This is a genomic window from Novibacillus thermophilus (genome assembly GCF_002005165.1).
GTDB classification, from domain to species: domain Bacteria; phylum Bacillota; class Bacilli; order Thermoactinomycetales; family Novibacillaceae; genus Novibacillus; species Novibacillus thermophilus.
Genome location: NZ_CP019699.1, coordinates 1,612,700 through 1,843,385 on the forward strand (window position 1 = coordinate 1,612,700; position 230,686 = coordinate 1,843,385).

The 230,686-nt window shown below is 50.4% G+C and carries 206 protein-coding genes, 1 tRNA gene, 10 pseudogenes and 4 riboswitches (2 of these 221 cut by a window edge); of the genes and pseudogenes, 159 read left to right on the top strand and 58 right to left on the bottom strand.

The window, feature by feature from the left end; genetic code table 11:
- The 15 genes from B0W44_RS08130 to B0W44_RS08190 form a co-directional block, all read left to right on the top strand.
- Positions 1 to 545 carry the 3' portion of a phosphotriesterase family protein gene (locus tag B0W44_RS08130; RefSeq protein WP_077719628.1) on the top strand. The gene continues 427 nt to the left of window position 1, outside the view, so 545 of the gene's 972 nt are visible here — the last part of the coding sequence; the start codon falls outside the window, past its left edge; its stop codon occupies positions 543 to 545.
- A 61-nt stretch (positions 546 to 606) separates the two neighbouring features.
- The gene (locus B0W44_RS08135) at positions 607 to 1,347 is read left to right on the top strand and encodes a creatininase family protein (RefSeq protein ID WP_077719629.1); all 741 of its coding nucleotides are present in this window, start codon (positions 607 to 609) and stop codon (positions 1,345 to 1,347) included.
- 3 nt (positions 1,348 to 1,350) lie between these two features.
- Complete coding sequence (locus B0W44_RS08140; RefSeq protein ID WP_077719630.1) at positions 1,351 to 2,082, top strand: SIS domain-containing protein; 732 nt, start codon at positions 1,351 to 1,353, stop codon at positions 2,080 to 2,082.
- A gap of 171 nt (positions 2,083 to 2,253) precedes the next feature.
- Complete coding sequence (locus tag B0W44_RS18785) at positions 2,254 to 2,577, top strand: UPF0236 family transposase-like protein (RefSeq protein WP_250637974.1); 324 nt, start codon at positions 2,254 to 2,256, stop codon at positions 2,575 to 2,577.
- A gap of 38 nt (positions 2,578 to 2,615) precedes the next feature.
- Entirely contained in the window at positions 2,616 to 3,041 is a 426-nt protein-coding gene (locus B0W44_RS18790; RefSeq protein WP_250637975.1) for a UPF0236 family transposase-like protein, read from the top strand.
- Positions 2,975 to 3,601 carry a UPF0236 family transposase-like protein gene (locus tag B0W44_RS18795; protein WP_250637976.1) on the top strand — a complete coding sequence of 209 codons (627 nt, stop codon included), beginning with the start codon at positions 2,975 to 2,977 and terminating at the stop codon, positions 3,599 to 3,601. The genes B0W44_RS18790 and B0W44_RS18795 overlap by 67 nt, the downstream gene beginning before the upstream one ends.
- Positions 3,602 to 4,374: 773 nt before the next feature.
- Complete coding sequence (locus tag B0W44_RS08150; RefSeq protein ID WP_169835484.1) at positions 4,375 to 6,132, top strand: cache domain-containing sensor histidine kinase; 1,758 nt, start codon at positions 4,375 to 4,377, stop codon at positions 6,130 to 6,132.
- Entirely contained in the window at positions 6,129 to 6,866 is a 738-nt protein-coding gene (locus B0W44_RS08155) for a response regulator transcription factor (RefSeq protein ID WP_077719632.1), read from the top strand. Before B0W44_RS08150 ends, B0W44_RS08155 begins: the two co-directional genes overlap by 4 nt.
- 210 nt (positions 6,867 to 7,076) lie before the next feature.
- Positions 7,077 to 8,360: an IS110 family RNA-guided transposase gene (locus B0W44_RS08160; protein WP_077719633.1), complete on the top strand. Its 1,284-nt coding sequence runs from the start codon at positions 7,077 to 7,079 to the stop codon at positions 8,358 to 8,360.
- A gap of 419 nt (positions 8,361 to 8,779) precedes the next feature.
- Positions 8,780 to 10,093 carry an ABC transporter substrate-binding protein gene (locus B0W44_RS08165; protein WP_228441601.1) on the top strand — a complete coding sequence of 438 codons (1,314 nt, stop codon included), beginning with the start codon at positions 8,780 to 8,782 and terminating at the stop codon, positions 10,091 to 10,093.
- Positions 10,094 to 10,173: 80 nt separating this feature from the next.
- The gene (locus B0W44_RS08170; RefSeq protein WP_077719635.1) at positions 10,174 to 10,878 is read left to right on the top strand and encodes a beta/alpha barrel domain-containing protein; all 705 of its coding nucleotides are present in this window, start codon (positions 10,174 to 10,176) and stop codon (positions 10,876 to 10,878) included.
- Between the two features lie 48 nt (positions 10,879 to 10,926).
- A complete protein-coding gene (locus tag B0W44_RS08175) occupies positions 10,927 to 11,805 on the top strand; it encodes a carbohydrate ABC transporter permease (RefSeq protein WP_077721296.1) in 879 nt (292 codons plus the stop codon).
- Positions 11,795 to 12,607 (top strand): carbohydrate ABC transporter permease, encoded by an 813-nt coding sequence (locus tag B0W44_RS08180; RefSeq protein ID WP_077719636.1) that lies wholly within the window; start codon positions 11,795 to 11,797, stop codon positions 12,605 to 12,607. Before B0W44_RS08175 ends, B0W44_RS08180 begins: the two co-directional genes overlap by 11 nt.
- A 23-nt stretch (positions 12,608 to 12,630) precedes the next feature.
- Positions 12,631 to 13,980 carry an FAD-dependent oxidoreductase gene (locus tag B0W44_RS08185; RefSeq protein WP_077719637.1) on the top strand — a complete coding sequence of 450 codons (1,350 nt, stop codon included), beginning with the start codon at positions 12,631 to 12,633 and terminating at the stop codon, positions 13,978 to 13,980.
- Between the two features lie 73 nt (positions 13,981 to 14,053).
- On the top strand, positions 14,054 to 15,661 hold the full coding sequence (locus tag B0W44_RS08190; RefSeq protein ID WP_169835485.1) for a DUF4127 family protein: 1,608 nt from the start codon (positions 14,054 to 14,056) through the stop codon (positions 15,659 to 15,661).
- Positions 15,662 to 16,214: 553 nt separating this feature from the next.
- Here B0W44_RS08190 and B0W44_RS08195 read toward each other — a convergent pair.
- A complete protein-coding gene (locus tag B0W44_RS08195) occupies positions 16,215 to 16,736 on the bottom strand; it encodes a DUF2249 domain-containing protein (RefSeq protein WP_228441602.1) in 522 nt (173 codons plus the stop codon).
- Positions 16,737 to 16,925: 189 nt separating this feature from the next.
- Between B0W44_RS08195 and B0W44_RS18090 the strand changes: the two genes are divergently transcribed.
- The 13 genes from B0W44_RS18090 (at position 16,926) to B0W44_RS08255 (ending at position 32,130) form a co-directional block, all read left to right on the top strand.
- The gene (locus tag B0W44_RS18090) at positions 16,926 to 17,252 is read left to right on the top strand and encodes a hypothetical protein (RefSeq protein WP_169835486.1); all 327 of its coding nucleotides are present in this window, start codon (positions 16,926 to 16,928) and stop codon (positions 17,250 to 17,252) included.
- A 30-nt stretch (positions 17,253 to 17,282) separates the two neighbouring features.
- Complete coding sequence (locus B0W44_RS08200; RefSeq protein WP_077719639.1) at positions 17,283 to 18,575, top strand: hypothetical protein; 1,293 nt, start codon at positions 17,283 to 17,285, stop codon at positions 18,573 to 18,575.
- Between the two features lie 103 nt (positions 18,576 to 18,678).
- On the top strand, positions 18,679 to 18,918 hold the full coding sequence (locus tag B0W44_RS08205) for a DUF2249 domain-containing protein (RefSeq protein WP_077719640.1): 240 nt from the start codon (positions 18,679 to 18,681) through the stop codon (positions 18,916 to 18,918).
- 30 nt (positions 18,919 to 18,948) lie between these two features.
- Entirely contained in the window at positions 18,949 to 19,182 is a 234-nt protein-coding gene (locus B0W44_RS08210; protein ID WP_077719641.1) for a ferredoxin family protein, read from the top strand.
- A gap of 168 nt (positions 19,183 to 19,350) precedes the next feature.
- Positions 19,351 to 20,034 carry a Crp/Fnr family transcriptional regulator gene (locus tag B0W44_RS08215; protein ID WP_228441603.1) on the top strand — a complete coding sequence of 228 codons (684 nt, stop codon included), beginning with the start codon at positions 19,351 to 19,353 and terminating at the stop codon, positions 20,032 to 20,034.
- Between the two features lie 135 nt (positions 20,035 to 20,169).
- Positions 20,170 to 21,654 carry a BCCT family transporter gene (locus B0W44_RS08220; RefSeq protein WP_077719642.1) on the top strand — a complete coding sequence of 495 codons (1,485 nt, stop codon included), beginning with the start codon at positions 20,170 to 20,172 and terminating at the stop codon, positions 21,652 to 21,654.
- A gap of 638 nt (positions 21,655 to 22,292) precedes the next feature.
- Positions 22,293 to 23,606 (top strand): ABC transporter substrate-binding protein, encoded by a 1,314-nt coding sequence (locus B0W44_RS08225; RefSeq protein WP_169835487.1) that lies wholly within the window; start codon positions 22,293 to 22,295, stop codon positions 23,604 to 23,606.
- Entirely contained in the window at positions 23,590 to 24,585 is a 996-nt protein-coding gene (locus tag B0W44_RS08230; RefSeq protein WP_228441604.1) for a carbohydrate ABC transporter permease, read from the top strand. Before B0W44_RS08225 ends, B0W44_RS08230 begins: the two co-directional genes overlap by 17 nt.
- 18 nt (positions 24,586 to 24,603) lie before the next feature.
- On the top strand, positions 24,604 to 25,485 hold the full coding sequence (locus B0W44_RS08235) for a carbohydrate ABC transporter permease (RefSeq protein ID WP_077719645.1): 882 nt from the start codon (positions 24,604 to 24,606) through the stop codon (positions 25,483 to 25,485).
- 169 nt (positions 25,486 to 25,654) lie between these two features.
- The gene (locus tag B0W44_RS08240) at positions 25,655 to 27,466 is read left to right on the top strand and encodes a family 43 glycosylhydrolase (protein WP_077719646.1); all 1,812 of its coding nucleotides are present in this window, start codon (positions 25,655 to 25,657) and stop codon (positions 27,464 to 27,466) included.
- A 181-nt stretch (positions 27,467 to 27,647) separates the two neighbouring features.
- On the top strand, positions 27,648 to 28,517 hold the full coding sequence (locus B0W44_RS08245) for a fumarylacetoacetate hydrolase family protein (RefSeq protein WP_077719647.1): 870 nt from the start codon (positions 27,648 to 27,650) through the stop codon (positions 28,515 to 28,517).
- 30 nt (positions 28,518 to 28,547) lie between these two features.
- The gene (gene gucD / locus B0W44_RS08250) at positions 28,548 to 30,017 is read left to right on the top strand and encodes an alpha-ketoglutaric semialdehyde dehydrogenase GucD (protein WP_077719648.1); all 1,470 of its coding nucleotides are present in this window, start codon (positions 28,548 to 28,550) and stop codon (positions 30,015 to 30,017) included.
- Between the two features lie 136 nt (positions 30,018 to 30,153).
- Entirely contained in the window at positions 30,154 to 32,130 is a 1,977-nt protein-coding gene (locus tag B0W44_RS08255; RefSeq protein WP_077719649.1) for a right-handed parallel beta-helix repeat-containing protein, read from the top strand.
- Between the two features lie 274 nt (positions 32,131 to 32,404).
- Here the strand turns inward: B0W44_RS08255 and B0W44_RS08260 are convergent, their stop codons facing one another.
- Positions 32,405 to 34,390, bottom strand: a complete 1,986-nt coding sequence (locus B0W44_RS08260) for a YjhG/YagF family D-xylonate dehydratase (RefSeq protein ID WP_077719650.1) — start codon at positions 34,388 to 34,390, stop codon at positions 32,405 to 32,407.
- 185 nt (positions 34,391 to 34,575) lie between these two features.
- Here B0W44_RS08260 and B0W44_RS08265 point away from each other — a divergent pair, with 185 nt between their 5' ends.
- The 5 genes from B0W44_RS08265 (at position 34,576) to B0W44_RS08285 (ending at position 41,485) form a co-directional block, all read left to right on the top strand.
- Positions 34,576 to 36,201, top strand: coding sequence for a transposase (locus tag B0W44_RS08265; RefSeq protein WP_077719651.1), 1,626 nt, complete (start codon positions 34,576 to 34,578; stop codon positions 36,199 to 36,201).
- Between the two features lie 290 nt (positions 36,202 to 36,491).
- Complete coding sequence (locus B0W44_RS08270) at positions 36,492 to 37,904, top strand: ISLre2 family transposase (protein ID WP_077719652.1); 1,413 nt, start codon at positions 36,492 to 36,494, stop codon at positions 37,902 to 37,904.
- Between the two features lie 202 nt (positions 37,905 to 38,106).
- Positions 38,107 to 38,535: a FosM family fosfomycin resistance protein gene (fosM, locus tag B0W44_RS08275; protein ID WP_418304090.1), complete on the top strand. Its 429-nt coding sequence runs from the start codon at positions 38,107 to 38,109 to the stop codon at positions 38,533 to 38,535.
- Positions 38,536 to 38,675: 140 nt separating this feature from the next.
- Positions 38,676 to 39,257, top strand: a complete 582-nt coding sequence (locus B0W44_RS08280) for a DUF4256 domain-containing protein (protein WP_077719653.1) — start codon at positions 38,676 to 38,678, stop codon at positions 39,255 to 39,257.
- Between the two features lie 200 nt (positions 39,258 to 39,457).
- The gene (locus B0W44_RS08285) at positions 39,458 to 41,485 is read left to right on the top strand and encodes an amidase family protein (RefSeq protein ID WP_418304091.1); all 2,028 of its coding nucleotides are present in this window, start codon (positions 39,458 to 39,460) and stop codon (positions 41,483 to 41,485) included.
- A gap of 391 nt (positions 41,486 to 41,876) precedes the next feature.
- On the opposite strand, the gene B0W44_RS08290 is transcribed toward B0W44_RS08285, so the two are convergent.
- Positions 41,877 to 43,016, bottom strand: a complete 1,140-nt coding sequence (locus tag B0W44_RS08290) for an IS4 family transposase (protein WP_077718569.1) — start codon at positions 43,014 to 43,016, stop codon at positions 41,877 to 41,879.
- 201 nt (positions 43,017 to 43,217) lie between these two features.
- Between B0W44_RS08290 and B0W44_RS08295 the strand changes: the two genes are divergently transcribed.
- The 8 genes and pseudogenes from B0W44_RS08295 to B0W44_RS08335 all read left to right on the top strand — a co-directional run bounded on the left by B0W44_RS08295 (position 43,218) and on the right by B0W44_RS08335 (position 52,880).
- The gene (locus B0W44_RS08295) at positions 43,218 to 44,042 is read left to right on the top strand and encodes a glycerophosphodiester phosphodiesterase (RefSeq protein ID WP_077719654.1); all 825 of its coding nucleotides are present in this window, start codon (positions 43,218 to 43,220) and stop codon (positions 44,040 to 44,042) included.
- Positions 44,043 to 44,396: 354 nt separating this feature from the next.
- Positions 44,397 to 44,846: an RrF2 family transcriptional regulator gene (locus tag B0W44_RS08300; protein ID WP_228441606.1), complete on the top strand. Its 450-nt coding sequence runs from the start codon at positions 44,397 to 44,399 to the stop codon at positions 44,844 to 44,846.
- 168 nt (positions 44,847 to 45,014) lie between these two features.
- Positions 45,015 to 45,197 (top strand): YezD family protein, encoded by a 183-nt coding sequence (locus B0W44_RS08305; RefSeq protein ID WP_149026966.1) that lies wholly within the window; start codon positions 45,015 to 45,017, stop codon positions 45,195 to 45,197.
- Between the two features lie 448 nt (positions 45,198 to 45,645).
- Positions 45,646 to 45,783 (top strand): annotated as a pseudogene (locus tag B0W44_RS18495) (ABC transporter permease subunit); the annotation flags it as partial.
- A gap of 241 nt (positions 45,784 to 46,024) precedes the next feature.
- On the top strand, positions 46,025 to 47,092 hold the full coding sequence (locus B0W44_RS08320) for a sulfite oxidase (RefSeq protein WP_077719658.1): 1,068 nt from the start codon (positions 46,025 to 46,027) through the stop codon (positions 47,090 to 47,092).
- Positions 47,093 to 47,227: 135 nt separating this feature from the next.
- Positions 47,228 to 48,190: a bile acid:sodium symporter family protein gene (locus B0W44_RS08325; RefSeq protein WP_077719659.1), complete on the top strand. Its 963-nt coding sequence runs from the start codon at positions 47,228 to 47,230 to the stop codon at positions 48,188 to 48,190.
- Between the two features lie 451 nt (positions 48,191 to 48,641).
- Positions 48,642 to 51,152, top strand: a complete 2,511-nt coding sequence (locus B0W44_RS08330; RefSeq protein ID WP_149027102.1) for an FIMAH domain-containing protein — start codon at positions 48,642 to 48,644, stop codon at positions 51,150 to 51,152.
- Between the two features lie 72 nt (positions 51,153 to 51,224).
- A complete protein-coding gene (locus B0W44_RS08335) occupies positions 51,225 to 52,880 on the top strand; it encodes a dipeptidase (RefSeq protein ID WP_077719661.1) in 1,656 nt (551 codons plus the stop codon).
- A gap of 109 nt (positions 52,881 to 52,989) precedes the next feature.
- Here B0W44_RS08335 and B0W44_RS08340 read toward each other — a convergent pair whose 3' ends face one another.
- Complete coding sequence (locus tag B0W44_RS08340; protein ID WP_228441607.1) at positions 52,990 to 53,718, bottom strand: zinc metallopeptidase; 729 nt, start codon at positions 53,716 to 53,718, stop codon at positions 52,990 to 52,992.
- A gap of 190 nt (positions 53,719 to 53,908) precedes the next feature.
- Between B0W44_RS08340 and B0W44_RS08345 the strand changes: the two genes are divergently transcribed.
- On the top strand, positions 53,909 to 54,196 hold the full coding sequence (locus tag B0W44_RS08345; RefSeq protein WP_228441608.1) for a VOC family protein: 288 nt from the start codon (positions 53,909 to 53,911) through the stop codon (positions 54,194 to 54,196).
- Between the two features lie 20 nt (positions 54,197 to 54,216).
- On the opposite strand, the gene B0W44_RS08350 is transcribed toward B0W44_RS08345, so the two are convergent.
- Both B0W44_RS08350 and B0W44_RS08355 read right to left on the bottom strand, forming a co-directional pair.
- A tRNA-Ala gene (locus B0W44_RS08350) sits at positions 54,217 to 54,292 on the bottom strand.
- Positions 54,293 to 54,716: 424 nt separating this feature from the next.
- Positions 54,717 to 55,580, bottom strand: a complete 864-nt coding sequence (locus B0W44_RS08355; protein ID WP_077719663.1) for a LysR family transcriptional regulator — start codon at positions 55,578 to 55,580, stop codon at positions 54,717 to 54,719.
- Between the two features lie 103 nt (positions 55,581 to 55,683).
- Here B0W44_RS08355 and B0W44_RS08360 point away from each other — a divergent pair, with 103 nt between their 5' ends.
- Positions 55,684 to 56,259: an NAD(P)H oxidoreductase gene (locus tag B0W44_RS08360; RefSeq protein WP_077719664.1), complete on the top strand. Its 576-nt coding sequence runs from the start codon at positions 55,684 to 55,686 to the stop codon at positions 56,257 to 56,259.
- A 106-nt stretch (positions 56,260 to 56,365) separates the two neighbouring features.
- On the opposite strand, the gene B0W44_RS08365 is transcribed toward B0W44_RS08360, so the two are convergent.
- Positions 56,366 to 56,707 carry a YolD-like family protein gene (locus B0W44_RS08365; protein WP_077719665.1) on the bottom strand — a complete coding sequence of 114 codons (342 nt, stop codon included), beginning with the start codon at positions 56,705 to 56,707 and terminating at the stop codon, positions 56,366 to 56,368.
- On the bottom strand, positions 56,704 to 57,936 hold the full coding sequence (locus tag B0W44_RS08370) for a DNA polymerase IV (RefSeq protein WP_077719666.1): 1,233 nt from the start codon (positions 57,934 to 57,936) through the stop codon (positions 56,704 to 56,706). Before B0W44_RS08370 ends, B0W44_RS08365 begins: the two co-directional genes overlap by 4 nt.
- A 193-nt stretch (positions 57,937 to 58,129) precedes the next feature.
- Between B0W44_RS08370 and B0W44_RS08375 the strand changes: the two genes are divergently transcribed.
- The 3 genes and pseudogenes from B0W44_RS08375 to metA all read left to right on the top strand — a co-directional run bounded on the left by B0W44_RS08375 (position 58,130) and on the right by metA (position 61,280).
- Complete coding sequence (locus B0W44_RS08375) at positions 58,130 to 58,711, top strand: MOSC domain-containing protein (RefSeq protein WP_077721300.1); 582 nt, start codon at positions 58,130 to 58,132, stop codon at positions 58,709 to 58,711.
- A gap of 90 nt (positions 58,712 to 58,801) precedes the next feature.
- Positions 58,802 to 60,295 (top strand): succinyl-CoA:acetate CoA-transferase ScpC, encoded by a 1,494-nt coding sequence (locus tag B0W44_RS08380; RefSeq protein WP_077719667.1) that lies wholly within the window; start codon positions 58,802 to 58,804, stop codon positions 60,293 to 60,295.
- 77 nt (positions 60,296 to 60,372) lie between these two features.
- Positions 60,373 to 61,280 (top strand): annotated as a pseudogene (metA, locus tag B0W44_RS08385) (homoserine O-acetyltransferase MetA).
- Positions 61,281 to 61,348: 68 nt separating this feature from the next.
- On the opposite strand, the gene B0W44_RS08390 reads toward metA, so the two are convergent.
- Positions 61,349 to 62,080 carry a sulfotransferase family 2 domain-containing protein gene (locus B0W44_RS08390; RefSeq protein ID WP_169835489.1) on the bottom strand — a complete coding sequence of 244 codons (732 nt, stop codon included), beginning with the start codon at positions 62,078 to 62,080 and terminating at the stop codon, positions 61,349 to 61,351.
- A 172-nt stretch (positions 62,081 to 62,252) separates the two neighbouring features.
- Here B0W44_RS08390 and B0W44_RS08395 point away from each other — a divergent pair, with 172 nt between their 5' ends.
- Entirely contained in the window at positions 62,253 to 64,544 is a 2,292-nt protein-coding gene (locus tag B0W44_RS08395) for a DEAD/DEAH box helicase (RefSeq protein ID WP_418304092.1), read from the top strand.
- On the top strand, positions 64,528 to 65,781 hold the full coding sequence (locus B0W44_RS08400) for a ribonuclease H-like domain-containing protein (protein WP_077719670.1): 1,254 nt from the start codon (positions 64,528 to 64,530) through the stop codon (positions 65,779 to 65,781). Before B0W44_RS08395 ends, B0W44_RS08400 begins: the two co-directional genes overlap by 17 nt.
- 8 nt (positions 65,782 to 65,789) lie before the next feature.
- Here B0W44_RS08400 and B0W44_RS08405 read toward each other — a convergent pair whose 3' ends face one another.
- The 5 genes from B0W44_RS08405 to B0W44_RS08425 all read right to left on the bottom strand — a co-directional run bounded on the left by B0W44_RS08405 (position 65,790) and on the right by B0W44_RS08425 (position 68,969).
- Positions 65,790 to 66,737 (bottom strand): MBL fold metallo-hydrolase, encoded by a 948-nt coding sequence (locus tag B0W44_RS08405; RefSeq protein WP_077719671.1) that lies wholly within the window; start codon positions 66,735 to 66,737, stop codon positions 65,790 to 65,792.
- A gap of 184 nt (positions 66,738 to 66,921) precedes the next feature.
- The gene (locus B0W44_RS08410) at positions 66,922 to 67,242 is read right to left on the bottom strand and encodes a YbjQ family protein (RefSeq protein ID WP_077719672.1); all 321 of its coding nucleotides are present in this window, start codon (positions 67,240 to 67,242) and stop codon (positions 66,922 to 66,924) included.
- Positions 67,223 to 67,387 carry a hypothetical protein gene (locus B0W44_RS08415; protein WP_169835490.1) on the bottom strand — a complete coding sequence of 55 codons (165 nt, stop codon included), beginning with the start codon at positions 67,385 to 67,387 and terminating at the stop codon, positions 67,223 to 67,225. Before B0W44_RS08415 ends, B0W44_RS08410 begins: the two co-directional genes overlap by 20 nt.
- 44 nt (positions 67,388 to 67,431) lie before the next feature.
- Positions 67,432 to 68,397 (bottom strand): alpha/beta hydrolase, encoded by a 966-nt coding sequence (locus B0W44_RS08420; protein ID WP_077719674.1) that lies wholly within the window; start codon positions 68,395 to 68,397, stop codon positions 67,432 to 67,434.
- Entirely contained in the window at positions 68,394 to 68,969 is a 576-nt protein-coding gene (locus tag B0W44_RS08425) for a helix-turn-helix domain-containing protein (protein ID WP_077719675.1), read from the bottom strand. Before B0W44_RS08425 ends, B0W44_RS08420 begins: the two co-directional genes overlap by 4 nt.
- A 240-nt stretch (positions 68,970 to 69,209) precedes the next feature.
- Here B0W44_RS08425 and B0W44_RS08430 point away from each other — a divergent pair, with 240 nt between their 5' ends.
- A complete protein-coding gene (locus B0W44_RS08430; protein WP_077719676.1) occupies positions 69,210 to 69,932 on the top strand; it encodes a thermonuclease family protein in 723 nt (240 codons plus the stop codon).
- A gap of 138 nt (positions 69,933 to 70,070) precedes the next feature.
- Positions 70,071 to 71,144 carry an acyltransferase family protein gene (locus B0W44_RS08435; protein WP_149026967.1) on the top strand — a complete coding sequence of 358 codons (1,074 nt, stop codon included), beginning with the start codon at positions 70,071 to 70,073 and terminating at the stop codon, positions 71,142 to 71,144.
- Positions 71,145 to 71,163: 19 nt separating this feature from the next.
- On the opposite strand, the gene B0W44_RS08440 is transcribed toward B0W44_RS08435, so the two are convergent.
- Entirely contained in the window at positions 71,164 to 71,496 is a 333-nt protein-coding gene (locus B0W44_RS08440; RefSeq protein ID WP_169835491.1) for a hypothetical protein, read from the bottom strand.
- A gap of 250 nt (positions 71,497 to 71,746) precedes the next feature.
- On the opposite strand from B0W44_RS08440, the gene B0W44_RS08445 reads away from it, so the two are divergent.
- Positions 71,747 to 72,703: a 4-hydroxy-3-methylbut-2-enyl diphosphate reductase gene (locus B0W44_RS08445; RefSeq protein ID WP_077719679.1), complete on the top strand. Its 957-nt coding sequence runs from the start codon at positions 71,747 to 71,749 to the stop codon at positions 72,701 to 72,703.
- 133 nt (positions 72,704 to 72,836) lie between these two features.
- Here the strand turns inward: B0W44_RS08445 and B0W44_RS18800 are convergent, their stop codons facing one another.
- From B0W44_RS18800 to B0W44_RS08460, 3 genes are read right to left on the bottom strand one after another with little or no spacing between them, the layout of a single operon-like run.
- Positions 72,837 to 73,193 (bottom strand): FHIPEP family type III secretion protein, encoded by a 357-nt coding sequence (locus tag B0W44_RS18800; protein ID WP_077719680.1) that lies wholly within the window; start codon positions 73,191 to 73,193, stop codon positions 72,837 to 72,839.
- 8 nt (positions 73,194 to 73,201) lie between these two features.
- A complete protein-coding gene (locus B0W44_RS18805; protein ID WP_077719681.1) occupies positions 73,202 to 73,582 on the bottom strand; it encodes an FHIPEP family type III secretion protein in 381 nt (126 codons plus the stop codon).
- Positions 73,575 to 73,907, bottom strand: a complete 333-nt coding sequence (locus B0W44_RS08460) for a DUF1811 family protein (protein ID WP_228441658.1) — start codon at positions 73,905 to 73,907, stop codon at positions 73,575 to 73,577. Before B0W44_RS08460 ends, B0W44_RS18805 begins: the two co-directional genes overlap by 8 nt.
- 142 nt (positions 73,908 to 74,049) lie before the next feature.
- Between B0W44_RS08460 and B0W44_RS08465 the strand changes: the two genes are divergently transcribed.
- The 8 genes and pseudogenes from B0W44_RS08465 to B0W44_RS08500 all read left to right on the top strand — a co-directional run bounded on the left by B0W44_RS08465 (position 74,050) and on the right by B0W44_RS08500 (position 84,639).
- Entirely contained in the window at positions 74,050 to 74,979 is a 930-nt protein-coding gene (locus B0W44_RS08465) for an alkaline phosphatase family protein (protein WP_077719683.1), read from the top strand.
- A gap of 68 nt (positions 74,980 to 75,047) precedes the next feature.
- Positions 75,048 to 75,824, top strand: coding sequence for an enoyl-ACP reductase FabI (gene fabI / locus B0W44_RS08470; protein ID WP_077721301.1), 777 nt, complete (start codon positions 75,048 to 75,050; stop codon positions 75,822 to 75,824).
- A 172-nt stretch (positions 75,825 to 75,996) separates the two neighbouring features.
- Positions 75,997 to 76,230, top strand: coding sequence for a ferredoxin family protein (locus B0W44_RS08475; protein WP_077719684.1), 234 nt, complete (start codon positions 75,997 to 75,999; stop codon positions 76,228 to 76,230).
- A gap of 188 nt (positions 76,231 to 76,418) precedes the next feature.
- A complete protein-coding gene (locus B0W44_RS08480) occupies positions 76,419 to 78,818 on the top strand; it encodes a 3-hydroxyacyl-CoA dehydrogenase/enoyl-CoA hydratase family protein (RefSeq protein ID WP_077719685.1) in 2,400 nt (799 codons plus the stop codon).
- A gap of 71 nt (positions 78,819 to 78,889) precedes the next feature.
- Positions 78,890 to 80,070 (top strand): annotated as a pseudogene (locus B0W44_RS08485) (acetyl-CoA C-acyltransferase).
- A 25-nt stretch (positions 80,071 to 80,095) separates the two neighbouring features.
- Positions 80,096 to 81,874 carry an acyl-CoA dehydrogenase family protein gene (locus tag B0W44_RS08490; protein ID WP_077719686.1) on the top strand — a complete coding sequence of 593 codons (1,779 nt, stop codon included), beginning with the start codon at positions 80,096 to 80,098 and terminating at the stop codon, positions 81,872 to 81,874.
- A gap of 269 nt (positions 81,875 to 82,143) precedes the next feature.
- Positions 82,144 to 83,522 (top strand): annotated as a pseudogene (locus tag B0W44_RS08495) (alanine/glycine:cation symporter family protein).
- A gap of 199 nt (positions 83,523 to 83,721) precedes the next feature.
- On the top strand, positions 83,722 to 84,639 hold the full coding sequence (locus B0W44_RS08500; RefSeq protein ID WP_077719687.1) for an RluA family pseudouridine synthase: 918 nt from the start codon (positions 83,722 to 83,724) through the stop codon (positions 84,637 to 84,639).
- Between the two features lie 3 nt (positions 84,640 to 84,642).
- On the opposite strand, the gene B0W44_RS08505 is transcribed toward B0W44_RS08500, so the two are convergent.
- On the bottom strand, positions 84,643 to 85,533 hold the full coding sequence (locus tag B0W44_RS08505; RefSeq protein ID WP_169835493.1) for a LysR family transcriptional regulator: 891 nt from the start codon (positions 85,531 to 85,533) through the stop codon (positions 84,643 to 84,645).
- 387 nt (positions 85,534 to 85,920) lie between these two features.
- Between B0W44_RS08505 and ggt the strand changes: the two genes are divergently transcribed.
- The 3 genes from ggt to B0W44_RS08520 all read left to right on the top strand — a co-directional run bounded on the left by ggt (position 85,921) and on the right by B0W44_RS08520 (position 92,548).
- Positions 85,921 to 88,602 carry a gamma-glutamyltransferase gene (gene ggt, locus B0W44_RS08510; protein ID WP_228441609.1) on the top strand — a complete coding sequence of 894 codons (2,682 nt, stop codon included), beginning with the start codon at positions 85,921 to 85,923 and terminating at the stop codon, positions 88,600 to 88,602.
- A 279-nt stretch (positions 88,603 to 88,881) separates the two neighbouring features.
- Entirely contained in the window at positions 88,882 to 89,469 is a 588-nt protein-coding gene (locus B0W44_RS08515) for a CalY family protein (protein ID WP_077719689.1), read from the top strand.
- Positions 89,470 to 89,650: 181 nt separating this feature from the next.
- On the top strand, positions 89,651 to 92,548 hold the full coding sequence (locus B0W44_RS08520) for an N-acyl-D-amino-acid deacylase family protein (RefSeq protein ID WP_077719690.1): 2,898 nt from the start codon (positions 89,651 to 89,653) through the stop codon (positions 92,546 to 92,548).
- A 66-nt stretch (positions 92,549 to 92,614) separates the two neighbouring features.
- Here B0W44_RS08520 and B0W44_RS08525 read toward each other — a convergent pair whose 3' ends face one another.
- On the bottom strand, positions 92,615 to 93,631 hold the full coding sequence (locus tag B0W44_RS08525) for an NAD(P)H-dependent amine dehydrogenase family protein (RefSeq protein ID WP_077719691.1): 1,017 nt from the start codon (positions 93,629 to 93,631) through the stop codon (positions 92,615 to 92,617).
- Positions 93,632 to 93,958: 327 nt separating this feature from the next.
- Between B0W44_RS08525 and B0W44_RS08530 the strand changes: the two genes are divergently transcribed.
- The 22 genes and pseudogenes from B0W44_RS08530 (at position 93,959) to B0W44_RS08640 (ending at position 120,827) form a co-directional block, all read left to right on the top strand.
- Positions 93,959 to 96,766, top strand: coding sequence for a gamma-glutamyltransferase (locus tag B0W44_RS08530; RefSeq protein ID WP_169835494.1), 2,808 nt, complete (start codon positions 93,959 to 93,961; stop codon positions 96,764 to 96,766).
- A gap of 321 nt (positions 96,767 to 97,087) precedes the next feature.
- Positions 97,088 to 97,987, top strand: a complete 900-nt coding sequence (locus tag B0W44_RS08535) for a serine hydrolase (protein ID WP_077719693.1) — start codon at positions 97,088 to 97,090, stop codon at positions 97,985 to 97,987.
- Positions 97,988 to 98,051: 64 nt separating this feature from the next.
- Positions 98,052 to 100,022, top strand: coding sequence for an FIMAH domain-containing protein (locus B0W44_RS08540; protein WP_077719694.1), 1,971 nt, complete (start codon positions 98,052 to 98,054; stop codon positions 100,020 to 100,022).
- 306 nt (positions 100,023 to 100,328) lie between these two features.
- On the top strand, positions 100,329 to 102,650 hold the full coding sequence (locus B0W44_RS18970) for a M28 family peptidase (RefSeq protein ID WP_269466624.1): 2,322 nt from the start codon (positions 100,329 to 100,331) through the stop codon (positions 102,648 to 102,650).
- 342 nt (positions 102,651 to 102,992) lie between these two features.
- Entirely contained in the window at positions 102,993 to 104,036 is a 1,044-nt protein-coding gene (locus tag B0W44_RS08550; protein WP_077719695.1) for a TAXI family TRAP transporter solute-binding subunit, read from the top strand.
- Between the two features lie 123 nt (positions 104,037 to 104,159).
- The gene (locus B0W44_RS08555) at positions 104,160 to 104,705 is read left to right on the top strand and encodes a DUF1850 domain-containing protein (RefSeq protein ID WP_228441611.1); all 546 of its coding nucleotides are present in this window, start codon (positions 104,160 to 104,162) and stop codon (positions 104,703 to 104,705) included.
- Positions 104,698 to 106,701, top strand: coding sequence for a TRAP transporter permease (locus B0W44_RS08560; RefSeq protein WP_077719696.1), 2,004 nt, complete (start codon positions 104,698 to 104,700; stop codon positions 106,699 to 106,701). The genes B0W44_RS08555 and B0W44_RS08560 overlap by 8 nt, the downstream gene beginning before the upstream one ends.
- A gap of 131 nt (positions 106,702 to 106,832) precedes the next feature.
- Positions 106,833 to 107,897 carry a sporulation integral membrane protein YtvI gene (gene ytvI / locus B0W44_RS08565; protein ID WP_077719697.1) on the top strand — a complete coding sequence of 355 codons (1,065 nt, stop codon included), beginning with the start codon at positions 106,833 to 106,835 and terminating at the stop codon, positions 107,895 to 107,897.
- Positions 107,898 to 108,007: 110 nt separating this feature from the next.
- Positions 108,008 to 108,505 (top strand): cation:proton antiporter regulatory subunit, encoded by a 498-nt coding sequence (locus B0W44_RS08570; RefSeq protein ID WP_077721304.1) that lies wholly within the window; start codon positions 108,008 to 108,010, stop codon positions 108,503 to 108,505.
- Between the two features lie 7 nt (positions 108,506 to 108,512).
- Positions 108,513 to 109,733, top strand: coding sequence for a cation:proton antiporter (locus B0W44_RS08575; protein ID WP_077719698.1), 1,221 nt, complete (start codon positions 108,513 to 108,515; stop codon positions 109,731 to 109,733).
- A 295-nt stretch (positions 109,734 to 110,028) separates the two neighbouring features.
- Positions 110,029 to 112,635 (top strand): transglycosylase domain-containing protein, encoded by a 2,607-nt coding sequence (locus B0W44_RS08580; protein ID WP_077719699.1) that lies wholly within the window; start codon positions 110,029 to 110,031, stop codon positions 112,633 to 112,635.
- Positions 112,636 to 112,755: 120 nt separating this feature from the next.
- Positions 112,756 to 113,772 carry an ABC transporter substrate-binding protein gene (locus B0W44_RS08585; protein WP_169835495.1) on the top strand — a complete coding sequence of 339 codons (1,017 nt, stop codon included), beginning with the start codon at positions 112,756 to 112,758 and terminating at the stop codon, positions 113,770 to 113,772.
- A gap of 81 nt (positions 113,773 to 113,853) precedes the next feature.
- Positions 113,854 to 114,435, top strand: a complete 582-nt coding sequence (locus B0W44_RS08590; protein WP_169835496.1) for a glycerol-3-phosphate acyltransferase — start codon at positions 113,854 to 113,856, stop codon at positions 114,433 to 114,435.
- Between the two features lie 48 nt (positions 114,436 to 114,483).
- Positions 114,484 to 114,704: riboswitch (cobalamin riboswitch) on the top strand.
- A 134-nt stretch (positions 114,705 to 114,838) separates the two neighbouring features.
- A pseudogene (locus tag B0W44_RS08595) lies at positions 114,839 to 115,791 on the top strand (ABC transporter substrate-binding protein).
- Positions 115,792 to 115,804: 13 nt separating this feature from the next.
- Complete coding sequence (locus B0W44_RS08605; protein WP_077719704.1) at positions 115,805 to 116,839, top strand: FecCD family ABC transporter permease; 1,035 nt, start codon at positions 115,805 to 115,807, stop codon at positions 116,837 to 116,839.
- Between the two features lie 39 nt (positions 116,840 to 116,878).
- A complete protein-coding gene (locus B0W44_RS08610; RefSeq protein WP_228441612.1) occupies positions 116,879 to 117,649 on the top strand; it encodes a heme ABC transporter ATP-binding protein in 771 nt (256 codons plus the stop codon).
- A gap of 39 nt (positions 117,650 to 117,688) precedes the next feature.
- On the top strand, positions 117,689 to 118,237 hold the full coding sequence (locus tag B0W44_RS08615) for a cob(I)yrinic acid a,c-diamide adenosyltransferase (protein WP_077719706.1): 549 nt from the start codon (positions 117,689 to 117,691) through the stop codon (positions 118,235 to 118,237).
- 87 nt (positions 118,238 to 118,324) lie between these two features.
- Positions 118,325 to 118,684 (top strand): arsenate reductase family protein, encoded by a 360-nt coding sequence (locus B0W44_RS08620; protein WP_228441613.1) that lies wholly within the window; start codon positions 118,325 to 118,327, stop codon positions 118,682 to 118,684.
- 104 nt (positions 118,685 to 118,788) lie between these two features.
- Complete coding sequence (locus B0W44_RS08625) at positions 118,789 to 119,337, top strand: peroxiredoxin (RefSeq protein ID WP_077719707.1); 549 nt, start codon at positions 118,789 to 118,791, stop codon at positions 119,335 to 119,337.
- A gap of 84 nt (positions 119,338 to 119,421) precedes the next feature.
- Positions 119,422 to 119,868 carry a redoxin domain-containing protein gene (locus tag B0W44_RS08630; RefSeq protein ID WP_077721306.1) on the top strand — a complete coding sequence of 149 codons (447 nt, stop codon included), beginning with the start codon at positions 119,422 to 119,424 and terminating at the stop codon, positions 119,866 to 119,868.
- 19 nt (positions 119,869 to 119,887) lie between these two features.
- Entirely contained in the window at positions 119,888 to 120,280 is a 393-nt protein-coding gene (gene gcvH, locus B0W44_RS08635; RefSeq protein WP_077719708.1) for a glycine cleavage system protein GcvH, read from the top strand.
- Between the two features lie 130 nt (positions 120,281 to 120,410).
- Positions 120,411 to 120,827, top strand: a complete 417-nt coding sequence (locus B0W44_RS08640; RefSeq protein ID WP_077719709.1) for a hypothetical protein — start codon at positions 120,411 to 120,413, stop codon at positions 120,825 to 120,827.
- A gap of 206 nt (positions 120,828 to 121,033) precedes the next feature.
- Here B0W44_RS08640 and B0W44_RS18095 read toward each other — a convergent pair whose 3' ends face one another.
- Positions 121,034 to 121,228 carry a hypothetical protein gene (locus B0W44_RS18095; protein ID WP_169835499.1) on the bottom strand — a complete coding sequence of 65 codons (195 nt, stop codon included), beginning with the start codon at positions 121,226 to 121,228 and terminating at the stop codon, positions 121,034 to 121,036.
- 39 nt (positions 121,229 to 121,267) lie between these two features.
- On the opposite strand from B0W44_RS18095, the gene B0W44_RS08645 reads away from it, so the two are divergent.
- The 18 genes and pseudogenes from B0W44_RS08645 (at position 121,268) to B0W44_RS08730 (ending at position 139,547) form a co-directional block, all read left to right on the top strand.
- Entirely contained in the window at positions 121,268 to 122,929 is a 1,662-nt protein-coding gene (locus B0W44_RS08645; protein WP_077719710.1) for an acyl-CoA mutase large subunit family protein, read from the top strand.
- Positions 122,930 to 122,950: 21 nt separating this feature from the next.
- Positions 122,951 to 123,175 (top strand): annotated as a pseudogene (locus tag B0W44_RS08650) (aldehyde dehydrogenase family protein); the annotation flags it as partial.
- Positions 123,176 to 123,364: 189 nt separating this feature from the next.
- Positions 123,365 to 123,474, top strand: a riboswitch (SAM riboswitch).
- A 76-nt stretch (positions 123,475 to 123,550) separates the two neighbouring features.
- Positions 123,551 to 124,591 (top strand): methionine ABC transporter ATP-binding protein, encoded by a 1,041-nt coding sequence (locus B0W44_RS08655; RefSeq protein ID WP_077719711.1) that lies wholly within the window; start codon positions 123,551 to 123,553, stop codon positions 124,589 to 124,591.
- Positions 124,572 to 125,237, top strand: coding sequence for a methionine ABC transporter permease (locus B0W44_RS08660; protein WP_077719712.1), 666 nt, complete (start codon positions 124,572 to 124,574; stop codon positions 125,235 to 125,237). The genes B0W44_RS08655 and B0W44_RS08660 overlap by 20 nt, the downstream gene beginning before the upstream one ends.
- 85 nt (positions 125,238 to 125,322) lie before the next feature.
- Positions 125,323 to 126,180 carry a MetQ/NlpA family ABC transporter substrate-binding protein gene (locus B0W44_RS08665; RefSeq protein ID WP_077719713.1) on the top strand — a complete coding sequence of 286 codons (858 nt, stop codon included), beginning with the start codon at positions 125,323 to 125,325 and terminating at the stop codon, positions 126,178 to 126,180.
- Between the two features lie 78 nt (positions 126,181 to 126,258).
- Positions 126,259 to 126,642: a carboxymuconolactone decarboxylase family protein gene (locus B0W44_RS08670; RefSeq protein ID WP_077719714.1), complete on the top strand. Its 384-nt coding sequence runs from the start codon at positions 126,259 to 126,261 to the stop codon at positions 126,640 to 126,642.
- Between the two features lie 276 nt (positions 126,643 to 126,918).
- Entirely contained in the window at positions 126,919 to 127,062 is a 144-nt protein-coding gene (locus B0W44_RS18100; protein ID WP_169835500.1) for a YuzK family famiily protein, read from the top strand.
- 266 nt (positions 127,063 to 127,328) lie between these two features.
- Positions 127,329 to 128,117 (top strand): Fe-S cluster assembly ATPase SufC, encoded by a 789-nt coding sequence (gene sufC, locus B0W44_RS08680; RefSeq protein WP_077719716.1) that lies wholly within the window; start codon positions 127,329 to 127,331, stop codon positions 128,115 to 128,117.
- A gap of 19 nt (positions 128,118 to 128,136) precedes the next feature.
- Positions 128,137 to 129,447 carry a Fe-S cluster assembly protein SufD gene (gene sufD, locus B0W44_RS08685; protein WP_077719717.1) on the top strand — a complete coding sequence of 437 codons (1,311 nt, stop codon included), beginning with the start codon at positions 128,137 to 128,139 and terminating at the stop codon, positions 129,445 to 129,447.
- Position 129,448: 1 nt separating this feature from the next.
- On the top strand, positions 129,449 to 130,675 hold the full coding sequence (locus tag B0W44_RS08690; RefSeq protein ID WP_077719718.1) for a cysteine desulfurase: 1,227 nt from the start codon (positions 129,449 to 129,451) through the stop codon (positions 130,673 to 130,675).
- The gene (sufU, locus tag B0W44_RS08695; RefSeq protein WP_077719719.1) at positions 130,662 to 131,090 is read left to right on the top strand and encodes a Fe-S cluster assembly sulfur transfer protein SufU; all 429 of its coding nucleotides are present in this window, start codon (positions 130,662 to 130,664) and stop codon (positions 131,088 to 131,090) included. The genes B0W44_RS08690 and sufU overlap by 14 nt, the downstream gene beginning before the upstream one ends.
- Positions 131,091 to 131,170: 80 nt before the next feature.
- Positions 131,171 to 132,568, top strand: a complete 1,398-nt coding sequence (gene sufB / locus B0W44_RS08700; protein WP_077719720.1) for a Fe-S cluster assembly protein SufB — start codon at positions 131,171 to 131,173, stop codon at positions 132,566 to 132,568.
- 552 nt (positions 132,569 to 133,120) lie between these two features.
- Positions 133,121 to 134,530 (top strand): group II intron reverse transcriptase/maturase, encoded by a 1,410-nt coding sequence (gene ltrA, locus B0W44_RS08705; protein WP_077719721.1) that lies wholly within the window; start codon positions 133,121 to 133,123, stop codon positions 134,528 to 134,530.
- Between the two features lie 244 nt (positions 134,531 to 134,774).
- Entirely contained in the window at positions 134,775 to 134,957 is a 183-nt protein-coding gene (locus B0W44_RS08710) for a carbon storage regulator (RefSeq protein ID WP_077719722.1), read from the top strand.
- 91 nt (positions 134,958 to 135,048) lie between these two features.
- Positions 135,049 to 135,885, top strand: a complete 837-nt coding sequence (gene hag / locus B0W44_RS08715) for a flagellin Hag (RefSeq protein ID WP_077719723.1) — start codon at positions 135,049 to 135,051, stop codon at positions 135,883 to 135,885.
- Positions 135,886 to 136,306: 421 nt separating this feature from the next.
- The gene (locus B0W44_RS08720; RefSeq protein WP_077719724.1) at positions 136,307 to 137,173 is read left to right on the top strand and encodes a DUF72 domain-containing protein; all 867 of its coding nucleotides are present in this window, start codon (positions 136,307 to 136,309) and stop codon (positions 137,171 to 137,173) included.
- Between the two features lie 12 nt (positions 137,174 to 137,185).
- A pseudogene (locus tag B0W44_RS08725) lies at positions 137,186 to 138,009 on the top strand (sulfite exporter TauE/SafE family protein).
- A 56-nt stretch (positions 138,010 to 138,065) separates the two neighbouring features.
- Positions 138,066 to 139,547: a bifunctional metallophosphatase/5'-nucleotidase gene (locus B0W44_RS08730; protein ID WP_077719725.1), complete on the top strand. Its 1,482-nt coding sequence runs from the start codon at positions 138,066 to 138,068 to the stop codon at positions 139,545 to 139,547.
- Here B0W44_RS08730 and B0W44_RS08735 read toward each other — a convergent pair.
- Positions 139,509 to 139,982, bottom strand: a complete 474-nt coding sequence (locus B0W44_RS08735; RefSeq protein ID WP_077719726.1) for a QueT transporter family protein — start codon at positions 139,980 to 139,982, stop codon at positions 139,509 to 139,511. The two genes, B0W44_RS08730 and B0W44_RS08735, sit on opposite strands and share 39 nt — an antisense overlap.
- 101 nt (positions 139,983 to 140,083) lie before the next feature.
- Between B0W44_RS08735 and B0W44_RS08740 the strand changes: the two genes are divergently transcribed.
- The 14 genes and pseudogenes from B0W44_RS08740 (at position 140,084) to B0W44_RS17765 (ending at position 154,985) form a co-directional block, all read left to right on the top strand.
- Positions 140,084 to 140,338: a DUF6154 family protein gene (locus B0W44_RS08740; RefSeq protein ID WP_077719727.1), complete on the top strand. Its 255-nt coding sequence runs from the start codon at positions 140,084 to 140,086 to the stop codon at positions 140,336 to 140,338.
- A 146-nt stretch (positions 140,339 to 140,484) separates the two neighbouring features.
- Positions 140,485 to 140,802 carry a YunC family protein gene (locus B0W44_RS08745; RefSeq protein ID WP_077719728.1) on the top strand — a complete coding sequence of 106 codons (318 nt, stop codon included), beginning with the start codon at positions 140,485 to 140,487 and terminating at the stop codon, positions 140,800 to 140,802.
- 541 nt (positions 140,803 to 141,343) lie between these two features.
- Positions 141,344 to 142,030, top strand: coding sequence for an SDR family oxidoreductase (locus tag B0W44_RS08750; protein WP_169835502.1), 687 nt, complete (start codon positions 141,344 to 141,346; stop codon positions 142,028 to 142,030).
- 167 nt (positions 142,031 to 142,197) lie between these two features.
- Positions 142,198 to 142,761, top strand: coding sequence for a DUF420 domain-containing protein (locus tag B0W44_RS08755; RefSeq protein ID WP_077719730.1), 564 nt, complete (start codon positions 142,198 to 142,200; stop codon positions 142,759 to 142,761).
- A gap of 133 nt (positions 142,762 to 142,894) precedes the next feature.
- Complete coding sequence (locus B0W44_RS08760) at positions 142,895 to 143,998, top strand: hypothetical protein (RefSeq protein ID WP_077719731.1); 1,104 nt, start codon at positions 142,895 to 142,897, stop codon at positions 143,996 to 143,998.
- A gap of 60 nt (positions 143,999 to 144,058) precedes the next feature.
- Positions 144,059 to 144,346 carry a hypothetical protein gene (locus B0W44_RS08765; RefSeq protein WP_077719732.1) on the top strand — a complete coding sequence of 96 codons (288 nt, stop codon included), beginning with the start codon at positions 144,059 to 144,061 and terminating at the stop codon, positions 144,344 to 144,346.
- 116 nt (positions 144,347 to 144,462) lie between these two features.
- Entirely contained in the window at positions 144,463 to 145,578 is a 1,116-nt protein-coding gene (gene mmgD / locus B0W44_RS08770) for a citrate synthase (protein ID WP_077719733.1), read from the top strand.
- A 273-nt stretch (positions 145,579 to 145,851) separates the two neighbouring features.
- Positions 145,852 to 147,300 (top strand): bifunctional 2-methylcitrate dehydratase/aconitate hydratase, encoded by a 1,449-nt coding sequence (locus B0W44_RS08775; RefSeq protein ID WP_179947371.1) that lies wholly within the window; start codon positions 145,852 to 145,854, stop codon positions 147,298 to 147,300.
- Positions 147,301 to 147,351: 51 nt separating this feature from the next.
- Complete coding sequence (gene prpB, locus B0W44_RS08780) at positions 147,352 to 148,266, top strand: methylisocitrate lyase (protein WP_077719735.1); 915 nt, start codon at positions 147,352 to 147,354, stop codon at positions 148,264 to 148,266.
- 245 nt (positions 148,267 to 148,511) lie between these two features.
- Positions 148,512 to 148,952: a MarR family winged helix-turn-helix transcriptional regulator gene (locus tag B0W44_RS08785; RefSeq protein WP_077719736.1), complete on the top strand. Its 441-nt coding sequence runs from the start codon at positions 148,512 to 148,514 to the stop codon at positions 148,950 to 148,952.
- Between the two features lie 192 nt (positions 148,953 to 149,144).
- A pseudogene (locus tag B0W44_RS08790) lies at positions 149,145 to 152,260 on the top strand (MMPL family transporter).
- Positions 152,261 to 152,403: 143 nt separating this feature from the next.
- Complete coding sequence (gene yunB, locus B0W44_RS08795) at positions 152,404 to 153,177, top strand: sporulation protein YunB (RefSeq protein WP_077719737.1); 774 nt, start codon at positions 152,404 to 152,406, stop codon at positions 153,175 to 153,177.
- A gap of 180 nt (positions 153,178 to 153,357) precedes the next feature.
- Positions 153,358 to 154,854 carry a sodium-dependent transporter gene (locus B0W44_RS08800; RefSeq protein ID WP_077719738.1) on the top strand — a complete coding sequence of 499 codons (1,497 nt, stop codon included), beginning with the start codon at positions 153,358 to 153,360 and terminating at the stop codon, positions 154,852 to 154,854.
- Complete coding sequence (locus B0W44_RS17765) at positions 154,851 to 154,985, top strand: MetS family NSS transporter small subunit (RefSeq protein WP_149026969.1); 135 nt, start codon at positions 154,851 to 154,853, stop codon at positions 154,983 to 154,985. Before B0W44_RS08800 ends, B0W44_RS17765 begins: the two co-directional genes overlap by 4 nt.
- Positions 154,986 to 155,032: 47 nt before the next feature.
- Here the strand turns inward: B0W44_RS17765 and B0W44_RS08805 are convergent, their stop codons facing one another.
- Positions 155,033 to 156,043 carry a M23 family metallopeptidase gene (locus tag B0W44_RS08805; protein WP_077719739.1) on the bottom strand — a complete coding sequence of 337 codons (1,011 nt, stop codon included), beginning with the start codon at positions 156,041 to 156,043 and terminating at the stop codon, positions 155,033 to 155,035.
- Between the two features lie 80 nt (positions 156,044 to 156,123).
- Positions 156,124 to 156,606, bottom strand: a complete 483-nt coding sequence (locus tag B0W44_RS08810) for a DUF4149 domain-containing protein (protein ID WP_077719740.1) — start codon at positions 156,604 to 156,606, stop codon at positions 156,124 to 156,126.
- Between the two features lie 165 nt (positions 156,607 to 156,771).
- Between B0W44_RS08810 and lipA the strand changes: the two genes are divergently transcribed.
- Positions 156,772 to 157,656, top strand: coding sequence for a lipoyl synthase (lipA, locus tag B0W44_RS08815; RefSeq protein ID WP_077719741.1), 885 nt, complete (start codon positions 156,772 to 156,774; stop codon positions 157,654 to 157,656).
- 53 nt (positions 157,657 to 157,709) lie between these two features.
- Here the strand turns inward: lipA and B0W44_RS08820 are convergent, their stop codons facing one another.
- A complete protein-coding gene (locus tag B0W44_RS08820) occupies positions 157,710 to 158,468 on the bottom strand; it encodes a YhcN/YlaJ family sporulation lipoprotein (RefSeq protein WP_169835503.1) in 759 nt (252 codons plus the stop codon).
- A gap of 150 nt (positions 158,469 to 158,618) precedes the next feature.
- Here B0W44_RS08820 and B0W44_RS08825 point away from each other — a divergent pair, with 150 nt between their 5' ends.
- Complete coding sequence (locus B0W44_RS08825; RefSeq protein WP_077719743.1) at positions 158,619 to 158,930, top strand: YutD family protein; 312 nt, start codon at positions 158,619 to 158,621, stop codon at positions 158,928 to 158,930.
- Here B0W44_RS08825 and B0W44_RS08830 read toward each other — a convergent pair.
- The 3 genes from B0W44_RS08830 to B0W44_RS08840 all read right to left on the bottom strand — a co-directional run bounded on the left by B0W44_RS08830 (position 158,927) and on the right by B0W44_RS08840 (position 160,177).
- Entirely contained in the window at positions 158,927 to 159,211 is a 285-nt protein-coding gene (locus B0W44_RS08830; protein ID WP_077719744.1) for a hypothetical protein, read from the bottom strand. The genes B0W44_RS08825 and B0W44_RS08830 overlap by 4 nt on opposite strands.
- 80 nt (positions 159,212 to 159,291) lie before the next feature.
- Positions 159,292 to 159,567, bottom strand: coding sequence for a DUF3055 domain-containing protein (locus tag B0W44_RS08835; RefSeq protein ID WP_077719745.1), 276 nt, complete (start codon positions 159,565 to 159,567; stop codon positions 159,292 to 159,294).
- 88 nt (positions 159,568 to 159,655) lie between these two features.
- Positions 159,656 to 160,177, bottom strand: coding sequence for a MerR family transcriptional regulator (locus B0W44_RS08840; RefSeq protein WP_169835504.1), 522 nt, complete (start codon positions 160,175 to 160,177; stop codon positions 159,656 to 159,658).
- A gap of 260 nt (positions 160,178 to 160,437) precedes the next feature.
- Here B0W44_RS08840 and B0W44_RS08845 point away from each other — a divergent pair, with 260 nt between their 5' ends.
- The 3 genes from B0W44_RS08845 (at position 160,438) to B0W44_RS08855 (ending at position 162,132) form a co-directional block, all read left to right on the top strand.
- Positions 160,438 to 160,875 (top strand): DUF86 domain-containing protein, encoded by a 438-nt coding sequence (locus B0W44_RS08845; protein ID WP_077719747.1) that lies wholly within the window; start codon positions 160,438 to 160,440, stop codon positions 160,873 to 160,875.
- A gap of 51 nt (positions 160,876 to 160,926) precedes the next feature.
- Entirely contained in the window at positions 160,927 to 161,571 is a 645-nt protein-coding gene (locus B0W44_RS08850) for a helix-turn-helix transcriptional regulator (RefSeq protein WP_077719748.1), read from the top strand.
- Positions 161,572 to 161,661: 90 nt separating this feature from the next.
- Positions 161,662 to 162,132 carry a redoxin domain-containing protein gene (locus B0W44_RS08855; RefSeq protein WP_077719749.1) on the top strand — a complete coding sequence of 157 codons (471 nt, stop codon included), beginning with the start codon at positions 161,662 to 161,664 and terminating at the stop codon, positions 162,130 to 162,132.
- A 41-nt stretch (positions 162,133 to 162,173) separates the two neighbouring features.
- Here B0W44_RS08855 and B0W44_RS08860 read toward each other — a convergent pair whose 3' ends face one another.
- Positions 162,174 to 162,497, bottom strand: a complete 324-nt coding sequence (locus B0W44_RS08860; protein ID WP_077719750.1) for a winged helix-turn-helix transcriptional regulator — start codon at positions 162,495 to 162,497, stop codon at positions 162,174 to 162,176.
- Positions 162,498 to 162,651: 154 nt separating this feature from the next.
- Between B0W44_RS08860 and B0W44_RS08865 the strand changes: the two genes are divergently transcribed.
- From B0W44_RS08865 to B0W44_RS08875, 3 genes are all read left to right on the top strand, one after another.
- Positions 162,652 to 163,185, top strand: a complete 534-nt coding sequence (locus B0W44_RS08865; RefSeq protein WP_077719751.1) for a YceI family protein — start codon at positions 162,652 to 162,654, stop codon at positions 163,183 to 163,185.
- A gap of 317 nt (positions 163,186 to 163,502) precedes the next feature.
- A complete protein-coding gene (locus tag B0W44_RS08870; protein WP_077719752.1) occupies positions 163,503 to 164,267 on the top strand; it encodes a class I SAM-dependent methyltransferase in 765 nt (254 codons plus the stop codon).
- On the top strand, positions 164,255 to 165,223 hold the full coding sequence (locus tag B0W44_RS08875; RefSeq protein ID WP_077719753.1) for an MBL fold metallo-hydrolase: 969 nt from the start codon (positions 164,255 to 164,257) through the stop codon (positions 165,221 to 165,223). The genes B0W44_RS08870 and B0W44_RS08875 overlap by 13 nt, the downstream gene beginning before the upstream one ends.
- Positions 165,224 to 165,226: 3 nt before the next feature.
- On the opposite strand, the gene B0W44_RS08880 is transcribed toward B0W44_RS08875, so the two are convergent.
- Entirely contained in the window at positions 165,227 to 165,763 is a 537-nt protein-coding gene (locus tag B0W44_RS08880; RefSeq protein WP_228441614.1) for a phosphatidylglycerophosphatase A family protein, read from the bottom strand.
- 85 nt (positions 165,764 to 165,848) lie between these two features.
- Here B0W44_RS08880 and B0W44_RS08885 point away from each other — a divergent pair, with 85 nt between their 5' ends.
- The 3 genes from B0W44_RS08885 to B0W44_RS08895 all read left to right on the top strand — a co-directional run bounded on the left by B0W44_RS08885 (position 165,849) and on the right by B0W44_RS08895 (position 168,410).
- Positions 165,849 to 166,625, top strand: a complete 777-nt coding sequence (locus B0W44_RS08885; RefSeq protein WP_077721307.1) for an SDR family oxidoreductase — start codon at positions 165,849 to 165,851, stop codon at positions 166,623 to 166,625.
- A gap of 98 nt (positions 166,626 to 166,723) precedes the next feature.
- Positions 166,724 to 167,827, top strand: a complete 1,104-nt coding sequence (locus B0W44_RS08890) for a protein kinase family protein (protein ID WP_077719755.1) — start codon at positions 166,724 to 166,726, stop codon at positions 167,825 to 167,827.
- A gap of 34 nt (positions 167,828 to 167,861) precedes the next feature.
- Complete coding sequence (locus B0W44_RS08895) at positions 167,862 to 168,410, top strand: GNAT family N-acetyltransferase (RefSeq protein ID WP_077719756.1); 549 nt, start codon at positions 167,862 to 167,864, stop codon at positions 168,408 to 168,410.
- 21 nt (positions 168,411 to 168,431) lie between these two features.
- On the opposite strand, the gene B0W44_RS08900 is transcribed toward B0W44_RS08895, so the two are convergent.
- Together B0W44_RS08900 and B0W44_RS08905 are read right to left on the bottom strand one after the other, a co-directional pair.
- Positions 168,432 to 169,799 carry a (Fe-S)-binding protein gene (locus tag B0W44_RS08900; protein WP_077719757.1) on the bottom strand — a complete coding sequence of 456 codons (1,368 nt, stop codon included), beginning with the start codon at positions 169,797 to 169,799 and terminating at the stop codon, positions 168,432 to 168,434.
- Positions 169,766 to 171,208, bottom strand: coding sequence for an FAD-binding oxidoreductase (locus B0W44_RS08905; RefSeq protein ID WP_077721308.1), 1,443 nt, complete (start codon positions 171,206 to 171,208; stop codon positions 169,766 to 169,768). The genes B0W44_RS08900 and B0W44_RS08905 overlap by 34 nt, the downstream gene beginning before the upstream one ends.
- 307 nt (positions 171,209 to 171,515) lie before the next feature.
- Between B0W44_RS08905 and B0W44_RS08910 the strand changes: the two genes are divergently transcribed.
- Positions 171,516 to 172,241, top strand: a complete 726-nt coding sequence (locus tag B0W44_RS08910; protein ID WP_077719758.1) for a FadR/GntR family transcriptional regulator — start codon at positions 171,516 to 171,518, stop codon at positions 172,239 to 172,241.
- On the opposite strand, the gene B0W44_RS08915 is transcribed toward B0W44_RS08910, so the two are convergent.
- Positions 172,218 to 172,559: a hypothetical protein gene (locus tag B0W44_RS08915; RefSeq protein WP_077719759.1), complete on the bottom strand. Its 342-nt coding sequence runs from the start codon at positions 172,557 to 172,559 to the stop codon at positions 172,218 to 172,220. The genes B0W44_RS08910 and B0W44_RS08915 overlap by 24 nt on opposite strands.
- Before the next feature lie 329 nt (positions 172,560 to 172,888).
- On the opposite strand from B0W44_RS08915, the gene B0W44_RS08920 reads away from it, so the two are divergent.
- The 7 genes and pseudogenes from B0W44_RS08920 (at position 172,889) to B0W44_RS08950 (ending at position 181,786) form a co-directional block, all read left to right on the top strand.
- Complete coding sequence (locus tag B0W44_RS08920) at positions 172,889 to 174,160, top strand: IS1380 family transposase (RefSeq protein WP_077721187.1); 1,272 nt, start codon at positions 172,889 to 172,891, stop codon at positions 174,158 to 174,160.
- Positions 174,161 to 174,462: 302 nt separating this feature from the next.
- Positions 174,463 to 176,151 carry a peptide ABC transporter substrate-binding protein gene (locus B0W44_RS08925; RefSeq protein ID WP_077719760.1) on the top strand — a complete coding sequence of 563 codons (1,689 nt, stop codon included), beginning with the start codon at positions 174,463 to 174,465 and terminating at the stop codon, positions 176,149 to 176,151.
- Between the two features lie 123 nt (positions 176,152 to 176,274).
- Entirely contained in the window at positions 176,275 to 177,204 is a 930-nt protein-coding gene (locus tag B0W44_RS08930) for an ABC transporter permease (protein WP_077719761.1), read from the top strand.
- Position 177,205: 1 nt separating this feature from the next.
- The gene (locus tag B0W44_RS08935; protein ID WP_077719762.1) at positions 177,206 to 178,135 is read left to right on the top strand and encodes an ABC transporter permease; all 930 of its coding nucleotides are present in this window, start codon (positions 177,206 to 177,208) and stop codon (positions 178,133 to 178,135) included.
- Positions 178,136 to 178,145: 10 nt separating this feature from the next.
- A pseudogene (locus B0W44_RS08940) lies at positions 178,146 to 179,167 on the top strand (ABC transporter ATP-binding protein).
- A complete protein-coding gene (locus tag B0W44_RS08945; RefSeq protein WP_077719763.1) occupies positions 179,164 to 180,141 on the top strand; it encodes an ABC transporter ATP-binding protein in 978 nt (325 codons plus the stop codon). The pseudogene B0W44_RS08940 and the gene B0W44_RS08945 overlap by 4 nt, the downstream one beginning before the upstream one ends.
- A gap of 139 nt (positions 180,142 to 180,280) precedes the next feature.
- Complete coding sequence (locus B0W44_RS08950) at positions 180,281 to 181,786, top strand: ABC transporter substrate-binding protein (protein ID WP_077719764.1); 1,506 nt, start codon at positions 180,281 to 180,283, stop codon at positions 181,784 to 181,786.
- Positions 181,787 to 181,913: 127 nt separating this feature from the next.
- Here the strand turns inward: B0W44_RS08950 and B0W44_RS08955 are convergent, their stop codons facing one another.
- The 6 genes from B0W44_RS08955 to B0W44_RS08980 all read right to left on the bottom strand — a co-directional run bounded on the left by B0W44_RS08955 (position 181,914) and on the right by B0W44_RS08980 (position 187,954).
- Positions 181,914 to 182,183 carry a NifU family protein gene (locus B0W44_RS08955; RefSeq protein ID WP_077719765.1) on the bottom strand — a complete coding sequence of 90 codons (270 nt, stop codon included), beginning with the start codon at positions 182,181 to 182,183 and terminating at the stop codon, positions 181,914 to 181,916.
- Between the two features lie 83 nt (positions 182,184 to 182,266).
- Positions 182,267 to 183,085 (bottom strand): carbohydrate ABC transporter permease, encoded by an 819-nt coding sequence (locus B0W44_RS08960; RefSeq protein ID WP_228441615.1) that lies wholly within the window; start codon positions 183,083 to 183,085, stop codon positions 182,267 to 182,269.
- Between the two features lie 13 nt (positions 183,086 to 183,098).
- Positions 183,099 to 184,046 carry a carbohydrate ABC transporter permease gene (locus B0W44_RS08965; protein WP_228441616.1) on the bottom strand — a complete coding sequence of 316 codons (948 nt, stop codon included), beginning with the start codon at positions 184,044 to 184,046 and terminating at the stop codon, positions 183,099 to 183,101.
- Between the two features lie 73 nt (positions 184,047 to 184,119).
- Positions 184,120 to 185,415 (bottom strand): sugar ABC transporter substrate-binding protein, encoded by a 1,296-nt coding sequence (locus B0W44_RS08970; protein WP_228441617.1) that lies wholly within the window; start codon positions 185,413 to 185,415, stop codon positions 184,120 to 184,122.
- 43 nt (positions 185,416 to 185,458) lie between these two features.
- Positions 185,459 to 186,640, bottom strand: a complete 1,182-nt coding sequence (locus B0W44_RS08975) for an ROK family transcriptional regulator (protein ID WP_077719767.1) — start codon at positions 186,638 to 186,640, stop codon at positions 185,459 to 185,461.
- 21 nt (positions 186,641 to 186,661) lie between these two features.
- A complete protein-coding gene (locus B0W44_RS08980; RefSeq protein ID WP_077719768.1) occupies positions 186,662 to 187,954 on the bottom strand; it encodes a family 4 glycosyl hydrolase in 1,293 nt (430 codons plus the stop codon).
- A gap of 241 nt (positions 187,955 to 188,195) precedes the next feature.
- On the opposite strand from B0W44_RS08980, the gene B0W44_RS08985 reads away from it, so the two are divergent.
- The 9 genes from B0W44_RS08985 to B0W44_RS09025 all read left to right on the top strand — a co-directional run bounded on the left by B0W44_RS08985 (position 188,196) and on the right by B0W44_RS09025 (position 196,544).
- Complete coding sequence (locus B0W44_RS08985) at positions 188,196 to 190,970, top strand: FIMAH domain-containing protein (RefSeq protein ID WP_228441618.1); 2,775 nt, start codon at positions 188,196 to 188,198, stop codon at positions 190,968 to 190,970.
- Between the two features lie 155 nt (positions 190,971 to 191,125).
- Entirely contained in the window at positions 191,126 to 192,064 is a 939-nt protein-coding gene (gene cysK / locus B0W44_RS08990; RefSeq protein ID WP_077719769.1) for a cysteine synthase A, read from the top strand.
- Entirely contained in the window at positions 192,065 to 193,201 is a 1,137-nt protein-coding gene (locus tag B0W44_RS08995; protein ID WP_077719770.1) for a bifunctional cystathionine gamma-lyase/homocysteine desulfhydrase, read from the top strand.
- 130 nt (positions 193,202 to 193,331) lie between these two features.
- Entirely contained in the window at positions 193,332 to 193,658 is a 327-nt protein-coding gene (locus B0W44_RS09000; protein ID WP_077719771.1) for a YuzD family protein, read from the top strand.
- Positions 193,659 to 193,797: 139 nt separating this feature from the next.
- Positions 193,798 to 194,334, top strand: a complete 537-nt coding sequence (locus B0W44_RS09005) for an RNA polymerase sigma factor (protein ID WP_077719772.1) — start codon at positions 193,798 to 193,800, stop codon at positions 194,332 to 194,334.
- A complete protein-coding gene (locus B0W44_RS09010; protein ID WP_077719773.1) occupies positions 194,331 to 195,374 on the top strand; it encodes a hypothetical protein in 1,044 nt (347 codons plus the stop codon). Before B0W44_RS09005 ends, B0W44_RS09010 begins: the two co-directional genes overlap by 4 nt.
- Positions 195,375 to 195,522: 148 nt before the next feature.
- Complete coding sequence (locus B0W44_RS09015) at positions 195,523 to 195,786, top strand: YuzB family protein (protein ID WP_228441619.1); 264 nt, start codon at positions 195,523 to 195,525, stop codon at positions 195,784 to 195,786.
- Positions 195,787 to 195,858: 72 nt separating this feature from the next.
- Positions 195,859 to 196,098: an aspartyl-phosphate phosphatase Spo0E family protein gene (locus B0W44_RS09020; RefSeq protein WP_228441620.1), complete on the top strand. Its 240-nt coding sequence runs from the start codon at positions 195,859 to 195,861 to the stop codon at positions 196,096 to 196,098.
- 89 nt (positions 196,099 to 196,187) lie between these two features.
- Positions 196,188 to 196,544 (top strand): HesB/IscA family protein, encoded by a 357-nt coding sequence (locus tag B0W44_RS09025; protein WP_169835505.1) that lies wholly within the window; start codon positions 196,188 to 196,190, stop codon positions 196,542 to 196,544.
- Positions 196,545 to 196,609: 65 nt separating this feature from the next.
- On the opposite strand, the gene B0W44_RS09030 is transcribed toward B0W44_RS09025, so the two are convergent.
- The 3 genes from B0W44_RS09030 to B0W44_RS09040 form a co-directional block, all read right to left on the bottom strand.
- On the bottom strand, positions 196,610 to 196,870 hold the full coding sequence (locus B0W44_RS09030; protein ID WP_077719775.1) for a hypothetical protein: 261 nt from the start codon (positions 196,868 to 196,870) through the stop codon (positions 196,610 to 196,612).
- Between the two features lies 1 nt (position 196,871).
- The gene (locus tag B0W44_RS09035; protein WP_077719776.1) at positions 196,872 to 197,075 is read right to left on the bottom strand and encodes a hypothetical protein; all 204 of its coding nucleotides are present in this window, start codon (positions 197,073 to 197,075) and stop codon (positions 196,872 to 196,874) included.
- Between the two features lie 61 nt (positions 197,076 to 197,136).
- Entirely contained in the window at positions 197,137 to 198,144 is a 1,008-nt protein-coding gene (locus B0W44_RS09040; RefSeq protein ID WP_077719777.1) for an NAD(P)/FAD-dependent oxidoreductase, read from the bottom strand.
- Between the two features lie 258 nt (positions 198,145 to 198,402).
- Between B0W44_RS09040 and B0W44_RS09045 the strand changes: the two genes are divergently transcribed.
- From B0W44_RS09045 to B0W44_RS18975, 3 genes are all read left to right on the top strand, one after another.
- A complete protein-coding gene (locus B0W44_RS09045; RefSeq protein ID WP_077719778.1) occupies positions 198,403 to 199,602 on the top strand; it encodes an NAD(P)/FAD-dependent oxidoreductase in 1,200 nt (399 codons plus the stop codon).
- Between the two features lie 130 nt (positions 199,603 to 199,732).
- The gene (locus B0W44_RS09050; RefSeq protein ID WP_077721314.1) at positions 199,733 to 199,990 is read left to right on the top strand and encodes a YuiB family protein; all 258 of its coding nucleotides are present in this window, start codon (positions 199,733 to 199,735) and stop codon (positions 199,988 to 199,990) included.
- A gap of 163 nt (positions 199,991 to 200,153) precedes the next feature.
- Positions 200,154 to 200,897, top strand: coding sequence for a 3D domain-containing protein (locus tag B0W44_RS18975; protein WP_269466625.1), 744 nt, complete (start codon positions 200,154 to 200,156; stop codon positions 200,895 to 200,897).
- A 23-nt stretch (positions 200,898 to 200,920) separates the two neighbouring features.
- On the opposite strand, the gene B0W44_RS09060 is transcribed toward B0W44_RS18975, so the two are convergent.
- From B0W44_RS09060 to B0W44_RS09085, 6 genes are all read right to left on the bottom strand, one after another.
- On the bottom strand, positions 200,921 to 201,403 hold the full coding sequence (locus tag B0W44_RS09060; protein WP_228441621.1) for a divergent PAP2 family protein: 483 nt from the start codon (positions 201,401 to 201,403) through the stop codon (positions 200,921 to 200,923).
- Between the two features lie 122 nt (positions 201,404 to 201,525).
- Positions 201,526 to 202,689, bottom strand: a complete 1,164-nt coding sequence (locus tag B0W44_RS09065) for an alpha-hydroxy-acid oxidizing protein (RefSeq protein ID WP_077719780.1) — start codon at positions 202,687 to 202,689, stop codon at positions 201,526 to 201,528.
- A gap of 22 nt (positions 202,690 to 202,711) precedes the next feature.
- On the bottom strand, positions 202,712 to 203,386 hold the full coding sequence (locus B0W44_RS09070; protein WP_077719781.1) for a methionine ABC transporter permease: 675 nt from the start codon (positions 203,384 to 203,386) through the stop codon (positions 202,712 to 202,714).
- The gene (locus B0W44_RS09075) at positions 203,358 to 204,398 is read right to left on the bottom strand and encodes a methionine ABC transporter ATP-binding protein (protein ID WP_077719782.1); all 1,041 of its coding nucleotides are present in this window, start codon (positions 204,396 to 204,398) and stop codon (positions 203,358 to 203,360) included. Before B0W44_RS09075 ends, B0W44_RS09070 begins: the two co-directional genes overlap by 29 nt.
- A gap of 67 nt (positions 204,399 to 204,465) precedes the next feature.
- Positions 204,466 to 205,296, bottom strand: a complete 831-nt coding sequence (locus B0W44_RS09080; protein ID WP_077719783.1) for a MetQ/NlpA family ABC transporter substrate-binding protein — start codon at positions 205,294 to 205,296, stop codon at positions 204,466 to 204,468.
- Positions 205,297 to 205,351: 55 nt separating this feature from the next.
- On the bottom strand, positions 205,352 to 206,971 hold the full coding sequence (locus B0W44_RS09085) for a sodium:solute symporter family protein (RefSeq protein ID WP_077719784.1): 1,620 nt from the start codon (positions 206,969 to 206,971) through the stop codon (positions 205,352 to 205,354).
- Between the two features lie 205 nt (positions 206,972 to 207,176).
- Positions 207,177 to 207,291, bottom strand: a riboswitch (SAM riboswitch).
- A 105-nt stretch (positions 207,292 to 207,396) separates the two neighbouring features.
- A riboswitch (TPP riboswitch) is annotated at positions 207,397 to 207,510 on the top strand.
- An 83-nt stretch (positions 207,511 to 207,593) separates the two neighbouring features.
- On the opposite strand from B0W44_RS09085, the gene B0W44_RS09090 reads away from it, so the two are divergent.
- Genes B0W44_RS09090 through B0W44_RS09105 form a run of 4 tightly spaced genes read left to right on the top strand, consistent with a single transcriptional unit; the run spans position 207,594 to position 210,517 of the window.
- A complete protein-coding gene (locus B0W44_RS09090; protein ID WP_077719785.1) occupies positions 207,594 to 207,890 on the top strand; it encodes an MTH1187 family thiamine-binding protein in 297 nt (98 codons plus the stop codon).
- A gap of 7 nt (positions 207,891 to 207,897) precedes the next feature.
- A complete protein-coding gene (locus tag B0W44_RS09095; RefSeq protein ID WP_228440901.1) occupies positions 207,898 to 208,701 on the top strand; it encodes an ABC transporter permease in 804 nt (267 codons plus the stop codon).
- A complete protein-coding gene (locus tag B0W44_RS09100; RefSeq protein ID WP_228440904.1) occupies positions 208,698 to 209,750 on the top strand; it encodes an ABC transporter substrate-binding protein in 1,053 nt (350 codons plus the stop codon). Before B0W44_RS09095 ends, B0W44_RS09100 begins: the two co-directional genes overlap by 4 nt.
- Positions 209,751 to 209,752: 2 nt before the next feature.
- Positions 209,753 to 210,517, top strand: a complete 765-nt coding sequence (locus B0W44_RS09105) for an ABC transporter ATP-binding protein (protein WP_077719786.1) — start codon at positions 209,753 to 209,755, stop codon at positions 210,515 to 210,517.
- A 64-nt stretch (positions 210,518 to 210,581) separates the two neighbouring features.
- On the opposite strand, the gene B0W44_RS09110 is transcribed toward B0W44_RS09105, so the two are convergent.
- Genes B0W44_RS09110 through B0W44_RS09120 form a run of 3 tightly spaced genes read right to left on the bottom strand, consistent with a single transcriptional unit; the run spans position 210,582 to position 212,654 of the window.
- Positions 210,582 to 211,658 (bottom strand): sensor histidine kinase, encoded by a 1,077-nt coding sequence (locus B0W44_RS09110; protein ID WP_169835506.1) that lies wholly within the window; start codon positions 211,656 to 211,658, stop codon positions 210,582 to 210,584.
- Positions 211,553 to 211,975: a hypothetical protein gene (locus B0W44_RS09115; RefSeq protein WP_077719788.1), complete on the bottom strand. Its 423-nt coding sequence runs from the start codon at positions 211,973 to 211,975 to the stop codon at positions 211,553 to 211,555. The genes B0W44_RS09110 and B0W44_RS09115 overlap by 106 nt, the downstream gene beginning before the upstream one ends.
- Positions 211,962 to 212,654 (bottom strand): response regulator transcription factor, encoded by a 693-nt coding sequence (locus B0W44_RS09120; RefSeq protein ID WP_077721318.1) that lies wholly within the window; start codon positions 212,652 to 212,654, stop codon positions 211,962 to 211,964. Before B0W44_RS09120 ends, B0W44_RS09115 begins: the two co-directional genes overlap by 14 nt.
- Before the next feature lie 215 nt (positions 212,655 to 212,869).
- Here B0W44_RS09120 and B0W44_RS09125 point away from each other — a divergent pair, with 215 nt between their 5' ends.
- Positions 212,870 to 215,158 carry an FIMAH domain-containing protein gene (locus B0W44_RS09125; protein ID WP_077719789.1) on the top strand — a complete coding sequence of 763 codons (2,289 nt, stop codon included), beginning with the start codon at positions 212,870 to 212,872 and terminating at the stop codon, positions 215,156 to 215,158.
- Between the two features lie 58 nt (positions 215,159 to 215,216).
- Here B0W44_RS09125 and nikC read toward each other — a convergent pair whose 3' ends face one another.
- The 5 genes and pseudogenes from nikC to B0W44_RS09145 all read right to left on the bottom strand — a co-directional run bounded on the left by nikC (position 215,217) and on the right by B0W44_RS09145 (position 220,928).
- Positions 215,217 to 216,065, bottom strand: coding sequence for a nickel transporter permease (nikC, locus tag B0W44_RS18515; RefSeq protein WP_169835672.1), 849 nt, complete (start codon positions 216,063 to 216,065; stop codon positions 215,217 to 215,219).
- Positions 216,066 to 216,152: 87 nt separating this feature from the next.
- Positions 216,153 to 217,151 (bottom strand): annotated as a pseudogene (locus B0W44_RS18520) (ABC transporter permease); the annotation flags it as partial.
- A gap of 92 nt (positions 217,152 to 217,243) precedes the next feature.
- Positions 217,244 to 218,899 carry an ABC transporter substrate-binding protein gene (locus tag B0W44_RS09135; protein ID WP_077719791.1) on the bottom strand — a complete coding sequence of 552 codons (1,656 nt, stop codon included), beginning with the start codon at positions 218,897 to 218,899 and terminating at the stop codon, positions 217,244 to 217,246.
- A gap of 30 nt (positions 218,900 to 218,929) precedes the next feature.
- On the bottom strand, positions 218,930 to 219,943 hold the full coding sequence (locus tag B0W44_RS09140) for an ABC transporter ATP-binding protein (RefSeq protein ID WP_077719792.1): 1,014 nt from the start codon (positions 219,941 to 219,943) through the stop codon (positions 218,930 to 218,932).
- Positions 219,936 to 220,928, bottom strand: a complete 993-nt coding sequence (locus B0W44_RS09145) for an ABC transporter ATP-binding protein (RefSeq protein ID WP_077721319.1) — start codon at positions 220,926 to 220,928, stop codon at positions 219,936 to 219,938. The genes B0W44_RS09140 and B0W44_RS09145 overlap by 8 nt, the downstream gene beginning before the upstream one ends.
- 159 nt (positions 220,929 to 221,087) lie before the next feature.
- Here B0W44_RS09145 and B0W44_RS09150 point away from each other — a divergent pair, with 159 nt between their 5' ends.
- Both B0W44_RS09150 and B0W44_RS09155 read left to right on the top strand, forming a co-directional pair.
- Positions 221,088 to 222,437: an ISLre2 family transposase gene (locus B0W44_RS09150; protein WP_418304042.1), complete on the top strand. Its 1,350-nt coding sequence runs from the start codon at positions 221,088 to 221,090 to the stop codon at positions 222,435 to 222,437.
- A gap of 404 nt (positions 222,438 to 222,841) precedes the next feature.
- Positions 222,842 to 224,029 (top strand): M20 metallopeptidase family protein, encoded by a 1,188-nt coding sequence (locus B0W44_RS09155; RefSeq protein WP_077719793.1) that lies wholly within the window; start codon positions 222,842 to 222,844, stop codon positions 224,027 to 224,029.
- A gap of 30 nt (positions 224,030 to 224,059) precedes the next feature.
- Here the strand turns inward: B0W44_RS09155 and B0W44_RS09160 are convergent, their stop codons facing one another.
- Positions 224,060 to 224,962 (bottom strand): transcriptional regulator CcpC, encoded by a 903-nt coding sequence (locus B0W44_RS09160; protein ID WP_077719794.1) that lies wholly within the window; start codon positions 224,960 to 224,962, stop codon positions 224,060 to 224,062.
- Between the two features lie 639 nt (positions 224,963 to 225,601).
- Here B0W44_RS09160 and B0W44_RS09165 point away from each other — a divergent pair.
- Positions 225,602 to 225,988, top strand: a complete 387-nt coding sequence (locus tag B0W44_RS09165) for a VOC family protein (protein ID WP_077719795.1) — start codon at positions 225,602 to 225,604, stop codon at positions 225,986 to 225,988.
- Here B0W44_RS09165 and B0W44_RS09170 read toward each other — a convergent pair.
- Entirely contained in the window at positions 225,985 to 227,091 is a 1,107-nt protein-coding gene (locus B0W44_RS09170) for a PRK06851 family protein (RefSeq protein WP_077719796.1), read from the bottom strand. The two genes, B0W44_RS09165 and B0W44_RS09170, sit on opposite strands and share 4 nt — an antisense overlap.
- Positions 227,092 to 227,596: 505 nt before the next feature.
- On the opposite strand from B0W44_RS09170, the gene bcp reads away from it, so the two are divergent.
- The 4 genes from bcp to B0W44_RS09190 all read left to right on the top strand — a co-directional run.
- On the top strand, positions 227,597 to 228,064 hold the full coding sequence (gene bcp, locus B0W44_RS09175; RefSeq protein ID WP_077719797.1) for a thioredoxin-dependent thiol peroxidase: 468 nt from the start codon (positions 227,597 to 227,599) through the stop codon (positions 228,062 to 228,064).
- Between the two features lie 122 nt (positions 228,065 to 228,186).
- Positions 228,187 to 228,783, top strand: coding sequence for an RNA polymerase sigma factor (locus tag B0W44_RS09180; RefSeq protein ID WP_169835507.1), 597 nt, complete (start codon positions 228,187 to 228,189; stop codon positions 228,781 to 228,783).
- A gap of 384 nt (positions 228,784 to 229,167) precedes the next feature.
- Positions 229,168 to 229,734 (top strand): hypothetical protein, encoded by a 567-nt coding sequence (locus tag B0W44_RS09185; protein ID WP_077719799.1) that lies wholly within the window; start codon positions 229,168 to 229,170, stop codon positions 229,732 to 229,734.
- On the top strand, positions 229,731 to 230,686 hold the 5' portion of the coding sequence (locus B0W44_RS09190; RefSeq protein ID WP_077719800.1) for a DUF4097 family beta strand repeat-containing protein. It continues 172 nt past the right edge of the window; only the first 956 of its 1,128 coding nucleotides appear in the window; it begins with the start codon at positions 229,731 to 229,733; its stop codon lies off the right edge, out of view. Before B0W44_RS09185 ends, B0W44_RS09190 begins: the two co-directional genes overlap by 4 nt.

Consider the following 230,686-nt stretch of genomic DNA (forward strand, 5'->3'; position numbering starts at 1 on the left):
GCGGGCAAGTGAAGTTCGGAACAGGCTACAATCGCATCTCTCCGTTAGAGGAGAAAGTACTAAGAGCTGTCGCCCGGGCACACCATGAAACGAAAGCTCCCGTCCATTCGCATACAGAAGTAGGCACGATGGCTCTGGAGCAGATCACGTTGCTCAAGGAAGAAGGTGTAAACCTCGAATACGTGAGTTTCGGACATATGGATCGCAATCCGGATCCGTGGCTTCATCTGAAAATCGCCGATACCGGAGCTTTTCTTTGTTTTGACGGAATGGGGAAAATCAAGTATGGCCCGGAGAGTACGAGGATTCAATGTATATTGGAATTGGTAAAACGCGGGTATGAACAACACATTCTCATTAGCGGTGACACTGCACGAAAGTCGTATTACCGACATTACGGATACGGGCTTGGCCTCGGATACATTTTAGAGCAGTGGGTACCTCGATTTAAAGCGGAAGCGGAAGAGGCCGGGTTCAACGGGGATCGGCTGATTGAGGCCTTTTTTGTACACAACCCCGCAAGGTGTTTCGCTTTTAAACAATAGCGGGCGTGTTCCTACCACGAAAGTTACCCGACGATTGATTTCTCGAGTGGGAGAGATAAGTATGTTATTTGATCGATTAACATCTGACGAAGCGGAGGCAGTGTTAAAGGAAAGTCCGGTGGCGTTGATCGCACTTGGTGCTGTTGAAAATCACGGCAACCATCTACCTTTAAGCACCGATAACGACCTCTCGGAAGCAATTGTCCAAAAAGTAGCCGCGCAGCTGGAGAACGTCATCGTCATGCCGCCGATTTATTACGGTCAAGTGTGGTCGACAAGCCATTATCCGGGAACGATCAGTGTATCGAGCGAAACGTTAAAAGGGATGCTTGTCGACATCGGAAGAAGTTTGTTTCACCAAGGCGTTAAAATTTTTGCCATGATTAACGCTCATATGGGCAACCTTGACGTGATGAAAGATGCTGCCCGACAGCTACACGATGAGCTAGGGATGAAGGTATTGTATTTAACGTACCCTGGCATTGGAGAAATTTCGGCCAAGGTATTAGAATCAGAGCGGGTTCACCCTACTTATTTTCACGCGTGTGAGTTGGAAACTTCCTATATGTTATACCTTGCTCCGGAGAAGGTCGATATGACAAAAGCCATAAGGAATTACCCAGAACTTCCGCTCGAATTTGACGTCACTCCGATTCCTTGGCACAATGTCACGGATTCTCCCGTGCTTGGTGACGCGACTTTGGCAACAAGGGAGAAGGGCGAAGCGATTATCGAAACAGCGGTTGGCAACATGGTGCGGGTTATTGAACAGGTTCGTAAACATTTCTACACGGAGGGCTAGCTCATGATCGAGGCATATTTTGCGAAAATGCAAGCACTACTTAAGGACATATTGAAAAATGAAAAGGACCATATGGAACAAGTGAGCGAGAAAATTGTCGATTCTTTGAAAGAGGATGGTGTTGTCCACTTATTCGGGGCAGGACACTCGCACATGTTGACAGAGGAAGTGTTTTACCGTGCTGGCGGTCTCGTTCCGGTACACCCGATCTTGGATACCGGCCTGATGCTTCATGAAGGGGCCGTTCGCTCATCTGATCTAGAGCGCATGAACGGTTATGGCGAGATCGTCATGAAGCACCAGGACATTCGCCCTGGTGAAGTCGTATTCGTCATCTCTAACTCTGGGCGCAATCCTGTTCCAATCGAAGTGGCTCTCGCTGCTAAAGAGCAAGGTGCCTTTGTTGTCGGTTTAACATCCCTTGATTACTCATCTAAGCAATCTTCACGGCATAAGAGCGGCAAGCGGTTGTTTGAGATCGTGGATGTTGTGATCGATAACCACGGGGTGGAAGGGGATGCCATACTCAAACTGGAGGCGTTCCCCGTTCCGTTTGCCCCGTCTTCTACCGTAGCAGGTGCTGCCATTATTAATGCCATACTAGCACGTGCGATTGAACATTTAGTTAACGAAGGGATCGAGCCGCCGGTCTTTTTAAGTGGCAATTTAGACGGCGCAGACGAGCACAATCTGAAACTGGTGAACAAATATAAAAACCGCATCCCCGAACTATAGATCATTAAGGCTAGAAAACACGGTATGAGTAAAATGTTTGTGGGAGAAAGACCATGTTTTACTCATCCGGAAGGTGAGAAAAGCTGGGGATACAGTAAAAAGGCATGAAAAAGAGGACCTTCTCTTGTATAGTTAAGTTTAACGAACAAAACTAAAAGAAAGGTCCTCATCATGAAAGATATCATAACGACGATCACAATGAAAGAATTAGAACAAATGACCTTCCGATTACTTCAGGCATGTTTTCCCCAAGTGATGGCGGAGATCCTCGTCGAATTCGACACCATCATTGCGGAAACAAGGGATAAAAAACGGTTTTACCTTAAGGATAAACGGCCATTAAAATTTGATTCCATTTATGGTTCGGTTGAACTGGAAAGGAATTACTATCAAGACCGAGAAACCGGTGAATACGTGTTTTTACTGGATCAATACTTAAGCTTTGACGGTACAAAAGGCATGAGTCCCGTCGTGCAAGAACTGGCGATGGATTAGCCGTCACCGGTGTTTCCTATCGTCAGGCGGGACAAGCTTTGGAAAAACTGTTGGGCTATCCCGTCATCAGTCATGAAGGGATCCGTCAGCAATTGTTAAATACCGAAGTCATACCGGAAGAAGCCATCGTCCCTTTACAACAAGACGTTCTGTTTGTCGAAGTGGATGGTCTCTACACCAAACGACAGAGGCATAAGCGCAAAGGCAAAGAAGAAAAAATGGCCGCCGTGCATCAAGGGTGGGAAGTCGAAAACAACCGTGCCAAACTGGTGGGAAAACGGCACTACGTCCATCAAGGAACACACCCGTTTTGGGAAGGATTCGAGACATTTTTAATGGAGACATACGCGTATGATCCAACCAAGCACCATCTCGTGATTAACGGTGATGGCGCCTCGTGGATCACCGCCTGCCGCGACTATTTCAGGCACAACGCCACCTTTGTGATTGCCGTTTCCATGTAGCTGGTGACATCCGTGCCATTTTTCGCGATCATCAAAGATGCCGGAAAATTCAGAAAAAACATGCCGCCTATGACGCTGAAGTCCTTTTGTTGGCATTAAACAGTGCCGTTGGTACCATTGGGGACGAAAAAAAAGAAGCACACCTCGAGATGCTTATAAACCAGCTCTCGCAGTATCCAGAAGCCCTAAGAGATTACCGGGAAAGGCTACAAGAAAAAGGGATCGAAACCGAAGGCTTTCGTCCCATGGGCAGTGCTGAAGGGACGATGAGCGTCTTTGCTAAACGCTTGAAACAGGGGCGCAGTTGGAGTGACAACGGATTGGACAAATTCATCCATGTGTTTGTCGCCATCAAAGACAAATTAGCGATTAAAATCTTGAATGGGAAATGGACATCCACCGTGGAGACTGAGGGAGAACAGCGGCAAGAGACACAACCACCGAAACATTTTGTAGAGACATTAAAAGATTGTGCTCAAGAGGCGACACGTGGGACTTATCTCCAGCAGGCCATTGGGAAGCCGATTGTGGCGGCGTTAAAGGGGCTTCAAGGTGTTTAGAGATTTACCCAAACAGGGATTGTCGTCATCGGCGACACATCCCATTAGACCAACTTTTGAAGACTTGACATTGAGGGCGGGCATGATAGGCTGGTTAGCCTGGCAGACACACGTGTGTATGGCCCTGGATGCAAGAACTCATGCCCGCGGAGGCTCAATGTCAAGTCGTCGGATACCCGTGCAGTAACATCGCTGGTATTTGTCATGTTTTGGTATGAGTATAATGTAATCTGAAAATTGGAATAGCAATAAACAAGAGAGGGTTTTCGCCTTCCAGAAAAACCTCCCACAAGTACTTGACAGCAACGAAAACACGCGGATAATTCCAAATCCCTTTTCAACATGGTATCATGACCGTGGGGAGGTGATGGTCCATACCCGTGAAGCTATTCAATAAGGTATTCATGAAATTGGATACCGTGAGTGAGAGCATCATTGAATTATAAGACACCCAACAAGAGCGCGACATTTTCACCATAAAAAGCAGGTTTGAGGAATTACATACACCAAAAGGAGGCTTAATTCATCATCAACCCTTTTTTCGTCTCTTACTGTACCTGTTTAATCTAGAAGCCGCAGACGAACGTTTGCGGGTCAAAACCGGCAAATTGCTGGTCTTTTGTAACATAGACCTCCACCTTTCCTGGGTTTATTGCTAATTGAAGCGAAGGTGAGAACCCTTTTGCTAGTTTATCCTATCTCTGGCTATTCTATTTATTACCCTTACGTAAAAAGAAACACCAAACTTTTTGTCGACACTGGTTTAGATTGAAGTGGGTGATGCTCGGATGTCCTTACGCATGCGGGTTATTGTGACTTTTTTTGGTCTTGCATTAGTACCTTTAACCATATTCACGACAAACATTTACAGGCAATTTTCACATGAACTAGAGAATAAGGCTATTCATTCTGCGAAACAGATCGCAGACCAAATTAACAACAGTTTGGATTTAATGATTCAAGATGCGGTCAGAGTAAGTATGTCACCCATATATGATCATGATGTGATTTCCATTTTACATCAGCACGTTTCAAACAAAGGCCGCTATATTACTTCCAAACAACGTGACAAGATGTCGTTTCTATTATCCAGTTTAATGTATAAGCGTGATCAATTGAAGGGAATCCATATTATTGCCAGAGATGGATACGTTTACAGTTATCTAGATTCGCAAAGGGTTAAACGCATGTTTAAACAGGAAAATGCAGAATGGTATCGTGAAGTATTAGATGCCGATGGGGGCTGGGTATTGCTCCCTTTACACCAATCGTCATATTACTATGGAAAAGAATATGCCGTCAGTGTCAGTCGGCTAATACGGGACCCCAATACATACGAAGACTTGGGCATAATAAAAATAGATATAAATCCAGACTACATTCGAGAGCTGTTGTCATCTGTAAAGGATACATTGCTCGTTGTCAGAGATGCAAAAGGTCGAATTATTTACACGAACGATCAATCTTTTGATATGACCATTCAAAAAATAGAAGATGGCAATTGGCAAGAATATCGTAACCAAAAGTATTTAATGACTGAGCATACATCTCGCATGACAGGGATTACAACACATTTGTTTATGCCTGAGGCACATGTGTTAAATGAGTTAAGAAATTACAAAAACTTGACATTCGCCTTACTTGTATTTTGTGCGCTGATCGCTTTTATATTGGCCATTGTCAGTTCTAAAAGATTATCAAAACCTATACAAGACTTAATAAGCGAAATGAAAGCGCTGCAGAAGAAGAACTTTTATGGAAAGATCAAAATTCATCGCAGAGACGAGATCGGTGAGTTAGGGCGAGTTTTTAACGATATGATTGATGAAATAAACCGCTTAATCCAAACCGTTTATGAAAAAGCACTGTATCAAAAAGAGGCTGAGTACAAAGCATTTCAAAGTCAAATCAATCCTCACTTTATGTACAATACGTTAGAGACCATTAATATGATGGCCATCTCAAAAGGAAATCTTGCCATTTCGGATATGATTACAACTCTCGGAAAAATACTGCGTTATACAATTGACCATAACAAACCTTTAGTCACGGTAAAAGAAGAGTTAGATGCAGTCAAAGCTTATATGGAAATTATGCAAGTGCGTGTAGGATCTCAGTTACATGTCGTATGGGAAGTGGACGATTCGCTTACAGCGTCTTTAATTCCTAAATTCATTTTGCAACCTCTTATAGAAAACGCGATCCAACATGGCTTAAGACCGAATGATTACAATGGGGAGATACAAGTCCACATTTGTCGATATCAAAATAATATAGAGATAAAAGTTAGGGATACGGGCGTTGGCATTCCGAAAGAGCGTCTAGTAAAATTAATCCATAACTTGCAAATAGAAGAAACAGCAGAAACAACTTCTGAAACAAAGATTGACGGCGTAGCCCTGCTCAATATTCATCAACGTTTAATGATTCGGTACGGCCCGCAATACGGTCTTACGATTGACAGTATTGAAGGAAAGGGGACGGAAGTGATCATAAAGATTCCGACGGCTGGGGAGGGAATGAAAAATTGAATGTTCTGTTAGTAGAAGACGAAAGAACAATTCGGCAAGGACTAAGAGATTTATTAGAAAATGTAATCGGTGGGGTCTCTGTGTCCTGGGAGGCACAAAACGGAAAAGAAGCGCTGCAAATATTGAAGAAGGAGGTTCCGGATCTTTTAATTACGGACGTTCGGATGCCTGAGATGAACGGGTTGGATCTGATTGCTCAAGCTAAGTACCTCCATTCTTTCCTTTCGGTCGTAGTTATTTCCGGATACGATGAATTTGATTACGCTAAAAAGGCAATGCGTTACGGTGTTAAACACTACTTACTCAAACCTGTTAACCGGTCGGAACTAGCGATGGTTTTAGAGGAAATTAAACAAGAATTATTTGGACAAAAAGAGAGTAAGGATCACCTTCTTCAGGACGAGCAATCTAAAATGATTAATAACATCAAAAGCATCATTTCTGACAATTTATGTGAAGATATCACATTGGAGTTCATTGGGAGAGCCGTTAATCTAAGCCCTAGTTATGTTAGTCAGCTGTTTAAAAAGGAAACAGGAGTAAACTTTAGTGAATTTGTAGCAGAGACGCGCATCAATACGGCCAAGAAGTTACTGATCGAAACGCAGTTAAAAGTATATGATATAGCACGGATTGTTGGCTATCACAGTGCTAAACATTTTATGACGGTGTTTAAGAGACATACAGCCCTCACACCAACAAAGTATAGAGAAAGATATACAAAAGTAGATTGATAAATATTATGAGTAAAAATTCTATAAAAAACGAACCAAATCTAAAAAACGTGTCATATACACGTTTTTTTAATTTTGTTAACCTTTTTGTTAAAAAGGAGCATTCCTGTAATGAAGAAAATTGAGGTTTAACAAAAAAGAGCCTCCTTGGTATAGTACGGGATGTCGATGACATCGACTCCTAAATTCAAAACCCAAGGAGGATTCGAAGTGAATTATAACCGGAATAAGAAATTGAAGCAAATCACACCGGAGACATTAGTTGTAGGGATTGACATTGCGAAAGAAAAGCACGTCGCCCGAGCAGTCGATGACCGAGGGTATGAGTTTGGTAAGCGATTGGTTTTTGAAAACAACATAACGGGCTTTGAGCGATTATTAGCTTGGGTGTCCGAGAAGCAACAGGCATATGAAAAAACACATGTGATCCTCGGTTGTGAACCGACCGGACACTATTGGTTCAATCTCGCCTATTTCGCCAAGGCGAAAGAAATCCCGTTTGTCGTCGTCAATCCGATGCATGTGAAAAAAGCGAAGGAGCTCGATGACAATTCGCCATCTAAAACAGATACAAAAGACGCCCACGTCATCGCCCAATTGATCACAGACGGCCGATACGCCGTACCGAACCTGCAAGAGGGTGTATATGCCGAACTGCGGGAAGGCCTTAAAATTCGCGATCAGCTGTCGAAAGATTTGCAGATCATCACCGGTCGGATTGACAACTGGCTCGATCGTTATTTTCCGGAATTCCGGAGAGTGTTTAAAGATTGGGATGGCAAAGCCGCTTGGTACACCCTGAGCCATTTCCCATTGCCGGCAGAGGTCACTGCCATATCGGCAGAAGACCTGGTGAGGGAGTGGAAACAGGTCGCCCAGCGAGGCATCGGAATCAAACGGGCCCATACACTGCGGCAAGCAGCTGAGCGTTCCATCGGATTAACCGTCGGAACGCGGATGGCCAAACGTGCCCTGCAAAGTTTGCTCAAACAATACGAGCATCTTCAAGAAAGCATCGCAAGCATCGATGAAGAGATGGAGCAGCTGGTCAAAGTGATTCCAGGAACTGAAGAGATGATCGCCATGAAGGGCGTTAACGTTTTGACCGTGGCCACCTTTTTCGGCGAGGTTGGAGACATCGCCCACTATGAACATCCACGCCAGATTCAACGCCTTGCCGGGCTGAGCTTAACCGTACACCAATCGGGGAAATGCAAAGGTCAGACCCACATCACCAAGCGTGGACGCAGGCGACTGCGCAAAGCCTTATATCTCGTGGTTCGTCCGCTCGTTGTGCATAATGCGGCCTTTAAAGCCTTGCACGAATACTATACAACGCGGCAAGAACACCCGCTTAAGAAACAAGAATCGCTCATTGCCCTGAGTTGTAAACTCATCCGCGTGTTTTTTGCAATGGCCAAGAAACGATACCGGTTTGACGGCGAGAAAATGCTGCGAGACATGCCTCAGTTTTCCATACAGGAAGCAGCTTAAAAGAAAAAGTTAGGGAGTAGGCAACCTTTCGTTTGACACTCAAGGACGGTGGGAACACAATCGAAGCGCAGAGCCGAACCATATTTTCACCATCAGGGCCCAGACCCCGTAAAGGAGCAAAGTCGGCCTCCACCTCATGGATATGCCGGACGAAGGAATGTGAGGAGAAAATCCCGTGAGCCATGGGAGGGTAAGCGACCATGAGCTGAGTGGAGAAGAGATGCGCGATCATAAATAATTTTGAAAATTCCATTACAGGAGTTTTAGGGCATTACTCTTCACTCTATCGGAATATTCCGAAAAGAGGACTTTCTGGTAAAAGCCATGAAAAAGCTTCGAAATAAGTTCCTATGAAAATTTGAGAATGAACGAGCATGTTAAAGAAAATTATTTATTTCAAGAGGGAGGGTGAACTTTCAGTGAAAAAGGCGTTTATATTATCTATTGTTCTGTTAATCCTTTTTGTTACCGCGTGCAGTAACAGCGCAGACTCATTAAATGGTGAAGCAGATGGTAGTGAAACGGGTGCAGATACTGAAGAAATTGAACTCACTTTCACGACTTGGGGAAATGAAAAACATATCGAAATGTATGAAAAGGTTTTAGAAGAGTTTCATGATGAGCATCCGAACATTACAGTAAAGATTCAAAGTATTCCCCACGCTGATTATCAACAAAAAATATCGGTGCTGGCTGCCGGTCAAGAACTTCCGGATGTTGGTTGGGTCGCGGAACGGATGGTCCCACAGTTTGTACAGAATGGGATTTTGCGAGATGTTTCAGTACTAAAGGACGATCAGGACTTTGAATTCGATGACTTCATTCCTTCTACTCTGGAATTGTGGGAACATGACGGGGCATTGCTCGGGCTGCCCTTTTCGACACCGCCGATGATTTTTTACTACAATAAAACGTTATTTGAGGAAGCTGGAATCGAAACCCCAAATGAATTTGTTCAAAAGGGAGAGTGGACGTGGGAAAAGTTTGAAGAGGTGTCACGTGAACTTTCCAAAGGAGAAGGTTCTGATCGCGTATACGGAGCGAGATTATTTTATGAGTGGACCAATTTTGCTTTAATGTTATCTCATACGTGGGCGCATGGTGGAGACTTGTTCAATGATGATATGACAGAGTTTACATGGGATTCTCCACAAGGAAGAAACACCTTAGAGATGCTCGACAGGATGATGTTCGAAGATCGGTCACATGTCCCTCCCCAGGAAGAAATTAATTTCGAAAGCGGCAAAGTCGGCATGTTCCCCTTTATGTACAGTTATATCGCAAATTTAAGAGATATTACCGATTTCGAATGGGATATTGCGCCACTCCCAAAGGGACCGGAAGGGCGGATGCCGTTGCTTGGACAGGCAGGAATCGTCGCTTTCGAAGACAGCCAACATCCTGAAGAGGCATTGGAATTGTTGAAGTTTTTAACAAGTAAGAAAGGCATTCAAGCATCTTCGACATATTTCGTTCCTCCTCGAAGATCAGTATTGGAGTCTGATGAATTTATAAACGTCCCTAACAACCCGCCGCGTGAATCGATCGAAATGGCTCTCATCAATGAAATGGATAAGGCCAGAGTGTATCCACAGCATAAAGATTGGACAAAAATTGAAAGCGAAATTATCAGTGGTTTTGACCAGCTATTCTCACAGATAGCAGAACCTGCGGACATATTAAAAGAAATGAAGCAAAATATAGACCCAATTTTAGAACAGGCTACGAATTAAGTTTACATCGAATCAAAAGGGGTACAAGGGTCTGGCATAAAACGTTGGGCCCTTCTCCCCTGTTACAGGAGGGCGTACGTGTGGTTAAAAAGAGATTGGAACAATTGCTAAATCAGTCTCGAATGGCATTACTAGTCAGTTTACCCCAAAATAAACTTCATTTGGCAAAAGCTGCAGTTGAGGAAGGGGCCGACGGTATCAAATTTCACATTAATGTGGCTCATTACGCAAGCGGAAATAATTTTAATCATTTTGAGGATTACGTGGAAATCTTTACGGAAGTTCGAAACACATTCGATGGTCCGATGGGAATCGTGATCGGCGACGATGCGGACAAAATTTCCCAAAGTGAAGTGAAAAAAATCATTGAATGTGGATTTGACTATTTTTCCCTTTATCTTCACCATGTCCCTAGTTTTCTTGTACGAGACGACCGATTAACCAAAACAGTGGCGCTTTCTAGTCAGTTTCATTTTGCACTACGAAGTCAACTCAAACATTTTAAATTATTTGATGTGAAAGGATTGGAATTATCCGTCATTTCACCGCAGCATTACGGAAAAATTTTAACATTAGAAGATTTATTTGTTTATCAATCCCTTATTGAAGCAACTGATATACCGACGATTGTCCCTTCGCAAAAGTCTTTATCACCAATGGACATCTCCTTGCTTGATCAGATCGGAGTAAAAGCTGTCATGTTGGGAGCAGTGGTGACTGGGACGGATGAGGCAAGTATACGGCGAACGATATATAAATTTAAAAATGCGATAGATCAGTTATGACTCCCCTTTAAGAAAGTGTGAGTGATCTTGGCACTAAAGCGTAGTTTGATGAAAAGAGGACTAAAAATCAATGTTTCAGGTTGGCTCTTTACCGCTCCGATGTTAATCGGTCTCACCATTTTTATGTTTGGTCCTTTATTGTACGCCTTTTATATGAGTTTTTTAGAATGGCCTTTGTTAGGCGAGAAGACTTTTACCGGTTTTGGAAACTATGAAAGGTTAATGAGTGATGACAAATTTCTGACGTCATTGAAGAACACATTCATTTTCAGTGCAGGTCTTGTGCCGTTAAACTTGGCGCTTGCTTTAGGATTAGCCTTGCTATTAAAAGATCATCTTTTTGGGATTGGTTTATTTCGCACTGTGATTTTCATCCCTGTCATGACATCGCTGATCGTTTGGTCCATCGTTTGGAAATATATGCTAGCACCGGAATTGGGATTTATTAACCAACTGCTGGCAGCCTTTAATATAAAGGGGCCTGCGTGGTTGTTAAATCAATCAACGGCGATGCCCGCTATAATTGTCACCAGTGCAATTAAAAACGTTGGATTAAATATGATTTTATTTTTAACGGCACTTCAACAAGTGCCAAAGAGCTTGTACGAAGCGGCGGAACTGGACGGGGCTAAATCTATTCGACGATTTTTTAAAATTACGTTACCACTCATCTCCCCAACTATATTTTTAACGATGATCATTACGACTATTGGTGCCATGAAAGTTTTTGGCCAAGTTTACGTGATGACGCGGGGAGGACCTGGTGATAGCACAAAAGTGTTGGTTTACTATATTTGGGAAACGGCATTTAACCATTTCGAAATGGGCTACGCAGCAGCTGTTGCATTCGTGCTCTTTTCTATATTAATCGCGTTTACGTTGCTTTCCTGGCACTTTAGGAAAAGGTGGGTCTTCTATGAAAATTAGAAAAGGGCTGCGATATGTCGTATTATCGCTCATTTCTTTCATCATGATTTTGCCATTGCTATGGATGCTCGGGACGTCATTAAAAGAACCGACACGGATTTTTACCCAGTTTATTCCGAACCCAGTCCGCTGGGAAAATTACTTAGAAGTCTTAAGGAATCACGTGTTCCTCATGCAGTATTGGAACAGTATCTATATCGCGGCTCTAGTGACACTTTTGACAATACTGCTTTCCTCAATGGCTGGATATGCGTTTGCGCGCATACCTTTTAAAGGCAGAAATGTATTGTTCTTGTTGTTACTCAGTGTGATCATGATTCCTCCGGAAGTGACCATTATTCCGTTGTTTCTCTTGATGCGGGAGTTTGGTTGGATTGACACGCATTTACCATTAATTATATTACCTGTTTTTGGTCCGGCCGGGGCATTCGGTATTTTTTTAATGCGTCAATTCTTTTTAACCATTCCTCATGAATTAGAAGAAGCGGCTGAGATGGATGGATGTTCACGATGGGGGATTTACTGGAGAATCATGTTGCCGCTAGCAGTACCGAGTATCTCAACGTTAACGATCTTTACGTTTATCACGAATTGGGATGAATTTTTAACGCCACTTATTTTAGTAAATGAACGCGAACTGATGACTCTTCCCGTTGGATTGTCACTGTTTACCGACGAGACGGGTACCGCTTGGCATCATATGATGAGTGCGACTTCTTTAGCGACAATTCCTTTATTAATTGTTTTCTTTTTAGCACAGAAGAAGTTTATTGAAGGGATGACAGCAGGAAGCCTGAAATAAACCAGTTGGGTGAGGTGTATTAAATGGAAATCAACGAGCACTATGATGTGGTTGTCGTAGGTGGAGGGCCGGCCGGAATTAATGCCGCGATTGCGGCAGGTAGAAAAAACATGAAAACTTTACTTATTGAAAGATACGGATTTTTGGGCGGCATGTCCACGGCAGCCCTTGTTTATCCGTGGATGACATTTCATACGAACAATGGAAAGCAAGTGATCAAAGGGATTGCCCAAGAGATTGTCAGTCGATTGCAAGAGAGAGGAGGGTCTCCGGGCCATATTAGGGATACGATAGGTTTTGTTTATTCTGTAACGCCTTATCATCCGGAGAAATATATCGTACTTGCGATAGAAATGTTGAAAGAAGCCGGTGTCGAGCTATTACTGCATAGTTTCGTTGATAACGTGTGCGTCGAAGACGATCAGATCACATCTGTCACTGTAACGGGAAAATCGGGAAGAATACACATTGCTGGAGAAATATTTATTGATGCGACAGGAGACGGGGACGTGAGCCATTTGGCTGGTGTTCCAATGTTTAAAGGAAGAGAAAAAGACCACAAAATGCAACCGATGACGATGAAATTTCGCATGCGAGGCGTCAACACCACTAAAATTACGCAATACATGATTGACCATCCTTCGCATTTTTATAAAAAGTCCCTTATTGATGAATTGAAGGCAGGAAAAGTGTCCTTATCAGGTGTACAAGGTTTTTATCCGCAATGGGAGAAAGCCAAATTGCCGATTAATCGTGATCAAGTCCTGTTCTTTATAGGTCCGGCCGAGGATGAAGTACTCGTGAACTGCACACGTGTGCAGGGCTACGATGGAACAAACGTTCACGATTTGTCGAATGCCGAGTACGAAGGGAGAAAACAAGTGTTAATGGTGGCTGATTTTCTTACACAACATGTTCCCGGATTTGAGCATGCCGCTGTCACAACTGTGGGGACTCAGATTGGGATCAGGGAAACGCGCCGCATTATAGGTCACTATGTTTTAGATAAGGAAGATGTCGTACAAGGCAGGAAGTTTGACGATGTTATTGCTAGAAGTGGTTACCCTATCGATATTCATGACCCGACAAAACGTGGGGTTGAATTCGCATTTGTCAAAGGGGACGGTGCATTCGATATTCCGTATCGTTGCCTGATCCCCAAGAATGTGAATAATTTATTAGCTGCGGGAAGGTGTATTTCAACGACGCACGAAGCTTTTGCAACGACACGGCTGACTCCGAGTGCAATGGCGACAGGACAGGCGGCTGGAACGGCAGCTAGTTTGGCTGTTGAGAAAAACGTGTCACCTGCGTCTGTGGAGGTCCAGGACTTACAAGATGAGCTTAAGGCTAACGGTGCTGTTCTTGAATAATTAATCAATAAACGTAAGTGAGGGTGATGGAAGCGTGAAAAGAAGGGTGATGGTCATATGTTTCTGTTTATTGATGGCTGTTACGAGTATTTATGTGGCTCATGCTCATCCGTCGGAAAAAGATTTAGCGACCATTGTCATGGTTCCGTTAGACGACCGTCCGGCCAATGTATATTTCCCAGAACAAGTAGGAAAAACAGCGGGAATGAAAATAGTGACCCCTCCCAAATCGATCATTGGATCGTATACCCAACCGGGTGACGTTAAGAAGGTGAGGAAATGGCTGTTGGATCAAGCGACGCAAGCTGATGGATTCATCATTTCGGTCAGTATGACAGCTTATGGTGGGTTGATCGCTTCAAGAACCGGAGTTTTACCTTTAGAAGAAGCATTAGAAGGCGTACAAGTTATTAGAAAATTAAAGGAACTTTACCCCGATAAACCTGTATATGTTTATGATACAATCCAACGTTTAGCTGTAACTGCGATCAGTGATGAGTATGAACAGTATTATGAACAGGTAAGGGAGTGGGCTATTCTATATGATCAGGTTGTCAATTTAGGAATGGAGGAGTATCGGGAAGAATTGGAAGCTTTAGAAGAGGCCATCCCCGGACATGTATTAGACGACTACCTGCAAGCAAGGGCGAGGAACCATGAAGTCAATAAATATTTAATAGACTTGGTGAGTCAACAATACATTGATTTTTTAATCTTAGCACAAGACGATGCAGCACAGTACGGGCTTCATCGGGCAGAACGGGAGAAATTAGTTAAGAAAATTGATGAGTTAGGTGTTGAGCAGCGAGCTACTATTTTTCCTGGTGCAGATGAAGTGGATGTGGTATTAGTGTCCCGGTTTGTGAATACGTTTTTCGAGACAAAACCTAAAATTTATACAGCGTATAGTGGCGTACACGGAAAAGAATGGATCGCACCTTTTGAAGATACAACGTTTGATGAAAATGTGTTTAAACATATTGTTGCAGCTGGAGGGGAGATGAAAGACAGCCGAGAAAAAGCAGATATTTTGTTAATGTTAAATACGCCTTCTCAATCGACGGATGAACGTGAACAAGATATCGATTGCATGGTGGATACAATTAAGGAGTGGTTAGACGATGGAAAGAAGGTGGCCATAGCTGATGTAGCCTATGTAAATAAAGCAGATGAAGCACTCATAGCAGCTTTAACTGAAGAAGTGGATATCTCACAAATATTTGCGTACAGTGGGTGGAACACTGCTGGGAATGCCTTGGGAATCACTGTTGGGCATGCAGGTGCGAGGCATAGTTTTATATCCCAGACCTCTGGGTTTGGTGTTCCCATGTATAAACAAACAGCAAAAGCGCATTATGAATTTTTATTGCATCGGTTTACGAAAGATCATAGTTATAAAAATATTGTCCATCCGGCTGCCAATCGTTATATCGAACAGTTGGGAGCAAGTCAATGGGAACTTGGCGAGCACTACGATGCGGTTAACGACTTTGTACAAGAAAAAATGGAGCAGGAAACGGTTAAGTGGTTTTCACATTTTAAAAATAAATCTATTTTCTTAGGTTCTAGGGGAAATAAGCGGTTTTATGGAACGATTGACAATCTGGATAGCGTCCATGTGAAACTTCCCTGGCCTCGTATATTTGAAGCAGAGTTAGAACCACGATTGGAAATAAACTAAAACAGGACTTTACACAACGCTCCGAAAACAATATCATGAGAACCTACCGAAATAATGAAGTTAGCATAGCTGTCCAACATTGTGAAGGTAGACGACCCAAACAAAAAATGACAATCATTTGGTTCAGACGATCAACGCACAAAGGATCCCAGCATCCCTTCATGAAGTAAGAATTAATTTTGATGAACAAGTGGGTTAAAAAATAAGTATTCGGAAAACTATTATCGAATTGTGTTAATAGCAATGGTTTTAGCTGTTTGTGCTCGAGATGCGATCCTTAAGTTAAGGGTTACAATAATTTTAATTCTTACTCTCTTAAAAGCGCTCATCACACAATCCGAGAATGAGTCAGTGGGCTGCAGCCAGCGCCATCGGTGTCTATAACCCAGTGGCAAGAGAGTCGACTGCACTTAAGATCATGCCCTGGGCGACGACCAACAGCAATAGTCCGGTGACGATAAACTGCATCGGACGCGAATATCTAGAAGACATTGTGTTTGAAGATGAGCTCATGCTTTCTCTCCTACAACGATTGTTCAAAAGGTCCGTCATTTTAATTTTTTCTGATGGTAATGCGGTATCCGCCTTCTGGAGCTTCTTCTGTTTCATGACTGTAACCAAGTTCATCGAGTTCCGGATAGAGAAATAGCGGGCGGCGGTCATTGTGGATGACGAGCGTTTCGCCATCGCCTATCTTCTCTAATTTGCGTAAAGTCCGAATCATTGGCTGCGGCGGCTCCAGACCGCGATTATCTAAAAAGTGGGTTCTCGGTGTAGAACGGCCGTAGCGAGTCACATCCGTTGCTGCCGCGGGAGAATGGGATGCCACTCCGGGTCTCTCTCTCCAAAACGTCACTTTCCAATGCCATTTCCCTACACGTTCTGCCTCGTGTTTAAATCCTTTCCGACTCAAGACGTTAAACAGCTGTGTCGGTTTGAACGGAGCGTGCAACACGAATAAATCGTTAGGATGGAGTGAATACACTTTTTTCATGATCGCACTGAACGGTTCAATTTTGGCAGTTAACATAGGTCGAACGTCCAATTCAATGACATTTCTATCTTCCGGTTTCAACGGCGTTTCCCCCATCAAATACGAATGGTTGCTATTTTTATTGTAATAAGAAAAAGTCCGCCATATATGTGATTTAACTCACATTGGATGCCGCTCTTCAACACCCCGACTTTTCCGGGCTTCCGTCCGGAGAAGCCGGATTTTTTAATGTAGCCAAACGCAAACAATGCATCTGTCCTAAAACTGTGGATGGATATCGAACCGAACGGACACTGGCAAGGAGAAAGCCAGTCGTATTCGCAGAACTCACAATCAGTTGCAATCCATAATGAGGCTGGCGACATTAAACATTGTGCAGGCGTGTTTAGAGATATTTCAACGCAAACGCATAAAATATGCAACGGCCATCAGCAAAACATGCAAATTTGTGAGATGGACACAATCGGAATCGTGATGCACATCACATATGCTCATCTAGACTTGGGTTATCTTATAGGTGAATCCCCTTTTCAAAAATTGCATAATCCGAATAATATCGTGGCACGTGTGTCGTATGTGAATTTCTCACCAAAATAAAAGACCGTCCGTACGGAAGGAAGAACGAGATTGTCTGAAAAAAAGCCATCGATTGCAACGGCTGTGCAACAGCATCTAGCACAGCGTTTCCGCATCACCCGGGTTTATATGTTGACAGGATTGGTCTTTCTCGGCCCAGCATGGATCAGTCTGATCCACGCATCCGTGGCCATTAGTCAAAACGAGTGGCATCATCCTTCGTTTTTGGCAGCCATTCATCTGTTCGTGGTCGGCTTTGCCTTGACCGTGGTGTACGGGGCCATTGTCCAAATCGTCCCAGTCGTCTTCCAAGGCCGCCTGTATTCAATCCGGCTCGGCTACGTACAGTACATGTTTACAGTCCTCGGCGCTTGTTCCTTTCCGGTGGGATTTCTAGCAGAAAAGTGGAACGTCGTTGCAGCTGGAGGCTGTTTGGTACTTGTGTCATTCGTTCTTCTTTGCTGGAATCTAGGCCAGAGCATCCGCACATTGAAAAAACGGACAGAAGCGTTGGGAATCACGGCGACGTTTCTATTTTTACTTATCACCGTGATCTTAGGGATTGGCATGTCTTTAGGAGCATCTCTCGGAAACCGGTCCGCGTGGTCTATACACATCATCGTTGGCGTGACCGGTTGGTTCACCACTTTAATCTTGGCACTTACTCCCCGACTGATGAGCTTCTTTGTTTCGTCCCACTATAAGAAGTTGCGACACAGCAAACCGGAGTTCTTATTTTTAGGCGGCATGTTGGCTGTAGTCGCCGGGACGGCATTGAAAGACGAGGGGATGGGAGTGTCTGTCGCGGTGGGTCTCTCAGTCGGAGGTTGGATTGTATATGGTTGGGGTTACTTCCAACTATTGATGAACTTGTATATCCATTTCCGGAGGAGACGGCGTCAAGATGTGGAGTGGATTTTAAACTGGATCGTCGCCGGACTGTACGGAGGATTTCCAGTGTTGGGGATCTGGGCCATCGCTTCCAGCCGGCTCGGAGACAGATGGACGCTCGCTGTGATGATGGTGTTGATCTTCGGCTTCCTGCAGTGGTGCATTGCGGCATATATGGCCAAGATCATGCCGTTCTTACGGAGAGCAGGGCGTTACCCCCACGGAACGGCTCCTGAAACCGATCGCGGATCCCGGAAGCGACCGCCTGCCATACGTGACATGATCCCTAAGACACCTACTGTCACAGCCTTGTTAGGATATGCCACTGGCGCTATTTTCTTGCTGACAGGTGTTCTGATCGGCCAGGCTGCGTTCACCCTTGCAGGCGCCATCGTGGGGACTGTGGCATGGATTCTTTATGTTGCAGCGATGGTGATCATGTACCAGCGGTGAGCATCAGCCTCTCATGATCATACAAACTGTGCGATGTCTCACATTACGGGTCTGCCCATCATGTTAAGATCAACACAAGTAAGTAGAAAGGGATGATACACTCATGACCATTCAACCATTTGCCGTGCGTCTCGATGTAACACAATTTCCGCCACAAGACAAGCACCGGGTCATCTTTGAAACATTCGATAACTTGGCACTCGGTCGCAAGATGGAAGTGATGAATGACCATGATCCTAAGCCGTTGTATTACCAGTTTCAGACGGAACGCCCCGACCAATTTAAATGGGAATACTTAGAGGAAGGACCTGACGTCTGGCGCGTGTCCATCGAGAAAGCGTGAGCTGACAGATAATGGGAAGGAGGGATCTACATGGCGTATGTCATCACGTCACCGTGTATCGGCGTGAAAGACGCCTCATGCGTGGAGGAATGCCCAGTGGACTGCATCCACGAAGGTGAAGACCAGTACTACATCGATCCGGACACGTGCATCGATTGCGGTGCTTGCGAACCGGTATGTCCGGTGGAGGCGATTTTTGCAGAAGAGTTCGTACCGGAAGAAGAGCAAGAATTTATACAGAAAAACGCCGACTTTTTCAAATGATAGGTTACCGTTATTTTCACTGTGAGGGTACGCGAATCGTGCCCTCATTTTTTACGTTCTGCGTCCCTATACCGTGTGAATGTGCATCCGTGTTTTATTGGAAATTATGACAATCATGGCGTTAGAATAAAAGTAGCACGAGAAGCATTATGGTAAGGGGAGACGTGCATGGATCATCACATGGTGGAGCTGCTGCAAAATATCCCTCTATTTAATGAATTGACATACACGGAATTAAAACACCTGACATCAATTACGTCCATCCGCACATATGAAAAACATACATTGGTCTTTGTCGAAGGAGAAACACGGGAAGCCGTTTTTTTCATTCGAGCGGGAATGATCAAGACGTACAAAGTGGATGAAGAGGGTAATGAACAAGTGATTTCTTTATTGCAGAAAGGCGATATGTTTCCACACGTCGGTTTTTTTGACGATTCGCCTTATCCGGCGACCGCTGAAGTGATCGAAAGAGCCGAGTTACTCGTGATCCGTATCGACGATTTTGACCAGCTTCTCATGGAAAAACCAAAAATTGCGATCAAAGTGATGAAAATGATGGGACAAAAGATTTTCCAGTTGCAAGAGCGGTTGCAAGAGTTGATTTCAAGTGATGTGTTTCGCAGGGTTGTTCACACGTTGTTGCGCCTTGCGGATGAATATGGGGAACAAAAGGGTGACGGCATCTTTATTGGACTACCGATGACCAACCGGGACTTCGCAAATATGGTCGGTACGTCGCGTGAATCGGTGAACAGGGTTTTGAACCAATTGAAAAAGAGACAGCTCTTAGATATTGATCGCAAAGGCATCCTCATCTACGACCTAGAGGCGTTACGACTGGCGGAATGAATACGTTTGTGTCAAAAAGCTGACATGAGAGTCGCTGATTCGATTCATCATCCCACTTTCCCATCTCCTTTATGTGCTGCTACATAAATACACCGGTAACGAGTCATCCTAATCGAGAAAGGGGAAGGTGGCTCTATGAAGCAAGTTTCGTTAGTGTACTGGATCGGTATGGCGATTGCTACTGTCTTTGTCATTTGGGGTGTCATCGCTCCAAACAACCTTATCGGTGTAATGGAAAGTGCGCAAAATGTATTATTGCGCGTGTTTGGGTGGTTTTATCAATTTTCAGCCACTTTTTTTATGTTGCTCGCGCTGTTTTTGGTTTTTTCGAAATACGGCAGAATCAAATTGGGCGACGACGAGGATCGGCCGGAATACAGCCGTCCGACGTGGATTGCCATGCTGTTTAGTGCCGGTATGGGGATCGGCCTCTTGTTTTATGGTGTATCTGAACCGGTTTCACATTTTGTCAATCCTCCTTATGGACCCGGAGGAACGCCTGAGGCAGCAAAACTTGCGCTCCGGTACACGCATCTCAACTGGGGACTGCATGCTTGGGCAATTTATGCCATTATCGGACTGTCTTTGGCTTACTACAAGTTTAGAAAAAAGGTGCCCGGTTTGATCAGTGCCACGTTGTATCCACTTCTCGGGAAAAAAACTCAAGGACCGATTGGAATTGCCGTTGACTTAGTTGCTGTCTTCGCGACCGTGTTTGGTGTAGCGGCGTCACTCGGTCTCGGTGCGGCGCAAATTAACAGTGGTCTTTCTTACTTAACCGGCATTCCCACTGCTTTTTGGATACAATTGATCATCATTGCCGTGACCACGGTTCTGTTTATTTTGTCAGCCGCTACCGGTCTCAAACGCGGTATCAAATATTTAAGTAATGCCAATATGATGTTGGCAGTCATCCTGTTCTGTTTGTTTTTCGTGTTGGGACCGGTGGGATTTATCCTCGACTTATTCACGACTGCGGTCGGTGAATACATTCAGTATTTGCCGAGCATGTCACTGCGGATGGCGCCATTTAATGCGGAAAATGCGGAATGGCTGCGCAATTGGACAATTTTTTTCATGGCCTGGTGGATTGCCTGGTCTCCGTTTGTCGGCACGTTTATTGCCCGCGTGTCGAAAGGGCGGACTGTCCGAGAATTTATGGTTGCCGTATTGCTTGTGCCAACCACAGTGTGTGTCATTTGGTTCTCTGTGTTCGGTGGGACAGGTATTTACTTTGATTTGTACCAAGGAACTGAAATTGCGGCACAATCATTGGAAACGGCCTTATTTTATACGTTTCAACAACTGCCTTTGAGCGGCACGATGTCTGTCATTTCTCTGTTTTTGATCACGACGTTTTTCATCACGTCGGCCGATTCAGCGACATTTGTGCTCGGGATGCAAACGACAAATGGCAGTCTCAACCCGCCTAATTTTGTGAAGATCAGTTGGGGACTGTTTTTAGCGGCAACGGCGATCATTCTGATGGGGACAGGCGGTTTGAGTGGATTGCAGACAGCGATCATCGTCAGCGCGTTCCCACTGACCATCGTGTTGCTCTTTATGAGTTATGCAGTGTTAAAAGCGTTCAGGCAGGAAGTACGGAAAGAAAGGAACTGATACGGAGACTGCCAAAAAAAAGCGGACTGAGTTTGGATTCTCTTGCGGTTCTAAACTGTTTTACGTTTTTGCTTGTCAAAGTTAAAAGTTGAGCATAACTCCCGAAACTTATCTCAATTAATATTGTTTGTGTAATGGACAAACTTTATTTTTTTGATATATAATACAATTAAAGAAACCGTTATCAGGGAGGGAAATGGTGAGGCTTTGCTTTACGTGCTAGCTCTGCGAGGTTTGATTTACGCGGAAGAGCAGGCATGGTAGGATGGCGAGGTTTTTCGCTCTTCCGTTAGAAAATGTGCTGCAGAGGCTCCGTGTCAAGTCGAGGTTACAGTGTACTGTTTGTGCTACATTTTACTTACCAAAGTTAAAGGTGAGAAGAACTTCCGTAAGACTTGATCACTCACTCAATATAGTTTGTATAATAAACAAACTTTATAAACCGTTATCAGGAAGGGATGGTGAGAATTTACTTATCGATTCTATTGAACCTGAGTAAATGACGAATATGGTAATTCCAAAAATTTTTTCCGGAAGCGTTTTCCCTTTTGTGTAAAGATGGACGGTTACCATAGGAAGTCCTATGGAGACGGTATCCTACATCCATGGTATCTGTTTGGATAAAGGAGTGAGAGATGATGAAAAAAATATTAGGATTCCTTTTAGTTGTTTCGTTGTTTTTCCTTATGACAGCTTGTTCAAGTGATAGTCATGAAGTCAATGAACAGGATAATGAAAAGCAAAGCAATGGGGAAGAAATTTCTGGGGAAATTACAGTCATGGGATGGGGAGGTGGAGAAGAACTACAAGCCCGAAAAGATGCCACTAAAATTTTCCAAAAAATGTATCCTGACGTTAAAGTTGATGAAATATGGCTTCCCGCTGATAGCATTGATGAAAAGCTTGATGCTGCGCTTGCTGCAGGAGATGCAGCTGATGTTATTATGTTATCACCTGACTGGAAAGCTCTTCGTGCAAAATGGTTTGAAGATTTAACTCCATACTTTGAAAAGAATAAAATAGATGAATCATTATTTACTCCAGGAGCGGATGATGGTTATGTACTTCAGGACGGTAAACGGGAAGGAATGCCTACAACACAATCATGTTTTCTGATTGCTTATAATAAGGAAATTTTTGATGAAGCCGGAGTTCCCTATCCTACAAATGATTGGACCTGGGATGACTTTGCAGAAATTGCAAAGCTAGTTTCTTCAGGTTCTGGAGCTGATCGAACATACGCTATTGTTTCACATTGGATACTTAATAGTTTTGCACCTTATCTGTATGGTGGAACACCTTATAATGAAGATTGGACTACACAAACTATTGATTCTCCAGAAACAATTAAGGCATTAAAATTGATTGAAGAGTTAATTAAAGCTGAGGCAATACCTGATGATGCTGCATCAAAAAGTATTCCAATGGATGCAATGTTTGTGACTGGAAGGGCAGCCATGTATCCATTAGGATTGTTTGAGGCTGGTGAAATAGCTAAAAAAGTTGGAGATAGTTTTGAGTGGGGTGTTGTACTACCACCGAAAGATCCAAATGGCAAACACACAAATATTAAATTTCAAACAGGATGGGCAATGAATAAAGATTCGAAGAACAAAGAAGCTGCTTGGGCTTATATAGAGACAGTTTCATTGAATAAAGAAGTTAATGATATCTATGCTAAGGTTGGGATTCCTGCATTAAAGGAATCAGCTGAAACTACGTTTGCTGAAATGACGATCCCAAATACTGATATTAAACAAACTGAGTATTTGAATGGGCTTGAGGATGCCGTCACTTTCCCATGGGGAGGCTCTATACAAAAAGCGGCTGACATATTTTTTCAATTAATGGATGAGATTAAAACTCATAAAAGCACTGCTAAAGACGCTGTTGAAAAATATGCACCAAAAATGCAAGATGCACTGGATGACATTCATGAGAGAAGCCACTAACTTAGAACCATTAATAAATAGGAGGAAAGAATTATTTTTCCTCCCCCTTACTTTTAGTAATGAATTAGCGAGGGGTGAAATAATGATAAAAAAATATAGTACAAAAGAAAAAAGTGAAGCGAGACTATTTTATATATACATATCACCTTGGATTTTAGGATTTATAATATTTACATTATATCCAATAGTATATTCAATGATATTGGTTTTTACCAATGCTGATAATACTGGGATCGGTACATTTATTGGATTAGATAATTTCATTAAGGCGTTTACTGAAGATGCCCTTTTCGTTAAATCCTTGTTAAACACAATTTTTTATGTAGCAATTCAGGTTCCATTAAGTATAATCCTATCAATTTTAATAGCAATCGCATTAAATAAAAAAAATATTAAAGGAATTCAGCTTTTTAGAGCAGCGGTTTATGTACCGTTTGTTACAGCAGGTGTTGCGGTAACGTTGTTATGGGGATGGATTTTTAATTCGCAGTTTGGACTTATAAATTATGCGCTTTCACTATCTGGAATAGAAGGCCCTAATTGGCTAAGTGATGAAAAATGGGCGATGCCAGCCATAATCATCATGATGCTTTGGTCAATTGGTAATTCAATTATTATAACACTTGCGGGTTTACAGGATATACCAAAACAATTGTATGAGAGTACTGAAATAGATGGTGCAAACGGTATTCAGAAGATTATTTATATCACGATCCCTCTATTGACACCTACCATATTTTTTAATTTAGTAATGGGAATAATAAACGGATTTCAAATTTTCACGCAACCATACGTTTTAACAGAAGGTGGGCCTAATCATGCTACTTATACAATCATGATGCATATATACAATCATGCATTTAAATATGGTGAGATGGGATATGCTTCAACATTAGCATGGATTTTATTCAGTATTATTATGATCCTTACTCTGATTATAAACCAGACATCTAAACGTTGGGTACACTATGACAATTAACACTTGGGTGGTGTAAACATGCTAGGTCGAGTGGAAGCTCAAAAACAGATAAATTCATCTAACAATAGAAGCATTGATCTTGTTAAAAGTATTTTCGGTTATATTGTTTTAACAATAATTGCATTGATCTTTATTTTCCCGTTTTTATGGATGGTTGCTACTTCCCTTAAATTACCAACAGAAGTCTATACAATCCCTCCAAAATTGTTGCCAGAAACAATAACATTTGAAAATTTTATTGAGGGTTGGCAATATGCAGATTTCACCAGGTATACATGGAATACGATTGTTGTAACAACTTTAGCGGTTTTAGGAACCGTAATCTCTTCATCCTTTGTTGCTTATGGATTTGCAAGATTTAAATCGCGTTACAGCACTTTGCTTTTTACGATCGTTCTTGGTACCATGATGCTTCCTGATCAAGTTCTTCTGATACCGACTTATATTTTATTTTCTAAAATCGGTTGGTTAGATACGCTTAAACCCCTTATCATCCCTTCATATTTTGGAGGTGGGGCGTTCAATATTTTCTTACTAAGACAATTTTTTAAGACAATCCCCAAAGAGTTAGATGAAGCTGCTTATATTGATGGAGCAAATTCATTTCAAATATACTATAAAATACTATTACCACAAATAAAACCTGCTTTGACAACAATTGCAGTTTTATCAATTGCATACCATTGGAATGACTTTCTGAACCCCTTAATTTACTTAAATAGTGAGGAAAATTTTACACTTGCAATTGGTTTAAAATTTTTCGAGAATTCTTATGGATCTACACAAATCCAAATGCTTATGGCAGTTTCCTTAATAGCCGTAATTCCATTAATTATACTGTTTATAATCGCACAAAAATATTTTGTTGAAGGTATCACAATGTCAGGATTAAAGGGGTGATCGAAACATTTCCTAAAGAGACATTTATACAACATATTATAAGGAGACAATAAATTAGTCGTACTAGATACACAAGATTAGGAAAGGATTAAATCTCTCTTTCCGATCTTGGCTCACAATATATAAGTGATGTATGTGCAAAAAACACATGACCCAGAAGGTGATAATAATGACATTACAAGCGAATAAAGAATCGAATTATATACTTTGCTATACCAGATTACCAAAAAAAGACATCATCTATTCCACAAAATTAGCTTATAGTATGCATCTTGCTTATAGTAATGATGGAATAAATTTTGAACCGTTAAATCATAATTCTGGGGTTTTGTTTGCGAAAGCAACTGAAAATGAGAACGGTTCCCTCAACGCGAAGAGTTTAAAAAATCCCTATATATTCTATTTGAAAGATGGAAATTTTGGAGTCATAGCTGTTCGTACTGAATCGGATGGCCGAAACGATGAGGAGAGTAAAGGAAAAGTCCTTATTTTTTCATCTCCAGATTTGTTACAATATGAAGAAATTGGATTACTAGATTTGAAGGGAAACACTTTTGTTAATGACGTAGTTTGTAATTACGATGATGAAAAACAGGCTTATATAATTAGATGGAGCGATGATTTTGGAAATTATTATGTGAATTTTATAGAGGATATTTTTTTAGATAATATTTCTGATCCTGCACATAGTGAACCTTTTCAGTTGGATCCTGTTAAAACAAAGATAGAAGAAATAGTTCCTAGAAACGTTATACGCGTTTCAGAAGAAATTGCCCATAGACTAATCTGTAAACTGACAGTGCCAACGAATGTTAAAATAGAGACTCCAAAAAGTGTCAAAATAAAAAGTGAAGAAGATTTAAAAGATGTGAAAGCAAGGGCAATATACAGTGATGGGACAACAGATATAAAGTACGTTGATTGGGATAAAAGGGGTATCGACTGGAAGAAGCCTGGAACCTATAGGATAACCGGTACAGTACACCAAGATCACTACTCATTTCCAGTTGCAATTGACCGAGCTGATCCGTGTATTACTAAATGGAATGGAAAGTACTACTTTATAGCTACAAATGATGCCGATGGAAATCATTCTTTATACATCAGGGAAGCAGACACAATTCCAGGATTAGTGGATGCTGAGGAAAGATTGATACTTGATTCCAACACATACGAAGATATTAAAGGTTTATTATGGGCGCCAGAGTTTCACATAATAGAAGGTGATCTTTATATCTTTCATGGTGCCACATCGGGTGGGTTTTACTATGAACAATCACACGTTATGAAATTACGAAGAGGCGGGACCCCTGTTTGTGCAAAAGATTGGTCAAGACCACATCGTGTTGTAAAAAAAGATGGCACTTATTTGTGTGAAGCAGGGAAGACTATATCTTTGGATATGACTGTCATTCAATGGAATGGAGAATATTATGTCGTTTGGTCACAGAGAGAATTTATACCTGAAGATCTTGGGGCGTGGCTTTACATTGCAAAGGTTGATCCAAAGGAACCTTGGAGATTAATTTGTGACCCGGTTGTCCTTACCAAACCAGAATATGGTTGGGAAAATAACAACGTTTTTGTAGTCGAAGGGCCGTTCGCTTTGATGAGAGATAACAAACTGTTCTTGACATATTCTGGTTCCTTGATTGATGAAACTTATGTTATTGGATTGTTAACAGCCGAAAAAGGCGCAGATTTGTTAGATCCTACTTGTTGGACAAAGTATAACTTCCCACTACTTACCTCGAGGAGTGTTCCAGGAGAATATGGTCCAGGACACAATTCTTATGTGGTAGATGATTTCGGAACGATATGGAACGTCTATCATGCAAGACCGGGAATAAAAGGTCCTAGGTCTTCCGGGATTCGGCGTGTACATTTTGATATAGATGGTTATCCAAGACTAGATTTAACAGAAGAAAAGGACCTAAACCAGGATTTGGCTAAGGTCGCGATTGATGTGATTTTGACTTAAATATGTCCTTTACATGAATATCATCGTGACAATTGTTTAATAGAATAGTTTGTAGTATAAATAAACTTATTTGATTAATAGTTGAGTAACTGCGGAAATTCCAGAAAAGCAATGAAGAAGCTTCGAACATAAGATTAACGAGCATGCTAAAATAATTTTTTATTTCGAGAGGGAGGTTCCTATGAGAATCATTCGTTACCAGAAGACCAACGGATCCAAACAATTAGCGGCCGTGACCGAAGATTCAGCAATCTACCCCTTGCCGTATAAAGATTTTTTAGCGTTAATCGAACAGGCAGAGACGCATAAGGTATCATGTTTATCCTTGGTAATGCAAACCGTGAATCGTTCACAGCCGATCGAGAAACATTTAGAAGATTTGACTTTACTTGTACCTATCGATGCCTATGAAGTGTGGGCATCCGGGGTGACCTATCGACGGAGTAAGGATGCAAGAAATTTTGAAGCAAAAACGACAAGTGAATCCTTTTACGATAAGGTTTATACAGCCGAGAGGCCGGAACTATTCCTAAAGTCCACCAGTCGACGAACGGTTGGGCCACACACTCCCATTTATTTGAGAACTGATTCTCACTGGCAAGTTCCGGAGCCGGAGCTTGGTCTTGTCTTGAACAGAAAAGGGGAAATATTAGGTTACACAATTGGTAATGATCTGAGCAGTCGCGATATTGAGGGAGAGAATCCACTGTACTTGTCCCAGGCCAAAATTTGGCGGAACTCTTGTGCGATTGGTCCAGCCATACGACTTGCCGAAACGGTGGATGATCCGTATCGACTTTCCATTTTCTGCCGAATTTACAGAGAAGGTAGGAAGGTGTTTGAAGATTGGGGCAGTACTTCTCAGTTAGAAAGACAGTATGACGAACTTGTTTCCTACTTAATGAAAGATAATGTCATTTTCAACGGAACTGTGCTGTTAACAGGGACTTGCATTGTCCCGGGCAATGACTTTACGCTGAGGGAGGGCGATCAAGTTGAAATCGAGATTCCGGAGATTGGCATTCTGGTCAACCCAGTAAAGGAACAGTAATATCGACAACGACGAATTAGGAGGGTACATATGTCTATAGTTACTACTGAGGAAAGCGTGTATTTAAATTATGTTAACGGTGCATGGAGAAAATCATCAACGGGGGAAGTGATCCCCTCTTATAACCCTGCGGATATTAACGAAATCGTCGGGAAGGTGCAGAGTTCCAGTATAGCAGATCTCGATTATGCCATACAGGCGGCAAAATCAGTGCAAAAAAGTTGGGGAAAGTTGTCCGGTTCAGAACGTGGGGAGTATCTCTATAAAGTTGCGCAAATACTCGAAAACCGTCTTGATGAGATTGCGGAAACAATGACCCGAGAGATGGGTAAGACCTTACCCGAAGCGAAAGGGGAAACGGCACGTGGTATTGCCATTCTAAAGTATTATGCGGGCGAAGGAACACGAAAAATTGGCGATGTCATTCCGTCGACGGATCGCTCTGCTTTAATGTTTAGCAAACGAGTACCGGTCGGGGTGGTTGGGGTCATTACTCCGTGGAATTTTCCCGTCGCGATTCCGGTGTGGAAAATAGCGCCGGCTCTTGTCTACGGCAATACTGTTGTGTTAAAACCAGCAACCGAAGCGGCAGTGACAGTTGCAAAATTGGTCGAGTGTTTTGATCAAGCTGGAATCCCCGAAGGTGTGCTCAATTTGGTTACTGGTAGGGGTTCAATCATCGGCCGGGGATTGGCAGAAAGTCCAGATGTGGATGCTGTCACTTTTACTGGTTCGAACAACGTTGGAGTTCAGATTGGTCAAACGGTTGCCGCCCGTGGAGGGAAATATCAATTAGAGATGGGAGGAAAGAACCCGATTATTATCGCGGATGACTGTGATCTTGATAAAGCGGTAGAGGCGGTACTGAATGGAGGATTAAAAACGACGGGACAAAAGTGTACATGCAGTAGCCGGGTCATCGTACAAAGTGGGATTTATGAGGCGTTTAAGAAAAAATTACTCGACAAAGTAAAAGAAATTAAGGTTGGTGATGGTTTAAAAGAGGAAACTTGGATGGGGCCTTGTGCGAACAAATCTCAGTTTGAAATCGTTAAACAATACATTCAAAAAGGGATCGACGAAGGAGCTGATTTACTCTATGGTGGAGATGAGCCGCAGGACGATGATTTAAAAAACGGTCTCTATATTCGTCCGACGATATTTGATAAAGTCACCTCATCCATGGCGATTGCCCAGGAAGAGATTTTTGGTCCCGTATTAGTTTTAATGAAGGTGGACACTGTCGAAGAAGCTATTGAATTGGCTAATGATGTGGCATACGGGTTAAGTGCTTCTATCTTTACGAAAAACATCGGTCACATTCTATCATTTGTAGACGATATTGAAGCTGGACTAGTGCGTGTAAATTCGGAAACGACGGGTGTAGAATATCAAGCGCCATTCGGGGGTATGAAGTCTTCCAGTTCACATTCTCGGGAACAGGGGGAAGCCGCGAAGGAATTCTTTACATCGATAAAGACCGTGTTTGTTAAATCGTAGAGTACCTTTTATGAAGGGAAAATGATTTCCAAACTACCAAAAACGATGCGAGCGGCGGTATAAAGAGGAGGGTATCATTTTTTTTAACGTTAGATGTATCGTTACCTCTAGCTGTATAACTAAAAGGGGGAGAAACATGAATAATGAATATCATGTAGCCAAAAATGGATCAGACCTTGGACAAGGGACGAAACAAGATCCTTTTTTTACAATTAATAAGGCTGCTTCTATGGCTGAAGCAGGGGATACTGTTATTGTCCATGAAGGTGAGTATCGTGAATGGGTAAAACCAAAAAATTCCGGATTGAGCGATAAAAGAAGGATTACTTATAGAGCTGCTGAAGGAGAAAAAGTAGTCATTAAAGGATCTGAACGTATACAAGATTGGGAGAAAGTTGAAGGCAGTGTATGGAAAGTTGTATTACCAAATGAATTTTTTGGTGGTTATAACCCTTATAAAGAGAAAATTTTTGGTGATTGGGTTGTATATAATCCTGGGAAACACTTAGGGGATGTTTATTTAAATGGCATGTCCTTTTACGAAGCTAATAGATATGAGGAATTGCTAAATCCAAGCATAAGAACAGAAGTATTAGATCACTGGACAGGAGAAATTGTCCCTGTCCATCATCCAGAGCAAACAAAATATCTCTGGTTTGCGGAAGTAGATGAAAACAAGACTACCATATATGCGAATTTTCACGACTATAATCCCAACGAAGAATTAGTAGAAATAAATGTCCGAAAATGTTGTTTTTATCCAGAAGAAACAGGGATTAATTATATTACTGTTAAAGGTTTTGAAATGTGTCACGCAGCAACTCCGTGGGCCCCACCGACAGCGGATCAGCCAGGGTTAATAGGCCCTCATTGGAGTAAAGGTTGGATTATTGAAGATAACATCATTCATGATTCGAAATGTAGTGCAATTAGTATTGGCAAAGAAGCATCGACAGGGAATAACTTTCGTTCCAAGCGGAAAGATAAGCCAGGTTATCAATATCAGTTAGAATCTGTATTTCTTGCTCGGCAAGCTGGATGGAGTAAAGAGAAAATTGGTTCACACATTATCCGAAACAATACGATATATGATTGTGGACAAAACGGTATTGTAGGTCATTTGGGATGTGTATTTAGTGAAATATATAGTAACCATATTTATAATATTGGTTTAAAAAGAGAGTTTTATGGACACGAGATTGCTGGTATCAAGTTACACGCAGCCATTGATGTGCAAATTTATCATAATCGTATTCATGATTGTACTTTAGGAACTTGGCTAGATTGGCAAACACAAGGTACAAGAGTAAGTAAAAATTTGTTTTATCGAAATAATCGTGATTTGTTTGTAGAAGTTAGTCATGGTCCCTATTTAGTGGATCACAATATTTTGGCATCTGACTATGCAATCGACAATTTTGCTCAAGGTGGAGCCTACATAAACAACTTAATTTGTGGGAAAATGGTTCTTTCGAAAGTTCTCAATCGTGCAACTCCATATCATGTGCCTCATAGTACAGAGGTAGCAGGGTTTGCAGTTGTGTATGGTGGAGACGACCGAATGTTTAACAATATCTTTATTGGCGGTGATTATATAAAAACTAAAACTGCCCGTAACATCGGTGCTAACGCTTTAGAGAATTCTAAAGAGGGGATGGGGACTTCTCACTATAACGGTTATACTCAATCATTAGAGGAGTATATTGAAGCAGTTGAAAGTAAAGAGCCTGGCGATCTAGATATATTCATGACTGTAGAACAGCCTGTTTATATTAACCACAACATATACTTAAATGGAGCAGTACCTTTTGAAGAAGAAGAAGAGAATATTGTGGTGGATCATTTTGATCCGGAAATAAACATTATAGAAGAAGGAGATGAAGTATATCTTACTTGTAAGCTTCCAGAAGACTTTGAGAAATTATCTGGAAAAATTCATTCTACAAACACATTAGAAAGAGTGCGGATAGTCGATGCTGAATTTGTTAATCCAGATGGAAGTGAATTAATTTTAGATACAGATTACTTCGGAAAACAAAAAGATGGAAAAAGCGTTTTGGGACCATTTAATATTCTGCAAAAAGGAAAAAACCGTGTGAAGATTTGGGGTTAAAATTAGAGTTTGCTGACCGGTTTCAGGCGTCAGATCCAATTTTCGCTGTGTAACGGTGTCGCTGTTCACATCTGCAATTCCTCACGAAGGGCCCGAATTCAACCACGGCATATGGCGTAAGATGTGAAAAGGTACATTCCTTTGTGGTTATCATGGGATTGAGCCATCGGTAATTCCTCCTGTTCATCATAACGGAATTACCGTGGCTTTTGTTTATTTCTTGTGTTGCATCTCAAGCAAGGAAGGTGTGCAACTTTACCAAAAAAGGATATTTTTAATTTTTATGGTTTCTCTTTTTTGCTAGTATTTCCTTTCCAGCTTCTAACACTTCAATAATCCTATCAACATCATAGACACTACCTTTCCAGGAGCCGCCGCTTACAGACTGTAAAGCAGCCCATAATCTTGTGTCATCCGGTAATCTAGGATTAGGTTTTAAATCAGGATGGGTAGAGCGTTCGGCTAAGAGTCTCGCTCCTTCTTCTGGTGTTAACCGTCGCTCCCTGGTTCCAATAAAATTTACCGACCCAACTAAATTTTCCCGATCTATGACAATTTCTATAACATCACCATTTCGCAATTTTCCAATCGGGCCACCAGCCAATGCCTCGGGACCAACATGGCCAATACAAGCACCTGTGGAAACTCCTGAAAAGCGTGCATCAGTAATCAAAGAAACGTATTTCCCGTAGGATAAATGCCTTAATGCTGAAGTTAATTGATACGTCTCTTCCATACCCGTTCCAAGTGGACCGCCTCCTATGACTACCATTATGTCTCCTGCTTCAATGTCTCCGTTTTTAATGGCGCGGATAGCCCCTTGTTCTGAAGTAAAAACTTTTGCTTTACCCGTATGGCGGTATACACCGTCTTCATCCACGACATCCGGACTGATGGATGTAGATTTAATGACAGATCCTTCTGGAGCAATGTTGCCAGTTGGAAAAGTTACGGTTGAGGTTAGGCCTCTTTCCTTGGCTATCTCCGGACTCATAATTACACTTTCTGGATCAACTTTATCAACTTCCAGTAATCTCTCTTTTAATTTCATGCGACGTTCGGATTTTTCCCACCAATCTAGATTCTCGCCGAGAGTTCTTCCAGTGACAGTAAGGACATCTTCATGCAAAACTCCTAATTTTCGGAGATAAAGCATTACTTCTGGTACTCCACCTGCTAAAAACACACGAACCGTTGGATGGTCCACTGGGCCATTTGGTAATACGCTTACTATGCGAGGAATTTTTTTATTTACACGCACCCAATCTTTCACCGTCGGTACTTTTAAACCGGCAGCATGGGCAATAGCAGGAATGTGGAGTAACAGGTTTGTTGAACCTCCAAAAGCAGCATGAACGACCATGGCATTTTCTATGGCTTTGTCTGTTAATATATCAGATATTTTGATATTTTCTTTTTTTAATGCCATGACCGCTTTAGCAGATTGCCTTGCCATTTCTAACCAAATTGATTGACCTGAAGGAGCTAAAGCTGAATGAGTAATGGCCATTCCCATCGCTTCGGCAACGACTTGAGATGAGGCAGCGGTTCCAAAAAATTGACAACCACCTCCAGGGGTTGCACAAGCACGACACCCAAGCTCAGCAGCTTCCTTTAACGTTATTTCGTCATTGGCAAATCGTGCCCCTATTGTTTGAACTTTTCCTGCATCTTCTCCATTAGTGGGTGGAAGAGACACGCCTCCAGGGATGATAATTCCAGGTAAATCCTTGCTACCTGCAAGAGCCAACATCATAGCAGGAAGTCCTTTATCACAGGTTGCTACTCCGATAACTGCTTCTCGAGTTGGTAAAGATCGAATGAGTCGTCGATATACAATTGCCGCATCATTGCGGTAGGGAAGGGAATCGTACATCCCGCTTGTTCCCTGAGAGCGCCCATCACAGGGATCACTGACGTATCCGGTGAATGGAATTCCGTTGTTTTCACGAATAACTTCAGCCGCAGCGTGCACCAGAAGTCCGACTTCCCAATGACCTGTATGATAGCCTAATGCAATTGGATTTCCATAATGGTCTCGAATTCCTCCTTGTGTGCTCAAAATTAGAACTTGAGGTCCCAACAAATCTTTAATATTCCAACCCATCCCGACATTTTGGGATAAGCCAAACAAATGTCCACTTGGAGAATCCAACAGCATTTCTTTTGTTATAGGCAGAGTCCCTTCATTCCCTCTTGTATTCGTTTGAATGTTATATATAGATGAGTCACTTATTTCTAACAAAGTATCTAATGACATGTTACTCACCATCCGTTTGCAAAAAATATATAATTATTGACAAGTTAATATTCTGAAAAGATAACATAGCTAATCAATTGTCGAATCACCATTAGTTTTGTCGAAATGGGTCAGTCTACAAGGAAAATAGTGGTTCCGGAGCGAATGTCTTCATTCCAGATAAAAATCGGAATGAGGGATGATTGATGAGTAACTTCGCCCACATCTTAAACGACCGTTTTTCCATTGTGGCCGCTACAAGGGATGATGAATACGTCGCCCAGGTGATCAGCACCACGAAAACGATGGACAGCGTACACAACCTGGAAGATGAAGCTATCTTGGATGATTTTATGGGCTACTTGTCAGAAACCGGTGTCCTCCATTCTTTTTCCACCTTTCAAGCTAGCCAGTATCAACGGGTGATGATTCCGTTTTATTACTGCTTGATCACGTATTTGGCCAAAACATTGCTGGGCATTAAGGCGATGAAAAGTTTGCCTGCTCTGTTGTTTAGTGATCAGGGTGTGATGCGAACCTTGGGCTTTTCGGCTATGGTGTTGGAAGAAGGGTACTGTAATCGGGGTGCCGGTAAACGGCATAACGACACCCCACCCGCCAGCCCGTTTACCCCTCAGACACTGGCAGAATTCATGAATAAGGCGACACCACAGGAGATTGAACAACTGTTTAACACCAATATCGCCAACTTAGCGGCATCTGGTGCTTTCTACCAACAAGTGACGGGCATCATCGATGGCACCGATATCGAAACGACGCCGAACTACGAAGGTGCCGGAAAAGTGATGCGCAAAAAGAAAATCCACAACAAAAAGGGCGTCCGGGAGATCGAGTGTGTCGTTTACGGATGGAAAGCGATTGTGTTGTTTGACCAGCACACGGAAATTCCCCTTGCTCTAAAAGTCGTCCCCATTCATGAACACGAGTCCAAATATACGCGTGTGCTCATCGAGCAGGCTCAGCGCAATCTGGGCAAGCACAGCCGGATCACCCAAGTGTTGATGGATCGGGGCTTTCTGGACGGCACCACCTTATATTGGCTCGACCAACAAAAGATCACATTTGTGATTCCCGCACGCTCCAACATGGACGTCGCCCAGGATGCACGGGACTTGGCTCAAGCGTCCATGGGGGTGACGGATACACGCCAAGAAAAACAGACGTCCGGTCGTGGCAAAAGCAAAACCGAGCACATCCTCGAGACCCAAGTTACTGGTGTCAAGGCGTTAACCAGTTATGTCGATTATCGGGACCCGGCAAAGCCCGCAAAGCAATACAGTAAGACGGGCGGCGGCGGTTGCCCAATCAACGCCGTGGTCATTCAACGCTACCGAAACGAGGAGATCCCGGCAGACAAATGCCCTGTTTTTTTGACCAACAGTCCCGTTGACCGCCCTTTTGTTCCGTATGATGCTTATGATGGGCGCAGCCTTATTGAGAATTTACTTTTTCGTGAAGGCAAACAGGGCTGGAATCTGGAACATGCGCCAACCAAAACGGCCAATGGCATGGTATCGCACGTCTATTTCACGTTTTTGACCATTGCCCTGACAACGGCTTATCGAACTTGGTGTGCCGAGCAAACGGAAGAAGGCGAAGAGAGTGAATCCTCTAATCAGCCGTCGAAAGGGATTCGCAATTGGCGTCGTCGCCTTATGCAAGAAAATCAAGATCAGATCATTGTGTTCAGTGGCCCTTATTATGGTATCTTCCATCTCATGACCTTTGTTCAGCTTATGGGAGGTCAAGTTAAAGACCAGTCTCCCCGTGAGACTGCCGTTTTTCGACAAAATCATCATTTTTCGCCTTAAGTTATCTTTTCAGGTTAATATTATTTTTACTTGACATGTTAATATGAGCATTATACCATAGTCAACACTTAGTTCGTTCCTAAAACATACAAAGTATTACTTTTCCACTTGTGGATCTTATGCATGAGGCATGGGTCAATTTCGCTTGGCATAAGTTTTCCGACAAAAGGAGAAATTGAAGGGTATGTATAAAATTTCACTCGAAGGGGCTTAGCAGGATTTCTGAGGAAAAATGCAGAAAAGGAAGACCTAAACATGACTCCTAACCGCGACGAAAGGAGAGGTCTTCCTTGAAACCAATTATACCAGAAATCGCATCTATTTTAGAACAGTCTTCAGACATGTTGTCCTTTTGGGAAACCCTACGTGTGAAAATGATGGGCATCATTGCGGATCAGTTGGGGGAGTTTTTGGAGCAACTGGATCAGGCCCTAGTGGCGTATTACAAGACCTATTACGGTTGGAAAAGTGAGCGGCGTGATCAGCGCCAGTTCACCTGTTTCTTTGGTCCAGTGACCTACCGACGCCACTTAATGTATGACAAAAACGGCAACGCGCATTATCCGGTTGATGAGGCGATAGGATTAAAACCTCGTAAAAGATACAGTCCTGACGTCATGATACTGGGGGCGGAGTTAGCGACCGCTCCGGGGATGACTTACCGATTGGCGTCAGAGGCGACAAAGCGCCTCGCCGGTATCCCCATCAGCCATACGACCTTTCAACGTCTCGTCAGAGAAGCGGGTGAGGCTCAGGCAGCGATGGATACGCGGAAACGGGATCAGCTATTTGAAGACATCACCATCCCTGAAGCGCCATCTACCCAGCATTTGTACTGTGAAGCCGATGGCTTGTACGTCAAGGGGAAAGGCAAAAGCATTGAAATTAAGCATATGATCGCCTATACCGGATGGGACCATAACGGGTCGCGTGTGTCCTTAACCGATCGACAAACCTTTTCCACCGTGGCGTCGGGAGAAGACTTTTGGGAGAAGGGCTTTGCTGTCATCCGACATCGCTGGGATCTAACCGGATCCCATATCGCCACCAACGCGGATGCAGCGTCGTGGATCTCGACAGAACGCGTGGCGGAAATATTCTCGGAGGCGGCGTCCATCACCCATCAACTGGATCGCTTTCATGTAAAGCGGAGTATTCGCCATGGATTAAGCCGTCAGCCTAAGCTGATCCCTTTACTGGAAGAGGCGATCACACAACAGAATCAAGATCGCTTTAAAGCGGTCATCGATACCGCCATAGGGAATGCGGAAACCGAGGGCGAAGAAAAGCGAATCGAAGACATGAGAAAGTATCTGGAAGGGCATTGGGACTTACTGCGTGATTGGCGCGAGGTGAGCCCGAATAAGCCGGAAAACGCCCGAGGGATGGGCTGTATGGAATCGAATCAGAGGCGTTTGGTGTACCGGATGAAACGGAGAGGGATGTACTGGAGTGAAGCAGGAGCCGAAGCGGTGGCGAAAGTGCAACAGGGAATCGCCAATGGGACGTTGAGAGAGGCGGTGCTCACGGTGTGGCCCAATCGTCCGGTGACTCAAAAGCTACGGCGTCAGGCAAAAAAAGCAAGCAAACGAGATGCGATGGGCATCCACCACGGGAGGATTGAGGTTGGAGCCGCCTCGTCATCAAGTGCGATTGGACAGTTGAACAAGGTGATCAATCGTCTGTCTTCCGTCATCGCATAAAAGATATGACATCCCTAGAGGTCAAAATGCATTTTGCCCTCCACTAGGGATAAAACAAGCGAAGCGCGTTAGGGGTCTGGCGACAAAATTAAGGTCTTCTGATCCTTTTTCCTGTAAGGTCGTCGAGTAAAACTTGACACATACAATTGAAGGACGTTAGTTGACAGGCGTTTGCATTTTTAGTTTAGCTATTCCTGAGGTGATGAAGTTGTTCGTAAAAGGGCTTAATCACTTTTTGTTTTCCGTTTCTGATTTGGAGAGATCGATTAAGTTTTACCAAGATGTTTTTGGAGCTAAATTGCTAGTCAAAGGGAGGAGCACGGCCTACTTTGATTTGAATGGCATGTGGCTGGCGCTTAACTTAGAGAAAGACATTCCCCGTAATGAAATAAGCCGGTCATACACTCATATCGCTTTTTCAATTGAAGAGGCTGATTTTGATAGAATCTACAACAAATTAAAGGAATTGGGCGTCAACATTTTACCTGGTCGTCCTAGAGATGAAAGGGACAAAAAATCTATTTACTTTACTGATCCAGATGGTCATAAGTTTGAATTTCATACTGGCACATTGCAGGATAGGTTGGATTACTATAAACAGGAAAAACATCATATGGAGTTTTACGTTTAAAAGCATCTGGGAGATGGACACCTTTTTGAGGAAAGGTGTTTTTTTATAGCGTGTGGAATGGTAACAAAAGGGGGGTGTGAGGCAGTGGCAGTGTCATGACAGCTGCTTGAAAACATCGGAATCTAAAGGAGGAAGTTAACGTGACGAAGAGAAACAATGCCAGTCCTGACAAGGAGTTGTCACCAGAACAGCGTGAGGAATTGCTGAGAGTATTAAAAGCCCGTTTTGAGGAGAACATGCACCGCCATAAAGGTCTTGAATGGGCTAAAGTCCGAGCAAAGCTGGAAGCTCAGCCTGAAAAGCTGTGGTCGCTCAATGAAATGGAAAGAACGGGCGGGGAACCGGATGTTGTGTGCCGGGATGAAAGGACTGGCGAATACATTTTCTGTGATTGTTCGGCGGAGAGTCCAAGAGGCCGCAGAAGTGTTTGTTACGACCGCGAAGCGCAGGAGGCGAGGAAAAAACATAAACCAGAAAATAACGCTATGGATATGGCAACTGCCATGGGGATTGAACTGTTAACGGAAGAACAGTATCGAGCGCTGCAGAAACTTGAAAGTTTCGATACGAAAACGTCGAGCTGGGTGCAAACACCACCTGATATTAGAAAACTTGGCGGTGCCCTTTTTTGCGATCGCCGCTACGGGCACGTCTTCGTGTATCACAACGGTGCGTCCTCTTACTACAGTTCCAGAGGGTTTCGTGGCTCGCTGAGGGTTTAAAGGGTGCACACTAGGATAAGGTTCAAGCATGTTTGTACAGGAACAGGCCATTAAAAACGCCCCCTTCCATTAGGGATGAGCCGTCCCTCTCTTGATATATATGTATGGGTCAAAAAGATTGGAGGAGAAGAGAAGTGAAATGTCGAATCAGGCACCATTTAACGATGTTGTTGTTGGTAGCTGTTTTGCTCGTTGCCCCGATGTCTTCTTATGCAGATCGTCCTTTGGAAACGCCGACTTCTGAAGCATTTGAACTGACAGAGGCGACAATTTCGGAAATTCAAGCAGCAATGGAGCGAGGAATCCTGACAGCAGAAGAACTGGTGCTTCAGTACTTGAAACGCATTGAGGCCTATGATCAACAAGGGCCGAGCATCAATTCCATCATCACGATCAATGAAAATGCAGTAGAAATTGCGCGAGAGTTGGATAAAGAAAGGGCGCAACACGGGCCTAGAAGTCCGCTTCACGGCATTCCCATCGTACTTAAAGATAACTTTGATACAGCGGACATGCCGACATCGGCCGGTTGTGTATGTTTAAAGGATTCGATACCGCCGGATGACGCCCACCAGGTTCAAAAGTTAAAAGAAGCAGGAGCTATTATTTTGGCAAAAACCAATTTACATGAATTTGCTTTCGGTATTACGACAGAAAGTTCACTTGGCGGACAAACCTTAAACCCCTATAATCTGGCTCATAACCCTGGAGGGTCAAGTGGCGGGACGGGTGCTGCCGTGGCTGCCAATTTTGCCACGGCGGGTTTTGGTACAGATACGGGTGGCTCGATCCGAATTCCGTCAGCTTTTAATAGTCTAGTAGGATTACGGCCGACAATCGGGCTTTCTAGTCGCGATGGAATTATTCCCCTGGCTCTCACTCAAGATACCGGCGGACCGATGGCGCGCACCGTTGAAGACATTGCCTATTTGTTGGATGCTACAGTGGGGTACGATGAGAAAGACATCGAAACAGCCAGAAGCGTCACCAACATCCCGGAAACGTACACGGAATTTCTCACTGAGGACGGGTTAGAGGGAGCAAAGATAGGAGTGGTCAGGTCCTTATTCAACGAAAGCAGTCACGAAGTGAATGACATTATTGAGAGAGCGATTGAAGATGTAGAACAACTGGGTGCTGAAGTAGTAGAGGTGGAGATTCCTTTTCTTGATGAGATTTTCTCTTACCCGAGTTTGAGTAACTGGGAATTTAAATTCCAACTGAATGACTATTTAGAGGCCCTTGGCGAGGGGGCTCCTTATGCTTCGCTAGATGAAATCATTCAGTCAGGGGAGTACAGCAAATCGATCGAGAGGTCGTTGATTGAGAGAAATGAACGGGAAACTTTAGATACTGAGGAATACAAGGATATTGTCCTTTTCCGTACAAAAGTGGCACAACATGGGGTGTTAAAGGCGATGGCAGACAACGAACTGGATGCTTTGATGTACCCGACTTCGACAAATGCCGCTGCAGAAATAGGGAGAGGTCAGCGTGTTGGAAATAATAATCGGTTGAGCGCGTTCAGTGGATTTCCTGCGATCACGGTACCTGCCGGTTACACCACAGACGGTCTTCCAGTTGGAGTCGAATTTCTGGCGAGAGCATTTGATGAACCGACCCTAATGAAGATTGCTTATGCTTACGAACAAAAAACACAACACCGCAAACCACCGGAGTTCCTTCAGGACTCCGAGGTGGATAAATACGAATTGCAAATTCGCGTGAACGAAATCAAGGCAGAGCAATTGAATGAATACCTCTACACGGTAGAGAGTTGGAAAAATTTGCAATACGCTTTAACAGAAGCCGAAAACGTTCTGAACGACCCAAATGCGACCCAGACGGAAGTCGACGGTGCTTTGTCGAGATTGAATGAGGCTCGTGACGGTTTGGAAGAGATAGACATAAGGGCAGAGAGCATGAAAACGTGGGTTGACCGCCTCGCTGAAGAAGAGGAGTTGTCAAACGATGAAGGTGTTCGTTCATTAATGGCACACTTGACAGCCATTAGTTATTACGAAAATTTAGGAATAGCCGAAAAAGTCATCAAACACTTGGAGAGCTTTAAGGGATTGCTTAAGCATCAAAAAGACGTGGGGATGATGTCTGACAAAGCGTTTGACATTCTCCATACTCAAGTGAACCGTATGATTGAAAAATGGGAAGCGAATCGGAACAGTAACGTGTTGTTTCCAGGTAAAGGCATTCTCGAGGCGGCATCCTAGCGTAACAGTGTGTCCGGGGGCAAGAGCATTTCATCAAAGGTAAAGCCCTTCACCCGAGTCCCTCTCTCCCTTGCTAACATAGCTCTACACCTGCTGGGTTTAACAGCGGAAGGTTCATGGTGGTTTCCTAGAGGTGCACACATTGGCGCCAAGGATGGTTGCGTGCGGGCTTGTGAGGTTTTTTCCGAGCTCGCCTTTTTGTGCTTCTTCTTTCGTGTTACGTATGTTTCACATCACTACTGTTGCATAAAACTTGGCAATTACTTGATTGAATATTCAGTTATCCATATTTCATCTAATAGGGCTAAAAAGACAAATACCGCATAAAAGGTGGTGCTGCCCATTTGGTAATATTATACAGTTAGTCCTAGAGTGACAACGACAAACACGCTTATGTCGAGAGTTTTCTCTTTCGCCTCATCGAACGAAATTGGATGCGGTGAAACCATTTTTCATAGGATTTCCAAAGAAAAGATTTTAACCATCGTTTTAATTGCAAGATGGACTGCTTCGCTTTGGTCTCCATTTGCACGAGAACAAGCAGACAGTAGGCGATGAGTGCCATGAAAATCTGGTTTTGGATGGCTTCCTCACTCGTTCCGAAAAAGGTTTTGATTCGCACGTGTTGCTTAAGCCACTTGAAAAACAGCTCGATCGCCCAACGCGAACGATAGATGTCACCGATTTCTTCGGCGCTCAGGTCAAAACGATTGGTCACAAGGCGAATGACATTGCCTTTCGAATCAACGGTTTCAATGAGCCGGAATACATTTTCCGTTCGTTTCTGAGGGGTACCGATGACGACCATCGAATCTGACATAATGGGGCTTTCTTCCGCGACGGAAAACGTTTCAAGGGTGCGGATCACCGCGTTTTTCTTCAGACGCGAAGCGAAGAAAATCCCTTTATCACAATAGCGGTCAAATCTCTCGTAGTCGACATAACCGCGATCAAAAACGTACATCGCTTCTTTTTCGTCTATGAGAACCTCCAATTGGGTACGGTCGTGGATGTTAGCCGGTGTAACGATGGCCTTTTCCGGATAGACCGTTCCTTTGTCCATAAAGACAAGGCGTAAGTGTAATTTGACACCGGCCTTCGTCTTGCGAAAAGTGGCCCATTTATAGCGGCTTAAACTTAAAGGAATGGTGCTGGAGTCAATGATTTTGACCGGTAGATCCACCCGTTTCTTGCCTTGTTTGTGCCGATGGATTTGCTGAACGAGATGAAGAAACACATTGGCCATCAGCGATGGATCCACTTCCCTATTCTTTCGAGACAATTGGGAAGCGCTAATCCCATCGAGTCCGAGTGCCTGCCCCAAATCTTCATCGAGTACGGCATCCGAAATTGCGCGTAAACTCTCTTCTTCCTGAAGATGTGCATACAGGAAAAGCATCAGATAAGCCTTTGTCGTGAGCTTCTTGGTGTATTTGTCCTGATTGGTGGCGGCAACTTGTTTTTCAAAATGGGAAAAATTAATGGGTGCCACCCATTTACCAAATGATGAAATCAGTGTATTCTTGTCCATAACGGTATCCTTTACGTTGGATTTGGACAGGAACCACCCTGTACATCCATTGTAAAGGATTTTTTTGTCAGTTGGACAACCGAAATGTGAACATTGAGGGTATTATGAATCATCGGATTTAATTAATGCAACACCAGTGGTTTCACATGCAAAAAACATAAAAATTAATGAATCTTTATCTAAATAAAGGAAGTGTGAAACGTGAAGAAGAGCAGAATGTTGTCGCTGGCGGTACCGCTTATGGTTGTCGTATTTCTGTTTGGGAGTGTTACAAGTGCCGCGCCGAATGATAACTGGTTACGCAGTAATAAAACGGAGTTAAGTGCCCACCGTGGTGCGCAAGTGGCCGCCCCGGAAAACACATTAGAGGCTATTACGCAGGCAGGATTACTAGGTTATGGCTTTGTAGAAATTGATGTCCAAAGAACGAAAGACGGTCATTACGTCTTAATGCATGATCAAACAGTCGACCGTACAACGACAGGATCAGGAAAGGTAGAAGAGTTGACGTTAAAGGAGATTCAAAGTTTTGCGATTAAGGATAAAGACGGCAATGTAACAAAACATAAGGTGCCGACACTTGATGAAGTGCTAGAGGAAGCGCATAAATACAATCTTGGGGTCAATTTTGACGGTTCAAAAGGGAACTGGGAAGACAAAGAGTTCGTAGATGGCATTATGACACAAGCAGATGAAGCGAATGTATTAAACCATTCGTTTTTTGTACTGAGCGATAAAAAGGTTCGAGATCAGTTTCACGCATGGTACCCGGAAGCAACTGTGACATTTCTTGGCAATGCCTTGAAGAATGTAGATGCCGATATTAAAGAGTTAAAAAAGTATAAAAGCGCACTTTATACCACATCCATTGACAATGTAGATAAAAAAGCGGCCCAAAAAATCAGAAGAGCAAAGTTAAAACTGCATGTGTACAACGTCAATTCAACTGAAGCCTATAAAAAAGCGAAAAAGCTCCATCCTCGTTTGATTGAAACAGATGTGATTGTACCTAAACGGAATAAATGATCAAAATCACGTAGAAAAAAATAAAATTTCCGCCAGTCAATTGCGGACTGGCGGAATATGTGTGTCAATGGGACAGTTTAATTCTGGCACCACCGCATATCCTTCGTCTGAGCATTCTGAAAGGAAAATCGGAGGAATACTTACAGGAAAGGCTAAAAACGCACAAGAATGAAAGGTAAAGGTCCAGCTACTGGGTTCCATTGCGCTTTATTTTTTTCAAAAGCGGCGAACTTATTGACGGAGAACTGCATACGATGCACCATGTTGAAAAGTTGACTAACCCACTAAAGAACCTCAAGTTTACTGTATCTTTCCGTTCCAAAGACTGTGACATGATCGTGAAGCGGCCAAAAGGTGAAAGTGGAAACTGAGGAGGACAGGGATGAAAGTAACAACGAGGGGGAATATGCGCTGCGGGCCCTGATCGTACTTGGCGACAGACCGTGTGCGGTGCATTCCATCGCAGAAGTAGCAGAGAAAACATTGGTACCGATCCACTACTTAGAGCAAATTTTATTGCAGTTGAAAAATCTAGGGTATGTTAAAAGTAAGCGCGGTGTACAAGGAGGGTATTCTTTGCGCAGGCCTGCAGCCGACATTGTCGTTGGGGACGTTGTCCGTCAACTGGAAGGCCCTTTAGCCCCCATGGGATGCGTCAGTTTGACAGCGTACGACCCGTGCCCACTGGAAGCCGGTTGTTTGTTAAAGCCGTTGTGGGCCCTTGTGCGTGATACGGTGGCGCAAGTACTGGATAACACGACTTTGGAAGATTTGCTAAACGAAAATATTCGTGAGCCGTCATGATCCCCGCCGACGTTCGATTTTTTCCATGTCGTGCCGGCACGAACTAAACTCGACTAAATACCTCGACATGATCAATTTTACTAAAGTTGATAACTCTGCGTCTCAGTTTCACTTGTGAACTGTTGTCCCGCTGACATCATCAGTCAAAGGAGGGTGTTAAGGTCCCGAATGAAGACATCAGATGTGCTCGTAGAACACATTGTAAACACGTTGAAAGACTTGCGGTACGGTTACGTTGTAATTACCGTCCACGATTCGCGAGTTGTACAAATCGACCGTACAGAAAAACATCGATTGACGGTCCCGCCTTCCCATTCTGAAAGACAATCAGGGAGAGACAATGGCAAATGAAAGAAGTCCTTTTTACTGTTTGCCGACCGGACCACCGGAGGCCCCTTCCCTTTGAGCAGTCGCTTGAAGGAAAGGGGCCTTACGTATGGAAGGAGGTTTTTCCCTCATGCCACGGATTGTTGTCATATCCGGTAGTCCATCTCAATCGGCGAAGACATCTATCGTCGCAGAGTACATGTGCGATCTCATGTACGGGAACAGATGGAGAACGAACGTGATCAAGGTACGGGATTTACCGCCAGAAAGCCTTAATGTATACGTAATTTGACAACCCGGCGATTGTTTCAAGCGTCGAGAATCTAGAGCAAGCGGACGGTGGACTCTCGCCATTTGCTTATGCTGGATTACGCACTAAAATCCGTTCTGTTTGCACTGGGTGCTCAAAACGTCCTCAGCGGTCTTTTTCTCCAGGATACGTGGATTGGAAGCTTTTTAGAAAGGTGATCCTCCTGGAGCCCTTCCGTCTATGGTCGTTGGGTTGCGATATTCTTTAGGCATTTTGTGGTTGACGTTGATCGTGGCGGAGACCATCTCTTCTGACACGGGGATTGGTTACATGGCGATGAATGCAAGGGAATTCATGCAAAGGTTCACATCCCTTTTACTCACACACGATGTGGAGGAAACCGTTGCTTTAGCAGACCGCCTCGTTTTACTTCAGGAGGGAAAAGTAGCTTTTCACATAGACATTCGGCTGGCGCGCCCCCCGGAGGCGAAACCCAATTTGCTAAGTTCGCGGTGCAAATTCTTGAACGTGTCATGGAAGCCTGATGCCCTTTTTTTTGCATTTTTAATATCTTGTTTGGTAAAGGAGAGAATTCGATCTTATGACAGCTAATGGCGACAATATCAAAGTGAAACCTCACTTGTTGACAGTCAGTTTAGAACCGGAAAACCAGGAAACACCGGTTCATTTCATAAACGAAGCGATCACGCCAGAAGATCTTTTCTTCAAACGGAACCACTTCTCATATCCGACTGCATCTCAAATTCCGCAGTCGATTCGCATCGACGGCTTCGTTCGCCGTAACGTGGACCTGTCCCTTCAGACGTTAAGGTCATTGCCCGCCAAATCACTCGTCGTGCCCCTGGAGTGTGCCGGAAACCGACGGGCTCTTTTTGATCCGGGGGTTTACGGGGTCAGATGGCAAAGAGGAGCCATGAGTCAAGCTGAGTGGAAGGGGGTTTCCCTAATTCATTTGCTTCGCTTGGCTGGCGTCAAAGAGGGCGCGAAAGAAGTGGTGTTCGAAGGGGCAGACAGCGGAGAGTATAAAGGAAAAAGACGCGCCTACAGAAGAAGTCTTCCCCTGGATAAAGCTCTCCATCCCGATACAATCGTCGCATATGACATGAATCGTCGCCCTATTCCGTTGAAACACGGTTACCCGTTTCGCCTTATAGTCCCTGGTTGGTATGCAATGGCATCGGTCAAGTGGTTGCAAAAAATAACGGTGATTCCCGACACGTTTGAAGGGCCATTTCAAACTGATGACTATGTGTACTATCCGCATCCAGAATCGGATGACGGGAAATTGCCCGTCACGTTCATGAAAGTCAACTCCCTCATCCAGTATCCCATCGACTATTCGGTTTTGGAAAAAGGCGTACACGTCATAAAAGGATGGGCTTGGACCGGGGAAGGAACCGTTAACAGAGTGGAAGTGAGTTTAGACGGGGCGCGCACATGGAAGTCGGCGCGCATCCGTCAAGATGCCTCGCAGCCTTATAGTGTCGCCATGTGGACTTATCAGTGGCATGCCGTTCAGGAAGGCGAGTACACCATTCACTGCCGGGCGACAAATTCTATCGGTCAAAGTCAGCCTGTGCAACCAAAGTGGAACCGGTTAGGCTACGGATATAACGGCATCGCATGTGTACGCGTAAAGGTGGGTTAAAAAAGAGGTTCCCACTTATCTTGAGGAGGGAAGAGAGAAACGCAATGAAGGGGGGTGACGGAAATTTCTGATTGATCCCGCGATATTTAGTGTATAATGGATGCATATTCAGTTATTGCGCGGGGTGATGTGAGGGTGAAGGTGCTTGCGGCGATCAGCACGATTGCAGGAAAGTATTTTGCCATATGGGTGGTCATTATTTCGGTCATCGCCTTTTTGTCGCCTGATACGTTTGCGTGGGCGAGTCATTACGTTACCACTTTACTCGGCATCGTGATGTTTGGAATGGGGCTCACCTTAAAAGTCACCGACTTTAAAATCGTATTGACGAAGCCGTTGCCTGTCCTGATTGGGGTTGCGGCTCAGTATGTGCTCATGCCGCTCATCGGTTTTACACTTGCTAAATGGATGAACTTACCGCCAGAAATGGCAGCGGGACTAGTTCTCGTGGGGGCGTGCCCCGGCGGAACGGCCTCGAATGTCATGGTTTATTTAGCAAAGGGAGATGTTCCCCTGTCAGTGGCGATGACTTCCATTTCCACATTGTTGGCACCTGTTGCAACACCGTTTATACTCCTTTTACTTGCCGGTCAATGGCTGCCGGTCGATCCGCAAGCCATGTTGCTATCCATTGTGCAAGTCGTGATTGTACCGATTGTTTTAGGCCTCCTGATGCGAAGCATATTCCCGTCCCAAGTTGAAAAGAGCACGACAGTCGTGCCGCTCGTATCCGTATTGGCGATTATGATTATCGTGGCAGCCGTTGTAGGAGCGAATGCCGAAAATATTGCGACCTCTGGCTTTTTGTTATTTTCCGCTGTCGTGCTTCACAACGTCCTAGGTTTGCTGCTCGGATATGTGACAGCTCTGTTGCTCGGACTAGATGAAGTGAAGAGAAGGGCCATCTCCATCGAGGTCGGGATGCAGAACTCTGGATTAGGCGCGTCGTTGGCAACGGCCCATTTTACTCCTTTAGCTGCACTGCCCAGTGCCATTTTTTCCGTTTGGCACAATATTTCCGGACCTGTTATAGCCACCTTTTGGTCGCGAAAACTGGTCGGTGACGAACAAGATCACACTGCGGCACCTCTCAGATAGTTGCACTGACACTCGAACACTCGAACAATAGGGAAATGTGCCCTTTGGCGCCTTTACCCCGCGCCCTCCTGACCACTCCGTGTATAACCCCGCTTTCATACAAAAAATGTTCTCGCTCTAAACAGATTCCTTGAAATGCAGGAAAACTCCCCTTCCCTTTTTGAATTCCCACATTTTTGTATTGTAGGAAAATTCGACCTAACTTGAAGCGGTCGCAACCGGGATTTTCTTTGGCCTGAACATCTGTGGGTCAAAGGGCATGGCGGGCGGACAAAGAATGGGAGGAAAGGGTTATTTACTATTCTATTAAAACTTTTTACTATTAAATATAGTTATACTATAACTAGTCTTTCAAACAATATTTAGCCAAAATTTTTAATAGAATATTTGGCTAAACGAAAGGATGTTGCCTTTGCAGAGAATTTGGGCAAGTCAGTCGGTTTTGTTAAAGATGTGGATCGTTTTTTTGGCAGCTGTATTTGCTGCCATGCCGCTGTCTCATGCCGTTCAGGCAAATGAAACGTCTTATACTCCTGTTCCGTACGAAGAAATCGGGTCTATCTTGTCCCATCACGTCCAACAGAGTGACCGTGTTTCGATGGAAGTCATCGGCCAGTCTGCTTTAGGACACGACCTTTATGAAGTGGTCATCTCAGAGCCCGGTGTTGACCTTGAGGAAGTGAAGGCGATGCGGAAAGAAATGCTTCAAAACCCGGGCAAAATTCGCGAATGGATAGACCAAAACCCTGATTTTAAAGTGCCGCTCATGATTAACGGATCGATCCACGGAAACGAGTATCCGGGTGTCGATGCGATTTTAAAGCTCATAGAGCGGTTCGCTTATCAACATGACGAGACTACCAAACGCATCCTGCAACATAACGTTCTCGTCTTTAATGTCGTCGTGAACCCAGATGGACGTATTTTAGGGACGAGACAGAACGGAAACGGATTTGATATCAATCGCGATCACGTGACGTTATCACAACCGGAAGCTGTCGCAAACGTTGACTTGATTACGGAGTGGAATCCGATGGTGCATCTGGACTTACACGGATTTGTCAAGCGATCGGACGACTACCCGGGCCTCATCGAGCCGTGTACCATTCCTCACAATCCGAATTATGAATACGATTTATTCATTGCATTTGCTTTGGACCAAGCTGAGGCGATGGAAGCGGAACTCGTTGCAAACAAAGAAAACTTTGAAACGGATCTGTACCGAAATATGAAGGGGACGCACATTCCTTACCGAGATGCCGAAGACGGTTGGGATGACTACCCGCCCATTTTTACACCGATGTATGCGATGCATCACGGAGTATACGGCTATACACTTGAAACGCCGACGAACAGTGTGGACGGTGTCGAATGGCACTACAACGCCGTGATGGGAGCGCTTAAATTTGCGACCGACCACAAGGTGGAAATGACTCGAAATCAACTGGAAATATTTAGGAGAGGCGTCGAGTTTGACCATGTTTATCACGAAGAGGGCTTTTTTCCGAAGGCTTATGTGCTGCCAGTTGATCCCGTTGACCCGACGGCGACAGTGAAAGCTGTGAAGGCCCTCCTCCGACACGACGTCGACGTGATGGAAGCTGAGGAAGCGTTTACGGTTGATGGAAAAACATACGGCAGAGGGACGTACGTCGTCAAACTGGACCAGGCGAAGAGGAGTTTGGCGAACACGTTGCTTTGGGATGGGGAAGACATCAGTGATCAAGCGGGTGCCATGTACGATATTTCTGCGTGGAATTTGCCCGATTTATGGGGATTTGAAGCTATTCCGACTCACGATACGATCGATGTTCCGCTTAAAGAAGTTGAAAATGTTGAGACAGAAGGGGCATTAGTCGGTGAAGGTCCGTACGAAATACCTAACAGTTCCGTTGGGGCTGTCGCTTTGGTCAACCAGATCATGAGCGCCAACTTCTCCGTTTACAGAGGAGGCAACGGACACTACTACGTGGAAGGCGACGGTAGAGACGCATTGCGAAGGATCGTCCAACAATCTGGAATTACGTTACACACTAAAGCCATACCAGACGATGCCGAAGCGCTTGACGCGGTAAACGTCGCCATATTAGATGACGGAGGCCAGCACGGTACGCGGACCGCACTGAAGCAACTCGGTTTTAATGTAACCGAAATAGAGCCGAGCGAAATCACTGAACGCGGGTTGGACGACGTTGATGTCTTAGTGGTGAACGGTTCAGGGCAACACAGGAGCGCGGCGTATCGAGAGCGCATTCATGCGTTCCTTTCAAACGGCGGGAAGTATGTGGCCATCGGAGCAGGGGCTTCCGGGGTGGCTGTGGACCTCGGGTTGACCGATACGACCGTTCATACGGCTGGCCGCAGTGGCCGAGACAGCAACGGCGTCGTCCACGTGCACTACAGGGACACATCTTTAACCGCTGGATACGGTGAGCGCGATGTCGGGTTTGTCTACAACCCCGTCTGGTATACAGACATTGAGGACGACCGAGTTGTAGCATCTTATGCAGATCAGGACTTTTTTAAGGCCGGCTTTTGGAAGAACTCCGAAGTGGCGGCAGGACAGCCCGTCATCATCAAAGGGCATCATCCTGGTGTCACGCTCATCGGGTTAGAGGTCGGATTCAGAGCCCATCCGGAGTACTTGTACCGGTTGCTTTCAAACGTTATCTATCCCGGAAGGGAAACGGTTTTGACAACGGCTGACGGAACGAAAGAGCGCGTGGCGCGTTTCAAACGAGACGGAGAATTGAAAAACGATGAAGTAGCCCGTTCGTTAATGACGCATTTAACCGCCGTAGCCCGTTACGAAGAAGAAGGGGTGGCGGACAAGGTTGTGAAGCATATGCACGGTTTTAAGCGATTGCTTGAGCATCAGAGGGAAAACGGGTGGATCACTGAGAAGGCGTACACTGTCCTCAAGGGTGATGCCGACTCTCTGATTGCGAAGTGGGACCGTTAAGTTCAGTCTCCACCCTCGGGGCAGTCGCCTTGTCACAAGAGGGAGATCACAATCTATTGAGGAGGGCGTGTCGTGAAGAGAAAGATAATGGTGCTGATGGTGACGTTGGCGCTCGTCTTTTCCAGCTCCTTCGTCGCACTGGGTGAGAACGTAAACGTAGATAATATTCATTACGATGCGACGGTGGTGGACAGTCATGTGGACACGATGATGGAAGCGGTCGATCCAGCTACATGGTTGCCTGGGACGAACATTGGAGAAGAGACATCGTTCCATTTCGACATCCCGAAAGGTCAGGCAGGTGGGCTGGACGTCCCCTTTTTAGCCGCCTACACATCAGGCTATTACGGAAATAACCCTCGCAGCATCAGCCGCACGTTGGCGTTAATAAACGCACTTTACTGGACAGAAGAAAAGAATTCCGACCAACTTCGCGTTGCGACGACAGTCGATGAGATCGAAGAAACCGTTAGCGAGGGCCAAATAGCGGCGGTCCCCACAATTGAAGGGGGCTACTCGCTGGAAGAGCACAACGCCCTTGAGCTGTTGCACCAATACAAAGATCTTGGCATTAAGGTTCTCGGTTTCACCTGGAATTATTCCAACGCCTTGGGAGAAGGAGCTGACCGGGTTTACGGTGACCCGGAACGAACACCTTCGGAAGGCGGTTTGACGGAACTGGGTGAGACGGTGGCGAAAGAGATGAATAGACTGGGGATGGCTATCGACGTATCCCACATGTCTCGGAACACGTTTTTCGATGTGATCAATGTGTCTGAGGCACCGGTCATTGCGACGCATTCGGGAGTCAATGCCCTGCGGGATCACCAGCGCAACCTGACAGATGAGCAGCTGGTGGCGTTGGCCGAAAACGGCGGTGTCATCGGCATCGTGTTTTACCCCCATTTTATTAAAGACGATTCGCAAGCCTACATTGAAGACGTGGTCGATCACATAGATTATGCCGTCAATTTGGTGGGGATCGACCACGTCGGCATCGGGTCGGATTTTGACGGAGCGTCTATGCCGGAGGACTTAAAAAATTCTTCCGAACTGTATAAATTGACGGAAGAACTCGTGGAGCGAGGTTACTCCAAAGACGACATTGAGAAAATTCTCGGTAAGAATACTCTCCGCGTACTCAAAGAGGTCGAAGATGCTGCCACTTATGATTTTGATGAAGAGACAGGTATCGTCATCACACCGTCTTACGACATGGGGGAAATCATCGAGGGCAATACTCCCCTCTTAACCGCTAACGTTGAAGCAGAGAGCGCCGAAATCGATGAAACGCGTTTCCGCGTGATCGTGGACGGCATTGTGTACGAGCCTGATTTTGATGCGCGCACGTCTACGTTGTCGCTGCAAATGGAACAGCCGTTAAAGGAGCGGTTCCACGTCGTAACGTTTGAAGCGGCGAACGAAGACGGTGAGATTGAGAGGGAGACCCGGATCTTCTACGTGGAATCCAATGCCGAAAATGTAAAGAAACATGTGGAATACTTTGCCGATGAAGGTGAATTGAACGAAGATGTCGCCCGTTCCCTCTCGGTTCACCTGACAGCTGTCGGCCGTTACGAAGACCTGGGAGCAGCTGAAAAGGTGGTCAAACATATGGAAAGCTTCCGTCAGCTGTTGGACCATCAGAAAGAAAATGACCTACTGCCCGAAGAGGCGCATCACACGTTACAGGCTGAAGCCGAGAACGTCATTCAGACCTGGCAATAGGCGGAAGAAAACGGCAAGTCAAGAGCCCTCCAGTATACTGGAGGGCTTCGCCTTGTTAAGTTCCCAATCTTGGATGGTTGACTTTGGCATCGAGGGAAATTGTGGCTTTTCACCTTCTCCCGCCGAAAATGGCGAAGAAAAAGTAAAAGAACTGCAGCAGAGCGACCAACACGGCGGCCACGTAAGTCAGGGCGGCGGCGTTTAAAATTTGTCTTGCTCCGCCGGTCTCTTCAGACGTAATCACGTTTGCCGAAAGGAGTTGGTTCATCGCCCGGTGACTGGCGTTCAACTCCACTGGCAGGGTGGCCAGTTGGAACAAGACAATCGTAGACATGAACACCAGTCCGTATACAGCTAATTGATTGAAACCGAACAGCACTCCGAAGATGAGGAGATAAAAAGCCAAGTTGGACCCGATCGCAGCAACGGGATACAGCGCCTGGCGGAATTTGAACAGCACGTATCCCTGGTGGTCCTGCAGGGCGTGTCCCACTTCATGGGCAGCCACCACCGCACTCGTGAGGGAAGGGGTGCTGAAATGTTTTGGAGAAAGGCGTATGACAGATTTAATGGGATCGTAGTGATCTCCCATGATGCCTTTCGACTGCGTGACACTGACAGTGTTGAGCCCGTTTAAGGCTAGGAGGTACCTGGCTGTCTCTTCTCCTGTCAGCCCGGCTGAATTGGCCGTGTTCATGTATCGCTTAAACGTTTGCTTCACCTTGTTTTGAGCCCAGAGCGGGATCGTGATAATGAGCAGAAAAATGAGTAGAAAACGCATCGTGACACCTGGTTTCTGTAACGTTACCGTTATTTTCTCTACCCTTGAACAGGACATGTAAACAACTTTTTGGAAATGAGTAGCTCCGGGCGTAAGGGGTGGGATCCGCTTACGACCGAGATACGCTTGACTATGGCTTTTAGGCAATGGGAGATGTATAAAATTAAAAACGATCGAATAAAGGAAGGACTGGATGAGTGGTTGTAGAAGTGAGTAACAATGCTAAAAAATGGGGTGGGATTACGGTATGAAAGTCAAACGGATTGTCTCCAACATCTTTACACGGGATATCACGGTGGCAAAAAGCTTTTACCAAGATGTACTTGGTCTCGAACGATTGATGGATCATGGTTGGATTGCAAATGTAGATTCAGCATTTGAACGTGTCAAGTCGGCTGGATTTATGACAGAATACGGACCTGTTGATGAACCTTGGGGAGTTAGATTTATACCACTGTTCGCTTTTTGGCATTTTGACTACATTGAAAAAGAAAAAGCATCAAATTCCTTTCATATCAAGGAGTTTGACACTTAATAAAAATCATTGAAACTGTATGGTGGAGCATAGCGGACTCGAACCGCTGACCTCTACACTGCCAGTGTAGCGCTCTCCCAGCTGAGCTAATGCCCCACGTATATCGGAGGGAGGATTCTGGTCTTTGACCTCTGTGCATGCACGATTTATCATACAGGCTTTGTGCTCATAAGTCAAGGGTCAAACGAAAAGGTGCGTTTTTATTATGTGTTTTCGTCAGTCCCAAAATGACTGTCTCGTTTAGCTGCAGTCGACCGACTTGGCCGGCAACTTGTTCGGAGCATGTCCGTTCCGTACGTAGATAACTATTTTTTGGACAGCTTTTTGTAATTTGTTAGCGATGTGGAGAGGATCGCCCGAAGAGCTGTCGACGCCCTGTCACGTCAGTAAAATGGTCGACGCTGTAGGTTTGCCGAGATCTGTAAACGTTTCGAGAATGTCCGTAATGGCTAAAGACCCGCCGAGGTAGTGCGGCATGTGTCATTGAGTAAGGAACTCGGCCGTCTTGTGGTGCGTTTAATTACACTTCTTTATGGTTATGCAGTACATTTAAAAACGCCTCTAAGTTGACTGAAACCCATTTGTCCTTATGAAATGCCGTGTAAATAGCGATAGGTGTTTCTTCTAAGTCGGTTTTAATTGCTTTAAGTTCTCCTTTGTCAATTTCATCTTTTACTGAAAAATGGGGGAGCATTGATCTCCCTAATCCGCATAACACACATTTTTTGATGGCTTCGACGCTTGGCAATTCTATTCTAGGAACAGATGTTCTTCCCTCCTTTTTCAAATAGTATTCCATGATGGGGCGCCAGCTGCAAGAGTATTCCGTGACAAGCATTGTGTCTGAAGCAAAATGGTTTGTTTTGTGGGGAGATTGGATCATGGAAAGTTTTTCATCTCTTATCTTTTGGATTGTGAGCTCTTTTGATTTCCAGCTGGATGTTTCCACTAAAACCGCAGCATCTATATCGCCCTTCTTCAATTGGTTTGACAAGTTGTCGTAATCAATCGTTTTAATCCTTAATTCAACCTTAGGGTAATGTTTCATGAAATCCATAATTACACTGGGGAGCCAGTATACCATCAGCGATTCACTGGCGCCGATTTTTAACTCCCCCGACGGTTCATTTGCTTCTTTCATCACCTCTTTTGATTTAGAGTAAAGGTTAATCATGTCCAAAGCATAGGGAAGAAAGCGCCTTCCGGCTTGTGTCAGCGCAATGCTCTTCCCTAAGCGATCAAAGAGTGGATACCCCAATTCCTGTTCCAGTTCTTTTATATGAGCGGTGATAGAAGATTGGGCATATCCTAATTCATCAGCCGCCTTCTTAAATCCGCCTGCATCGATAATCGTTTTAAACGTCATCAGGTGGCGAAGTTCCATCTTATCCCCTCCTATCAGTATAAATGAACATCATGATCAAAAATATCTATTTTACTGAATGGCATTATTATTATACACTCATTGTTGAAAGAGGGGGAGCGCAATGAAAGTATTGACTGTGGTCACACATCCGAGAACGGATTCATTAACCTGTGAAGTTTCAAAGCGATTTGTAGAAGGGCTTCAAAGTGCGGGGCATGAGACGGAAGTATTGGATCTGTACCGCAGTGGATTTGATCCTGTATTAAGAGAAGCAGATGAGCCCGATTGGAAAGCGGAGCACCAACGCTATTCTCCCGAGGTAGAGAAAGAGATGGAGCGAATGAGAAGGCACGATGGATTGGCTTTTATTTTTCCGCTTTGGTGGTGGAGTATGCCCGCCATATTAAAGGGATATTTCGACCGCGTGTGGAACTATGGATTTGCCTACGGTCCAAACAAACTTAAACACCAGCACGTTGTGTGGCTGAGTTTGGCGGGTGCTCCTATTGAGCGTTTTGAAAAGAGAAAGTACGATCAGATGATGACTCATTACTTTAATGTTGGCTTAGCGGACTATTGTGGGATACCCCATTCAAAATTTGAACTTTTTTATGACACGATTCACGTTAAGCCTGGATATATGGATGAATGGCTTAATAAAGCTTACAATCTGGGACTTAACTACGGTCGTGCTTAAAGGCGGTCCCTTAAGCTGAACGAGCAAGGGATCTGCGACGCCGCTACCATCTCATGCATGGCCAAAACAAGGGCAGCCGGAGTCATGGGGCGGATGCGAGCTGTGTTTAACTCATCTCCACGTTTACCACATGGTCAAACGGAATGGCGTGCATCTCCCCGTCCTCGTCCCGGACGTGGAGCACTTGCGCGTACATGTCCCAGCTGTGAATGTCCCCTGTCAAGGCGTAAATGTGCCCTTCGTCGTAATACGTAATCGTCACTTGACATCCTTCCACTAACGCTTCTGAGATCACACGGTTCACTTCCTCTTGTTGCTGTTCGTCCAGTATCGGTTTTTCGACCCTTTCTTTTTCTTTTCGACGTGCCAACAGCTGTTCGCGGTGTTCCGGGAGGAACATCCGGCTGCTCTCCCACAACACGTTCCCCCTTTTCAAATGGTCGCTCATTTGGAATGCCCTCCTAGTTTTTTCGCCCGTTCAAACGCCTGGCCCGCGTCGGTCAGAGAGGAGGCGCGCACGATGGCCGTCGGACCGAAGCGGTTCTTGATCTCGTCCATGACGTACCCGATCCGCAATTTCTGTTCCACGTCTTCAAACAAGTTTAATTGGAACGTCCGGTCCGAACACAGTTGTGACAACGTGACGCCGAGGGAGCGAACCGGTTCGCGGTCCCAAAAGGTTAAAAACAGTTTCCACGCCGTTTTAAAGATGTCCGCCGTGTTGTTAGTGGGATACGCCATTGTGGCTTGGCGGTGGAAGCCGGTGGGAAAATCGAAGTCGGCGCCGCGGGCCCCGACCGACACCGTGTGCCCCATGACGTGGTGTTGCCGGGCCCGGCGGCACACTTCTTCACACAGTTCCAGCAGGACGACTTTGATACTCTCCTGTCTTCGGTAATCGCGAGGCAAGGTCATATGGTGGCCGATCGCTTTTTGCGTCTGGAAGGTGTCCGGCCTGACGGGAGAGTAGTCAATGCCGTTGGCCGACATCCACAGGACGTGGCCGTTGATCCCCCAGCGTTTCTTCAGCTTGTCGAGGGGGTAGTTGGCCAGTCCGCCGATGGTGTGAATGCCCATGAGGAGCAAGTGGCGGTTCATCCGGGAGCCGACGCCGAACAGTTTTCCGACGGGAAGGGGCCACATGTGCGTCTTCATATTTTCTTTCGTCAGCCAAAAAATGCCTGTCTCGTTTTTTTTGGCAAAATTGTCGCAGGCGACTTTGGCTAAAAGTTTGTTCGGGCCGATGCCGACGCGTGCGTAGACACCTGTTTCTTTTTCGATGCACTTTTGCACCTTTTTAGCGATGGTGAGGGGATCGCCGAAGAGCCGTTGGCTGCCCGTCACGTCCATAAACTGTTCGTCGACGCTGTAAGGTTCGACGAGATCTGTAAACCTTTCGAGAATGTCCGTAATGGCCAAAGACACGTCGAGGTAGTACTGCATGCGTGGTTTGATGACGACGGCCTGGGGACATTTTTGCAAAGCCTGCCACAGCGCTTCCGCCGTTTTAACGCCGTATTTCTTGGCAACGGGACACGCGGCCAAAATGATGCCGTTGCGCCGCTCCGGATCACCGGAGACGACGACGGGTTTGTCTTTCAATTCCGGCCGGTCTGCTTTTTCGATGCTGGCGTAAAACGACTGCATGTCGACGAGGAAAATGACCTTTCCTTTCATTAAAGATGACCTCCCACATAAGGGAACGTGTGTTCTGTTTTTATTTTATTATATAGCCGAATATATGTTCCTATACAATAGAAAAATATGGTTTTGTTCCTCGGAAAGAGATTCACTGGAAGCCTGTGTTGTGGTTTAATAGTGCCATAAGGCGTTTGGCAAAATGTATCGCGTCCTTTGTGGGGTGAAACACATGTGGAAAGAATACGAGGCTGCCGTTCAAGCGGTGCTGGTGGCCCGGCGTCGGGACACGTTTGTCACAAGCCGAGTGGCTGAAGCGGAACTGGATTACGGAGGGATCCCCGGCGATTTGCATTTCGGCTTGACCAAAAGAGCTGGTGCCCGGGAGCGGATGTATCCGCGTGGAACGGAGATTTTTAACCGGCGGCAAATCACAGTGGTGTCCGTAGAAGAATGCGCCGCCATTGCGGAGAAGCTCGGCGTGGAGACAGTGTTGCCGGAGTGGCTGGGTGCCAATGTGGCCGTCAAAGGCTTTCCGAATCTGACCCAATTGCGCGAAGGAAGCCGCATTGTCTTTCCGAGCGGTGCTGGACTGTTGTGTGAGGGAGAAAATCAGCCCTGTATCCATCCGGGAAAGGTCATTCAGGAACACTATCCGGACACACCGGGTCTTGCCAACCGCTTCGTTCGGTTGGCAATGGGCTTAAGGGGGATCGTGTGCATAGTGGAGAGGCCTGGTAAAATCGCGCCCGGTGAAACAGTCAAAATCGTAGCTTATCACCCGCCGAAACCGAAGGAGCCCGTTTTTTCATGAAATGTCCACAAGTTGTGAGTCAGTCCCGTGTAGATGTCGAATATAACAGATATAGAGGACAATGTCATACAGTAAAGGGGTATTCCTCACATGGTGACAGAACGCATTCGTTACGCTCCTTTGCGGAGCTGTATCATCACACCGGAACAGGCGGCTGAACGCATCCGAGACGGCATGGTAGTCGGGTTGAGCGGTTTTACGCGCTCAGGTGATGCGAAAATCGTGCCGATGGCCCTCGTCGAAAAGGTGAAAAGAGAACAGCAAAAGCTGAAAATTGACGTCTACACCGGCGCATCTCTCGGAGAGGTGGACGGGCTGATGGCGGAAGCGGGCATTATCCGCAAAAGGTTGCCGTTTCAGGCGGATAGGACCATGCGCGACAAGATTAACTGCGGAAAGATGCTGTTTATCGACCAACACTTGTCGAGCGTCGGTGATTTGCTCCGCTCGGGGGCAATGCCCGATGTCGATGTGGCCATTGTGGAAGCAGTGGCTATCACGGAAGAAGGGTACATCGTTCCCTCCACGTCGGTGGGGAACAACCCGATTTTCACCGCGCGGGCCAAAGAAGTGATCGTGGAACTCAATACGGCTCAACCCCTCGAACTCGAAGGGATTCACGATATTTTCATCTTGGACGAGCAGATTGCCCGGGGACCGGTCCCGTTGGTGGATCCGAGACAGCGGATCGGCATTCCGGCCATACCAGTCGATCCGGATAAAATCACGGGCATCGTCGTGAGTGACATCGTGGACACACCGTCGAGTGTAGAGGAGCCGGACGAGGACACCCGCCTCATGGCAGAACAGTTGATTCATTTTTTGCGCGGGGAAGTTCGGTCAGGACGCTTGCCGGAACAGTTAATGCCCATTCAAGCCGGGGTCGGTTCGACGGCGAACGCCGTTTTGTACGGATTTCTCGATTCCGAGTTCACGGATCTCGTCATGTATTCAGAGGTTCTACAGGATGCCGTGTTCGATTTGATCGACGCCGGGAAAGTCCGTTTCGCATCGGCTAGCTCGGTGACTTTGTCGAAAAAGTACATGGACAAGCTGCACCGCAATATCGAGGCGTACAAGAAAAAGATCATCTTGCGACCGCAGGAGATTTCCAACCATCCCGAACTCATTCGCCGCCTCGGCTTGATTGCCATCAATGCGGCGGTTGAAGTGGATATTTACGGAAATGTCAACTCTACTCACGTGTTAGGCACTCACATGATTAACGGCATTGGCGGTTCAGCTGACTTCGCCCGCAACGCTCGGCTGACTGTTTTTGTGACCAAGTCGGTGGCAAAAGGAGGGCGTATCTCGACCGTTGTCCCGTTTGTCACTCATGTGGACCACAGCGAACACGCCGTCGACGTCATTGTGACGGAACAAGGGATTGCCGACGTACGCGGTCTCGCACCTGTGGAACGGGCGCAGTTAATTATCGACCACTGCAGTCACCCCGACTACCGGGAGGAGCTTCGCGCTTATTTTGAAGAAGCTCTCAAGCGCGGTGGACACACGCCCCACGTTTTGGAAAAAGCGTTCTCCTTCCACGAGCGCTACGCCAGCAACGGGACGATGAAACCGTAAAACACAGTTGCAGTTTTTGGCGATTACGGGTATGGTGTTATACAAGAAAAAGACAGGGACAGTCGGAGGAGAGAACAGTGCCGATCAACATACCGAAACAATTGCCAGCACGGGAAATTCTCGAAAAAGAGAACATATTTGTCATGGACGATGAACGGGCGATGACCCAAGACATCCGTCCGTTAAATATTGTCATACTGAATCTGATGCCGCAAAAGAAAAGACGGAGACCCATCTGTTGCGGCTTTTGGGAAACACACCTCTCCAGGTGAACATTACGTTTCTGCACACGGTGAGCCACGAGTCGAAAAATACGAGTCCGCTCCACTTGGAACAGTTTTACAAGACGTTCGCGGACATTCAAAACCGGCGCTTTGACGGCATGATTATAACAGGCGCACCGGTGGAACAACTCCCGTTTGAAGAAGTGGACTACTGGGAAGAACTGACGGGGATTATGGAGTGGACGAAAACTCACGTGACGTCTGTCATGCACATATGTTGGGGGGCTCAGGCAGCCCTTTACTACCACTACGGTATCGGAAAGTACGCCCTCCCGAAGAAGTGTTCCGGCGTGTTCAGACACCGTGTGACAGATCCGACCGTCAAACTGGTGAGAGGGTTCGATGAGGAGTTTTTGGCGCCTCACTCCCGTTACACTGACGTGTCAAAGGATGAAATTTCGGCACACCGGGATCTCATCTTGCTGTCTTACTCGGAAGAGGCAGGGCCGTTTATCATTTTATCCAAAGACGAAAAAAACGTGATGGTGACGGGCCACTTAGAATACGACGGGAATACACTGGCGGAAGAATACGAACGGGATCTGAAAAAGGGCTTAGACATCGACATGCCCGAAGGGTATTTCCCCGACGACAATCCAAACAACAGGCCGTTAAACCGCTGGCGTTCCCACGCCCATCTCCTCTTTTCCAACTGGTTAAACTACTATGTGTACCAGGAAACGCCTTACGTGTGGGAGTAGTAGGAGAAAGTCCAGCTACGGCTGGCCACAGTCCCGTCCTGGCCCGGATGGGACTGTGGCGAGATCCGTCAGCGGGACTGTTTTTGTTTAAACACGGCTAACTGGCGCTGCTCTTGAGGAGGTAGGTTTTGGATCTGATGGCGTAGCCGCTCTTTGGCAAAGGCGTACAATTCATAGTCCAGCTGGTTATGTTCCCGTACAATTTGTTTCACCTTCGGCGGGATCTCCGTCTTTTTTCTCCGCTTGCGGGTGACGTTGGCCTTTTTGTATGATCCGTCGTCCCACCCGAGGGTTGTTTGCATCAAGAACACCGATTCCGGGTACATGTCCGTCACGCCGACGACGGCGAAGTCTTTTTTTATGTGGTCGATGGCTGTTTTTAAATCGGGCTGTCTCTTGCCGCAGATCATACGCGTTTGGTGGTTGTGCAAGGGGGCTTGGATGCGCGGTTCAGTCGTCGTGACGAATTCCCTTAAACTCATCTGTTTCACGGTGTCGTGCATCTTATTTTGCGGACGGGAGCGGATGTAGTAGAACATGGATAAGATCCGGTCCAGCGGGTCGCGCAAAAACGTAATGTACGTCGTCTTTTGGCGAACGTGCTGGTGCAGCCCGTAGCGGCAATGTCCGTAAATACAGTGAATTCCGGCTTTGTGGAGTGCTTCTGTCGGTGTGTCCGGGGAAACGCGCAAGATGTGCGACTGACCGTACTCCCGGTCGAGAACGCCGCGCATCGTCGATCCCCCGGTCTTCGGAATGTGCAAAAAAATGACCAATCGTTTTGGCGTGATGACGATCACCTCTTTCTGCGGGACACCGTCTTCTATCAGTATATGGCTGTAAGATTTACGAGTGCTAGTTGATTGACCGTGATGAAAAAAGTGTGTGTCTCTCTATAGGTAAAGTGGACCGTTTCTTTTCGAACGTACATTCGCTACAATAGAGGCAGGACGAGAGGTGATGTGTGTGAGAATCCCGAAGGCGAAGGGGCTGGAAGAGTGGCTAGAAACATTAGCGAGAGATGGGAGTTTGCGGCAACAGATTGTTCATTGGGAGACGATAGAGGCGAAAGAAGCGGCGACGGTCCCGTTTCCCGACTCCCTTCATCCGAAGCTCGTTGAGGCGTTGCAAAAGCGAGGCATTCACGAGCTTTACACCCATCAGGAAACAGCTTTTCAAACGGCGGTGAACGGGAAGAGCTTTGTGGCAGTGACGCCAACAGCGTCCGGCAAGACCCTCTGTTACAATCTGCCGGTGCTGCAGGCGATTATTCAAAATCCGGCGAGCCGGGCCCTCTACTTGTTCCCGACGAAAGCATTAGCCCAGGATCAAAAACACGACATCAACGCCCTCATTGAAAAAGCGGGAGTGGACGTCAAAAGTTACACGTACGACGGGGATACGCCATCCAACATCCGCCAGGTTATCCGCAAAGCGGGCAATGTAGTGATGACCAACCCGGACATGCTCCACGCCGCCATACTGCCCCACCATACGAAGTGGATCGCGCTGTTTGAAAACCTCGACTACGTCGTCATTGACGAACTGCATACATACCGCGGCGTGTTCGGGAGCCACGTGGCCAACGTCCTTCGCCGGTTGAAGCGCATTTGCCGTTATTACGGCAGCGATCCAGCGTTTATGTGCACGTCGGCAACCATAGCCAATCCGAAACAGCTGGCTGAAGCGTTAACCGGGGTGCCCATGGAACTGATCGATAACAACGGGGCGCCTTCCGGAAAGAAGCACTTCATCTTTTACAATCCGCCCATTGTGAACAAACCGTTAAACATCCGCCGCAGCGCAACCTTGGAAGCGAGGAATCTCGCTGCTCAGCTGCTGAAAAACAACATACAGACGATCGTGTTCGCCAGAAGCCGCATGCGCGTGGAAATTTTACTCAAATACTTGCAGGAACTCGTAAAGAAAGAGCTCGGTCCCAAGTCGATCCAGGGTTACCGCGGCGGGTATTTGCCGCGGCAGCGGCGCGAAATCGAAAAAGGCCTGAAGAGCGGCGACATTGTCGGTGTCGTGAGCACGAACGCTCTCGAACTGGGCGTCGACATTGGACAGCTGCAAGCGTGCGTGTTGACAGGTTATCCCGGTTCCGTAGCCAGCACGTGGCAACAAGCGGGGAGAGCGGGACGGCGCCAGCGTGAATCCGTCATCGTCATGGTCGCCAGTTCCTCTCCCCTCGACCAGTACATCATCCGGCACCCTGATTACTTTTTTAGCCGCAGTCCAGAAGCGGCGAGAATACACGCCGACAACCTCGTCATTTTAGTCGATCACGTGAAGTGTGCCGCTTACGAACTCCCGTTTCAAGCGGGAGAGACGTTTGATGGGGTGGACGTGACAGACGTACTCGATTTTCTCACAGAAGAGCAAGTACTCCACCGTCAGGGGAACCGCTGGTACTGGATGAACGATTCATACCCGGCGCACAACATCAGTTTGCGCTCTGCCTCTCAGGAAAATATCGTCATAATCGATCAGACTGATGCGGCGAACGTGAAAGTGATCGGGGAGATGGACCGCTTCAGCGCGTTGACCATGTTGCACGACGAGGCGATCTACCTCCACCAAGGTATGCAGTACCAAGTGGAGAAACTGGACTACGAAGAAAAGAAGGCGTACGTGCGGGAAGTAGACGTCGATTACTACACTGACGCGAACCTTGCCGTATCGCTGAAAGTGCTGGAGGTCGACGAACGGACAGACGAACCGGCCTGTGAAAGGGCGTTTGGAGACGTAATGGTGAACGCGATGGCCACCGTCTTTAAAAAAATCAAATTTGAAACCCATGAAAATATCGGCTCTGGACCGATCCACTTACCGGAAGAAGAGTTGCACACACAAGCCACCTGGATCAGCTTTAAACGAGACGCCCTGTCCGGTATAAACGAGCAGGCGCTGGAGTACGGGTTGATGGGTGTGGCTCACGTCTTGCGGCACGTGACGCCGCTCTTCGTCATGTCTGACGTGAACGACTTGCACGTCGTTCCGCAGGTCAAAGCGGTACATTCAGGCAAACCGACCATTTTCCTCTACGACCGGTACCCTGGCGGCATCGGGTTGAGTGAACAAGTGTACCGCCATTTCGGCGAAATTTTCAGCGAAGCGCTCCGGGCTGTCGAGAACTGTCCGTGTGTTGCTGGTTGTCCGTCATGCGTCGGCACGTTTGAAGCCGAAGGCAATCCGAAGCAGAATGCGATCGAATTGCTGCGGGTGCGGGAGGCGAGGCGCCATGTCTCTCAGTCGTAAGCTGAAACGGATGAAACGACATCTGGCAACCGAAGAACCCCGGACACACCTCTCCCCTGAACCTGCCCGGGAGCTCCCGTTTGACCGGGAGTGGGCCGCCTTCCGTACGAAGGTTTGTACGTTTGAAGACCAGTTTTGTCTCGTGCGGGAAGTGTCCTACCCATTAGGTGAGAGGTGGGGCCGTTACCGTTTTGGAGATGTACAGGCTGTCGTGGAGAAGTGGAACGGGTATCCCTACTCGCACCCCCTTTCGGCCAAAGGCCTTGACAGTGGAGAGTTCATTTTTTTTGACACGGAGACGACTGGTCTGGGCACAGGGGCGGGGAACACCATTTTTTTGCTCGGTGTAGGGCGTGTGCTGTCGGACAGTGTCGTCGTGAAACAGTATTTTTTGCCGCACCCGGGTTGCGAAGTGGCCCTTTACCACCACTTCTTATCCGATGTCCGGGAGATGCGAAACCTTGTGACGTACAACGGAAAATCGTTCGACTGGCCGCAGGTGAAAACGAGACACACGTTCGTTCGCGACCAGGTCCCTCGGCTGCCGGCGTTTGGCCACTACGACTTGTTGCACGCCGCACGGCGCCTGTGGAAACAGGAACTGCCGTCGTTACGGCTGTCCGTTGTAGAACAACACATTCTCGGTATTTCCCGGGGAAACGACACCCCTGGTCAAATGGCGCCATTACTCTACTTTGACTACTTAAAAAGCCAGGATCCGAAGGACATTATGCCGGTGTTTTTCCACAACGAACGGGACCTGTTGTCGCTCATCAGTTTGTACATTCATCTGTCGAAAATGCTCCTCGGAGGGAACGAACAGCGTATGAATGCCGGGGAGCACTACGAAATTGGTCGGTGGTACGAGGCGGTGGGGGAGTACGAGCGGGCTCTCTCAAGTTACCGGCAGGCAGCCGCTGACACGTCCGCTGTCGGCTACAGTGCCAAAAAAGCTGCCGCCCGCCTTTACAAAAAGCAACGCCAGTGGGACAAGGCCGTTGCCTTGTGGAAGGCATGCTGCCAGGACGGGAAACGGATGGACCCCGAACCGTACATCGAACTGTCCAAAGTTTACGAACACCGGTACAAAGATGCCGACGAAGCACTGTACTACGCCCTAAAAGGGTATGAATGCTGGAAGCGGGCAAGACGGGTGTTGAGAGCAACGGATTCGCGTGAACACGAGCAATTTCAAAAACGCATTCACCGCCTGGAAATGCGGTGCAGTCAATGTTAGGTCTCTCCTTAACCTTCGCGTTTTTGCAAATAGTCGGCAATTCCCAGCGCACAGATGTGGAGGTCAAGTTTTAAAACCGTGTAGACGCGGTGATGATCGGGCACACCGCGTTCTGTTAAATATCGACTGACGAGGGACGTCAACCTTGTGACGATCCCGTCTGTCCCTTCTCCGTTCTCCAACGCTTTCTCCCCTTCTTCTACAAAACGGGGAATCCAGTCACTGACCTGTTCGTACACTTTTTCGACACGGGACGTCATTCCGTAGTGTCCGAAATAAATGCGGTCCACGTGCTTGTCCTGAAACGTGCGGATCGAGGTCAGCATGGCCTCAGGGTCAAATTGGTTCGGCGACGTCGACGGGAGGTAAAATTCCAAACCGACATCGTTTGTTTGGTGATAGCGGATGCCAGCCGTGTCCCCGGTAAACACCCCGTTGGAAACGGGGTCGTAAATGCTGAAGTGATGGGCAGCGTGCCCAGGTGTGTGCCAAAACTGCAACGTGCGGCCGGGACCGATGGTCAACGTTTCCCCATCTTCTTTTACGATGAGGCGTTCTTCGGGAACTGGGACCACCGGATCGAACAGCGCGTCAAATTTGGAACCGTACACGGCACGGGCACCGGCGATGAGTTTTGACGGATGAGCCAAGTGGCGAGCACCCCTTGGGTGTACGACGACTTTGGCCTGGGGGCAGTCTTTAAGCAGTAAGCCAACGCCTCCGGCGTGATCGAGATGGATGTGGGTGACGATGATAAACTGGACGTCAGCCGGGTCGTGCCCCAGTTGGCTTAAACCTTTTAGAACATGCGGGACCGACGGGCTTGGACCGGTTTCGACGAGTGTCAAGTTTTCCTCGTGTATGACGTATGTACCGGTTCGCCCTGGCATGCCCAGATCCAATCCGTCGATGAGGTGTATCCGCTTCCCTAAATCTTTTAGACGGTCGGATTGCAATACCTTCACCTCTCCATAAACATTTTAGTGAAGAAAGCCTGTCGGCTCACCGTGAGGATAGACCCATGCCTCTTTGCAAAAAGAAAGGGATGAAAATGTGTCACGTATCGGACAACACCACATTTCGATTGCTCCTTTAGGAGCAGAGCAAACGGGTTATCCTGTGAGTTGTTTTGAAGGGCTGTCAATTTGATTCTACAACGACCGCCGTACCGTAAGCAATAATTTCAGCGGCGCCACTCATGACAGAAGATGTCTGCAGCCGGACTCCAATCACCGCATTGGCCCCTTTGGCCCGGGCATCTTCAGCCATTCTGCCGATGGCCACCTGGCGGGCGTGAGTCATCATCTCTTCGTACTCTTTAATTTCGCCGCCGATGACATTTTTTAAAGCTGCTAAAATATCTTTGCCAAAATGCTTGGCCTGAATGGTGCTACCCTTCACAAACCCTTTTAGTTCTTTAATTTCGTGATTAGGAACAAATTCAGTAGTGACGATCATCATGTTGGTTTTCCTCCTCTTTTTCTCTGCGGCGCTCTTTGATTAGTAATCCAAACAACATCGCGAGGGAGAGCGCGAATATCCCCAAAAAAGTAAATGTTACGCTGACGTTCACAAAGGCAAATATAATTGCGGCCAGTTGTGCCACGATGGTCAACACAAGGAAAATGTTTTTGAGCGTGTTCATTCCCGTCACCGACCAAAATGTTTTTGCAACCATTCACTCAGCGTATGCTGCAATTCAGGATGAAGGGGCTGGCCGCTTTGGCGTTTATATTCCTTGGTCAGTTGAAGCACGGATACGTCAGCCTCCTGCTTTCTCAAAATGTGATTCATGTTGTCGATAATGCGGTATTCTGCACGGTCCCCGATGAGTTCGACGAACTTGGGCACACGGTCCGGGTTGGCTTGCGCGTCCTTTGAACCTGTTACGGCCAGGGTCGGACATTCGATTTTTTTCAAATCCTCCAACACGTTATAAGCAAAATGTTCCCGATACCATTTGGCGTTGACAGTCTTCAGTTTGTATTTCAACGTGTCTGTATGGGAATGCATGATGTTTTGAATAAAGGCTTGGGCTTGCTTTTCAGCTCTCTCCGGTACCTTTAACAGACGAACGAGGACACCTTTCAACCCTTTGAGAGCGTTCAGTTCTTTGTAGACTAGAGACCTTTGATACGCGAGGGCTTCCTCCAGTGTTTCCGCCGAACCGGCCAAGAGGACGAGTCCCTGTACGGCTCGTGCTTGACGGGCGCTTATGGCCGTAGCCAAAACACACCCTTCACTGTGTCCCAAGACAATGGTCTGCGTCGCATCTACCTGGGGATGGGACGTCAAAAATTGGAGGGCAGCCTCAGCGTCTTCCACTAAATCCCACATGCCTGCTCTCCAGAAGTCCCCGCCACTTGCTCCCGTGCCCCTCTTATCGTAGCGCAGGGTGGCAAAGCCCATTTTTGCGATCATGTGGGATAAGTCTTTGTAGATATTTAGATTGAGGCGTTGTTTTTGAATGTTCCCATCGCGGTCTATCGGTCCGGACCCCGCCAAAATAAGGACAGCCGGCACTTGTTGTGTCACCTCAACGGGAAGAGTCACTGTCCCCTTCAGCCGAACCTTTCCTTGGATCGTCACATTCAATTCCTTAAACGGTCTCGTCATCGTTCTGCTTCCCCATCGTGCTTTATTTTGCTTTGCTCTTTCCGGGGTTCCGGAATAAAAATGGTCGCGATCGTTCTCCTCCTTCTGTGGGGGGCCGGTTCATTTTGTATCACATTCTGAACCGCCGTGCGGACGTTTTGTAAAAATGCCTCAAACTCTTCATCACTTAAATAGACGTTTGCCTGCCGGTATCCGAACCCATCGGCTGCCATGTTGTCGCTTTTGTGTTGCAGATAGTGATCCAGATCCCCTAAAAGGTTGGCCATAAAGGCCATGAAGTAGCGCAAGTGATCCTCTCGGCTGGCGTCTTTGAGATCGTCTGCGTTTAAATTTCCGCCTTGTTCCGCCAGTGCGTATATTTTTTCTTCCGTTCCCCGGACCTTATTTCGGCCGACAACGGTCAAAAGGTTTGCTTGGCGCAGTACATTGAAATGCCGGTACAGGGTGGCCTGCGGAATTTCCGGCAACATCTCGCCGATTTGTTGAACGGTGAGGTGACGCCCGCCGACGAAGGCTTGCACAATACGCATACGAACCGGGTGTAACAAAAGGTCTGCCTTGGTACGTTTCATCGACGAATCCCTCATTGTGCAACCATTATGATCATTTTATAAAATGATAATAATGGATTTTCATACCAGAATCAAGATGATTCGAAAAAAAACGCGGGGAGTGGGATGTCTGGCGCGTGTATTTTCAAAACAGATGAAAGTGCTAATTGCGGAAAGATTTTTTGCGCACAGTCTAAAGCTGTTGACCCGGGAGGGGTGATGGCGGTAGCATGAATGATGGCACGAACGGAGGTTGAGTGAATGTTGCGGTCGGTATTGTCCTGTATGTTGCTCATCATGTTGACAGCCTGTTCTCTGTTGACCCAGTCCCCAAATACGATCACAGCTGAAGTGACGAAAGTCGTGGACGGAGACACGATAAAAGTGAAGCTGGGAAATCGGGAAGAAACGGTGCGCCTGCTGCTCATCGACACGCCGGAGACGGTCCACCCCGATAAACCGGTACAACCGTTCGGTCCCGAAGCCAGCGCGTTTGTAGAAGAGATGCTGGAAGGAGAGACGGTTGAGTTGGAAAAGGATGTGTCGGAACGGGACCGTTACGGACGCTTGCTCGCTTACGTGTACATTGACGGCGAATCGGTGCAAAAAATGCTGCTCGAACGGGGGTTGGCCCGCGTCGCATACGTCTACGAACCGAATGTGAAGTACGTAGAGGAGTACCGCGCTGTGCAAGAACATGCTCAAAGAGAAGGAAAAGGTATTTGGTCCATCGAGGATTATGTACAAGAGGACGGATTTAATGAAATGGAAGGCGGGGTAACAGAGGAGCAGGAGGAGGGGTGGGATGACGTCTCCGATAAGCGGTTTATCGCCAGCCGGAACAGCGACGTGTACCACGAAATCGGTTGCCCCGGGGGTGCTAATCAAATAAAGGAAGAAAACGCCATTTACTTTGAGACAGAGGAGGAAGCCATCGACAGCGGGCGCCGGATGTGCCATTCTAAGGAGTGTCCCTTAAACTAGATAAAGTCAGCAAATGTTCACATTCATCAAAAACGAGTCCCTTCTGATTCACGTTATGGTATTATACAGTATCATTGGATGAATTAGTTGCGTCTTGGCAACTGTTTTTATTTTTACGGAGTAAGTGAGGTGCGGGACATGGCAGTAGACAAGTTAAAACAGGCGTATTTGCCTGAGATTGACATTTTAAAAGGTCTCTGCATCTTTTCTGTCATCGTGATTCACACCGTCCCGAGGGAACTGCTGTACGACACGCTGTATCCCTTCCACCTGTGGCAGGCCGTGCCCATCTTCATCATCTTAATGGGGTTTAACGCGACGAGGTCGGCGGAGAAGCGGGGGTTAACTTCTCTTGCGGACTTTTACAACAAAGCTTATATAGAGAGGCAATTTTCCCGCTTAGTTGTCCCGGTGCTCGTTATTTACGCCCTCAGTTTGCTGCTGTCCATCTGGTTTGAAAATGATCCGTATTTTGGTTATCAGACGTTGTTGTTAAAATTTCCGATGACCGGTCCGGGTAATTACTACGTGAGCATCGTATTGCAATTCATTCTGCTTTTTCCACTGCTGTACGTTTTTTACAAAAGACATCCAGTGGCGATGATTGTTACGTGTTTCGCCGTAGACGTGGCGTTTCAGCTGATGAGCAATAACGACGTGATGATGGATGAGCATTACTACATGTACACTGGGAACATTTTACGCTACTTGTCTGCACTCGCTCTCGGCATGTGGATCACGAAAAAACTGGACTTGTTCAGCAAGCGCAACGCCTTTATCGTGATTGGGTTTGTCATGAGTTTAGTCTATATTTTACTCGAGGATTACACCAGTTGGCAGTTGGAGGCTTTTCCGTCACGTTGGCGGAGCCAAACGGTTTTGTCCTTCTTTTACCCGCTAGTGCTCGTCGTGTTGACGATTAAATATTACCCAAGTTTTTTAAAGGGTGCCGTCGCTAAGTTCGTCGCCCTGTTGGGAAAAGCGTCGTACCACATTTTTCTCGTGCAGATTCTGTACTTTGGCCTCGATGTCCCGTTTACAGACAAGTGGGAAGAAGTGTCGCTGGCGATGTTTTTAGGACTTCTTGTGAACTTAATTGTCTGTTTCGGGCTCGGTCTGTTGTTTTACTTTGCCGACAAGAAGGTGCGTAAAGGGTGGACGGCGACGCGGGCGGGCAAAAGGTGGAAAGCTTTCCACCGCCCGTCCTATTGAAGAGTACAGGCACGTTGGCCTAGATCGAAAAAACGGTCAACACCGTGATGAGATACAAGGCGATCCCGGTTCCAAAACCAGCAAACGACCAGGCGTAAATGCGGTTTGCTGGAAGAGCGGGATCGTCTTCCTTTAGCCATTTTATTCGCCGTTTGCTCACGACGACATCGAGGACCGGCAAAGCCGCGGCCATGACGAGCAACAGCGGGTTGGACGCTGCCAGGAGATAAGTTGCACCGAGGGAAAGTAACAGGGCGAACATCCATCCTGTCATGATGTGAATCGTGAAGTAACGCGCGCAAATGTGTGTCTGTTTCATGTCCACTCTCCGTTTCACACGCCATTCTGTCATGATTTGACGCATTGTCTCGAAAACCTCGGAGCGTTTTACGTGTGCTCACTTCGTTCGTCTTCGCCTTGTGCCTCGATTCCGGCGCCGACATGACGACATCGGCAACACTCTTTTCTATATATCTTATGTCGGACTTAACGATTTGAAAATACATGCCAGAAACCATGAAGATTTCCACGTTGTCGTAGTCAGTCAATGACAAGTGCGCTATAATGGAGACAGTGATGACCTCGCGTTGGAGGGAATAACGATGGAAGTGATCAAGATTACACCCCGCGGCTACTGCTACGGTGTGGTCGATGCCATGGTGTTGGCGCAGCAGGCGGCCAAAAACCCACATTTGCCGCGGCCGATATACATTTTGGGGATGATTGTACACAACCGGCATGTGGTAGAGGCTTTTGAAGAAGAGGGCATCGTGACGCTGGACGGCGAAAACCGCCTGGAACTTCTCGAACAAATTGACAAAGGGACGGTTATTTTTACGGCTCACGGTGTTTCGCCGGAAGTGCGCAAGAGGGCGAAGGAAAAAGGATTGACGACCATCGACGCCACGTGTCCGGACGTCACGCGGACACATGACCTGATCAAGGAGAAAGTGAGCGAAGGATATGATGTCGTCTACATCGGGAAGAAAGGCCATCCTGAACCGGAGGGAGCCGCAGGAGTGGCCCCTGATCACGTTTTTCTCGTCGAAAATGAAGACGACATTGAAAAACTGGAGTTGGACAACGAGCGCATTCTCGTGACGAACCAAACGACGATGAGTCAGTGGGATACGCGTCATTTAATGAATCGCATTCGGGAGAAATACCCGCAGGCAGAAGTGCACAACGAAATCTGTATGGCTACGCAAATGCGCCAGCAAGGCGTGGCGCAACAGGCAAGAGGAGCCGACTTGACACTGGTCGTCGGTGATCCGCGCAGCAACAACTCTAACCGGCTAGCCCAAGTGTCGGAAGAAATTGCCGGAGTGAAGGCGTACCGCATCAGCAATGTGACGGAAATCGATCCTGAGTGGCTGAAGGGCAAGCAGAAGGTCGCCGTTACAGCAGGAGCGTCCACTCCGACACCGCTCACGAAAGAAGTCATCAAGTACGTCGAGCAGTTCGACGAAGACGATCCGTCGACGTGGGAAATTAAGCGGACAGTCGATCCGAAAAAAATTTTACCCCGCATTCACACGAAGCGGACGAAAGCTGAGTAATGCGAAAAAGGAGCCTGGGTTAGGGCGGGGACGCTGTCGGCTAGATGCGTGAAGCCTGTCGTTGATAGAGATGTGGTTGGATGAAGGCGATATCATTAAACAACAGAGAGGCTGGGACACTTTCCCGGCCTCTTTAGTGTTTGAGATGATGAATGGCAGCGGTTGTGCGGCCCGGTCGTGGCAAGCGTTTCTTTTTATGTGCCGCGATGTATTTGACGATGTCGTCCGGGTGGGCTTGAGTCCACTCTGGCGGAGCGTATCCTCCGGCAGGGTGAACGATATAGTACTCCAGTACGGTTTCCAGCAGGTCTTCGAACGGGTGCAGCGGAATGCGCTTCGCGAGCAGTTTGCGCATCACTTGCCAGATTAAACCGGCCGTTACTCCCCTCTTCTCCAACTCTTTCACTAGTTCCGGTGCGTAAGATTTCGCCTGGTGCAGCCAACGAGCGGCGGTTTCGTACGTTAAGAGCTCTGGCGCCTTTTGCTCCATCACCGTTTTTAAATGATCCAGCAGCAGTGTGTATGCGGGATCTCCCTCGTGCTCCCCCAAAACCCTGGTTGCTGCGTCACAGGGTGATGACCCGGAATGCCGTCTGAAGCTTCTGTGGAAAACGTCAGCGGCGGATGTAATACAGCTCGCCCGACCCGTTGACCGCGGATGCGGATGACGTACTCACTCTCTTCGGTCGCCATCGTCCTAATGCGAATGGATGGGATGAACAACCCGTGTGAGTGCACCAATTGGCGCCGCTGTTCTTGTACTTTGCGGGCCAGCTGGGCTTCTGTGTTTAGCGCTTCGTACAGCTTCGTCTCCAGCTCTAACGACATGAGGTCGCTCTTTTGGGCGCTGTACGCGTCAGAGACCGTCCAGTCACTCATTGCAATCCCCCTTGTCAGACCAGTCCGGCCGGTACAAACGGCCGATCGGAAAAGCGACTTCAGGGTGTTGGTTGTTCACGTAACCCCAAGCCATCACGCCCCTGACAAAGTTCACTTTAAAAATTCCGGCTTCACCGTGAACGTGGTAGACGGTTCCGGGTTCAATGTCTTCCGGGTTCATTAAATACGATTTGGCAAAGTAGTATTTTTGCTCCAGGACGTTGACTTCGTGAAACTTCCCTTCGTTTACTTTGCGTTTAGCCTCACGACGCAGACGTTCCGTTTCTTTGACGAGTTCTATTTCGTTCATGTCACTGTATCGCATCAAGGGTGATTCCTCCGAAGTGAAACATCTGTTTTTTTCATTATTATAACAAACCTTCACGTTTGTGCCCTTCCATTTTTGACAACAATTCGTGGTAAAATAAAAAGATAAGAGAGAGCGCGTGTCCGAAAGGGAGGGGCCCATGTCAGTTTTGTTGCTGTTCATTGACGGCGTCGGATTAGGGGATGACGCGGCGTACAACCCGTGGGCTGCGTTGCCGACACCCTCACTCAACGACTTGTTGAGCGGCAAGTCTTTGACAAAAGCAGCCGTGGGACGGCACGGGGACGGCGTCCTATTGTTGGAGACGGACGCCCGCCTCGGTGTAGACGGGCTGCCGCAAAGTGCGACTGGACAAGCCACCATATTTACTGGACGCAATGCGCCGAAATTTTTAGAGAGGCATATGAGCGGGTTGCCGTTCAAGCGTCTACGGCAGTTTGTGCGCGAGGACAACCTGTATCTCCAGTTGGAAAGGGAGGGGTTTCGTCCTGCGTTTGCCAACAGCTACACAGAAGAGTATTTTCAACGAAAGGCCACGCGGCGCGGCTGGAAGTCTGTTAGCACGGTCGCGATCGAAAGTGCGACTGCCCCCGTTCGCATGACGAAGGAACTCTTGGAAGGAAAGGCGGTCTTTCACGACTTAACCCGCCGTCACCTACAGACGTTCAGACCAGACATACCGGAAATTACGCCGGAACAGGCGGCGCGGCACATCCTCCATTTGTTGGCGGAATACGATGTCGTCGTGCAGGAATTTTTCATGAGCGACGTCGCCGGACATAAACAGACGCCGGGGTTGATGGAGTGGGTGGTGGAGACGTACGACCGTTTTCTCGGATGTGTGGTGAAAGAGAAGCGGGCATCGGATACGGTCATTCTCGTCAGCGATCACGGAAACAGTGAGGATATGCGCGTGAAAACCCACACGATGAATCCAGTTCCGACACTTGTCGTGGGCCCTGTGCCGCCTGTGAGTGAGGTAGACCTATCGGCATGGAATTTGACCGACATCGTGCCGTTCATCCACCGCATTTTACGTAATGGTACAAGTGGTGAAATTGACATTTAACAGGATGTTCGGTACTTTATAGTTAGATACTATGATCAGGTACTAAACTCATGAAACGAGGGATCGGAATGAATCAGATGCTGAGCGGAAAGCGCATGGTCGTCATGGGGGTGGCCAACCATCGCAGTATTGCCTGGGCGATCGCCAAAGCGTTACATAAAGCGGGGGCGGACCTCGCGTTTACGTATTTAAGTGAGCGGGAAGAGAAAAAATTAAAAGAGCTGACGAAAGACGCGAACATCGACAACGCGCTCTACATTCCGTGTGATGTGACGAAGGACGACCAAGTAGAGGCAGCCTTTCGCAAAATTAAGGAGACGTGGGGGACGGTACACGGACTGGCTCACTGTATCGCACATGCGAAAACAGACGACTTAAAGGGCGATTACATCGATACATCTCGCGACGGTTACGCCCTGGCTCAAGACATCAGTTCCTATTCACTGGTCGCGGTCACCCGAGCCGTACGCCCGTTGATGACCGAAGGCGGGAGCGTCATCACGATGACGTACATGGGGGCAGAGCGGGTCATTCCGAATTACAACGTCATGGGAATCGCCAAATCGGCACTGGAGACGAGCGTGCGTTATTTGGCGTACGACGTCGGAGAGGAGAACATCCGCGTCAATGCTATTTCGGCGGGCCCTGTCCGCACGTTGGCGGCAAAGGGTGTGAAGGATTTCAACCAAATGACTCACATCGTGGCTGAAAGAGCGCCGCTCAAGCGGGCTGTAGATGTCGAGGAGATTGCCAACGCTGCCCTGTTTTTGCTCAGCGATCTTGCGACGGGGATCACGGGAGAAGTGTTGCACGTCGACGGTGGGTATAACATTATGGGAATGTGATGGGAAAAAGACACAATTTTTTGTTTAGGTGAGGTAGGAAAATTCCGTTTTTCATAGTATTATATAATTAGCAACTACCGGGGTCCTCGTTTATCGGATTCTGTGATAAGTTGTTAGTAGCGGAATCACAACATACTGATGAAACTGATCTGAAGAAAAGGAGGAAAAAGATATGCCCTACGTCATAACATCCGCTTGCAAAGACGAAATGGCGGCTGACTGCGTGGAAGAGTGCCCCGTCGACTGCATACACGAAGGTCCGGATCAGTACTACATCGATCCTGATACGTGTATCGACTGCGGTGCTTGTGAACCGGTTTGTCCGGTGGAAGCCATCTATCAAGACGAATTTGTACCTGAAGAAGAGCAAGAGTACATTGAAAAGAACAGGGCATTTTTTGAGTAGTTGGTCGGGGGGCGCGCCAAAAGCGTGCCCTTTCTTATTGATAAACTGATAAAAACGAATTTCCGCTTTAAGGAATTGGAAGCGCTTGCAAAATCATAGAATACTAATGCGCTTTTTACTGAAAAGGATCAAGCTCGTCTGACTCTAAAATGAATGAATGTTCATTCAATATTTGCGGGGGGAAACTTATGCGACACATTCGCCAAGCGGCAGTGCTCGGTTCAGGTGTGATGGGGGCGGCGATTGCCGGTCATTTGGCCAATGTCGGCATTCATTGTACGTTGTTGGACATGGTGCCGCCTGCGTTGACAGACGAAGAGGAAAAACGTGGAAAAACCTTGCAAGATCGCGACGTGCGCAACCGGTTGGCACGCCTCGGCGTCGAACGGCTGTTGCGGGAGACCCCTTCTCCCCTCTACGTGAAACGGGCGGTAGACCGCATTACAGTCGGCAATTTGGAAGACGATTTGGAGCGGTTGTCAGAGGTCGACTGGATTGTCGAAGCGGTCGTAGAAAAGTTGAGTGTGAAACAGCAGTTGCTGGAAAAGGTCGAAGCAGTGTGGAGGCCAGGCACCATTGTCAGCTCGAACACGTCTGGCCTCTCCGTTCACGAGATGACGGCCGAACGCTCCCCTGAGTTTCGCCGCCATTTCATGGGCACCCACTTCTTTAATCCGCCCCGTTACATGAAATTGCTGGAAGTGATTCCGACAGAAGACACCGATCCCGAACTTGTGCGGAAAATGCGAGCGTTTGCCGAAAGGGTACTGGGGAAAGGCGTTGTCATCGCTAAGGACACCCCGAACTTTATCGCCAACCGGATCGGGGTGTACGGACTGCTCGTCTCCTTTCGCGAAATGGTGAGGCAGGAGATGTTTCCGGACGCAGTGGACGACATTACCGGACCGGCTATGGGCAGGCCGAAGAGCGCCACGTTTCGCACGTTAGACCTCGTCGGCCTGGATACGTTTGTTCACGTGGCAGACAACGTACGAGATCGCGTGTCCGATCCTTGGGAAAAAGACGCTTTCACGGTGCCGCCAGTTTTGCGGCGGATGGTGGACAGGGGATGGCTCGGCGAAAAGAGCGGGCAAGGCTTTTACCGGAAGGTAAAAAACAAAAGCGGGAGCACCATTTTAAGGTTGAACTTGGACACGATGGACTATGAGCCGCGGAAGAAGGTGAAAGCAGCATCGTTAGAGGCGGCGAAACGGGCTAAGACGTTGCCTGATCAACTGAAGACCCTCTTGTTTGCCGAAGACGCGGCCGGGAGATTCGCTTGGAACGTGACGAAAAAAGTACTGTTGTACAGTGCGGCGAAAATCCCCGAAATTGCGGACAGAGTGCCCGATATCGACCGTGCCATGAAGTGGGGGTTTAACTGGAAATTGGGGCCGTTCGAGATGTGGGACGCGATGGGTGTCGCGCGCACGGTACAGCGCATGAAGGATGAAGGAGAAACGGTCCCCAAATGGGTGGAGGAAATGCTCGACAGCGGCCGGGATACGTTCTACTCCCGCGTTGAGGAAGGCCCCACTGTTTTCACGCCGGCTGCCAAAGTGGAAAAAGTGGAAGAAGACCCACGGTCCATCTCGTTGGAACGACTAAAAGAAGAAGGGAAGTTCATGAAGGGAAACCGCGGTGCCAGCCTGATCGACCTCGGAGACGATGTCGTCTGCTTGGAGTTTCACTCGCCAAAAAATGCGATTGCCACGGACATTATCTCGATGATGCACACTGCTGTAAAAGAAGTGACGGATCACTACCGCGGCCTCGTCGTCGGCAATCAAGGCCGTGACTTCTGTGTCGGGGCCAACTTGATGATGATTTTAATGGAGGCGCAAGACGACAACTGGGCGGAGATCGAGTGGATGATACGGCAATTCCAGGATGCAACGATGGCTCTAAAAAGGTGTCCCCGTCCCGTTGTAGCCGCTCCGTTTGGCTTTACCCTGGGCGGAGGTGCAGAAGTGTGCTTCCCTGCGGACCGCGTTCAAGCAGCGGCCGAGACGTACATGGGACTTGTCGAAACCGGTGTCGGTCTCATTCCAGGGGGAGGTGGAACGAAAGAAATGCTCGTCCGCCTGACAGACGGGTTGGATTTAAAGAACGCCATCGCCTTGCAAGGGGCAGCGGGTCAGGCGTTTGAACGGATCGCCATGGCCCGAGTGTCAACCAGTGCGGAAGACGCTCGGGAACTGGGCTATTTACGCCCGCAAGATCGGATCACGATGAACCGGGACCATGTGCTTTACGACGCCAAGCGGGTTGTCCTCGAACTGGATGAAGCCGGGTACCGCCCACCGCCGCCGCAGAAGATCCCGGTTACAGGCGAAACCGGGTACAACGTGTTGAAGTTCGGTGCGTATGACCGGCTCAAATCGGGCCAGATCAGCGAGCACGACTTCAAAATCGCCGATAAATTGGCGTACGTGCTGGCAGGCGGTGCCGTTTCGGAAGGGACTCTTGTCACAGAACAGTACTTGCTCGATTTGGAGCGGGAAGCTTTCCTCAGCTTGTGTGGCGAGCCGAAATCCCAGGCGCGGATGCAACACATGTTGACGAAAAACAAACCGTTACGTAACTGAGGAATGCTGGGACATACCGCAAAGGACGACCATTCTGATGTGAGGCACAAAAATTGAGGAGGAGAGAGACGGTGAGGGAAGCGGTGATTGTTGCCGGGCGGCGCAGCGCAGTGGCGAAGGCGCGTCGTGGCAGTTTGAAAGACACCCGCCCGGACGACTTTGCAGCGGCTGTCGTGAAAGGGCTTTTGGACAGTGTTCCTGAATTAGATCCGGGTGAAATTGACGATGTGATCATCGGTTGCGCTTTTCCTGAAGGAGAACAGGGCATGAATGTGGCGCGCATCATCGGACAGCGAGCCGGCCTGCCAACGGACATCCCGGGTGTGACGGTGAACCGCTTTTGTTCATCCGGTTTACAAGCTATCGCCATGGCGGCGGGCAGTATCGCTGCTGGTTATGCGGACACTGTTGTAGCCGGCGGTGTTGAAAGCATGACCATGGTGCCGATGGGGGGAACAAATTCGCCCCCAACCCGTATTTGTTGGACCGCTACCCCGAAGTGTACATGTCCATGGGACACACTGCGGAAGAAGTGGCGAGGCGTTACGGGATTACCCGCGAAGAGCAGGACGCCTTTGCGGTGACAAGCCACCAAAAAGCACACGCTGCGATTGAAGCAGGAAAATTCAAGGAAGAAATTGTGCCGCTCAACGTGACGCTGAAGCACTACACGCCGGAAAACGGCTTGCGCGTCTCGAACCAAGTGTTTGACACAGACGAGGGGGTCCGGCCGGACACGACGGTGGAAGTCCTCGCCAACTTGCATCCGGCATTCCAGGAAGGCGGTACAGTCACGGCGGGCAATGCCTCTCAGATGAGTGACGGTGCCGCGGCACTACTGGTCATGGCCGGCGACAAGGCCGACCAGCTCGGAATAAAACCGCTCGCTGTCTTCCGTTCGTTTGCCGTCGCCGGAGTAGATCCCGAGATCATGGGGGTTGGTCCCGTGAAAGCAGTGCCGAAGGCACTGAACATGGCAGGAATCCATTTGGATCAAGTCGACTTAATCGAGTTGAACGAAGCGTTTGCTGCCCAGTCTTTAGAAGTGATGCACCAGTTGGAACTTGATCCGGATCGCGTCAACGTGAACGGGGGAGCCATTGCCCTGGGACACCCCCTCGGATGTACAGGAGCCAAACTGACCGTCAGCCTCATACACGAGCTTTTGAGGCGCGGCGGGAACTACGGCGTGGTGACGATGTGCATCGGTGGCGGGATGGGAGCTGCCGGTGTACTGGAAGTGGTGTCGTAGTGGATCAAAGAAGGAGGAGAGGAGCATGGAGACAAAGGTTCACGCACTAAAAGGCGGGAGTTTTCTCGTTCAACGAGTTGATCCGGAAGCGGTGTTCACACCGGAAGAGTTGACAGATGAACACCTCATGATCGCCAAGACGGCGGCAGAGTTTGTAGAGAAAGAAGTGAGGCCGTCAATGAAGGCAATCGAGGCACACGATTTTTCGCACAGTGTGAAGCTGCTGAAAAAAGCAGGTGAACTGGGCCTTTTAGGTGCAGATGTCGGGGAGGAATACGGCGGCCTCGGGTTGGACAAAATCAGTTCGACGATCATCACGGAGAATATGGCGGGGGGGCGCTCATTTGGTCTCACTCACGGCGCCCACGTCGGGATCGGAACACTTCCCATCGCCTACTTTGGAAATGAGGTACAGAAAAAAAAGTACCTGCCGAAACTGACCAGCGGCGAGTGGATTGCAGCTTATGCTCTGACTGAACCGGAATCTGGTTCCGACGCCCTCGGTGCCAAGACGACGGCCGTTTTGGACCGTGACGGCTCGCACTACGTGTTGAACGGCCAGAAGCAGTGGATCACAAACGCGGCCTTTGCCGACGTCTTCATTGTTTACGCAAAGGTCGACGGGGAAAAGTTTACCGCTTTTATCGTCGAACGCGCTTTTCCTGGGGTGTCCACTGGTCCAGAAGAGAAGAAAATGGGAATTCTGGGGTCGTCGACTCGCACGTTGCATTTAGAAAATGTCCCCGTGCCGGTGGAAAATGTGTTGGGAGAGGTCGGCAGAGGCCACGTCATCGCCTTTAACATTTTAAATGTCGGACGCTTTAAACTGGCGGCGGGAACCGTCGGCTCTTGCAAAAGAGTTTTGACTGAGTGCGTGAAGTACGCAAAGGAGCGCCGGCAGTTTCAGACACCGATTGCCCAGTTCCCCTTAATCCAGCAAAAAATGGCCGACATGGCCATCAAGACGTACGCAACAGAGAGTATCGTCTACCGCACGGCCGGGCTGTTTGAACGGTCACTCCGTCAGGTGCATGCAGAAGACGGGCAAACGATTGCCAACGCAATCGCCGACTACGCGGTCGAGTGCTCAATCAATAAGGTGTTCGGATCAGAAGCGCTCGACTTTGTCGTGGACGAAGGAGTCCAAATTCACGGCGGGTACGGTTACATGCGAGAGTACGAGGTGGAGAATGCGTACCGCGATTCGCGCATCAATCGCATTTTTGAAGGGACGAACGAAATCAACCGCCTTTTAATTCCCGGGACGCTGATGCGCAAGACGAGGAAAGGGGAACTCCCTCTCTTGGAATCCTTCCAGTTGCTGCAAAGAGACCTGTTGTCGTTTGTACCGCCTCTGTTCGACGACCCAGCGCCCCTGGAAGTGGAAGCCCATCTCCTCGACATGACACGGAATGTTTTCCTCATGACGGCCGGAATGACTGTGGAAAAGTGGGGAGAACGGTTAGAGCAGGAACAGGAAGTGGTATGTGGCCTCGCGGATCTCGTCATCGCGCTGTACGCGATGGAAAGTTGTCATTTGCGGGCGCACAAAGCGTTAAAATCACGCGGGAGAGACAAAGCGTCTTTACACCTCGACTACGCGCAAGCTTTCATCTACGATGCGTTTCAGGAGGTCGAACAAATCGGACGCCGTATTCTCGCCGCTTTGGAAGAAGGCGATGCGCTCAGAACTTCCCTTTCCGCGCTCAAAAAACTGACCCGTCACACCCCGGTTAACAGTGTAGCACTGAAGCGGCGCATTGCAGCCCGGATTATCGATAGAGGACAATACATCACAGCATAAACGAAAAGTTTCGATTGCAGGAAGGCCTGAAAAAGTTCCCAACTGTCACCATGGGAAGGGCCTTCCTTATGACCATTCCTAATGAGGAGTTTGACGTCAGCTTGAGGACCGACAGTTCCCGGGCCTCCGGCGGTGAAATGTGTAGAAGGTGATCGACGGGCTCTGTTTCGAATTGCCTGATATATCCAAAACTCCAAAGATTTAGTATAGACATGGGGGTGTGACTCTCTTATAATGAAAACGACAATGAGAGTAGAAAGGAGCGTACCATGGAAGCATTAGCCAATGTCGTGAAGGTTGTGAACGGATTCGTCTGGGGTCCAGTGTTGCTTATTTTGTTAGTCGGAACAGGCATTTACTTAACATTGCGCCTCGGCTTTATTCAAATTACTCAACTGCCCTACGCTTTAAAACTCTCTTTTTCACGACAGCAGGACAAGTCTTCAGAAGGCGATGTGTCCCACTTTCAGGCCCTTATGACAGCGCTGTCAGCCACTGTCGGGACCGGTAATATCGCCGGCGTGGCGACGGCAGTCGTTCTCGGGGGCCGGGAGCTCTCTTCTGGATGTGGTTTGCCGCACTGTTCGGAATGGCTACGAAATACGGCGAGGCGATCCTCGCGGTGAAATACCGCATTACGAACGAGTTCGGGCAAAAATCGGGTGGCCCGATGTACTACATTGAGCGAGGCCTCGGATGGAAGTGGCTCGCCGTGTTGTTTGCCGTATTCGGGACAGTTGCCGCTATTTTCGGTATTGGCAACATGGTCCAGTCCAATTCGGTAGCCGAAGCGCTGAACAAATCTCTCGGGATTAATCCGTGGCTGACGGGATTTGTTCTCGCCGTCTTGACGGGTCTCGTCATCCTCGGCGGCATCAAGAGCATCGCCCGGGTGACCAGTGTACTCGTCCCCTTTATGACTGTGTTTTACATTCTCGGTGGCTTGATTATCGTCCTCATGAATATCTCACTCGTTCCTGAAGCGTTCTCCCTCATCTTTAGAGAGGCGTTTACGGCTGAATCGGTCGGTGGCGGCGTGCTCGGCACGGCGGTTCGCTTTGGTATCGCCCGGGGACTGTTCTCGAATGAATCGGGTCTCGGTTCAGCGCCAATTGCCGCGGCTGCAGCTAAAACAGACCATTCTGGCCGGCAGGCCCTCGTGTCGATGACGGGGACGTTCATCGACACGTTCGTCGTCTGTACGTTTACAGGCCTCGCCCTCGTCATGAGCGGCATCTACATCGGGGCCGACCCGAACGCAGACAGTGCCTCCCTGACAGTGCAAGCATTTGACGGATTTCTCCCCGTGTTTGGCAACATTGTCGTCACAGGCGGCCTCATCCTGTTTGCGTACTCCACCGTCCTCGGATGGTCGTACTACGGCGAAAAGTGTTTCACGTATTTGTTTTCAGACCGATCGCTTTACGTTTATCGCGCAATATTTGTCGTTTTCACCTTCATTGGCGCCGGTCTCAGTGTTGACCTCATTTGGGGCATTGCCGATATCTTCAACGGACTGATGGCGTTTCCCAACCTCATTGCCCTGCTGCTACTGTCCGGTGTCATTGTCGAAGAGACGAAAAAGTTTCAAGACATTAGGCGTCAGGAAGTGGCAAAACCTCTCTCCAGGGACGTGGGCAGTCAGTAAAAAGGAAGAAGTGATGCCCCTTTTCCCGAGAAACTTCGGTCATCTGTTTCGACGGGCAAGTCGCTCGAACTGAAAAGTTCACAGTGAGACCGGTTGACATATGACAGAGATCATAATCGTGGTAAAATAATAAAAGCAGAATGACGCCCCCGATCTAGCGGGGGTATTTTATGTGCCAGCGTTGTACAGGGGTGATCACATGTCGTCAGACTTCACATTTACCGTAACAGCAGAAGAAGACGGGCGAATGTTGCAGCGCGTGCTCAAGGCTCGGTACGGAATGTCCCGCAGGTTGCTGCGCAAGCTGAAAGCAAACGCATGCGTGCGGGTAAACGGAGAAGCGGCTTACTTGACGTCGCGGGTGACAGCGGGAGATCGCGTTCGCGTCATCTTGCCTGAAGATCGAGAGACAGAAGTCGTGCCACAGGCCATGCCCCTTCACATCGTACACGAAGATGACGATCTCCTCGTGCTCGACAAACAGCCGGGTGTCGTCGTGCATCCGACGAAACATTACCCGGACGGCACAATTGCCAACGGCTTGGTGTACTACTGGAAAACAAAGGGAGAAAAGCGTTCCGTACGACCGGTCAACCGTCTGGACAAAGACACGTCCGGCGTCATGGTCTTTGCCAAACACGCGTACGCCCACGATTTTTTGGCAAAACAGCTGCAGACAGGAGAGAGCGTGCGTGAATACCGTGCGGTTGTACACGGAAAAGTGGAACGTGACAGCGGCACGATCAACATGCCGATCGCCCGGCATCCGGACCATGCGAGCCGCCGCATTGTCCATCCGCATGGTGCTCACGCTGTCACCCATTATAACGTACTGCAGCGGTTTCCCCGCGCGACGTACATCGCCTGCACGTTAGAAACAGGCCGTACACACCAAATTCGCGTCCACATGGCTGCAATCGGACACCCGGTCATCGGGGATGCCGTTTACGGTGATTCCGTGAAGAACGGCGACTTTCCGATCAGCCGTCAGGCGCTTCACGCGTATGCCATTCGCCTAGTCCATCCGCGAACCGGGAAAACCAAACATTTTCAGGCCGAATGGCCCCGTGATTTGGAAATTCTCTTGGACGACTGTCGACACGTGTCCACTTCGTAGCGTTTATCCAGTGGCAGACGGCGCTTGCTCTCTGTTGACTAAGCGCAAAATCGTTTGCGTGATCAACGGCACGTAGTCGGAGTTCCTCCATATGATTGAAATCGAACTGTGTAACGTCTGTTGTGTTAAATTGACGGCTGACACCTTGCTCGAATCGAGTAAGGTTGCCATATCTTGCGGTATTAACGTCACTCCCAAACCGTTGGCCACAAGACTGGCAATCGTCAAAATTTCCGGGCCGACACAAAATGTTTTTGGTCTAAACCCTGCAACCAAGCAGGCTTGTTCCAGAAGATCGTATAAAGCCGGAGATTGTTGTCGATCGTAATGAATGAACTTTTCGTGTTGCAATTCTTTTAAATCGACTGTTTTTTGGTGCGCAGCCGGATGAGACTTAGCCACAATTAATTGGAGGGGGTACCGTTCGAGCTCGATAAAATTGAACCCCTGTCTTTTCAAAGTCGCTGTGTCTTTAGGTGTTCGAATGTACGCAATGTGGCTTTTTTGTCGGTTTATCAGTTCGATGGCCTGGGTGGAGGTGGTTTCCTGTAAATAAAATTCGACGTCGGGGAATTCCTTGTGCAGCATCGTGAGCATTTGCGGAAGGTAAAGACTGGCAGCAGAAGGAACTGCTGCGATTTTGACGGTTGTTTGCGGGACTACTTTCTTTTCTGTCAATTCATTGACGGTTCTCTCTATGTTCTCAAATAGAGGAGACAGTTTTTTGTACAAATACTCTCCTTCCTCTGTTAAGGTGACCTTTCGCGTCGTCCGATTTAATAACTTGACCCCTAGTTCGTTTTCCAAAGCGGTAATTTGCTGGCTCAATCCAGGTTGCGAAATACGCAGTTTTTCGGAGGCTTTACTGAAATTGAGATGTCGGGAAACTTCCAAAAAGTAACGGAAGGACAAAAGGTTCATCGATAGCTCTTCCTTTCTCAGATGTCTACCATGAGGCAAAAACTCTACAATTCGACACAAGGGACGTGCAAAGCAGGAAAAGCGATTGACAGTTGAGACGAAATTCCCAGACTTCCATGTAAAACCAACCTTTATTTAGTTTTATTCCAATTTTACCTAGTATTTTCTTTTTTTTTCAATAAGCCGAAACATCTATTTTAAGCTGGAATTGGTCCGTTGCGCCTAATTCCTTCTATGACTATTCTCCTTCAAAATTCATAAGCAGACGTTATAGCGTTATAAGAAATGGGTATTTTTAAATGATTCAGTAAAATGATAGCATTTAGTTAGTGCACTAATTTTTACAAAGGAGGGGTTGAGGTGAAGGGGCGCAAAGTTCAATGGCTGTCCATCGTGTTTTCGCTGTTGCTCGTGTTGAGCATAGGTGTGCCTTTGGGACAAGCTCAGAACGCGGACCCCGGTGATAACACGGGGTACGAACCTGAAAATCCGGGTGTGCGAGCTGAACAGACAGCAGAAGGCGACCTTGGCATGGTTGTGACAGCACATCCACTCGCTTCAAAAGTGGGAGCAGAGGTGCTGGAGAGAGGTGGGAATGCCGTTGATGCCGCTGTCGCCGTTCAGCTGGCTTTAAATGTCGTGGAGCCAATGATGTCAGGGATCGGCGGTGGCGGATTCATGATGTTCTACGACGCCGAGAATGAAAAGGTTTCCATCGTGAACAGCAGAGAGCGAGCTCCTGCCGGCGCGACTCCCGATATGTTTATCGACAAAAGCAATGCCGTTACAGGAGCAGGCAAATTTTTGCTGGGAGCCAACGAATTGAACAATGAAGGAGGAGGAGAGTTCCATATCGGGGAAGTAGCTGTCTACGATCTGGATCGACCGTCCTCCGACGGCCCCGTTTTTAGCTACGACTTTGAAGGAGAGGAAGGCGCTTCTTGGGATCTGGAGAAGTTTTCTCTGTTTGAGCGGGGCACGACGTTTACGTTGGATCAAGACGGAGGGAAAATTACGTTCGGGCCTCCCGTCGGCAACAACAGCACCTCGTATGGCCAGACGACGGCGGTGATGGATGAGGTTGAAAACAGTGAACTGCTCATGCGTTTCCGCACGGATGATCCCGGTGACGACCGACGCATTCGGTTGTGGCTGCGCGCTGACGATTACAGGTCCCAGGGCACGACATTTGCGAAAAACGGTTACGGTGTTGAAATTGAAACGAAGTCGAAGACCGTCAAGCTAATTCAGTCTAAAGACTCCAGCAGTTCAACGCTAAGCACTTTCCACTACGACACCACGTCTGACTGGCAGTGGATACGATTCCGCGTAGACGGGAGCGAACTGAAGGTACGTTTGTGGACAGACGGTAGCGAAGAGCCGGACACCTGGGATGTGGAAACGGTAGCCGGCAGTGTGATCCCCTTTCAAGAACGTGTCCGAAGCGGCCGTTCTGTCGGAGTTCCGGGAACTTTGAAAGGGTTAGAGGCGGCCCTTGAGAAGTGGGGAACGATGCCGCTGGAAGAACTGATCGAGCCTGCGATAGAACTGGCCGAGGATGGTGTCGAGGTCAACTGGGTGCTGGCTGACGCGATTGCCAGCAATGCGGACAAGCTGTCCCGCACAGCGGCGAAAGATGTCTTCTTGCCAAATGGAGAACCGTTGGAAGAAGGGGATCTGCTCGTCCAAAAAGATCTTGCTAAAACATTTAAACTCATTCGCGATCACGGCACTGACGTGTTTTACAGCGGTGAAATAGGGGCTGCACTGGCCGACGTCGTACAGCAATTTGACGGCAGCATGACGTTGGACGACCTCAAGAGGTACGATGTGACCTACGATACGCCAGTGTGGGGCGAATACCTCGGCTACGATATTGCGTCTATGCCGCCGCCGAGCTCAGGCGGACTGACGATGCTGCAACTGCTGAAGATGTTTGAGGAATTGGATTTGACGCAGTACGACGTGCGGTCTCCAGAGAAATACCACTACATGACAGAAGCGATGCACCTGGCGTATGCAGATCGCGGGGCGTATATGGGAGATCCGGAGTACGTTGAGGTGCCGAAAGAAGGGTTACTGCACCCCGACTACGTTCGTGAACGTGTTGCGACGATAGACCCCGACAGGGCCAATCCCGATGTCCGACCGGGGAATCCTTGGGAGTATCAAGACGGTGAACCGACACAGGCGGTCGAGCAAGTAGACGATAAAGTGGAAGGGCAGACGACACACTTCACGGTCGCAGACCGTTGGGGGAACCTCGTCTCTTATACGACGACAATTGAACAGGTGTTCGGATCTGGGATCATGGTACCGGGTTACGGCATTATGCTCAACAACGAGCTGACGGACTTTGACGCTGTCCCGGGCGGGGCGAACGAAGTTCAACCGAATAAACGGCCCTTGAGCAGCATGACACCCACGATTGTCTTAAAGGACGACAAGCCCTACATGACCGTGGGCTCTCCGGGAGGAACGACGATTATCACCTCTGTCATGCAAACGATTTTGAATGTCATCGGCTACGGGATGGAGCTGAAGGACGCGATTGAGGAACCTCGCATCTACAGCAATCAGTATCCGAACATCCGTTGGGAGTACGGTGTTCCGGATCTCGTGCGCCAGCAACTGGAAAGCATGGGTCACGCGTGGGAGTCGAGTCCGAGAGAAATTGGGAACGTGAATAGCCTGATGCTTGACGAAGATTCAGGACTCTACTACGGAGCGGCAGACTCGACAAGAGAAGGAACAGCCATCGGTCTGTCATCGGAAGATTTGACAGTTGAACGAATGATAGAACGCGTTGAGCAATTTGAACGTGACGGCGAGATGGCGAACAGCGATGTGGCCCGGCTGTTACGAAACCATTTGACTGCTGTCGGTCATTACGAAGGCCAGGGGTCAGTAGAGAAGGCTGTGAAACATATGCACAGTTTCCAACAGCTGCTGGATTATCAGAAAGAGCATGAACAGATGTCCGAAAGGGCGTACAACACGCTGTACGCCGATACAGAGGTGTTGTTGGAGAAGTGGAAGTAAACTGACACCGGGGCATAGTTCATCCGTCCTCCCTGTGCCACTGTTTGGGGTGTCACAGGGAGGGGCCCTTCCATTCATTTTACTTTCGGAAAGGAGGGGTGGCTTGTCGGTAACGGTAAAGCGTAAATAAGTGGAAAGCTCACGACTGGATGAATGCTACACGAAAGGTGAAGCGCTAGTGGCAGCAAGCCTTCTAAATCGAACATGTTTGTAGGAGGGGACCTCTGCCACAAGGGCGTGACTAAAAAAGAATTACTAGTAAAACGAGGAGGAGTTAAGATGAGTGTTAAAAAGCGACTGGGCATGGGGATGATGTCCGCTGTCGTCGGTTTAGGGTTAATCGGAGGAGGGACGTTCGCCTACTTCAGTGACAGCGAGCAGACGAACAACACGTTCGCAGCTGGCACACTGGATTTGTCGGTCGAACCGACGGAAATCATCGCCATCGACAATATGAAGCCGGGAGACTCGATCATTCGCGACTTTGAACTGCAAAACAACGGCTCCCTCGACATTGACAAGGTGTATTTAGAGACAGACTACACCGTTGAAGATGCCGAAGGCGACAACACGGAAGACTTCGGCGAACACATCCAAGTCGAATTCTTGTACAACGCCGACAAACTCGATGAAGTCGTATATGAGACGACATTGGCTGAACTGAAGGACATGACGCCGGAAGCCGTCAATCAGCACATATTTGATCCGATTCTCGAAGAACAAGGGCTGCCGGCAGGCACACGTGACGACCTCGTCGTCAAGTTTAACTTCCTCGACAATGGCGAAGACCAAAACCAGTTTCAGGGAGACTCCTTAAATCTGACGTGGACGTTTACCGCTACCCAAACGGCTGGTGAAGCGAAGTAACGGTAAGCTGCAAAGAAGGGGCTCTCCAAAACAAAAAAATCATAACCATGGGATATCAACGTTCCTAAAACGTGAAAAGGGCGTCTGTAATCCGAAAATTCGGCTTATCAGACAGCCTCTGTTTTTAACGGTCGAATGAAAGTGGATCTAATTTCAGAGAAAGGATCGGGAGGAGGACGCTATGTCCAGGCTCAAGCGGCGAAGTTTCATTGCGGCCCTCGTTTTTGCCTTGTTGTGTGGAACGATCTTGCAAGTGCCGAATGGACAGGTCCGGGCCGAGGAAGTGAGCTTCGACACAATTATTCGCAACGGAACGATTCTCGACGGATCCGGACTTCCGCGATACGAGGCGGATATCGGGATACGGAACGGCACCATTGCGCGCATCGGCGACTTGGATGACGATACGGCAGGAACAGAGATAGATGCTGAAGGGCTCTTCGTGACACCGGGGTTTATTGACCTTCACAGCCATGCATCGACGTCAGCCTTGCAGGAAGCCAAAAGTTCCCTTACGCAGGGCGTGACGACAGAATTGTTGAATGTCGACGGAGGCGGGCCGACAGATCTTAACGAACGCTATGCTCTAGAAGAAGAAGGTCTCGGGATCAACATCGGGGCGTACATCGGGTTCAACTCTGTCTGGGAGGAAGTCGTCGGCCATGAAGACCGCCGGGCGACACAGGAAGAGATTCGCGAGATGCAGTCCCTCATCAGCCAAGCGATGGAGGACGGCGCCTTTGGCGTGTCTGCGGGGCTGTTTTACCGGCCAGCCTACTACGCGGACACGGATGAGGTGATTGAGGTCGTAAGTGCCGCGAGGGAGTGGCGGACGAACTTCCCGCACCACATTCGCAACGAGAACAACGAAGTGGTGGAAGCGACAGCTGAAACGATAGACATCGGGGAAAAAGCTGGACTTCATCCTCACATTACCCACATGAAGGTGATGGGCCCAGACAACTGGGGAAAATCAGTGGAAACGATTGGACTGCTCGAAGAGGCAAATGCCCGGGGGACTTACGCGACAGCAGACGTGTATCCCTATTTGCGCAGTCAAACGGGGTTGACGGCCATCGTGCCTCCTTGGGTTGAGGAAGGCGGATGGGAGGCGATGTTAGAACGCTTCGCCGATCCGGAACTTAGGCCCCAGATCGCACAAGAAATTGAACAAATTATGCACAGCCGTGTCCAAAGCGCAGCCGATGTGTATTTTCCGACCAAAAGAAGAACCCTTGCCGATTACGTGGAAAAGGGCTTCGGCTACGATGGAACGGGGAAGCTGCTTTTAGGATTTCTCAACTTTGATTACGACAACGGCGCAACGTTCTATATAGACGAGATTGCAGTCACGAATGCAGAAGGAGAGACGGCCTTCGCGTACGACTTTAGCGGCAACGACGGAGACGCCTGGGATCCGGAAGCGTTCGGCGACGAACTGTTCTCCTACCCGTCGAATGCCGTCAACTACAGGATTGAACAAAATGCCGGGCGAGTCGAGATCGCTGAAAGGCAGCAAGGGAATGCCAGTGCTTACGGCAAGGTCGAGGCCAACATGGAAAGTTTGGAAAACAGTGAGGCCTTGATGCGTTTTCGCGTTGAGGAGGTAGGGAATAATCAGCGTCTCCGGTTCTGGTTGCAGGCGGATGAATTTAGTTCGGGAAGTTCTTTTCCCGTAAATGGGTACGGTGTTGAGCTGCACCTTGGAACTGACCAATTCATTTTGTACGGAAGAGAGGATGGCCGCTCCACCCATTTCGGAAGCGTTGACGCCAACATGACGACGGACTGGCATTGGTTGAGAGTCCGTGTGCAAGACGGTGAGCTCGCCGTTCGCCTCTGGAAGGACGGTGTAGATGAACCTGCAGAGTGGGACATGGTACAAGACATTCCGGTTCCAGGAGATGACGAAGGGGAGGAAGAACTGACTCCTGGAGAAGCGACGATGCGCCTGTTGGAGACTGAAGGCAATCTGAGAACGATCTATAATTTCGGTCACGAAGACGACCTTAAACGCATTATGCAATTCCCGATGACGGCCATCGCGTCAGACGGCGGTGCTACCACATCAGATAGTGTCCACCCGAGAAGGTACGGAACACAACCGCGTGCGCTCGGTTTGTACGTCAGGGATAAAGGGTATTTGGAATGGGAAGACGCCATTCGAAAAATGACAGGGTTACCTGCTACGATCATCGGCATGACGGACCGCGGATTTATTGCGGAAGGTATGGCCGCGGACATCACGGTATTTGACCCCGAAACAGTGGTGGACAGAGCGACATTCGACGATCCCAAACAGTACGCTGAAGGCATTGAGTATGTGTTCGTCAATGGAGAATTAGCTCTGTCTGAAGGAGAATTAACCGGAATACAAGCCGGTCAAGCATTAAAGCGGGCTCCTAACATGCCGAGTCGCCCGATGAATCCGTCAGAACCGATTCACGTCGAAGGGACGGGGGACTTGCTGCCGATGGATGCGACCGGGACTGAATCAGCCTTGCAAGTGGACTATTCTGTCGGCCAGGATCCAGACGCTCGGAAGGCAGAAGGACATTTCCGCATCCGTGATGAAAAGTATGAACTGAATTTTGAAGCAGAAAGTTTTGGAAAAATGCAAGTGGCCGACGGATGGGTCAGCTTTACCGGTCGGGGGACGTTGAACGGGAACGAAGAGCGGACGTTTTTAGTGATTATCGACGAACACGAGCCTTTAGTCGATGACGAACGGCCAACGGTGACGGTTCAAATCGAAGGAATGGACGACATACGGGGATTTTTAGGCCAGGCAGATGAAGAACCTTCAAGCGTTGAGCTCATGAGGAAACTGATTGGGGACTTTGCCGATGAAGGAGAAATTGCAGACGACACGACCGTGCGCCAGTTGCACACGCACTTGGCCGCTGTAGAGCGGTACGAAAAGACCGAAAAAACGGACAAAGCAGTCAAACACATGGAGGGCTTTAAACAATTGCTCTCTTATCTGGAAGAACGTGAGATGATTTCAGGTAATGCCGCAACGATACTCTCGCACCACGCCGATCAATTGATTGCCAAGTGGCGTCAGGCGATCGATTGAGGCAAAAACACCCCCCTCAGACAGCGAGAAAGCCTGTCATGAGGGGGATTTTTTTACCTTCTGCGATTAGTTCTCGCCGTGATAGGGCTCTTTCACCAGCTGTACGTTCCGCGGCAAGCCGATGTCGGCCATTGTTTTCAATCCTCTGACCGGTGTAGCGTGTAACAGCTTGCTGCAGTTGATGGCGATGGCAGCGGTAGCGGTATCCCCGTATATCCCTCCGGGGACGACCAGTTTTCGAGTTTCGTCGCCGTGTATCACTATTTCGTCCACTTGGTCTATCCCCGTCGCCATCACTAAGTCTAAAGCGATCGTTATACCTTCTGCCGTTTGACCCGTAGATGTTTGGTGCAGTCCAGCCACTTTATGGTCGTCTTGCTCAGACAGGGTCGGCTCAAGGCTGTTTTTAACGTTGCGGAGCTGTAGGTTTAATCCGTACGCAATGAGGCGAACGGACTCTTCTAAACCGACATGGCCTATCTTCTGTTCTGCAGCTAACTGGTTAAAGGTGTCGATTTCCAACCCGACCCCCACCTTTTTTTGCAGGGGAAGACGCCGTTTGGAGACGTCGACCCGCCTGGAGATTTGAATCGCCGTGATGTCACCGATCACCGCAGACAGGCAAAGTGCCAGCGTGTCCATGACAAATCCCGGATTTACTCCGGTCCCGAGGACCGTCAAGTGTTTGTCTTTGGCATACGTGTGGATTTCTTTTGCGAGAGAAGGGTATCGATCCCAAGGGTAAGAAAGTTCTTCGCACGTCGACACGACCGAAAAGCCGCAATCCAGCAACCCTTTTATTTGTGGCCAGACGCGTTTCAGATCAGATCCTGTGGCATGAATGGCAATGCCGCCTGTGGGCCCATCCTGTTTTTTTACGAATTCCTCCAGGGAGGAAACGACGGAGATCCCCGTTTTTTCCGTACTGGTCAGAAGTCCAAGATCTCTGCCAGCCTTTTGGGGGTCGATGTCGACAGCGCCGATGACGTTCACGTCAGGAGATTGAAGACACTTCTTCGCAATTTCTAAACCGATCGGCCCCAGGCCGTAGGACAGTACATTCACAGGCTGAGGTTCGTGCATCGCGTTGATCCACCTTCCAGTAGAAGTTAATAGAGTACTTATTAAAACTACCATTTAGGCGCCATAAACAGAAATATAAGTTTTTTATATCCTTATAAGTAATCTCTATAAATCTGACGGTTTTATCGGAGCAATTAATAAGTAAATGTTATAAGGATATAATAAATATGTAATTTTAAAACATTCAATCAAATGGTAGGCTTTAATTAAAGTGTTCTACTCATTTCGTAGAGGAGGGATTACAAGCTTACACACGTTTTTGAAAATATACGGGCTTTGAAATTATAAGGGAGAATTTTAAAGTTATACAGAGGGAGGAGAATGTGGATGCCACCGAAACACTTAAAACGCATCATCTGCACGTTTCTTGTCACGGTGTTGCTGCTGGCAACTCCTTTCACTGCATTTGCCGGGGACCCGGGAGATCCCCGCCAGGAGCCGGCAGCAGTCGGTAACGGGGGAGCCGTTGCGACGGAGCACGTAGAAGCGTCTCAGGCAGCAATTTCCATTTTAAAAAAGGGCGGTAATGCTGTCGATGCTGCTGTGGCTGCGGCAGCAGCACAAGGGGTGACGCGTCCCTACTCCGGCGGGATTGGCGGAGGCGGGTTTATGCACATTTATTTAGCAGATGAGGATCGTTCCGTCATTCTGGACCACGTGACCGAGACGTCGGAAAACTTCGGTCCCGAGTCGTATATCAACCCGGAAACGGGAACGCTGTATCCCAGTAATATCCGAAGTTCCAGTGGCATGGCAACGGGTATTCCCGGGGCGGTCAAGGCGTGGGAACAAGCTTTAGAAGAGCATGGCACGATGTCGTTAAAGGAAGTGTTACAGCCGGCTATCGAGATCGCGGAAAAAGGGTTTCCCGCTGATCCCAACTTCATCCGCGAAACGGCTGAAAATGCCGACCGGTTCAGGTTGTTTGAAAGCACAAAAGAGCTCTACCTCGACGAAAATGGCGACGTACCGGAACCGGGCACGATCATGAAAAACCCGGACCTGGCACAAACGTACCGGTTAATTGCGGAACACGGTAGCGACATTTTCTACGAAGGGGAGATTGCGGAAGCGATCATCGACACGATCCACAATCCACCTGTGGTTGAGAATCCGGAGCACGAAGTTTTGGCGGGGAACATGACGATGGACGACTTGCGCAACTACGAAGTCATACGCCGCGATCCGACACACATCCGTTATCGGGGGTACGACGTTTACAGTGTTCCTCCGTCATCGAGCGGAGTGACGGTGAGCCAAATATTGAATATTTTAGAGGCGTACGACCTTGCCGATATGCCCAAAACGAAAGCGCTCCACTACTTCCTTGAGGCGTCGAGGTACGCTTTTGCTGATAGGAGTGCGTACTTGGGGGATCCTGCCCATACGTTAGTCCCGGTAACCGGATTGCTTTCCAAAGGGTATGCAGCAGAGCGCCGACAGAAAATCAGGGATGATTACGCTTCAATTGGACAAGTCGCACCGGGTAATCCGTGGCCCTATGAAGAAGATCCTGACAGACAACCGGACCCGCCTCCGGAGGATAGCGTGGCGTTTCACTATGACTTTAGCGGCAACGACGGCGATCCGTGGGATAAAACAGTGTTTGCCAATCTTCATTCTTGGCCGAGTACCCCGGCTGGCGCCACATTCCGTATCCAGCAAAATACGGGTCAAGTCGTACTCGACAACAGGCAACAGGGGAACGGCAGCGCTTACGGACGTGCAACACCGGACATGCGCCCGTTGCAAGAGAGCGAGCTGCTGGTGCGCTTTCGATTCGATGAGTTGGGGAATGACCAGCGGTTGAGGTTGTGGATTCAGGCAGATGCCTTTAGTTCCGGCAGTTCGATGGCGGAAAACGGTTACGGCGTCGAATTGAACGCAGAGACGAAGAGATTAATCTTGCGCGGCAGGGAAAACGGCAGTTCGACCACGTACGGCAGCATCGACACTGATTTGACGACTGACTGGCACTGGTTGCGGTTGCGGGCACAAGGTGATCAGCTGTCCGTACGACTTTGGCATGGCGAAGAAAATGAGCCCGATGACTGGGACATCGTGCATCAGCTTTCAGAGGAAGAACAGGCCCATCACGCATGGGGGAAGGTGTTGTTAAGCTTTATTAACTTTGACTACGACAGTGGCAACACGATCTACCTCGACGAAGTAACCGTCAACGATTTGAGCAGTGGGGCGCAACATGAGAAGGAGCTTGAAGGAGCAGGTGCTTCTGAAGGGGAGGACAGTGAAGAGCCGACCGAAACCATCCACCTGTCCGTGAGTGACCGTGACGGCAATATCGTCAGTTATACGAGTACGATCAACAGCATAGGCGGAAACGGGATGGTCGTTCCCGGTTACGGTTTTCTGTTAAACAACGGCTTTTCCGGACGCATCCCTTCCCAAGATCCGGATCATCCAAACTATCCTAGACCGGGGCTGCGGATGTTGAGCGCCATGTCACCAACCATCGTGACGAAAGACGGCGACCCTGTCATGACGGTCGGGGCTCCTTCGAGTAACCGGATCATTACGACGATTGTCCAAATTATCATGAACAAGCTGGATCTCGGCATGACGCTGCCGGAAGCGATTGCTGAACCGCGTCTGTCACAGCGAAACTTAAGTGACGCAAAAGCAGAGTATGAAGAAATTTTCTTGGATGAATACGGGACGTTGCTAGACGAACTGGAAGCAATGGGACATACATTTAAACCGGATACCGCTGTTCAAGGCATTAGTGCGGCCACCGGTTTGGAATTTTTGTCGGACGGGAGCGTGCGGGCTGCGGCAGAGCCGACAAGGAGAGGCGGAGGCAGTGCGATGGCCATCGACATGGAGGACATAGAAGAGCCCCCTTCTGAAGAGACGAGTGTGGCGCACATGAAGGCACTTGTCGAGCGCTTCGTAGATGAGGGCGAAATCAAGCGCTCCGAAACGGCTCGGCTGCTACAGACGCATTTGACGGCCGTAGGTCATTACGAAGACACGGGAGCGTTGGATAAAGCAGTTCAGCATATGACGAGTTTTAAACGGCTCCTTGATCACCAGCTCGGAAAAGAAGAGATCTCGGAGTATGCTGCGGACACACTTAAGAGCCACGCAGATCAGTTAATCGAGAAGTGGCAGTAAATTCATTGCGCATAAACGGAACCCTGTGGCAAGGAACACTTGCCACAGGGCGATTTATCTAGGGGATGGAAATACGAGAGAGTTGTTTCTCTCAAAGGTCGGAGGTGAAATGGGGCGGGAGAACACCGTCCCATTTTTGTCGAGGAATGTTTACCGGCTCGACGTGTTGATCAGCTGGGGATTATAAGCTGCGGTTATATATTTATAAAAATATAATATTTCAAAAGATTATAGTTAAAACGTAAGATGGAGGTAGACAATAGATGGAGGCGAGTTTGTCTCCTTTGTTTTGGTGACTAAGTTTAAAAAAGGAGGCTCTGTATGCGTAAACCGATTAAACGATACGGCTGGCTCATTTTTGTCTGTTTGATGGTGTTAGGCCTGTGCGTGCCTATGGCAAGTGGACAATCGGACCATTTTGCGGCACTAAAGGAAAATGTCGAACAGATTGCGAATTCCCTCGATACTGGGGAAATCGCGGTTTTCATCGAGACAAGTGAAGGAACAATTGCCATGAATGAAACAGACGTGATGTCTGCCGCTAGCACGATCAAAGTTCCCATTCTAGTTGAAGCCATCAAGCAAGCGGAGCAAGGGGATCTGTTTTGGGATGATGAAGTGGTCGTAGAGGAGTCGGACGCCGTCGGTGGAAGCGGTGTCATCAAAGATATGGAACTGCCCCAGACCTTTACCGTCCGTGAATTGGCGGAGCTGATGATCACAGTCTCGGACAATACAGCTACGAATATGATCATGGAACGGGTGGGGTTTGATGAAGTCAACTGGGCCTGTATTGAAATGGGATGTGTCGACACAGTGTTGCAAACGTCAATCTACACCTCCATGCCGCAAGACCGCGGTCCGCACAATTATTCAAACGTGAAAGACATGGTGACCATCTTGAAAGGGGCGAATGAAGGAGGCTTTCTTTCCCCGGAGGGAAGAGAGGAATTTTTAAGCATTATGCGGGATGCCAATCAAGCCAGGTTGTCCGAGTATCAAGATCCGGAGCGCCATAAAGACATTCTCGTCGGCCGTAAAGGAGGTTCTACAGCCAGCCCGAGAGTGCTGCACGATGTCGGCATTTTTACGCTGGGGGATGAACATGTCTACGCTGCCGTCTTTACAAAGGACGTACAACCTAGTATCGCGACCCCCACTATAGGTGAGATCGGCAGAAGTATCATGGATTACATGGTTGAGTTCGATTCAACGGAGTAGATGGGGTCGCATCCAGCAGAATGGACCAAAGCTATTTTGAGCGAAATTTTTTGGGGGAGTCCATATGTCTAAAGGGTTGAAAAGAATCGTGATCGTGGCAATTGCTTTCTTGCTGTTGCCGGGGACAGTTTTACACATGCCTGCCGGACAAGCTCAAGGAGAAGATGTTGAAACCGATTTGGTCGATTTTGTACCTGCTTGGGTCAAGGAAGGCGGGAGATCCGAAATGTTGAAGCGGATGGTCGATCCTGAACTGCGGGTGTCAATCGAGGCAGAAATTAATGAAATCGTCCAGGAGCGGGTAGAAAGTGTTTCCGATATCCGTTTTCCGGAACTGGGGGATACGCTTGAGGATTGGATGAAAGACTTCGACCGGGAGACAAACTTCGACTACGAAATTGAGCCGGGACAAGCACTTTTCAGCTTCGTCAACTTGGACTACAACAAGGGGAATGCGCTCTACGTTGACGAGTTCACGGTTCATGACCTGGATAAAGGAACAACGGCTTTCCACTATGACTTTACAGGTGACGACGGTGACACGTGGGACCCTGCCGCGTTCGGCGATGACCTTTTTGTATACCCGAGGAATCCGGATGCCGTGAGGTACAGTATCGAAAACAATACCGGGAAAATGGAGGTCGATGCACGGAGGCAGGGAACAGCCAGCTCCTATGGGAAACTGACGCCTATCATGGACGATCTAGACAACAGTGAAGTGCTCATGCGCTTTCGAGTGGATGCATTAGGAAGTACGCAGTGGTTGAGAGTGTGGATTCAATCCGATCAGTTCGGCTCTGGTAGTTCGTTTGCTCAGAACGGTTACGGAATTGCGCTGCATCTCGGGACAGACGAGTTAGCCTTGCAAAGAAGGGAAGACGGTTCTACAACCAAACTGGACGGCGTGTCGGCCAATATGACGACGGATTGGCATTGGTTGAAACTACGGGCCGCCGACGGCAAGGTTTCTGTCAGACTGTGGAACGAAAACGAAGGGGAACCTGAGGATTGGGACATAGAATACGATATTCCGGAAGTGAAGAAAAAGGCCATGTTCAGTTTTGCGAACCTTGACCGAGATGACGAAAGCACATTTTATATCGACGATCTCGCGGTGGAAACACCATCTGAAAACGATCCTGTCTTCAAATATGACTTTAGTGGCGAAGACGGTGCTGAATGGGACGCGGAGGCTTTTGATCAACTTGACGCCTATCCGGACTCGGACGATCCCAATGGCGTCACATACAGCATTGAACGAAATACCGGTAAGATTGAACTCGGAAAACAGCGCGACGCTCTAAACGCCTCTTACGGAAAAGTCGTACCCAATATGGGGAACCCGATGGACAGCGATTTATTGGTGCGCTTTCGCACCGAAGAGGTGGGGCATGACCAGTGGATGAGGGCGTTTGTTCGGGCAGATGAATTTTTCGACGGCAATTCTTCGCCCCGAAACGGTTACGGCATTGAATTAAACCTGAAAACAGACCAGTTGACGATGTTCAAAATGGAAAACAAAAATACGTACCGTTTAGGTCGGATTGACGTCGATATGACGACCGACTGGCATTGGTTGAGATTGCGCGTTCAAGGTGACGAACTCGCTGTCCGCCTCTGGAGAGACGGTGAAGAGGAACCTGCTGATTGGGACCTCATGCATGAAGTGAGTGACAGCGTGTCTCCCGGTGAGGCGATGATGCGTTTGCTGATGTTAAGGGGGAATGTGACAACTATCTACACCCCGATGGAATCCGAGGAACCCGTTGAGCCCTCTATCGAGCAGATGATACAGCAGGTTGAGGAGTTTTGGGATCAGGGAGCTATTGCACGTGATGAAACGGCCAAGCATTTGAAGACTCACTTGTCGTCGGTGGGGCACTATGAAGGAATCGGGTCTACAGAGAAGGCAGTCAAACATATGGAGAGCTTGATAAACTTGTTGGAATATCAGAAAGAAGAGGATTTAATCTCGAACGAAGCGTATGAAACCCTTAAAGATGGCGCTGAAACGTTGATTGCGGCGTGGCAGTAGAAGAGAGTGAGACGTAAACGAACCCCTTGCGGCAGGCGTGTCCTGTCACGAGGGGTTCGTAATCGGCTTGATGATCCCTTTATATTTTATATATTAACTGAAATTATATCAATATAATTTTAAATTATTAGTTATTTAGAAAACCTTTTGCTAGAATAATATACGAGTGGAAGAACAAATTTGTGAGAAACGGGAGGTGACAGAGGAAAGGGTTGATACAGTCCCAACCTTTTAGCTGATTATTTGTGACAGTTTTTTAGACAGCGGTTTCATACTTTGAGAGAAAGAGAATCGAGGAGGGTCATGATGCATAAGAAGCGTGTTTGGAAACGGACAGTCCCTTTACTTGTGGTGTTGTCGTTGTTGCTGACGTTGAGTCCGCTGACTGGACTGGCGGCGCAGACCACTCCTGAGGAGCCGCCGACGACTGGGTTTGAGGACCGCAATGGCGAGAGTCCGACGACGCATGAAGAGGAGTTAGCATTTCTAGAAGAATTGGCGACAAAGTCAGAGCGGGTCACGTACTCCCAGATCGGGAGTTCTGTTGAAGGTCGGCCCATTCATTTGGTTCGAGTAGGTTATCCGGAACCGCCGTCGGATGAAGAGATTGCCGCTGGAAGGAATATCTTGATTATGGGTACACCGCACGGCAATGAACCGGCTGGGCGGGAGATGACGTTGAAACTGATGCGGGATTTGGCCTTCACCGAGGAACCGGAGTTGCTGGACTTTTTGAATGAAGCGACGGTTCTGTTCGTACCGACGCCGAACCCGGATGGCCGGGAAGCGAATACACGCGGAAATGCGTGGGGCGTTGACAATAACCGTGACCACCTTAATTTGGAAACACCTGAAATGCAGGCAATCGCGGGAGTGCTGAATCAGTTCCACCCGGACATCACGGTAGATGCCCATGAACGTCCCAGAGCTACTGGAAATCCGGACATCGAAGTGTTGTGGCCGCGGAACTTGAACGTGGACGAAGAGTTGCGTGCGTTAAATATTGAACTGGTACAGGATTACATGCGTCCGGACATTGAAGCAGCCGGCTTTTCGACTGGTTTGTACGGCACCCCCGGTGGAGCCGGCGGCGGCGATGAGCGGATTTTGCGCAATATGGCCGGTCTTCGGCACGGGTTAGGCATTTTGACCGAGACGGCGGGTCAACAAGCTCTGACGGACCGAGTTGACGCGCAAATGGAAGCGGCCCAATCAATTTTACGCTTTTACGTGGAGCGGTTTGACGACGTGGGGGAAGTGGTGACAGAATCCCCTCAGCGTAAGGCCGCGGAAGGCGCAGATCCGTCAGTGCCCTTCTACTTAGATGGTGCAGACAACTGGGAGCCGACAAACGTGCTGGCCCCAAAACCGTGTGGGTATCTCCTCACCTCGTCCCAAGCCGAAGCGATCAGTCGGCATATGGAATTATTCTCGATAGAGACTGAGAGAATAGGCGAGGATGTTATATCCGTCGGCATGAACCAGCCGATGATGACCGTCGTGCCCTTTTTGGTGGACGAACGGGCCGCATACAACGAAGTCGAGGGCTTGCCGCTGTCTGACTGTTCACGTACAGCTGAGAGTATGAAAGCACTCGTCGAGTATTTCGAAGATGAGGGCGAAATCTCGAGTCCCGAAGCCGCTCGCCTGTTAAAGACGCATTTGACCGCTGTCAGCGTTTATGAAGGTAAAGAGCAAGCGGAAAAAGTCGTCAAGCATCTGGAGAGCTTGAAACAGCTGCTCAGCCATCAGGAGGAAATTGGACACCTTTCCGACAGGGCATCTCACATCCTCGTGAATTATGCTGATCACTTGCTTGAAGAGTGGGCCGTCGATTTTGACGCCCAACGGGCAGTGGATCACATTCGTCATTTAAGTGTAGAAATAGGGCCGCGAGTAGCTGGGACTGATGAAGAAAAACAGGCTGCCGAGTATATAAAAAATGAGTTTGAACGTCACGGATATGAAGTGTCTACCCAGGAGTTCGAGATTCGTGACGACCAAACCTCCCAAAACGTCATTGCCGTCAAAAAGCCCGAGAACATTGAAAACCCAGAAATTGTGTATGTCACTGCCCACTATGACAGCGTTCCGGACTCTCCTGGAGCAAACGACAACGGGTCGGGAACTGCTACTCTCCTCGAGTTAGCGAAAATTATGAAACACCTTCCTGTCAATAAAGAAGTGAGATTTGTTGCTTTTGGCGCAGAAGAGATCGGGTTGGTCGGTTCGAGATACTATGTCAGTCAACTGTCTCAAGAAGAAATGGATAGAAGCGTCGGCAACTTTAACATGGATATGGTTGGAACGAATTGGGAGCCGGCGACTCAACTCTACGTCAATGTCGTTGACGGAGAACCGAACCTCGTGTGGCAATCCGCACGAGCAGCCGCCGATAGACTCGGCAACGACACCCTTTTCCTCTACCAGAGGGGGGCTTCCGATCACGTGGCGTTTCACGAAGTGGGCATAGACGCGGCGAACTTTATCTGGAGAGAACCTGGAACGGCCAGCTTAGAACCGTGGTACCATACAGCTCAAGACACGATAGACCGAATTAGTCCTGAGAAAATTCAGATGGTTGGAGAGCTGATCAACTCCGCGGTATCTGACCTCATCCGTGAGTAAGCTGCTGAAAAACAGTCGGTACTGCGTTTTACGGACCTGTTGTTCAAACGACAAAGAATGAGAATGGCGTTGAGTTCCACATGGGGGCAGGCGATCCTGCCCCCTGCGCGCGTAAATGGAAAAGTTGCGAGATTTATAAGGTGAAGTTATAATTATATAACAATTATATATTTATTTACATAAGAGTTAAGTGTTATACTTTAATCGATATTGTACTAAAAATGATAGTGGAAAGAAGTGTGCGGGAGGGGGATTATACAAGCATGTTATAAGGGGTCAAGAACAAAGAGGGGTCACACACGACGATGCGAAACTGGAAAAAGAGTACGGCATTAAACAGATATGGAGAAAAAGGGGGAGTTTTATTTGAAGTATGTAAAAATTACCGGACTTCTGTTTATCATTTTCGCTTTGGCTCTCGTTGGTTGTGGAAGTTCCCAAGATGACAGTGGTGCTGACAGCAATGAAGGGGCAGAAGAGACGGACGCGGGTAGTGAAGACGTCGTAGAAGGGGATACGCCGGACTTTTTAAGCATGTTGACGGGTGGAACGAGTGGCACGTATTATCCGCTCGGCGGTGAAATGGCTTCCATTATCACGCAAGAAACTGGGATTCAGACAGATGCCGTGTCTTCCAACGCATCAGCGGATAACATAATGGCTGTGCACAACGGTGAAGCGGAGCTGGCCTTTACACAAACAGATGTAATGGCCAATGCCGCAGAAGGAGTCAACGCATTTGACGAACCGATTGAAGATGTTTTGGCCATCGGGTCACTTTACCCGGAAACGATTCAGATTGTCACGACTGCCGATTCAGGTATTAACAGTGTGGAAGATTTGGCGGGAAAAACGGTATCTGTCGGAGCCCCCGGTTCGGGAACGTATATCAATGCGGAACAGATTTTGGAAGTTCACGGGATGACGATGGACGACATTGACGCTCAAAACCTTGACTTTGGTGAATCGACCGGCGGAATTCAGGATGGAAACATTGACGCTGCCTTTATTACGGCCGGTACGCCTACAGGTGCAGTAGAAGGTCTAACGGCGACGACGGACATTTCAATCGTTCCTGTTGCGGCTGATAAGGCAGAAGCATTGATCGAAAAGTATCCGTACTACGCAACCGATGTCGTGTCTGCTGGAACATACGGTCTGGAAGAAGACGTGGAAACTGTTGCCGTTTTAGCGATGTTAGCTGTAACGGACAGCTTGTCTGAGGATCTCGTGTACGACATAACGAAAGCCATTTACGAAAATACAGAGAACATGTCGCATGCCAAAGCGGAATTCATTCAGGTAGAAACGGCCTTAGACGGGATCGGTATTGACCTGCATCCCGGAGCAGAAAAGTATTTCACTGAAGCGGGAGTGCTCGAGTAATAGCGGATGAATCTAGTAAATAAGAGACCGGCTGTCAATCCTAAGTGTAGGCACTTGCGGTCGGTCGTTTCTATTTTTTTATGTTGACTGGGACGTAAATTGTCCGTTTCGGAGTCTCATTAGGTGATCCCTTTGCGTGTATTTTCTCGAAAACTGTTACGGCTCGCTGTCCCCATTATGTTGGTTGCGCTATGTGGTATTGTATGGTTTCTCCCTTTGCGCACCGCACTGGTGTTTTATAAAGAGAACACGAATCGTATCCAGGCCTTTCTGCCTGTTGAGCCTGGGGAGACCTTCCAGATTGTGTTCAAACACTCTATCCATTTAACCGATGTCATCGAAAAGTACCGGGTGACGGAGGATCTCAAGATTGAACAGTACGAATTCGTGTTTGAAGAATTTGGTATTGGCATGCCTTCTAACGCTGGAGAAGGCGAGGAGTTTGTCTACGATGACGGAAAATACCACATTCAAAATATGTCAAACGTATTCCCTTCGTTAAATATTCGGAACGGAAAAACTGTTTCCGAACACCGCCTCATATGGGGTGATCAAGGGGATAAGATGGTCTGGTTTAATGAATACTTTGATTCTGGAGCTTGGTTTACTGTCAAGGTGGAAAGGCTGACAGCATGGGAATGTGTGAAAGGGGTGGAAATACGTGAGTGAAACACCAGATCGAGTTCAATTGTCTGAAAAGGAACAGGAAGAACTGCTTAAAAAGTACGATGCCGAAGCGAGAACTCGCCAGTTAACAGGAATTGCAGCAGGGGTCGTCTTCGTAACTCTCATCGCCTTTTCCCTGTTTCAAATATACACGGGAGCATTTGGTCAATTTACGGCGTACATTCAACGAACCGTTCACTTAGGATTTGCGTTGTCGCTCATTTTCTTTTTGTTTCCTGCCCGGCGCAAAACGAAGAAGGAAAGTGTACCGTGGTATGACTACATATTGATTTTATTGTCTATCGTGGTTTGTGGCTACTGGCCGGTCTTTTATGAGAGCCTCGTTCAACAAGTCGGCGGTGTCAGCCAGACGCAGATGATCATCGGGTTATTGGCCGTCTTACTGGTGTTAGAGGCGGCGCGGCGGGCTGTCGGGCTCCCGATCGTCGTCATTGCGAGTCTGTTTGGCATCTACGCCCTTTTTGGTCCGAACATGCCGGGCATGTTGGCCCACCGGGGCTTAAGTTTAGAGCAATTTGTTCACGCCATGTTCTTTACGACAGAAGGCATCCTCGGCACGCCATTACAGGTTTCTTCGACGTATATTTTCTTGTTTTTGCTGTTCGGCGCCTTTTTGGTCCAAACGGGTGTTGGAAATTATTTCAACGATTTAGCGGTATCCCTTGCCGGACGACGTATTGGCGGCCCGGCGAAGGTGGCCATTTTTTCCAGTGCTCTGAACGGAACAATTTCCGGAAGTTCCGTTGCCAATACGGTCACAACCGGATCTTACACGATCCCAATGATGAAGAAATTAGGATACCGGCCGAACTTTGCCGGTGCTGTAGAAGCGGCATCTTCTACAGGTGGTCAAATTATGCCGCCGATCATGGGAGCTGCCGCGTTTCTCATGATTGAATTCGCCGGTGTCGGATATTGGGAAATTGCGAAAGCGGCCACCATTCCCGCTATTTTGTATTTCTCCGGCATCTGGATTATGACCCATTTTGAGGCGAAGCGTTTAGGATTACTTGGGCTGTCAAAAGACCAGATTCCGGACAAAGCCGTCGTTCTTAAAAAAATACACCTTCTGTTGCCAATTGTGGCCATCGTCTTCTTCTTGTTCCAAGGTTTCAGTATTGAAAGGACAGCATTGTACGGCATCGCCATCACGATTGTCGTAAGTGTGTTCAGGAAAGATACGAGGATAACGCCCAAAAAATTCATTCAAGCTTTAACAAGCGGTGCCCGTACCGCGTTAGGTGTAGCCGCAGCTACCGCATGTGCCGGCATCATCGTCGGTGTTGTTACCAAAACAGGCCTGGGGTTAAAATTGGGCAATAGTCTCGTAAGCTTGGCAGGAGCCATTGCTTCCTCGGCAGATGTGCAATTGATGTTGACACTTGTCTTTACGATGATCACATCCATTATATTAGGAATGGGATCGCCCACAACCGCAAACTACATCATTACGTCAACGATCGCCTTACCCGCCATTGTCGCGTTAAATACAGAACTGGAAGTGGCGATTCCAATCCTGGCGGCCCACATGTTTGTGTTCTACTTTGGAATTGTGGCCGACATCACTCCGCCAGTTGCACTGGCTGCCTTTGCAGCGACGGGAATCTCTGGCGGCGAACCGATCCGTACCGGTGTCAATGCCTCCAAACTGGCCATTGCCGCCTTTATCATTCCATACATGTTCGTCTTACATCCCCAGCTGTTGATGATTGATACAACTCCTTTAGAAATCGGTAGGGCTTTGTTGACGGCCATGTTAGGGATGATCGCCATCGGAGCGGCTATGATCGGTTACTGGTATCGGGAGCTGAATTGGCCTTTTCGGACGATTGCGGTCGTAACCGGATTGTTGTTAATTTATCCGGAAGGTTATACTGACTTGATTGGCTTAGGAATTTTTGTCCTGTTCGTTGCGTATCAGATCACATTGAATCGCCGCGCACCTGCTCAGAAGGGTCAACAGCAGGCAGGAGCATAAATGTGTCGATCGTGACACCCCGCTGGCCATGGTCGGCGGGGTGTTTGACACGTTTAAAAACGTATATCCAACGAATGAAAATTAAGATATACTAGTAGAGAAATTGTAAGCGAAAGGTGATAAGGTCGTCCATGACGTTGCTTCCGATCTCCGGGAAAAAGATCGTTTTGTTATTGCTTGCTGTCGCGGCTTGCATCGTTTTGTACATTTACTTTCCTATGTTCGTGCCCTTTATTCTGGCTTATCTCACGGCGTTGTTGCTGGAACCCCTCGTCAAAGCGGCGCAAAAATACTTGAAACTGCCGAAACGGTTACCGGCCGTCACGATCGTGTTTACGCTGTTTCTGGCATTTACCGCCCTCGTGCTTTACTTTGCTGTCACCAAACTCGTCCGAGAGACGGTGAACTTTGTCAACCAGCTCCCGTTTTACATTACAGAGATTCGCCTGTTGATGGACCGAGTGATTCTCGATTTTTACGACCGGATCTCAGACATCCCCGAGAGTGACTTACTGGTCGCCGAGCTGGAAAGGCAGAGCCAGATCCTCGTGGACAAAGCTCAATCTCTCATCGAACAAATTTTGCCAACTGTGACGTCTTTTGTTCAGGACGTATCGAACTTTGTCGTCGTGGCGTTAATCTACCTCATTGCCCTTTTTCTGGTCAGTTTGGATCTGCCGAACATCAAGTCAAAATTTTATCACGTGTTCAAAGAAGAGACGGGACAAAAAATCCGCTACGTCTTCAGTCAAATTGGCAGAGTGTTTACCGGTTTTTTTAAAGCTCAGTTTTTGTTGAGTTTGGTCGTCTTCGCCCTTTCTTACATATGGTTGAAGTTAGCAGGATCGCCGCACGCGCTCATTATGTCAGTGTTGATTTGGCTCATTGACCTCATTCCGGTTATTGGCTCGATTGTCGTGTTGGCGCCGTGGGCCCTGTACACATTCATCGTCGGGGACACGGCTTTTGGCATCCAGCTGTTGTTGCTTACCGCCACAATTATTGTGTTCCGACGGGTGTCGGAGCCTAAAGTGATGGGGCACCACATCGGACTGTCCCCGTTGGCGACATTGATGTCGCTCTACTTCGGCTTGTACGTGTTTGGGGTCGTCGGCTTAATTGTCGGGCCGCTCATTGCCATTGCCATCCGGGCCGCCGTGGAAGCCGAAATCATCAAACTGAATGTCAAACTGTAACATCGTGCAAGGAGGATTCTGTTTGAAACCCCGTTTTCGATTCCCTATAATGAGTGTGAGCACTCAGTTGGTATGTTCAGAGGCGAAGCATTTAAAGGAGTGAATGTTTGTTGGACATAAGGGAAAGCGACCTTCCAGGCATTGGACGAAAATTTGAGATATTGACCCACAACGAGGACAAAGTGGTCATTGTCGTTCACGACGACGGGAGAAGGGAAATTTACCATTTTGATGAAGATGATCCTGACGAAAGTATTTCGAGTGTCACGTTCAACGATTCCGAATCACGGCAAGTGGCGGCTATCCTTGGAGGTATGATTTACAAGCCAAAAGCTCTTGAATCCGTTGAGTTTGCTTTTGACGATTTAGTGTTCGAATGGTTTAAAGTGGAGAAATATGCACCGGCAGTCAATAAAACGATTGGTGAAATAGATTTTCGAAATCAATACGGGGTGACGGTAATTGCCATTGTCAAAAAGAACCTCAAAAAGTTGCTCAACCCAGGTACAGAAGCCGTCATCGAAGCTGGGGATACGGTTGTCATATGCGGTGAGAGAAGAGAATTAAAAGCCGTCATCAAGCAGTTGTTATCCAATAAAGAGGATTGATTGTTGGATGGAGCAAATGGTTTTTGAGGTCGGAGTCGCGCTCGTTTTAGTGGCGATTGCATCTGTCATCGCCGGGAAATTGAAATTCTCGATCATTCCCTTTCTCATTTTAGTCGGCATGTTGGTTGGCCCGCATGCCCCAACCATTGGGATCATTGACTTGACATTTGTAGAGAGTGCTGAGATTATTAGTTTTCTCGGGCAAATCGGGGTTCTGTTCTTGCTGTTCTACCTTGGGCTGGAATTTTCAGTAAACAAACTGGTTCAATCGGGTCCCTCCATTATTTTTGGCGGGACTGTTTACGTCGTACTGAATTTTGTGTTTGGTTTAGCATACGGGTTTGTGATGGGCCTTCCGTTATATGAAACGCTGATCATTGCCGGAATGTTGTCTGTATCCTCTACGGCCATCGTAGCGAAAGTACTAGTCGATCTTAGGCGTACCGGTAATCCGGAAACAGAATTAATCTTGGGCATGATCTTGTTTGACGATATATTCCTGGCTGTCTTCCTGTCCGTCATGTCTGGATTGCTTCTCGGCGGGGCGACTTCGGCGGGAGGAACCGTCCTTTCCGTCCTCATGTCTATCGGATACATGTTGGTGTTTTTCGTCATCGCGCGAAAAGGGACCCCTGTTTTGAACAAGCTCCTCAATATAACGTCCGATGAAATATTTATAATTGTAGTGTTTGCCGCCTTGTTTTTCGTCGCGGGTTTTTCAGAGACGCTGTATGTGGCGCAGGCGATTGGCGCGTTGCTGTTCGGGCTCGCTTTGTCTGAGACAGAACAGAGTAAGCGGATAGAAAGACTAGTCACACCGTTCCGGGACTTTTTCGGAGCGCTGTTCTTCTTTAGTTTTGGATTGACGATTGACCCTCTATCGCTCGGTGGAGCCGTCTGGATGGCGTTGGGAGCAGTCGCATTGACGATTTTAGCCAATGTCGTGGCGGGTATGATTGCCGGGAGAAAAGCAGGGTACTCACATAAAGCGTCGTCCAATATCGGCTTGACGATTATGGCTCGCGGGGAATTCACCATTATTGTGGCGAACTTGGGCATATCGGCTGGCCTGGCATCAATCATAAAGCCGTTTTCTGCCCTTTACGTCCTCATCTTAGCGATTTTAGGGCCGTTGTGTGCTAAAGAATCGAAGCGGATTTACCGTGTGTTGAACAAGGTCTTTAAGTGGAGCGAGAAGCAGGAGAAGGGGAAACGGACCGAACAGTAATTGCAGTGAGACATCCGGTTCTTCGCGGAATCGGTTTTTTTTGATCACAATGCGCCAGGATAAACGATCAGGAAATCGTACTGAAACCGTTTGAGGCGACATACGTCTTACATAAAAACGTACAAAATTGCCGCATGGTACCGAAAAACGGCGATGATCGGTAGTGTTGAACGGTTTGAGCGAACTTATCCTGACAGAATACCGTTTTTCATTGGTAGATTGGGTTTCTAATGTCAAAATGGTTGTCGCCATTCCCGCCGTGTTGGGGTAGAATGCACTGCAGGAGGTATGCCCCGTGAACGACTCAACACGTTCTTACGCCAATCGCAAGGCGTTAAAAGGGCGCAGTAGAAAGGAACGTTTCAACAAAAAGGACAAGGCCAAAAAACGACGTCTCTTCAATATAAAGTGGATTTTGCTCGTCATCGTCGCCACAGTTTTCCTCGTGATGGGAGGATGTTCCGCCGTCATTTTGGCGGGAAATTACGTAATAGACGAGGACAAGTTGACGATGCCCCAGACGTCTGTCTTTCTCGACGACGAAGGGAACCAGTTCGGGCAATTGGCTGAAGAGGACCGTGAATACGTCGAGTTAGACGAAATGCCGGAGTATTTGGGGCAAGCGTTTATCGCAGTTGAAGACCGGCGTTTTTACGACCACTACGGCGTGGATCCCCGCGCCATTCTCCGCGCCATCTGGGTCGACTTAAAGACGTGGAGCTTGAAAGAGGGAAGCAGCACGATCACGATGCAGTTGGCGCGCAATGTCTTTTTGACAAATGAAAAGGCGTTTAGCCGCAAAGTAAAAGAAGCGATGATTGCCATTAATTTGGAATTGAACTATTCGAAAGACCAAATACTGGAAATGTACTTAAACCAAATTTTGTTTGGTCACGGTAAATACGGTGTGGAGACGGCAGCCGATTGGTATTTCGGAAAGACAGTGCGGACCAACGGTGAGAAAGAAACGATTAGCCTCAGTGAAGCGGCGATGTTGGCAGCCATCCCGAAAGCGCCGAGCACGTATTCTCCTAAATCGAACATGGACAAAGCCATTGAGAGGCGCAACCTCGTTTTGGAACTGATGGAACAAGAAGGATTTATCACGGCTAAAGAAAAAGAAGAAGCGATGGCAGAAGAAATCGAAGTGGTGGAGCACGAAGGGGGCAACAAGTACGACGCCTATCTGGACCTTGTCCGCCAAGAGGCGGCGGAACGGTACGGACTGAGTGAAGATGAATTAAACCGCGGCGGGTTTAAAATTTACACGAACTTGAACCGCCAAGCGCAAGAAGCGGTGGAAAAAGCGTACAGTGACGATGACTTGTTTCCGCCCGACGGCGAGTACGGGAAGGTTGAGAGCGGGTTGACGATGCTGGATCCAGAGACGGGCGAAATCGTGGCTGTAGCAGGCGGCCGAGATTACGAGGGCCAAAATTTTAATCGCTCATATGACGCGCGCGTGCAGCCGGGATCGGCGATGAAGCCCCTTGTCACGTACGCGCCGGCCATCGAGTTCAAAGGGATGAAACCGTACGACACTGTGGAAGACCGACCGATCGAGGGGAACGACGGCCAGCCGTGGCCGAAAAACGCCGGCGGCACGTATCACGGGACGACGTACATGATCGATGCGCTGAAGCATTCGTACAATGCAGCGGCGGTGCGCACACTGCGTGATGTTGTCGGCGTGAAAACCGGATACGACTTTGCCACGAGTCTCGGGATGAACATCGAAGAAGAGCTCAGCGCTGACGATGCTTACAGTTTGACCCTTGGAGCGAATACGGCGACGACGGTGGAGATGGCTCAGGCGTACAGCGCCTTTGCCAACCAGGGAGTGTTAGTGGAAGCCCACGCGATTAACAAGATTGAAGGACCGGACGGTGCCGAGGTCCGGGTGGACGATCCGGAAGTGAAAGAGGTGATGAGTGCCCAAACGGCGTACTACATGACGGAGATGCTGAAAGCAGTCGTCAATGAAGGGACGGGGACTCGGGCGCGCATCCCCGGCAGGGAAGTGGCTGGAAAAACGGGGACGACAAACGACAGTACGCGCATCTGGTTTGTCGGCTACACGCCGCAATACGTGACGGCGATATACATGGGAAGAGACGAAGACCAGGAACACGAGGTCGGGGAGAGCAGCGGTGGCCCGCGGGGACCTGCGGCGCTGTTCGCCCGCGTGATGGCGGAAGCACTGGAAGGCATGCCGGCCGAGAGCTTTGCCAAACCTGAAGGCGTAGAGAAAGTGCGCGAACCGATACAGTTAACGAAAATTACCGACCTCAGGGCGAGCTATGACGCAGAGGCGCAAGCGGTCACTCTCGGATGGACGGCTGAGGACGACCGGGTGCGATACAACGTATACCGCATAAAAGGAGAATCGACAGAAGCCGAATTGATCGGGGAGGCGGACGGTGGCCGCTTTACCGACAGCAAGATAGAAGTTCCTGAAAAAGACGGTGGTCTCTCCGAACTCTTCGGACAGTTGGCAGGAGGAATCACGTACCACTACTACGTCGTCCCCGTTAATCCGGAAACGGGGGAAACAGGGGAAGAATCGAACACAGCGACGGTTGTCATCACGCCTCCGGAAGGGAGCGAACCGCCTGAAGAGGATCAAGAAGAAGAGGACGTCGATGAGGAACAGCCTTCTGAACAGGAAGGACCACCTGATGAAGGTGAAGGCAATGGAAGAGGAAACGGCAATGAAAGGGGGCCTGATCATCCAGGTGACGGAGATGGTTCAGACGACGGGTCTCCGGAAGACGAAGACACCCCTGATGAAGGAGACGGAAACGAAGGGAGGGACGCCAATCCTGGAGACAATCCAACAGGCCGAGGGGGAAACGGAACAAACCGCATCCCCGGAACCCTTTCGGAGGGCAAAGACAGGTGACGTCTCTTCCGGTTGATTCCTTGACCCCTCCAATCCGGGGCGTGTCGCAATACGAGGTGAGGTAAATCCCGGAATCTTCTGATTCCGGGTTTCTGTCTGCAAAAGGGAAGGAAGATAACTGTGAACGCCTATAAGCTTGTGTCGACCGTTGTACTCGTACTCACTTTAATCAGCTGTTCAGCTGAGCCCAATGAACCGCAAACATTGCCGGAGGCCGAACGGGGAGGCAGCGGACATCTACGGGTGTGGATCGCAAGTGACCACCGCGTGCCGGATATTTTTGACAATTTTACGTCGTCTACCGGCATTTCAGTTCAAACGGAGTTCGGCACTCAGGAGGAGCTGAAACGCCGTGTACAGGAAAGTAACGGGAACCCGAGTGCAGATTTATTTTGGAGCGACAATGCCCTCGATCTCGCTTTATTAGCAGCACAGGGGGTTTTTGAGCCGTACGTGTCTCCTTTTTCTGAGACCCTTCCTGACGACGCCCGGGACCGTGACGGGTTGTGGCACGGTGTCACCGTTCGACGGTTGGCGCTGGTCTACAATGCGGCATCTTTTCCAGATGGCGTACCGGCAAAGGTCGAAGAATTGATCCACTGGCAAGAGGATTTGACGGTTCCTGCTGTTTCTTCACCATTGTGGTACCGATTGCTCGTGGATGTGGCGGCGCTGGAAGGAGAAACGGAACTCCGGCAATGGGTTGAAAGGGTAAGGGAAATGTCTTTAACGTTTTCAGAAGACTTACAGCCAGGTGTAAACGGAGTGCTCGACGGGACGGTTTCGCTGCTTTTCACAACGGCTGACGCCGCTCTTCAGGAAGTGAACAGGCGGGAGCAGCAAAAGAATGTCGACATCCGCATCCAACCGCTCGGTTCCAGCCATGCGGATTCCATTGACATCGTGACCGGAGTCGGCATTTTACGCGGGACCGATAAAAAAGAAGCTGCGCAGCAATTGGTGGATTTCATGCTTCAACAGCACAACCGTCAAAATCTGGCGCTTAAGTTTTCACACGATGACCTCCTTGATCCGGATTCCAGTGATGCTGTTTGGCGACTCCACCCGAACGAAATGGCGCATCTCATGCCGCTCGTCGAACGTTACTGGCTGACGAACGTCGACGAATCATCATGAAGGCGGGACAGCTCTCATATGATGGAGTAGTAGTGGAAAGAGTAGTCGGTCGAGGTCGCGGGTTGGAGGTGGATGGCCGGGATGAAGTTCATCTTTTTGGTTCTGTTTTCTTACCTGCTGGGGTCAGTTCCTGCTTTCTGGTTGACAGGCGGCCGGGGGCGACAACTTTTTTCCAGGCGTATGCCCCTTTATTACACCGTCGGGATAAAGCGCAGTTTGGCGATGACAGGCGTAGACTTTTGCAAAGGGTTTTTGGCTTGCCTCATCGGTCTAATTGTAGCCGGATGGGGCGGCGCCTGCCTTGCCGCCATCGCTGTCAATGTCGGGGCTGTATTTCCGTTGTTTAACGGTTTTCAACAGACAGGAAGTACCGTAAGAACTGCCACCGCCGCCGGGGCACTGCTCGTCTTAAGTCCGTGGTTGCTGTTGGCGGGACTTTTCACATTCGTTTTCGCTCTGTTTGTGACCCAGTACTTGTCGCTTTCGGTCGTCCTCAGTACCTTGACCGTGCTGATCCTCGTCATCGTGTTTCCACCGGTTTGGTTTGTGTTTCTGGCCATTGTATTGCTAGGGATCGGAGTCTTGTATCTGTCTTGGGAGAGTGTGTTGCGTTTTGTCAAGGGGCGGGAACCCGTGTTTCCGATTCGCCGCTGGATTCGATAGGAAACATTTGTTTGATCTGTTGCCCCATATCGTTTATAATAATTTCGACAACTTAAAAGAACGTCAGGTCTTTCGCATGTCGAAAGTGAAGAGGGAAGTCCGGTGCAAATCCGGCGCGGTCCCGCCACTGTAAGTGGGGAGTGACGCTGTCAAGACCACTGTTCGCACTTCGTCAAACGGCTAACAGCTTAACGACGGCAAGTGAACGGGAAGGGACGGTCGAACGATGATCCACAAGCCAGGAGACCTGCCTGTCGTTCGTGACGGCTATTTCCTTCGCGGAGAGGAGCATAGCATCGGGACGGGATTCGTGAACCCTTCTATGCTTATGAGGCGTAGGAGGGTTTTCTAATCTGCGTGGAAGTAGCCCCTATCTCAAATGAATGTAGGGGAGCGAAAAGAGATGATCAAACGGTTTCTGCTCGTGTTGGTGACATGTCTTGTCCTCGGCGCGTGCGGCGCACAGAGTGTGGAGACGACAGACAGTCAAACGGCAGACAGTGAAACGACTGAACGTTCCAACGACAGTGTGGCGACTCAGTACCCGCTCACTGTGACGGATGACAGCGGAGTAGACGTCACGATTGAGAAAGAGCCTGAGCGAATCGTGAGCATTTTGCCCAGCGTGACGGAAATCGCCTTCGCCTTAGGGCTGGATGATGAAATCATCGCCGTCACCGATAACGACGACTATCCGGAGCAAGTGCACGAAAAAGAAAAAGTGGGCGGGATGGAACTGAACGTAGAAAAAATTGTGGCCCTTGAACCTGATTTAGTGCTCGCCGGATTGCTTAACGGTGAAGTGGTAGGAAAATTGCGGGATCTAGGGCTGACGGTCCTCGTTTCGGAAGGGGAAAGTCTTGAAGACACGTACGCTTCCATTGAATTGATCGGCAATGTGACGAACAGGGTGGCCGAAGCGGAAGAAATGGTGAGCAAGATGCAGGAAGACGTCCGTCAAGTGGAGGAATGGGTGAGCGGCATACCAGATGAGGAGCGCGTCAACGTCTGGTTGGAAGTTTCCCCGGAGCTGTACACGGCCGGAGCGGGAACGTCGATCGATGAATTAATTTCCATCGCCGGGGGAAAAATGTCGCCGCTGAACAATTGGAAGGGTGGGGGCAGCTCTCTGAAGAAAACGTCGTCGCGTTAAATCCAGACGTCATTGTCGGAACGTATGCAGAAGCAGACGTTCGACAGGCGGTAGCGGACCGATCCGCGTGGTCGAACATCACGGCTGTCAAGGAAAATCGGGTGTACGGCATCGAGGAAAGTTTGTTGAGCCGGCCGGGACCGCGGTTAACGGAGGGGTTGCGCCGACTGGCCGAACTGTTCTACCCCGACGAAGTGAATTGACAGGTGTGACACCGTGGGACGGAATCGATACATAGGGTGGAGCGCGAGTCTACTGATTGTCCTTTTGGTCACGATTGGCCTATCGGTTTCGTGGGGAAGTGCAGGCGTGTCCCTCGTTTCGGTGTGGAAAATTTTGTTTGACCGCATTCCGTGGGTGACGAATTGGATACAAGCCGATTGGCCCGCGACCGCCGAGACGATTGTGTGGCAGATTCGCCTGCCGCGCATTGTGCTGGCCGCATTGGTCGGCAGCGCGTTGGCGGTAGCCGGTGTCATCTTTCAGGGGGTGTTACACAATCCACTGGCCGATCCGTACATTTTGGGGATCTCCTCGGGAGCAGCCCTCGGAGCAGCCCTCGTCTTTTTCTTCGGGATCGAATACGCCTTGGTCGGGCGCTGGACGTTGCCCCTGGTCGCTTTCGTGGGCGGAAGTTTGTCGTTGGCGCTCGTATTCGCCATTGCCAAGGGAAGTGCCCAACGGCCTTTAGAGACGCTTATTTTGTCGGGTGTGATCGTCCAAGCTTTTTTAGGGGCGATCCTCTCCCTCGTCATCGCCCTCTCCCACGACCAACTGCAGCAAATTGTTTACTGGATGATGGGGAGTGTGGCCTTGTTGGACTGGCGTGAAGCGATGGTGATGGTTCCTTATTTAATCGTCGGTCTGGGGGTGGCGCTGTTTTACAGCCGGGAGCTCAACATCATGGTCCTCGGTGACAGTGTGGCGCACCATACGGGTGTCGCAGTGAGGCGAACGCGTACGACTCTTTTAATCGTGGCTTCTCTGTTGACGGGCGCAGCCGTCTCCATTGCCGGGATGATCGGATTTGTCGGATTGGTCGTACCGCACATGTTGCGCCTCGTCGTCGGATCAGATCACCGCGTGCTTGTGCCGTCGTCCGTGTTAGCCGGTGCGATCTTCATGATCTGGGCCGATACTTTTGCCCGCATGTTGCTCGCGCCGCGGGAACTTCCGGTAGGTGTTTTGACTGCGTGTATCGGCGCACCGCTGTTCGCCTATTTGTTGCGGCGGCACGTTCGCCGGAATTGAGACGTGACAACTGGCTTTACATAGGCGGGAGGGATTGGCGTGATTCGCGTGGAACACGTTAGTAAAGCGTTTCATGGAAAAACGGTCCTGCACGATGTGAACCTGTACGTAACGGACGGTGAGTTTCTCGGGATTATCGGATCAAACGGGAGTGGGAAAACGACGCTGCTCCGCATCATGAGCGGTGAAGAACGCCCTGACGAAGGAAACGTCTCGCTGCGGGGACGGCTGTTGGAACGGTGGAAAGTCCGGGAGCGGGCCCAGCAGTTAACCGTCGTGTCACAGGAGGGATTGACCCCAGTTCCATTTTCTGTATACGATGTGGTCATGATGGGAAGACATGTGTACCAAGGACGTTTTCAACCTCCTTCGGCGCGTGACCGGGAGGTCGTCGAACACGTTCTGGCGGTTACAGGCCTCGAAGGGATGTCCCCGCAGTCAGTCGCCCAGTTGAGCGGGGGTGAGCGGCAGCGGGTCGCCATCGCCCGGGCTTTAGCCCAGGAACCTCGGGTGTTGTTGCTCGATGAACCGACGACCTACCTGGATATCGGCTACCAGTTGTCTGTCCTCGAATACGTGAAAAAGTGGCAGGTGGCACACGGTGCCGCGGTCGTGGCTGTGTTACACGATCTCAATTTGGCGGCGCAGTTTTGTGAGCGCATCGTGTTGATGGAAGGGGGACATATCGCGGCCGAAGGTGCTCCGTCTGATGTGTTACAAGCTGACATTTTGCAAAGAGTTTACCGCACCCGTCCGACGATCGTTCGCCATCCGCTGTCAGGGGTTCCGCAAGTGCTGCTCGGATCGTAACACCGACCTGATGACGTTTAAACAAAGGAGCGATAAAGAGTGCGCATTTACACGCGTAAAGGAGACGAAGGGCGTACCCATGTCATCGGGGGGCGGGTCGACAAGGACGACAGCCGCGTGGAAGCTTACGGTACCATCGACGAGTGCAACGCGTGCATCGGCCGAGTCGTAGCGTCTCTCGATCCGGAGCGGGACAAAGATTTCATCACGGATCTCACCTTGATACAACACGAACTGTTTGACGCAGGGGCAGACTTAGCGCAAGAGAGGCGTGTGCATCCTTATAGAGTCGATGCGGATATGGTGTCGCGGTTGGAAGGGCGAATTGACCACTACAGTGCACAGATCCCGCCGATTCGGCAGTTCATTCTCCCGGGGGGGTGCGAACCGTCGTCCTTACTGCACTTAAGCCGTGCCGTCGCACGCCGGGCGGAGCGGCGCGTCGTGACCTTGGGAAAAAGAGGCCAGATCAACGATGACGTGCGGCGGTATTTAAACCGGCTGTCCGATTTACTGTTTGTCATGGCCAGAGTGGCCAACGCACGTGCCGGCGTGGCGGATGTGGAATACCGTTCTGATCGGACGTAATCACTGGTAAGGTGAGAAAAGTCGCAGCAAGCAAATGCTGGAGCTATGTTCTGATGGAACGTAGTCACTGAAAGGGAGCGATGTGAAGTGGCGAAGTTGCTAGTGTACGAGTATCCCCAATGCGGGACATGCCGCAAGGCGAAACGGTTTCTCGACGAACGGGGGATCGACTACGAGACGCGGCACATTGTGAACGATCCTCCGTCGAAGGAGGAATTAAAAGAGTTAGTTCAAAAGAGCGGACTAGAGATAAAAAAGTTTTTCAATACGTCGGGGAAAGTGTACCGTGAACAGCGCCTTAAAGACAAAATCCCGACGCTTAGCGAAGACGAGCTGTTGGCGTTGCTCGCGTCTGAAGGAAAACTGATCAAGCGGCCGATTGTGACGGACGGAACGAGGGTGACCGTCGGGTTTAAACCGAAAGAATTTGAACATTTTTGGACATAATGGTAGGGAGCGCGAGATTGTATTGACTTATAGTAGGGAAGTTGTTACCTTAAGCTTGTCTGGCTAAAACACAGTAGGAACAACAACATAATGGAGGGAACTTCATGGCAGAACGACTCGTTGGACTCCCGGCTCCCGACTTTGAAATGGAGAGCACGAAAGATTTGGATAATTTGGACGAGCCGGTCCGCCTCTCTGACTACAGAGGGAAGTGGCTCGTGCTGTTTTTCTATCCCCGTGACTTTACGTTTGTCTGTCCGACGGAGATCACCGCTTTGAGTGACCGGTACGATGAGTTCGCCGAACTGGATGCTGACATCCTCGGCGTGAGCACGGACAGCAAGTACTCACACCGGGCGTGGATGAACATTTCAAGAGACAACAACGGTATCGGCGATATTCGCTACCCCCTTGCTGCTGATACCACACATAAAGTCAGCCGTGATTACGGTGTCCTCGAAGAAGAGACAGGGACAGCCCTGAGGGGGTTGTTCATTATCGATCCGGAAGGGATTGTGCGTTATCAAGTCGTGACGGACGAAAATATCGGTCGCAGTGTCGATGAAACGTTACGGGTGTTAAATGCTTTACAGACCGGCGGTTTATGTCCGTCCGACTGGAAACCTGGTCAAAAGACGCTTCAAGCGAATTAAACGACGTTGAGGGTCTAGCGCCGACGTGTGTTAGGCCCTCGGTTTCCATTCACGAAAAAATTGAGGAGGTCCAATTCGATGCCGATGCGTTTGCGTTCAGAAATGCCGGAATTTCAAAATGTCACCGAGTGGGTAAACGGAGAAGTGTCGAAAGACGATTTGAAAGGGCATCCGGTCTTGGTACACTTCTGGTCCATCAGCTGCGGTATATGCAAAAAAACACTCCCGGATATCAATGAGTGGCGCGAAAAGTACAAAGATGCTAATCTTAAAGTAGTCGGTGTACATATGCCCCGCTCTGAAAAAGATACCGAAATCGAGCCTGTCAAAGAGACGATTGAAAAGTATGAACTGAAGCATCCGCAAATCATCGACAATCAACACGCGGTGGTCGACGCTTTTCAAAATGAGTACGTGCCGGCGTACTACCTGTTTGACGAGGAAGGAAAGTTACGCCATTTTCAAGCGGGGGAAAGAGGTTTGCAAATGGTCGAACAACGCTTGAAGCGCGTGTTGGACATACAAAATTGAAGTGGCAGGAGGGTTCACCGTGAATTTGCCGAAAGAACTCAAGTACAGTGAAGAACATGAGTGGGTAAAGGACGAAGGCGAAAAAAAGGTGCGGATCGGAATCACGGACTTTGCCCAATCCGAACTGGGCGATATTGTGTTTGTGGAGTTACCGGAAATTGGGGATACGCTTCAGGCGAATGAGCCGTTCGGCAGTGTGGAATCGGTCAAAACCGTTTCCGAACTGTACGCCCCCGTAAACGGCAAAGTGGTGGAAGTGAACGGCGAATTGGAAGATTCCCCGGAACTCGTCAACGAGTCCCCCTACGAAAAAGGGTGGATGATCGTCGTGGAAATGGAAGATCCTTCAGAGCTGGAAAACTTGCTTTCACCTGAAAAATACGCAGAGATGTACGGAGAAGACGGACAGTGACGGACGCGCAAACGGTGTGATCAGCCGATCACACTTTTTTTGTGCGCATTTTTCATGCTGCCGTTTTCACGTGAGTGTGGTACAATGAACGAAAGTTTGTACCGTCTACGACGAGGGAGGGGGCGGTTTGATGAGTTTTTGTTGCGGGGCGAGTATGATTGGGACGATCGGCGCTATTCGCAGTGACAGAGTCGTGGTCCATCGCGTCCCAATCGTGTTTTGCCCGATTTGCCGCAGTGTGGAGATACATTACGCCGTGCGGGAGGAATTTGACTTATTAGTCGATTATGCCCAAGGAGACGGAGCCCACCACGTGAACTTTGACGACTTTGTCGACAGTGCTCACGTGGTCGAGATGATGGAGGACTGTGTCTCGGTAGAAGGAGATGACCCCGAGCAACTGTACCGAACCCAAATCGACAACGCCCTCGATTTACTCGGGGTCGCCAAGCGACTCGGCGATGTGAGGTGGGAACATTCGTTAAAGAAACGGTTGAGCGTGTTGAGTAGACGGTTACAGCGCTACACCCAACGCGAGAAGACGTGACGTTGAGCGTTGTCGAGACAGGACAACCGTGAACCATCGCGATGGGACTCTTTAAATGTTTAAAAGGGTTTGCAACGGGAAATAATAGGAGTGTTTGGATTTCTGCCAGCAGAAGTCCAGTCCCTTTTAACTCCTCCCCATCTTATTTTGACAGAAGGTGTTCTCTCGCAGACATCTTCTTTTTTTTTGCCTTTGTGTGAATGGTCTCAGCGACGTTGAAGGATGCTATGAACAGACCGCATTTGCCGAAGATAGACTCGGCGGTACGGCAGACACGTGTCTTCTTCTTGGACACCCAAGCTGTTGGCCATCGTGAGAGAGTGGGAGAGAAGGACCGTTTGAGGCGCTGCCATTGAAATGAGTGCATCTTCCCTTTTGACATTCCACTCTGCTGCACGCATGACGCTGCGTGTGCTGATGTCGTCCGTGATTTAAGCGGAATGGAAGCGAAAGGTATCACGAGTACAACTGGGTCATGGGAAGAACGGAGTGTAAACGACATGTTGGATAAGCACCGGTCAATCCACACGTCAAAAACGTGTGTCACCTCCTCAGGCATTGAAGTGGAACGTTGCTACACCCCAGATGAATGCGATACGCGCTACAAGGAAAAACTCGGGTTTCCCGGCGAGTTCCCGTACACCCGGGGGATCCACCGGACGATGTACCGCGGGCGGTTGTGGACGATGCGGCAGTATGCCGGGTTCGGAACGGCGCGGGAGACGAACAGGCGGTTTAAATTTTTATTGCGTGAAGGGCAGCACGGTCTCAGTTGCGCGTTTGACTTGCCGACGCAGATTGGCATTGATTCCGATGCTCCGGAAGCGGCGGGAGAAGTCGGCAGGGTCGGTGTTGCCATAGATTCCTTGCGGGACATGGAGCTGCTGTTTCAAGACATTCCCCTCGACCGCGTCAGCACGTCGATGACGATCAACGCTCCGGCCCCCGTCCTGTTGGCGATGTACATCGCCGTCGCGGAAAAACAGGGGGTTCCCCTCGACAAGTTGTCCGGCACAGTGCAAAACGACATCTTAAAAGAGTACGCCGCCCGGGGCACGTATATTTATCCACCGCAAGAGTCCATGCGACTGGTGACGGATGTCGTGGAATTTTGCACGAACTGGATGCCCCGTTTCAAACCGATCAGTGTCAGCGGGTACCACATGCGGGAGGCAGGTGCGTCAGCTTCCCAAGAATTAGCCTTTACACTGGCAAACGGTATCGCCTACATCGAGTATGCTCTGGCAAGAGGGCTGAAGATCGATCAAGTGGCACCTCAGTTTTCATTTTTCTTAAGTGTACACAATCACTTTTTCGAGGAAGTGGCCAAATTCCGTGCCGCCCGCCGCTTGTGGTCCCGCTTGATGCGCGAGCGCTTCGGAGCGCGCCTTCCGCGGTCGCAACAGTTTCGGGTACACGCCCAAACCGGGGGTTCTACGTTGACTGCCGTCCAGCCCGATAACAACGTCGCGCGAGTCGCGCTCCAGTCCCTCGCTGCCGTACTCGGCGGCGTACAGAGTCTACACGCCAATGCGTCCGACGAGGCACTGGCTTTACCTACAGAGGCGTCAGTGCGGACAGCGCTGCGCACACAACAAATTATCGCCTATGAGAGCGGTGCCGCCGACACGGTGGACCCACTCGCCGGCTCGTATTTTGTTGAGGAATTGACGGACCAGTTGGAACAGCGAGTCCAGGACTATTTGGACGAAATCGAGGGGCAGGGGGGAGCCGTTGCCGCCATTGAACGCGGGTATGTTCAACAGACAATTCAGGACGGCGCCTATCGCCATCAGCAAAAAGTGGAACGCGGTGAGGAAGTCGTCGTCGGTGTAAACCGGTTTGTCGGCGAAGAAAACGGGGAGATCTTTTTGCACCAATCGGATCCGAGGCTGGAACAGCGACAAAAGCGATTTCTACAACAACTGCGCCGATCCCGGGACAATGTGCGCCTACGGCACGTCCTCTCGCAGCTGCAGTTGGCAGCTTCAGGAAACGAGAATGTGATGCCTTTCATCATCGACGCCGTGAAAAGCGGGGCAACCGTCGGTGAAATATGCGACACGCTGCGAGAAACATACGGGGAATACGATTCGTCTTGAGACGTCAGCCCCCTTTTCGGCTCGCCGTACGGACTGGCTGCCGGGGTGTGGACCGAAAATGTGAAAAACGCTCACTACATCGCCAGTCGGCTAAAGGCCGGGACGGTGTGGGTCAATTGCTACAACGTAACCGATCCGGCCTCTCCTTTCGGCGGTTACAAACAGTCTGGCTTCGGCCGTGAAATGGGGTCGTACGCCCTTGAAAACTATACAGAAGTCAAAAGTGTCTGGATTCATTTGAAATAGGCTGTGATGAGGAAGGGGGCTCGAGGAGCCTCGCCCTTTGGCAGGGCGCTTCTGAAGATGAGAGAGGACGTTGTCGATTCTGTAAAAGGTTGGGAGGAGTAGAAACGGAAAACTTTTAAAAAAACCTGTTGTCCCTTCTCTCATATCGTGGTAAAATCTTTTCAGCTTAACTTAATACAAACTAGACATCTCTTATCCAGAGAGGTGGAGGGACTGGCCCGATGAAACCCGGCAACCATTTGCGCCCTCACGTGCAAAAAGGTGCTAATTCCTGCAGGTGTCGACCTGGCAGATGAGAGAGGACGTTTACCTTTGCTGTAAAACCCTTTTTCTCTGCGAAAAAGGGTTTTTTAGCTGTTAAAGGGAGGGAGACACGTGATTCAGTTAAAGGGCATTCGTAAGCACTTTAAGACGGCTGCAGGGACAATCCGAGCTGTAGATGACATAGATCTGACGGTCGAGCCCGGAGAAATCTTCGGGATTATCGGCTACAGCGGCGCGGGAAAGAGCACCTTGATCCGGACGATCAACTTGCTGGAACCGCCGACCGCCGGAGAAGTGAGGGTGGGGGAGCGCGTTTTTACCCAGTTGTCCGGACGCGAACTGAGGGAAGCGCGGCGGGAAATCGGCATGATTTTTCAGCAGTTCCATTTGCTGTGGTCCCGTACGGTCAAGGAGAACGTCCGCTTTCCGCTGGAAATCGCCGGCGTTGGGAAGGCCGAAGCCGATGAGAAAGTCAGGCACATGCTCGAGCTTGTCGGCCTGACGGACAAGGCGGACGCTTACCCGGCGCAACTGTCCGGCGGGCAGAAGCAGCGGGTCGGGATTGCGAGGGCGCTGGCCAATGACCCGAAAGTGTTATTGTGCGACGAGGCGACGTCAGCCCTCGATCCGAAGACGACGGACGACATACTCCGTTTACTCCAAAAGATTAATCGCGAGTTGAATCTGACGATCGTCCTCATCACCCACGAAATGCACGTTATCCGCAAAATTTGCCATCGCGTGGCGGTCATGGAAAACGGGCGTTTCGTCGAAAGCGGACCGGTGTCCGACGTGTTCCGCCGGCCGAAAAAAGAAATCACGCGTCGGTTCGTGCGGGACGTGGCCGGGTTGGAGGAAGAAGCGAAAGAAGCCCTTGACCTTTCCTTTCGTGATATGTTTTCCGGACGGATCCTCAAGTGCACATTTTTCGGGACAGAGGCGAAACAACCGGTCATCAGTCGCTGTATCCGCGCCTGTGAGGTCGATCTCAGCATTTTGCAGGGACAAGTGCGTCAAGTCAACGACACGGCCTACGGCACGCTGTATGTACACGTTGACGGATCTTCGGAGCAGGTGGCGCGAGTCGTGGACTTTTTGCGGGGGTCAGACGTCGAAGTGGAGGTGTTAGACAGTGGATTTCCTTCTGCCTAACGTCCAATGGGATTTGCTGTTGGCTGCGACGTGGGAGACAGTGTACATGATGGTCATCTCCACTTTTTTCACCGCTTTGTTCGGACTCCCACTCGGGATTGCCCTCGTCGTGATGGAAGAGAAAGGCCTGTGGCCACTGCCGTGGTTGCAGCGCCTCGTTGGCTTCGGCGTCAACCTGTTTCGCTCCATTCCGTTCATCGTGTTGGTCGTGTGGATGATACCCGTCGCCCGAATGTTGGTCGGCACGTCCCTCGGTCCGACGGCGGCGTGCGTGTCGTTAGTCGTTGGTGCCGCACCGTTTTACGCACGGCTGGTAGAGACGTCGCTCAGGGAAGTGGACAAGGGCGTCATCGAAGCGGCAAGGGCCATGGGGGCGACCCGCTGGCAGATCATTCGCAAGGTGTATATACCCGAAGCGTTGCCGGGATTAGTTGCCGGGATTACGGTCACGTGTATCACGCTCGTCAGTTATTCGGCCATCACCGGAATACTCGGCGGGGGAGGCCTCGGCGATCTCGCCTACCGCTTTGGCTTTCAGTCGTTCCAGACCGACGTCATGGTGCTGGCGACGGCGGTTCTCGTCCTCATGGTGCAAATCATACAGAGTGTCGGGGACCGGGTGGTGCAAGCCATTGATAAAAGGTAGTCCCTCGGGATCTGTCAAGCGGGCCTTTTTCCGGACACATGTTGCCACTGGCACGTGTCATCAAAAAAAAGGGAGGAGTTTCACGATGTTGAAATGGCTGAAATACGCAAGTACACTGTTTGTCGTCTTCGCCTTGGCAGCTTGCGGCAGCGGGGCGAGTGACGGAGGTGGCGATTCGGCGGGTGAAGAAAGCGGTGAAAACAGTGCCGAACGTACGGAGGAGACGATCCAGTTAACGGTCGGGGCGACGGCAGTGCCTCACGCCGAAATTTTGGAGCACGTGAAGCCCATCTTGGCTGAACAAGGTGTGGAACTGGAGATCAAGACATTCCAGGATTACGTCCTGCCGAATAAAAACCTAGTCGAAGGGGAGCTGGATGCGAACTACTTCCAGCACATCCCGTGGATGGAATCGTCCAATGAAGAAAACGGATGGAACATTGTCGACGTTGTCGGCGTGCACATTGAGCCCCTTGGCGCGTACTCGGACAAGTACGAATCGATTGAAGAAATTCCAGACGGTGCGACCGTCGCGGTTACGAATGCCTCGGGAGAGCAAGACCGCTTTGTCCGCCTGTTGGAAGCGAATGGACTCATCACGTTGTCTGAGGGCGAGGGGGACAAGACGCTTCAAGACATCGTCGAAAACCCGAAAAACCTTCAATTCGAACAAGTGGAAAACGCGATGTTGCCCCGTGTCCTGCCTGACGTAGACTTGGCGATCATCAATACGAACTACGCTTTGGAGGCCGACCTCAATCCGGTGGAGGACGCCCTGTTTATCGAAGGCAAAGACTCACCTTACGTCAACGTACTGGCAATAAACGAGGGAGACGAAGACAAACCGGGCATTCAAGAGCTGGCTGACGCCTTGACGTCTGACGACGTTCGGCAGTTTATGGAAGAAAAGTACGATGGCGCGGTTGTTCCCGCCTTTGAGTGATGCCTAGCACACTTCCTTCATAAAGTTCCATTCTCCGACGCATGCTATAGGAAGACGTTGGCAGAATGGAGGATCGCGATGAAACATGACCACAACGTGGTGAAAGACAATTGGACCCAGCTCGCCCTGCAAGATTACAAACAAGGCTTGGGGGCGTTTAGCGAGCGAATGCCTGAACTGGTGGGAAGTTTCAACCGCTTCACGGAGGAGTGTTTTAAACCCGGGGAGCTGGATGAAAAAATGAAGCACCTGATGGCGTTAGCTGTGGCCGTCTTTGCCAACGATGAGTACTGCATCATCTACCACGCGAAAGGTGCCCTCGACCAAGGGGCGTCTGAAGGGGAGATCATGGAAGCCGTCGGTGTAGCCGCAGCGTTCGGTGGCGGAGCGGCCATGGCTCAAGGCGTCACACTCGTGCAGGACGCCGTACACGAACTGCAGCAACAACGTGAGGTGCACTGAAGCCAATTAAAACCCCGTGATGCGAAGCGAAAGCATCCCGGGGTTTTTGTTGTGGCTAAAGGGAGGTCTTCGGATATCAAAGGATCGGGGTGCAATCTTATATCGCCGTATCCCTTGCCGCGGCTCAGTTGGCAGGAGGAGATCCTACGGTCATTGACGTCCTTTCTCTGTGATTGCAGCAGAGGAGAGGCCGTGTTACGATAACCGACATCACACAAAAGGGAGTGTTTTCGTATCGCGACCAAACCGAATGCGACTCATTCGATCGAAGCTGCGATGTTTCAAGCTTACGGTGTGACGTTTGAGCAGTACTGCCTCGAACTGGACACCCGAATCGAAGTCGAACGACTTCGGGAAGAAGACTATAAGCAGTCCAACGCTATCGTCAGCCAATACAACAGCCAAAGCCATAAAAGGTGAGCACCAACCGGGCTGGATCGTCATCCGGCCCGCCTTGATGCGAAAAGGTGCAGAAACAACGCGACACATGCACGCAGGTGACCGTCTATGAAGTATCCGCGATGGCGAAATCATTTTTCGCTTTACCTTGAATTGGGATATGTTATACTTTACAATGATAATAATTCTAAATTAGAAACCACAGTGGGGACATCGGCGGCAGATGCCCGACTGTCGTCATGACGATACTACCATGACTACACTATAGAACAATGGAGGAATGCAACATGTCAAGTGCTCCTAAATTAACGATAGAGGATTTGCACGCCTCAGTTGAAGATAAGGAAATACTCAAAGGAGTGAATCTCGAAGTCAAAGGCGGCGAAATTCACGCCATCATGGGGCCGAACGGTACGGGGAAAAGTACCCTCGCATCAGCCGTGATGGGTCATCCGATGTACGAAGTGACAAAAGGGCGCGTCACGTTGGACGGAGAAGACCTCTTGGAGATGGAAGTAGATGAGCGGGCCAGAAAAGGGCTCTTCCTTGCTATGCAGTACCCGAGTGAGATCAGCGGAGTGACCAACTCCGATTTCTTGCGCAGCGCCATCAACGCGAAACGCGGAGAGGGTAACGAGATTTCCATCATGAAATTCATCCGCCAACTGGATGAAAAGATGGAGATGTTAAACATAGACCAGTCGTTTGCCGAACGCTATTTAAACGAAGGGTTCTCAGGCGGTGAGAAGAAGCGGAACGAAATACTGCAGATGATGATGTTGGAACCGCGCATCGCCATATTGGACGAGATCGACTCGGGTTTGGACATCGACGCTCTGAAGGTCGTGGCCAAAGGTGTCAACTCCATGCGTGATCCGAATTTGGGCGTGCTCATCATCACCCACTACCAGCGGCTGCTCAACTACATTGAACCAGACTTCGTTCACGTCATGATGCAAGGTCGCATTGTGCGTTCAGGCGGGCCGGAGCTGGCACAGCGTCTGGAGGCGGAAGGGTACGAATGGATTAAGGCGGAGTTGGGTATTCAAGACGAAACTGTGGGCCAAGAAGCTTAAGCGGGGAGGAAGCGAGAACATGAGTGTCAATACGTCCAATTTGATCTTTGACCGAGATGTCATTACCCAACTTTCGCAAAAAAATGCCGAGCCGGACTGGATGCTCGACTTTCGCTTGAAAGCACTGGAAAAAGCGTCGAGCCTTCCTTTGCCCAATGTGGAGAAGACGCACATACGCCAGTGGAATTTTACAGAGTTTCAGCCTTACACGGAAGAGGCTGTGCTCTCGAGGTTTGACGAGCTGCCTGAGACCGTTCGTTCCTTTGCCCAGGAGGAAGCGGACGGACGGAACTTGATCGTGCAGCACAACTCCACTGTCGTTTACACGGAGTTAATGCCTGAACTTCAACAAAAAGGGGTGATCTTCACTGACCTGCACACAGCACTCCGCGAGCACGGCGATCTGGTGCGCAAAGTGTTCATGACCGACGCTTCCCAGGCGGACGAACACAAACTGACGGCTCTTCACGCGGCCCTGTGGAGTGGCGGAGCCTTTCTCTACGTGCCGAAGAACGTCGAACTGGACGTTCCTATACAGTCACTCGTCTGGACAGACAAGTCCGGCATCGGACTGCTGCCACACCTCGTGATCGTCGCAGAAGACAACAGCCGGTTGACGTACGTCGACAGCTACGTCTCAGCCGAAGGTGTGGAGGGCGTGGTGCACAACGGCATGACCGAAATTTTCGTCGGCCCTGGCGCCAGTGTGCAGTACGCCACATTGCATCACTACAGCGAAGGAGTCACGGACGTCTCCCTTCGCCGGGCAACGGTGGCCCGGGACGGGCGCGTCGACTGGATCGTCGGGGATTTGAACAACGGGAACACCGTGTCTGACAACACGACTTACTTGAAGGGCGACGGCAGCCAAGGCTACGTGAAGTCGATCACGATCGCTTCCGGGAAGCAGGAAAACAGCATTACGTCTAACATCCGCCACTACGGCAAAAATACACCGAGCGACATTCTCGCGCGGGCAGTGGTGAAAGACTCTTCCACCTCTATTTTGAACAGCATTACGAAGATCGAAAAAGGCGCGCGGAGAGCAGATGGCCAGCAGACGGGACGCGTTTTAATGATGAACGAAAAGTCCCGCGGAGACGCCAATCCAATCCTGCTGATCGACGAAAACGACGTCACCGCCGGCCACGCAGCCAGTGCCGGAAAAGTCGATCCGCTACAGATTTACTATTTAATGTCGCGGGGCATGACAAAAGCGGATGCGGAGCGCTTGATTATTTACGGATTTCTCAATCCTCTGCTTGAGGAAATTCCCATTGAGGATGTCGTCAAGCAGCTGAAACGGGTGATCGAAAGGAAGTTGCGTTAGTATGGATGCACACGAATTGCGGAAGCAGTTCCCCGTATTGGATCAGGAAGTAAACGGACATCCACTCGTCTACCTCGACAGTGCGGCAACATCCCAAAAACCTGTTTCCGTCATCGAAGCGTTGGACCGTTACTACAGGCAGGACAACTCCAATGTCCACCGCGGCGTTCACACCCTCGGTTCCCGAGCGACGGAAGGGTATGAAGGGGCTCGGGAGAAAGTGCGTCGCTTTATTAACGCCCGGTCCACGCGGGAGACCATTTTTACCCGGGGAACGACGACGGCGCTCAATACGGTGGCACACTGTTATGCGCGCCAGACGCTGAAGCCAGGTGACGAAATCGTCTTGACGCCGATGGAACACCACAGCAATCTCATTCCGTGGCAACAGGCAGCGAAAGCCACCGGAGCCCAGTTGAGGTACATTCCACTTCAAGCTGACGGCACCCTGTCCCTTGCGGACGTCGAGGCCACCGTCGGCGAGAAGACCAAAATCGTGGCCATCACTTACGTCTCCAACGTGTTGGGGACGGTCAACCCGATCAAGGACATTGCCGCCATCGCCCATCGCCACGGCGCCGTCATCGTCGTAGACGGCGCTCAGGCGGCCCCGCACATGACAATTGATGTACAGGAATTAGATTGCGACTTTTTCACTTTTTCCGGGCACAAAATGTGCGGTCCCACCGGAATCGGGGTGCTGTACGGGAAAGAGCACTTATTGGAACAAATGGAGCCCCTCGAATTTGGCGGCGAAATGATCGATCACGTCGATCTGTACGAAGCGACGTGGAAAGAACTCCCGTGGAAGTTTGAAGGCGGTACTCCGGTGATAGCCGGTGCGATCGGTCTCGGAGCAGCCATCGACTTTTTGACCGACGTGGGGCTTGACGCCATCGAAGCACACGAGCGACAACTTGCCGCTTACGCCATCGAACGGCTGGATGAGCTGGACGGAATTGAAATTTACGGGCCGCGCCGTCACCGGGCTGGCCTCGTGACGTTTAATCTGACAGGGCTGCATCCCCACGACGTCTCTACCGTGTTGGACGCAGAAGGCATTGCCATTCGCGCCGGTCACCACTGTGCACAACCGCTCATGCGGGAACTGAACCAGACGGCGACGGCAAGGGCGAGCATGTACTTGTACAACACAGAGGAGGACATCGACCGTCTGGTTGAGGGACTGATGAAGGCGAAGGAGTATTTCGGTCATGTCCTTGGATGATTTATACCGCCGTGTCATCATGGATCATTATCAAAAGCCGCGCAACCGGGGAACACTAGAAGACGATGCGGTGAGTGTGGAGTTGAACAACCCGACGTGCGGGGATCGCATCTCCCTGCAAATGAGGGTGGAAGATGGTATAATTAAGGAAGCGAAGTTTCTCGGTGAAGGGTGTTCCATCAGCCTCGCGTCCGCTTCGATGATGACAGAAGCCGTCAAAGGGTTGAAGGTGGAAGAGGCGTTGGACCTTTCTCGCATGTTTTCGCAGATGATGCAGGGGAAAGAGGTCGATTTCGAGAGGTTCCCTCTAGAGGATATTGAAGCATTGCAAGGAGTCTCCAAGTTTCCGGCTCGCATCAAGTGCGCCACCTTAGCCTGGAAGGCTCTGGAGCAAGGGGTAGAAGGCAAGCAGTAGGCTTTGCACGGCACCTTTTCCGGTGAAGCTCGTGACTTACACAGTCAGTCGCAGGTTCAACTTTGAAGGAGGCGAATACAGTGGCCGAGAATTTACCTGAACTGTCCGAGTACCAATACGGATTTCGCGACAAAGACGTGTCCATTTACCGCGCCAAACGCGGATTGTCGCGGGAAGTCGTGGAAGAAATTTCTCGGATCAAAAACGAACCGCAGTGGATGTTAGACTTTCGTTTGAAAGCTTTAGATATTTTCTTCAGCAAACCGATGCCGATGTGGGGCGGTGACTTAAGCGGACTGAATTTTGACGACATCACGTACTACGTCAAACCGTCTGAACGGCAAGGGCGAACGTGGGATGAAGTTCCGGAAGAAATCAAAAAGACGTTTGACAAGTTGGGGATTCCGGAAGCAGAGCAGAAGTTCCTCGCCGGCGTCTCCGCCCAATACGAATCCGAAGTCGTGTACCACAGCATGAAGGAAGACTTGGAAAAGCAAGGCGTCATCTTCTGTGACACCGACACGGCTGTGCAGAAGTATCCGGACCTCGTGAAAGAGTATTTCGGGACGGTCGTACCGCCGACAGACAACAAGTTTGCAGCCTTAAACAGCGCCGTGTGGAGCGGCGGCAGCTTCATATACGTTCCAAAAGGTGTCAAGTGTGAAGTGCCGCTGCAAGCGTACTTCCGCATTAACTCGGAAAACATGGGGCAGTTTGAACGGACTTTAATCATTGCCGACGAAGACAGCTTCGTCCATTACGTAGAAGGCTGTACGGCCCCGATTTACAGTACGGATTCGCTGCACAGTGCTGTCGTGGAGATTATTGTGAAAGAACGGGCCCGCTGCCGCTACACGACCATTCAAAACTGGTCGCCGAACGTCTACAACTTGGTGACCAAGCGCGCGGTGGCCGAAGCCGGGGCGCACATGGAGTGGGTCGACGGGAACATCGGCTCCAAACTGACGATGAAATACCCGGCCGTCATTATGCGCGGTGAAGGGGCGAAAGGAGACGTCCTGTCCATCGCCGTTGCCGGCAAGAACCAGCACCAGGACGCGGGAGCTAAATTGACGATGCTCGCGCCAAACTGCACGGGCTCCATTGTGTCCAAGTCCATCAGTAAACAAGGCGGAAAAGTGACGTACCGCGGTCTGGTGAGGTTTGGGCGCCATTCTGGCGGCTCTAAAGCGAACATCGAGTGTGACACGCTCATCCTCGACGAACAGTCCGAGTCGGATACGATCCCGTACAACGAAATTATGAACGACAACATCACCTTGCAACACGAAGCGACGGTCAGCAAGGTGAGTGACGAGCAGCTGTTCTACTTGATGAGCCGTGGTCTGACAGAAGAAGAAGCGACACAGATGATCATCATGGGCTTCATCGAACCGTTCACGAAAGAACTGCCGATGGAGTACGCCGTCGAAATGAACCGGCTCATCAAGTTCGAGATGGAAGGCAGTATTGGGTAAGGGTGAAAAAGCCCCGTCACGACGGAAGGTGTGACGGGGGTTGCATGATACGGAATTCGGCACGTGGTGAATTCGTGCCATGCAGCCTGGTCTGCCTTTTGGCGTAGGAGGCGAACTTTCTAAGTTCGCCTCCCATTTTTTTTCTGTACGCCCAGCATGGGCGTCATCTATAGGGTGAAAGTCCCGAACGGGGGCTGGCGAGCGCCTACCGTAGTCAAAGGCAAGGGTGTCCGTCGCGAGGCGGAATCTGAAGGAAGCCGGAGACAAACGCACGGGTCAAGGTACACGAACTGGATTTGAGGCAGGATTAGTCGGATGAGTTGCCAGAACACAACGAAATCCAAAGCCGCCAAGGGCTCATCCTGTAAACTCCAGTGATCGCGGGCGGAAAGATGACGCTCTTATCTGGGGAGGCCTGCGGAACACGCGAAGTAACATCGTAACCGCAGTCGAGAGGCTGCGCTGAATCCGCAGGAGTCAGCAGAGGCCATAGTACGCAAGTACGGGGCGCCGGAAAGCGGAAGGGCCGAACCGAAAGGAGAGAGGAAACCGATGCGTTCGAGAGAAGAGCGCAGACAGCAGAATATCCCGCAAGGGAGCTGCCAACAGAGAGCAGCGGTGAAGCCGCGAGGGTATGTTGGAGCGCCGAGCTCTTCTCCGGCACAAGTCGCCCCTTCCTCTCGCGAAGACCATAACGACTTGCTGGACAGGATGCTTGAGAGAGAAAATCTCTTGCTCGCATACAAGCGAGTGGTCCGAAACGGAGGAGCGCCCGGAGTGGACGGAGTAACGGTAGCTGAACTGCAGGCTTACCTGAACACACACTGGGCACAGGTGAAAGCAGAGCTCCTAGCGGGAACCTACAAACCCGCGCCAGTCAAACGGGTGGAAATCCCCAAACCTGGAGGCGGCGTGAGGCTTCTAGGGATCCCGACCGCGATGGACCGGCTCCTCCAGCAAGCCCTGCTGCAAGTGATGCATCCGATCTTCGATGCTCACTTCTCATGGGACAGCTACGGCTTCCGACCAGGGAAGCGGGCCCATGATGCGGTCCTTCAAGCCCAGCGCTATATCCAGAGTGGATACAGATGGGTTGTGGACTTGGACTTAGAGAAGTGCTTTGACCGAGTAAACCACGACATGCTCATGGCGAGGGTAGCAAGAAGGGTGAAGGACAAGCGAGACCTGAAACTCATCCGGGCGTACCTCAACGCCGGAGTCATGGTCAACGGAGTATGCCAACGGACAGAGGAAGGGACGCCGCAAGGCGGACCGCTGAGTCCGCTTCTGGCCAACATCTTGTTGGACGACCTGGACAAAGAACGAAAGAAACGCGGGTTGCAATTCGCACGTTATGCGGACGATTGTAACATCTTTGTCGCTAGCAAGCGCGCAGGGGAACGCGTCATGGAATCGGTAATTCGCTTTGTAGAGGGAAAGCTGAAACTGAAAGTGAAGCGAGACAAAAGTGCGGTAGACCGCCCCTGGAACCGGAAATTCCTAGGGTTCAGTTTTCTGCCGGACAAACAAGCAACGATTCGGTTAGCCCCGAAGACCATCTCCCGATTCAAAGATAGAATACGTGAGATGACGAGTCGTTCACGGGCGATCTCCATGGAAGAGCGAATTAAACGGCTCAACCGCTACATCATCGGTTGGGTCAGGTACTTTCGACTGGCATCGATGAAGACGCACTGTGAAAGATTCGACCAATGGATTCGGCGCAGACTGAGGATGTGCCTATGGAAACAATGGAAACGGGTCAGAACCCGTCTTCGTGAACTTAGGGCCCTTGGCGTACCAGAATGGGCCTGCTTCATGATGGCCAATTCCCGCCGAGGACCATGGGAAATGTCCCGGAACACAAACAATGCCCTTCCGACTTCCTACTGGGAAGCGAAAGGGCTGAAGAGTATGCTTTTTCGTTATATGGAACTTCGTCAACCTTTTGGAACCGCCTAGTGCGGACCCGCATGCTAGGTGGTGTGAGAGGACGGGGGCTAGCCGCCCCTCCTACTCGATTCAATCGGCGGAATTCACTTCCGAGACTTCCAGTTTCGGGGGCGGCTTGAGTGACCCAGTTTTGTCAGTCCCTTCTTTATTTACCCCACTCGAGTTTTTATTTCAGTGGCAAACGCAGAAAACACTAAAATGGATTGTGATTGTGCCGATATATATAACAGATCGTCAGGGAGGATGACGGAGCATGCTCGTGATTAGTCGCAAGCCAAGCGAAGGCATTATCATCCATGACCGGATTCGGATCCGAGTGCAGAAGCGAAGCGGTCGCTTTCAACTGGCCATTGAAGCGCCGGAAGACGTAAAAGTCTTGCGGGAGGAATTGTACGAGGGTGAATTCAAGTCACCGTGTGAGCTAAATGCCACGTGATGGATTGGATCAATATCCCTGTCAAAGGGTTATTGATAACACAGAGTTGCCATGGAAGCGGCTCTGAAAAAAATTTTGGAGGGATTCCCACATGATTATCAACCACAACATTATGGCGTTGAACACCCACAGACAGTTGGCGTTCAACAACACCAACGTCCAGAAGTCAATGGAGAAACTGTCGTCTGGACTTCGCATCAACCGTGCCGGAGACGACGCGGCAGGGCTCGCCATCTCCGAGAAGATGCGGGCTCAAATTCGCGGTCTCAACATGGCGTCGAAAAACGCCCAGGACGGCATCTCGCTCATTCAGACGGCAGAAGGAGCGTTGAATGAGTCTCATGCCATCCTGCAGCGGATGCGGGAACTGGCCGTTCAAGCGGCAAACGACACGAATACGGATGCGGACCGTGCCGAACTGCAAAAAGAAGTGGATCAACTGGCACAAGAATTGACCCGTATTGCCGAAACGACTGAGTTTAACACACAAAAACTGCTGGATGGCAACTTCACTGGTACATTCCACATTGGAGCCAACGAAGGACAAAATATCACTTTGACAATTGATGCTATGGATGCTGTGACATTAGGTGTGGGTACGGACGATGGAAGTGGTAGTATCACTGGAATCGATATTTCTACACAAACAGCAGCCGATAGCGCCATAACGACGATCAACGATGCCATTGAACAAGTATCCGCTCAACGCGCGAATCTCGGGGCCGTGCAAAACCGTCTGGAGCACACCATCAACAACCTCGGCACCTCGTCTGAAAACTTGACCGCGGCCGAATCCCGCATCCGCGACGTCGACATGGCGAAAGAAATGATGGAGTTCACGAAGAACAACATCCTGGCGCAAGCCGCAAATGCCATGCTGGCCCAAGCCAACCAACAACCGCAACAAGTGTTGCAACTGTTGCGTTAAGACCTGTACGACAAAAGCGGGGGTTTTGGTATCTGCCCCGCTTTTTTGTTTTCGCTTGTGGAGGAGATGATCGACGAACCGACAGGGCCCGAGGGGTTCGGTGGCACAATGGTTGCTGTAGTTGCTGTGTAAGTTCTACCTCTTCCAGTTGCTTTAAACGGTATCAAATCCATCCTTATCGAGGGGTCACATGAGTAGGCAAAAAGAACGTCCATGACCTGGCGGAAAGACGCAAGGGACGTTGTGTTCAGCCCTTACCTTTTGATGTGACATATAATGGATATATTGAAGGATATGCGCTTCAGTTATATCCTTTTTTTGAACAGTATGCCCAAAATAAGTCACTCTTACATATCCCCGTTCCTTTATCTCTCAGTGAAGCTGTGTTAAGGTAATAGTATTGAAGCCTATACAGACTGAAATGGGGAGCAAGCAGGTGGGGAATGTATTGGTAGGCGTGACTGGTTGGGGCGATCACGATGTGTTGTATCCTGCCGGCACCCGTCCCGGTGACAAGTTGAGCCTCTATGCTGGGCACTTTCCCACAGTAGAAGTGGATGCCACTTTTTACGCGATTCAGCCGAAGAAGAATGTAGAGGCGTGGATTGACCAAACACCTGAACACTTCCGCTTTGTGGTGAAGGCTCACCAGTCCATGACAGGTCACAAGCGGCAAGGACAGGGAGAACGTTCGACTGCTCACGTTTTTAAAGCTTTCCGAGAATCGATCCAACCCCTCGTGGAGACCAATAAGCTCGGGATGGTGCTGTTTCAATTTCCGCCTTGGGTCGACTTTCAGGAAAAATACACCACTTACATACGGAAGTGCCGACAGTTCTTCGGCGAATGGCCGCTTGCGGTCGAATTTCGGCACAAGAGCTGGTTTGCTTCCGAGAATCGGCAGGTGACCCTCGACTTTTTGCAGCGAGAAGGCATCATCCATGTCGTGTGTGACGAACCGCAAATGGGGGACGGGTGTGTTCCGATCGTACCGGTTGTCACGGTACGAGACAAATCCCTCGTCCGGTTCCACGGACGCAACCGGGTAGGATGGCAAAACACGGGTCAACCGAACTGGAGAAAGGTTCGTTACCACTACCGTTACAGTCGGGAAGAGCTTAACGAGTGGGCTTTGCGCATTCAGGACATCGCGTCACAAGCGGAAGAAGTGATCGTGCTGTTTAATAACAACTCCCAGGGTGACGCTGTCCCGAACGCCCGTGAGTTGATCGACATCATGGGACTCCGTTACGATAGTTTGGCACCGCGCCAAATGGAATGGTTCTAGAGGAGAAAAGCGATGGAGTGGGATTGGGCATTACTGTTTGTGACCGGCCTGTTGGCAGGAGTGCTCGGCAGTGTCGCCGGACTGGGGGGCGGCATCGTCGTGGTGCCGGCACTGTTGTTTTTTTCTCAAAGATTCCCTTCTTTTACGCACATTACGCCGGCAGTGGCATCCGGCACAGCTCTCTTCATTGTCATGTTGACTGGGATGTCGTCGACGTTCTCTTACGCCAGACAGAGGCGGGTCGATTACAAAAGCGGCTTGCTCTTTGCACTCGGAAGCAGTCCGGGGCTTTGGCGGGAGCTCACTTCAGCCGGTATTTGAGTGCAGACGTTTTCTACATGTTGTTCGGTACCCTTGTCATCACCATGGCCCTGCTGTTGAGAAAGAGAGACGAGCGGGGGAATCGAGAGATCCAGTGGAAAGTTCGGCGGCAGTATACGGATGCGCACGGTGAGCGTTACGAGTACGGTTACAATCCGTTTCTCGCTATCTCCATTGCATTCGGAATTGGTGTTTTAGCCGGGCTTTTTGGTATTGGAGGCGGTTTGCTGTTCGTTCCGCTCATGTTGCTGCTATTTCGGTTTCCCCCCCATTTGGCGACGGCGACGTCCATGTTTGTCATCTTTCTCTCTTCGATTACGGGCAGCATGACGCACATTGTCTTGGGACACGTTGACTGGTGGGCAGTGGTTTGGCTCGCCCCTGGTGCGTGGATCGGCGCGATGATAGGGGCAATGGTGTCGCGCAAAATGAGCGGCCCGCTGTTAATCACGTTGTTACAAGTCATTTTTGCATGTCTGGGGCTGCGCATGATTTGGATCGGGTTGACGGGATAACTGTGTAGGGGTTTCATGAAAGATAGGCCGAAACAGAGTGGAGGAAGGCGTTCAAGTTGAGAAAGCGACACATACGCATACTGCACACGAACGACATCCACAGTCACTTGGATCGGACACCTCAAATCACGAGCGTGATCCAATCCATGCGCCAACAGTTCCAAAAGCGCGGAGATGTCGTCGTCACGGTCGATGTCGGGGACCATATGGATCGCAGGCGTGTCGAAACGGAAGGGACAAACGGCCAAGTGAACGTCGCGATCATGAATGAGACGGGGTACGATTACGTCACGTTGGGAAACAACGAAGGGTTGACGTTTCCGCACCACGTGTTAGAGAAGATGTACGACAAGGCTTCTTTTCAAGTGATTCTCAGTAACTGGCTCGATTTGCAGACGAAAAAAAGGCCGGAGTGGATGGTTCCCTGGGTTGTCAGAGAGTGGTTCGGATGTCGGGTCGCCTTTACGGCAGTGACGGCCCCGTTTAATGATTTTTACCGCTTGCTGGGTTGGGTAGTGACGGATCCAGTCGAAGTCCTGCAACGAGTCGTCTCTAAACTGCGATACGACAGCCGTGCCGACATTGTGGTCCTTTTGTCTCACTTAGGCCTTCAATACGATCGCGTACTCGCGGAAAAAGTACCGGGAATCGATGTGATCCTCGGCGGACACACCCACCATTTGTTGGAGACGGTCGTCCAACATCACGGCACGTTTTTGGCAGCGACGGGAAAATTCGGGGAGTATGTGGGCGAAGTTTCGTTGACAGTCGATGCGGAGACAGGGCGGTTGCTGGATGTCAGCGGAACATGTCATGCTGTCGAAGAAGCGGCGCCAGCGGAAAACATTGTGCAACTGCTGAAAGATTACAGCCAACAGGCGGATCGTCAGTTAGCACAGGCCGTCATTCGGCTGAAAAAAGATTTGCCCCTTGACTGGCGTGGCGAATCTCCTTTTGGGAACCTGTTGGCCGACAGTCTGCTCAATAAAGTGGAGGCGGATGTAGCGGTCGTCAATACCGGGCAGCTGTTGGAAGGGTTGTCGTCTGGCGTTGTGACGCGTAAAGACTTACATCGCATTTGCCCGTCGCCGATCAACCCGTGCCGCATCCTGTTAAGGGGCAAACATTTGCGTCGGGCGCTGGAAGAGTCGTTACTCGATGAATTTCAGGAGCTTCCGATACAAGGTTTCGGGTTTCGCGGCAAACAGTTGGGGAACTTGGCCGTTGCCGGCATGCATGTCGTCTACCGACCAGACGCGCCGCCGTACGAGAAGATCGTCGACATCCGCATTGGGGACCATTCTGTTGAAGACCGTAAACGTTACCGTGTGAGTACGATTGATATGTTTACATTCGGCATCGGGTACGCGTCGTTGAAAGAAGGGGACGACGTTGAATTTTTTCTCCCCGATTTTTTGCGCGATTTATTGGCCAAGCAGCTACAGCGTGCCGAACATATTGAAGCCGCCTTTCGCAAACGGTGGTACCGTTTAGACGAATTAGCGGAACGGAAAGCCGTCTCGGCCAAATCGACGTAGCAAAAAGTGTAGCAACGGGAGGCCCAGACCGTAGCAAATGACGAGCTGTCCCAGCCCGACATAAGCGATGGCAGGGAGCAGTCCCACTTCTTCTGGAGCAGCTAGTCCCCAAATCGACCCAATGATGACGGCGTTCACGATGACCGGCGGCAGAGGAGCCAACCACTTGTTTGGCATTTTGTACGTTAAATAAGCAGCCAACAGGGACGCTAGGCTGCCAAACACGACGTCGACAACCCCGAGCAGGCTCCACCAATTGGAGAGAAAAGCACCGATAAACAACCCGGGAATGGCGAGTGGCGTCAGGTAGGGGAGAATCGTCATCACTTCCGAAACGCGGAACTGAATGAAACCGTAGGAAATGGGAGCGAACGCGATCGTCATGACGACGTAAACAGCAGCGATGGCCGCAGTTATTGCTATCTTTCGAGCCATGTGCATCACCCTCTGAGTAAGCGTATGATGTCAACATGTCCTATCTTAACACGTAGAGGCGAGAATCGAAAATTTACTTGTTGAACGGAAGGGGTCGCACCATGCGCTTTGTGGACGATTTATACGCCTTGTACAAAGATCGGCTCACCGGGGACGAAAACGAAGCAATCGCCCTCGTCTTCGACATATTGAGCGAGCAGAAAAAGGAAGACTTAATCAAGCTGATTCATCAGATGAGTGAAGACGAAATCAAACAGATGCTCAGCTTGTACATGGTCGAACTCTTGAAGGCACGGATGGAAAAAGACGGTTTATTGGAACAACGTGATCACACGCAAAACACGCCATACCACTAAGTGCTGTATAGGACCGTAAGGCAACACCGTACACACGGGTGTTCGCGCTAATACTTAAATTATACAGGTTTCTGTGAGAGAGGCACTGGTGCACGTTTCCAAACATATGCTGTACTAAACATCTGACAGAGCTGGAGGGAAGATGGATGGTACAGCTGAAACCGATGAAGTTCGACAATGAATTAGTCATGGGCATAGAGGTCCAACTGCCGAAAACGAATTTGCTGATTGTTGCAACTGATATCGGGTACATTATGTGTGGTGCACTCGATATCGACTTGTTGAACACGCGGTTAGCAGATCGCGACATTGTGGCCGGCCGGGCGGTCGGTGTGAAAACAATGGAAGAACTCTTGGAAGCCCCATTAGAGTCCGTGACTCATTCGGCAGAAAAGCACGGCATCCAGCCCGGCATGACAGGACGACAAGCTGTGCAGAAAATGTTAGACAGAGCTACCGCCTGACGCGGTAGTTTTTTTTGAGTGGGGCCCCTTCGAACGTCGGGCCGGCAAAGAAAAGAGCGGATGGTCGCGTTCAGCTACGAGTTGGGAAAAAGGCCTTGGGCAGGTCTCACGACGACATTTGGAAAATGTTCATCCTGAAACGGAAGACAGGACTGAAAAGCCAGGGCGACCACGGGTGCGGAAACATACGGAATACGGTTGAATGTTGCCCGGTAGCGTAGTGATTTACTCCGTTATGGCCGGCGAATCCAAGAGCCGTCGACGTGAATGGCGTGAGGCGATGGCATCTTAGCCGAACTTAACGACAAATGAGAAGACCAAGTCGTTGTCGACGTCAACGGGAATTTCCCATGCGTCTGGTTGTTCGCGTATTGTATAATGGAGAAGAAGCCATCAAAATGCCCATTATCATTTCCACTACCTTTGTGGATACTAGAGAGACACTGGGGACGGTTGGCGCTTTTCCCGGGAAATAACGGGTTTGGTGTCGAATAAATAGAAGAGACATTTGTCGACAACCTCTTGAGAGGAAGTGAATAGAGTGAAGTTGCGCAACAAGCGCGTGTTAATTAGCGGCGGCAGTAAAGGTGTCGGTGTGTACATAGCGAAAGCCTTTAGTAGCGCTGGTGCGAAGGTAGCTCTTCTGGCCCGCAGTGAATCCAAAATGCACAATGTTTCGTCCAGCCTTCCACACGAGTCTCTCGTGTGTCCAGCGGATCTCTCGAAACCTGCCACACTCAAAAAGGCTGTCCAGCGAGTCGCACACGCGTGGGGCGGGATTGATGTCCTTGTGAACAATGCCGTTTACTACTGCGAACAAGACTTCCTGGAGGTGACGCAAGAAGAGTGGGATGAACGGGTCAGTGTCAGTTTGCGCGGCCCCTATTTTTTGACGCAGGCGGTGATCCCGCACATGTTGGCGCAAGGAGGTGGAGATGTCATCTCCATAGGAGCGGCTGTCGTGCAAAAACCGGTGGCGAAAGGACACTTGACGGAATACGCGGCGTCAAAAGGCGGTCTCACCGGTTTTGTGCGCGCTTTGCGGGATGCTTACGAACCGAAGGGCATCCGTTTTTCTCTCGTGAATCCGGGCTGGATTTATAAAGGTGAGGAAACAGAACGCCATGCAAAACAAGTCCACGCCGAGGAGGTGGCGCGAACCGTACTGTTTTTGGCTTCCCTTTCTCCCGGCCACGTCATAAGAGAAATCACGTTAGAGACGCCGTGACGATATGGACATGAGAAGTTTTGGCGTGTCATCCCTTCGAATGCTACGTCCAGGTTTTCACCAAATATTCACGAAAAAGCTTGCGCCTTCGGTTGCTCTCCCGGTATAACTTCACTATGCTTTATACTAAAAGGGACAATTATCATCGTTTAGGGGAGATCAACGGGATGGCAGGGAAACGACAATCCGACTATACACACCACTCCGTGAAACAGAGAAACTACAGACCGCTCATCTGGATGACCACTTTAGCCGTATATGTTCTCGTGGCAGTGCTGTCCGGTCTGCCTGCCTACGAGGGTGACGTCGGCTTCGATATTAACGTATTACCGCTGGCAAACGCCATTTTAAACAGCTTGACGTTCTTGTTTTTAATCGGTGCCCTTTTAGCGGTCAAGCGGCAGAACATTTCCTTGCATCGCCGATTGATTTATGCCGCCTTTACGACGACGACTTTCTTCATGTTGTCGTACGTGACGTATCACTATTTGGCAGAATCAACGCCGTACGGCGGAGAAGGGCCGTTGAAATATGTGTACTACTTTATTCTCATCACCCATATTGTGTTAGCTGCTGTGATCGTCCCCTTGGCTCTCACGACATTAGGGCGAGGGCTCAACATGGAAGTGGAGCAGCACCGGAAAATTGCCCGCTGGACGATGCCAATCTGGCTGTACGTCAGCCTGACAGGTGTTCTCGTGTATGTTTTGATCTCACCTTATTACGGATAGATGGGCGCAACGTGACGTGCTGACGCGCTTAAGAACTTTAAGCGCGTCTTTTTTTGGACGCTTATTCCTTTACAGAATAATTGGCACGTCAGCGATCATAATACAAGCATCACGTCATTGCGGAGTGGCCACGATGAAACAAGCAGTCGCTATCGCTTTTCTCATTTGTTCGCTCTGTTACTCAAATCCAGTGTTCGGCGCACATTCACAGCAGGAGGAAGTGACGATTTCCGTCCAATCGTCCCCAAGCGCGTCGTATGTGACGTCTGTTACGATCCAATCACGCCCGTTCGTCAAAGGAATCGCCGACGCCCGACAGTCGGATGGGAAAGGTGTCGGGACCTGGGCGGCGGACGTGACGTTAACGCTAAAACGGGGTGACCACACGCTTTCATGGATCGTCGACGAAGACGGCACTCTCCTGGACCTTGAGAAGCAAAAAAGGTTACACCCCTCTCCTCCCGTGCAACGCAAACTGCAGGTCATCGCCGACCAACTGCGGATCAAACATTACGGGGACTTAACGGCTTGGCCAGAGGTGGACACAGTACTGCCGAAAAAAGCGCGCTTTCAGATTATCGACTTGGAGACAGGTTTGACGTTTCGAGTCCAGAGAAGGGCAGGGGACCAACACGCCGACGTGCAGCCCCTTACGCGGGAAGACACCAAAACGTTTAAAAAAATTTACAACGGGAAGTGGAGCTGGAATCGGCGGGCAGTTCTGGTAAAAACAGACGACCGTGTCATCGCGGCTTCCATGAACGGCATGCCCCACGGGAGAGGGTCGCTCAGAAATGGATTTCCGGGGCATTTTTGTGTTCACTTTTATGGCAGTACGACACACAGATCGCAACACGTTGATCTGCTCCACCATTTGATGATTTACAAGGCGGCGGGGAGGTTGGACGACTATTTTCGACAATTGTCTCCGTTCGACCTGATCGACGTTTTCATCGCGACATTCAACCTGCACGATCGGCATACGCTAAATATGACACTAGCCGAATTCGGAAGAAGCCACAACCGAGTGGTGGACACGTTAGACGGCATCGTCTCCATCACCAGACATGCGCCATTCGCACAAGGCCATGTCTCCGCTCAGTTTGCTGCGGACATTCCGGTGACGGTCCGCCTCTACCGCCCGGGCGGTGATGAAAGGGCCGTCTTCCGCTTTCTCGTCACCCGCGATGTGTTGGAACAGCGCTGGGAGATTAGCGACGTTCAGCGAGATCAATAGCCGATGTCTCTCCCTGATACAATATGGGATCAATTGTGATAACATAGAAAGGGGGATCTTATGGATAAGCGCAAGGAAAAAAATCTGTTGGAGCGCATGATGAATCCTTTGTACCTTCCGCTGTACACAGCTGTTCCTGTTGCCGTGGTGCGACTTGTCCACACGCACTACTACGGCCCACTCCACACGGTAGATTTTGTGACGTTCTTGTTGGCCCTTTTAGCTCTCTTTGCCACAGGGGTCCTCGGGGTAACGGCCCATGAGAAAGGCTGGAAACTGTTTGGCGGGTTGTATTTGTTTTGTGGCGTTGCCTTTTCGGTTTGTGGGATTGGGCTGATTGAACGGTAGGAGACGGTGTCCGACAGCATTTATACCCCATTGTGGTGAGCATTGGAACCGTTTGCTTTTGTAAGCATTGCGCAGTTTGGCGTACGGCAACTACATTAGATGAGGAGAGGTTGTCAATGGAAGGGAAACCACCATTTCGCCCGGGGTTGGAAGGGATCGTTGCGGCTGAAACGACCATTTCTTACCTTGATGTGGAGGCGGAGGAAATCGTTGTCCGCGGGTACGACTTAATTGAGTTGGCGAGAAAGAAAAGTTATCTCGACGTCGTCGCGCTGCTTTTAGACGGGCGTCTCCCGACGCCGGAAAGGAGACTGGCACTTCAAGCGCAGCTTCGCGAAGACAGCGACCTACCGGAAAACGTCGTATCGATCTTGAAACGGTTGCCGCCAGAAACACACGCGATGGACGCGTTGCGCACGGGAATTTCCGCCCTCGCCGGCCATGATCCTGATCTGGAAGACCGCACGGCTGAAGGCAACCGTCGTAAGGCCGTGCGCCTTTTGGCGAAAATCCCGACCATCGTCGCCAACAGTTTCCGTTTGAAAAAGGGAGAGACACCCGTTTCCCCGCGCCGGGACTTGTCGTACAGCGCCAATTTCCTGTACATGCTTACCGGTCAAGAGCCGAGTGAAGGAGAAGTGAAGGCGTTTGACCAGTCGTTAATCGTCTACAGTGAACACGAGATGCCGAATTCGACCTTTGCCGCGCGCGTCATTGCGTCGACCCAGTCAGACTTGTACGGTGCGGTCACGGGGGCGGTCGCTTCGCTGAAGGGAACGTTGCACGGTGGAGCGAACGAAGCGGTGATGTACATGCTGTTAGAAGCGGGGTCGAAAGACAACTTGGAGCGGATCATGTTGGATAAATTGGCGCGAAAAGAACGGATCATGGGCTTTGGACATCGCGTGTACATGAAAAAAATGGACCCGCGGGCGTTGCTGATGAAGGAAGCGTTGGCCGAACTCGCCGAAGAAAAAGGTGAACGGATGCTGTACGAGATGTGCGAGACCGGGGAACAGGTGATGCAGCGGGAGAAAGGGCTGTTTCCGAACCTTGATTATTACGCTGCTCCCGTCTACTATTTACTCGGGATTCCCATCGAAGTGTACACGCCGATTTTCCTCGCCGCACGGACGGCGGGACTGGGAGCTCACGTCATCGAACAGCATGCGAATAACCGCCTGTTCAGGCCGCGCGTTCGCTATCTGGGGCCGCGCGGTCTGACCCCTTGAATGGTCAAGGCAGCGCTTCGGTCCCGTCATCCTGAACGCAACGCTGTTTTGTCCCCGGCCTGTGATCTGATTTAGAGGGAACCGCTTTACCTACATCCATCTGCGCTGACCGGCAATTTCCCAGCGAACAGCAGGACGTGGGGTGTCGTGCTACGCCGCTCTGCTGGGTCAGCAATGGCAGGAAATATTCTCTTGGGTCGCGACATGAATCAATCGCCATCAATGTGGCAGTGTGTCATTTCAGGATCAGCTACAAAACGTGTTAAAGGAGAGATGAACAACATGGTCAAAGGGACCGTGAACCGCCCAGAACCAGACGATCTCCTCGTCACGATCGCGGACTACGCCGTGGATGCCGTCATTGACAGTGACGAGGCGTACGATACAGCCAGGTATGACCTGATGGATACACTCGCTTCCGGTTTCCTCGCCCTGCGCTACCCGGAGTGCACCAAACATCTCGGACCGATCGTGCCGGGAACGGTCGTGCCGAACGGGGCCCGCGTACCTGGAACGTCATTCGAGTTGGACCCGGTCCACGCCGCTTTCAACATCGGTTGTCTCATTCGCTGGCTCGATTACAACGACACGTGGCTGGCAGCCGAGTGGGGGCACCCTTCGGACAACCTCGGCGGCATTCTGGCCACTGCCGACTATTTAAGCCGCCAGCGGGTTTCCCTGGGAAAAGAACCGCTCACAGTGCGCGATGTGTTGACGGCGATGATTAAAGCGCACGAAATTCAAGGGGTATTGGCGCTGGACAACAGTTTAAACCGGGTCGGGATCGACCATGTGCTGTTCGTGAAAGTGGCGTCAACGGCTGTTGTCACGGCCATGTTGGGCGGAACGAAGGAAGAGGTCGTCAACGCCCTGTCCAACGCGTGGATCGACAATGCCAGTTTGCGGACGTATCGACACTTCCCGAACACCGGCTCGCGAAAGTCGTGGGCGGCGGGAGACGCGACGAGCCGCGCCGTGCGTTTAGCCCTCATGGCGGTAAAGGGGGAAATGGGGTACCCGACGGCGTTATCAGCTGAAACGTGGGGATTTCAGGACGTGTTGTTTAACGGGAAACCGCTGACGTTGGCCCGTCCCCTCGCCTCTTACGTCATGGAGAACGTGCTGTTCAAAATCTCGTTCCCGGCTGAATTCCACGGACAGACGGCTGTGGAGTGTGCGATCCAGTTACACGATGACGTGAAGGACCGCCTCGACGAGATTGAGAAAATCACCCTGACGACTCACGAATCGGCCATTCGCATCATTGACAAGAAGGGACCGCTCCACAATCCGGCCGACCGGGACCACTGTTTGCAGTACATGGTCGCCATCGGCCTCATTTACGGCGAATTGACGGCGGATCACTACGAAGACGAAACTGCACAAGATCCGCGCATTGACCGTTTGCGGGAGAAAATGGTGGTCATGGAAGACAAACAGTACAGCGCCGATTACCTCGATCCGGATAAACGCTCCATCGCTAACGCTGTACAGGTGCACTTTAGAGATGGAACTGCGACGGAGAAAGTGGCCATAGAATATCCCCTCGGCCACCGGGCCCGGCGGAAGGAAGCGATTCCCAAACTGGTCGAGAAGTTTGAGAACAGTCTGGCCACGCGCTTTCCGGAAAAACAGTCAAAAGCCATTCTCGATTTGTTTTTGGACCGGGAGAAGCTGGAAAAAACGCCCGTTCATGAGATGATGGAGCTGATGGTGATTTAAGGCTTGTTGTATATCCGCTACGTGTGAATTTACGTCAGGAGGGATCGTCATTTGTCTTGGCTAGTTGAAAAGGAACGCTCGCAACAAGACTTAGCTGAGCAGTTTCGCCGCTTCATGACGGCTCCGGACATTTTGAAATTACCCGGCGCCCACGACGGGATGGCGGCGAGAATCGCAAAACGTGTCGGATTTGAGGCGCTGTACCTTTCCGGGGCGGCGTATACGGCCAGTCGCGGTTTGCCCGATCTCGGCATCGTGCATTCAGAGGAGGTGGCCCAACGGGCGCGGGACATCGTTCGGGCGACGGATCTTCCCCTATTAGTCGATGTTGACACCGGCTTCGGCGGCATTTTAAATGTGGCCCGTACGGCAAAAGAAATGGTGGAGGCGAAAGTCGCCGCCATCCAGATCGAGGACCAGGAACTGCCGAAAAAGTGCGGCCACTTAAGCGGCAAAAAGCTCGTCACCGTCGACGAAATGGTACAAAAAATCCGCATGGTAAAAGAAGTTGCGCCGACCTTGATCGTCGTGGCGCGAACAGACGCAAAAGGAGTGGATGGCATTGAAGCGGCCATTGAGCGGGCCAAGCAGTACGCCGCTGCCGGGGCGGACGCCATATTTCCCGAGGCTTTGACGGATGAAGCAGAGTTCCGGCAAGTGGGGGAAGCCGTCCACGTACCGCTGTTGGCGAATATGACGGAATTTGGGAAAACGCCTTACTACACCGCCGAACAGTTCGCCGAGTGGGGGTACAGCATGGTCATTTACCCCGTCACGTCATTGCGCGTCGCGGCAAAAGCGTACGAGCGGGTGTTCTCGCAAATTGCGGAGAAAGGGACCCAAGCAGGTTCCCTCGACGATATGCAGACGCGTGAAGAACTGTACGAAACGATTCGCTACTTTGATTACGAAGAGCTGGACGGCAAAATCGCCAAATCGGTTTTGCCGAAGATCGGGGAAGAGTAGACGCGCTCAAGCCGCTGGGGTGCGGCACAGGCGAAAAGATAAAAAATGATAGTGAGCACCGAGTGACAGGGCACTGGAGGTCCAGGAAAGTGGCCACTGTTCATTCCGCTAACCGGGTGTACCCCGGGTTTTTTTGTGTTGACAGCAGGGCGATTGCCCCGATATAGTTATGATGTTGAATTGTTCAACTGTTGAACTACTTGGCGAATATGGCGTTCAGCATGTAAGTTTTACGGAGTGAGGGTATGGACAAGAGAGAGTTGCAAGATTTGATCGACCGCTTCGACGAGTTTGCGTTTACAGTTGCGAGAAAAATTGTCGCCGTCACGAAAGAACAGATTGGCGGCGGTTTGACGTCTGATCAGCATTTGACGATGCGCTACATCAAAAAATACGGCCCGTGTACGTCATCCCAGTTGGCAGACGTGTTTTATGTGAACAAAAGTGCCATCACGGCGATTATCAACCGCCTCAGCGACAAAGGGTATATTGAGCGCGTTCCGGACACGCGAGACCGGCGCGTCATTCATTTACAACTGACAGATCGGGGACGGGAAGTGGTGACTGAAGGAGAAGAAAGGGTGAGGAAGATCGTTGGCCTGTACTTAAGTCGATTAGAAGAAAATGAGATCGCCACCTTCCTCCGCACGTTCGAAAAACTGGCGAACATCGTCAAACACAGTTAACCGGAACATCGACATTGTCGGAGGAGGAGAGGGAACGGTAGCTGAAGGGGCGAACGCCGACATTGCAAGTTGTGTCGACCATCAAGGATGACCTAAAGCTAAGGCAAACAGCATACGACGAGGATGAACGCAGGCGAATGCGTTGCCGATGTCAGGATGAACCGAGTCGCAAGGGAGTGGAGAAAAGGCGAAATGCGCTTCGTGTTGAAAAATAGATGGGTGTTGATGGCGGTATGGGTTGTAGGGATTGTACTACTCGTGTGGACGGCGCCGAATTTGGGAGAACTGGTGCGGGAAAAAGGCCAGATCAGCGTGCCGGACGGGTACCCTTCCACTGTGGCCGAGGACATTCTCGCTGAAGCAGATCCGGACGGAAAAGGGTCGGCGTCACAGGTCGCCCTCGTCTTTCACGACCCAGACGGACTCGATGATGCGGAGATGGCTGCCATCGAAAAAGCAGTCGAACAACTGGAAGAGAACAAGGAATCACTCGGGATTGACTCCGTCACGACACACTTCGATGAAAAAGAGTTGGAGGACCAGCTTGTCTCCAAAGACGGGAAGACGGTGTTAACCGCACTGGATGTGACGGTGGGGGACCGCGACCCGCAAGAAGTGCGCGAGTCCCTATCCGCGGAAATGGAAGGCACACCCGTTGCCCACTACTTGACGAGCAGTTGGATGATTGCAGAAGATGTGGTCAAAAGTTCAGAAGAGGGGCTGAAACGGACGGAAGCGATCACAGTCGTCTTTATTTTGCTCGTGTTAATTGTCGTATTCCGGTCGCTGATTGCGCCGTTTATTCCACTGGTGGCCGTCGGCGTGAGCTACATCACGTCCCAGTCGATCGTCGCCTTTCTCGTCGAATGGGTCAACTTTCCCCTGTCGACGTTTACTCAAATCTTTTTAGTTGCCGTGCTGTTCGGAATCGGTACTGACTACTGCATCCTGTTGTTGAGCCGCTTTAAAGAGGAGCTCGCGCACCAGGAAGAGTTGTTTCCGGCCATTGCTGAGACGTACCGCACGGCGGGAAAAACGGTTTTCTACAGCGGGCTGGCTGTGCTGGCCGGGTTTGCGGCCATCGGTTTGTCTACGTTTAACTTGTACCAGTCGGCATCTGCTGTGGCGATCGGTGTCGCCGTTTTGCTGCTGGCTCTGATGACGGTCGTCCCGTTCTTCATGGCGGTGCTCGGGAAAAGGCTGTTCTGGCCGTCGAGGAAAGCGATCGAGCACAGAGACAGCAAGCTGTGGGATCGGGCCGGTCAGTTTTCCCTGGCCCGCCCCTGGTCACCTTGCTGATCGTGGCCGCTATTGTCATCCCGTTTATCGTCACGTACGACGGAGACTTGTCGTACAATTCGTTGGACGAGATCGGTGACGGTTACGATTCTGTCAAGGCGTTCAACATCATTGCTGACAGCTTTGGACCTGGAGAGTCCCTTCCGGCGAAAGTCGTCATCCAAAACGGCGAACGGCTCGATTCGTCTGACGGTTTGGCTGCCATTGAGCAAGTGAGCCGAGAAGTAGAGAAAATCGACGGCGTCAAAAGTGTCCGCAGCGCGACCCGCCCCGTCGGAGACGAACTGGAAGAGTTACAGGTGGCCAACCAGGCCGATACTTTGGGTGAAGGGCTCGGCGAAGGAAACAGAGGACTGGGGCAAATACGGGACGGACTGCAAGAAGCGAGCACGTCCCTGTCCCATTCTGCCCCTGAGATCCAGCAGGCGGCGGACGGGGTCGGCGAACTCATTGCGGCGACAGACGAGTTGAAGTCCGGCGTCTCTCAGTTGGGAGAGGGGCTTGAACAGCTTGAACGAGGACTGCGCGACGGTTCGATGGGGGCCGGCGAACTGAAAAAGGGCTTGCAGCAAGCGAAAGACAGTGCGCAACAGTTGGCTGACGGCAGCCGGGAACTGCTGGACGGGTACCGCACTGCCGAAAAAGGGTTGGAGGGCATTTTGGAACAATACCGGGAGATTGAAGAACAACTCCCCCTCATGTCGGCTTCTCTGAACGGGGTTATTCAAAACCTGGAACGTCTTGCCGCGCGTTACCCTGAGCTACAAGGAGAGGGGGACTTTTTATCTGCTCTCGGAACGGTGAAAGGGTTGCAACAGGGCATCGGTGAACTGGAGGGCGGCATCAAAGAACTGAATGACCATCTGTCTCAAGTGCGAGGGGGATTGAAAGAAGCGAACGCCGCCTTATCACAAGTGTCCGGCGGCCAACGGGCGTTGAGCGGAGGATTGGACGAACTCGTCCAGGGCATTGCCGAACTGCAGGCAGGCATTGAACAGGCTGCCGACGGGCAGCGGGAGATTAACAGGGAACTTCCCGCCATGTCGTCTGGACTGGAGCAGATGATCGGCGGGCAGCGGGAATTGCAAGCCGGTTTTGAGGAGTTGGACAGCCAACTGGCGGCACTGACGAGGGGACTCGATCAAAGTGCCGAGGGGTTAAACGACATTTCCGACGGGCTGAGGTCAGCTCAAGCGTACTTGGGTGATTTGTCGAACACAGCCGAGAGCGATCTCTCTGGCTGGTTTATCCCCGATGACGTTCTGGAAAACGATGAATTCCAACAAGTGTTTGACGTGTACATGTCACCGGACCGCAAAGTGACGACCCTCGATGTCGTCTTGAACGCAAACCCGTACTCGACCCAGGCGATGGATAAGGTTAACGAGATTGAGGAGGCGGTCCAACGGGCGACACGCGGGACGGAACTGGAAAATGCGACGGTCGCCGTGAGCGGTGTGTCCAGCATGAACAACGATTTGAGCGCCATTTCAGATCAGGACTACACGCGCACCGCCGTCTTAATGCTGCTCAGTATCGCCGTCATCCTCATCGTGCTGCTGCGCTCGGTCGTCATGCCCGTTTACTTGATCGCGTCCCTCATGCTCACGTACTACACGGCAATGGGCATAGCAGAATTCGTGTTTGTGGACCTCATCGGTTACCCGGGCTTAAGTTGGGCGGTGCCGTTTTTCGGCTTCGTCATTTTAATCGCCCTCGGTGTCGACTACAGCATCTTTCTCATGCACCGTTTCAACGAGTACAAAGATTGGGACGTGCGGGAAGGGATACGCATGGCGATGCGCAAAATGGGCACGGTCATTATTTCCGCCGTCATTATTTTGGGGGGCACGTTTGCCGCCATGTTGCCGTCAGGGGTGTTGTCCATTCTCCAAATCGCCACCGTGACGATATCGGGACTCATGCTTTACGCCTGTCTCGTGTTGCCGCTGTTCGTTCCAGTCATGGTGCGGACGTTCGGGAAAGCCAACTGGTGGCCGTTCGGCTGAAGTCCACAGCAATAGAAGGGCGACAGATAACGGAGTGTGGAACAGCTTTTACCTTTGTGTGATGTCGAAAGTGCTCCCAATGTGAATTGCTTGGAAAAAGGACGGGCGTGGGCGCATACCTTTGCATTAGGGGGGATAAGCCCATGCCACGTCTTGTTTTGCGACGAAGGCGTTTGCTTCCCAGGTGGAAGCGGCGTTTCATCTTTTGGACGGCCCTGTCTTTTGCCGTCGTGTTCACGGCGTACGTCGCGTTAGTGATCGTAGAACGGAATGTCGAGCCTGTCTTAAGGACACTGGTTGAGACGCGTGTCAAACAAGTCGCGGCCGAAGCTGTCCGCGAAGCGTTAAGGGAACAGCTTGTGTCTCGGCAGGCGTTTGAAGACGTCATCCGCTTTGTCAAAGACCGTGAGGGAAACGTTCAAAGCGTCGTCATCGACCAGTCCAAACAGATGCAGCTGCACGAAGAGGCCCTTTCGCAAATACAAGCCTATTTGACCGATCATCTGTACCACTACATGCAGGAACAAGGTCTCGACAAAGTGAACATCACCCTCGGACAGATGTTCAATAGCCGCTTGTTTGCTGACAGAGGGCCGAGCATTCCCGTGAGCATCATTCCAAAAGGAGCCGTGAACATCGAGGTGGAACCGTCGATTGAGTCAGCGGGAATTAACAATGTTCTCGTCAAGCTGATGATGCACATTCGGCTGGATGTGAATGTCATTGTCCCTTTTCCGTCCGACACAGTGAGCGTCAACACGCGCTACCCTTTGGCGACGGCAGTCGTCATCGGCGATACGCCGCAATGGTACTGGAACACGACGGGTCACGTGACGGATCAGCCCGTCATCCCGGGGATCACACCGGAAGGGACACGGGGCGAGCCTTCGGTGCCAATAGAGGGTAACGAGAGGTAATGGTATGCTGTGTGGTAGACTTTTATAAGCAGAATGATATAATTGTTTTAAATAAATGGAAAAGATAGAAATACTTCCAAAATAAACTATTTGTGAAAAGGAGGGTGTTTTGTTAAGATAGTAGCGGTTCGATACGAATTTTCCGTTTAAAACAGATTACAAGGGAGGAGAGAAGATAAGATGGAGAAAAGGGAGCAGTGGGGTTCGCGTGTCGGTTTTATTCTCGCTGCCGCCGGATCGGCTGTCGGACTGGGAAACATTTGGCGTTATCCATACATTGCATACGATAACGGCGGGGGCGCCTTTTTAATTCCGTATTTGTTTGCACTGTTCACCGCCGGGATCCCCATTTTGCTTTTGGAGTACGCCATCGGGCAAAAGATGCGCGGCTCAGCGCCTTTGTCCTTTCGACGTTTGAACGAGAAGTGGGAGTGGCTCGGATGGTGGCAGGCTGGCATCAGCTTCTTTATTGTGACGTATTACATGGTGATCATCGGCTGGTCCCTCAGCTTTACGTATTTCTCTTTCGGAAGACAGTGGGGTGAAGATACGGAAGCGTTTATGCTCGGGGATTACCTCGGAGTGGCGAATTTAACAGAGGGCAGCTGGTTCGGCGGATTACAGTGGAACGTCTTTGTCCCGGTCGTCATCATGTGGGCGATCACGTTCTACATCCTGTACCGCGGTGTCAGACGCGGGATCGAAACCGCAACGAAAATTTTGATGCCCATTCTCGTCATCGTCATGATCATTATCACCATTCGCGGGATCACCCTGCCGGGGGCGAGCGCCGGGTTGAACGCTTTGCTGGAGCCCGATTGGACGGCGATGGCCAATCCCCAAGTCTGGGTAGCCGCCTACGGTCAGATTTTCTTTTCCCTCAGCATTGCTTTTGCGATCATGATTACGTATTCCAGTTATTTACCGAAAAAGACCGATTTGGCGAATAACGGGTTTATCGTTGCCTTTGCCAACAGCGGATTCGAGTTTTTGGCGGCCCTCGCTGTATTTGGAACAATCGGCTACTTGGCGATGGTCAGCGGGGTCGGCGTCGACGAGGCAGTCAACAGCGGGATCGTCCTCGCGTTCATCGTCTTCCCGCAAATTATAAACACCTTGCCGGGAATGAATGACTTGTTCGGCTTCTTATTCTTTGGGGCGTTAACGTTAGCGGGTCTCACATCTGCTATCTCCATCGCCGAAGTGTGCATTTCCGCCGTCCGAGAAAAGTTCAACTTGACGCGTGACCGGGCTGTCATTTGGGTGTGCGGCATCGGTTTTCTCGTCAGCATGATTTACGTGACGTCCGGAGGTTTGAACTTCCTCGACATCGTCGATTACGCCGTGAACCAGTTCGGCATCGTCTTTGCCGGGTTAGTGGAGGTCATTCTGCTCAGCTGGTTTTACAAACTGACCACGTTTCGAGATCACATCAACGAACTGTCCGATCTGAGAATCGGCGGTTGGTGGGACGTCTGTCTGAAGTACGTGACGCCGATCGTCCTTATTGTCATGGGCGGCATGAATGTGTACAACGAAATTGTGGAAGGTCCGTACGGCGGATATCCTTTTGGACAAGTGGCCATTGCTGGGTACGCCGTGGCCATCGGCGTCATCATCGTAGGGTTTATCTTCCAAAATATGAAATGGCGAAGTGAGGGGGCGATGGATACATGAGTGTGAGCGCCTGGGTCATGTTTGTGATCGGAGCTCTGCTGTTGTGGGGTGGGCTCGCCGCGTCCATTTACAATGCGGTAAAAGCCCGTAACAAGACGGATAGGAGTCAAGATTTTGCTGACCCGTCCTAGAAGGAAAAAACCCTCCCGTACACTTCGGCGGGAGGGTTTTGAAACTTCTAAGAATGCTGTTCCTGTGCCCTCTTTCGTGTCTCCCGTTCCCACTTCCGCAAGTACGGGTACGGGTCAAAGGACCACTGGGTGTGCCCGTTGAATTTGTACATCCCGTAGTGCAAATGGGGCGGGAACTTTCCAGCTGTGCCCGGAGGCCCGTAGCCGGAGTTCCCGACATATCCCAGTAGATCACCCGGTTTTACGATCATTCCTGTGTGCAGGTCTTCATGAAAACGGCCTAAATGTGCGTAATAATGGTAGTTGTTGTGTACATCCCTGATCCCGACGCGCCAACCGCCAAATTTATTCCAGCCCTTCACTTCGACAAAACCGTAACTCGTGCTGTACACCGGTACGCCGTGGCCGGCAAAAATATCGGTTCCTTCGTGAATGCGGCGGCCGCCCCAGCCTCGTTTCGCTCCCCACGTGCTGCGATACGTGTAATTGTGGTGGAGCGACACCGGAAAGTGGTGCTCGTCTAGATCCATCGTATTCAATGTTGCGTAGATCTTTGCGATGTGGCTAATGACATCGACGGCGACGGGATGTTGATACAGATGCCAAACGCCGATGCGCAAGCTGGTCCAGTCCGAACCATATCCCTGCAAATAACGGACAACTGCGACTAAGGCGTCTTCCGCGTCGTCGGCATCTGCTCGTCCGTCACCGTTCCCGTCTTGCCCCATGCCGTTAAACAGTCTAATGGACACCGGGTTCGTGTCTGTCGGATCCGGATTTAACGGTCCCGACCACTTCTCAGTCGGAATGCGGATGGCAATGAGATCTTCCGCATCGGCATCCGGAAGATCGTTTCGAGCATTGCGGACGTTTCGTTCATACTGATCGACAGCGGCTAGGAAATACCACGGGATGCCGCTTAACGCCTCCATGTGTCGAAAAAGTTGCTCCCGTTGCGTAACAGTGTTGGCTTCCTCAGATTCCGTGGCCGTTGCTGGAGGCTGCCATACGGTCGCGGTGAAAATCAGCATCAACCACACGGTGATTACGCGGCGCATTGGCACTCACCCGATTCTAAGACGTATCAACGTTTAGTGTAAACAGGTGGGGAGCCCTTAGTATGCCATTTATTGTTATTTTAAAATCGCAAGGAGTAACCCCTCGTCCGAGTGGGACTCCCAGGCAAGAGGCGGACGTCCATGGAGATGAACAGCAAGGAGAGCAAGCCAAAAAACAAATTGAGCAGGCTGATGCCTTGTGTGTAGTTGTACAGACGTACCTGTTCGGCGCCGCTCTCTAACGCTTGCATTTGCGGCAACAGTCCATAACTTCCGAAGATCGTCAAAGACAGCATGATGAAAAGCAAGGCACTCACCCATTTAAGCAGGCGTTTCGGGCGTTCGGCACGGAAGGTGCGCACGAGCGAAATGAGGAGCGTAACGAAGCCGAGAATGAGGCCCAATTGGAAGGAAATCGGTAACAACACATTCGCCGTTTGGTAGAACTGTTCTTCAGAGAAATGGGCTCTGAGCGCCGGAGCCAGTACGAGCGTGATAAATCCGATTGAACCTATCCAAAGGGACAGGGCAGTTAAGAACAGCCAGTTTATAACTGCACGCATGTCAGCGCCTCCCTCGATGGACACATCATTTTTTTACCATTGTAACACGAATAGACCGTTTGCGACTACAGAAGGACACACGGGTCTCTGCTGTTGCAATGGCGTCGAATTTATGTTTTCATTCTAATATACATTGAAGCACGATGGATAAGGATGTGAACAACGGTGACAACTATCGATCAGCGAAAGCCGGAGTGGTTGAAAATAAATCTGAAGACCAATCAAAACTTTAAAGAAATCAAGCAGATGATGCGGAACAAAACACTACATACTGTCTGCGAAGAAGCGCGCTGTCCGAACATTTACGAATGCTGGGCGAACCGGACAGCCACCTTTATGATTTTAGGAGATGTGTGTACTCGGGCATGCCGGTTTTGTGCGGTGAAAACGGGACTTCCGACTGAACTGGACTGGGCAGAGCCGAAACGGGTGGCAGAAGCTGTGGAACAAATGGGATTGCGACACGCCGTTGTCACGTCCGTGGCGCGAGATGATTTGCGGGACGGGGGCGCGTCGATATTTGCCGCGACGATAAAAGCCATACGTCAGCGCAATCCGTTGACGAGCGTTGAAGTGTTAATTCCGGATTTTCAGGGAAAAACCGAAGCACTCCAAATCGTGATGGACGCAAGGCCAGACATTTTGAATCACAACATCGAAACGGTGGCGCGGTTGTCCGACAGGGTACGCTCGAAGGCAAAGTACCACCGTACTTTGGAACTTCTGGCTCGCGCCAAGGAGATGCAGCCTGAGATTCCCACGAAATCAAGTATTATGATCGGACTGGGAGAAACGTGGGACGAGATTTTGCACACAATGGATGACTTACGTGCCCACCATGTTGACATTTTAACGATTGGACAGTACTTACAACCGACCCGGAAACATTTAAAAGTGGAAAAGTATTACACGCCCAATGAGTTTGCCGAATTGAAAGAAGAAGGCATGAAACGCGGTTTCCGTCACGTCGAATCAGGTCCGCTCGTGCGCAGTTCTTACCACGCGCACGAACAGGTTAAAGCGGCACAAACACACAAGCAAGCACAATAAACTAGTACAGTAAAAGAAACAGCCATGGGGATATCTCCATGGCTGTTTGTCAGTTATCGGTTGTTTCCGCCCGTACGCATGCGTCCGCCCGTTCCGGCATCGTCAAACTCGCTAATGCCGTTGTCGATGCCGTTACCGTTTCTGTTGTTTGCGTTGGGACGGGGCGGTGTGTCATCTCCCATTTCACGTAACATGTCACTAATTTGATCGCGATAGTCTGCGGCATTTCCGTTATTCGTCAAGCGATCTCCGATTTGTGTCATCCGCTGGCGCATGTCTTCATCGTCGGTGACATGCACTTTGTAGTAGCGGGGAACAACGGACAATGCAGACCTGCGAACTTTGTCAACGGTTTTGGCTTCTAGCGCCTTGCCTTCTCCATCATCGACACCGATAAACACATGATCGTCTGTGACGAGCACAAGGGCGTCGTTTATATCCGGAAATGCCGTCACGAGAGAACCGATCTGATGCGCCAGTGCGTCACGGTCGACGTAAAACTCCGGACGTTGTGTCCCTCTCCCATCGTCATTCCCGCCGTCAGCAGGATTGTAGCGCACAAATCCGATTTCGTTTTGGTTGCGAACGGCACGGGTCGGGTCGTTTCGGGGACCAGGCGCATCGTTGTCTATCGTTCCGTTTCGACTGCTGATGAACCGGTTCCCGTAGTAGTTGCCGTTCCCGTCTTCTTGGTACAGCGCATTGTTCTGTCTGTTGTTTACGTCGTCGGGACGTTCGGCCGGTGTACAGGCTGTGGAGATCAGTGTAAACACAACCAGCCCGATGATGGAGAGTGACCATGTTGACCTCACTGGGTACCACCTCCTGTGAGCTATAGTACCCTGGCACGGACAGGTCAACCCCTGACAAAAAACGCGCCCTTTGCCAGATGCTAGCAGCATCCGACACCTTTTGATACAATATACCTAGACCGATGTGTTGTTAAGTAAGGATGGGTAGTGATGATTCGCGTACAACAAAACGTCTACGAATTAGTCACCGACTACAAGAACGCTTGGAATCAGGAAATATTCCGCGAGCGGTACTGCGAAGTACTGGGGAAGTACGATTATATCGTGGGAGACTGGGGATACGGACAGTTGAGGCTAAAAGGGTTTTTTTCAGACAAAAACCCGAAGGCCAAACGACATTCACGCATCTCCCAGCTGGAGGAGTACGTGTACGAGTACTGTAACTTCGGGTGTGCTTACTTTGTCCTGCGAAAAGTTTCCGATCGAAAAGGGAAAAAGACGGCCCATAACCTCAAGGGTTAGTACTCGGATTCGTCCTCTGTCACTTCTTCCCGCCGGTTGGGGTCGTCGTGGGTAGGATGGGCGAACGCATCTCGTCGCTTCAATCCGGCGTGGAACTCCCGGTCTTCGTACGTAAACCGCGGAGCGGCGTGTTGTGAAGCAGTATAAGGCGTTTCCTTCCCGAGCACGTCTTCGTTTGTGGCGGCGCCGTACGGCCCTTCAGGGAATTCTTCGGGAATCATGTCATTGCGCTGCGATTCGACAGTGGCGGTGTCCGTGTACGGTGTGTTCTTATTTTTCATGATGGTGAACCTCCCTCTCGTTTAATGCGGCGAACACTTATCGGTAGGGTTCCGCACAGGAGGGAGGTTTTATGCGTTCTTTACAGTATGACTTCGTGCAGAAAATCTTTCAGCTCCCGGGCTTCTTCTTCGGACAGCCGGTACGCGTGCTCTAAATACCCTGGTGCTTCCAGGTCATCCGCACCGATCACTGCAAATCGATTGGACTGAATGTCCAACACTAACTTTTTTCCGTAAAAGCGTTCAGTTCCGACTATGGCCAAGTCGAACCGGTTCGTTTCTCCGACAAAGCTGACGAAGCGTATTTGCGTGTCTTCGGTCTCATCGTATAAAAAGTACTGGTCTTCTTCTGACATGTCGCATTTCCCCTTCGCATCACTTTCCATTCATTATACATGATTGAGAAAAGGTGCAGAGGGGAATGGCGGTATTTTCTCGCGGATTTCACCTGAACAGTTGAGATAAACGCAGCACGCCGTCTCTTTTGCGCTTCGTTTTTCCTGTATCGCCTGCGGCTTCAAGCCGTTGTTGGAATGTGGCGTTGCGAATTTCCAATTTCAGCTGGTCTTGTTTCTTGCGGACAGCTTCGGTGCCGGATTGCAGCTCTTCGAGGATCTCAAGAATCTGTTGTTGAACGCGTTCCACATTTTTCAGGCGAACGGTTACGGTTTGCAGTTCATTCTGTACGGTCGGAGAGGTGGACGGATTTTGTCTAGAAGGCCAGCGGCCGCTTTTTACTAAGTCCTCGCGCACCTGTTTCAGTGTCTTCTTCCCCGTTTTCAGCTGTTCCTGTACGTCTCGCAAGGCTTTGAGTCCCGATTCGGTCAGGAGGTAGTGGCCGCGTTTGTTCAATTCAGGGCGGATGTAATCAGAAAAAGCGTCAATCCACTTGCGAACGGTGCGGGCGTGCACATTTAATTTTTCAGCTGCCTCGCTCGTCGTGAAAAACTTTTTGGACTCTTCCATCGCGATCGCTCCTCTTTCCATTAGTGGTGATGTTTATGACATTCGTGATGAACGGACGGACTCCTGCACGCCCGACAAACGAAGTCAACAGACGGCAAACAAAGTCACATTGCGACAAAACAGACCATGGGGAATCAGCAGCCAGGACTCCGTTTTTTGGATGGACAGAGGAGGGCGCGACATGTCGATTTGTTGAACACGTTAAGCTATACTTAGCGTGAAAAAGCTAAAAAGACTGTTTCGAGGAGGAGCCAGACACAGTGTATGGAATTGATTTTGAGCGGATCGAGGAGCAGCTGGCTTACTTGCGGACGTGTCTAAACGTGTTGGATGACGTCATTCCGCTGGAAAGTGAGCCGGCCCAATTTGCTGCTGCCCGGGCACTCCATGTTGCGATTGAGTGCGTCACCGACATCGGCAATGCCCTCATTGACGGTTTCTTCATGCGCGACCCGGGAAGTTATGAAGACATCGTTGAAATTTTGAAGGACGAGAATGTCCTGCCAGAAGAGGAAGGAGAACAGATTAAGCGCCTTGTGGAGTGCCGGCGGAAGCTCGTCGTTCAGTACACGGATGTGGACAAGAAAGAACTCGAACGCTTGACCACACTGGCTGACGCGTTAAAGCCGTTTTCGCGGCGCATCGGAGAATACCTCAAACAGGAACTAGGAGAGAACGTTCCTCCCTTTGACATTTAGAGAATGACTATTTCCGTACGGTGTTGAATCAGGTACAATAGTACCAAGGAAGTGATCGTCTTGGGACAAACGTCCACCCGCACACAAATTCTCAACATGTTAAAGTTTCAAGGGCGATTGGCGGTCAGCGACATGGCTAAACAATTGGGGATTACGGAAATGGCTGTCCGCCGCCACCTCCATACACTTGAACGTGATGGCTTGATCCAGTCGACGCTCGTGCGACAGTCGAAGGGGCGCCCGGCCAACTTGTACAGCCTGACATCAGCGGCAGAGGAACTGTTTCCAAAAAACTACCACACTCTGACGTTAGAACTGCTGGACGACATTTGCGAAACGGACGGCAAAGAAGTCGTGGACGAACTGTTTAGGCGGCGAGAGGAGCGTTTAACAAACACGTACGCCCGTCAATTCGACGGCAAAAATTTAGAAGACCGGGTAAAGGAACTGGCCGAGCTGCAAAATAGCAAGGGGTACATGGTCGAGTGGGACAAACTGGGCGAAGGCCGATACACATTCGTCGAGTACAATTGTCCCATTGCCCAAGTAGCCAACCGGTACAACCAGGCGTGCCGTTGCGAGCTCGGATTTTTCCGCAATGTACTGGAGGGCGCCAGGGTAGAGCGACCGGAGTGCAAGGCGAAGGGGGGCGCCAATTGCGTGTACTACATTGAAGCTGAACGGAAAGAAGCATAAAACGGCTAGGCGGTTGTACTGTTTTTTGACAGTCCGGTTTGTTAAAATAAATGGGAAGGTTCATTACATATTGTGAAGGAGGAAGGTAACATGGCGTTGGAAGTTGGCCAACAGGCTCCCGATTTTACACTCAAATCTACAGGAGATCAGGATCAAGTCCGTCTTTCGGATTCTAAGGGAAAAAACGTCATCCTGCTGTTTTTCCCCTTTGCTTTCAGTCCGGTGTGTACAGACGAACTGTGCGGAGTGAGTGATAACTTCTCCGAGTTTGCCGATCTCGATGCGGACGTCATGGCCGTAAGCGTTGACAGTCCGTTCGCCAATCGGGCGTTTGCAGAAGCAGAGAACATTCGCATTCCCCTCTTAAGCGACTTTAATAAAGACGTGTCAGAAAAGTATGGCGTTCTGTACGACTTGGGAGACTTTAAAGGCGTGGCGAAGCGTTCTGCATTCATCATCGACAAAAACGGTGTCATCCAATACGCCTGGTCGTCTGACGATCCGAAGCAAGTTCCGGACTTTAACGAGATCAAGAACCGGCTGGCCGAGCTGAACACGTGACGAATTTAGTCGCCAGACCTCCGTCGGGAGGTCTGGTTTTTTTAACCCGTTTTCTTGACGTCCACCCATTGATCGGCCCAGCGTTCGATCTCGCGCAAGACGGGCTCTAAAGCGCGACCTTTTTCAGTTAGTGAGTATTCGATGCGCACTGGCGTTTCCGGGTAAACTTTCCGGTTGACAATCCCTTCGTGTTCTAAATCTTTCAGTCTTTCCGACAGCAGCCTCCCGCTGATGGAGATGGCCGATTCTATTGAGCAAAATCGCTGGGGACCGGAGAGCAGTTGGTAAATAATGAGTCCGGTCCAACGCTGACTGATGATTTTCATCGCTTTTTCGAATTTAGGACACAATGCAGATTGACCCATATCGCATCACCTCTACAATTCTAGTATAACATACGTTCCGACTTGACATTATTAAATTATCATATTATAGTTAGTTACGAAAAGTAACAAAGTCATAACTCGGACTTCGATGAAGTGGGTTCGTGACGACAAAACGAATGGAGGTTTGTACTCTATGGCAAAGACCAAATGGAATGTAGATCCAGCACACACCACGCTCGAATTTTCCGTGAGACATATGATGATTTCCAAAGTGAAGGGCACGTTTCACGACTTTGAGGCATCGGTAGAGGCGGACCCTGAAGATCTGACGACCGCGGATATCCGCTTCAGCGTCGATACGGCGAGCATCGACACGCGGAACAAAGACCGTGACGCCCATTTGAAGGGCGAAGATTTCTTCGACGTAGAAAAGTACCCGAAAATGACGTTTCAATCGACTGACATCGTGAAAAAAGGGGGCGGGGAATACGAAGTAACGGGCGATTTGACCATTCGCGACACGACGCGCCCGGTTACGTTTACAGTGACGTTCGAAGGTCAAGGAAAGAGCCCGTGGGGGCAAGAGGTCGTCGGTTTTAGCGGGAAAGGGACGCTCAATCGCAGCGATTTCGGTCTGAAGTGGAATGCGCCCCTTGAGACCGGCGGTGTCCTCGTCGGAGATGAGGTCAACATCTCCATCGAACTGGAAGCGACAAAAGAAGCTTAACCTCAGAAGGGCGTACACCTGCCCGATGTGCAGATGAGCGGCTTGAGACGTCCTGAGGGTTAAGCACATACTTTGACAAACATGTGTGACTTGCAGACTGTGTCTCCCAAGAGGTGAGTCTGCAAGTTTTTTATTGGAACAGTCGTTAGGCTTCACCAAGATCACGAAAAAGGGAACATGTGTGCAAATTTTCCGACGTCGGCGAAAAGCGCGGGATATGTCACATTTTCCGTGCAGACAAGTTGGCGACTCGGTTCGAGTGTTTGCCGAGCGTGTTTGTGCTACAATGGAGTTACGTTTGTCGTAGGAGGAAGTACATGACAGCTTGGTATGAGCAGAGTTTCGGCGAAGATTACCTACTTGTGTACAAACATCGGAGCCAGCGAGAAGCGTCTGAGCAAGTAGAGGCGATCTTGCCGCTGTTACAGGTAAAACCCGGGAGTCGCATTCTCGATTTGTGTTGCGGGACGGGGCGACACGCGGTGGAGTTGGCGGCAAAAGGTTATGAGGTCACTGGACTGGACTTGTCCGATGTGCTGTTGTCTTACGCCCGCCGCCATTCGCGCTGCTTGCCTGTCACTTACGTAAAAGGCGACATGCGGGCTCTTCCGTTTCCCGACGAGATGTTCGACGCCGTGCTCAATTGGTTTACATCATTCGGTTACTTTGCAGAAGATCGGGAAAACGAGAAGGTATTAAGCGAAATTGCTCGGGTACTCGCCCCAGGAGGAAAATTTTTCATCGATTTTTTGAACCGAGCGTATACGGTGAAACATTTAATCCCGGTCAGCGAACGGGAGGAGGGCGACATCCGTATTCGGGAAGAGCGCTTTGTCGACGGGGATTACGTGAAAAAGAAAATTACAGTCGCGGAGGGATCTACCCACCGGACGTATTTCGAACGTGTCAAAATGTACTCGAAAGACGAACTGCAGGCGATGATCGAGAGGTCAGGGTTAAAGGTGGACCGCATTCTCGGCGGTTACGACAAGATGGATTACACGGAAGAAGCCCCGCGCATGTTGTTTTTGGGAAGGAAAGACCGTCGGGTAACGAAAGGAGGGTCACAATGGAAGGATTAGAGAGGTGGGAAGACGGTTGGCGCGTGCGGTTGCCCCTTCCTTTCCCGTTGAAATGGATTTATGCGTACCTACTTCCCGGATCGGACGGCTACGCCATCATTGACAGCGGGCTTCACACAGAGGAAGCCTGGCGAACATGGCAGGACGTGTGGAAACATCTCAATGTTGACCCCCGATCTGTACGGACGATCGTCCTCACGCACTATCATCCGGATCATTACGGTTTGACCGGCAGGTTACAGCAGTACACCGGTGCCGATGTGTGGATGTCGCCACTGACTGTACAGTATGCTCAGTTAAATTGGAAAGACGTTGGACAGCTTGAAAAAATGGTGTCGTTTTACCAAACACACGGCTTGCCGGATGAGGCGGCACACGACATGAAACGCGACTTGACACAATTTAGAGAGTGGGTGTCTCCGCACCCTCACCACATCCAAACGTTCGAAGGGGGAGACCGGTTGACCTTAGGGGACCGAACGTACGAGGTGTGGCACACGCCAGGCCATGCGGAAGATCACGTCAGTTTTTTCGATCCTGAAAGGGAATGGCTCGTAGGGGGAGACGCGTTGTTGCGCAAAATCACGCCAAACATTAGCCTTTACCCGGGCCACGATCCGAATCCTTTGCAGACGTATTTCGTGACGTTGAAAAAATTGAGGCAGAAGAACATTCGCCGCGTCTTGCCTGCCCACGGTCCTGCCTTTGAGAACGTCCACGTGCGCATAAGGGAACTGATCGACCACCACGAAGAGCGGCTGCACTGGACAGAACAGTTAGTGGACGGTACCCGTACCGCTTACGACATATGCCTGCAGTTGTTTGGTACCAACCTGTCCATACATAATTTGCGTTTTGCCCTCGCGGAGACACTGGCCCACCTGGAGTATTTGCGCTCGGAAGGCCGGCTCGTCCTCGCAGAGAGGGGAGAAGGTGTGACGTATGGACCGTCCTGACGGTTATTCGTCGTCTGGGATTGCGTCGTCTCGACCGGTCTTCCGGCTGTGGGCGAGGCGTGAAGAGGCCGCGGCGGCAATAGCTCCGACGATGTCGTCCAGAAACGTGTGCACGCATCCTTTTTTCTCCCCGTTCATTTTTTTCAAGATCCCAGGCTTCACTTTGTCGATGTATCCGTAATTGGTAAATCCGATGCTGCCGTAGACATTTATAATCCCGAAGGCCAGAATTTCATCGATGCCGTACAATCCCTCATCTTGGGCAACCATATCTTGTAGAGGCTGTCTCAAGGCTCGTTGTTCGGCGAGCCGGTCCAGTGTGATCCCGGTGAGAATGGCGTTTTGTACTTCTCGCTTGGCCAACACCTTCTCCACATTTTGTCTGCACTCGCTGTAGGTGAGGTCGGGGTAGTAGTCTGATTGCAGAAACATGACGAGTTCAACGAGATCGTGCAACGTGACACCCCGCTCCTTTAAAAACGTTACGGCGGAGGAGTGAATGGAATCTTCCGTCGCCGACGTCTGGTCGGGTCGCTTCACGGGAATCTCCCTTTCTTGACTTTGGTGGACGTTAGTGTTACCCGCGTGCTGGGAAGTTATCACAGTGATGAGGGGGTTGTTGCAGATGGAAATACGGCGCGTTGCCATCGTGACGGGCAGTTCCAGCGGATTAGGGAAGAAAACTGCCATCACCTTGGCTGAAAGCGGTTTTCGCGTCGTTGTCAATTACAGGGCGGATGAACAAGGGGCGGATGCCGTCGTTGAGGCCGTTCGGACTGCTGGTGGTGAAGCGATTGCAGTTCAGGCCGACGTGACGAAGCGCCCTCACATTCGACGTCTGGTGGAAGAGACGATCGCCACTTGGGGCCGCGCAGACGTCCTCGTGAACAACGTCGGACCGTTTATACGTGAGCGCAAACGGTTTGCCGATGTGACGACGACAGAGTTGGATTTCTTGGTAGACGGCAACTTGCGCAGTGCACTGGAGATGGTCAAGGAAGTGTTGCCCTACATGCGACGGGAAAAATGGGGACGCATCATCCATTTCGGCTTCGGAAGGGCTTCTGAAGCTCCGGCTTGGCCAGACCGCTCGGTCTACGCCGCGGCCAAAGTCGGCCTCGTCAGCTTTACGAAGTCCCTGGCAGTAGAGGAAGCCCCTTTCGGCATTACTGTGAACATGGTCTGCCCCGGAGACATCGTCGGTGAGAACAAAGAGAAAAACATAGCGGACGTGAAACGGGTACGAGATGACGAAACACCGCGGGGGCGACCGGGCACGGGGGAAGATGTCGCCCGCGTCATTCGCTTCCTCTGCGAGGAAGAGTCCGACTTTGTGACCGGCAACATTGTGAACGTCACAGGAGGTTTAGACGTCATCCACCCTTCCTCGAAAGCGCCGTGAACGGTCGTCAGGATCGAGGCGGGAAGATTGGTCGTCACTCCTCACATCCCCCCTTCATACTCTGGTATTGGGCACATGTCACAAGGGGTGAAGAGCAGTTGGAAGGGGAAACGGCTGTCGATCATCCGGAAAAACAGCTTGAGGCGTTAATTGCGCACCATTACGGGCTATTTGTAAGAAAAGTTGTCCCTTGTTCAGAGGGGTGGCACTTGACGACCAACCGCGGCACTTTTCTTTTGTCCCGCGCGGGTAAACGGGATGGAACGTACTGGGACATGGTCTCTCGCTTGCTCCGGCATTTGCGTCGAAGGGGTGTGCGCCAACTCCCCAGGTTGGAGCTCACGGCAGAGGGAAAGCCGTTGTTCAGCGGTTTTCACTCCCGTTACCTCTTGTGGAGTGGGGGACAACTCAAGAGCTTAAACTGGCACAGTCTGAACACGTGGGCTTCTGTCGGGAGGACGTTGGCCCACCTTCACCTCGCCTCTCGTGATTTCACACCCCGCTTCACTGATGGCAAATATACCGTTGTCGGGCGGTGGAAGATGTTTTGGACACAAAGTTACAGGATGCTGGAGACGATTGGCGCGTCGTGTCGGCTCACCGGTGATCCGCAATCCGCCGACCGGGAGTGGAGGCGTGTTCACACGTACGCCGCCTCCATGATCGAAACAGCCCTTCGCTATTTTGAGGCTGCGGGCGGTGACGACGCCGTGCAGCAGCACGCCAAGTACGGCATCGTCGGTCAACACGACCTCACGCGCCGCAGTTGGGGAGGCACCCTTCGTGGAGCGGTGACGTTAAAGACTTGGGACGAGACCGTGTTGGATGTTCGAGTGCGGGATATCGCGCACATGCTTCACCTCGCTTACGGCACGAAAACCGCATTTCGTGATCGCGTCCGCGTATTGTTAAAACATTACCAGTCGGTTCATCCCCTTTCAGATGCCGAATGGCCCCTTTTGTACGGGCGGATGCTCTTTCCCGGACCATTGGTTCAAACGGCGCGAGACGTTTACATCAGACAAACTGTTTCCGACTCAGCCCAGAAAATGTTAAAACGCGCAGCCTGTGAACTCGAGAGACGTGAGTACCATTTGCGTTGCCTACCCCGCCTGCTCAAGGAAACAGTGGGTGTCTCCGTCCCCGAAATCGATTGGTTAAAATCGTCTAGCATAACGGTCCACCATACGGGCCATACGTAAACGTAAGAAATCAACGAAAGGCGGGATCGGTGTTTTGGTTTGGTACGAGAAGTTAAGCCGCTATTTTCCCATTGAAGAAATGAAGAGCGAGGAGCACATGAAGCTGTTGCTTAAAGAAAAGCCAGACCTGTACAAAAAAGAAGAAGGGCCCAACTATATCGTCATGTACGCTGAGTTTGACGATTTTCTCTTCGTCGATTACTTGCTGGTGGCAAAGGAAGCGAGGGGCGAGGGAATCGGCGGGCGCGTGATACAGAAGCTCAAAGAGAAGAACAAGCCGATCATTTTAGAAGTGGAGCCGTTGGACTATGAAGACTCCGACACGGTGAAGCGGCAGCGTTTTTACGAGCGGGAAGGGTTTAAGAAAGCGGAGATGATCGGTTACAGACGGCGTTCCTTGGCCACGGGGGAAGTCAACGAGATGGAGATTTTGTACTGGAGTCCGACAGGCGAGTCAGAACAGAGCATTTATGAAAAGATGAAAAAGGTGTATGAAAACATCCACACCTACAAGGACGAAGAACTGTACGGTGAATCGTACCAGCCGGTGGAGGATGTGTTGACGGTAAAAGAAATGCGTTAGACCGAACGGGTCTCCCGTATGTTAGGAGACCCGTGTGCCGTTTTGGCGTTCATGTGCGTCCAGCGCTTCCGCGAGGACGTCGACGACGTGCATCGCGCGCATCTGACCGTCCAGCCCAGCTTTGTGGATGCCGAGTTTCATTTGCAACAGGCAGCCGGGGTTGGCTGTGGCCAAAATGTCGGCCCGGGTCTTTTGTACGTGCGCCATTTTTTCGTCTAACAGTTGCATGGACATCTCCGGCTGCGTCAAGTTGTATATACCGGCCGATCCGCAACAGCGGTCTGATTCGAACAACTCGACGTACTCAACTCCCGGGATAGCCTGCAGCAACTTGCGGGGAGCGTGACTCCCTTTCATCCCGTTTCGAAGGTGACACGAATCCTGGTACGTGATGCGCTCCGGAAGTGAACCGAGGGGTAGCGCGTCCATCGCTTCCCATAAGACTTCACTCACGTCTTTCAGTCGTTCACTGAACCAGGCGGCCTCTTCCCGCCATTCCGGTTCGTCTTTCAACCAGTGGACGTACTCGAGGAGCGACGCTCCGCAGCCCCCGGCATTGGCCACCACCACGTCGACTCCTGCTTCCTTAAACGCTCGAATGTTGCGCTTTGCCAGCTCCCTCGAACTGTCGGTTTCCCCGCTGTGTGCTTGCAAAGCACCGCAACACGTCTGGGTATCCGGCACGACGACGTCGTAACCGGCGGCGGCGAGCAATTTAGCTGTATTCCAGTTTGTTTCGGTAAACAGGATGTCCATGACACATCCCCGGAACAAGCCGATTTTCTTTTTAGGTTGAGCGGTTGCCGCCGAAACGCGTTCACGTGTGTAATGCCGGACTCCTCGTCCGCTGGCCGGGGGCAAAATGGCTTCCATTTGGCGCAAGTGCTCTGGAAATAAGCGCAAAAGTCCGCTCTTTCGCACCATCCACTGCAGCCCGCTCTTTTGATAAAACGCGAGTAAGCCGCCCATCCAACGCGTGCGCCGTGGATGGGGAAACAGCTGTTTGAACACGAGATGGCGCAGGAGTCGAATGGGCCAGGGTAGGGGATGGACCGTTTGAATGGCGTCTCGGGCCTGTTCCAAGAGCTGTCCGTACTGCACGCCTGCCGGGCAAGCTGTTTCACAGGCGCGGCAGCCGAGACAGAGGTCCAGCTGGTCGACAACGGACGGTTCCAGTTCGATCACACCGTCGTATACGCCTTTCATTAACGCGAGGCGTCCACGGGGGGAAGCGGCTTCCATCCCGGTTTCGCGGTAAGTGGGACAAGCTGGCAGGCAAAAGCCGCAGCGCATGCAGTTCGTCAATTCGTCTTCGTTCAATTTGAGTTGAAACTCTTGCTGCGTGTCCCGTTTTGTCACGTTTGTTGCGTCGTGTTCAGTTGCGCACATGAATCGACCACCACCCTTCTCCGCGTCTCTTTGGCAAACAGTTTCCCGGGATTCATGAGATTATCGGGGTCAAACGCCCGTTTAATCCCTTTCATGACCTCGATGCCGGTTTTTCCAACTTTCCACTCCAGGTACGGTGCCTTGGCCAAGCCGACGCCGTGTTCCCCTGTAATGGTTCCGCCCAAGTCGAGGGCAGCGGCAAATATTTCGTTAAACGCTTGTTCTACGCGCTCAATTTCTTCGCGGTCGCGGGCATCTGTCATACACGTCGGGTGCAAATTGCCGTCTCCGGCGTGACCGAACGTGCAAATGTCTAAACGGTATTTGTCGGCAATACGGTTGATCTGCTCCACCATGGGCGCGATTTGAGAGCGCGGAACGGTGGCGTCTTCCAGTATCGTCGTCGGTCTCAGTCTGGCGAGGGCGGACAGGGCACTGCGCCGGGCCGCCATCAGCTCTTCTCCCCTTTCTGTCGAATCGGCGACGATGACGTCTGCAGCCTTCTCTTCGCGGCAGATGGCGGCCATGCGTTCGACGTCCCGTTCGACAATGCTCGCCGGACCGTCCTGTTCAATGAGCAGAATCGCTTCCATCTCAGTGGGCAGACCGATGCGGGCGAAATTTTCCACGACTCGGATCGTGGCATTGTCCATAAACTCCAGTGTCGACGGGATGATGCGCGAGGCGATGATCCGTGAGACAGAGCGGGCGGCGTCGTACATGTCAGGGTAGTAAGCGATCATCACCTGTTTGCTTTCCGGGTAGGGGAGCAGTTTCACCGTCGCTTCCGTAATGATGGCGAGCGTTCCTTCAGAGCCGACGAGCAGCTTCGTTAAGTCGTAACCGGCTACGTCTTTCGTCAGCTTGCCGCCTGTTCTGAGGGTGTCACCGGATGGGAGCACCGCTTCCAGCCCGATGACGTAGTCTTTGGTCGTACCGTACTTCAAGCCGCGCAAGCCGCCAGCACATTCGGCGATGTTGCCCCCGAGGGTAGAGATGACCATGCTGCCGGGATCAGGCGGGTAGAACAAGTTGCGCGCCTCTACTGCTTCGTGCAAGCTTTTTGTAATCAAGCCCGGCTGGAAGGTCGCGGTCAAGTTCTCTTCGTCAATTTCTAAAAGATGGTTCATGCGTGTCAACACCATGACGACCCCTCCCTCTACGGGAACCGTGCCGGCTGAGAGGTTACTGCCGGACCCCCGCCCTACGACCGGGATGCGATGTCGGCTCAACACTTTCATCGCGGCGCGGACTTCCTCGGCATTTCCCGGGAAAATGACGCCGTCGGGCATCGCCTGATACATCGGGGTCGCGTCGTACGAGTGGGTGAGCCGTGCCTCCGTGTCGTCCAACACGTACTCGCTTCCGACGATGGCAGCCAGCTCACGTTTGACACTGCGATCGAGCACCGTGCCGATTCCTCCTTTTACTCGTTTATACGTGCTGCCAACCCCTTTGCTCATATTTTCACTCCATTGCTTAATCTGCTGCCGGCGCAAAGGGAACCACACTGATTTTTGCGCCAATATCCCTGCCGACCGCTAGTATCGGGCTTCATGAGAGCGCTCTAAAGACGAACCTATTCCCCCATCCAACTAACGGCACGACAAAGGGAGGCTGGCGATTTTTCGTTGAATAATCGTTCAATTTCCAGTATAACATAAATATGGTCATCTGATGACCGGATCACTAAAAATAGATAGGGTGTACCTAACGATGGCATTCCAGCGCGTGAAGCCAAAAAAAATTTATGAAGAAGTCGCGGAACAAATTGAAAAAATGATTAGAGAAAAGGAAATAAAACCGGGCGATCAACTGGCGTCCGTACAAACCCTCGCGGAACAGTTTGGCGTAGGGCGATCCGCCGTGCGGGAGGCCCTCAGTGCTCTCCGAGCGAAAGGTTTACTGGAAATGCGGCAAGGAGAGGGAACGTTCGTGCGTTCCTATGACCGCACTGTGATCAGCCACGCCATTTCGACGGCCGTTCTGATGAATCCCAAAGAGATCCGCGACCTGCTAGAAGTGCGCAAGTTTCTCGAAGTCGGATCAGCGGGGGCAGCGGCCGAACGCCGCTCCGAAGAGGATTTGGCCCGCATGCGGGCGGCGCTGTCGGACATGGAAGAGCACCTTGACGACGAAGCCGTCGGGGAACGGGCAGACGTACAATTTCATTTGGCTGTGACCAAAGCGAGTGCCAATGGCATGTTACAGCATTTGATGAACACTGTGGCGGAAACGATGACGGCCAACATGGGAGACAGCCGACGCCTGTGGCTGTACGCTGACTCTTCTTCAGCGAAGCAGTTGTTTAAAGAGCACCAAGCGATCTATGAGGCCATTCGCGAGCGAAACCGCGAGCAGGCAGAGCAGCTCATGTTTCGCCATTTAGACAAAGTGGAGCGAACTGTGTGGCAGTTTTTAGTACAAAAGCAAAATCATTAGGACGGACAGGATGACGTCGGCGACACCGGCAGTGAACAACGTGAGGATGAGCCCCACCCGCTTGTGAGTGCCTGTCTTTGGCAGAGGAGGCTTTTGTAAGGGTTTGTCCTTAAACAGAAGGTGCATCCCTTGGCCGATTACAAAACCGAAGTCACTGGAGAACAAAAAGATCAATGCAGCCAACACGAGTGACGCCATGCCGAGCAAAAAGAGGCGATTGCTTACGGTGACCCAGCTGTCCGCACCGATGAGGGACAGAATGACAGAGAGGGACGTGATGGCGATCAAAGAGAGGACAAACTGTCTGTGTGTGTTCATGTGTGTCGTCCTTTCCCGTGTTTCACTATATTCATTATATCGAAAATAAATACACATTGAGATTTTAAAACTTTATAGTATAAAAGTATAAATAGCCGGAACATATTCTCGTTTTTCGGTAAAAAAATTACCTTTTCAATTTCATACTATTTGTATATAATGAAATGTAACGCGAGTTAAACTTTTGTATCATCCTGAATTTCGAAAGTAAAGTTGCTTGATCCAGTAATAAAGGTGCTCCAATCCTTGGTATAATGGTGTTTGAACGAACAACAAAACCCAAAGAGAGGGGCACCCGTTAGGTGAAGTCTACCACAAACATCGCCAAAATGAAAACAGAATTCACGCTAAAGAATGCAACCTCACACGCAGGGAGTAAACCCTTGCTTGCGTACCTTGAAAAAATCAAACTGGAAGACGCTTTTCGTCAGATAGGTTGCGGGAAAGGCCGGAATACGCTTTTTCCGTTCTTCAAGATCTTGATGTACCTTTTAGTCGGATGGCTACTGGGTTGCGAACGTATATTCCATTTCCGCTCATTGCGAGACGATTCGCTGGTACGTCGTTTTTTAGGTGGACGTTGTCCCCATCACACTCTTTTGTATAAAGAACTGTGCCGCGCTGCTGTCTCCATGCCCACGATCCGTCGGGACTTGAAGGCATTAAACCTTGATCTCATCACTCCCTGCCTATCCGACGAATGCATTCTCGACCTCGATTCCACCGTTGAGACGGTGTACGGGAATCAGGAAGGGGCCGAAGTTGGGACAAACGCTCAAAAGCCCGGACGTAAAAGCTTCCAACCACTCATCGCCTTTGAAGGAAAGTCCCGTCTTTACCTTAATGCCGAACTGCGTTCAGGCAATACGCATTGTTCCCGCAATGCCCATACTTTCGCGAAGGAAACCCTTCAACGTCTTCCTAAATCGTGTAAAGTCAAGTATGCCCGATTCGACAAAGGATTCGGCGGCGAAACCTTCTATAGTTTTTGGGAAGGCAAACAGATCGGCTACGTTGGCAAACTCAAATGGACGCATCGGTTAGCCAAAGAAGTCGCCAAATGTCCTCATTGGAAACGCTATGTGGACGGAGACGTCATCATCGAAGGCCTTTGTTTAGTGTACAAAGCCACTTCTTGGAAAAAGGCTCGAATGGTGGTCGTCATCAGGAAAGCCGAACGCTACGATGGTGATCAACTCCAATTCGACTTTCTTTGGGATTACGAAGCAATCGTGACCAATTTGGATTGGGAGCCCATCGACATTTGGCGTTTTTACAATCAGCGCGCGTGCATGGAGAACTACATCAAAGAAGTGAAGCACGGCTTTTCGATTCACCGTATTCCGACAGATTCGTTTAAAGCCAATGAAATCGATCTGTTGCTGAAGCTGTTGGCCTACAATGTATTCGAGCGTTTTAAGATGGACTGCTGTGAACCGGTTCATCGCCGCTATACCATTGCACGATTTCGTAAGGAGTTTTTCCATGTCCCTGGTACGATCATCTATCGCAGTCGCCAAGTCATTCTAAAAATCGCGGCAGCCTTCCAAAATGAGTACAGTTGGCGGCGCATGGAAGAACGGGTGGTTCTCCTACAATAATGCCTATCCAAACTTTTACATGGAAATAACCGAGCCCGCTTGTGTGGGGAGGGGGAAAGTGTATCCCAAGAACAAGAAACCCCATCGAAAGGACAAGTTTAGTTTCCACTTTTACTGTTTGTTTCCATGTGGGTAATGCTAGAAATAGCTGATGTTATCCACATTCGAAATTCGGGATCATATTCCTTCCGAACGCATTCCTTTCTCCAGCCGCAGCTCGCTTTGCATTTGCGGAGTAGAAGCGTGTTTTTAGGGTTATCGGCAATTTGCCATAACTAAATACATTTAAGGGGGTCGACTTGATGCAAAGAAGCAAATGGCTCATCCTCATGTTTTCCCTCGTGATGGTGACGAGTCTTACACTGGCCGCCTGTGGCAGCGGCGGGACGTCTGGTGATCCGGCCGACGAAGGAACGTCTGAAGGCGACACGGCCACGTCGGAAGAAGGAGCTCCCGATGAAGTTCAGGAGTTGCACATCACGGAGAATCAGGAACCGCCGGACTTAGACAGTGCCAAGTCTACGGATTCGGTGTCGTTCACGATTTTGAACAACGTGAACGAGGGATTGATGCGCTTGGACGAGAACAATGAGCCCGTTCCGGGGATGGCTGAGGGCGAACCGGAAGTGAGTGAAGACGGCCTGACATACACATTCAAACTGCGTGACGCCAACTGGAGTGACGGCACACCGGTGACGGCCCACGACTTTGAGTACGCTTGGAAAAGGGCATTAGATCCCGAGACGGCTTCGCAGTACGCCTTTATTTTGTATTACATAAAAAATGCGGAAGCGTACAACGCCGGCGAAGCAGAAGCGGACGACGTCGGGGTGAAAGCCCTTGACGACAAGACGTTAGAAGTTGAACTGGAGCGGCCTGTACCGTACTTTCTCTCCCTGACGGCGTTTGCGACCTATTTGCCGCAAAAACAGGAATTTGTTGAAGAACAGGGCGACAATTACGCCAAAGAGGACGACGCCTTGCTGTACAACGGTCCGTTTGTCCTGCAAAACTGGGAACACGAAGCCGGTTGGGAACTGGCGAAAAACGAGCAGTACTGGGATGCCGAAAACGTTCAGCTGGATTTAATCACGGTTAATGTCGTGAAAGAGACGTCGACGTCTGTCAACTTGTATGAATCGGGTGAAATCGACCGCACCCAGGGATTAACCTCTGATTACGTCTCCCAGTTTAAAGACCGTGAAGACTACCAGGAAAGAATGGAGTACACTCTGTTTTACATCGTGCCGAACATGAACAACGAGTTTTTGGCCAACGATAAGATTCGCAAGGCGATCGCGAGTGCATTCGACAAAGAAGCCCACGCAGAAGTGATTTTAAACAACGGGTCGGTCCCCGCATACGGCCTCGTTCCGCCGGAAATGCCCGGACCTGAAGGGCAGACGTTCCGGGAAGCGAACGGCGATCTCAAACCTGCCGCCACGGTGGAAGAAGCGAAACAGCTGTTTGAAGAAGGTCTCAAAGAACTTGGCCTCGACGAACCGCCGGCCGTTGAGTATTTGACAGACGATACGGAAGGAGCGCGGCGATCGGCGGAATTCATGCAAGAAGAATTGCGCAAAAATCTCGGTCTCGAGCTGAAGATCAATCAGCAAACGTTCGCATCGCGCCTCGATTTGTCCCGTGAAGGCAAATTCGAGCTCGTTCTCAGCGGGTGGGGAGCTGACTACAACGACCCGCTGTCGTTCATGGATCTGTTCATTACGGACGGACCGTACAACGACGGAGATTGGAGCAATCCAGACTACGACGACGCCATCGAGTTCGCCATGACGTCCAATGACCCTGCGGAGCGGATGCAGCGTTTGCTCGACGCTGAGCCGCTGCTGATTGAAGACGCGGGGATCATTCCCGTGTACTTCCGCGGACAAGGTTACTTGTGGCAACCATACGTCAAAGAGTTGTATCACCATCCTTACGGGCCTGAGTGGAGCTTTAAGTGGGCCTACATTTCCGGTAAAGAACAGTGAGCTGGGCAATAGAGACAGTGTGGAAAGGAGGTATATGTCGCATGTGCGGCATATACCTTCGTCTGTCTCACACAAACTCTAACCGCACTGTAAGTGTTTACATTTTATAAGAGAGGTGAGACGGTGGGACGTTTTATCCTGACCCGTTTTGTGTACATGATCGTCGCTTTTTGGGTCGTCGTCACGGCGACGTTTTTTACGATGCACTTTCTGCCAGGGTCGCCTCTGCAAAACCAAGCGAAACTGCCGGAAAAGATGAGAGAGAGAATAGAGGAGCACTACGGATTAAACGACCCTCTGGCAGTGCAGTACTTTCGCTATTTGGGTGATCTCGCACAGGGAGATTTAGGGCTGTCGTTTAAATACGAAGGGCGCAGCGTGAATCAGATCATCGCAGAGCGCATCGGACCGTCTGCCCAACTCGGTGTACAAGCTCTCATTTTTGGGACTGTTGTCGGGGTCGCGTTGGGGATTCTGGCAGGTTTGCGACAGAATACGTGGATCGACTACAGTTCCATGGCCGTGGCCATCCTCAGCATGTCACTGCCCAATTTTGTGTTGGCGGCGTTTTTGTCGTATTTTGTCGGGGTGAAACTCGGCTGGTTGCCCGTCGCCCTGTGGGAGGGGTTTGAGTACACGATTTTGCCGACGTTAACGTTGTCTGGCACGGTTATCGCCATGCTGGCGCGGTTTATGCGCACGGAGATGATCGAAGTACTCGGACAGGATTACATCAAGACAGCGAAGGCGAAAGGGTTGTCCCCTTCGGCAGTCGTGTGGAAGCACACGATACGCAATGCGATGCTTCCGTCGGTCACGGTGTTAGGGACGATCGCGATTAACATTGTCACCGGCTCACTCGTCATCGAGCAGATGTTCGGGGTTCCTGGCATCGGCGAACAGTTTGTGACGTCCATACTGGCCAAAGATTTGACAGTGATCATGGGCGTGACCATATTTTACAGCGCCCTCTTTATTCTGACGATCTTTATAACAGATGTTCTGTACGGCGTCATCGATCCGCGCATTCGCTTGTCGGAGGTGAAGGCATAAGATGGAAACCCAACCGCGCGTGTACAACTCAGAAGACTTTCAGCCTGCTGACATCACTTACGGGGAACGAGAACGCATCGAAAGACCTCCGACTTCTCTGTTCAAAGACGGGTGGAACCAGCTGAAGCGGAACCGCGGCGCCGTATTCGGTCTGACGATTTTGTGTGCGCTGTTCCTCTTATCCGTCTTCGGGCCTTACATGACGGAGTACACGTATTACGAACAAGACGTTATGAAGACGAACCACTTTCCCAGCAGCGAACACTACTTCGGAACGGATCACCTCGGACGCGACATGTTTGCCCGGGTGTGGGAAGGGACGCGCATCTCGATGTTTATCGCTTTCTTGGCGGCCTTCCTCGACTTAATCATCGGCGTTACGTTTGGCGGCATTTCCGCCTATTACGGCGGCCGGGTCGACAACGTCATGCAGCGGATTATCGAGATTTTAGTCGGAATTCCCAACTTAATTGTCATTATTTTAATGATGATGATTTTAGAAGCGGGCATTGTGGCCATTGCCCTGGCCATGGTTATCACTGGTTGGGTGCCGATGGCGCGGATCGTCCGCGGCCAGATCCTCAAGTTGAAAAACCAGGAATTTATCATGGCGGCCCGGACGCTGGGGGCCAGCCACAAGCGCCTCATCTGGAAGCACTTAATGCCGAACGCCTTGGGACCGATTATTGTCAATCTGACGTTTACCATTCCAACGGCCATCTTTTTTGAAGCGTTCCTCAGTTTTATCGGCTTGGGTCTGCAACCGCCCAATACGAGCCTCGGAGTGATGGTGAACGAAGGCTTTCGACAAATGCGTTTCTATCCGTATCAAGTCCTCATTCCTTCGACAGTGATTGCGCTCTTGATGCTCGGGTTCAACTTGTTGGGTGACGGGCTGCGGGATGCGTTCGACCCGAAAATGAGAAAGTGAGGTGATGGGGATGAGAAAAATGTTGGAAGTGAACGATTTGCGCGTTTCGTTTGAGACGTACGCCGGCGAGGTTCAGGCTGTTCGGGGAGTTTCCTTTGAATTGGACAAGGGAGAGACGTTGGCCATCGTGGGCGAGTCGGGATGTGGCAAAAGCGTGACGGCCCAGAGTGTCATGCGCTTAGTGCCGACACCGCCGGGGCGTTATAAAGGCGGGTCGGTTCTGTTTGAAGGAAAAGACTTGATGAAACTGAAAGAGAAAGAGATGCAATCCATCCGCGGAGCGGAAATATCGATGATATTCCAGGACCCGATGACGTCCCTCAATCCGACGATGACAGTCGGCAAACAGATTGTAGAGGTCCTGATGAGACACCAGAAGGTGAGTAAAGCACAAGCGTTTTCCCGTGCCGTGGACATGTTGAGACGCGTAGGGATTCCGAATGCCAAAGAGAGAGCAGAGCAGTATCCGCACCAATTTAGCGGTGGCATGCGCCAGCGGGTCATGATTGCCATCGCCCTCGTCTGTGAGCCGAAAATTCTCATCGCCGACGAACCGACCACCGCCCTCGACGTGACGATTCAAGCACAAATACTCGACATAATGGTCGAGTTGCAGAAAAAAATTGACACGGCCATCATTCTCATCACGCACGATCTCGGCATCGTGGCCAACGTCGCCCAGCGGGTGGCCGTCATGTACGCCGGAAAGATCGTGGAAACGGGAACACTAGAGGAGATTTTTTACGATCCGAAACATCCTTACACGTGGGGGTTGTTGACGTCCGTGCCCCGTCTGGACAGTGACCGGGCCAACGAGTTGGTGGCCATTCCGGGAACGCCACCAGATCTCATCTCCCCTCCCAAAGGCTGTCCGTTTGCCGCGCGCTGCCCCACGCGATGAAAGTGTGCCAGGAGGAGATGCCGGTGGATACAGAAGTATCGCCGGGACACAGTGTTGCGTGCTGGTTGGAACATCCGATGGCGCCTAATGTCAAGCCGCCTGCGGCTGTCGCGGGAGGAGGAACGAGATGAGCGGGGAGCGCATTCTCGAAGTGCAGAAGGTGAAAAAATACTTTCGCGTCGGAAGAGGCGAGAATCTCCGCGCCGTGGACAATGTGTCGTTTCACGTGCACAAAGGGGAGACGTTCGGCCTCGTGGGCGAATCGGGTTGCGGAAAGTCGACCATCGGCCGCACCATTATCCGGCTTTATGACGCGACAGCGGGAAAAGTACTGTTTAAAGGGCGTGACGTTCACGGGCAAAACCGCCAACAGATGCAACAGTTCCGCCGCGAGGTGCAAATGATTTTTCAAGACCCTTACGCGTCGCTGAATCCCCGCATGACCGTGGAAGACATTGTCGCCGAAGGGTTGGACATCCATCGGTTAGTGGGGAGTAAATCTGAAAGGAGAAAACGGGTGCAAGAGCTGTTGGAGATCGTGGGGCTCAACCCTGAACACTTGAGCCGTTACCCGCACGAGTTCAGCGGCGGGCAGCGGCAACGGATCGGTATCGCCCGCGCACTGGCCGTCGAACCCGAATTCATCATCGCCGACGAGCCGATCTCCGCGCTGGACGTTTCGATTCAAGCGCAGGTCATCAACTTGATGCGCCGGTTGCAACGCGAGAAGGGATTGACGTATTTGTTTATCGCCCACGATTTGTCCATGGTCAAGCACATCAGCGACCGGGTAGGGGTCATGTACTTAGGCCATTTAGTGGAAGTGGCGGAAAGCGAAGTGTTGTACGCAGACCCGCTCCACCCTTACACCCGAGCGCTACTGTCAGCGATCCCAATTCCGGACCCGCACGTGGAGAAAAAGCGGGAGCGCATCATACTGGAAGGCGATGTGCCGAGTCCGATCACCCCTCCCAGCGGTTGCCGTTTTCGCACCCGCTGTCCCCACGCCATGACCATTTGCGCCGAAGCAGCTCCCGAGTGGAAAGAAATTAAACCGAACCACTGGACGGCGTGCCACTTGTACAATGACTCACCGTCGTCTTAAATGCACCATCCCGGGTGACACCGGGTTTTTTTGTGCACTGAAGAAGTCGGCTGAAGGGAGTGCATTTCGGGTCAGTGAGTCATACTCGTCTGCTGGACAAGCATACAATGTGGTAACGTTACGTTAAGGAGAGAACACAATGGACGAGCGAAAGAAACTGTTGTTGATCGTCGCCAGTGTGTTTGTTTGGTCAAGCAGTTTGCTCTTGTGGGGCGGTTGGTGGGTCCACAGGGAGCACGGGTCTGCCGTCAGCGCCCAAGTTGAAAAGAGCAATCCCCGGACAGGCGGTTCCATCAGCATTCCGCTGTATAACGATGTCCCGCGTTCCATTCGGCCCCTTACACCGGAAAACGAAGCAACGGAAACTGTACTGTCTTTCATCTATGAACCCCTCGTGGAAAGGCAGCCAGACGGAACGACGAAAAACGTGCTGGCTGAATCGTGGCAAATGGACGAACAGGCTGGGACAGTGAGCGTCACTCTGCGAAAGGGTGTCAAGTGGCACGATGGCGAGCCGTTGACGGCCGATGACGTCCTCTATACGTACCACAAGTTGGCAGACCCGAATTACAACGGGTCGTACCGTCGACTCGTCCAAGCGATTGCCGGCGTCGAAGACGTTCGATCTGGAAAGGTCAAAACGATTCAAGGCATTACACTAACCGAAGGCGAGGCGCCGTCACTCACCTTTCAACTGGACGAGGCCCCAGATTCGGTCACTGAACTGTTGCAAATTCCGATTGTTCCCCGTCACCTTCACGCAAGTTCTGACGGTGAGCCGGAAACGACACACTTGATCGGAACTGGGCCGTACCGCATGGCCGAAAGGTCGGAGAAATCCGTCATCGAACTGGAAAGGTTCAGCCAGTATTGGGATGAAGCACCGTCTCTCGACGAAGTGACGTGTCGCACGATGACGTTAGAGGAAGCTGTGACGCAGTTTAAAGAGGGGAAACTGGACGTTTTGCCCCAAATGGATGCGACGAACGCTCCAGCGGTACGCGATGGGTTAGACGTGTCCCCCCTGCAGAAAACGGGAGACGTTTTTCACTATGTTGCCTTTAATCCAATGCAAGACTTGTGGCAAGATGCTACTCTCCGGGCTCAAATGGGACACGTGATTGACAAACAGCAAATTGTCAAACAGTGGTTAAAAGGGTTCGGCGAAAAAATCGACACACCGCGGGGGATGCAAGTTGAGCGGGCGAAAAAGGATGAGGTGGAACAGGCGCTGAAGGCACTCAGAGAAGAGGAACTAAGTTTACACTTCACGTCCCAATGGGTGGAGCGGGATGGGTTGGCAGCTCAGTTGAAAAACCAGTGGGAAGCAGCCGGACTGACAGTGGAACTCGTCGAGCATGACCATGTGTCAAAACTGGCCAAAGCTGTTCAAACGGGAGACGCCGACCTGTTCTTAATGACGGACTGGGTGAGAGTCGAATCGCGTGCCCTCCTCGACTGGTGGGAAGAAGACGACTTGCGACAGTGGACGAGCTTGTCGACGAATCAACTGACAACGCTGCTGAGAGAAGCTGCCGAGGCAGAAGGAAAGGAGCGGGAACGGATCATGCTCCAATGGAACGAGCAGTTTGTTGAAGAAATGCCCCTAATCCCCTCGTGCGTCCGAAAATGCTCTATTTTGTAAACGACCGGTTGCACGGGGTGAAGGGGGAACATTTTCGACCCGACAAGCTGTACGTACGCGAATGGTGGGTAGAGGAAAAGGGATAACCAAAAACAGCTCCTGATCCAGGAGCTGTCGTCGATGCGATTTACAACACTTGTTCGACTTCCTTAATACCTTCCACTTCTTCCATGAGTGCGCGCTCGATGCCGGCTTTCAGCGTAATCGTGGAAGCAGGACAGCTTCCGCACGCTCCGAGCAACCTTACTTTGACGACGCCGTCCTCTACGTCTACCAGTTCCACATCGCCGCCGTCACCCTGAATAAAGGGGCGCAATTTATCCAGTACTTCTTGCACTTGTATCATTTGTTCAGTCGAAGACACTGTTAACCGCTCCTTCCACTTGTATCGCGTCATCCGATACACCCAATGTGCGACCGATCCTACGTCTTTCTTTATTGTACTCGATTTCCCCGCTGTTGACAATTGGTGTTTCGCTATTACTTCATCCCCGTCAATGTAATGCCTTTGATAATGTGCCGCTGCAAAATGAAAAATACGACGAGTAGAGGGACGACCGTCACGGTTGCGCCCGTCATGATCAGATGCCATTGGGACTTGACTTCGCTGGAAGCGAAAAAGGAAAGGCCGACGGGCAACGTCCGCAGCTCGGGGGACTCGATCACGATTAGCGGCCACAAGAAGGCATTCCAGTTGCTGAGGAACGTAAAGATGGCCAAAGCCGAAAGGGCTGACCACACTTGTGGAACCGCAATTTTAAAGAAAATCATATACTCGTTCATGCCGTCAATGCGCGCGGCATTGAGAAGGTCGTCCGGGATAGTTTCCATGAACTGTTTCATTAAAAACACTCCGAATCCAGTCATGAGACCGGGAAAGAGAATGCCCCAGTACGTGTCTGTCCAGCCCAGTTCGGTGCTCATCATGTACCAGGGGATAATCAGCATTTCTGTCGGCACCATGAGCGTACTCAGTATCGCGATAAAAATGATGGATCTGCCGACAAAGCGAAATTTCGCAATAATGTAGCCGACCAGTGTGTCAAAAAACGTGACGCTTACGGTCGTCAAGACGGCGATGACGATACTGTTCAAAAACCACCTCAAAAAGGCACTCTCTTCCATGATCGTTTTGTAGTTTTCCAAGGTCGGGTGTTCGGGAATGAGGTTCAATGTGTAAACGTCCATTGGAGACTTTAACGACGTTGAAAACATCCAGATGAACGGAAACACCATTACGACAGCCCCGATCGAGAGTAAAGTGTAAGTCAGTAGGTTGCTTGCGGTAGACCGGTACACCGTTTCTTCCCCCCTAGTAATCAAATTTCTTGGTCAACACTTTCATCTGAAACAGTGTCAGGGCGAGGATAAACAGGAACAACAGTACCGTCGCAGCCGCTGCCATCCCCATGTCAAACTGCCTGAACGCCAGTTGATAAATGTACACGACAACGGTGATGGTGGAGTGGAGAGGACCGCCAATGCCGTCAGAACTCATGTTGATGACTTGTGTAAAAGAGACTTGAATAAAATTAATGCTGCCAATTACGGCTGAAAAGACAATCGTCGGATTGAGGAGGGGAAGGGTGACATATCGCAATTTCTGCCACGCACTGGCGCCATCGATCACGGCTGCCTCGTAGTACAGCTGTGGAATGTTTTCCAAACCGGCGAGAAAAATGACCATCTGGAAACCGAGGGCTTGCCAGATCATGACGCCGATGATGACGAAAATGGCCTGGTCGGGTGAATTGAGGAAAGGCTGAGGGTCCATCCCCATGTTCACCAGGATATCGTTAACGAATCCGTTCTCCATTAGAAGCCATTGAAAGACCCAGCTCACGGCAACAATGCTCGTCACGTACGGAATGAAGTAAATCGTTCGAAACAAACCGGAAAAAAGGCGAACTCTATGTAAGAGAAGGGCGACTGCGAAACCGAACACGAGTTGGCCTAAGACGCCTAACACAATGTAAAGGAACGTGTTGTACAGCGATTTGAGGAAGACTTCGTCCTCAAACAGCGCTCTGTAGTTTTCCAAACCGATGAAAGCAGGGTCTTCGGGGGAAAGAATGTCCCACTCTCGGAAACTGACATTAAACGTGAAAAAGGTCGGGAATAGGCGAATGCAAGCGTAGAAAACAAGAGGGATCAACAGACATGAATAGACGAACACGTATTTTTGGTGCTTGAGCTTTAACTGAAACCGCCGTGGGCGCCCTTTGTTCGTCTGTTTTGTGGAAAGATGGGGTTGTGTCAACCGTGCACCTCCTTTAATTACCGTCATCCTGGAAGGACCTTGCCAAATGGCCTTTGGCAAGGTCTAAAGCGTCTCACTGTTTTCCTTGCCAATAGTCGTCGTACAGTACTTGCGTCTTCTGTACGAGTTCTTTAAAAGCTTCTTCCGGGGATGCGCCTTCGAGTAAAACTCTGTCGGCCGCTTGCATAATCAGGTCCCGTTCTCCCATTTCGTCAACAGAAAAATGGGAGACGGCATACGGGAGTTGTTCGATAAACGGACCGTATATGTCGTCTTCGACATACTTGTCTTGCATGGCAACAGACTCTTTGGCAGGCAATTCGCCGATTTCGTCCGTCCACTTTTCCATGACTTCATCACTTGTCAAAAACTGGAGAAACTTGACCGACGCCTCCAGTTTTTCGCCATCGACCCCCGCTGTAACGCCGTTACTCCAGAAGGAAGCACTCGTGGACTTTTCGTCTTGGGCTGGTAGCGGAGCAATACCGTAATGGAGGTCAGGCGCTTCCTCCTGTAACGTTCCGATGCGGAAGGAGCCGTCTACGTTCATCGCAGCTTTTCCTGTTGAAAAGGCCGTGATGTCGTCTGTGTAGAAACCCAGTTTCGACGTGCCCAGTTCTGTCGGGAAACTGATCCAGTACTTAAACGCTTCAAGTCCTTCAGGTCCATCTCCCCAAACGACCGTTTTACGGTCATCGCTTAAGACGCGCCCGCCCGCTTGGTACGTCAAACCGTCACGCAACCAGTTGTTTCCCTGTTGACCGGGTTCCCACGCTAATCCCGACTGTTCGAGACGATTACTGCCGTCCGTTTTGGTCAGTTTGACAGCGTATTCCGCCAGCTCATCCCACGTTTCAGGCGGAGAGTTCGGGTCAAGGCCCGCTTCTTCGAACAAATCTTTGTTAAAGAACAGTGCGAGGGTGCGAACCGCTGTCGGTATGGACCAGTATTCACCGTCAAGTTTGACTGCTTCGACCAGTGGAAAAAACTCACTCTCTATTTTTTCGTGGGGAAATGCATCTCGTGGCAACGGTTGCAAGTACCCGGAATCGACGTACTGCGGGACCCAGCCGTGAAACAGATTGATCACGTCCGGTCCTTTACCTGCGGGCACTTGAGCCGCGACCTTTTCGTTAAACTGCTCGTAAGGGAAAGTGGTTTGCTTGACTTGAATCCCTGGGTTTTCCGCTTCAAATTCTTCAATCAATTCATTTATCAACTCGACTTTGGCATCGAAGTGATACTGCCAGTACTCAATTTGAACGACATCCGCATTCTCAGTGTCACCGGTCGTTTCTTGGCCGCCGGAGCACGCGGTGAACGCGACAAAAACGGCTAGACTTAACAACCACCTTTTTTTTCTCAACACCGATATCCTCTCCTTTGAGTGATTTGGTGAAGTCCTTTCTCTTCTACGGTTTGAGCGGAGAATCGTGTTCCCTCAAACATAGGGCAGCAGCGCCTATGAGCGACACGTGTTCCAAATGTGTCACGTACACATCTGTCACAAAAGGGAGGTGCTTTTCGATGAACCCTCGGATTTTCGGAAGGAACCAAGCGCCTGATTTGGAAATACCACCTCCTAACACGACACATTCGGGGTTAAACAGGGCGATGACGTTGACAAGGGCGACCGCAATGTGGGAGACGGCTTCGTCGACAGCGTTCAGTGCCAGTTCATCCCCTTGCATCGCGGCCTGAAAAGTGTCCTTCGCTGTCCACTGGCGCCGTTCAGGTTGTGTGTCGGCCATTTTTTTGACGATAGAAGGCCCGCCGACGTGGCTCTCTAAAAAACCGTAACCGGAAAAAACGGGATCGTACGCCTCTGCTCTCTTTTTGTCTGTGATCATATACCCGATTTCACCTGCGGCGAAAGACGAACCCCGGTACAGGCGACCGTTCAGAATAATGCCGCACCCGACACCCGTTCCCAGTGTGATCAAAATGACGTTTTGTTTGCTTTTGGCCGCACCTTTCCACTGTTCACCGAGCACGGCGACGTTCACATCGTTGTCAACGTAGACAGGTAAGGGGAGCTGTTCGCTTAAACGATCTCTTAAAGGGTAGTTTTTCCACCCGAGGCTGGGGGCTTCAAAAACGGCTCCGTTGCGTACATCCGTGATGCCGGGAACTCCGACCCCGACAGCCATAATATGCTTGTGAGACAAACCGCACTTTTGTATCAGACGGGACACTTCGCTGCTTATAGCCGATGTGAAGTCGTCTTGCACATACTCTTGCGTGGAGAGCTGTTTCAAGGAGACGAGCTCCCCTTCGAGGTTCATGATTCCGACGTCCGTTGACGTGCCTCCGATGTCGATGCCCACGATGTATTTAGCGTTACGGTTGAAATACAGGCGGTACGGTTTTCTACCGCCTGACGCGCTGGCAAATGTGCTTTCCTTCTCGGTTATCCAGCCTTCCTTCAACAATTCTTCGACGATATTTGAAACCGTCGGTTTACTAATATTCAGGGCCTTTGAAATACTTGCCCGGGATTGCCCTTCAGAGTCTCGAATATACGTGAGCACCTTTTTTTTGTTTAAGTACTTTAAGTAGTTTGGGCGTGCGTGTGTGTTGTCGTGAGTGATCATGCGTACCTCCTCTCAGGACGGTCAAGCTGTTTCAAAAAATTGCGGCAGATACGGTCTGTTCACCTCCATTAGTTCGTCAAAGAGGTTGAGGGCTGCTTTTGCACTCGGGACGTTCGGATCCGTGAGCAAAGCTTGAATGGCAAGGTTTTTATCTCCTTCCACGCCTGCTGCCACTGCCAGTTGCTGTACGTGAATCTGAGCGGAACAGAGGGAGGCGATCCCTTGAGGCAGTTCTCCGAGGGAAAGCCCGTTAATTCCGTTGCCACTGACGATAACCGGGATCTCGACAATGGCGTCCTCGGGCAAATTTCGGATATAGCCCTGATTGGGGACGTTGGCCGACAGAATTAAAGCGTTTGTGTTGCACGTCATTCCTTTGATAATGTCAAAGGCCGCTTCGACAGACGGAGAGATCAGCCGGTTGTCAATGGGCACTGTCCCATTCACGATGCCGTCAATCACTTGGGCCGTATTTCGGCGACGCGATTCGTAATGTGCGAAGTCATATCCTTCTGTGCCCATCATCTCGTGGGCGTAAGGGAAAAATTCGCCGAGATGGTCGTCCCCGGAGGTGGGAAAGAGCCCGAAATGGCGAAAGACAAATCGGGACAGTTTTTCGAAGGCAGGGTCGTAGTCTTTTTCTTTTTCCCGCAGGAGGGGGTACAAGTCTTCTCCTGTCTCTTTGTCGCGAATGTCGACCATCCACGTCAGGTGATTAATCCCCCACGCTTTGACGTCTAGATCTTGGGGGTTTTTCCCAAGCAGGGTGGCGACAATTCGAATCCCTTCGTGAATCTGGTGACAGAGCCCGACAGCTTTGACGTTTGTGTATTGATGAATGGCAAGGCATATTCTGCTCTCCGGGTTTGTAAAATTAATGAGTAAGGCATCCGGGCACAGTTGTTCAATATCGCGGCAAATGCCCAAAATGATGGGGATATTCCGCATTGTGTGAAAGACGGCACCTGGTCCAGCGTTTTCTCCTAAAACGTGTTGGATCCCGTGTTTTTTCGGAATGTGAAAATCTTGTTTCCAAAGGGGAACGCGATCAACCGCAATGGAAGTAATGACAAAATCGGCGCCGGGAAGGGCTTCGGTACGGTCTGTCGTAAACGATATGGCGTATCCGGCATTTAAATGTCGATTGATGCGTTGAGCGGCTGTGGCCATTTTTTCTACCGCCGGGCGGTCAATATCGACAAAAACGAGTTCGCTTCCCCACAGTTCTTTTGTAGAAAAGGCGTCTTTGATCATGCTTAAACCGAAAATGGCGCTCCCGGCTCCGATGATGACAATCTTTGGCTTTTGACCCATGGCAGCACTCTCCCTCGGTGAGTTTGTAAAGTTTACTTTCTAATTGTAGTATGCAATGTTAATTCATAAAATTCCCTATTTAAAGAATAATAATGATATAGAAATTATAATGAATGATACATACTAAGTATGATAAAAAAGCTTACTAACTTCGTAAAAAGTAGGAGGTGTTCATGAAGTCTAAGGAGGAAGCCTCAGGGCATGGAGAGGGAGTTTTTAAAAAAAGAAGGAGGCTGAAGAAGTGAGTCAACAGGACCTTTTGAAAAGGTTCACGTCTACGTTGCTGGCGGTCTGTCTCGTTGTCACTTTGTGCTGGCCGACGGTAAGGGCGCAACATGACAGTGATCCTGAGCTGTGGAAAGTGGTCAAACCGTTAGATACCATTGTCAGTTTCATGAATACAGGGGCGCACCCAGATGACGAGCGCAGTGCGTTGCTTGCGTACATGTCTTTAGGAAAAGGCGTCCGCACCAGTAGTGTCATTGCGAACCGGGGCGAGGGTGGACAAAATGAAATAGGACATGAACTGGGGAACGGGCTGGGCATCGTTCGGACGCGTGAACTGGAAGAGGCGTCCAAAGTGACCAATGTCGATCTGTTTTTGCTAAGCCGGACGTTAGACGATAAAATTTACGATTTTGGCTTTTCCAAGTCTCCAGAAGAAACACTGGAAAAGTGGGGTGAAGAGGTAACGTATGAGCGGTTGATTCGCATTATCCGGGAACAGAGGCCAGATATTTTGTTCCCTTCATTCCGCGACGTACCCTCACAACACGGCCATCACCGTGCCATCAGCCGGCTGACCGTGCGGGCGTTTCGCGATGCGGCTGATCCGACAGTGTTTCCGCAGCATTTTGAGGAGGGGCTGGAACCGTGGCAGCCGCAGAAGTTGTACCTCCCAGGAACTGACGACGAGGAATCACTTCGATTTAACATCGGCGTCGTGGACCCCGTGTACAAAAAGACGTATCCGCAACTGGGAGAAGATTCCCGCTACTTGCACAAAAGCCAGGGAATGGGGCGGGATTTGCCCGTAGAAGACTACTTTGTTTCCTTGTACTTACAGGATTCAGTCGTCGGCTTTGGACATGAAGAGACGATTTTTGATAACCTCCCTTACGATTTTGTGGAATATGGGGAGCAAATCGAAAGCGAGGACTGGAAGGAGAAGCTAGTTGAGCTCCAAAGCCGTTTGGATGAGGTGATTGATGCTTATCCAGATAAGGAAGATGTGTTACAAAAGTCTCAAGCAGCACTGGGTGACGTGCGACAGTTGATCGCCGACGCAGATGAAGACACCGACAGTCTTTCACAAGCACAGCGAGTCGATCTAACGTATCGCCTTAAAGTAAAAGAGGAGCAGTTACAGAAAGTCAGTGTAAAATCGTCGGGGGTCGAAGTGGCGCTCACGGCAACGAACGGACAGCTGACGAGGGGAACGACAGCGGACGTGACACTGACCATCCAGAACCGCGGAAGTGAAACACTGTCGAACGTCCAAATCGAACCTATCGTTCCGAGTGGATGGGATGTTTCAGATCCTCCCTCGCTTTCTTCAATTTCTCCTGGTGAAACGGCAACCGCCCCAATGACGGTTACAGTTGATCCTGAATCCGAGTATTTCCATCCGTATCAACCTCCTGTCGTCCAGGCGAACGTCCGCTACACGTTAAAGGGAGCTCCAATAGAGCAAAACATACATCCCGATGATACGATCGCCGTCTTACCTGACTTCGGATTAAACATAACGCCGGAAGGCGCCGTATTTAGCACTGAGAAAAAAGGGCAGAAAATTGCAGTGGATGTGCACGTCACCAACTACGTCGACGGACCGAATGAAGGGCGTGTTGAGCTGGATGTGCCCGACGGATGGGAAGTTCAGCCCCAGAGCGCCCAGGTGTCATTTGCTGCACAAGGGGAGACGGAAAAGCGATCCTTTGTCGTTTATCCGACAGACGATAGCAGCGCGGGGCACTATACCTTGATGGCCGTTGTTCACCATGCAGACGGTGAGTTTTCTACCCAGGTCCAACCTATTGACTATGACCACATCGGGAGCAGTTACTGGCTGAAAGACGGCGAGTTCAACGTAGCGGCCTTTCCCCTTCAAACGGAGGACAGGTTAAAAGTCGGGTACGTGGACAGCGGGTTTGACCAAGTGGGCCAGGCGTTACGACAAGCAGGTGTCGATGTTGAATTTCTCGACAGAGATGCCCTGGCAAGCGGAGACTTGTCGCAGTATGACACGATCGTCGTCGGCATACGCGCTTACCTCAGCCGGGAAGATCTCCTTGAACACAATGATCGCCTGTTGGAGTATGTTCGCTACGGCGGAAATGTCGTCATGCAGTACCACACGCCGGCAAGCAATTGGTCGCAAGATTTGCCGCCATATCCCATCCAGTTGGGGACGCCTTCCATCAGTTGGCGCGTCACAGACGAAACGGCCCCGGTTACGATTTTGGAACCAGAGCATCCGTTGTTCCAGGGCCCGAACACCATCACGGCAGACGATTTCAACGGTTGGGTACAGGAACGGGGCCTTTATTTCCCGTCAAGTTGGGATGATGCGTATACGCCGCTGCTCTCTATGTCAGATCCAGGTGAAGAACCGATGGACGGGGGCCTTTTGGTGGCCGATTACGGCGCAGGGAGCTATATATTCTCCAGTCTCGTTTGGTACCGTCAAATACAGAGCCTCGTCCCCGGAGGGTATCGAATGTTTGTCAATTTAATCAGTTACAGCCGCGATCTCAGTTCAGCCGACATGCAGGAAGTTGTTCAGCGCCTGAACGAAGCGGGCGAGCTCGATCGCGATCGCGCTGTGCGTTCCTTAAAGATTCATTTGACGGCGGTTGAACGTTTTGAACAGCGAGATGCAGCCGAAAAAGTTGTGACACACATGAACCGTTTTAAACAGTTGCTCGACCATCAGTTCGAAAACGCGTGGATGACAGAGAAGGCATACAACATTCTCACAAAGAACGCTGACAGAGTGCTCGAACAGTGGCAGTAGACGACACGCTGTACGGCGGTTTCTCGTGCAGGCCCCCTTAAGGGGGCATTTTTGTGCGTCATGTCAAGACCCGCGTGTCGTATCCGGCACCTTTTAAAACCTTCCTTTGACGTGATAATATGGAGAAGAGTGAAATCGTGAGTGGGTGATCTTACATGAGTCATGTCGCAAACAGTGTACACGATCTGATAGGGAACACGCCGATGCTTCGCATCCGACACTTTCCCCTTCCGAGGGGCGTCCGCCTGTTTGCCAAGCTGGAGATGTTCAATCCTGGCGGCAGCGTCAAAGACCGCTTGGGCGTCGCCCTCATACAGGCCGGAGAGGAGAGCGGAAAACTGAAGCCGGGCGGAACGATTATCGAACCGACGGCTGGCAACACTGGGATTGGGCTCGCCCTGGCGGCCATCGGCAAGGGGTACCGCGTCATTTTCACCGTTCCAGAGAAATTTTCGGTGGAGAAACAACAGCTGATGCGCGCCCTCGGAGCGGAAATTGTCAACACCCCGACGGAGAAAGGAATGCGGGGGGCGATCGAACGAGCACGTGAATTGCAGCAAGAGATACCGAATGCGTACTGTCCGCAGCAATTCGCCAACCCGGCCAACCCCGAAGCCCACTACCGCACGACGGGTCCGGAAATTTGGGAGCAGCTCGACGGTGACGTCGATGTGTTCGTGAGCGGAGCCGGCTCCGGCGGAACGTTCATGGGGGCGGCCCGTTACTTGAAGGAACAGCGTCAGGACGTCCGTACTGTCATTGTAGAACCGGAAGGCTCTATTTTAAACGGCGGTGAGCCCGGTCCTCACAAGACCGAGGGAATCGGGATGGAGTTTTTGCCGGAGTACATGGATCGGTCGTATTTTGACGCGGTTTACACCATATCGGACCGCGAAGCGTTTCACTATGTCAAAGAATTGGCGTTAAAGGAAGGTTTGCTCGTCGGAAGTTCGTCGGGAGCCGCCTTTGCTGCAGCACTGCGCGAAGCGGAAAAGGCGACGTCCGGAAAGAGTATTGTCGTCATTTTTCCTGACAGCAGTGAACGGTATTTAAGCCAAGACATTTACGAATTTGAGGAGAAGGAGGACAACTAGATGCGCAAAGAGACGAAGTGTGTACACGGCGGCGTGTTCGGCGACGAGGTGACCGGGGCCGTCAGTGTCCCGATTTATCAAGTGTCGACGTACAGACAAGAAGGGGTGGGACGTCACAAAGGGTATGAGTACTCCCGCACTGGCAATCCGACCAGAAGTGCGCTGGAACAGTTCATCGCCGAACTGGAAAACGGCGTGCGCGGGTTCGCTTTCGCTTCTGGCATGGCGGCGATTTCCTCGGTGGTGATGCTGTTTGAACGAGGGGACCACTTTATCGTCGGCGACGATGTGTACGGCGGTACGTTTCGGGTCTTAAGCAAAGTGTTTACCCGATTCGGTATCGACGTGACCTACGTCGATACGAGTGATGTGTCGCGAGTTAAAGCGGCTGTAAAGGATCACACGAAAGCCGTCATCCTGGAAACGCCGAGCAACCCGCTGCTAAAAGTGACAGACATTGCGGCGGTCGCAGAGGTGACGAAAGAACACGACCTGTTGCTCGTGGTAGATAACACGTTTTTGACGCCTTACTGGCAGCAGCCGCTGGACCTTGGTGCTGACGTTGTGCTTCACAGCGCGACGAAGTATTTGGGCGGACACAGTGATGTCGTGGCCGGCCTCGTCGCCGTCAAAGATGAAGACTTAGGGGAACGGTTGCATTTTGTACAAAACTCGGCAGGAGGCATTTTAGGGCCGCACGACTCGTGGCTGTTAATGCGCGGGATGAAAACACTGGCACTGCGCATGCGTCAGCATGAGGAAAGCGCGAGAAAACTGTCACAATGGCTGGCGGCAAGGAAAGACGTTCAACGGGTTTACTACCCTGGCCTTTCTACACATCCCGGTCATGACATCGCCAGCCGGCAAGCGGACGGGTACGGCGGCATGCTGTCCTTTGATGTGGGGAGCGGTGACAGGGCGGAACGCGTCCTCTCCCGCGTCAAATACTTCACACTGGCTGAGAGTCTCGGTGCAGTGGAGAGTTTGATCTCCGTTCCCGCGCGCATGACGCACGCTTCGATTCCGGCAGAGCGCAGGGCAGAACTCGGCATTACGGACGGACTCATTCGCCTTTCGGTCGGTGTGGAACACGTCGAGGATTTAATGGAAGATCTGGATCAGGCGCTGGACGGTTAACGTAGTCAAGCGCAGACGGAGAAGGGGGTGTACTCAAGGCATCCCCTTTCCAGCACCTATGTGACGCGATTTTCTGCTAGTGCTGTAACGGGGGCAACCGTTAGACAACAAACTGAATGGAGGGACACGAATGACGCGGCGTTCAAAAGTGGTCGAAGTGACCGTGTACGGAGCGCAAAAACTGTGTCCATCATGTCTCAACCTGCCGTCGAGCGAAGAGACGGCCGATTGGCTGGAAGCCGCGTTAACGCGGGATTACGGCGACGGTGTCCGTGTGCGCTATGTCGATATCGACCAGCCGCACAACCGGCACAACCAGTTTGTCGAAGCTATTTTAGCGGATCGCTACGCTTACCCCCTCATCGTCATTGGCGAAGAAGTAGTCGGTGAAGGCAACCCTCGCTTGAATGTCATCCGCCGCAAACTGGAGGAGATGGGGTTGGAGCGGCACGCCTGAACGAGCTGACAGTTGGAAGAAGGGCGGTGTGGAGAACCTGCCGCCTCAGTTTCAGAAGAACGGGATTGAAACTTTTTCGGTTGCTCTTCGACTAATGGAGTGAGGCGAGGCGGCAACTCGGAAGGGAGCTTAAGGACGCGTGGACCGGTCTTTAACGTTTGATCGCCTTTACGAAGCGTACTACAACGATGTGTATCAGTACGTCTTCTACAGTGTGAGTCACCGTGCGCAAGCAGAGGATCTCACGCAAGAAGTGTTTATTCGCGCTTTGCTTGCCTACGATCGATTTCGCGGCGAGTCCACGGAAAAAACGTGGCTGTTCGCGATCGCTAGACGGGCTGTGATCGACTGGTATCGCAAGAAGAGGAAGGAAGTGCTGTTTGACTTTACCGCCTGGAAACAGCTCCCGTCACATGAGGCCCTTCCTGACGAACTCGCCGAAGCGAAAGATGACACGGTCGCGTTGTACAAAGGTATTCGCAAACTGAAACCGAACTATCGCGACGTGATTATCTTACGGTCGATACAAGATCTGTCGATCAAAGAAACCGCGGACATTATGGGGTGGAGTGTGACAAAAGTAAAGGTGACCCACCACCGTGCCATCAAAAAACTAAAGGAGATAGTGGGTCCCGAATTTTCTGCTTACACCGACCAAGAGGTGAGATCTCCGTGAATGATGACAAAGTTTTGCACGAGAAACTCAAAAACATGCCCCACATCAAACCTGTAATGAGCCGCGATGCAGTGCGCCAACACGTCCTGGCCGAAGTAGAAAAACGAGAGCGTCAGCGTCAGTCGCGCAAGCTGCGAAAGTTTCTGCTTCCAACGGCGTTTGCCGGTGCCGTCGCCGTATTCGTCTTCGCCATTTTGTCTCCGTGGATCATGCAAAAAGTTGGAAACAGCGGGGATGACGTCGGAAGTGGTGAACAGAAATTTAGTACGATGAGTGGTCAAACTTCTGAAGAAAAAAGTGTACCAGATCCGAACAGGGAGACGGCTGCCTCATCTTTCGATCGTCAAGAGTCAACTGAAGGGAACAGCGACTCCAGTCCAGCACGAGGAGATGAGGGGAAAGGCGAGCAGACGTCAGAACAGCCCACCTCCGACAACGCCAGAGATAACAGGGAAGTTCCGATGACCACAGCTCAAACGGTCGCCATCGAACCCAAAGGTCAAGTGTTCAGGGAGATTCAAATTGAAGGGATGAGGGAAGAAGCTCTCTTCGACCGCTACGTGTTGCACCCGTATAAGTTACAAGTCCTTATTCCGGTCATGTCCAATGGGGAAAAGTGGTTTGCCGAGCCGCAAATTGACGAGGGGGTCGGCCAATCTGTCGTCTTTGAAAGCAATGTCGAGACGACAGAAGGAGGAGAGTTGCTCATCAGCAGCGTGACGGTCACAGTCCATGACGATCAGTCGGTGGCCGCCGTAAAAGAAGCGGCCTTCGCCACTGAAAGGGAAAATGCAAAAGAGCTCGGGTATTCCGTCGACTCCCAAGAGGAACAGTTGCCGAACGGCGAACGCGTCATGTTTTTCCAAACCCTTGAAAATGAAGACGGAAGGTCGTACACTTATGTTCGTGAGACGTTCATCAGTGAGCAGAACAATCGAGTCTTTACGTTCCACATCGGGAGAAATGCTCGTACGAATGAGGGGTGGGACCCACGGTTGACGGACGTTGTCTACCCTGAAATGAAAATTGTCGACGAGTAGCCCCTACTGGCGCCAAAGGCCAGGCAGTCTGTTTGATACTTTATCAACATGATCATATAATAAGTTTATGTATTCGGACTGATAGTGTGTGTCAGTTGGATCATACTAAAGCTGACACTCTCGTTTTATAGTCTGAATGGAGTGATGCGTGATACGACCTCTTGTCGAGTTTTGCGTCAACAATTTGACTCCGGAAGTTAAGCAAGTCAAAGAAGACCTGGAGCATGACGACGATATAGACGTCGTGGAATACGACTGCCTGGGTCATTGCAGTGAATGTTACGTCCGTCCGTACGCCCTGTTGGATGGCGATTTTATCGCAGCTGACTCGGGACCGGAGCTTTTAAAAGCCATTCGGGAAGCGATTGACAAACAACAAGAATGGTGGGATGAACTGGATCGCCTGTTGTAGGCGATTTTTATTTGAAACTATTGACAATGATCCGGTATAATGTGAAGGAATGTGTTTTTTGGGGGTACCGTTTTGAAAGAGTTGGAAAAAGAAATTGAACATTTGCGCGAAAAATTGATGACGTCAGCGATGGAATGGGGGATGGACCACCCGGACGTCATCGCGTTGAGTAGGTGTTTGGACGAATTGCTTTTGGAGTGGCACAGGCAGAACGGCGACGTCGTGATGGATCCCTTCGCGGAGAGAGTGTATCGCATGAAACCGTTACACTCTGGTGTATGTGAAACGGCGTTCAGCGTTTTGCCAGTGTAACAGTGCAGACGACGAAGCTTGAGAATCGATTGCCTTCCTTGTATACTGTGGAATACAGGCAATATGACACACGTCGGGAGGGAAGCTCTGTGGTTCACATATCTGATGCAGCCGGTCACAAGATAAAAGAGATGATGGCCCAGGAAGAACATGCCGATGCCCTGTATTTGCGCCTGCAAGTCAAACCCGGTGGATGTACCGGCTTTACGTACGGGATGGGATTTGATAAAGAAAAGCACGAGGATGACCGTCTGTTTGAAGAAAAAGGGATTTCCGTTCTCGTAGATGAAGAAAGCATCCCTCTTATCAACGGCTTGGAAATTGACTACAAAGAATCGATGATGGGTGGGGGGTTCACCCTCAACAACCCGAATGCTATTGCGACGTGCGGTTGCGGGACGTCGTTTCGCACTGCGACGAAAGCTGGAAAACCCGAGAAGTGCTAAACTGTTAAGACAGAAAGAACCTCTTGGCGTACGAATCGCGTACGACGAGAGGTTTTTTCAATGTTTCACGGTCCTCCCAACTCTTCTTCCTCTACGCCGTGTACAGTTTCGCGCCCGCACCGCGTGCAGACAAACAGGTGCATGCACACATTTTGCTCTAGATCTACATATCCGTTTGTCATTCTTACGTCGTCGATTTCCCGGTAAGGGCTGTAGTCGTCAAACGTATCCTCTAGTCGCCCTGTGTCCGCCATTTTGTCACCACAAGCAGGACACAAACTTTCCACTTCGCGCAATCCGTTGCAGACTGGACAGCCGAATGCCATGTCAGTCTCTCCTGTTGAGCCAATTTGGGTAGACGACATACATCAGCAAGATGAGAAAGGCCAACACCGCTACGGCTACACCGTAAAAAAGGCTGTCGCCGTCGAGCCACGTCCCGACAACTAACAGCGCCGGAATCCCAACAGTGAGTAGCATGAGCAAAGCATTGTAACTGCGCGCCTTCGCTAAACGTCTTGCTCGCGTCACTTTGACCCGCCTCCTTGTGAGTAGCATGTCTCAAAACGAGAGACACTACTCACGGGACAGATCAAAAACTCATGTTGGAACTGTGGGCGGGTTGTAACTTCGCATCCGGATCGATGTACTGTTTGGCATTGTTGATCGCAGTCGGGGCTTCACCAAATCCGGTTGCGATGAGTTTAACTTTTCCAGGATACGTCGCAATGTCACCGGCTGCGTAAATACCCGGGATGTTCGTCTCCATTTTGGAGTTCACCACGATCGATCCTTTCTCAATCTCCAGCCCCCATTCGGTAATGGGACCGAGGGAGGAGACGAACCCAAAGTTGACGATAAGGGCATCGATTTCGTGCTCGCTCGTTTCCTTCGTTTTTTTATCGATTAACGTCACTTGTTCGATTTTACCCTCTCCTCGAACGGCCGCAATTTCTTTAGGTGTCAGTACGTTGACACTCGATTTGCGCAAACTTTCGACGCTGTGTTCGTGGGCGCGAAATTCGTTGCGTCTGTGGACGAGGGTGACGTCGTGGGCAATCGGTTCGAGCATGAGGGCCCAGTCAACGGCTGAGTCTCCCCCGCCTGCAACCATCACCCGTTGCCCTTGGAATGACTGTAAATCGCTGACGAAGTAGTGTAAGTTCGTCTTTTCGTACTTTTCGACGCCGGAAAGTTTGAGTTTTCGCGGTTCAAATGCGCCCACACCGGCTGTAATCAAGATCGTTTTCGAGAAGTGGCGCCCTTTTTGTGTTGTAATCGTAAAGTGGTCGCCATGCCGTTCTACATTCAGTACCCGTTCGTTTAAGCAAATGGTCGGATCGAAGTGCTTGGCCTGCTCGATTAAATTGTCCACTAACTCCTGTGCGCGAACTTTCGGAAAGCCAGCGACGTCGTATATATACTTTTCGGGATAAAGGGCCGCAAGTTGACCGCCGAGCTGAGGCATACTTTCTAAAATTTTTACTGATGCTTTTCGCATTCCACCGTAAAATGCAGCAAATATTCCCGTCGGCCCGCCTCCGACAATCGTGATGTCGTATACTTTTTCGTCTTCTTCACGAAAAGCGCCGTCAGACATCGTCTGTACACCTCCAAAAAAACAAAAGACCTGTCGTCATTCACAACCTTCATTATACTGGGAACAGCTGGTGATTGAAAGGGCTTTGAAGGTGAAAGGCGTGAACATAACGTGACGGAAAAGGGTGTCGTAAATTTGAAGATATTGTTGAAAAAAAATTGTGAACGATTTATCATGTAGATGGTCCCATTAATGAAGTATGATTACCATTATAGCATTGTTTGTGAGAAATTACACAGAATTGGGGAAGTGATTAGCATGGGTGAGTTGAAGAAAGTTCTCATATTAGGCGCCGGTTATGGAGGAATCGTCACCGCCGTTCACTTGCAAAAACAGCTCGGACTGAATGAAGCAGACGTGACCCTCGTCAACAACAACGATTACCATTATCTCACGACGCAGCTTCATGAACCGGCTGCTGGCACACTGCATCACGACAAAACGCGGGTCTCAATTGATTCATTAATCGACTCAAATAAAATTCGATTTGTCCAAGGTCACGTGACCGCGATTCGCCCCGACGAACAACGGGTGAGTTTAGAAAACCGGGAGGACGAATTAGAATACGACTACTTAGTGATCGGCTTGGGCAGCGCCCCTGCCACTTTCGGAATCAAAGGGCTGCTCGAACATTCAATGGGCATTCGGAATATCGACAGCGTGCGCATGATTCGCCAACACATCGAGTACATGTTTTCCCGTTACCGCAACGAACCCGAGCGCGAGGACTATCTCACTGTTGTCGTCGGAGGTGCCGGCTTTACCGGAATCGAGTTTGTCGGCGAGTTGGCGGATCGCATCCCTCAGCTGTGCAAGGAATACGACATCCCCCGGGAAAAAGTTCGGCTCGTCAATATTGAAGCTGCTCCGTCTGCTTTGCCTGGTTTTGATAAGGAACTCGTCGACTACGCTGTGTCCACTTTGGAGAAAAAAGGTGTAGAATTCTTAATCGGAACACCAATTAAAGAATGTCATGAAAATGGAGTGATCGTAGGAGACGGTGAAGAAATAAAAGCTGCTACCGTTATTTGGACAGGGGGTGTGACCGGGAACCCCTTGGTGGAAGAAGCCGGTTTTGAAGTTCAGCGCGGGCGCGTCCCTGTCGATGAGTATTTGCGAGCGCCGAACTACGACAACGTGTTTGTCATTGGCGATTCGTCCCTCATGTTTAACGACGAAGGGCGCCCTTACCCGCCGACGGCTCAAATGGCGACCCAACAAGGCCAACACTTGGCTCGAAACCTAGTGGCACTCATAAGGGATGGACAGTTGACCCCGTTTAAATTTGAAACAAAAGGAACGGTCGCTTCACTTGGAAAAGGGGAAGCGATCGGTATTGTCGGAAAACGCAAATTGTACGGTTGGACAGCGGCTCAAATGAAAAAGTTGATCGATTTACGATACTTGTTTATAATTGGCGGATTACCTCTTGTCTTGAGAAAAGGGAAATTTTTCTAACCGTGTCCGCTGTCGATTTTACAGCCGATTCCGAAAGGGAATCGGCGATATTTTTGTTGGACGGTGGATTCGTACACGTTTTTTCTATACACTTTAGTAGTAAACAGAGGAGTGAGGTATTGATATGGAAGTGAATATATACCAATTCATCGTGTCTATCCCGCTCTTTTTAGTGCTCGCTTTCGGCTTGGGCTTCATCATAAACATGATTGTTAAAACGACATGGGCACCGTCATACGTCTACATCCTCTTGGTTGCCTTTTTTGTGTACCGTTCGGGTGGAATGAACGGCCTGGACGCTGTCATCCTCCTAACCGGTTTAGTCGGCGTCATCCTGAGTGGAATCGTGATACGCACATTGCGAAAAAAGGGCTACCGCATGTTTTAAAGCTGACCGTCAGAGAAAGGTCAGCTTTTTTGCATAATGAGAGCAGTCTTTGCAGATCATATACTGCGGTTTACTGAACATTGTGCGTTTTGACAGGACAAAGCTGGTCTTGTTACGATGACGCAGTGTGGTCTGACACACGTCGTTGTGGAGGAGGGGGATTATGACAAACAGGTCACAAAGAAAGAAGGCGGCGATTTTGTTAGTGTTGGGGATGTCATCCTTCGCCGCCATGGGGGCCGCGTTGACGTCCCATGCAGACGATCTGGGAGACGATGGAGCTTCTTCACGTTCAGATGAACCGAGACCGGAAAATAACACATTAGATTCGTCTGTAGATTCGTTCATGATGAGAAAAATTTCAACGATCAGGCGGGATCCCGATAAGAAAACCGGTGTTCAACTGGCCTCAAGGGGCGGTGGAAAAGCTTTGACCAATCAGGGGAAAGGAGCGGAAGAAGTCGAAACATTTTCGGCTAGACGTGCTCTGCACCCCATCGACGATTTAACGCGTTACGAGGCGGTACACGTTTTGGCGACAGGATACACGGCCGGCGTCGAATCGACGGGGAAGACGGAATCGCATCCGGCTTACGGGATCACAAAATCGGGGATCAAAGTCCACCGTGGTGTGTATTCGACTGTGGCCGCTGACCCTGACGTCTTCCCCATGGGCACCATTCTCTACATTCCCGGCTACGGTTACGGTGTCGTCGCCGACACGGGAGCCGCGATCAAAGGGAACCGGCTGGATCTGTATTTCGACTCAGTGGATGAGGTGTACAATGAATGGGGGAAGCGACAGCTCGACGTATACGTGATACAGAAAGGTGATGGAACGCTCACGAAAGAACAGTTTGAGTATTACAACCGGGTAGCGGAGGCCAACGGTTTAGCGAAGCCGTAACAAGGCGGTCCACAATGCCTTCGTCAGCCAAAAATAAAGAGTGTGCCTAACGCGACAAAAATGCCGAACCAGGCGCCGACGAATACTTCAATCGGCTGATGCCCCAGCAGTTCTTTCAGGCGTGTCCGGTTTTCGATGGGAGTGCGGTTTTTCATCGTTTTGAGGCTCTCCACCACTTCGTTAAAATCGTGTACGAGCTGGTTGAGAACGACGGCTTGCATTCCCGCCTGCCGCCGGACACCGGTCGCATCGTACATGACGATGATGCCGAAGACGACACAGATGGCAAAAAGGTGCGAATCAAAGCCGTCTGAAATGCCGATACTCGTAGCCAACGCGGTCACTGCCGCGGAATGGGAGCTCGGCATTCCGCCGGTGCTGAACAGCAACTCCCATTTCCAGCGGCGGTGAAAGGCGTAAAACAGAGGAATTTTCATCAATTGTGCGGCCCCGATGGCAATCAGCGCTGACCAGAGGGGATAATTGATAAGGTGACTTGTCCACAAACGGGACCACCCTTTCCAGTGTTTCGTCCTCTTATATGATAAGCGAACTCTCATGAACTTACCATAAGAATTTTTCATCCGGGAGACAGAGCACTGCGTTGCGTGGATCTGTCTCTCGTCAGTCACGAAACATCTGGTTGCGAAACAGGTCCCGTGTCGTGCGCGTTTGACTTTACGATGACGGAGCGGTTAAGCTCCCGTATGGTCCGTTTGCCAGTGAGTGCCAAGGAAACGTCAATGTCGGAAATCAAGTGTTGAAGCACGTGACGGACTCCTGCTTCACCGCCGGCAGCCAAGCCGTAAATGTAGGGGCGTCCGAGGAGAACAGCGTCAGCCCCCATCGCGATGGCTTTAATGACGTCGGGACCGCGGCGTACTCCGCTGTCGAACAGTACGGGAATGCGGTTCTGTACGATGTCACACACGGGTTGAAGGGCGTCCAGTGCAGCGACCGCCCCGTCGAGCTGGCGTCCGCCGTGATTGGAGACGATGAGGCCGTCGACGCCGCAGTCAAGGGCGAGTGACGCATCGTCCGGGTGAAGGACTCCTTTGAGCAAAATGGGTAATGGCGTTATCTCGCGCAAGCTGGCCAAATCGCCCCATGTTAGTCCCGGGTGAAACACAATGTTTAACAAGTGTTCCAGGGCAGCTTTTCGGTCAACTTCAGGAGGTTTTGTCAGTTTTTCCCGAAATACTGGATCATGAAAGAAGTTGGCGCTACCCATGCCCAGTTTCAGAGGGGAGTAGCCGGTGGAGAGGTCGCGTTCGCGCCACCCGAGGAGGGCGGTGTCGACGGTGATGACTATGGCTGAGTAACCAGCCGCTTCGGCGCGCTGTACCAGGCTTTTCGTGACATCCATATCGTTTGACCAGTACAGTTGAAACCAATGTGGGGAGGCGCCTAATTCCGATGCGATTTGCTCCAAGGTGAAAGTTGAAACGGTGCTGGCAATAAACGGCACCCCTAAAGCTTTTGCTGCACGGGCTGACGCCAGTTCACCGTCGGGGTGAACAATACCTTGCATCCCGATTGGCGCGAGCAAAAAAGGGGTCGCCATCGCTTGACCCCACAACGATACGGACATATCGCGGTGAGTGACATCTGTGAGCACCTGCGGAAGCAATCGCCAACGGTTAAACGCCTCTTCGTTGGCTTTCATCGTCTGTTCCGACCCCGCACCACTGGCGACATACGTGAATGCTTCACGGTCTATCGCTTGTTTCGCCCTTTGCTTCCAGTCAGCGTACGAGTACGGAAAAGGAAGGTGTTTTTCAACAGGAGACACGTGCGTTCCTCCTCATACTTCGCTAGTCTTTCTTCATTTTGGCCGCCAGGCGATTGCCTATGGACTGTAGACCCTGAACGAGGATGATCAGCATGATGACGGTGACGTACATGACGTCCGCCTCGTAGCGGAGATAACCGTAACGGTAAGCGAGGTCGCCCAACCCGCCGGCACCGACAAGGCCAGCCATGGCCGTCGCCCCGATGAGGCCGATCGTGGCAATGGCCAACCCGAGGACGATTGACGGACGCGCCTCTCGGATCATCACGTGCCAAATGATGGACTTCGTTGACACGCCCATCGCTTCGTACGCTTCCAAAACGCCCTGGTCCACTTCTAACAGGGACGATTCCATGAGTCGGGCGATATACGGTGCCGTGTACACGACGAGGGGGACTAACACGCCTTTGACACCGATTGTCGTCCCGACGAGGAACTTCGTGAACGGCAGGATGAGGAACAGCAACACGATGAACGGAATCGAGCGTATGACGTTAATCCCCACGTTCAGTATTTGATAGACGACCGGATTTGCCAGCCTATGTCCTGGGCGGGTTAAGACGAGCAAAACGCCGAGGGGCAAACCGATCAAGACGGACATGGAAAGGGCAATCCCGACCATTTGAAAAGTTTGGAGGGTCGCTTCCCAGATGACGCCTCCCCATTGGTTAAGAAATGCGCTTATGTTTGCGATCATGCCACTCCACTCCTTTGACTTGTACGCCCTGCTCTTTCAAGTAACGAATCGCTTTGACCGCCTCTTCGTCCTCTCCTTGGAAATGCACAGTTAAACGACCGTAAGGGTGTTCTTTCAACTGGGTGATCTGCCCGGACAGAACGTTTGGGTAAACGTCGAACTTTTTGCTGACTGCGGCGAGAGCCGGTTCTCCCGATGTCGTTCCGACAAAGGACAGTGTGGCGATAGGTCCTTTATTTCTCAAAGAGTCTAGCAATGACTGCGGCAAGTTGTGGCCGAACAGGCTGTCGACAAATTTTTTCGTCGTGTCGTGTTGCGGGGCCGTGAACAGGTCCAATACAGAGCCGGATTCGACGACTTCTCCGCTCTCAATCACCGCTACGCGATCACACACTTTTTGGATGACCGGCATTTCGTGCGTGATGAGCAAGATGGTGATGCCGAAATCGCGGTTAATTTTGAGCAGTAAATCGAGGATGGCTTCCGTCGTGTCCGGGTCGAGGGCGCTTGTCGCTTCATCGCTCAGCAACACTTCCGGTTCGTGGGCCAGGGCGCGGGCGATGGCGACGCGCTGTTTTTGCCCACCGGACAGCTGGGCGGGGTACGCATCGCGTTTGTCTTCCAGCCCGACAATCGCCAAATACTTCTCGACGCGCGCCTGAATCTCGTTTTTCGGAACACCGCTTAATTTGAGCGGTAGGGCGATGTTCTCATACACTGTCGCCGTTTTAAGCAAGTTGAACCCTTGAAAAATCATCCCGATTTTTTTGCGCGCTTCTTTTAATTTTCCGTCAGGTAAGGCAGTCAACTCGGTGCCTCCGACGTACACTTTGCCTTCTGTCGGGCGTTCCAACAAGTTGACACAGCGGATGAGCGTGCTTTTCCCGGCTCCGCTGTAGCCGATGACACCGAAGATTTCGCCGCGCTTTACGTCCAGCGACACATGGCTGAGAGCGTACAGCGGTCCTTTTTTTGTCTGAAACACTTTCGATACGTTTTGCAGTTGAATCATGCGGTTCACCCTTTCACAAATACCCTGTGCTCATCCCGGGCACGGGGAAGCCGTGTTTTGTTGCGGTTTACCAAGACGGTATGACAGAGCCCGAGAACTCTTCTTCTACGAACTGCTTCACTTCGTCAGAATGGTACGCCTTGATCAGCTTGTCGAGGACCGGGTCGTCTTTGTTTTCCGTGCGAACGGCGATAATGTTCACCCAAGGGGAGTCTTTCGGTTCGATGGCAATCGCGTCCTCCGCTGGCACATATCCGGCTTCCATCGCATAGTTGGTGTTAATGGCTGCAGCGGTTAATTCACTCAGTTGCCGTGGGATTTGGGCTGCTTCCAGTTCGACAAACTCCAAGTTGAGGGGATTTTCTTCTATGTCCTGAACGGAGGCCGTCACGCCGGCGCCTTCTCTTAATTTAATCAATCCGGCATCTTCAAAGAGAAGCAACGCGCGGGCGCTGTTTGTCGGGTCGTTTGGCAGTCCGAGGGTGTCACCTTCTTTTAGTTCGCGGATGTCTTTAATTTTTTCAGAATAGATTCCCATCGGGAAATTGACGGTGTCAGCAACGTGAGACAAATCCAGGTTGCGCTCAGCGACGAAGTCATCCAGATACGGCTTGTGCTGATAACTGTTCGCATCCAAGTCCCCTTCGGCCAGGGCCGTGTTCACCATAACGTAGTCCGTGAACACTTCAATTTGAATGTCAAGGCCGTCTTTTGCCGCCACTTCCTTCACTTTTTCCATGATTTGTTCGTGAGGGCCGGCGGTCACGCCGATGATGAGTCTGTCTTCGCTCAAGGTGTTGCTTTCTTCGCTTGAAGCTTCTTCGCCAAGATCTCCGCCGCAAGCAGAAAGCGTGACGGTGAAAATTAGCGCGATGATGAAGATGCGTGTTTTTTTCATGTAAGTTCCTCTCCAATCCTTTTGATTTAACTAGCGACTGTGCGAACCGCAGCGTCTAAGCGATGGGCTTTTCACAATGCTCCTTGTTCCAGATGGATGTGGACGTATGTGTCAGTTGAATTAGCGCAATGAACACCGCGACGAACATACTGAATATGGTCAAGCCTAAAAGCCCTGAGGTATAGAGTGTTTCAAATGCCAGTATGTTGACAAATGCTAAAGCGGCTGTCGCGATGACTCCGAACCAAGCGAGCCACGAATCGGGGGAGCTCACCCGCCATTGGCCCCGATGTTCCCACAAACTTGTGACTATCATTAAAGCTAAATTTATTCCCATACCTACCCACACCGGATGGGTGTTAAGGAAAAAGTGATCGGGTGACCATTCGCCCAAGTGGTACCACAACAAACCTGATGCAAATCCTCCAACCATTGAGATCACAGCGCCTCCCTTCGTCACGAGCGGCCAGAACAAGGCGCCTAACACCGGTGCGAAAGTCGCCGAATTGCGCACGGTCCAAGCGAGTATATTCCACCACGCGGACTGTTCAGTGCGCAGAGTGCCAAACAGGATCATTAAACCTGTCAGTAACAACAGCGACCACTTCGTATAGCGAACGAGTCGATCATTGGTCGCGCGGGGATTTAAAGCACTGCCGACATCCCTGCCTAAACTGGTCGCCCCGGAAAACTGACACGGCGCTCCCCAGCTCAGGGCACAAGCCCATATGCCGAGGAAAAACAGTCCGGCTAAAGGCGCAGGGAGGACTTGCATGAGATACTGGGGAATGGCGATCAAGCCCTTGCCTGCGTCTGGGACGACCACGGCAGCGGCCATCCCGAAAAGCACACCGAGGATCACAAACGGTATCCCCATGACGGCTGCCATTTTTAGTCCCTTCTGGCCTTCTTTTGCGGTTCGGCAGGACAACGCCATCTGGAAGGCCGCCTGGGCCAACAATACATTGACGAGAAATGTGCCGAACCACGCAACGATCACTTGTAAACCGGCATTTCCCCATGTAAACATGTCTGGTTGTGTTTGGGCTAGCTGAACCAGACCCTCTATTCCCGGGTTGACAAAAAAAGCGATTAACCCCACCACAAACATCAGTGAGAATACGACTGCATTGACGCTTTGCGTAAAGGCAACTGACCACATTCCACCTGCTTGCAAATAGATGAAGAGCAAGAGGGATGTCAACGCAACAGAAAAAAAGAGGGGGATGCCGGTAAACACATGGATAGCAGAAGCAAAAGCGATGGCCGTCGCCACTGACCACATCGGAAAAGAGAATGCTGTAATGGCACCACTGATCAGTTTCGCCCAACGCCCGTAATAATCACCAATGAGGCCCGAGATCGTCACCAGCATCCGTTCGCGAAACGGTGCGAGCAGAATAAAGGCGATAATTAACACTTGCACCGTTTCAGCGACTCCATACCAAACAGCTGATATGCCTTTCAAGTATGCTAATTCTAAAATGGAGATGTAAGTTGAGCCGGAAAACAGTCCGGTGATACAGAGGGCGACGACAAGCGGCGAAAATTGACGGCCGCCGACAAAAAAGTCCTCTCCGCGAGCTGCTTTACGCCTCGCGACATAACCGGAAAAGATTAACAGAAACGTATAGACAACAGCTAATCCTATCAGCCACACACCGTATTCATTCATTAAATGTCATTCCCTTCACGTGATCGGCCCTTACACTCTAGATTGTCGGGCTTTCGTTTATCCGTCATTTGGTGCTCTCACCGCTTTTTCATATAGGATAAGTATGCATTTACAGTTGATGAGACATCTTCATCCTTCCTGCAAGCTGTTAAAATGAGAAAGCCTCTCTGCAAAGACAGAGAGGCTAGCGACCCGATCATCACCTCTCTTATCTTTCAAAACCTAAACGGCTTTGCAGGAATTGGCACCTTTTTGCACAGGAACCGTGCAAAGGTTGCCGGGTTTCATCGGGCCAGTCCCTCCACCTCTCTGGATAAGAGAATGTCTATCAGATTTTAAAACCAGTATAGTCACCCCCTAAACTGTTGTCAACTGTTTTTGGCGCGCTTTGTCATTGCCAGGGTGTAAGGTTTGTGCTATAGTCACATTAAACAGAGGGGAGCTGGGAGAGCCCGGCTGAGAGGGTACCCCCAAAATGGTACCGACCCGTTAAACCTGATCTGGATAATGCCAGCGCAGGGATCATAGTCGTCATCTGCTTGTGGACAGCAGACATGTGACGTTGCGCTTAAGCCAGTCCTGATCAGGATTGGCTTTCTTTACGTTTGAAGGAGGTGTGGACATGCCCCGTGTCAATGTCAGCATTCAAGTCATCCCCCGTGTGACAGGGGATCAAGATATTTACGACATCGTGGACGAAGCCATTGGCGTGATTCAGCAGTCGGGCGTGAAGTACGAAGTAGGTCCGATGGAGACGACGATGGAAGGTGAGTACGACGAGTTGATGGACGTTGTGAAGAGAGCCCAGGAAGCGGTGATTGCGGCGGGAAGCGAGCGGGTGATCACCATTGTGAAAATTGACTACAGTCCATCCGGGGTGACGATGGAAGAAAAAGTGGGCAAGTACCGGCAAAGGTGAATGGAACGTGAGACGCGTGAAGTGGCGACAGCATGCCATGACTGTTTGGCCGCCAGTCTTGCTCGCGACTGTGTTTCTCGCCCTGTGGGAACTCGGGGTGCATGTCTTTGACGTGGACATGTGGTTGTTGCCGGCGCCGAGTGACATAGTCTTTGCCTTTTTACACAATGTAGAAGTCGTCAACCGTCACATGTGGCCGACGTTGCAGGAAGCGATGCTCGGCTTTGCGACAGGCATTGCCGTAGCCCTGTCGTTAGCCGTTCTCATTGAACTGTCTCCCTGGCTGCGCCGGGGACTGTATCCGCTTTTGGTCGGGACGCAAACGGTGCCGATCATTGCTATCGCCCCTCTGTTTATCGTCTGGTTCGGGTACGGTTTGCTGCCAAAGGTGCTCATCGTCGCCCTGGTCACGTTTTTTCCGGTCGCTGTGAGTACAGTGGACGGGCTGAGTTCGGCAGACAGGGACATGGTGCGGTTACTACGGTCCATGGGGGCAGGAAAGTGGCAGATCTTTCGCATGGTGCGCTTTCCCCATGCGCTGCCGTACGTGTTTTCCGGTTTGAAGATCGCCGCGACGTACAGTGTCCTCGGGGCGGTTATCGCCGAGTGGTTAGGAGCCGATGCCGGGCTCGGCGTGATGCTCGTCCGGGCACAAAACTCGTTTTCTGCTGACAACGTGTTTGTCGCGATTGTCGTCATTACGTTCTGGAGTTTGGTGTTGTTTGGATTCATTCAGGCGGCGTCTCGATTGTTGGCGCCGTGGGCGTACACGCGCGAACAAGAACAGTGGGAAAGGAAGAACGCAAAGTGACACAACACAACCATTGGAGGACGGTCGTCGTCATCGTCAGCATGTCCTGTCTCCTCGTGTTATCTGCATGTGGGGGAGGAAACTCGGATACTCCGCAAGAAGAAGGACGAGACAGTGGAGAGGTTGAGAGTGACGAGTTGACGCAGGTGACCGTGATGCTCGACTGGGTGCCGAATACGAACCACACCGGTCTGTACGTCGCCCAGGAACAAGGCTATTTTGCCGAGGAAGGACTGGAGGTGGAGATCACCACGCCGGCTGAGACGTCAGCTAACCAGCTCGTCGGTGCGGGAAACGCTGAGTTTGGCGTAAGCTCGCAGGAGTATGTCATTCAGGCCAGGGCAGAAGGGATTCCTGTTGTCTCTATTGCTGCCGTCTTGCAGCACAACACGTCCGGTTTTGCTGCGCCGAAGGAGAAAAACATCACATCTCCGCAAGATTTTGTAGGGAAGACGTACGGCGGTTGGGGGTCGCCGATTGAAAACGCCTTTCTTAAGACAGTTCTGCGCATGGACGGCGTAGAAGTGGACGATGTCGAGGACAAAGTGAATATCGTCAATGTCGGAGAAGCCGATTTTTTTGCCGCTACGTCACGGGACGTTGACTTCCAATGGATTTATTACGGCTGGACGGGTATCGAAGCGGAATTGCGCGACTTTCCCATTGACATCATCTATTTGAACGATCTCGATCCGGTCCTCGATTTTTACACCCCGACGCTTATTACGAATGAGAGTATGATAGAGGAAAAGCCCGAAATAGTGGAGAAATTTATGCGCGCAGTGAGCAAGGGGTACTTGTTCGCCATCGATGAACCGGACGCAGCAGCAGAGATTTTGATTGAGGTGACACCTGAAACAGACCCCGAACTGATTCGCGCTTCTCAACAGTGGATGAGCGCACGTTACCGCGACGATGCGGAAACGTGGGGCGTGCAGGACGAACAGAGGTGGATCGACTTCACTGATTGGATGGTCGAACACGAACTGATTGAAACGGCCATTGATCCCACCGAAGCGTTTACCAATGCATTTTTACCGGAGTCGTAACGATGAAGATTGTGCTGGACACTCTGTGTAAAACATACCGCACCCCTTCTGGAGAATTGCCGGCTTTAAACGGTGTCAGCCTGACAGTAAAAGAAGGTGAATTTGTGAGTCTCATCGGGCCGAGCGGGTGCGGCAAGAGTACGCTGTTTAACATCGTGAGCGGTCTGGAGCACCCTGACCGCGGCACGGTAAAAAAAGATGGAGAAGACATCACGGGAGAGACCGGACACGTCAGTTACATGATGCAGAAGGACTGTCTCTTTCCTTGGCGGACAATCCTCGACAACGCTGTGGTCGGAGCGGAAGTGCGGGGAGCTTCTCGCAAGGAGGCACGGGAGAGAGCGCGGGAACTGCTGTCTGCCTTCGGTTTGGAACAGTTTGCCGACGCATACCCTGTCCGTCTGTCCGGTGGGATGCGGCAGCGCGCTGCGCTGTTGCGAACCGTGATGATGGAGCGCGATGTGTGGCTGCTGGATGAGCCGTTCGGCGCCCTCGACGCGTTGACGCGCGACCGCATGCAAGATTGGCTGTTGGGTATATGGGATCAGTTCAATCGTTCTATTTTGTTTATCACGCACAGTATCGACGAGGCGATCTACCTGTCCGACCGGGTGTACGTGCTGTCATCCCGTCCGGCCACTGTAACGGCTGAATGGTCGATTGAGTTGCCGCGCCCCCGGGGGCGCAAACTGGTCACGGACGAACGCTTTCTTTACTACAAGGAGCAGCTGTTGACAGAACTGAATCAAAACGAAAACCCCCGCTGACTTGACGAACGGGGGTTGTTTTACGTCCACGACGAGGCGACGCCTCACATGACTCAGCAATCGTTTAATTTTCACGAGCAGGTAACGTGAAGGTGACGCGGACACCGGATTGATCCGGCAAGTTGTCAGCTTCAATGTGTCCGCCGTGTAAGTGGACCAGTTCGCGGGTGATGGCGAGGCCTAAACCCGTTCCCTGTTTAGAGCGGGACTTATCGACTTTGGTGAACCGCTCCCACAAATAGGGGAGCTCTTCCGGCGGAATCGTCGTTCCTCTGTTGACGACAGTGATTTGGACCGCTTGACCTCCCTGAACGGAACGGGCGCCAATCTCGACCGATTCTCCGGCAGGCGAATGCTGTACGGCATTCCCGATCAAGTTGAGCAGTATTTGCTGCAAGCGGTCTTCGTCAGCCCAAACGACGAGTGACGGCTTGACATCCGACGTCACGGACAAAGGTTTGTTCTCCAACTGGGGTGATAAGCGGTCGAGGGTCTCCTCGACTGTCGGCTTTAAGGGAACGAGTTCGCGTTCCAGTTCAATCTTCCCCGACTGCAACCGGGAAAGGTCCAACAGATCGTGAACGAGACGGCTCAAGCGCTCGACGTCCTTTTGCATGATCGCCGTTACTTTCCCTTTGTCTTTTGCCGGTATTTTGTCCTCTTGTAGCAGTTCGAGAAACCCGGCCAGCGACGTGAGCGGGACGCGAAATTCGTGGGAGACGTTGGAAACGAATTGTTTGCTGAGTTGATCCAGGCGTTGCTGTTCTTTCATTGTCTCTTCTACGCGGTCGACCGCTTGATTGAATGTGGCGGCTAGATCGTCTAGTTCCTCGTACGATTCCATTCGGACGCGTTGTCGAAAATCGCCTTGCACCACTTTGCGCGCGACGTGTTGTATGTTGCGAATGGGTGTGACCGTGTAGCGAGACGTGCCGTACGAGATTAGGACGCCGAGGAGGATGGCGATCAGGCCGGAGTAGATGAGGGTCCGGCGCATGTGCGACAACGTTTCGGCGGATTGGCCCATCGGGTTTTTTAGAAGCAGGAGCCGGTTGCGCTCTCCGTCGATGAGGTACAGCTCCAGTTCCGGCAGACCGAACCAGGTGGCGGACGTCTTACGGAAAAGTTGCTGATCCCGCAACAGACTGTTCCATTCGTCCGGTGTGAAAGACAGGTTCTCGGCAGCCGAAGGGGGAGTTCATACAGTTCTATTCCGGCCAACTGCAACGTGTTGATCAAAATGGAACGCTCGGAGCGAATGACCCACCCCGATTCTCCAGGGACGACCACGCGGCGGGCGACGGCAGAGACGTTGTCCACGAGGCGGGACGACTCTTGCTCGACGAGGAACAGCCGAAAAAACGTATCGGCGGCAAACCCGATGGCCAGCACAGCGATGAGCACGACGATCGTGTGGGAGGTGATGAGGCGGGAAAACAGGGAGTTATACTTCCTCATCGCGCATCACTTCAAAGGTGTACCCGCTGCCCCAGACGGTGCGGATGTACCGGTAAGGGGCGGTACGGGATTCTAGTTTTTCTCTCAGCCGCTTGACGTGAGTGTCGACTGTGCGCGTGTCGCCGAGGTAGGCGTAGTCCCATATTTTACTGAGCAAGTGCTCCCGGCTGATCACTTGTCCCTTGTGTGTTGCCAAGTACAGCAGTAAGTCGAACTCTTTGCGGGTCAGCGTGACTGGCTGGCCTTTGGCCTTTACCAGGCGCTCGTCGCGGTGGATCGTAAGATTCGGCCAACTCATCACTTTTTTTGATTCCGGTTCCACTCTTCGCAGGACAGCCCTTATGCGGGCCAACAATTCTCCAGGGCTGAAAGGCTTGGTGATGTAATCGTCACTGCCTAGATTCAACCCTTTAATCTTGTCTTCCACTTCTCCTTTCGCGGTCAGCATGATGACGGGCGTCGATCCGCGGAGGCGTATCCGCTCCAGCACTTCCCAACCGTCTAGATCGGGGAGCATAATATCCAGTAGCACGAGGTCAGGGGTCATTTGTTCAAACAAATCCATTCCTTCTCTGCCGGAAAATGCCGAGCTGACCCGGTAAGTTTCACTTTCTAGCGTATATTTGAGCATTTCCTGAATGTGTTGGTCATCTTCGATCACGAGAATGTGCGCTTGCAACGGCAAGTCCCCTCCTCTACTCGATCATACCACGGTTTGTTCGATCGGTTAAAGTGGTTCGGTGGTACCTGAACGGGAGAGAAGGGCATGGGAACGAGAAGCGTGAAAATAGGTCCTAATTCCTAAAGGGAAACAATTGTGATAAGAAGAAATATTTCATATACAACCTCTCAATGTGCAGGGGATTGTAAAACTGAGTTAAAGGAGTTGGAAGCATGCAAAAGTGGTTGCCCCGTGTGGCCTTAGCTGTTTTACTCGTCTTTTCGTTCACCTTGCCAACGGTAGAAGATTCTGTTCAGGCGACAACGGGGAATGGGGAAGGGCCAGAACCTGTTGACATCGGCCCGAAGTTGCGGAGTGAAGAACTAGAGGAGATAGAGATCGATTCATCGTCTGTTCCGCTGCGGACATTTAGCGAAGCAGCGTTACAGACGTACGAACCGACACCGGGAACAGAGCGCTTCTTCCTGTCCTTAGACGATACGCAAGGATACTACTTTAAAGATTACACACTGCGGGCCGTCGGGGAATACGCAGAGATCTGGGTGGCGAATGACCGCGATTTCCCTCAGGAAGAGCGGAACGACTCTGTCGAGATTACGGACGAACAGGTGGCATACATCCTGTCCGAGTTCGACACGAACATTTACGGAAAAGTGACAGAGTTTTTCGGTATGCCGAATTCGCACAACGGAGAAAACCAGCATCAACTCATAACGGACACGTTCGGTGAAGATTACTATGTCAGTTCAGACGGCAGTGACCGGAACATCATTCTTGTCGACAACGTGCGGGACGCAAATTTCTACGATCCGGAATTTCCGAGTTACATTGCCGGATTTTACTCTCCGGTGTTCGAGATGTACACAGATCGCAATATTATCACGATCGATGCGTACGATTGGGAGAACCGAGTTGGACCGGATGCCGCTAGACCGCATCTGTACGAAGGAACGGTTGCCCACGAATACCAGCATCTCATCCACGACGACAACGATTCTGACGAAGAAACATGGATCAACGAAGGGATGTCCGACTTCGCAGAATTTCTCGTCGGGTACGGCCACCCTGACAGTCACGTGGACTTCTTCCGCGACCATCCGGAGAACTCTCTAGTCGCCTGGGAAGATCAAGGGCCGTATGAAATACTGGCTGACTACGGCATCGCGTACTTATTTCAACTCTATCTAAACGATCACTACGGCGGCAGCGAGTTCATCCAAGCCTTGGCAACCAATGAGAAGAACGGGATCGAAGGAGTGAACGACACGCTGCAGGCGTTTGGGTACGAAGTGACGTTTGAAGATGTGTACCGCGATTTCCAGACGGCCCTCGTCATTGACGCCGAAGACGGCGAAAACGAGAAGTACGGGTTTAAGAGTATCGACTTTACGATTAACGTCGATACAGAAGAAGCGTACAACACGCCCGGCGCTCCGGCGTGGGGTACCGACTTTGTCAAGCTCGAACGCAAAGATGTCCAAAGTTTATTTTTTGACGGAATTGATTTTCTGCCCACTGAATGGACGGTTGCCGACGATCCTGAAAATGCGGACAATGACGTGTTTTGGGGTGGAGCGGGTTCCCTTGCGAACCACTTCATGATTAAGGCCTTTGATTTAAGCGGAGTGGAAGGCGCCGAATTGACATTCGACACGTGGTACGAGATCGAAGAGGCGTGGGATTACGGTTTTGTGCAAGTGTCGACGGACGGAGGAGAGACGTGGACGTCCCTCGCCAACGAGAACACCCGGTCTGACCTCGATCCGAATGCCCATCCCAACGTCGTGGAAAATGTGCCCGGATTTACCGGTTCTTCTGGAGGATGGACGACCCAGACGTTTGATTTAAGCGCCTACGACGGGCAGCAAATCCTTCTCGCTTTCCGTTACGTCACCGACTGGGCTTCAGAAGAGGCTGGCTGGTATGTGGACAACATCCGTATAGATGCGGTTGGATATGAGAACGACGGCGGAAATCTCGACGATTTTCAAGGGTTGAACGAGGTGGTGGGGCGCTATGTCGACTACCTGGTGACGTTTATACAGGAGAAACCGCAAGGGAATCACGCTGTCATCCACGTCGACCCGTTTAACATGACGAGTGACGAGGAAAAAGAACTGGAATCGTTCACCCAGCTCAACCCTGGTGACGAGCTGGTGATGACCGTGACGTACGGTGCGCCGCAGGGAGATCTCGCCTACGCCGATTACGAATATGACGTGCGTTATCACCCCCACAGTGTTTCGGAGCTTCAAGTACTAGTGGAGCACTTTAACGAGGAAGGAGCCTTTCGTAACGACGGCGCCGTCCGCTCTTTGCTGGTCCATTTAATGGCAGTGGACCGCTTTGAACGGCAAGGGGATGCTGACAAGGTTGTGAAACACATGCAAAACTTTAAACAGTTGCTCGGGCACCAAGGGGAAAACGGGCTCATTTCAGCGGAAGCGCTCGACGTCCTGCAGAGCGGTGCGGACACTGTCATAGCCAAGTGGCAGGAGTAAAATGCAACACCCCCGTGGCAAGTTTGCGTTTGCCACGGGGGTTTGATGATGCGGGGACTTAAGATTTCATTTTCGGGTCCAGAGTGTCCCGCAGGCCGTCACCGAACAGATTAAAACCGAGTACCAGCAACATGATGCACAAGCCGGGGAATACGACCGTCCATGGAGCTGTCTGAATATACTGCCGAGCATCTGCCAGCATGCGGCCCCATTCCGGTGAAGGAGGTTGCGCGCCGAGACCGAGGAATCCCAATGCTGCTGCTTCTAAAATGGCCGTCCCGAAACTGAGGGACGCCTGGACAATGACGGGTGCCAGACTGTTCGGCAGAATGTGGTGTAACATGATGCGTCCGTGTCCCATCCCTTGAGCTTTTGCTCCGGTAATGTACTCTTCCTCTTTTACGCTGAGCACCTTGGAACGCACTAATCGCCCGAATGTGGGCACATTGATTACGGCGACAGCCAACATGGCGTTTTCAAGTGACGGCCCGAGGATCGCCACGATCGCGATGGCCAGTAAAATACTTGGGAATGCGAGCATGATGTCAAACAGGCGGGAGATGGTCATATCGACCCAACGTCCGAAGTATCCAGCGATCAACCCGAGCAGTGTCCCGCAGACGATGGCGCTGAACACGGAAACAAAACCGATGTATATGGAAATTCGAGCCCCGTACACGACACGGGTAAAGATGTCCCGCCCAAAATGGTCCGTGCCGAACCACGCAGCCTCGGAAGGGCTTGTCAACCGTTCAGCCACGTGCTGCTGGGTCGGTTCGTATGTCGTCATGAAGGGGGCCAGCAATCCGACGCTGACAAAACTGACAATAATGAGTAATCCGAGGATGGCCATTTTGTTTCTTTTCAAGTTTCTGAAGCTCTCCCGCCACGGGTTGTCAGGTGCCATCCCATCTGTTCCCCGTGGGGAATTGGTTGGAGAGATCGAGTGATGTCGGTTGACACTGGGAGGCGGCAACACAATCACCCCTTGCTCATAGCGGATTCTCGGGTCCAAATAGGCGTAGAGTAAATCCACGATAAAATTGATGATCACAAACATGAAGGCGATGACGAGTACACCCGATTGAATCACCGGGTAGTCCCTGTAGCCGATCGCTTCGTAAATGTAGCGCCCGATACCGGGCCAACTGAAGATCGTTTCCGTCAACAGTGCTCCGCCGAGCAAGGTTCCCGCTTGCAAACCGATGACAGTGAGTACGGGAATCATGGCATTTCTCAGCCCGTGTTTGTAAATGATGAAAAACGGTCGCACGCCTTTCGCCTGTGCCGTTCGCACAAAGTCGGATCGCAACACTTCTAACATACTGGAACGGGTCATCCTGGCGATCACAGCCATGGGGATCGTCGCCAGGGCCGTCGCTGGCAAAACTAAGTGACGGAGGACGTCTTTTACATGATCCCAATTTCCCGCGAGCACGGCATCCACGACATACAGATACGTGATGGGCTCCACCGGATTTCGCGGATCATCCCTTCCAAAAGCGGGGAGCCAACCTAACTCTTGGGAGAACAGCCACTGCTGCATTAAACCAAGCCAGAAGATCGGCATGGACACGCCAATCAAGGCCATGAGCATAACCGCATAATCAAAGATGGAATTGTGTTTCCAGGCGCTGACAATCCCTGCATTGATTCCGACAACGGTGGCAATGAGCATGGCGGAAACTGTGAGTTCCAACGTTGCCATGAAGTACGGGACAATCTCTGTGGAGATTGGTGCTTTCGTACGCAATGATTCCCCTAGGTTCCCTTGCAGCAAATCTTTTACATAAATCGCGTACTGCACCGGGTACGGCTTGTTTAAGCCGAGGCGTTTCTCCAATGCGGCCACTGTTTCCGGACGCGCCTGATCTCCTAAGATCGTTTGCGCCGGATTTCCCGGAATGAGGTGAACGATGGAAAACGTCATGATTGTCATCCCGATGAGGACGGGGATTAAAATAAGGGTGCGTCGAATGACATACGAAAGCACGGGTACCCCCTCTTTTCCTCTCTAGTCTGATGGCGAGAGTGAAGAAAGGAAAGCGGTCAAATGTCGAGTTGCTCTCCTTACGCTTCTTCTGTTCAATCGGTTATGTGTACTTTTGTCAACGGTTCGGTTACGGATAGATGGGGAACGTAGTCTTGGACGCGTTTACTGACCCCCAACGCGGGACGAGTGTGCACAAGGGGAATCATCGCGGCGTCTTCGTGGACGATTTCCTGGGCTCGTGCGTACATCGCTGCCCGTTCCTTTTCATCGAGCACGGATTGGGCATCTAACAGCAGTTCAGTTAAATCGCGGTTGCGGTACCGGGAGTAATTCGGATCGGGAATGGAATGCTCGGCCAGCAGGTTGTTCAAGAAATAGTCCGGGTCGCCGTTCACACCCGACCAGCCGATCATGTACACTTCCTGGTTGCCTTGTGTCAGTTCATCTAAATACGTCGCCCACTCCATCGTGACAATGTTCGCTGTCAAACCGATTTCAGCAAAATCCGTCTGCAATGCTTCTGCCGCTCTGTTTGGATCGGGCATGTAAGGGCGCGGGACGGGCATCGTCCACAAATCAAATGTAAAGCCGTCTGCATATCCGGCCTCAGCCAGTAAATCACGTGCTTTTTCCGGGTCGTATTCGTACGGCGCTATGTCATCGTTGTACCCGAGGTACGAAGGAGGGAGAGGGTTTTTGGCCGGTTCAGCCAAATCGTTGTAGACCGTTGCAATCAAGTTTTCTTTATTTACGGCGTAATTCATCGCCTTCCGCACGAGGGGATCGTTGAACGGCTCCTTTTCCATGTTAAACCCGAGATACCCGATATTGTTCGCATCACGCTGCAACAGTTCAACGTTCGGATCTCCCTCGACTCGCTCTAGATCGTCGGGGTTCAGGCCGTCGGCGATGTCGACTTCACCTGACTGAAGGGCCGTCAAGCGGGCCGCGTTATCTGGAATGACTTGGAAAATAACGCGGTCGACGAGCGGGTATCCATCTTGCCAGTAGTTTTCATTCTTCACGAGGGTGATGGCATCATCGCGAACCCATTCTTCAAATACGAACGGACCGGTGCCGACCGGGTGCTCGACGATGTCCGTCCCGTACGTTTCGAGACTTTTAGGTGAAGCCAAGCCGAAGTAGGACATGGCCATGTTCTGTAAAAAGGCCGGAACCGGGCGTTTCAACACGAACTCCACAGTGTGTTCGTCAATTTTGTTGATTTCCTCGATGACGTGAGATTCGTCGTCTTTCAGTCCGCCGAATTGATTGACATAGCTGCTGTAGATGAATCCTTCTTCAGCGAAATGGTACGGATGTTCCGGGTCAGACCAGCGTTCAAAGTTGAAAATGACCGCATCGGCGTCAAACGGTGTTCCGTCGTGAAATTCAACTCCTTTCCGCAGGTGAAACGTGTAGCTTAAGCCGTCTTCAGATACGTCCCAACTTTCCGCCAGCCCCGGCTCAATCTCAAAAGAGTCCTCAGCAAACCGGGTTAACGTTTCGAACACTTGGACAGTGACGCGGGACGCTTCTCCGTCTGCTGTGCTGCCGGGATCCAGTGACGATGAATCTGCACCGCGGGCGAAGATCAACGTTCCGCCGCCAGAAGGGGTTGGCCCGCTGTCGCCTCCGGCGTCCTCTGCTGAAGTTTCAGCAGCGTCGTCGTTTCCTCCTCCGCAGGCCGCAAGAATTAACACCGCGGCCAAAACGAGAGCGACGAATTGACAACTCTGTTTTCTCACTTTCGCGTTCCTCCTTAATTGGACGTTTTCTCACTCCGACGTCGCCTGTACCTTGTCTCCTTGGCGCTCTCTCGGTGAGTACAGATGACACGCCACGTAGTGACTCCGCTCGTGTTCTACTAACGAAGGTCGTACTTCTTGACAGACGTCCATCGCATAAGGACAGCGGGTGTGAAAAGCGCATCCCCGGGGAGGATTTTCCGGATCAGGAACATCTCCTTCCAACAAAATGCGCTCCCGCTGTGCTTCTTCTGGGTCGTCTATGGGGATGGAAGAGAGCAATGCTTCCGTGTACGGGTGTTTGGGCTTTTCGTAAAGATTTTCGTTTGGTGCCAGTTCCACGATCCTTCCTAAGTACATGACTCCCACTCGGTTGCAAAAGGTGCGGATTACGCTGAGATCGTGAGAAATAAAGACGTAAGTCAGTTTGAATTCGTCCTTCAAATCTTGGAGCAAGTTTAACACTTGCGATTGGACAGAAACGTCAAGGGCTGAAACCGGTTCGTCTGCCACGATCAGCTTCGGGTTTAAAGCTAAAGCCCGGGCAATGCCGATGCGTTGCTGTTGTCCGCCGCTGAGCTGATGGGGGTAGCGCACAGCGTAATCATCACTGAGGCCGACGATATTCAAAAGGTGCATAACCCGTTCCCGGCGCTCCTTTTTATTTCCGCAACCGTGAACGAGCAGCGGCTCTCCGACAATTTTTTCCAATTTGTGGCGCGGATTCAAAGATTGAGAAGGATCTTGAAGTACGATTTGCATCTTTTTCCGGACTTGCCGCATCTGTTTGTAGGAATAGTGTGTAATATCTCTTCCGCCGAAGACGATACGGCCGTCGGTCGGCTCGAGGAGACGCAATGCAACCCGTCCCAATGTCGATTTGCCGCAACCGCTCTCTCCGACGATCCCCAACACTTCCCCCCGTTCAACCGAGAGCGAAATATCATCCGCGGCCTTGACATAACCGATTGTACGCCTCAATGGACCGCCCTTGACCGGGTAGTATTTTTTCACGTGTTCTAGCTTTAAAAGCACGTTATTCAATGCGTTGGCTCCCTTCTTCTCGGTGTAACAAACATCGGGAACGCCTTCCGTTTCCCAACGGGTACAGTTCCGGTGCCTCCTTCCAACACGAATCAAAGGCGAAGGTACAACGGGGAGCAAAGGCACATCCTCGTTTTAAGCTGCCTGGCTTCGGGACAGTGCCGGGAATCGAGTAGAGCCGTTGGCTTCGCTCTTTTCTTTTGGGAACAGAAGCGATGAGGCCTTGTGTGTAAGGGTGTTGCGGATCTTTTAGTATGCTGCGGACATCCCCTTCTTCCACCACTTTTCCCGCATACATGACGAGGACTCTCTCGCACACTTCCGCTACGACGCCTAAATCGTGAGTAATGAGCAAAATGGCGGTGCCTTGTTCTTGATTCAACTGTTTCATCAAATTTAATATTTGCGCTTGGATGGTCACATCTAAAGCTGTGGTCGGTTCGTCCGCGATCAGCAGTTCTGGCTGACACGCCATAGCCATGGCAATCATGACGCGTTGACGCATTCCGCCGGACAACTGGTGAGGGTAGTCTTTCACGGTGCGTTCAGCTCGCGGAATGCCGACTTTACTTAACATTTCGACACTTTGACGCAGCGCTTCTTTGCGTGACGCTTTTTTGTGAATGCGAATGACTTCCGAAATCTGGTGGCCGATGGTGAAAGTGGGGTTGAGGGAGGACATCGGATCCTGAAAGATCATGGAGATGTCGTTCCCCCGCAGTTGGCGCATTCGACGCTCTGTTGCGTGAATTAAATCTTCCGATTTGAACTCCATTTTGTCTGCAGAAATTTTCCCGGGAGGTTGGGGAATGAGTTTCAAAACGGAGAGGGAGGTCACACTTTTTCCGCATCCCGATTCTCCCACTAGACCGACAATTTCACCCTTGTACAAAGAGAAGTCAATTCCGTTTACAGCAGGAATTACGCCTTTGTCGGTGGAGAATTGCGTGTGCAAGCGGTTTACGCGCAATATCGGTTCTGACACTACTTCAACCATCGTAACCTCCCCGCAGTGGACGTGTATGAGTAAAATGTTTATGGGCAAATCCGAGGAATGATGTTGAAAAAAGTATAGAAAAAGGTCTCTCTTCTTGGTAAAGTGTTAAGCGACTAAACCAAACACTACCAAGGAGTGAGAGACCTCGTGCAGAAGGATACCATGATTTGGCCAACGATGGAAGAGTTAGAGGAGATGTTGTTTCGGCTATTACAGGAACAGTTTGCAGCCGCAATGACATATATCCTGGAGGACATTGACCGACAGATCATGGAGCAAAGGGACAAAAAGAGATACCGCTTGAAGAATGCATACGAAATCGACGTAGATACCCTGTTTGGTACGGTTACTTTCAAGCGGAGGATTTATCTAGATCGGCAAACAGGAAAACATGTCTACTTACTTGATCAGATGCTCCAGTATGACGGACAGAAAAAAATCAGTCCTTGCCTCGAGGAGGTGGCTGTAGCTTTTGCCAGCCAGGGGCCTTCCTACCGTGACAGTGCAGATCGACTGGAAAAACTGTTGGGGTATCGACCGCTGAGCCATGAAGCGATTAGAGGCAGGCTCATCTCCGAGGCAGAGACCCTGATCCAAAAGCCAGTCAAACGCAAGGCACCGCCTGTTTTGTTCATCGAAGCAGATGGTTTGTACACCAAGCTGCAGCGGACCAAGGCGAAGGGGATCGAGCACCGAATAGCCATTGTCCATGAGGGGTGGGAAAAAGAAGGGGGGCGCATCTGTCTGAAAGAAAAGAAACACTACCTGCATGAACGGGGCGACTTTTGGGAAGGATTGGGCAGGTTTCTTAGTCAACATTATGAGTTGGATGGGGACACCTGGCTTGTGGTCAATGGAGACGGCGCTCCCTGGATTAAAGAATGCCAATCGTATTTCCACCGGTGCATTTTTCAACTAGACCGCTTCCATGTTGCCCGGGAACTGAGAAACTATGTGGGACATCTGCCCGGACAGTGGCGACGCATCAGAAAAGCCCTGGCCGAATATGACGTGCCCCCCCTGCTTTCAGCACTCGAACAAGTGGCCGACACGGACATCCCGACAGAAAAAAGAACCGGGTATCGTCAGTATGTCCGCTATCTGCAAAGGAATCAGGACGACTTGCGGGATTACCGGGAAGTCTTGCGCCAGGCGGGTCTTGACACAACAGGTATGCGACCGATGGGAAGTGCGGAAGCCCAGATGCGCGTGATGGCCAAACGAACCAAACGCGGAGGATACAGCTGGAGTAAAAGAGGCATCAGAGCGATGCTAAAGGCCATTATTAGATTTAAGGAAGGCTGGGACAATCAGGCCGGCATACAAAGGGCAGCCGCAGAGAAAACGGATGTATTCAGAGAAGCCAATATGAAGCAATTATTGCAAGAAGTCCAGCAGACATCACAGGGATGTTTGAACGGCGTCATACGGCTGTTGAAGGGACCGATGCAAAGCAGTCCAACCGGCATGGCATTAAAAGGATTGAGAGGTTTTTAAAAACCATCCCCAAATACTCAATAACCGAGCAGAAGGAATTAGAACGCTTCCAAGAGGTCAGAGATTTTTAAATCATTCAGCTCGGAAAAGAGCTTGCCCATAAATGCTTGACTCAAACAATGCTTGACTCAAACGTGGACGTATCGTCGTCTGTCCCATTCAATTATTATGTTATTATGAATAGTACAAAACTATGACATGGTCGTCTTTTGTCCAAACTCAAGGGCATGGGGAGCCTTAATGGGTCATAAAGTGAAAGTGATGGGCGGGTTGAGGAGCGGAACGGCTTTTTAGCGTTGTGCCGTGTCAAAGCTGGTCAGAGGGACCGACCTTGTCGTTGCTGTTGGTGTCGAGACCGGACGCGTCACGTCGAGAATGAATGGTCGAAGAGAGTGTTGTTGCCGATGGTACACAAACAATTGTGGGAAATAGCTGAGGCCATGAAACCGTGGCTCGTCGAAGTGCGGCGGGATTTTCACCGCCACCCTGAACTCGGTATGGAAGAATACCGGACGCGGGATAAAATCGTGCAGTACTTGCAAGAAATGGGGATTCCTCATAAAGCCAATATCGCCAACACGGGAGTTGTCGGCTTCATAGAGGGAGGGTCAAGCGGAAGGACTGTCGCTTTGCGCGCCGACATGGATGCCCTTCCCATTGCAGAACAAAATGACGTCGTTTACAAATCGACCGTCCCCGGGAAGATGCACGCGTGTGGCCACGATGCGCACATGGCGATTTTGCTCGGAGCCGCCCGCCTGTTAAACGGCCAAAAGTCGCATCTTTCCGGCAACGTCAAGCTGATTTTCCAACCGGCAGAAGAAACGGTCGGGGGTGCAAAACCGATGATCGCAGCCGGTGTGCTGGACAGTCCGAAGGTAGACGCTGCTTTCGGTCTGCACGTCGCTCCGGAAATACCCGTCGGCCAAATCGGTTGGAGGTACGGTCAGATGAACGCAGCGTCGGACACGATTTTGATCACTGTGAAAGGGAACAAAGCCCACGGCGCATCTCCGCATACCGGCACGGACGCTGTCGTCATCGCCGCCCACGTCATCACGGCTTTGCAGACGATCGTCAGCCGCAACGTCGACCCGCGCCAGTCGGCGGTCATCTCCATCGGCGCGATTCAAGGTGGAACGCAAGGCAACATCATTGCCGATGAAGTGACCATGACCGGCACCGTGCGGACATTAGATCCTGACGTGCGTCAAACTGTGTTGCAGCGGATCGACGATGTGCTGCAGTACACGACGCGGAGCATGGGCGGGGACTATGCGTTTGAACTGGGGGATGACGGCTACATCGCCCTCATCAACGACGATGCGATGGTGGATATCGTGAAACAGAGTGGCGAAACACTGCTGGGAAAGGAAAACGTGACCCAGATTCCCCTCCCGAGCATGGGTGTGGAAGACTTTTCTTACTTTGCAGCGGCTGTCCCGTCGGCATTCTACAGGTTAGGTTGCCGGAATGAAGCAAAAGGAATTGTTCACGGTGCCCACACCAGCCGCTTTGACATAGACGAAGACTGCTTGCCCATCGGTTCAGCCCTCCAGGCGCTCAATGCTTTAACCTTTTTGACCACATGACGGTCTATCTCCACCTTTGTTCAGACTCGTTCATGCCTCAACGGGCCCTTTTCTGCTGGCTTCATCGTTTTGCCCCTTTGTCACTAAGTCGATGAAAGCTTTCACCTGTTTCAAGTGTTGAGACGTCTTGTCGCTCAAGAGCCACGTTTCCCGTTGGATCGGTTGCTGCCCGTCGTCTAAAAGGGGGATTTTGTTGATGCGGCGGTCGACCGTTGTCAAACTGATGGACGGCAAAATGGCATACCCAATCCCATTCAGAGCCAGTTGTTTGCACGTCTCAATTTGGTCGACAACGATGGTGCGCTCGGGCACACCGCCGAACTGTTTGCGCCACCAGCTTTGAATTTCCTGGTAGTAGGTGGAATCGCTCTTAAATTGAATGAACGGCCTGGAAGTTTCTTTAAGTTCTTCTAGGGATGTAATCGTAGTGTCAACTAAATACAGCTCATCACTGAATAAGTGATAGACGTTCCCCCTCCACTCTGGTTCACCGCGAATAATGCCGATGTGGAAGTTGTCTTCGTACAGGTGTTTGACACTGTCACTGCTCCAGCCCGTCGTAAGGGAAATTTTCACAAGGGGGTACTTTTCGACGTATTGCTTTAAAACACCGGGCAGCCAGTACTGTCCGACAATGGACGCCACTGCCAATTTCAGCGTGCCGCTGACGCGTTTTTCTAAGGACGAAAGTTCTTCTAACAACTTCTCTTCCCGCTGCAGCGTTTCGTTGACGTAACGAATAATTTTTTCGCCAGGAGGCGTTAAGATCAGGCCCTTTTGCGAACGCAAAAAGATTTTTTGTCCCCACGCTTTCTCAATCGATTGCAACCGTTGACTGAGGGCCGGTTGGGATATGTAAAGCCGTTCGGCAGCTTTGCGCATATTCAGCTCTTGTGCCAGTACCGCTAAAATTTCAAAGTCTGTCAAGCGCATGTGTCGGTCACCCTGCCTCGTTATCATAAGTTTTTGTTATTGAAATTAATTATATCATTATAATTTGACTATCTTTCGAATCGTCGTATAGTCTAGTTAGCGGTGTAAAGGAGTCACGCTCGATGGACCCCTTCTTTCTCATGTGCGTCGGTATGACAGCGACGTTTGTCGGGACGATGGCCGGAAGCGGAAGGTTATCAACTTTCCGGCGATGATGTTGTGGGACACTGATCCACCCTGTCGTCGCAGTGAACGAGTTTTTCCAATGTATCGGTCCCCTCTCTACTTTCTTTAACGTTATTTGTCGAGAAAAAGATTTCAAGAAGGTGGTGATCGTGCCGTTCCTGTTATGAGGAGAGGTGAAAAAGTTGGTGTTGTCGTCGACGGTGACAAGTGAGGTCAGTCCGCTGTCGGGGCTGTGACGGGTTGTCCGGGCTTGGAAGGGGACGTTGCATAGCCGGACCTACGGTGTGGAGCGTTGTGCTTTCCGTTTGCTGTTGGTTCGTTCGTCGGGGCAAACGCGGATCCGGACAGGACATCGCCTGTCCTGCCAGCACGTGGAACGCCTGTTGCAGACGGTGACAGGACTACTTGTAATGAAAATGGGCACTCCGAAAGTTTTAAGGGGGGAAGAAAACTGTGGAAATTAAGGTGAAGCGAATCGATCATGTGCAAGTGTGTATCCCGATTGGAGCAGAGGACGAGGCGAGGGGATTTTATACAGATATTCTAGGTTTTCAGGAAATAGAAAAACCGGATGCGCTCAAACCGAACGGCGGATTGTGGTATGATCTCGGCGGCGTTCAACTGCACATTGGGGTGGAAGAGATGGATAGTGACAAGAGCAAGCGGCATCCGGCTTTTGAAATTGACGATGTGGACAGAGTAAGACGTTACCTTGAACGTCGAGGTGTCGTGACGCAAGATGAAATCCCGATTCCGGGGGTGAAGCGCTTTTCCCTGTTCGATCCATTCGGGAACCGGATCGAATTGTTAGAGAGAAAACGAGAGGCGTCACGACGTTAAACAGTTGCCTGTTCCGCTGCAAATGCGTCGATCTCAGCCTGAATGCCGGTTTGTATCTCTTTCAGCTTGGCGAAGTCCGTGGCGTGGCGATAGATGGCGTCTAACTGGTCCCACAGCTCTTTCGCTTGCGAGAGGCAGGACGTGGCTTGTCGCATTTTGGCCGAATAGCGCTCCCGAATGTCGTGTATTTGTGTTGCGTGCGTTTCGTCCGTTCCGGGAGCGATTGCATGGGCATACATGTCAATCACCTCATCGCCCTCACGCTCAGGGAAGTGCTCATGGGGAGCCGTGCTGTCGAAGATAGCTGTTTTTAGTTCTGGCAGAAGGACCATATCGAGGCTGTGGGGGTCAAACCCGCAATGGTAAATTTCTGCGTCAAATCCGCGCTCTTTGGCGGCTGCGGCGACTTTTTTCAACATACTGGACTTTCCGGAGCCGGGGCGCCCTTTGATGAAATAGCGTTTGTTCATCTCTTCCGTCAAGTTTTGAACAAAATCGACCGGACCTTTCGGGGTCGCGGCACCTAAGAACATGTGACGCACATGTGACGGTTTCGTTAACGCTTTGTCGGAAAACATCTGCTCTATCACGCGGTGTGCCAGGTTGTTCGCCTTGACGGGGTCTAAGTTGTCGATGTAGATTTTTTCCCATTCGTCGTGAATGCGGAGGGCGTCGGCAAAGGTCTTGTAAGCTTGTTGAAACGTTTTGGTCATCTGTTTGTTCCGCGTTCGGATGTGTTCTTTCTGTTTTCTCAATTGATTTAAATCCCAGGCGACGCCTATGTTGACGTATTCCTCTATCGCACCGGGTGCTTGCGGTTCGACCGTACGGACAGCGCTTCCGTCCACGACCCCGAGTTTAAGCTCGGGCACGATTACACCGTCAACAGACGCGTCGTCAGACGCACAATGCAAACGTTCGATATCGTACCCGCGGCTCGACATCGTGTCGCCTATTTGTTTGATGATCGTTGACTGCCCGGTACAGGGGCCGCCGATTAAGAAGTAAAGGCGATCGAGCCCGGCGAGGACAGAATTGAACAGACTGTAATAACCCCTCGCTGTATGACCTGCCGCGAAAAAGTTTCGGACTTTGCCCGCCATGTGAGACGCTCCTTTCCTTCTGAACGTAGACATTATTTAGTATATGGCAAAAGGCTTCTGTGGGTGCCCGCCCATGATAGGCGTTTGTGGTCGAAGCCCCAACGTTCCAGCGTTCCTGCGACAGTTCTCGTTCGATCGTGTTCTCACCTCTCAGACCACACTTACACTGCTGCCGACAGAGTCGCGTGGAGGCATTATCAGCTCGCTTGCAGAAGGGAGGGGACCCACAAATTAATTGTATGAGAGGTGAGCGGATGATCAAGCCGAAAGCTTTATTGTAAAAACATGTGAAAAGAAAGCGGAACCCGCCACCGGATGGCGTTTTTTGCAGGGAAGCGGTGCTGGAACGACAGACGTTTACCATAACCGAGAACGCCGTTACATAGCGAATAATCTCCCCGTCACATTTGTTCCCTGGCGGAGAAAGCATTACAATAAAAGTTAGGGAACACTGTGACGAGGTTTGCGACGACGTCGCAAGCCGAGCAGAAGGAGGCGTTCAAAAATGGCGGAAGTACAAGTGGGACAACGTGTGCCGGATTTTCGTCTGCCGGCCTCGAACGGCGAAGAGGTAGCGTTGAGTGATTTCAAAGGCCAAAAAGTGGTCATCTACTTCTACCCGAAAGATATGACGCCTGGTTGTACGACCGAAGCGTGCGATTTTCGCGACGTGCACAGTCAGTTTAAAGACTACAACGCAGTCGTAATCGGGATCAGTCCGGACGATCTCAAGTCACACGACAAGTTCATCGCCAAACACGACTTGCCGTTTTTGCTTTTGTCTGACGAAGACCACGAAGTGGCGGAGATGTTCGGCGTGTGGAAACTGAAGAAAAACTTCGGCAAAGAGTACATGGGGATTGAGCGCTCGACGTTTGTCGTCGACGAAGAAGGCAAACTGGCCAAAGAGTGGCGAAAAGTCAAGGTCAAAGACCATGTGCAAGAGGTGCTCAATTTCGTCAAGACAATGTAAACTCACAAAGGGATGACTGAGTATACATGGGGCCGTTAATCGGCCTTCATTTTTTTCCGAGATTTTGAAGGCGATTGAACCGGTATTACGTCAAGTGTTGTAGGAGAAGGAGGGGGCGAGGCGTGACAGACGAAGAACTGGTTGAGCGGGCGAAAAAAGGCGACAACAGGGCGTTCCGTCAACTGGTGGAACGGTATGAGGCGTTCGTCTTCACGAAAATTGTCCACATGGTCAAACAGCGGGAACTGGCAGAAGACTTGGCGCAGGAGACGTTTTTGCAAGTGTACCGCTCTCTCCCTAGTTTTGACGGTCGGGCCCGCTTTTCGACATGGTTGTATCGGATCGCACATCACAAAGTCATTGATTGGACACGTTCGAGGGCGAAAAAAGAAACGAGTAAAGAACTGGCCTTACGAGATGTGTACCCGTCGGACGATTCCTTGGAGGAGCAAGTGGTGAACCGGGACACGAGCAACCGTCTATTTCTCTTGATTCATGAACTTCCCCAACACTATCGTGATGTACTGTTGATGTATTTCGGACAAGAGCTGTCCGTCAAAGAAATAGCCGCCCAACTCAACGTTCCGCACAAAACAGTCCAGACGAGAATCGTTCGCGGCAAAAAGCGATTGTTTCAAAGGTGGCAGGAGGTGAACGGGCGTGACTTGCCGGGAAGCTCAAGAACAGTTGTGGCGTCGCCTCAGTCAAGCAAACGTTGAAGACATCCGTTTGCAACAGCATCTCGCTTCGTGTCCTGGGTGTGCTCGCACGTGGCAAGAGATGCGACAGTTCGAGCAAGACCTCTCCAATTTAAAACTGCAAACACCTTCGGCACGTTTTGTCGACAACGTGATGGAACGCGTGGAACCGGCCTCGTGCCCCCCTACGGCCGACCCGCGCGAAACCGATGGGCAACGTGGAACCACCTGTGGGTGGCGAGTGCGGCAACATTTGCCTTATGTTCCATGGTGAGTCGGGTGGAAGCGGACAGTTCCTCAGGACTGCAAGCGTTCACCGTTTACGCTTTAAAAATCGGCTGGGCCGTCACGGAAATGGCAGGAAAAATCTCGAATGTGTTTTAACAAGGACCTGGAGGGAAAGACATGGAGCGCAAGCGAAAGACGAGAGACAAGTGGATCAGCGCCGTACTGTCCATTTTGTTGCCAGGGACCGGGCACATGTACCTTGGATTTATCGGTCTCGGGTTAGGCATAATGTGTGCACTCTTTGTGAACATTGCCCTGATCGTTGCACTGGTCGTTTTAGGCATTTATATCGTTTTTCCCATTAGTATCGCCTTAGTGACGTTTTTTGGTCTCATGATACCGGTCATTTACTTTTACGGTATTTTTGATGCATTGCAAAAGGTGGAAAAGAAGTATGCGTCCAGCGAGTTGTTCGCTTCCGACGCAGTTCTCCACAGCCCGACTGACAGGGATTCCGAATGGCCAGACGAAGTGTATGACACTCGGTACAGTGAAGGATCTCACTGGGCTGGCATTGCCCTCATGGCCCTCGGGGTGGTCTTGCTCATCAACTTTCTGCTCCCCAATCCTGTTCTGGATTGGCTGTTCCGCCATTTTCAGACGTTGTTTGCCGTGCTGTTACTTTTAAGTGGCGTTTGGCTCATCTGGCAGCAGTTGCGCCGGGGAAGAGGGGATCGCATATGAAAGCTGTGAAGGCGGGAAGGTGGACGGTCGCGAGTTCCCTTATTCTGATCGGGTTAGCGTATTTGTTCGATCAGTGGACGGAATCGGACCTCATCATGGTTGTGTTGCCCTGGTGGCCTGTTTTACTTGTCGCCCTAGGTGTGGAAATCATGTTTTTATACCGGCGAACGGAAAGGCCGGTTCGGCTGGACGTCGTCGGGATTGTGTTGGTAGGCGTGATCGTCGCTGCCGGAAACGTCATAGCCGGTGTGCAGCAGTGGGGATTGAGTTTTTCATTTGACCGTGACGTTTTCGATGTTTCCTTAGGAGAAAACTGGGAAAGACATACTTTGGAACCGGTCACGGTTTCCATTGATGGGCAAGAGCGTTTACAATTAGAGTATGAAAGCGGTCATGTCAAGGTTGTGCCGCATGAAAGGTCGGACATCGTGATTGAGCCGACTTTACTGTTTCCCCGTGGACACAAGCCAACCGCCCCCGCGAGAGACATCCATTTTGACATTGATAAGACGAGCGATCTCGTTTCGGTGAGAGCCGACAGATCTGGAGACAGAACATGGAGGTTCGGTTTTCAAGATTCGCGGCCTATCGCATTAAATGTGAACGTCCCAGCCCATTTCTCAGTTATGGTAGACAGTGATAACGGAGACATTCGGGTGGAAGAAATAGGGGGAAACGTGTTCGTTCACTCGGACAACGGCAAGATTGAAGTGAAAGGCATCGAGGGTAATGGGAACTTTGAGACGGACAACGGCGTTATCACAGCTATCGATACGGGAGGGTCTGTCGAAGCGAAGGCGACGAACGGTGCGGTCCATGTGGAAAATGCTGGCGGAGACGTGATCGCGAAAACAGACAACGGGAAGATTTTGATTCAAAGTCAACAGCTTTCCGGAAACTGGGAAGCTGATACAGATTTAGGCGCGATTGAAGTCGTTTTGCCCGAATCGAG

Excerpts from the sequence above, each read along its gene's own strand:
- B0W44_RS08640 (WP_077719709.1), top strand. The coding sequence starts at position 120,411 with ATGAGTTTTTGTTGCGGGGCGAGTATGATTGGGACGATCGGCGCTATT.
- B0W44_RS08245 (WP_077719647.1), top strand. The coding sequence starts at position 27,648 with ATGAGAATCATTCGTTACCAGAAGACCAACGGATCCAAACAATTAGCG.
- B0W44_RS08370 (WP_077719666.1), bottom strand. The coding sequence starts at position 57,936 with ATGAAAGGAAAGGTCATTTTCCTCGTCGACATGCAGTCGTTTTACGCC.
- B0W44_RS08365 (WP_077719665.1), bottom strand. The coding sequence starts at position 56,707 with ATGAGCGACCATTTGAAAAGGGGGAACGTGTTGTGGGAGAGCAGCCGG.
- B0W44_RS08825 (WP_077719743.1), top strand. The coding sequence starts at position 158,619 with ATGATTCGCGTACAACAAAACGTCTACGAATTAGTCACCGACTACAAG.
- B0W44_RS08460 (WP_228441658.1), bottom strand. The coding sequence starts at position 73,907 with ATGCGATACAGTGACATGAACGAAATAGAACTCGTCAAAGAAACGGAA.
- B0W44_RS08645 (WP_077719710.1), top strand. The coding sequence starts at position 121,268 with ATGGAAGCGAAAGGTATCACGAGTACAACTGGGTCATGGGAAGAACGG.
- B0W44_RS08920 (WP_077721187.1), top strand. The coding sequence starts at position 172,889 with ATGAAAACAGAATTCACGCTAAAGAATGCAACCTCACACGCAGGGAGT.
- B0W44_RS08625 (WP_077719707.1), top strand. The coding sequence starts at position 118,789 with ATGGCAGAACGACTCGTTGGACTCCCGGCTCCCGACTTTGAAATGGAG.
- B0W44_RS08910 (WP_077719758.1), top strand. The coding sequence starts at position 171,516 with ATGGCATTCCAGCGCGTGAAGCCAAAAAAAATTTATGAAGAAGTCGCG.
- B0W44_RS08805 (WP_077719739.1), bottom strand. The coding sequence starts at position 156,043 with ATGCGCCGCGTAATCACCGTGTGGTTGATGCTGATTTTCACCGCGACC.
- B0W44_RS08900 (WP_077719757.1), bottom strand. The coding sequence starts at position 169,799 with ATGTGCGCAACTGAACACGACGCAACAAACGTGACAAAACGGGACACG.
- B0W44_RS09170 (WP_077719796.1), bottom strand. The coding sequence starts at position 227,091 with ATGGCGGGCAAAGTCCGAAACTTTTTCGCGGCAGGTCATACAGCGAGG.
- B0W44_RS08995 (WP_077719770.1), top strand. The coding sequence starts at position 192,065 with ATGCGCAAAGAGACGAAGTGTGTACACGGCGGCGTGTTCGGCGACGAG.
- B0W44_RS08375 (WP_077721300.1), top strand. The coding sequence starts at position 58,130 with ATGTGGAAAGAATACGAGGCTGCCGTTCAAGCGGTGCTGGTGGCCCGG.
- B0W44_RS08765 (WP_077719732.1), top strand. The coding sequence starts at position 144,059 with ATGGATAAGCGCAAGGAAAAAAATCTGTTGGAGCGCATGATGAATCCT.
- B0W44_RS08225 (WP_169835487.1), top strand. The coding sequence starts at position 22,293 with ATGAAAAAAATATTAGGATTCCTTTTAGTTGTTTCGTTGTTTTTCCTT.
- B0W44_RS08535 (WP_077719693.1), top strand. The coding sequence starts at position 97,088 with ATGCGTAAACCGATTAAACGATACGGCTGGCTCATTTTTGTCTGTTTG.
- B0W44_RS08210 (WP_077719641.1), top strand. The coding sequence starts at position 18,949 with ATGGCGTATGTCATCACGTCACCGTGTATCGGCGTGAAAGACGCCTCA.
- fosM (WP_418304090.1), top strand. The coding sequence starts at position 38,107 with ATGAAGTTGTTCGTAAAAGGGCTTAATCACTTTTTGTTTTCCGTTTCT.
- B0W44_RS08500 (WP_077719687.1), top strand. The coding sequence starts at position 83,722 with ATGTCGTCAGACTTCACATTTACCGTAACAGCAGAAGAAGACGGGCGA.
- B0W44_RS08410 (WP_077719672.1), bottom strand. The coding sequence starts at position 67,242 with ATGATGATCGTCACTACTGAATTTGTTCCTAATCACGAAATTAAAGAA.
- B0W44_RS08435 (WP_149026967.1), top strand. The coding sequence starts at position 70,071 with ATGGCAGTAGACAAGTTAAAACAGGCGTATTTGCCTGAGATTGACATT.
- hag (WP_077719723.1), top strand. The coding sequence starts at position 135,049 with ATGATTATCAACCACAACATTATGGCGTTGAACACCCACAGACAGTTG.
- B0W44_RS08540 (WP_077719694.1), top strand. The coding sequence starts at position 98,052 with ATGTCTAAAGGGTTGAAAAGAATCGTGATCGTGGCAATTGCTTTCTTG.
- B0W44_RS08590 (WP_169835496.1), top strand. The coding sequence starts at position 113,854 with ATGAAGTTCATCTTTTTGGTTCTGTTTTCTTACCTGCTGGGGTCAGTT.
- B0W44_RS08760 (WP_077719731.1), top strand. The coding sequence starts at position 142,895 with ATGAAACAAGCAGTCGCTATCGCTTTTCTCATTTGTTCGCTCTGTTAC.
- B0W44_RS09125 (WP_077719789.1), top strand. The coding sequence starts at position 212,870 with ATGCAAAAGTGGTTGCCCCGTGTGGCCTTAGCTGTTTTACTCGTCTTT.
- B0W44_RS09030 (WP_077719775.1), bottom strand. The coding sequence starts at position 196,870 with ATGGCATTCGGCTGTCCAGTCTGCAACGGATTGCGCGAAGTGGAAAGT.
- B0W44_RS08190 (WP_169835485.1), top strand. The coding sequence starts at position 14,054 with ATGGCTGTTACGAGTATTTATGTGGCTCATGCTCATCCGTCGGAAAAA.
- B0W44_RS08980 (WP_077719768.1), bottom strand. The coding sequence starts at position 187,954 with ATGGGTCAAAAGCCAAAGATTGTCATCATCGGAGCCGGGAGCGCCATT.
- B0W44_RS08755 (WP_077719730.1), top strand. The coding sequence starts at position 142,198 with ATGGCAGGGAAACGACAATCCGACTATACACACCACTCCGTGAAACAG.
- B0W44_RS18785 (WP_250637974.1), top strand. The coding sequence starts at position 2,254 with ATGAAAGATATCATAACGACGATCACAATGAAAGAATTAGAACAAATG.
- B0W44_RS08840 (WP_169835504.1), bottom strand. The coding sequence starts at position 160,177 with ATGGAAGAGTCCAAAAAGTTTTTCACGACGAGCGAGGCAGCTGAAAAA.
- B0W44_RS08875 (WP_077719753.1), top strand. The coding sequence starts at position 164,255 with ATGGAAGGATTAGAGAGGTGGGAAGACGGTTGGCGCGTGCGGTTGCCC.
- B0W44_RS09185 (WP_077719799.1), top strand. The coding sequence starts at position 229,168 with ATGGAGCGCAAGCGAAAGACGAGAGACAAGTGGATCAGCGCCGTACTG.
- sufU (WP_077719719.1), top strand. The coding sequence starts at position 130,662 with ATGTCCTTGGATGATTTATACCGCCGTGTCATCATGGATCATTATCAA.
- B0W44_RS08220 (WP_077719642.1), top strand. The coding sequence starts at position 20,170 with ATGAAGCAAGTTTCGTTAGTGTACTGGATCGGTATGGCGATTGCTACT.
- B0W44_RS08785 (WP_077719736.1), top strand. The coding sequence starts at position 148,512 with ATGGACAAGAGAGAGTTGCAAGATTTGATCGACCGCTTCGACGAGTTT.
- B0W44_RS08265 (WP_077719651.1), top strand. The coding sequence starts at position 34,576 with ATGAGTAACTTCGCCCACATCTTAAACGACCGTTTTTCCATTGTGGCC.
- B0W44_RS08865 (WP_077719751.1), top strand. The coding sequence starts at position 162,652 with ATGGCAAAGACCAAATGGAATGTAGATCCAGCACACACCACGCTCGAA.
- B0W44_RS08630 (WP_077721306.1), top strand. The coding sequence starts at position 119,422 with ATGCGTTTGCGTTCAGAAATGCCGGAATTTCAAAATGTCACCGAGTGG.
- B0W44_RS08235 (WP_077719645.1), top strand. The coding sequence starts at position 24,604 with ATGCTAGGTCGAGTGGAAGCTCAAAAACAGATAAATTCATCTAACAAT.
- fabI (WP_077721301.1), top strand. The coding sequence starts at position 75,048 with ATGAATCAGATGCTGAGCGGAAAGCGCATGGTCGTCATGGGGGTGGCC.
- B0W44_RS08860 (WP_077719750.1), bottom strand. The coding sequence starts at position 162,497 with ATGGGTCAATCTGCATTGTGTCCTAAATTCGAAAAAGCGATGAAAATC.
- B0W44_RS08520 (WP_077719690.1), top strand. The coding sequence starts at position 89,651 with ATGTCCAGGCTCAAGCGGCGAAGTTTCATTGCGGCCCTCGTTTTTGCC.
- B0W44_RS08240 (WP_077719646.1), top strand. The coding sequence starts at position 25,655 with ATGACATTACAAGCGAATAAAGAATCGAATTATATACTTTGCTATACC.
- B0W44_RS08380 (WP_077719667.1), top strand. The coding sequence starts at position 58,802 with ATGGTGACAGAACGCATTCGTTACGCTCCTTTGCGGAGCTGTATCATC.
- B0W44_RS09045 (WP_077719778.1), top strand. The coding sequence starts at position 198,403 with ATGGGTGAGTTGAAGAAAGTTCTCATATTAGGCGCCGGTTATGGAGGA.
- B0W44_RS08340 (WP_228441607.1), bottom strand. The coding sequence starts at position 53,718 with ATGTCCTGTTCAAGGGTAGAGAAAATAACGGTAACGTTACAGAAACCA.
- B0W44_RS08260 (WP_077719650.1), bottom strand. The coding sequence starts at position 34,390 with ATGTCATTAGATACTTTGTTAGAAATAAGTGACTCATCTATATATAAC.
- B0W44_RS08230 (WP_228441604.1), top strand. The coding sequence starts at position 23,590 with ATGAGAGAAGCCACTAACTTAGAACCATTAATAAATAGGAGGAAAGAA.
- B0W44_RS08320 (WP_077719658.1), top strand. The coding sequence starts at position 46,025 with ATGACAGCTAATGGCGACAATATCAAAGTGAAACCTCACTTGTTGACA.
- B0W44_RS08885 (WP_077721307.1), top strand. The coding sequence starts at position 165,849 with ATGGAAATACGGCGCGTTGCCATCGTGACGGGCAGTTCCAGCGGATTA.
- B0W44_RS08215 (WP_228441603.1), top strand. The coding sequence starts at position 19,351 with ATGGATCATCACATGGTGGAGCTGCTGCAAAATATCCCTCTATTTAAT.
- B0W44_RS09075 (WP_077719782.1), bottom strand. The coding sequence starts at position 204,398 with ATGATTCAACTGCAAAACGTATCGAAAGTGTTTCAGACAAAAAAAGGA.
- B0W44_RS08475 (WP_077719684.1), top strand. The coding sequence starts at position 75,997 with ATGCCCTACGTCATAACATCCGCTTGCAAAGACGAAATGGCGGCTGAC.
- cysK (WP_077719769.1), top strand. The coding sequence starts at position 191,126 with ATGAGTCATGTCGCAAACAGTGTACACGATCTGATAGGGAACACGCCG.
- B0W44_RS08670 (WP_077719714.1), top strand. The coding sequence starts at position 126,259 with ATGAAACATGACCACAACGTGGTGAAAGACAATTGGACCCAGCTCGCC.
- B0W44_RS08355 (WP_077719663.1), bottom strand. The coding sequence starts at position 55,580 with ATGGAACTTCGCCACCTGATGACGTTTAAAACGATTATCGATGCAGGC.
- B0W44_RS09090 (WP_077719785.1), top strand. The coding sequence starts at position 207,594 with ATGCCCCGTGTCAATGTCAGCATTCAAGTCATCCCCCGTGTGACAGGG.
- ltrA (WP_077719721.1), top strand. The coding sequence starts at position 133,121 with ATGCGTTCGAGAGAAGAGCGCAGACAGCAGAATATCCCGCAAGGGAGC.
- B0W44_RS08810 (WP_077719740.1), bottom strand. The coding sequence starts at position 156,606 with ATGCGTGCAGTTATAAACTGGCTGTTCTTAACTGCCCTGTCCCTTTGG.
- B0W44_RS08740 (WP_077719727.1), top strand. The coding sequence starts at position 140,084 with ATGCGCTTTGTGGACGATTTATACGCCTTGTACAAAGATCGGCTCACC.
- B0W44_RS08515 (WP_077719689.1), top strand. The coding sequence starts at position 88,882 with ATGAGTGTTAAAAAGCGACTGGGCATGGGGATGATGTCCGCTGTCGTC.
- B0W44_RS08255 (WP_077719649.1), top strand. The coding sequence starts at position 30,154 with ATGAATAATGAATATCATGTAGCCAAAAATGGATCAGACCTTGGACAA.
- B0W44_RS08330 (WP_149027102.1), top strand. The coding sequence starts at position 48,642 with ATGTGGATCGTTTTTTTGGCAGCTGTATTTGCTGCCATGCCGCTGTCT.
- B0W44_RS08950 (WP_077719764.1), top strand. The coding sequence starts at position 180,281 with ATGGACGAGCGAAAGAAACTGTTGTTGATCGTCGCCAGTGTGTTTGTT.
- B0W44_RS08945 (WP_077719763.1), top strand. The coding sequence starts at position 179,164 with ATGAGCGGGGAGCGCATTCTCGAAGTGCAGAAGGTGAAAAAATACTTT.
- nikC (WP_169835672.1), bottom strand. The coding sequence starts at position 216,065 with ATGGCACCTGACAACCCGTGGCGGGAGAGCTTCAGAAACTTGAAAAGA.
- B0W44_RS08975 (WP_077719767.1), bottom strand. The coding sequence starts at position 186,640 with ATGATCACTCACGACAACACACACGCACGCCCAAACTACTTAAAGTAC.
- B0W44_RS08490 (WP_077719686.1), top strand. The coding sequence starts at position 80,096 with ATGGAGACAAAGGTTCACGCACTAAAAGGCGGGAGTTTTCTCGTTCAA.
- B0W44_RS08135 (WP_077719629.1), top strand. The coding sequence starts at position 607 with ATGTTATTTGATCGATTAACATCTGACGAAGCGGAGGCAGTGTTAAAG.
- sufC (WP_077719716.1), top strand. The coding sequence starts at position 127,329 with ATGTCAAGTGCTCCTAAATTAACGATAGAGGATTTGCACGCCTCAGTT.
- B0W44_RS08345 (WP_228441608.1), top strand. The coding sequence starts at position 53,909 with ATGAAAGTCAAACGGATTGTCTCCAACATCTTTACACGGGATATCACG.
- B0W44_RS09085 (WP_077719784.1), bottom strand. The coding sequence starts at position 206,971 with ATGAATGAATACGGTGTGTGGCTGATAGGATTAGCTGTTGTCTATACG.
- B0W44_RS08525 (WP_077719691.1), bottom strand. The coding sequence starts at position 93,631 with ATGCACGAACCTCAGCCTGTGAATGTACTGTCCTACGGCCTGGGGCCG.
- B0W44_RS09160 (WP_077719794.1), bottom strand. The coding sequence starts at position 224,962 with ATGCGCTTGACAGACTTTGAAATTTTAGCGGTACTGGCACAAGAGCTG.
- B0W44_RS08775 (WP_179947371.1), top strand. The coding sequence starts at position 145,852 with ATGAACAACATGGTCAAAGGGACCGTGAACCGCCCAGAACCAGACGAT.
- B0W44_RS08185 (WP_077719637.1), top strand. The coding sequence starts at position 12,631 with ATGGAAATCAACGAGCACTATGATGTGGTTGTCGTAGGTGGAGGGCCG.
- B0W44_RS08935 (WP_077719762.1), top strand. The coding sequence starts at position 177,206 with ATGGAAACCCAACCGCGCGTGTACAACTCAGAAGACTTTCAGCCTGCT.
- yunB (WP_077719737.1), top strand. The coding sequence starts at position 152,404 with ATGCCACGTCTTGTTTTGCGACGAAGGCGTTTGCTTCCCAGGTGGAAG.
- B0W44_RS18090 (WP_169835486.1), top strand. The coding sequence starts at position 16,926 with ATGGATATCGAACCGAACGGACACTGGCAAGGAGAAAGCCAGTCGTAT.
- sufD (WP_077719717.1), top strand. The coding sequence starts at position 128,137 with ATGAGTGTCAATACGTCCAATTTGATCTTTGACCGAGATGTCATTACC.
- B0W44_RS08430 (WP_077719676.1), top strand. The coding sequence starts at position 69,210 with ATGTTGCGGTCGGTATTGTCCTGTATGTTGCTCATCATGTTGACAGCC.
- B0W44_RS08420 (WP_077719674.1), bottom strand. The coding sequence starts at position 68,397 with ATGACGAGACCGTTTAAGGAATTGAATGTGACGATCCAAGGAAAGGTT.
- B0W44_RS09040 (WP_077719777.1), bottom strand. The coding sequence starts at position 198,144 with ATGTCTGACGGCGCTTTTCGTGAAGAAGACGAAAAAGTATACGACATC.
- B0W44_RS18970 (WP_269466624.1), top strand. The coding sequence starts at position 100,329 with ATGCATAAGAAGCGTGTTTGGAAACGGACAGTCCCTTTACTTGTGGTG.
- B0W44_RS08205 (WP_077719640.1), top strand. The coding sequence starts at position 18,679 with ATGACCATTCAACCATTTGCCGTGCGTCTCGATGTAACACAATTTCCG.
- gucD (WP_077719648.1), top strand. The coding sequence starts at position 28,548 with ATGTCTATAGTTACTACTGAGGAAAGCGTGTATTTAAATTATGTTAAC.
- B0W44_RS08870 (WP_077719752.1), top strand. The coding sequence starts at position 163,503 with ATGACAGCTTGGTATGAGCAGAGTTTCGGCGAAGATTACCTACTTGTG.
- B0W44_RS08745 (WP_077719728.1), top strand. The coding sequence starts at position 140,485 with ATGGTACAGCTGAAACCGATGAAGTTCGACAATGAATTAGTCATGGGC.
- B0W44_RS09155 (WP_077719793.1), top strand. The coding sequence starts at position 222,842 with ATGGTACACAAACAATTGTGGGAAATAGCTGAGGCCATGAAACCGTGG.
- B0W44_RS08955 (WP_077719765.1), bottom strand. The coding sequence starts at position 182,183 with ATGACGCGATACAAGTGGAAGGAGCGGTTAACAGTGTCTTCGACTGAA.
- B0W44_RS08400 (WP_077719670.1), top strand. The coding sequence starts at position 64,528 with ATGTCTCTCAGTCGTAAGCTGAAACGGATGAAACGACATCTGGCAACC.
- B0W44_RS08290 (WP_077718569.1), bottom strand. The coding sequence starts at position 43,016 with ATGGACAAGAATACACTGATTTCATCATTTGGTAAATGGGTGGCACCC.
- B0W44_RS09070 (WP_077719781.1), bottom strand. The coding sequence starts at position 203,386 with ATGATCGCAAACATAAGCGCATTTCTTAACCAATGGGGAGGCGTCATC.
- B0W44_RS08530 (WP_169835494.1), top strand. The coding sequence starts at position 93,959 with ATGCCACCGAAACACTTAAAACGCATCATCTGCACGTTTCTTGTCACG.
- bcp (WP_077719797.1), top strand. The coding sequence starts at position 227,597 with ATGGCGGAAGTACAAGTGGGACAACGTGTGCCGGATTTTCGTCTGCCG.
- B0W44_RS08915 (WP_077719759.1), bottom strand. The coding sequence starts at position 172,559 with ATGAACACACACAGACAGTTTGTCCTCTCTTTGATCGCCATCACGTCC.
- B0W44_RS18800 (WP_077719680.1), bottom strand. The coding sequence starts at position 73,193 with ATGGAGCAAAAGGCGCCAGAGCTCTTAACGTACGAAACCGCCGCTCGT.
- B0W44_RS08575 (WP_077719698.1), top strand. The coding sequence starts at position 108,513 with ATGGAGCAAATGGTTTTTGAGGTCGGAGTCGCGCTCGTTTTAGTGGCG.
- B0W44_RS08465 (WP_077719683.1), top strand. The coding sequence starts at position 74,050 with ATGTCAGTTTTGTTGCTGTTCATTGACGGCGTCGGATTAGGGGATGAC.
- B0W44_RS18095 (WP_169835499.1), bottom strand. The coding sequence starts at position 121,228 with ATGCGTGCAGCAGAGTGGAATGTCAAAAGGGAAGATGCACTCATTTCA.
- B0W44_RS18805 (WP_077719681.1), bottom strand. The coding sequence starts at position 73,582 with ATGAGTGACTGGACGGTCTCTGACGCGTACAGCGCCCAAAAGAGCGAC.
- B0W44_RS08425 (WP_077719675.1), bottom strand. The coding sequence starts at position 68,969 with ATGAAACGTACCAAGGCAGACCTTTTGTTACACCCGGTTCGTATGCGT.
- B0W44_RS08550 (WP_077719695.1), top strand. The coding sequence starts at position 102,993 with ATGGAGAAAAAGGGGGAGTTTTATTTGAAGTATGTAAAAATTACCGGA.
- B0W44_RS08925 (WP_077719760.1), top strand. The coding sequence starts at position 174,463 with ATGCAAAGAAGCAAATGGCTCATCCTCATGTTTTCCCTCGTGATGGTG.
- B0W44_RS08735 (WP_077719726.1), bottom strand. The coding sequence starts at position 139,982 with ATGGCTCGAAAGATAGCAATAACTGCGGCCATCGCTGCTGTTTACGTC.
- B0W44_RS08140 (WP_077719630.1), top strand. The coding sequence starts at position 1,351 with ATGATCGAGGCATATTTTGCGAAAATGCAAGCACTACTTAAGGACATA.
- B0W44_RS18100 (WP_169835500.1), top strand. The coding sequence starts at position 126,919 with ATGTTTCAAGCTTACGGTGTGACGTTTGAGCAGTACTGCCTCGAACTG.
- B0W44_RS08360 (WP_077719664.1), top strand. The coding sequence starts at position 55,684 with ATGAAAGTATTGACTGTGGTCACACATCCGAGAACGGATTCATTAACC.
- B0W44_RS17765 (WP_149026969.1), top strand. The coding sequence starts at position 154,851 with ATGAGTGTGAGCGCCTGGGTCATGTTTGTGATCGGAGCTCTGCTGTTG.
- B0W44_RS08800 (WP_077719738.1), top strand. The coding sequence starts at position 153,358 with ATGGAGAAAAGGGAGCAGTGGGGTTCGCGTGTCGGTTTTATTCTCGCT.
- B0W44_RS18975 (WP_269466625.1), top strand. The coding sequence starts at position 200,154 with ATGACAAACAGGTCACAAAGAAAGAAGGCGGCGATTTTGTTAGTGTTG.
- B0W44_RS08305 (WP_149026966.1), top strand. The coding sequence starts at position 45,015 with ATGAAGACATCAGATGTGCTCGTAGAACACATTGTAAACACGTTGAAA.
- B0W44_RS08690 (WP_077719718.1), top strand. The coding sequence starts at position 129,449 with ATGGATGCACACGAATTGCGGAAGCAGTTCCCCGTATTGGATCAGGAA.
- B0W44_RS08445 (WP_077719679.1), top strand. The coding sequence starts at position 71,747 with ATGGAAGTGATCAAGATTACACCCCGCGGCTACTGCTACGGTGTGGTC.
- B0W44_RS08440 (WP_169835491.1), bottom strand. The coding sequence starts at position 71,496 with ATGACAGAATGGCGTGTGAAACGGAGAGTGGACATGAAACAGACACAC.
- B0W44_RS08180 (WP_077719636.1), top strand. The coding sequence starts at position 11,795 with ATGAAAATTAGAAAAGGGCTGCGATATGTCGTATTATCGCTCATTTCT.
- B0W44_RS08720 (WP_077719724.1), top strand. The coding sequence starts at position 136,307 with ATGGGGAGCAAGCAGGTGGGGAATGTATTGGTAGGCGTGACTGGTTGG.
- B0W44_RS08855 (WP_077719749.1), top strand. The coding sequence starts at position 161,662 with ATGGCGTTGGAAGTTGGCCAACAGGCTCCCGATTTTACACTCAAATCT.
- B0W44_RS08285 (WP_418304091.1), top strand. The coding sequence starts at position 39,458 with ATGTCTTCTTATGCAGATCGTCCTTTGGAAACGCCGACTTCTGAAGCA.
- B0W44_RS08175 (WP_077721296.1), top strand. The coding sequence starts at position 10,927 with ATGAAAAGAGGACTAAAAATCAATGTTTCAGGTTGGCTCTTTACCGCT.
- B0W44_RS09115 (WP_077719788.1), bottom strand. The coding sequence starts at position 211,975 with ATGAGGAAGTATAACTCCCTGTTTTCCCGCCTCATCACCTCCCACACG.
- ytvI (WP_077719697.1), top strand. The coding sequence starts at position 106,833 with ATGACGTTGCTTCCGATCTCCGGGAAAAAGATCGTTTTGTTATTGCTT.
- B0W44_RS09000 (WP_077719771.1), top strand. The coding sequence starts at position 193,332 with ATGACGCGGCGTTCAAAAGTGGTCGAAGTGACCGTGTACGGAGCGCAA.
- B0W44_RS08665 (WP_077719713.1), top strand. The coding sequence starts at position 125,323 with ATGTTGAAATGGCTGAAATACGCAAGTACACTGTTTGTCGTCTTCGCC.
- B0W44_RS09080 (WP_077719783.1), bottom strand. The coding sequence starts at position 205,296 with ATGAAAAAAACACGCATCTTCATCATCGCGCTAATTTTCACCGTCACG.
- B0W44_RS09105 (WP_077719786.1), top strand. The coding sequence starts at position 209,753 with ATGAAGATTGTGCTGGACACTCTGTGTAAAACATACCGCACCCCTTCT.
- B0W44_RS08710 (WP_077719722.1), top strand. The coding sequence starts at position 134,775 with ATGCTCGTGATTAGTCGCAAGCCAAGCGAAGGCATTATCATCCATGAC.
- B0W44_RS08835 (WP_077719745.1), bottom strand. The coding sequence starts at position 159,567 with ATGTCAGAAGAAGACCAGTACTTTTTATACGATGAGACCGAAGACACG.
- B0W44_RS08830 (WP_077719744.1), bottom strand. The coding sequence starts at position 159,211 with ATGAAAAATAAGAACACACCGTACACGGACACCGCCACTGTCGAATCG.
- mmgD (WP_077719733.1), top strand. The coding sequence starts at position 144,463 with ATGGAAGGGAAACCACCATTTCGCCCGGGGTTGGAAGGGATCGTTGCG.
- B0W44_RS08480 (WP_077719685.1), top strand. The coding sequence starts at position 76,419 with ATGCGACACATTCGCCAAGCGGCAGTGCTCGGTTCAGGTGTGATGGGG.